The organism is Gilliamella sp. W8126 (assembly GCF_016102185.1).
GTDB lineage: Bacteria > Pseudomonadota > Gammaproteobacteria > Enterobacterales > Orbaceae > Gilliamella > Gilliamella apis_A.
The window spans coordinates 230687-461372 of sequence record NZ_JACFPE010000002.1 but is presented as its reverse complement, the minus strand read 5'-3'; the positions used below and the strand labels follow the sequence as shown (position 1 = coordinate 461372).

The following is a 230686-nucleotide window of genomic DNA, read 5'->3' as shown; positions in this document are numbered from 1 at the left end:
TATACTGATAATGCATAACTACATGGTGAAAAGGATAAAACTAAAACAACTGCTATAACTAAAAAAAACGGTAAGAATAAAATAAATCTTATAAATTGAGGAAAAATTAAAATATTGAGAAATATAAAACTCTGATTGCAATAATGAAATAATTTTAAATTATAGGTTGGGCAGATTTGGTGTTTGGTGTTTGGTGTTGTAAATTATAATGCATAGCGACAATCCTGTCAAGTAATCTTATGTTTTATTTGGTTTTTTTAATTCTTTTCGACTAAATACTCGTCGAGTATTGTACTTAAAATCTGCTAAAAGTATAGTAACTGAAAATAACCAATGCAACTGCTTTTTAAAAGTTAAATTGTTAACTTTTGTAAATATTATTATTGAAATAAGCGTTTAAATAACATTTACCCTCTTTAAAAACCTCGCTCCTCAACTTTTTTGGATTAAAATAGCTCTCATTTAAATTTTTTTGTGACTTTTTTAAAATAGAGAGTTATTTCAGAGAAATTCTATTTTCAAGGCGACTTAAAAAAAATATGCTATACTACTGCTTTATTTAATATAGTAGAGAGATTATTTTGCAACAATCATTACAAGATTTTATTATTGATAAAATTGATGACCTCAAAGGAGAAGATATAGTTACTCTAGATGTTCGTGGTAAATCAAGTATTACCGATTATATGATTATCTGCACAGCCACATCTAGCCGTCATGTAGCATCAATAGCAAGACACTTACTTGATGAAGCAAAAAAACAAGGCCATCTTGTATTAGGAAGTGAAGGCCAAAATGATGCTGATTGGGTGGTAGTTGATATGGATTCTGTCATTGTACATATCATGCAAGAACAGAGCCGACAACTTTACGAACTCGAGAAACTTTGGAGTTAGTGACGTGAAAATACAGCTTATTGCTGTTGGCAATAAAATGCCCAATTGGGTAACCACTGCTTTTAATGATTACCAATCCCGTTTCCCCAAAGATATTACTTTAGAACTTATCGAAATAGCAGCAGGAAAACGGACTAAAAATGCCGATATTGTGCGAATTTTAGATAAAGAAGGTGAATTAATGCTAGCTGCATGCGGCAAAGGTAATCGCATTGTCACATTGGATATTCCAGGCAAACCTTATACGACCCATGATTTAGCAAAACAACTTGAACGTTGGAAAACCGATGGTCGTGATGTCAGTTTGTTAATTGGCGGTCCTGAAGGTTTGTCGCCAGCCTGTAAAGCGGCTGCTGACCAAAGTTGGTCATTATCGCCTTTAACATTGCCTCATCCATTAGTACGAGTCATTGTTTCTGAAAGCCTTTATCGTGCATGGAGTTTAACGGCTAATCATCCTTATCATCGTGAATAGGTCGAATTATAAAATGAGCACTATTATTTTAGATTTGCAAATTGCTAGTGAGCATCATGAGAATCTCCCAACAGAACAACAAATTATGCAATGGTTAGAAGTGATCTTACTGCAGTTTATGGATAATGCCGAAATTACTATACGTATTGTCGACGAAGAAGAGAGCCAACATCTTAATTACACTTATCGTAATAAAGATAAACCGACAAATGTCTTATCATTCCCATTTGAATCACCAATTGAAATTGATGTGCCGTTACTCGGTGATTTAGTGATTTGTAAAAAAGTGGTTGAAATCGAAGCTAGCGAACAACATAAATCATTAACATCACATTGGGCACATATGATTGTCCATGGATGTTTGCATTTATTAGGATATGATCATATTCTTGACGAAGAAGCTGAAGAAATGGAAAATATCGAAATCGACATCATGGAACAATTAGGTTTTGATAATCCTTATCAACTAATTGATTAAATAAATGTGACTAATAATCTGTTTAGATATTAGAACAATAACAATAAATCCAACTATATTTGGTATTACAAAAGGAAGAGAGCAAAATGAGTGATGATAATCACCGGAGACCCAAAAAAGGGTTTACATTATGGTTAAGTCAATTATTCAATTCAGAACCAAAAGATAAAGAAGAACTGATCGAAGTTATTCGTGAGGCTGAAGAAAACCAACTCATTGATCCTGATACCCTTGATATGATCGAAGGTGTAATGGATATAGCCGATCAACGCGTTCGTGATATCATGATACCCCGCTCTCAAATTGTAACAATCAAAGATAATTTCACCCTTGATGAATGTTTAGATATTATTTCTGAACATGGCCATTCACGTTATCCAGTAATTAGTGAAGATCGAGACCATATCGAAGGGGTTCTATTAGCCAAAGATTTACTCATTTATATTCGACAAGGTGTCAACGATTTTGATTTGAAAAAGATCCTAAGACCAACTGTTGTCGTTCCTGAAAGTAAACGAGTTGACCATATGTTAAAAGAATTCCGCATGCAACGCTATCATATGGCGATGGCGATTGACGAGTTTGGTGGTGTTTCAGGTTTAGTCACTATCGAGGATATTTTGGAACTTATTGTTGGGGATATCGAGGATGAATACGATGAAGTTGAAGATCGTGATATTCGCCGTTTATCACCATCAGTTTATTCTGTCCGAGCCCTTACTTCAGTAGAAGATTTTAATGAAATTTTTGCTACCACGTTTAGTGATGATGAAATGGATACTATTGGCGGACTCGTCATGCAACATTTTGGCCGTTTACCAATCCGTGGCGAAACGATTACTATTGATGGTTATCAATTTAAAGTAACCATTGCTGACCGAAGACGAATTATTCAATTGCATGTCACAATCCCTGAAAATGCCGCTATACCTAATTTAGAGCAATCAGAAAATGCTTAAGCAGATTTTATTGAGCTTTATCTTTGGTGCAATTGCTGTATTCAGCTATGCGCCCTTTCATATCTGGCCACTTGCTTTTGTAGCATTTGCTGGCCTTTTATGGTTAATTGCTGATAAACCGAAAAAGAAAGCAATGCTTATTGGTTTTAGCTGGGGAATTGGCTATTTTCTATCTGGTGCTCATTGGGTTTATATAAGCATTAAACAATATGGTGAAGTACCAACTCCGGTAGCGGTAATTATTTTAGGACTTCTAATCGCATACTTAGCATTTTATCCTATGTTATTTGCATTATTGTTAAGAGTATGTAACAGCTTCGCACCAAAATTCTCAATAAAACAATTGGTTTTTCTAGCCCCTATATTATGGCAGCTTACTGAATTTTTACGTGGTTATGTTTTAACTGGTTTTGCTTGGTTAGAATTAGGATATAGTCAACTAGACAGTCCATTAAGAGGCTACTTCCCAATAGTTGGAATAAATGGTGTCACATTAATATTGACTATCTGCTGTGGTTTGGTCATCTATTGTTTAAATATGGCATTAAGCCACTCAACTAAAAAGCACCCAATTGGTGCAATATTCGCACTATTAACGCTCTTTATTGCACCAATATCATTCAATTTAATTAATTGGACAACAATTGACCACAGCCGTTCTGCTGATTTTAGCTTAATTCAAGGTAATATTTCACAATCTCTTCGCTGGACCAGAGAGCAACTAAATAATACTCTGCAAACTTATGGTTCATTAACCGAACAAAATCTTGCTAAAGATAAAATTATTATTTGGTCTGAAGCAAGTATCACAGATTACGAAATTAATCAGCAACCGTTCCTCCAATTTTTAGACAACGAAGCAAGAGCAAATAATAGTGAAATAGCTGTTGGTATTATTGATTACCGTTTAGAAAATTACGGTTATCAAGAAAATCCTGATATTTATAACACATTGCTAGTGTTAGGTGGAAAAACACCATATCAATACCCTAACACCAATCGTTATCAGAAACATCATTTAGTGCCGTTCGGTGAATTTACTCCTTTTGAATCATTACTTGATCCTATTGCGCAAATGCTTGATATCCCAATGTCATCCATGCAAGCGGGGGCTGAAAAACAACCACCACTTGAGATAAAAGGCTTTAAATTTACTACAGCAATATGCTATGAAGTTATTTTATCCGACTTAATATTGAAAAACTTTATGGCAGACACAGATTTTTTACTAACTGTATCTAATGATGCTTGGTTTGGTAACAGTATTGGCCCCAAACAACATTTACAAATGGCGCAAGCAAGAGCCTTAGAATTTGGCAGACCAATGATTCGTAGTACCAATACAGGCATTACAGCAATTATTGATCATCACGGTCAAATTGTTAAACAATTACCACAATTTCAAACTCAGGTTTTAAATTACAAATTATCCCCTACCGTTGGTTTAACCCCTTATGCAAGGTTTGGAAACCTTTCCTATTACCTAATTATTTCAATACTATTTATTCTGATTTTTGTAAAAAACCGTCGCTAAGCAATATTTTGGCATAAATATTGCTTCTATATTATTGAAATTCAGAAAATTGGCTACGTTAAGAATTGATAAAGATCATAGAATTTCTTGACTGTAGCTTGTCCTTTTAAACGATAAATAAACAGTAAAAAGTACTTTTATGCTAAAAAATAAGTTATAATATACGCCCTTTGTAAAAATATTAAATTTATTTAATATGATACAAATTAAACAGTAGGAGATGAGTATGTACAAAAAGACAAAACTAACCAAATTAGTGTTATCATTAGCAATGCTAGGCCTAATGAGTGGTGCCGCAGTTGCAGAAGAACTAAGTGGTACATTGGCTAAGATCAAAGAAAGCGGTGTAATTGTTGTTGGTCATCGAGAGTCTTCTATCCCATTTTCCTACTATGGTGAAAAACAAGAAGTTATCGGTTATTCTCAAGATTACTCTAACTTAATTGTAGATGCAGTCAAAAAAGAACTAAACTTACCGGATCTTAAAGTTAAATATTTACCTGTTACTTCTAAGACTCGAATTCAATTACTAAATAACTATACCTATGATTTTGAGTGTGGTTCTACAACAAACAATCTTGAACGTCAAAAGACTGTAGATTTTTCTGACAGTATTTTTATTGTAGGTACCCGATTCCTTGTTAAAGCAGATAGTAATATCAATAGTATTGAAGACTTAAAAGGAAAAAATGTGGTGACTACCGCTGGTACTACATCTGAAGTCCGTTTAAATCAAATCAACAATAAAGAAAAATTGGGTATTCGTATTATTACACCAAAAGATCATGGTGATGCATTTAATGCTCTCGAAACTGGTCGAGCTGTAGCATTTTTAATGGATGATGCACTTTTAGCGGGCGAACGTTCACGTGCAATTAATCCTGCAGAATGGAAAATTGTCGGTGAGCCATTATCTTATGAATCTTATGGTTGTATGTTAAGAAAAGGTGATACCCAATTTAAACAATTAATGGATAAAACCATTGCTGATGCCCAAAAATCAGGAAAAGCATTAGAATCTTATAACAAATGGTTCACTCAGCCTGTTCCACCAAAAGGAGCGAATATGGCTCTAGAAATTTCACCAAAAATGGTTGAGCTTTTTGCAAATCCAAATGATAAAGCATTAGATTAATACTTTTCTTATCTTTCTAATCCTATGTACTAAATGGTCGTTACATTTAGTACATAATCTAATTTAGTGAAATAAATATATTATGAGTTTCAATTGGACACTATTTCTTGAATCCACCCCGTATGGTGATGGAATTTACTTAAACTGGCTTTTGGACGGTATTATTGTAACCGTTTCATTAGCGGTTACTGCTTGGATCATTGCATTCATACTAGGATCACTAGTGGGAATCTGTAGAACATTAGAAAATAAATTTCTAAATCGTTTTGCAGCCGGTTATATCCAACTATTCCGTAATATCCCATTACTAGTACAAATGTTTTTATGGTACATGTTATTTCCAGAAATTCTATCTGGAAGTTTAAAAACATGGTTTATATCTGGCTTATCACCGGATGTTAGTGCATTTATTACGGCAGCAATTGCTTTAGGTTTGTTTACTTCTGCGCGTATTGCGGAACAAGTTAGAACCGGTATTCAAACTTTACCTAAAGGTCAACGTTATGCCGCTATTGCACTTGGTTTAACAAATCGACAAGCATATATGTATGTTTTACTACCTAACGCTTATCGTCGTATTATTCCACCACTTACGTCTGAAATGACCAATATCATTAAAAATTCATCAGTTGCATCCACCATTGGATTGATAGATTTGATTGGTCAAATAGATCGCATTAACGATGCAACCAACAGCATTGTTGAAATATTATGTGGAGTAACAATTGCATTTATGTTGATAAACTATGCCGTACTTACCATTATGCGTTTTGTTGAAAAACAAACCCGCTTACCTAATATGAGTCATGGAGGATAATATGCAACTACTAAATTGGATTGCAGATATACCTTCATTGGTATTAAACAATTATCATTTACTATTAAGTGGATTGTGGTTAACCGCTAAAATTACATTTACTGCCGTTGTATTTGGTATTGTTTGGGGGACAGTATTAGCTTTAATGCGTTTATCAAATAATAAACTACTAAATATTTTTGCTAAATGTTATGTCAATTTATTCCGTTCCATTCCATTACTGTTAGTTTTGTTATGGTTCTATTTAGCATTACCACAAGTTATTAAACATATATTTAATTTACCGCCTTATGCTGATGTTAGGATTGTTTCAGCAATGATTGCATTTGCTTTATTTGAAGCAGCTTACTATTCTGAAATCATACGAGCAGGAATTAATGCGGTTGCTAGAGGTCAATATCATGCAGCTTACGCATTAGGTATGACCAAAAGTCAGGCAATGCGTTTGATAATATTACCACAAGCATTTAGATCAATGGTGCCATTGTTGTTAACACAAGGTATTATCTTGTTCCAAGATACCTCTTTGGTTTATGTGATGAGCTTAATTGATTTATTTGGTGCCAGTGTGACCCAAATCGGTACGGTTCAGGGTGGCACAGTTAAATATTCAATGATTATTTTTGCAGCAATAAGTTACTTTATAATTTGTTATACTGCTTCTCGTTTAGTTAATTATTTCAAGAAAGGGATAAGTCGATGATCTCCTTACAAAATGTATCAAAATGGTACGGAAAATTTCAAGTATTAAAAAACTGTACTACAAGAGTAGGTAAAGGTGAAGTTGTTGTTGTTTGTGGGCCTTCTGGTTCAGGTAAATCAACACTAATCAAAACCGTAAATGCTCTAGAACCTATTCAACAAGGTAAAATTATTATTGATGGTACTGAGATTACTAATCCATCGACTAATTTAGCAAAACTGCGTTCAAAAGTAGGAATGGTATTTCAGCACTTCGAGCTTTTCCCTCATTTAACCATTTTGAAAAATTTGACACTTGCTCAAATTAAGGTATTAGGCCGATCAAATGAAGAAGCGCGTGAAAAAGCGCTATCGCTATTAGATCGTGTTGGCTTATTAGCTCATGCGGATAAATTCCCTGCTCAACTATCTGGCGGTCAACAACAACGTGTTGCAATCGCTCGAGCACTATGTATGGATCCTGTCGTTATGCTATTTGATGAACCAACCTCGGCTCTTGATCCAGAAATGGTTAATGAAGTACTAGATGTTATGGTTGAATTAGCTTATGAAGGCATGACAATGATGGTTGTTACCCATGAGATGGGCTTTGCACGTAAAGTTGCACACCGAGTAATCTTTATGGATGCAGGTGAAATCATTGAAGATACCTCAAAAGAACAATTCTTTACCAATCCACGATCAGATCGAGCTAAAGACTTTTTAGCTAAGATCATCCACTAATAAATAAAAAGAGCACCAACTATAATACAATAAGTTGGTGCTTTATCTTTATCAGCAATAATTTAAGTGTCGATACTATTGTAAAACATTTTTTATCTGTTCCACTAAGCCACTTTCTCGATGTATTTGACTTTTCACTACACGATCTAAAATTTTAGCATCAGCATAAATTGAAACTGTTTTTTTAGCCCTTGTTATTGCTGTATAGAGCAATGATCGATTAAGTAATGGTGAAAATTCTGTTGGTAGAATAATATTGACATGATCAAATTCAGAACCTTGAGATTTATGGATTGTCATTGCATAGGCTGTTTCATGCTCGGGTAATCGATAGGGAGAAAAGCCTTTAATAGAACCATCAGAAAAAGGGAAATAAACCCGTAGTTTTGAGTGATCATGTTCAGCCCTAAGTGTAATACCAATATCACCATTATATAAACCTAATGCGGTACTATTACGTAAGATCATAATTGGTCGGCCAATATACCATTGATCACGATTATTTAATTTAATCAATTTATGTTTGGTCAATAATAACTCAATTTGTTTATTTAACCCTCCTACCCCAAACTTACCTTCACGTAAAGCACACAGTAAACGACACTCAGCAAATTTGCCTAAAATACTGGCAATATCATTATTTTGATGATGTTTAATAGCATTTAGATAATTTTTATAATGTGCGACACAATCATCTAAAACAGCTTGGTAAGTTTGACTTGAAGATAATTCATAATAACAAGCATCTGGTAAAGATTTATTGGCTAGCAGTTTTTTAACCGCTTGCAATTGACCTTCTTTCACCGCATTAGCCAACAAGCCTATTCCTGAATACTCATTAAAACGATAACTTTTTTTCAATAAGCAAATACTATCGGTGATCATGCTTGCAGGTTGGTCTGCGATTGGAATAGCATAGCCAGTTAATCGACTTAGTTCATCCGCCCTAGATTGACTATATCCATTTAAAATAAAGTCACATAAGTCACCAAATACCGCACCTGCTTCCACAGAAGATAGCTGATCTTTATCACCCAACAAGATTAAGCGAGCACAATCAGGCAGAGCTTCAATGATTCTTGCCATCATATTCAGATCAACCATTGAAGCTTCATCAACCACAAGAACATCAATATGTAATTGATTGTGTTTATTATAATTAAATGAGCGATTATCAGTTTTTGCACCCAATAAACGGTGCAGAGTCACTGCTTCGGTTTTAATATTTAATGATTCAAAAGATAACTGTTCAATTGCTCGACTAAGAGATTCTGTTAACCTTGATGCAGCTTTGCCTGTTGGTGCTGCGGCCACTATTCGCGTGGTAGGATCATTTAACACTATTCCGGCCAAAATTTTAGCTACTGTGGTTGTTTTACCTGTACCTGGGCCACCTGAAATAATGGCTACTTTACGAGTTAGTGCCACCGCAACCGCAATTTTTTGCCAATCAACAGTTGTATTATCATCAACAAATAGTTGGTCAAGAATATTTTTTAAGTCGATCGGTTTACTTGATGCAATATTCAATTGTGGTTGATTAAAATACTGAGCAACATGACGTTCATCTAGCCACATACGTTGAAAATAAAGTTTATTTTCAATAAAAATAAGTGGTGCAAGTTGTTCTCCATCACTTACTACTTGTTTATTTGAAGCTACACGGAGTACATTAACCCAATCTTCAACGGTTGGAGTATTGAGCTCCTGCCAAAGTTGCGGATCAATAACTTGTTGATTCAGGCGAGTAATATCAAGACAAACATGACCTGACCTGACTTCTTGACTTAACGATATAATTAAAAAGGCAAAACGTTTGCTAATAATTTCATCGTTGCCATCAACTTTATTGACCAAAAATTGGGCCAAATGAAGATCAAGTAAACTGATCTGACTGTTTTGCTTAAATTGCTCGAACCAATTAGTTAACATAGGTTATACTTTATTTTATGAGGTTTATAAACCATATATATCTTCTTCTTTATCATTTGGATAAGTGAGTTTAAAACCTAAATTAAGATCTTTAGTTTCATTTGGATTTAAAGTAAATCGCCAAGTTAATAATCCAGTTTGTTTATCATATTGAGCACCATCATATTTGGTATCAGCAAGTATTACGGTTTTATTTAACATTACCGGTAGCTGATCATTAACTTCTATATCAATTGGCAATGTTTTATTATTTTTGACATCAATAGTATAAGCATACTTTTGTGAAATATCATCACCAGATAGTAATGGAGTTGAGGTTTCTTTAACATTACGATTGCGGGCGATTAAAATGTTTTTATCACGTCCTAATGAAAAATCCAATGTCTCTTTAGCACTTTGGGTTGAGATAGTTGTCTCACCAACAAAATCTCCATTAAAGAAGATATTGGCTTTTCCTGAGAAAAGATTCAGTTTATCCCAGTCTCTTATCTGTGCTAGTAAATAAACACTACTATCTAATTTAGGCGTTGAAATATAATGATAATTAGCTTCAACTTCTTTTGTCTGCAATGTAAGAATATTATTTTCACTATTGGTTTTGATAGTATGAGGTAATTTAACATCAAAATGGGTATTGATACCTAAAGTATTAACTTTGGTATTTTGGCCAGGCTCTACCAATCTTGATTTTGATTCTCGTTCGTAATATTCTTCTTTCTCGGACTTGGAAAAAAATAGACCACTTTTTTCACTATAAACATCAATATACCATGGATTAATTTCTGGGGCAGATATACCTTTACTTGGATTAGAGGTTGATAAACTAAAATCGACATTTTGCCAATCTAAACCACTGTTTTGATAAATTGCTGCTTTATAGGTCAATTGTAAAGGCGAATTAATATCGGCAACTCGGACATCATAAATCGGTTCCCAACCAGCTTCAGAGGTAACATATGAAAGTGTAATAGGTAATGTAATATCTTTATTGGAAATGACTTTGACAACAACCGCATTATGTAATTTGTCAGCTTCTTGCATTTCATCTATTTGGGTTTGGCATTGTTTAATTTGTTCATCTAACAAATCAATTTCTTTTTGTAATCGACTTTGTTCATTTAATGTCAAAATTAGATTAGCTTTCACAAAATCAAGTGCATTTTTCATGGCAACTAAATCAGCAGATCCACTTTTAACTAAACTATCTAAGCGATTACCTTGCAAAAGTGAAACTTGTTCATTCACCACTTTTAATTGAATTTCTACAATATCATGCTTTTCTTGTAGTTGTTGCAGTTTATCAATAACTTTTTGAATATCCTGATCATTATTAATACTTCCAGCATATTTATTATTTAATGATGTCGACAATATTTTGACATCATTATTACCAAAACCAACATTGATTGAATCAGGCTTAACATTATTAGCGATACCTGTTAATATGATTTCACTTTCACCTTTAGTTAATAAAACAGTTGACTGACCTTGTAATTCGGCACCTTGTAAAAACAAAGTTACTTTATTTAATGTAACATTATTATTTGCCAAAGCACTCCCTGAAATTAATGCAATCGCCAATGCAATTTTATGAATTTTCATATTAGCATTTCCCTATATCACCATGATTTTATTTATTAATCTACTAAATTAATGTAATTAAAAATATAATTATCTACAGTTTTTTTATGATAAAAATATTCATTATTTTATATTTAATCAGCATAAGATTTAAATTACAAATCAAAAATATTTATTTTTTGTTTAGTATATTGAACATTTATAAAAAATAATGTAAATTTTGTAACAAATAAAAAACGAAAAGGAGGCGGTATGGATGGTTTCAATTATTTAAAAGCAGCCATAAAACGCAAAAACTTATCATTACAGACTGTTGCTGATGCTTGTCAAATGACTAAAGGTTATTTGAGCCAATTGATTAATGATAAAATTAAAAATCCAAGCGCACAGAAATTACAATCACTGCATCATTATTTACAAATAGACTTAGCCAGCAAAAATAAAAAAGTTGGAGTGATTTTTGGAAAATTTTATCCATTGCATACTGGTCATATTTATTTGATTCAACGTGCAATTAGCCAAGTTGATGAACTTTATATTATTCTTTGTTCCGACACCATCCGGGATATGGCGTTATTTGAAGAAAGTGCTATGTCACGCCAACCAACGATCAATGATAGGATTCGTTGGTTGCTACAAACATTCAAATATCAAAAAAATATCCATATTGAACTTTTAGAAGAAGATGGTATTCCGGCTTATCCAAATGGTTGGAATGAATGGAGTGATAGAGTCAAAAAATTATTTAAAGAAAAAGGCATTAATCCTAGTTGCGTCTATTCAAGTGAACCACAAGATGTAGCCATGTATAAAGATTTATTCGATTTAGACACAGTACTTATCGATCCTACTCGGCAATTTATGCAAGTCAGTGGTACTCAAATTCGTCAAGCCCCATTAAAAAATTGGCAATATATACCAACAGAAGTGAGACCATTTTTTGTGAGAACGGTGGCTATTCTTGGTGGTGAATCAAGCGGTAAATCGACATTAGTAAATAAATTAGCCAATATGTTTAATACCACTAGTGCTTGGGAATATGGCCGTGATTATGTATTTTCTCATCTTGGTGGCGATGAACGTGCATTGCAATATGCTGACTATGATAAAATTGCATTAGGGCATGCTCAATATATTGATTTTGCTATCAAACATGCTAATAAAGTGTCATTTATTGATACTGATTTTATTACCACTCAAGCATTTTGTAAAAAGTATGAAGGTAAAGAACATCCTTTTTTACAAGCTATGATCAATAATTATCGATTCGATTTAGTTATCTTATTAGGTAATAACACACCGTGGGTTGCTGATGGATTAAGAAGTTTAGGCAGTCCAAAACAACGAAAAGATTTTCAACAATTACTGATCTCATTGTTAGAAAAAAATCATATCAAATACATCCAAATTGATTCACCAGATTATGAAGAGCGTTATTTGCGAAGTATCGAACTAATCAATCAACTTATTAATGATGAAGAGTAATAATTATGAATAAATTAAGCCATTTTGCCATAGCTATTGGCCGCAATAAATTTTATCCATTGTTTTGTATTATCTGTGTCACCGGAGCATATATATATACGGATCCAATTAATGATTTCAATTTACGCTATGCAGTATCATATGCTGGTGCATTTTTAGGCTTGTTATGTGTGATCTTATTAGCAAAACGAAAAAATTTAGGTAATGTGCTTGGTATGCTAGCGGTAATTGCTGAATGTTGTGCAAATTTCCTTGGCGGTAATATTGGGGCGGGTTTGCCAACGTTTTACTATTTTGGCTCACATATTTATGGCATATTAACTTGGCAAAAAAATCTAGATAATAATAAAAGCGTTAAAGTTCGTACTTTAAATGAAAATGCCTTTTTATATGCGTTAATATTCCTCATTGCGGCTGCTTTTTTCAATATTTATTTAACTAATGAAATCGGCGCAATAAATACCTCCTACCAACTTATTACTAACTGCTTTATATTCGGTCTGGGCGTAGTTGCTCAACTTTTATTAATGATGAGATATGCTTTCAATTGGTATTTATGGGTCTTATTAAATGTATTAGTTATTAGTTTAAATATTTATACTGACAATATTGTTATCGCAACCCAGTATTTAATTTATCTGTTTAATGCAATATACGGTATTTGTGAGTGGAAACTTTCCGAACAAAATGAAAAAGAGAAGAAAAATTAATTTTTAATAAATGAAAGAGAATAGTTAAATTGAAAAAGAAGCAAATAATCAAATTATTTGCTTCTTTTTCATTATTCTATATCGCCATCTACAAGCGGTACGAATTTCACTTCACCGATATTCTTGGTAATAAAATTATCACCATCGCGTTCAATTAATTGTAACGTTTGCTGATTTTTACCTACAGGTAATACTAACCGCCCTTTATCAGCTAGTTGTGTCAGCAGACTCGAAGGCACTTCCGTTGCCGCTGCAGTTACAATTATACCATCAAATGGCCCTCGTTCTGGCCAACCTTGCCAACCATTGCCATGACGAGTTGAAATATTATGGATATCTAGTAATTTTAATCTTCGTTTGGTATTCCATTGTAAACTTTTAATTCTTTCTACTGAACAAACATGATTTACTAACTTGGCTAAAACTGCCGTTTGATATCCTGAACCAGTACCGATTTCAAGTACCTTTGCATTAGGCGTTAAGTTTAATAACTCCGTCATTTTAGCAACAATATAAGGTTGAGAAATAGTTTGACCACTACCAATAGGTAACGAGCAATCATCATAAGCTTGATGTGAAAGCGCTTCATCAACGAACTTTTCACGTGGTATTGAAGCTATAGCTTCTAAAACACGATCATCTTTTATGCCCTGCTGGCGTAATAAGTCAATCAACCGCTGCCTTTTTAAACTTTGCATTTTAGTTACTCATTTTCAATAATCAATTCACGTAATACACTTGTTGCATAACAACCTGAAGGTAAATAAAAACTGATGTCTAAGTTATTTTCATCTCGCCATTGCCACTCTAGTTGCTCAGGGCGCAACAATATTGAGCGTCGCATCGTTTCAACGCGTTCCTTTCTAAATAACTCAGTAAAACAAGACCAATTTTCCAAACAACTTTGTTCAAATGTTAAAGCAATAGATTCAGTACCTAATCCTGAATCTCCCACCAAAGGAGCGGTAATATTAATCTCACCATTTTGTAAACGTTGCTGTAAAAGTGATAATTCCTCAGTTTTAGACAAAAACCAACTATTACTTTTTGATAATTGTAATATATCCCCATCAATAACTGTTTGCTGAATCTGGCGTTGAATCCTTTGACTGACTATATCATTAAAAATAGCACTTCGTGCCGCAGAAAGATAAAAGCTTCTTTTTTTACGGTCTTTAACTGAAATTTCACCATTGGCCCACTTTATTGCTTGATTAATATTATTTTGCTCACGTCCAAATCGTTGTTCCCCAAAATAATTAGGAACACCATGCTGTTTAATTAAGTCTAATTTTGATTCGACTTCTTGTTTATCAGTCAAATTTCTTAAAACAATTTTAAATCGGTTACCTTTTAAAGCCCCTATTTTCAATTTTTTATTATGCCGAGTAACCTGCAATATTTGACAGCCAGTTAAATCAAATTGTGAAAAATCTGGAGTATCTTGGCCAGGCATATGTAGACTAAACCATTGTTGGGTGACTGCTTGGCGATCTTTAAGGCCTGCATAACTGACATTTTTGGCTGAAATGCCAACATATTTAGCTAACTGTTCAGCCACAAAGACCGTATTACAATCTTTCTTTTCGAGATACACTAAAACATGTTCACCTTCACCAGTTAAATCAAAACCTAGTTCTTCGATAACAATAAAATCTTCATATTGTTGCTTATATAAACCATAGCTTGTTGGTTTACCATAAAAATAATTGAGTTGTGCTAACACGTAATCGCCTATTGTCTAATTTGTCTCTATTTCTTTGCTAATAACACTACGGCTTCACAAGCTATACCTTCTTTACGGCCAGTAAAACCCAATTGTTCAGTCGTCGTTGCTTTAACACTAATCTGATCAAAATGTACTTGCAAATCTTCAGCAATATTAACCCGCATTTGATCTACATGAGGTCTCATTTTCGGTTCTTGTGCAATAATGGTCGTATCTAAATTAATTAATTTATAACCTTTAGATTGGATAATACCATACACTTCTTTCAATAATAATCGGCTATCTATACCTTTGTATTTAGGATCTGTATCTGGAAACAATTTACCAATGTCTCCTAAAGCCAATGCACCAATCAAAGCATCAGTAATAGCATGTAATACCACATCACCATCAGAATGAGCAACAAGACCAAACTGATAAGGGATTTTCACTCCAGCTAATGTAATTGGTCCTTCACCACCAAATTTATGGACATCAAACCCATGACCGATTCGCATAATCTACCTATATTAATTTTGATTAGTTAAATAAAATGATGCTAAGTTTAAATCTTCTGGTCGAGTAATTTTTATATTATCTCGACGACATTCCACCAATAATGGATGACCACCACAATACTCTATAGCCGATGCTTCATCAGTAATTGCAATGTTATTTTTTAATGCTTCACTTAAACACATTTTAAGTTCACCAGCATTAAATAATTGCGGCGTAGCAGCGCCCCATAAATAAGTTCGATCGATAGAGTGATCAATAACAGTTTGATTATCTCTATAAGCTTGTTTAATCGTATCACTTAGTGGTGTTGCTAATATTCCACCCTTATTTTCTTGTAATACTCGATTTATTAATTTTGTAATATCTTCATGAGTCACACATGGCCTTGCGGCATCATGAACTAAGGCCCATTGGTGATCATTAACTAAATTCAAACCAGCTAATACAGAATCAGCTCGAGTTTCACCGCCATAAGCCACTTTAACATTGTCTTGCAAAGCGAGTTCAAGTGTATTAAAAAACTTATCTTCAGGACTGATGACCACCACTACACAGGAAATATTGGGATGAGTTAACAATTTTTGTATAGTATGTTCCAATATTGTCATTGGACCAATTTTTAGATATTGTTTAGGTAATTGGCTTTTCATGCGACAACCCACTCCTGCCGCAGGAACGATTGCGATAATATCACTATTATTTGTCACGTAATACCTTATTATTTTGCTTTAGAATCAATAATTATTCGATAAAAATACTCATTGGCTTTAACCATACCTAAATGGCTGCGCGCTCTTTCTTCAATCGCTTCATAGCCTTTCTGCAAATCGTCAACTTCCGCAAACATCTGTTCGTTACGTGCTTTCAACATATCATTCTCTCGATGCAGATTCTGTAATATTTGCACATTTTCTTGATAATCATAAATGTTATTCTTCCCATACCACAATGAGTACTGTAAATAACCCAGCACTAGTAGTAATAAAAATGGAATTTTCCACCTAATCATGAGTTTAATTTATCTCTTAACTTAAATACATTTAACAGGTTTTGGTAAGCCTGCTAGTTTAGTTGCTTGTTTAGCTGGACCATCAGGAAATAACTTATATAAATAGCGACTATTGCCCTTTTCTGGACCAAATTTTTTTTCCATTGCTTTAACCAATGCTCGAATTGCCGGTGAAGTTTTATATTCTAAGTAAAAATCACGAACAAATAAAATCACTTCCCAGTGAGCATCAGTTAACTCTATAGATTCTAAAGTAGCTAATTCAGGTACTAAATCAACAGTCCAATCCTGCCAATTTTTTAAATACCCTTTATCATCAGTGTCTATTTGATTTAACATTTTTCAAAACATAACTTAATATTTGCTGCGTATTATACTCGATTAATAAGATTGCAACACTAGTTTTGGCGAGTAAACAATCTAGTTTTGCTGAATTTCGCCCGAATTTGGCGAAAATTAAAGCAGTCGATAAAAAATATTAAATTTACTATTTACAAACAAGTCCGTCTCCTTTAATATTCACAGCCATTGCGGAAGTGTGGCTGAGCGGTTGAAAGCACCGGTCTTGAAAACCGGCGAGGGGCGACCCTCCCAGAGTTCGAATCTCTGCGCTTCCGCCATTTATTTTTATGGCAGAATCCACTGCAATGTAATAGAATCCACTAGAATCTTGGTAGTCATGAGGTTACGTGGATTTTTTTATTTCCGCTTTTTCATTAATCTTATGCTCATCCAGAGTAAATCATTTCAATCCACGCTTAGAACTTGTACCAAAACGTCCACCTAAAAATACTGGACCGTTTTGTATTTTTTATTAAATGCGCCTATCTCGTTCTACATAATTCAACACATTAAAAAAATGTTGGGGGATTATTCATGGCAAGGCTAATTGAAAAACTGACAGCTTTATCTGTGAAAAAAATAAATACAGCTGATTGTTATGACGATGGAGGTGGACTTTGCGCTAGAGAATCAGGAGCAAAATCTTAGATATTTCGTTTTAATTTTAAAAAGAGAGTATTGAATCAGACTTGGCGCTACATATATTGTTTGTTTGTCGGAAGTAAGAGAAGAAGCGCGCAACTGTCGAAAGTTGTTAAGAGAAAAAAACAGTTGAAGAAAACAAGGATGGTTATATTTATTTGGACGTAAAGTGATTGGTCGACAAACAAGCCATCACATATTTAAAGTTTTTAACATAACAGCACTATCATTAAGACAAAAAATATAGATTATATAAACTCTAATATATCACCAGTAGACATTTTTTTTGAATTTAATATTTTTTCTGCAATTTTACCTGTACAATGACATGTATAAAAATTAGTCGTATTTGTTTTTTTTAAAATTCTAAGCACGAATGGTAATTTTAATACAGAAAGCCCATTAAAATGTAATCCACCAACTATTGCATAAACTCTTTTATCCCCAGTTATTCTGATAGCTTTATTTATATGTTTCTTCAAACCAGCATGATTGCATCCGGTAATAATGACTAATCCCTTTTCTGAACAATAAACTAAACTAGAATCATCATTAATATAGTCTAACCTTATTTTATTATCAGTTTTAATAATTCCTGTGGGTAATTTGCATCCACCAACATCACCAAGAAATACCATTTTTTTTGTTAACCAAATAGCTTCTGTTGTTAACTTTATATCAAATTTTGTTTTCAATTTTTCCAAGGATAACCTGCCATCCGATCGAATTTTTAGTGGATTGATGGCATATCTTTTTTCTAATGCATCAGGATGCGCTATTAGCGTTATTTTTTCTAATGTATCCTGATTTATATTTACATGTTTTATTCCACCAGAATGATCATAATGACCGTGTGATAAAACTATATACGTTATGTTATTTAGAGTTAAATTTTCACTCCATTCAGATCCACAATCCATTAGAATTTTTGTATTATCATCTTCAATATAAAAACTAACACCTTTATTGGGGCTTAATTTGAAGCCTCTAATATCATTAATTAATAATTTTATTTTCATATACTACTCAAAACATGATTTTCCAAAAAAAACTAACAAGCATGGTAAATTGAGATTTCCAAAGAAAGAAGTAGCAGCTCCATACCCATTTAATACATTATCCAATGAACAAAGAGGGAAAACTCCAATATGAGATATATAATTATCAAAAATTTTATTTGATGTCACTAAATATCTTATTGCTCTACATGTTGCTGCATTTCCTGTTGCACATGTAGGCTTATTATTTTTAATAACCAGAAAATTCTCCCCACCGACTTCCATAAAAACGTCTTGGTTTGATTGTCTGAAAGCAGGATTGGATGTTATTTTGCTTTTTATATCTCTTTTAAATCTATCGGCCATATTTTTTTCACTAACATAGAATGATTTTATATCTACTTTAGAATCTTTTTTTATTTTTCTTATTAATTTATTCACATATATAGGCATAACGTAAGGCGATACAGCTTGTTTTCTATAGTGATTAGAGCCATCAATTTCTTCTCCGTCACTTTTTCCATGTAAAAATCATGTATTTCCATTTCTAATATAAGAACAGTGATATTTTTTTAGTCAGAAATGATGCTAAACACAGTCGTAAGTCATGAATTTTATCCTTTAATAGATATATGTTGGGTGAGCATGTATCAATTCAAAGGTTATTTAATTGAATAAACTAGCTATATTAGATCTCTCATTCTTTTTTTTAAATGAAAATAATTGTCAAAGAATAAATAACCATTTGAAATATATAGAGTTAAATAAATCAATGATTTTATTTTATAAAATGAAGTCAGCTTATTTGTTCAAGACAATATTAGTCACCCATTTATATAATGTCGTTAACTTTTCACAATCTAATAACCAAACAAGAGATGGAGTAACATAATAAAAAATAATATGGAAGTGGCTATGTCTGTGAATTTTTTACTCGGTTGTGAGGGTAATTATATTACGGGTCAAACTCTAGTTATTGATGGTGGAATGTCTGCTTAATGAAACAGTATTTTGTGATGCTGTTCATAGAAGCAATGATTAAAATAAAAGATGTAAATGGAGTGTACGATGGAAAACAACACCGATGACCGACAATTCAATGGTTTAACACGATATAAAAAATTGATTATTTTATCTGTTATTTTCCTTGTTTCAGGGATAGGATATTTCATTTTTTGGTACATGTTTTCTCGGTTTACAGAATCTACAGATAATGCGTATGTTATGGGAAATCAAATTCCAATTCATACTCAAATAAGCGGAGGAATCTCCTCCATTTACGTTGATGATAATGACTTTGTAAGAAAAAAAGATGTTATCGCTCAATTAGAATCAATTGATGCTGAAAATAATTTTAGTTATGCAAAAAATGAATTAGCCAAGGTAATAAGAGAAATTCAACAAATCAAACTGACAACTGAAAAATTGTCAGCAAGTATTCAATTAAAGCAAGCGACATTAGATAAATTAGAAAAAGATTTAGCTCGGAGAGAAGGCCTTTGGTCTCGTAATGCTATTTCAAAAGAAGAAATAGAGCATGCTAGGCAAGATGTATTAATTGCGTTAAATGACTTAAAAATTTCCAAGCAAGAGTTAGAAATTAATAATGCCCTATTAATGCAGAATTCATTATTAGAACAACCACGTATTCAGCAAGCTATTTCTAAACTAAAGGAAGCTTGGCTTAACTTAAAACGAGTAACAATTGTTTCCCCTGTCACTGGATATGTTTCGAGGCGCCAAGTCCAAGTTGGAACACAGGTTAATAGAGGAGAACGATTATTAGTTATTGTTCCTTTGGATCAAGTTTGGGTAGAAGCTAACTTTAAAGAAGTTCAATTAAAACACATTCGAATAGGACAAAAAGTTAAGTTAACTAGTGATTTTTATGGAGATGATATTAAATTCGACGGGGTGATTACAGGAATTGCTATGGGAACGGGAAGTGCATTTTCGTTATTACCAGCACAAAATGCAACAGGAAATTGGATTAAAGTAGTTCAGCGTTTACCTGTTCGTATTGAATTGAATAAAGAGCAAATTAAGGAATATCCATTACGGGTAGGGTTATCTATGTATGTAACAGTGGATACCAGTGATGTAAGTGGAAAATTACTTACTGATATTTCACCTCAAGAAATTAAATATCAAACAGATGTACTTGCTTACGACTTAGATGAATTCGAGCAACTAGTACGAGAAATTATGCAAAATAACTTAATTTTAGAGAGTAATATTCAGTGAATCATAAAATGTCACCATTATATCTATCAGGTGCAAAATTAATTGGGCTTATTGTTGCATTGGCAACAGTGGCCTTCTTACAAATTTTAGATTTAACAATTGCCAATGTAGCTCTCTCTACTATTGCTGGAAACCTAGGAACATCAAGTAGTCAAGCAACATGGGTAATTACATCATTTGCCGTATCCAATGCCATTTCAATTCCTTTATCTGGATGGCTAGCTAAGTACTTTGGGGAAGTTAAATTATTTTTGTTTTCAATTTTGTTGTTTGTATTTGCTTCTTGGTTATGTGGTGTGTCCAACAGCCTTGAAATGTTAATTATTTCACGAGTACTACAAGGTGCGGTTTCTGGACCAATTATTCCTCTTTCTCAAAGCTTATTATTAGCTAACTCTCCAGATTCCAAAAAAAATATGTCTTTAGCAATATGGTCGATGACTATTATTATTGCTCCCGTCTGCGGACCTATTTTGGGTGGATGGATAAGTGACAATTTATTTTGGGGCTGGATTTTTTTACTAAATGTGCCAATTGGTCTAATAGCATGGATAAGTATTAGAATATTATTAAAAGGACGAGAAACAGAAATAAGTAAATCTCGAATAGATACTATCGGGCTTGCTTTATTAATATTTGGTGTTGGTAGTTTACAGCTTATTTTAGATAGAGGAAAAGAACTGGATTGGTTTAATTCATCTGAAATTATTATTTTATCTGTGATAGCGTTAGTAACACTTTCTTTTTTTGTTCTTTGGGAAATGACATCGAATCATCCTATTGTTGATCTATCTTTATTTAGATCAAGAAATTTTACAGTAGGGACGATTTGCATAAGTTTGGCATTTTTGCTACATATAGGAACATTAGTTATGCAACCACAGCTATTACAACGAGTTTTTGGTTATACTGCAACGTGGGCTGGATTAGCATTGTCTCCCATCGGTTTAGTTCCTATCGTTCTTGCTCCAATTGTCGGCCGTTTGGTTCCTTATTTAGATATGAGGAAGCTTGTGACTTTTGGTTTCATTGTTTTTGCTTTGTGCTTTTTTTGGAGAGCTTACTCGTTTGAGCCTAATATGGATTTTTCGAGTTCTGCATGGCCCCAATTCTTTCAAGGATTTGCGATAGCTTGCTTTGTTATGCCTTTGAATATAATAATTTTAACTGATATACCTTCTCACAAGTTAGCGGCAGCAGGAAGTTTATTTAATTTTTTTAGAACATTATCTACTTCCATTGGTACTTCTTTAACAAATTCATTATGGGAACATCGTGAAGCAATTCATCACAACCAACTAACTGATCTAATGAATCAAAATATACAAACGCTAGAATACACATATCAGCAGTTTCAGTTGCAAGGTTTTTCTGAAACTCAAGCTTCGGCAAAACTAGCACAAAATATTACTAATCAAGGGCTGGTAATCGCAACCAACGAAATTTTTTGGCTATATGGAATTATTTTTCTACTATTAATCATAGTTGTTTGGTTTGCAAAATCAACTATTACATCAAAGAATGAAATAGAAAAATAGTTGGTTGGATAAGCACTTAATTAATAACAAGATTATAATATTTTGAAAAATAAAAATGAACTTCAAAAACTTTATTGATGGGATTATCTACATGCAATGTACATGTTTTTTTTCTTTGTTTATACCTATGCAAAAAATATCTTCATATGAAAGTATAATACCAATTGAGCTAAACGCCTTATATAAACTCTCTTGGGCTGAAAATACTAAAGTAATGTAATGTGTTATGTCCATTATGATATCACTGGGAGTAGGACATTTTAGGATCGTTTGACTTAAATCAATTGCTTTTTGAGTGGACATTATTTTTTCTATATCAACTCCTATGCTTTCAACCTCATTTGAGTGTTTTATTGTAACCGCAGTTACAAAATTATTAGAGTGAGATATTGAACCAGCTATGTTTTTAGGTCATAAAATGGCTCCGTTGGAACTTTTTAGTCTCCAGTAATATTCTCCCTCACGCAATAAGTTTTCTAATGCCATAGCAGAAAACACTCTACCAGCTAAGAACTCTATTTTTCTCCTTACTGGAATGTATTGAATATCTTTTTTTAATTTTAATGGTAAATCATCAAAATTATTAATATTAAAATTATCTACTGAAAATGGCTAAAAGATTGCGAAATATTTTGAGATCCTATAATAAAGTTCTTGGTGATAGGTTTAAAATAGCCAAAAATACGTTTGTATTGTTCTTGATTAACTTTATATATGATGTGTGTTATCCTTTAGTTAGTTTTAGTTAATCGAATTACGTATATATAGTCTTTACATATGGTTTATGTTACTGTTTTTGATGGCAAGGATGTTTATTTAGCAAGGATAAAATATCATGTTAGACAATGATCTGTTAGTTAAAGTGCACCGACAAAATTTATCTACATTGCTTTTTATAAACAATATCACGACGGATTGGCATCGTCACCCTTCTCTTCAATTGACAATATCATTGCACAATATGTCTTTTGAGCTAGAAACACCAGATGAAAAAAAAGATGTGTTTGGTTTTATTATTCAATCAAATGTTCCTCATAAACTGAGCGCACCAGATGTCTGTTGTATTAATTTGCTTATTGACCCAGAAAATCCCTATTATCACTTATTATCGCATTTTACTGAAACTAATCCTGTTTATTTTCTAACTAAAGAAGAAGCATTAAAAATTGCCAGTTATTTTATGAAATCTGTTACGATTAGCCAACCATTTGATCTTTATCACGTCTATAAGTTATTACGTGAGTCAGATCCTAATTGTTCATGTGATCAAGATAACCGCATTAATAAAGCAGTCTCTATTATTTCATCATTACCCATAAAGCAAATTTCATCGAGGGAAATCGCCGAAAAAATACACCTTTCTGAAAGTCGCTTTCTTCATCTTTTTCGTTCTGAGTTGGGTATTAATTTCAGGGGTTATCTATTGTGGAAAAGATTACAGGATGTAATTGATACACTCGACTCCCCTACAACACTGACAAAATTAGCCAATGATATGGGATTTTCTGATTCGGCTCATTTTAGCAGAACATGTTTATCTAGTTTGGGGCTGAGACCATCACAACTGAAACGAGCTTTAATAATTGATAATAAAGACACTATATGCGGAAAACATTACTGTTTGTACAGCGTATTTCAGGCATTACATACCTAAAATACACTGTATTATCGTTTATATACTACTAACTGAATATAATATTCTTCATTTCAGAAATATTGACTAAAGATTGCTTTTGATTAATCACAATACCATTGAGTTGTATCAAGCGTTCGCAAGCACTTATACCTTAATGAATTAAGACTGAGTTAATACTTTCCAGATTAGATAAAACGACTTATTGCTCTTTTGAATCATTATGTAAACAATTAACAATGCATCCGAATATGGAAAAAATACACTTGATAAATATTGAAGATAGTATGTTACATTTTCATATTGAGTACAAAACTAGAGGAACACCTATCCCTCATACACATCGTTATTATGATAAAAAATTAAATTTAATCAATATACGTTGAACCGAGAATATAACTATATAAAAAATATATATTTGCAAGTATTCTATCTGGAATTTTTTGGTAAAGAAATAACTGATTTCAGGATAAGTCATTTTCATTGTAATGTTACTTATTTTTCTGCCCTGTAGTATCACTTCACCATTTATTTGTAAAAATAATTGAGGAGTGTATACCATCACATTAATATTTGGGTGATTAATAACCTGTTCTCGTTTGGATAATTATGGATAGTGGAGTTAGCTATGCTTAAGGCTCATTCTAACTAAAAATTATTGCCTAAATAGACATACTACTACAAAAGTATAACATCCTATTTAGGCATTAAAGTTCATAATGCACTAGAAATAACAAAATAAATATACATTTAATAGTACTGTAACAGTCTTTGATTAAAGGTTAATATTTAAATCTTCTTGCAACTGTTTTGCTTTCGCAACTGCTGCTGACTTTAATTTAGATGAAGCTATTGTATGCAGACCTTCCCATTTAGCATCTTTGTTTGTTATGTAACCACGCAATGCAGCTTCTTTCAAATAAGCAGCATACTGTAACGATATATCTAAAATACGATTTGTCCAGACTGGTATTTTTTCCCCTCGACTAACAAGATTACCAACAAAACGAACACATTCAATTAAAATAGGCCAAAGTAGCGGTAAAAATTTAATTTCTTTTTCTAATGACCTAATAAGTTTTGCAGGACTTACAATGGGATTTTTTAAAAATAGTAAAATTGCTCTACGAACAGTTCCTTCATCAATGCGACCCGTTAAAACATAATTTTCAGCAAAATAGGCACCCTCGCCATCTTGAGCAAGAAGCCCAATAACAACCATTAATAAAGTATTCGATAATGCGGGTATTTTTGTACTAGACAATGAGCCATCTTCATTTTTTAACCAATTTCGATATTTGCTGACCAGTAAGGCTTTTTTATCATTATCCCAATGCAAATAAACACTTTTCTGGCTATCCGTTGTAAATTTAGGCTGTTCTATGGGGGCTGGATATGCTTGACATTGCCCTTCTTCTAAATCATAAAACCAATTTGTTTTTACTATATGAAAAACTCGGTCATTAATATCTGGTAGTTTCAATGTAAAAATGAAAGCGGAATTAGATTTGCTTTGCTCAAATAAATCAATTGAGATAATAGCGCCATCATCAAGTACCGGAATGTTTTTTTCTTTTTTAGGCCAAATTTTATCAAAATCAGTTACATTAACTTCATTAGATTTTTTTGATTTAACAGACTTAATGTCTGGTAATTGAGTAATAATATATTTTGCTACATTGATTACCCGTGAACTGCCTGTTTTTTCAGCTAAAGTTCTCAAACCTAAAAGATCCAGTTGATTTGGCGACGCAAGTCCATTGGTAACTGCAAACTGAACTTCGGGTAAAAATTCTGCTATAGCATTTACAATTTCATCAGTTCCCACTAGTAATCTCGGCGCTTTTAAAGAGGCTAAAATTAATTCGTCTAAAATTGGCCATACAACTGATAAAAGCCCTTGCTGAGCAATATTTGACAGCGTTGCAACTAAGCTAACTAATTTAGAAGGAGTGCTATTTATCCAGTCTAGTAAGAAAACATCAGCAATTCCTGGTATAAGCAAACCTTTTTCCCATGCCTCATTCACGGCTAAGGCTATATCAGCTATAGCACGGGGTGATGCTGAACGCTGTGCAGCGAGAATATTCATTGCAACACCAGCAGTAAACGGTATTTGCCGTTTTGCAATTTGCCTAAAAATGAGGCCTTTGGCATGCTCCATTTCATTGAATGAGGAAACACTCAGTCGTATAGCCGCATCACCCCAGAGCGGAAACACAGAAAATGCACTAGTAGTCAAATCACGTAAAGAATCAAACCGTTTAGGAAAGTATTGTAATGATGGAGTGGTTGGAATTTTTATATCCCCAAAATATTCCTCATTATAATCTAATAAAACTTCTTTTACAGGGCAATCAAGATAAGCTAAAACTATGTCACCAGCGTTAACAGGCATTTTTTTACCTGATTGTAAAATGACATCAACCTTTAACGTTTTTAATAAGTTTAAATTTTTACTACTTTGTGTTTTGGTATCCAAACGAGTTAAAGCTAAAAATATATCTGCTTCAAGTGCATGAATATTATTTTTCTGATATTTTTCTAATCGCTTACAAAGATCATCTACTGTAATTGAAAGATCACTCTTACTGGGAGTTGATAAAATACAAGGTAATTGATCTAAATTTTTACAAACTACATAATTACGAGCATGCAATACTTCATGTACCATATCTTTCTGATCAGCTCCCCAATAGCCTTCAGGTTCGATTCCTTTCACCCAACAAGCAATTAAATAAAATAGCACATCAAAAGATATTGTTTTCAATCCAGCCAAACTTGTTTTAGCCGATTGAGGATCGGTATAAGCGATCTTATTTGCAATAGCTAAAAATCTTTCAGCAACAGTATCACAAACAAACTCTCTTCGATTAACCAGTTCACTGGCAAGCTCTGTTAGTGCTTGAGGTGTCACTTCTCCCCAATCAAATTGAGGACATATCCATAAAGATGGTGTTTTTTGCCAAAGATGTTTAATGTCCTGTGTATGACTTTCTTCAATTTGTGCATAATTGAGTTGCCAATGGTTAGCCAATTGACGAGCTAACTTTGCAATAGATTTATCTTTATCGTCACACCATATCGCCAGCCATGGTGTGAGTTGCGCTACATCATTAGGGGCTACTCTTGTCATTGCTGTTTTTAAAACTAACTGTTTTGTTGATTTAACCTTTGCTGAAAATGAGGCTATCATGACCTCATTAAAAAGTTCATCATCAACATTCTCAATCAATATAGGCGCAATTTTTGCAATTACACTTGATTCACCTTTGGCAAGTAAAGGAATCAAAATTGCTGCTCTTTCATGTAACGTTGTAGTACTTATCCCCAACTCATCTATAGCACTAACCCAAACCTTTCTATCCCCAGGTCGAATAGCATTATCTAACGCAAAAAAGATAAACTCTATTGCATCGTGTTTTGAGAGCCAACCTTGTTTAACACCTTCGATAAATACAGAAAAGAATGGTCCGGTTGCAGGTACATTGACGGCAATCCCTATTTTAATATGCTCAGAAAACCTGCGTTTTATTTGTTCTTGTGTTGGTAACTCTTGTGTCGATACTGCTCTAGAATAGTCTTCAGCAGGTAATCCCATCGACAAAGCGGCATAAACGGCCCAATCTTTCATATATTCGTAGCTTTCAGGAATAGCTAAATTTAACTGATCAACAAGTTGAACTGCAATATCACCAAATACGCTTGAAGAGTGTTCAAATACTCTTCTTCTGGATACGCAAGCTTTGCTGATAAAGTTAGTCGCATATTTTTCACCCTTATCCTTAATAATAGGCAGTAATAATGGCCTATCAGCAAAATAAGCAAACTCTAGAGCACGGGTGATAGAAACTCCAATCCTAATAGCATACAATGTAATATGTTTGAGATTGCATTCAATATATCCTTCATTGGTGTAAGTACTGTTCGCTTCTCTTTTAATAAGACGCTCCCAGTCTCCATTTTTTAGACCATTCAGCGCAATTTTTTGTTGTTCTTTTGTTCCTAGTGGTTGCTGTAATATGGTATCTATAGTTACTTTTTCCCATCCCAAAGAGTTAAAAATAGCGACGGCTTCTTCAAGCTTAGCGTTCATAAATACCTTCCTTGATTTGTACAGCTAAAACGTGCTTACAGGGACCTTTTTTCTGTTGATTCTTAAGATACCAACTACATGTACATTGAGGATTGCAATTCAATTGATTTGTAGGAATAGAAACTCGATAACTATCATCTGTAGAATTGACTATCCATGTCATCTCATCAATTTTTTCGATCCGATCAACTAATTTATGCGCACCAATAAGCCGTGGGTTATCTTTTAAAACTCGGTTCGGATCTTCCGGTAACTCGCGATGAAAATAAGAACCTTCATATGCATCAAACCCAAGTTTTCCACAAACGGCAAGATAAGCAAGTGCCCGCTCAATGCGATAATCCTCTAATGCTGAAGCATTTGACAATTGTTCTTTATTAATAAGCGCATCAAACTGTAAAAGATCATTCACTATTTTTGAATCTTTTTGTTCTGCTGATGAAACTAAAGAGGTTAACAATGCTCCTTCACCAGAATATCCTTGCCATGCTTCAGCTGTTAAGCTGAGTGTTAAACGAGCGCCCAAAAGGCTTACTTCAATCATGCATGGCCCCTGCTCGTTATTTTGCAAACAGTAAAAGGTTAAACTTATAATATTAGTTATTAGACGTTTAAGTGCATTAAGACGATGCAAGCCAGATATATAAACACTATGCGTATCGCTTCTAGGCATTAATTTAATACCTGAACGCGATAGTACAAGCCAACCAGATTGATTTTTACTCGTTACATTAGGTAGAGTACTCACAAACATTTGTGCTTGAGGTCCTTTTATTGTAAAAACTGGCTTCATGTTTTTATGGATTTCAGCGATATTGCCTAAAGCTCTTATCCACCGATTAGGCATTTGAACAGGCCGTTGTAAAATGATTTTATCTAACCCTTTGAGATGATTGCCTTTATCCTCTATATGCCGTGTTAGTAACCCTTGATCACCTATATTTAAATGAAGTCTGTCTTTACTATTAACCTTAGCAAGAGCTTGTCTTAAACCAATACCAATATCAACATTAGTAGTACCTCGATAAATCTCTCCATCAAGGCCTTCTCTTAATAAATCTAAACGTGCATATACCCCATTACAGGCAGAAAAACACTCTGCTCTTACACGATCGCCTTGCGCTGAAAGTACCGGATCTTTTTGAAACTCAGGCTTATACTGGAAATAGTTCGTAGAAGTAATGTCTGCTAATACAAGCAATCCTCTTGCAATAATTTGAGGGTAAAGAGCAAAACCAGAAAAAAATACCGGATGATTAACAATACCTGTTGGCGTCAATGCAGGAGAAAGCGCTAAAGCTAGTGCTCCATCAGTAAAATTTGATTGCTGAAAAAAAGCTCGCACGTTTTTTCCTAAATAAAAAAATTAAAACAAATACTACATATTATATCTGTTACGATTATATTGTTTATTAATAATTAGTTTATCAAAAAACACCAAAAAAGTGAGTTTTTTTAAAGGGAAACATTGCTTTTAGCATTTATTTATTAGAAGATTATTTATGTTCGGTTTTTTATGAAAAATATCTGTTTTTTACTCTTATCTGTCCATTTTGTTGGCAATGTTGAGCGCCAAACATTTCTACAATAACCAAATTGAAATGCAATAAACGGCGATCTTTACTGAAATGCATATTTAGATAATTTGTTGCATATAAAAATATAGGAATATGACACATGAAAGAACTATTAAAACAAATCACTATATTATCTTTGTTGTTTGCTGCTCCATTATTTGCCACCCCAAATACTGAAAATATATCCATATTTAAAAAACAGAAAGAAGTTTTAAATGATGGAATAGAATATTTAACTTACTCAGCAGATATTGATGATGGTCGCTTTGTATTTATTATTAATAATTATTCTGATAAAAACGATTATTCCAGAGAAGCGGTCGCAAGATATATCATCGGTAACAATATTTATCGTGTAGTTTCGGTTGAGTTTTGTGTTGATGAATCAGATCTATGTGGTGAGTTATTTACATTGTTAACTACGGTAGAAAAATTTGCTGATACTTTTTATCGAGGTGAAGAGCCTACAGATTACATTTGGAAGATCACTTACGTTAAAAACGATAAATTAGTCACTATTGAAGAATTTACTACAATACCTAAAGTAGGTGATTTGAATGATTTTGTTGGTAAAATTCCTTCAGATGAAGAGGAAGATATGGACTCTTCTATAAAGTATAATGAACAAGATATTAATTATAAACCATACATTCTAGACTGGAGTTATGGACCTAAAGTCAAACCATAATATAGAAAGCTAATTTCATTTTAAACTGTTCAAATATAAACCAACAAGGATGAACTTTCTAACTGTCTTATTTTAATGATACCTTTTTAAATAGTATAAAAAATGCAAACAATTGTTTGCATTTTATTAGTTTAAAGTTGATAGCTACCATTTATAGCTAAGCGTTCCAACCACACTGCGTTCCGCACCGTAATAACACCAATAACTACAACCTGATATATATTTTTTGTCGGTTAAGTTAGTTGCATTAACTTGTACTGACCATGATTTATTAAACTGATATTTAACCATTGCATCCCATAAGGTATAACTAGGTACACTTTCATTTGGATAATAGACTTCATCAACAGTTTTACCAATATAACGAAGCCCTGATCCAACAGTTAACCCATCAAACTCACCATCAAATTTATAATTTACCCAAGCTGAAGCAGCATGCTTTGGAATTAATGAACTACGTGTTGTCAATGAAGCTGTTTGATCTGTTTTAGCATGAGTGTAAGTATAAGCAAAATCCATATCTATACTTTTAGTAATATCAGCCTTTATTTGTAACTCTACACCTTTACTGCGTGTTTCTAATGTTTGTGATGCTTGCCCTGTCCCATTAGAAACAAATGAATTCTGAGATTTAATATCAAAATAGGCCAGAGTGAATGTACCATTAAACCAATCAGGCTCATACTTTCCCCCTACTTCCCACTGTTTTGCTTCATAAGGTCGATACATTGTTTTGTTGACACTATCATAACCATACACTGGCAAAAATGATTCTGAATAATTTATATAAGGTGCGATATTACTATCAAAAATATACATTAAACCTGAATTGTAGGCATTGTGGTTATAATCACGATTAAAATCAGAACCACTCCAGTATCCATCATTTTTTATTTTGCTATGACGCATACCTTGATTGAAAATCAGTTTATTATCAAAAGTCAGTTGATTTTGTACATATGCACCTAATTCTTGTGCTTTTAATTTAAAAGGCGAATAACTACCTGTAATATTTGAATGGGTTAATCTTGGTTTAAAACGATTCACTGTACTAGCGCTGCCACTAAAATTATTTCCACTCATATTGGTATTTAAATAATCAATTCCAATTAATAATGTGTCTCGCCAATTTCCATATTCAAAATCTTTAGAAAGGCGATTATCAATTGTATGAGTATTGTTAATACCTATTTGAGAATATGCAAAACGTGAATAATTTTTTCCATCAACTGTTGGTGTGAAATCCATACCATAAACACCTGATAAATCTAAATCTTGATGAGCATATTTATAGTTTTGTGTAAAAACAAATCCATTATTAAATTGATGTCTAAATTCATAACCGACTGTTTCTGATTTACGATTAAAATTATCAAAATCTTTATCACCATAATAAGTATCCCTTGCTACTTTCCCATATTTAGAATGAAATAGCGTGCCATAAGCAGGGAAAAATCCATTTTCAGGAATGCCAAAATCACGTTGAAAACTTGATAATAAAGTTAAAGAAGTTAGTTCATTTATGTCCCATGTTAAACTCGGCGCAAAATAATAATGCTTTAATCCAGTTTTAGTTTGTTGTCCATTTTCATCTCGATAGGCACCCACTACTCGATATCGTATATCATCAGTTAATATGCCACTATAATCTCCATTTATTCCTACTTGTGCATGTGTTCCATAAAACACATTAACTTCACCAGCCGGAGTATTTTTGGGGCGTTTGGTTATCATATTGACAGTACCGCCAGGTTTAGATGAACCATATAGTTGAGAACTTGCGCCCTTTAATATTTCTATTTTTTCCAGTCCGAAAATTTCAGGTGTTGAACCAAAATAACTATAAGTAAATTGAGGCATACCGTCTAAAGTAAAAGAAGCATCTAACCCTCTAATTTTCAACCAATTTGTTCGGCCATCATGACCATATGAACTATTCAATACGCCAGAAGTATAAGATAGTGCTTCGTCAACTTTTTTATAGTCTTTATCTTTAATCTGCTTTTCATCAATAGAATCTGTCGATTGCGTATCATAAAATTTGACCGTGCCTGTTTTAGCCATTGAACCAACAACTTCCATTGTATCGGTTGTTTCAGCATATGCGATGATAGGTAAAACAGATAATATAGAACAAGCTAAAATGCGATTTTTAGGTTTAAAATGAGTTGAATAACTCATAGTTTTCTCCTTTTTGGTGATGAACTGAGTTCATGTGGTTGATCATTGAACTCCTCAATAATGCCATCAGTATGCTTAAAATATTGTTATCATGACTAATAGCAAAAATAGTATGACCATATGGTTTAAAAGTTTGCAAAAAAGCCGACATTATCAAGAACGCCTTATTAGATAGATAAAGCAAGACCCACCAATCAGTGATGCCATAACTCCTGTCGGAATTTCATAAGGAAACATAATATTACGACCTAACCAATCAGCAGCGATCATTAATATGCTTCCAATTAGCGATGACATGAGTAATTGGTTACGGATGAAATGAAAACCAATAATCCGAGTCATTAATGGCGCAAGTAGACCAATGAAACTAAGTGGTCCAATTTGTAATGTGGCTAAAGTAATTAAAATGGTCGAAACGACAATTAATAAAAAACGGACAATATTGCTATTCATTCCTAATGCATTACTCATATTTTCTGGCAATTCCAACAAGCTTATTGACCGTGAAAATATTAATAATATAAATAAAATGAATAATGCTACTAAAAATATCACCACACTACTTAGTAGCCCACTACTGTATGTTGATCCCGATAACCATATTAATAAATATTGAATACGCGGATCGCCAGTAACTAAAAATAATTGAATCAGAGCCGTTAAAAAAGCGGCAAAAGCTATTCCCGTTAAAACCACTTTTTCAGGTTGGAATTTATTTTTAATATTAATTGCAATAATAAATAAAAAGGTCAGTAGAGCACCCAATAATCCCGGCAACCAAAGTGGCATGATGTCAGACCCCATCGTCATAACTGTGACAATAATAGCAATAGCTGCACCTGAGCTAATACCTAACAAATCAGGGCTAGCCAGAGAATTATGGGTCATGCATTGCAGTAAAACGCCACACGTGCTTAACATGATTCCAGCCGAAATGGCGGTGATAATTCTTGGTAATTTAATGTTTATAAGAGAATGATTCCAACTAGTCGATATAAAACCGTATTGTGTATTACTGATTGTTAAACTAAACCATAATAATATTAAGATTATTAATATCGCTAATATCCAGTGTCCCCTTGTTTTTATAGGCGTTAATAAATCACATCGAGTTAAAGAGTTATTACTTGATATACTAATTGTTGTAGGTAACGCTTTGAAAATTAAATAAAGTAATAAAGGTGTTCCAATAAATGCACTGACTGTGCCGACAGGCAAATAAAAAGAACAATAGAACTGGATAATAACTAAAAGACAATCTGTTAATAATAAAATTAATCCTGCTGTTGTATATGAAAAGAGAAGCTTGTGCCAGGCTTTAGTTAACTGCAATTGATTAATCATGGTAGCTGCGGCTAGGCCGATAAATCCAATCATCCCGACTAAACTTAGTGTTGTAGCACATAAATAAGCGACAAACAAAATACAGACAACACGGAGCACCACTACCGGTACACCTAAACTTTTTGCTTGAGTTTCACCTAATTGCATAACTTCAAATGCGCGCAATAATAAAATCAGGATGGAAAATGCAATCAAAGAGACAATAACTATCTGTTTGACATCATGCCAACTATCTTGAATTAATGAGCCAGCTTGCCAAGCAAAAATATTTTTAGCCGCTTCAGGATGGAATATAACTAATGCTGTGGCTAATGCTCCCAAATATAAATTTAATATCAAACCTGACAGTAGCATCCTGATTGGTAAAAATTGATTACGATAAGACATCATAAACACAAGCAGTAAACTGGCAAGTCCACCAAAGAATGCAATCATTGCACTACTTAACCAAAGTAATAATGATGGCATAAAAAGATGAGTGCCCAGTAGGGCAATATAAGCACCGCTACTTACAGCTAACGTTGAATCAGAGGCTAAGGGATTATAAGTAACTTGCTGTAGAATGATGGTACTAATACCTAATGCCCCTCCAACCAATAAAGCCATAGTAAAGCGAGGTAACCAGTTATCGACAAGAATTATACGTTTTAATACACTTACTTGAATTAAATCAACTTGCAAAAAAGGCTGATGTAACTCATGCACAATAATCCAAACGATTGCTATCAGTGCAAGTAAAAAAAGAGATAAATTAATTAAGATGATTTTCTTCAATGCCGACATACAATCACCATGTATTCACTGTTTGCTTAGTTAAAGCGTTAGTTAATGAATAACTAAACCGTTGCATTGAAGGTAACGCTCCAAATCCCCACACGGAGGGTAAAATATAATAATTTCCCTGCTGACTAAATGGCAACTTTTGCCATAATGAATTCTTTTCTAATTGCTGATTAACATTAGCTGGATAAGGTTTAACAATAATAAGACTCGTATTTTTAGGTAATGTCGTTAAGTCAATTAAACTAATTTGACTAAATCCCCATGCATTTGTCGAATGTTGCCATGCATTATCTAAATTCAATTTGGTTAATACCACACCGTATAAACTATTGGCTCCATAGATACGTAATTGATGAGAATCAATAAATTGCACAACTGCATAGGACTGTTTTGGTATTTTCTTTAATCGTTGGATATTATCGGTAAACTGTTTTTCGGTCTGGCTTATCAATATCTGAGCTTGTGTGGTTTTGTTGACTAGTTGCGCTAATTTTTCTGTTGTTTGCACGATGTGCGACCAACTTGTACCTTCATTTGTGTAAAAATCAATTGCAGCTAAATTTATGGGAATAATATTTTTAGGGATCAGATTTTGTGTCCAAGTTGAATTTATCAATAGAGTCGGTTTTAAATTAGCAATCACTTCTAAATTAGGTTGTGATCGTAACCCTAAATCAACAATATTATCATTTAAGACAGGTTCACTTACCCACGTGGCATACTCTTTTGTATCACCTACTCCCACTAACGGTGCTTGTAAAGCTAATAATGTTTCTGCAATAGTCCAATCCGTAGTGATAATTCTAGTTGGGTTATCAAATTGTGCATAATCCTGATTACTATCAGGTAAATGCGTTATCCATAAAATAGAGCTTACAATCACAAGGCTAATTAGGGTTATTTTGAACTTCATGCTAAAGCAACCTTATGACTTCGAGTAGGATGATCAATGATCTCAAAATGAACACCATAAATTTTCTGTAAAATCGATGGTGTAATCATCTGTTTTGTCGGTAAATCAAAAATTAAGTGACCTTGTTTAAAAGCTAATAGCTGGTCACAAAACTCACTGGCCAAATTAATATCATGAAGAACAATAATAGTGGTTATTCGATGCTTTTGGGCCAGCTGTCGAAGTAATTTCATTACTTCAATTTGATAATTAATATCTAACGCTGAAAGAGGTTCATCAAGTAAAAGATATTGACTTTGCTGAGCTAAACACATGGATAACCAAACTCGTTGACGTTCTCCTCCTGACAGTGAGCTTAAGTAGCGTTCTTTAAGATGTGCAGTATTTGTTTGTATTAATGCTTGATCAACAATTTTATAATCTTTTTCCGTATAGCGATCAAGTACACCATGCCATGCAAATCGCCCTAATTTAACCAGTTCTTTAACCGGCAGATTAATGTTAGTAGGCAAATATTGTGGTAAATAACTCAGTATTCTCGCGAGCTGTTTATGTGAATAGTGAGTCAGTTCTTTTTCATCTAATGTGATAACACCAGATGTTGCGGCAATTTGCTTTGCTAATAATTTAATAAATGTCGATTTGCCAGAACCGTTATGACCAACAATACCATAGACAAGCCCTGGTTGAAATTGAGTCGTTACATGATTAACAACAAGGGTATCTTGAATTTGGTATTCAATATCTTGAGCAATAAGCATACTAATTTAATTATCCATCCAATTACGCTTTAAAGTTATCCTATCTACCTATTCTGATACTATTTTCCCATTGTTCGACTTGCATAAAATGCATTTAAAAATGCCAATACTATTGAGCCGATTACAACTGGAAAATAACCAAATTTTTGTGCAAGATAATAACTTAGTGATATTACGATAAATCCACATATAAAACTTGGCGCTGATTGAGCATTACAAGCAGTAGAACGTGCCTGTGAACTATCTGAGTTGTCCATTATGATGGCAGTAATCGCAATAGACATTAAAGGTAAACTAAAGAAGTAAAGAAAACAGGCTAAATAGACATTAAAAATATTAACATAACCTAACGAGATCGGGATGAATGCAAGTAAACCAAAAGCATGAAAAAGTAATGAATATGTTAAACTTTGTTTCCTAGATAATCGCTTGAGGATTTTTGCAACTAATATAACAGCCACTAAGCTAACAATGGATCCAAATACTTTTAATAAAATAGCAATATCTGATAATGCCCAACCATCATCGACAAGTATTGGTGATAATAGATTATAAGCCGGTAAGAAACTAAACGGCATAAGTATCAAAATAATTAACCAATTAATTCTACCTTTCCAGATGATAATCAGATCTTTCCAATATTTAGGATCCATATTTTCATATATTGGTTTATTTTGACAGTAACGGTACTCTTCAAAAAAGAAAAGTTGAATTAATGTAAATCCAATTAAAATAGCAATTAATAATAAACAACCCATCCAACCAATATAGGCATAAAGTAGTAAAATTACTCCGCCACCTAAAATATTACCTATCATAGAACCACTGGTTTTGATACTTGAAATTAGATAACGTTGCTGAACTAAAAAAATATTACAGGCTAATCCTGATATGGCTAATTCTTGAGTTGCAGTCATGGTCGAAAAAATAAAAATGATGGGTAAAATGATATAAAACTGTTTTATAGGATCTAACAAAGCTATAAAGATTAAGCATACTAACATTAGCGTTAAAGAGATAAATAACCAATTGCGATAATGAGATATTCGTCTTTTTAAATATTTATCAATAACAGGTGCCCATAAAATTTTTAAACCAATTGGTAACATCATTAAAGGAATAAGACTTAATTGGTCTAACTCCATGCCATCTTTTCTTAGGATTAAAGCTAAGGCGATAGTCAAAAAGCCAATACCAACATATTCTGTAATATAAAGACTTACAAATAATAACCATACATTTTTAGGTAATTTAATTGTTGCTTTGTCATTCATTTACTAATTTTCCTTTTGCAGTACCTATTTTGTGGTCATAATATTTTCATTAATACCATTCTTTAGTAGTAAAAAATAAAACAAATTTAGACCTTTCGTACATATAATATTTAACTGATTTATCAATAGTTTATTTGTGCAGAAATACCTACTTGTCGTGGTTGCTGATAAGTGCTATATCGAGAAGATGAGGACATAAGGCTTACTATGTCAATTCACTACGTTGTACCCCTTCACCAGTAACAGTAATTGTCTCCAATTTATCTTTTTCATTATCTTCCTTGATATCTTTAATTTTATTTTCAGCTAGAACAATAGAGCTATAACAGCTTATAAGGCACAAGCTAAATAAACTAAATTTTGCAGTTATTTTTTTCATCCGAATCGAACAGTTGATAATGATTTTCATTTGCGATCATATAGATTGGAAAATAAGCTGTCAAATTACTGTTTAAAAAAAATCAATATTATTAAATTAACTTGATTTTATTCAGAAGGAATAACTAAAATTTATAATCAAGTTAAATGATATATAAAATAAAAAACCCTAGTTAAACTAGGGTTTGATATGTAGACAGATGAATTAATCTAAATGATTAACTATTTTTTCTTAGCTTTACTTTGATACTCAGCATAATACTCTTGAGCAAGTTTTCGCATTGATAAACCAATCGCTGCATATTGATATTCATTTAAGTTGGCTAATGAAGCTCGAGCCGAAGGATGCTGTACAGCAAATCCTTTACCTGGCAATAAAACAACGCCAGCTTCATCGGCAATTCTAAATAACATTTCAGATGGATTTTTATTTTTTAAGATCCATTTAGCAAATTTGTCATCATAAAGCTCACGACAAATATGTTCTAGATCAATTAAGGTATAGTAATCAACACTATTTTCATCAGTATGATGCGTAAGTCCTAAATGTTGATATAACGAAGCCGCTCGACGACGGATCAATGATTTTAATGCTGCTTTATAACTTTGATCGGTATCCATCATTTCACACAATGCAAATAACACCATTTGTACTTGTTGTGGAGTTGAAAGCCCAGCGGTATGATTTAGTGCAACTGCACGACTATCGGCCACTAAACGATCAATAAATTTTAAATTTTCAGGATCAGTTACAATAGAACTATAGCGTTTATCTAAAATTTGTCTCGTTTTGCTAGGCAATGCCTTAATTTTTTTATCGAATATATTATCACGTGCTGTAGCAATAACACCTAAACGCCAACCAGTTGCACCAAAGTATTTAGAAAATGAATAAACTAAAATCGTATTTTTTGGACAAATAGCAAACAAAGATTGGAAATTATCGGCAAATGTGCCATAAACATCATCAGTTAAAATAATTAAATCAGGACGTTTTTTCACAATATCAGCAATGATCTGCAAGCTTTTATCATCAATTTTTACTGATGGGGGATTAGATGGATTAACTAAGTAAAAAGCTTTAATAGTAGGATCTTCTAATTTACGTAATTCAGCTTCTGGATATTGCCAATTCGCATCAGGATCAGAATTAACTAATACCTCTACTAATTGATAATCATTAAGCTCTGGAATTTCTAAATATGGTGTAAAAATAGGTGCGCCAATCGCAATTTTGTCGCCTTTTTCGATTAAGTTATTTTCTTTCATAGAATTGAAAATATAAGCCATTGCTGCAGTACCACCTTCAACGGCAAACAGATCAAGATCATCACGACCAAGATATTGTGCTCCCATTTGTGTAAGCACATATGCTTTAACTACCTCTTCGCTAAAGCGTAACATTCTATCTGGTACAGGATAATTACAACCTAAAATACCTTCCACCATCTCTTGTAAAAATGCATTTTCATCTAGGCCGAGCTGATCGCGAATATAAGAAAATGCTTTACCTAAAAATGACACGCCAGGTGTTTGATAATTTTGACGAACAAAATGTTCAAAACGACCAGTTAAACCAGCCTTAATTGGCATACCACCAACACCTTCATTCATATATGAAAATGACATTTCGGATTCTTGTAGGGCAAAAACACCAAGTTGAAAAAATGCTTGTCGTGGCCATGTTGCCAAAAAATTAGGATTACCACGCCCTGCATTTAACATCACACGGTCAGTATGGCTTTGTGCTAGTTTAATTAAGTTATCTTTCAATTCAAAAGGACTTAAATTCGCATATTTTGCATATTCATTATTACTTTTCATAACCATGTATCCTTAATTTGAGATGTCAATTAAACAAAAGCAACAACTAATGGTCCCAATAATGTTAGGAAAACATTAGCTAAAGCATAGGTAATAGCAAAAGAATTGGTAGGCGTTGAGTTACCAGCTTTATTAAGTACTTCACCAAAAGCAGGATTCGCACTACGAGAGCCAGCTAAAGCGCCAGCAAATACCGCTGAATTTTTATAACCTAGAACATACTTGCCAAAATAAATGCCAAGTAACATCGGCAATAAAGTCACTACAACACCAATTAAGAATAATGAAAGACCTTGATCTTTAATCGTATTAATGGCTTGTAAACCTGAACTTAGACCAACCACTGCAACAAAGCCAGCTAGGCCAAAATCTTTAAGTAGTTGCACCGCTCCGGTTGGAATATTTCCAACAGTTTGATGTAAGGAGCGATACCAACCAAACAATAATCCTGATAATAATGCACCACCACCTGCACCTAAAGTGATTGGAATATCACTGACTCTAATCACAATAAGACCAATTATAAGTCCAACAACAAGACCTAAACCATGGAATATCCAATCAGTTTTTTCACTTTTGGTAATCGGCGCACCAATTCTATCTACTACACGTCTTAAGTCACCATCAGTACCATAAATAGTAATGACATCACCTAACTTAAATACCATATCATTATTTAATGGCAATGGTTGTCCATCACGATGAACAGCAATTAAATAAATACCATGCTTTAACTTCATCACTTCGTCAGATGAAAGCACTTGCGTTAAATTTTGACCGACATATCGAGTATTACGCATTTCAACATCTTGAGTATTCATCACCACATCCATACCTTGTGCTGAATTCACTTCTTCACCCAATAAATCAGCTGCAGCAATCATGGCATCCCGATGACCAACAACTAAAATAATATCTTTGGCTTTTAATAAGGTTTCAGGTGCAGCTTCAATAATACGATTGCCACGTTTGATTCGTTCAATACTAATACCATTAATAACCTTTTCTAAACTTTCAACGGTTTGATTAACCTTATTAGTAATTCGGTATAAGCGACCAGTTACATCAGACAAAGCAAAATTCTGGCCATTACCTAATAAAAGCGAACCATGTAATTGTTCTGCTTCGGCCTGAATTGCATCATCATTAATTTCACGCCCCATAATTTTCGGCAAAATATTTACACAGACAATAATAGCGCCAAGTGAACCGAAGATATAAGTCACAGCATAACCAATGGTCACATTACCTTGTAATCTGCTTAACTCTTCTGGACTTAAACCTAGCTGAGTCAACGCGTCAGATGCTGTACCCATAATAGCTGATTGTGTTAATCCTCCTGCAGCTAAACCAGCAGCAAGGCCTTTATCTAAATTGAATAATTTGGCTAAAACTACTACCGTTACAAAACCAGCAACAGCAATAAATAACGCTAAAAAGATTTCACGCAGAGTTTTAACTCCTAATGAACGGAAAAATTGTGGTCCACTTTCGAACCCGACAGCATAAATAAATAGGGCGAAAAGCACAGCTTTAACGCCAGCATCGACAGTAACACCAAATACACTTAATGCCACTGCCACCAATAATGAACCAGCAACGCCACCTAATTGAAATTTACCGATTCGAATTCCACCAATCAAATACCCTAAACTTAAAGAAAGAAATAAAAGTATTTCGGGTGAATGCTTAAGTCCATCTAAAATCCAATTTGAAAGCCATTGAAACATAATAATTGTCCTCAAGTGCTAAGATTTATGAAATAGAAAAAGATAGAAAAGAAAAGATTGGAACTTGAATAATATTCATACTAATTTATGAATATGGATATATTTTAAACTTCAATACCAAGAATAGATAGTTAATTTTAACGATTAATATTATTGTCAGTAATGAAGTAAGGCGTGATAATTGATTACTGCCAAAATTGATCAAGTTGCAAAGGAATAACTTGTATATTGCCAACTATTGGATATAAAGAAGCCAAAGACAACCGATATTCATTGGCAAAGCTTTGACTATAAACGAACCAGCGTGTGTGGTTAATTTCAACGATCTCATCATTACAAAAAGGGAATGGTAACTCAAACGAAGATGGTGAAAGATAAAACCCCTGCCCTTGAGCTTTCATAATTGCTTCTTTTAATGTCCATAATTGAAAGAAATCAAAATGTGGATTATTAAGTGCAATTTGATACTCATTTTCAGTCATAACATTCTGATAATCAATAATGTTAATTGGCGTAATATATTCAATATCAATGCCAACTTCGCCATTAGTACTATATACACAAGCAACCCAATTATGAGCATGTGAAATATTGAAATGTCCTTGCATTGAATGAATAAATGGTTTTCGATAAGGACCGTAATCAATGACGGGTAAACAGGATTGTTCAAATTGTTCATGACGCTGCAAAGAATAAAGCAACAGCAGTTTGCCAACTAAATTGCGACATTTATCTCGATCAAATCTAAATTTCTCGATATCTAACTGTGCAGAGTGGCTAAGTATTTTTTTTTGATCTTTTAAAACAGACCACGACAGATTATTGATATTCGCTAAATAAATAAAGTTCATTATCTTTACCTAAAAAGCATCCCCTTAAAATAAGATTTTTTAAGGGGATAATTAACATTAAGGTTATAAAATCTGAGCTAAGATCTCTTGTTCATGAGATAAAATTGTGTAGTGACCACAATCTAACTTAACCAATTTTAATTGAGAATTATCTTCTAAATAAGTATCAATATTATTTAATACATATTTTTCAGCTATATCTCCACCTTGTTCAATCTGTGTAGCTTTAAACAACACTACTTGAGTCTGTTTCAATTGAGCAGATAATGGCTGTACAACGAGCTTGTTATCAATTTTTGCAAAATTCTCAATTTCACCGCGTACATGTGCAGGTATATTTAATCGATCCATAGCACGAGTAATGTTAACTGGATGCTTATATTGATCTAAATCCCGCTCTTTTAATAGCCAAGAATCCAATAGATACACTTCAATATTTTCGATTCCTTGCTGTTCAAGTAGTACTGCGATTTGTAACGCAATGTTGCCACCTAAAGACCAACCAAATAATTTTATTGGCAGATCTTTTGTTGCAACTTTACTGATATGATCCAGATAATATTGCGCTAATACATTGAGATCCTCGATAGGTTTGTCATGATATAAATTGTAAGAATCTACACCAAAACAGCTGTATTTTGAGGATAACTTATTCGCTAATGATTGATAAACATCACAACCGCTTAATCCTGGGTGGATCATGAAAATTTGTGGTTTTTCATGATTTGTTCTTAATTCCACAATAGGATTAAACTGCTGTTGAGTCGTTGAGATTTTTTTCGCTAACTCCCGAATTGTATTTACGCTTAAAATATCAACTAAACGCATTTTAACTTTAAACGCATCATTAATTCGGTTATTAAGCATCATAGCTAAGATACTATTACCACCTAATCGGAAGAAACTATCTTGCATACTAATTTCTTCAGCAGGAATTTTAAGGATATTAGCAACGACTTCACATAATGTTCTTTCAGCATCATTTTCTGGCGCGACATACTCAACCTTATCGGTAAGCTCTGGTTTTGGTAGCGCTCGACGATTTAACTTACCATTTGAGGTAATTGGTAATTCAGTTAAATATATAAATGCTGACGGAATCATATATCCTGGTAAAGTTTCACTTAAATGAGCTTGTAATAATTGGCTATCAATCTCCTCATTAGCAAGATAATAAGCAACCAAATATTTGCTGCCCGAAGCCTGTTCATAAGCGATAACGATACTATGTTTGATTCCATCATATTGCGTTAATCGAGCTTCAATTTCACCAAGTTCAATTCTGAATCCACGAATTTTAACTTGGAAGTCATTACGACCTAAATACTCAATATTACCATCAACTAAAGAACGAACAAGATCGCCAGTTTTATAAATTCGACCATTGTAATCTTGCGCTTTTTCTGCTTCTGTTTGGAACGGATTAGCAATAAAACGTTCATTCGATAATGGAATATTATTTAGATAACCTCTAGCAACATTATCACCACCTACATACAACTCACCTATTCCGCCAATAGGTACTGGTTGTAATAATTCATTAAGAACATAAGCTGAAGTATTAGCAACAGGTTTACCAATTAATACTTGTGAAATATTCGGATTATTACAATCATAATAAAGTACATCAATGGTTGCTTCTGTTGGTCCATAAAGATTGTGTATCTCACAGTTTGGCATCAACACTTGACATTTTTTCACTTCATAAAGGTTAAGTGCTTCACCACTACAGAACAGATATTTTAATCCCTGAACTTTTGGAACCAAATTAGGTTGTGCTTCTAATGTTTCCACAAATGCAACTAACATAGATGGTACAAAATGTAATACGGTGATTTGTTCAGCTTCAATCAACTCTGCAAGATAGACATTATCTTTATAAAGTTCTGAATGAGCAAAGACAATACAAGCACCATACCAATTCGCCCAAAATAACTCCCACACCGAGACATCAAAGGTATAATTCGTTTTTTGTAAAATATGATCCTTTTCAGTAATCGGATATTCGTTATTCATCCAAATAATACGGTTAACCGCGCCTTGATGTTCTAACATTACACCTTTTGGCATACCGGTCGTACCACTGGTATAAATCACATAAGCTAAGTTTTTAGGCTGAGCTAATGGTGTTGGGTTAGTTGTTGGATATTTACTTAAGCAATCTATAGTTTGTGAGGATTGCAAGTTCAATGCAACTTGATCCTTAGCAACTAACGAATTGATTTTTTCATAACTTAAGTTAGTAGTTAATACAACCTTAGCTTTTGTATCTTCGATCATATAACTGAGACGATCTTCTGGCATATTAGGATCCATTGGTACATAAGCTCCTCCTGCCTTCAAGATAGCTAAGATACTTACTAACATGTATTTACAACGTTCAAGACAGATTGCCACCAAATCATCAGGCTGAATATCAAAGTTTTCACGCAAATAATGTGCTAGCTGATTAGCTTGTTCATTAAGTTCTTGATAGGTCAAGCGATCATTTTCATAAACTAAAGCTAGATTATTTGGTGTTTTTAATACTTGTCTTTCAAACAATTGATGCATTGTCACATCTGTCGGATAATCGCAACGCGTCTTATTCCAATCAAAGATCACTTTTTGATAAGTTGAGTTATCAATTAAACGTAAATCTGACAGAACTTGTTGCTGTTGATACATCTTTGTAAATTGCTGCAAGATAGATTCATAAATAGTGATATAGTGTTCAATAGTCTGCGGCTTATAAAGTTTAGTCGCATAATTGAATAATCCTGTTATCGCAGGTTTAGAATCATCAAGCATCACGGTCATATCAAACTTAGCAGCTTGATAACTTGCATTGTCATTATTATAACGTTGCAATAAATTATCCTCTTTCCCATCTTCACCAAATGACTGTACGCCAAACATTACTTGGAAAATAGGATGTCGCGAAGTATCTTTTTCAATAGATAACGCATCCACTAAGCGCTCAAATGGTAGATCTTGATATTGTTGAGCTTGTGTAATTAATTCACTAGTCTGCAAAATGAACATTTTTAGACTGTCGCTTGGTTCAATACATTTTCTTAATGCTAATGTATTAACAAAGAAGCCAATGGTATTTTCTGTACCCTGATAATTTCTTCCTGCAATTGGTGAACCAATGACAATATCTTTTTGATTACTAAATGAACTAAGTAGTAAATAGAAACCACTGAGTAGTACAGAATAAACACTAACATTGAGTTCTTTTGCCAATGAACGTATTTGTTGGCTGACATCATTATCAAGCTCAAACATAACATTTTGACCTGTATAATCAATTTGTTGTGGACGAACGTAGTCTGTCGGCAAATTAAGCGGTTCAAAATCAGCTAGTTGATCTCGCCAGAACTGCAATTGCTGATTCAAAATATCACCTTGCAAATACTGCCGCTGCCATAAAGCAAAGTCTTTATATTGCACGTCGACAGGTGGTAAGTTAAGTGTTACCGTTTGATTACTATCACCTAAAGATAAAACCTCATAGTATTGATATAACTGTCTGAACTCATTAATGAACAGATCAATTGACCAACCATCAAATGCAATATGGTGGATCACAATACTCATATAATACTCTTGAGCTAATTGATAGCGACAAATCGAAATCGGTAACTCATGAGATAACATTATTACTTTGTATATATGATTATGAATCGCTTTATCTAATTCAGCTTGGCTATCACAATAATGATTTTCGATTACCAACGGTTGCTGTTGCAAACTTATCACTTGTTGGTAGGCAACACCATCTGCTGTATTTTTAATTAATGAACGCAATACTTCATGGCGCTGAACAATTTCGTGTAAAGCTTGCTCAACAAACGAGATATTAGTCTCTGGCAGAAGTTTAAATACTAGTGGTATATTGTATGCGTTGCTACCACCTTCATAACAATCGATGAACCATAAGCGTTCCTGCGCAAAGGATAATCTCTGTTCTTGTTCATTAGCCACCTTCTGTATGGTAATTGATTGACGTTTTTGATGATTACTGTCAATAAATTTCGCAATTTCCTGAATGGTACGATATGTAAAAATATCACCTACACGCACATCGCGTTCAAAAGTCTTGGCTATTCTACTTGACAACTTAATAGCTAAAATACTGTTACCACCTAATCTGAAGAAGTCATCGACTACACTAATTGAGTCAATATCCATATCTAATAATTCAGCTATATCAGCAACTAACTGTTGTTCAGTTACTGTACTAGGAGCAACATAACTTTCTTGCATAACAAAGTTAGGTTTTGGCAATGCTTTACGATCAATTTTACCATTCACATTAACAGGCATAACCGTTAGGTGTACAAAGGCTGCAGGAACCATATATTCAGGTAATGTTTTTTCTAAATAGCTGGTTAATTCAGTCTGATCTATTGCTGTATCAGATACATAATAAGCAGCAAGATATTTATTACCTTGGTTATTAGTCAGTGCCACAACAAGTACCTGCTTAATTTGAGGATGACTGATTAATCGCGTTTCAATCTCACCTAATTCAATTCTGAAACCACGAATTTTAACCTGAAAATCATTACGACCAATATATTCAATATGACCGTTTGGTAAATAACGAACCAGATCGCCCGTTTTATAGATTCGAGCATTATAATTTTGCGCTTTTTCCTCACTGGTTTGGAATGGATTTGCAATAAATGTCTGATTTGTTAATTCAGGGTTATTTAGATAACCACGACCAACACCAGCACCACCAATATATAATTCACCAATAACACCAGGAGGCACAGGACGTAAATATTCATCAAGAACATATAAAGTTACGTTTTTAATGGCTGTTCCCAAATCTGTATTTAAGTCATCTTTATTATAACGATGAGCCATAGCCCAAACAGTCGTTTCACTTGGCCCATAAACATTAATTAACTTGATACCCTGCTGGCAGTAAAGATTAACTAATTTAGCATTAACAGCTTCACCACCCACTGTCAATACAGGAACAGAAAGTAGTTCATCTTGATCAAGTAAAGCTGGTGGGATAAAGGCAAAATCAATATGTTGATCTTGGGTATATTTTGATAATGCTATAAAGTCTAAACGTTTATCCTCTGACAGAATGTGCAACTGATGACCATTAAGTAAGGCGTTATATATTTCGAAAGCATGCGCATCAAAAATATAATTTGAATACCACAGAACATTTTTTTGTTCTTGTTCATGATGACATGGTTGTAGATCTAAAATGTCTTGCTGAACTGTTGCTAAATTAGCTATTCCATGGTGTTCGATCATTACCCCTTTTGGTAGTCCAGTGGTACCACTCGTATAAATCACATAGGCCAAATGATGGGCTTGTGTTGATGTAACCAGATTGTGCTTATCATACTGTGAAAATTTGTTATTCATTGATGGATCATCAACAGCAATAACTTCTGGTTGCAGTTCCGTTTTTAATTGAATTAATTCTTTAGCATAATGAGCGTGAGTTAACACTCCTTTCGCTTTAGTATCATTAAGAATTAACTCTACTCGTTCTGCTGGCGTACTTGGACTAATCGGCACATAAGCAGCGCCTGCTTTCAGCACAGCTAAAATACTTACTATCATATATTGCGATTTATCTAAATATAACGCAATTAAATCATCAGGTTGAATTGATAATTGAGATCGTAAATAATTTGCCAGTTGATTCGCTTGTTCATTCAAACTTTGATAGGTTAATGTTATCCCTTCATAAACAACTGCAATAGAGTCAGGTGTTTTCTGAACTTGCTCTTCAAACAATCGGCTCGCCAGTTTATGATTTTCAAATGGAACGATATTTTTTTGTTGGTTAACGATTAATTGGTCATACTCTTGCTCAGTTAATAAGTTAAGCTTAGATGCCTCTATAGCTGGATTTTTAGCTAAATGTGTTAAGGTTAATTCTATTCCTTTCAATACACGTTTTATAGCTGTGTCATTAAAGAGTTCTCCAGCATATTTGATTTTAATCGATAACTTACCTGCACTCTCGAAGACCACAATTCCGAGAGGATAATCAAGTTTTTCATGACCACCTTGAAACACAATTTTTAATTCATCTTGTTCGCTTTCTGATAATGGATAATTTTCAAATACGAATAATGAGTTAAATAAACGTGTACCAGATTTTTGTAATTCAATCAGATTGATATTACTGTTATTATTAACATTATTAATATGTGATTGTAACATTTTGATAGTTTCAATGACGCTACCATCAGTATGCTCTAAAATTACAGGTAATGTATTAATATAAAGTCCGATAGAGTTTTCTATACCGTCAATCGGTAAATTACGACCTGATAATGTCATACCAACAACGGTAGTGTTGCTATTACCAAAAATGCTTAATTGTTGATGCCAGCAATATTGAACCAAAGCATTTAATGTAAACTCATTGTTTTTACATAAAGATTTTAATTCTTCACATTGTTGGGAACCAATCTCTATCGAAATTTCTTGTGGATCTTCAACATATTTATGGTCAGATAAATTAATATGCCCTAAATCCGCTTTAAGTAAGCTCTCTAGATTTTCAGGTTCAAGTTCAACATTAAGGTATTGTTTCCAGAATGATGCCGTCTCATTGGTTTTACTTTGTAAGTAAGATTGTGCAGCTAAATAGCTACTATCTTCTTGGATAATAACCTCTTTTTGATGTAATAAAGATAGATAATTTTGATGTACATCATTAAGTAAGATAGGTAAACTCCAACCGTCTAAAATAGCATGATGATTATTAAATAAACATCGATAATACTCATCAGAACATTTAACTAAAGTCACTCTAAATAGTTGGCCTTTCATTAAATCATAACCGATTTGTTCATCTTGTTTAATCAATTGATTGATACTGACTTGTTGTTGCTCTTGAGTTTGATTGCTAAGATCAACAAATTGCCAAGCAAAATCAGATTGTTTATCAATAATCTGTACCAGCTCTTCCACCCATGAGAATCGTAATCGTAATGATGGGAATTTTTGCTGTGTAAGATGCCATGCTTGTTTAAGCAAATTGATATCCAGTGAATTGTGATAATCCCAAATCATCTGAATTCGATAAGCATTATCCGAATCTCCCTGCGAAACAGCATGATAGATAAACCCTTGCTGTAAACTATTTGCAGGATAAATTGCCTCTATTTCTTTATCGCTTTGTAATGAATTAAGCAGTGTTGGAGAGATCACGTTATTAATATCAGATTGTGTCAAATAGCTTCGTTCAATCAGTACTAGTTGATCAATGAGCTCATTAAGCTGCTGAGTAAATGCCGTAACTAAAGCTTCACCATGTACATTATTGACGTATCCTGTAATAGCAAATTGTAATTGATCATCCAAAATACCGCCATTAACGGATAAAAAGTCAGTCATGCGATTATTTGGAGACATTTCTAAACCACTATCTTCATCGCTAAATCGCCATTTATTAGCTTTTTCAGTACTATCAAATTGGCCTAAATAGTTAAAACTAATCGCTGGTAAAGCTTGTTTAATATACCCCACCAAATAACCGTAACCTACACCATGGTTAGGTATTTGTCTTAAGGTATCTTTAATCATGGCAACATTATTAATAACATTCTGGTTATTTACCATTAGTTTAACTGGATACATACTGGTAAACCAACCAACCGTGTTATTAATATCAATTTCACTGTAGAGATCTTCTCGTCCATGACCTTCTAATAAAATATAGTGATCATTACCACTGAATACCAATTTTAACGCTTGCGCGAGCGCTGTTAATAAAATATCGTTAATTTCTGTGCCATATACCTTATTAACTTGGCTAAGTAAACGAGATGTTTGCGTCTTAGATAGCTGCATTTTAGCTTGATATAGCGTATCAACACGATGTTGATCAAGGTGATTATGATACTGATTAATATCAGCCAATATAGTTTGCCAATAAGCAGATTCTTGCTCATTGGCAATTAGCGTTGAATACTGCTGTTGTTTATTGACCCATTGACGATAACTACTACCTTTTTCACCAAGAATATCTTTAACATTGATATTGGCATCAACGGATGATTGTTGGCTTAAATATTGATAAATAGCTTCTAGGTCATCTTTAATGATACGCCAACTTACTACATCAATATTTAAATGATGTGCAGCGACATGAATACGAGCAGAATTATCATCAAAACCAGTTAAATAACCAAAATGACATAACGCCCCTTGATTAAAGGTAAAATGGCTTTGCCAATCAGTCAATAATTGTTGAATCTTATCTTGTGACCAACCAGATATATTTTGAGTAGAAAATGGCAACAGATCAGGCAATGATTGATATGTTGCGGCTGAATCATGATAATTAACCCGTAACATATCATGATATTCAAGCAATTTTTGGACACTTAGTTTGAGTAAATCAACGTTTAGCATTGGAACTTTAAGCAAAAAGGCTTGATTCCAATGGTGATAGTCTTGGAATCGGCCAACTTCAACTTCTTTAAAGAACCACTGTTGAATAGGTGAAAGTTCAAGAGTTCCAGTTAAAATTCCTTGTTCGGTTTCCACATTGGCTTTTGATTCATGGCGATTATTAATCACATGGTTACTTAAAGCTTCTACCGTTCTTAAATTAAAAATATCTTTAATGGATAGATAATAATTAAGAGCCTGTTTAATTCGGTTGGTAAGCTGGATACTGCTAATACTGTCCGCACCGAGTTTAAAGAAGTCATCATGAATACTGATTTCATTGGCTTGTAAACCAAGTATATTGGCAAAGGTTTGACAAAAAATAGCTTCAGTTTCATTTGTTGGACCAACGTAGTTTTGCTCATCAAGAAGCTGTGGTGTTGGTAACGCTTTACGATCCAATTTACCATTCATATTCATTGGCATAGCATCAAGATAAACAAACGCAGCTGGGATCATATATTCAGGAAGAGACTTCTGTAAATAATCAATTAGTTGATCTTGAGTCAATGGTTGTTTAGCCACATAATAAGCTGCAATATATTTAGCTCCAGCACTATTTTTCAAAGCTAGTACAGCAGCTTGTTGAATATCAGGATGACTAATTAAACAAGCTTCAATTTCTGCAAGTTCAATTCTGAATCCACGAATTTTAACTTGGAAATCATTACGACCAATATAATCAACATTACCGTCAGCTAAATAACGAACTAAATCACCTGTTTTATAGATTCGCGCATTATAATTTTGCGCCTTTTCAACAACAGTCTGGAATGGGTTTTGAATAAATACTTTATCTGTCAGTTCTGGTTTATGTAAATAACCACGACCAACACCTTCCCCTCCAATATAAAGTTCACCAATTGCCCCTTCAGGTACAGGACGAAGTTGTTCATCTAAAATATACAATGAAGTATTTGTCAACGCTTTACCGATTGGAACACTGTAAATAAATGGTTCTTGAGCTAAATTAGTTAAATAAGTAACAGCAAATACAGTGGTTTCGGTTGGACCATAACCATTAACCACTTTGACATGCGGATAAAGTTGATGGCATTTATTAATATGATGTGCCGATAAAGCTTCACCACCGACAAGTATGTAATTTAATAATTTTAAATTAGCAACTTCATTATCGATTAACGCATTGAAAAAGGTGGTTGTACAGAAGAAATTAGTAATTTTTTTATCAGCAATTAACTCATTAAACTGTTCTAAATCTAAAAATGTCTCTTTCTCAATAATAACTAACGGTACACCATTAAGTATAGGTGTGTAAAAATCATAAACAGAACCGTCAAATTGATAACCTGAGATACTTAGTAAACGATCATCAGAATTGATTTTGACATAATTAGCATTAACAATATAGTTATTAAGATTTCTATGCTCTATGAGTGTTCCTTTTGGATTTCCCGTTGTTCCACTCGTATAGATAACATAAGCTAAATCATGCGGTTTCACTTTAATCAAAAGATTATCTTTCGCATAATGTTGTAGATTGTCAACAAAATCAGCTTGATCAACAGCTACTATGGATAAATTAGGGGCTAAACCAGTTAATTTATTACAATGATTTTCGGTTGTAAGAACTGTTTTAACTTGCGCATCTTGCATTATGAATTCGTTACGTGTATCTGGCGCATTAGGATCCAATGGAACATAGGCGCCACCAGCCTTCAAAATAGCTAAGAAGCAGATCAAGATATATTGTGAACGATCGAGATAAAGACCAATCAAATCGTTAGGTTTTATATCAAAATGCTCTTTAAGGTAACGCGCTAGCTGATTGGATTGCTCATTAATTTGTTGATAAGTCAGTTCATTGTTTTGGAAAATGACTGCAATATTATCAGGTATTTGCTGAGCTTTTTCTTCAAACAATTCTGCAATAGACTTGTCCCTTGCATAAGGTTGAAACGGTTTATTTTTATCAAAGACCAATCTATCGAAAGTAGCCGCATCAACTAACCGCATTTCAGTTAACGGTTGTTCTAACTGACACAGTTGAGCAAACTGTTCTAAAATAGTTTGATAAATAGTGATGTAGTGCTCAATTGTTTCTTGGCGATAGAGTTTGCAAGCATAATTAAATAGACCAGTAATAGCTGATTTAGAGTCATCAAGCATTACCGTCATATCAAACTTAGCAGATTGATAATTAACAATTTCACTTTGATATAAACTTAATAGCTCTTCAATTTTACCATTATGTATCGCTGACCCAAATGATTGTACACCAAACATTACTTGGAATATTGGATGCCGTGAAGAATCTTTTTCAATAGCTAATGCATCAACTAATCGTTCAAATGGCAAATCTTGATATTGTTGAGCTTGGGTGACTAACTCACTGGTTTGTAAAATGAATGATTTTAAACTGTCTTTCGGATCAATACATTTACGTAGTGCGATAGTATTAACAAAAAAGCCTATAGTATTTTCAATACCTGAATAATTTCTACCCGCAATTGGAGAACCAACAACTACATCTTTCTGATTGCTAAAAGTACCTAATAATAGATAGAAACCACTCAACAATACCGAATAGACACTCACATTAAGTTCATTAGCTAATGAACGGATTTGTTGACTTATTTGTTCATTAAGTTCAAAAGGAATATCATGACCAGTGTAATCAATCTCACGTGGACGAGGGTAATCAGTAGGCAGATTAAGTTGTTCAAAATCTTCTAACTGTCTTTTCCAGAAATTTAATTGATTATTTAAAAAATCACCTTTTAAAAGATCACGTTGCCATAAAGCGAAATCTTTATATTGAACTTCGACTGCCGGTAAGCGTAATGTTTCAGCGTATTGGTTATCTCCTTGAGATAAAGCCGTAACATAATGATAAAGATTAACTAACTCGTCTAAAAAGACATCTGTTGACCAACCATCAAATGCAATATGATGAATGACAATGCTTAAATAACTTTCACCAGCAAATTGATAGCAGCAAACATAAATCGGTAATTCTTCGGATAAATTAAATATTCTATGCAGATCCTCATAAATTGTCGCTTCAAGTTCTGCTTTGTTTGAACAGTTTTGTTTATTAATCTTCCATGGGAATTTTTGTAAATCAATAACTTGCTGATAGCCAATACCTTGTGCATTCGTTTTAATTAAAGAACGTAAAACTTCGTGTCGTTCGATAATTGCGTATATTGCTTTTTCAAGTAGATTAATATCTGTCGTGCTTGTTAGTTTAAATGCCAATGGAACATTGTAAGCATTACTACCACCTTCATAAGAATCGATAAACCATAGACGTTCTTGCGCAAAAGATAATAATTGTTGCTCAATATGTTCAACAGGTATGACATTAATTATCTGTCTTTTTTCTTGGTTCTTATCAATGAATTGAGCTATTTTTTGTGTGGTACGTAAAGTAAAAATATCAGCCACTCGAATAGAACGATCAAATTCTCGAGTCAACTTACTTGATAATTTGATAGCTAAAATACTATTACCACCTAAACGGAAGAAGTCATCTGTGATACTGATAGCACTCTCTTCAAATCCTAATAAACTGGCGATTGCCTCTACAATTGAATGCTCAGTGATTGAGCTAGGTGCAAGATAGCTAGTTTGGGTCATTAAGGTTGGTTTTGGTAATGCTCTTTGATCAGTTTTACCATTAATCGTCATAGGCATAGCGAGTAAATGAACAAATGCTGAAGGAACCATATATTCAGGTAACACATTGTTTAAATACGCTACTAATTCTTCTGTATCAAGTTCATTATCAGCGACATAATATGCTGCTAAATATTTATAACCACCTTGATTATTTAGTGCTAATACTGTGGCTTGTTTGATCTGTGGATGCATCATTAAATGCGTTTCGATCTCACCAAGCTCTATACGGAAACCACGTATTTTTACTTGGAAGTCATTACGACCGATATATTCAATATTACCATCAGGCAACAAACGGACTAAATCACCTGTTTTATAAATACGATCATTATAGTTTTGTTTTCGTTCATCTTCAGTTTGAAATGGATTTTTAATGAATACTTTATTAGTCATCTCAACATTGTTCAGATAACCACGACCGACTCCTGCACCGCCAATATAAAGCTCACCAATACAGCCAACAGGTAATGGGCGACGTTGTGGATTTAAAACATATAAAGAGGTATTTGGTAAGGCTACACCAATAGGAACATTGTTAACGAATGATGTTTGACATTGATTAGTTAGATAAGTTGTAGCAAGACAAGTCGTTTCTGTTGGGCCATAAGCATTCAATAAGTTAACATTTGGGTATAACTTAAGGCATTTATTTACGTGAACCGCTGATAAAGCTTCTCCTGCTGCTAGAATATAGCGTAATTTTGCTATATTAGGTAACTGAGCATCAACTAACGTGTTGAAAAATGTTGATATAGCTAGGATATTGGTAATATCATATTGCTCAATTAACTGATTAAATTTATCTAAATCTAAGAGATTTTCTTTAGCGGTAATAACTACTCCAGCACCATTGAGTAAAGCCATGAATATTTCATAAATTGATGCATCAAAATGATATCCTGCAATACATAATATGCGATCTGACTCATCAACTTCGACGTAATTAGCATCAACGACTAAACGATTAACACAGTGTTGCTCAATTAATGTTCCTTTCGGATTTCCCGTTGTTCCGCTAGTATAAATAACATAAGCTAAATCATTAGGTTTAGTTTCGATAACAGTATTATCTGTTGAATAATTTTGTAAGGTTGCAATAAAAGATGGATCATCAACCGGAACACTTGCAACAGTTGGCATTAACTCATTCAGTTTATCAACATAATGAGATTGTGTAATAACTGCACGAATATTGGCATCCTCTAAAATATATTTATTACGTTCAGGAGGTGCAGTTGGATCGATCGGAACATAGGCGGCTCCAGATTTCAGTACTGCTATAATAGCAACAATAATTTGTTCAGTACGATCTAAATAAAGGCCCACTAAATCATTTGGTTTGATAGAAAAGTGATCTTGAAGGTAGTGAGCAAATTGATTGGCTTTGTTGTTTAATTCAGAGTAGGACATCTCAATTTGTTCAAATAACACAGCGGTATTGTTTGGTGTTTTTTGACATTGCTCTTCAAATAATTGAGCAATTATTTTATCTCTTTTATAAGGTTGTTGAGTTTGATTTATATCATGAATTAAAACTTTTAATTCATCTTCATCCAGTACCTCAATATCATTTACTAAAATATCGGCTTGATCATTACTTAAATAGTTAAGTAATTTTATAAACAATCTCTGATAGAACATCACAAGTTGTTCAACCAGTTGTTTATCAAATTGCTGTTCACTAAATTTAACGCGATAGTTAATTTGGTTGTTATGTTCTTCTTGCTCAAACACCAATTTATTAGATAAATCTATTTGAAATTCATGATTAACAGCTTCATCAATCATCCCATTCAGATTCATTTTATGATCTCGAACAAAGGTTTGCACAAACGCCACATCTAGAATATTAGCATTCTCAGCAAATTGCATAATATCGTAAACTGGTAAGTATCTAGCGCCAGTTTGTTTAACCTTTTTATAATGAAGCAAAATATTTTGTATAACAGATTCTAAAGTTGAATTTTCTTCAAAATGGTAAACAACTGGTAATGTATTAATATGAGCGCCGTAGATTAATTCTTTACCTTCATTAAAAGCAATTGGATAAACAAGAGGAATTGCGCTTTGAGACGTCATTTTGTTTAATAACAACGCCGCTACTAATTGACCGAATAAGTAAGGTGTTATCTTATATTTACGTCGTATTGCTTTAACTTGATTATAAATGTTTTCATCATAGCTAAAAGTAAATTCACTAATATGAGGTTTAAATTGATTTAATTGCTTTGGTTTTTCGGTTGCTAACTTTAAGAAAGTAAAGTCGATATTTTTTACATCTTGTAACTCTTCTTTCCAAAAATCTTCCATCTGCTGTTTTTGCGTTGTTAGAATTTCATAATAAGAATCATTAAGTTTTTCATGCAGTTGAGCTTGTGCTTCATATGACGGTAGCTCATAAGGTATATCGTTATAATATTGACTTAGTTTATCCCAAAACTCTTGTGTACTTACTCCATCAACTAAAATATGATGAAATACTAAAATAATTCGATATTGTTGATGGTCAACTCGAATAATATGAAGTCTTGCAGGAATATCCTTTTCTAAATCAAAGGGTTCTGAAACTATTTTACTGATATCTTCGTTAGTTAAGCAGTGATCATGATAAACTAATAATGTTTTTAATTTATCTTCTGTGATTGATTCTCTTTTTTGCCAGAAAATACCATCTCCCTGATTTACAATGAAACTCCTGAAAACAAAATGCTCATTAACAACATTCTTAAAACTTTCAAAAAGTTTTTTTCGATTGAGTTCTCCAGAGATTATATTATCACATACAATGTTGTAATCACTTCTTGATGGGTTTGCTAACCATTCATAATAAAAAATTGATTGATAGGGAGTAAGTCTTATTTTCTTCATCTTTCTTGCCTATAAAAATAGTATTTGTTTTATAAAATTACAATCATTTCGTACTACTCCTTTTTTGGGCTACTACACAAGTTTTCGATTCCTTTATGAAAACCTAATAACTAACGTTGATAAATTAGAAATATTTTTTAATTTATATACTATATATATTATCTGTTTGTGTAAACGGTTTCAATTAAACCGTGTTAATATCATGATTTTAATTATGTTTTTTACATCAATTTTATAAAAGTCAATTTTTTAGCGAGTTATTAAAATGGATTTTCTTTGGCAAAAAGAAATATTTCACAAAAAAACAAATATTTAATAGAATATTAAAAATATTAACAAAACTTTACATTTTTATGCTAAAGTTTTTATTAGATGGAAAACAGTGAGTTTGCTGTATTTTTAATCAACTAATGAAAGTGATAACGGCTTTATTCATCAGTTAGAAAACGCCAAAAAAAGCTTTTTTACGAACATTGAGTATCATGGTGAGGGTTAATTATGTTTTTCGCTTCAATATAAGCAATAATATTATTTATAAGCTATATTAGGGACAAATTAATTAAATGAGCTTAACTTTTAGTTTTATGACCTACTAAAAAGCCAATAATAGTAATGATTAGACTGGAGAATGAGAATACAACCTTTCTTGCGAGCGGCTTATATCAATAATAAAGATTATAATACAACATTAAACATGGTCATTACGAAGCGTTCAACAATTCAATTTTTTATTTCATATTTTGTAAAACTATTTCAAAAAACAATTTCATTATTTCCCTTTTATTTTGTTACATCCCATTTATCTTACCATTTTGTTATTATCTATCATGTTCTAATTCACAGTAAACCACATCATATTGTCAAAAACAGTAAATAATAAAATTTAATATCAATAATAAATTAAATATAAAAAGGCCCAAATAATGTTTGGAAAAGTGATAATGAGATTTGGGGGTTAAAAAACCCCTCTCCTCAATTTTTTTAACTTATTCACAGATAAAAAATAGCGCTATACAGCGCTATTTTTATTGATTAGTCTTCTAACTATTTTTTTCTCGTTCAATAGCTCGATAACCAATATCATGACGATAGTAACAACCATGCCAATAGATATTTTTAAGTTGTTCATAGGCATATTGTTGAGCATCAGATACCGTGTTACCTAGAGCAGTAACACAAAGAACTCGCCCACCATTAGTATATACTTGTCCATTTTCTAAGCTGGTTCCAGCATGAAAGACTTTGCAATCTTGATCTATTTCAGCAGGTAAGCCTAAAATGACATCTTTAGTATTGTAATCACCAGGATATCCACCTGCAGCAAGAACTACCCCTAAAGCAGGTCTTGGATCCCATTGTGATTTAACTGTGTTTAATTTACCCTCTACAGCAGCTAAACAGAGTTCAACCAAATCAGATTGCATTCGCATCATTATTGGTTGAGTTTCAGGATCACCAAATCGACAGTTAAATTCAATAACTTTTGGATTACCTTGTTTATCAATCATTAAACCGGCATAAAGAAAGCCAACATACACATTACCTTCCTGTGCCATGCCATTAACTGTTGGATAGATGACTTGTTCCATCACTTTAGTAAATACATCATCAGTTACCACTGGCGCTGGTGAATAAGCTCCCATTCCACCAGTATTAAGACCTGTATCACCATCGCCCACTCGTTTATGGTCTTGGCTAGTTGCCATTGGTTCAACATGTTCACCATCGACCATAACAATAAAACTGGCTTCCTCACCATCAAGAAACTCTTCAATGACAACTCGATGACCTGCATCACCAAAGGCATTACCCGCTAACATATCATGTACAGCATCTTCGGCTTCTTTTAGCGTCATAGCGACAATCACACCTTTACCAGCAGCTAAACCATCGGCTTTTATCACAATTGGCGCACCTTTTTGGCGAATATATGCAATAGCAGGCTCAATTTCGGTAAAATTCTGGTATTCAGCCGTTGGGATATTGTGACGAGCTAAGAAGTCTTTAGTAAAAGCTTTTGATCCCTCTAACTGTGCAGCCGCTTTAGATGGGCCAAAAATTTTCAATCCAGCTTTTTGAAAACTGTCAACAATGCCGATAACTAATGGCGCTTCTGGTCCGACTATGGTTAAGTCTATTTGTTGCTCCTGTGCAAAATTTAATAGTCCGGCAATGTCGGTTGCTTTTATATTGATGTTTTCTAAATTTGTTTCAAGTGCGGTACCTGCATTACCCGGCGCAACAAATACTTTGGTCACTAATGGTGATTGTGCTACTTTCCATGCTAAGGCATGTTCACGTCCACCATTACCGATAACTAAAACTTTCATACAAGGTCCTTTCAATACTTTTAAAGATTAATGCCTAAAATGACGCATATTGGTAAAAATCATCGCAATATTATGCTCGTTTGCGGCTTGAATCACTTCATCATCACGAATCGATCCACCCGGTTGAATAACGCAAGTAACGCCCACCGCAGCGGCTGCATCTACGCCATCTCTAAATGGAAAGAAAGCATCAGAAGCAACTACCGAACCAGCAACTTCTAGGTTTTCATCTTTTGCTTTGATGCCGGCAATTTTCGCTGAATAAACACGGCTCATTTGCCCTGCACCAATACCAATTGTCATATTATCTTTGGCATAAACAATGGCGTTAGATTTAACAAATTTTGCTACCTTCCAACAAAATAGCGCATCGGATAGTTCTTTTTCAGTTGGTTGGCGTTTGGTAACAACTTTTAACTGATCTTTAGTAACCATACCTAAATCTTTTTCTTGTACAAGAATCCCACCATTAACACGTTTAAAATCTAAACTAGTTGTAGAATTACTCGACCAACTACCACATTCAAGTACACGAACATTCTTTTTAGTTTGTGTGATAGCTAATGCTTCTTGGTCAATTGAAGGTGCAATAATCACTTCAACAAATTGTTTATCGACAATAGTTTGGGCGGTCTTAGCATCTAAAGGGCGATTAAAAGCAATAATGCCACCAAATGCAGAGGTTGGGTCAGTTTTAAAAGCATTTAAATATGCAGTTAAAATGTTATCACTCACTGCAACACCACATGGGTTGGCGTGTTTAACAATTACGCAAGCTGGTTCATCAAAGGATTTTACACATTCCAATGCAGCATCAGTATCGGCAATATTATTATAGGATAATTCTTTACCTTGTAGCTGTTTAGCGGTTGCAATAGAGGCTTGCTCAAGCTGTTCTTCAACATAAAACGCAGCTTGTTGATGAACATTTTCACCATATCGCATATCTTGTTTTTTAATAAACTGCAGATTTAAAGTTCGAGGAAACTCTCCAGCAGGCTTATCAGTATCACCATAATATGGTGGGACAAGTTTACCAAAATAGTTAGCAATCATGCCGTCATATTGAGCTGTATGTTCAAAAGCTTTTATTGCTAGACTAAAACGATATTTAAAGGAGAGGCAATTTTGTTGATTATCCAACATATCAATGATTGTGTTATAATCCTGACAATCAACCACAATCGCAACATCTTTATTATTTTTAGCTGCAGAACGTACCATGGTTGGCCCACCAATATCGATATTTTCTATCGCATCTTCTAAACTACAATTTGGATCAGCAACAGTTTTTGCAAAAGGGTATAAGTTCACAACAACCATATCAATTGGATCGATCTGGTGTTGTTGCATGATGTCATCATCAACACCCCGACGACCTAAAATACCACCATGTATTTTAGGATGTAAGGTTTTAACTCGACCATCCATCATTTCAGGAAAACCAGTATAATTAGATACTTCTGTAACAGGAATATGGTTGTCAATTAATAGTTTGGCGGTACCACCAGTGGAAAGGAGTTCTACATTACGCTCTGATAAGGCTTTGGCAAATTCAATAATTCCTGTTTTATCAGAAACACTAAGTAGAGCACGACGGATAGGACGAAACTGCTGCATGAAAAAGCTCCGAAATTAAAAATTCTAAATCCAAGTCAGTGAAAGGCTATTATATATAAAACCAGAGTAGATGTTTAGCATTAACTTTTGAAAAATAAATCGGAACAGGAGTTAATAAATTAGAAAGTAATCATCAGGCAAAATCTTGCCTGATTTTTATACAAAAGAATTTGGATTAATCGTCACTATAGCCTAAGCTTCGAAGTGCTCGCTCATCATCAGCCCAACCGGCTTTAACTTTTACCCATAATTCTAAATGAACTTTATTATCAAAAAATAATTGCATATCTTTACGTGCTTCTATGCCAATTTTTTTGATTTTTTCACCTTTATTACCAATGACCATTTTCTTTTGACCATCACGTTCAACCAAAATTAAACCATTGATACGGTACATGCCTGTACGTTCATCGACTTTAAATTGTTCTATTTCAACCGTGACAGAATAAGGTAATTCATCACCTAAAAAGCGCATCAATTTTTCACGGATGATTTCTGATGCCATAAACCGTTGTGAACGATCAGTAATAAAATCTTCTGGGAAATGATGTTCACCAACAGGTAAATGTTTTTTTACAATGTCTTTGATGATATCAACGCCTTCGCCTTTTTCAGCACTAATAGGCACAACATCCAAAAAGTTGATCTTTTGGCTGATTTCTTGAATATGAGGCAAAAGCTGGGTTTTGTCCGTAACATTGTCAATTTTATTGATCACCAGTAATACGGGTGCCTTACAATCTTTAAGTTTGCCTGCAACCATTTCATCATCATCAGTCCAGTGTGTGCCTTCAACAACAAAGATAACCAATTCAACATCGCCAATTGAACTGCTAGCAGCACGATTCATTAAACGGTTAATTGCTCTTTTTTCTTCAATATGAAGACCGGGAGTATCAATATAGATAATCTGATCATCACCTTGAGTATCAATACCTACAATACGGTGGCGTGTAGTTTGTGCCTTGCGTGAAGTTATTGATACTTTTTGGCCAAGTAGTTGATTTAATAAAGTTGATTTGCCGACATTCGGTCTACCGACGATGGCAACAAATCCACAATGTTGTTTTGATTCTGTCATTTTATACCTAATTGGTTTAGTGCTTCTTGAGCTGCGGCTTGTTCAGCCTTACGACGGCTTAAACCTCGTCCTAAATATTGATGATCATCATTGTCAATTTTACATTGAATGAGAAACTCTTGCTCATGATTATCACCAGTAACTTCAAGAATTAAATAGCATGGTCGTTCATGTCGAATACCTTGCAAATATTCCTGTAATCGTGTTTTAGCATCTTTTTGCTTAATGCCCGGTTTAATTTCGTTTAAACGTGTTGTATACCAAGCTAAAATTAACTGACGAATATTTTCAATATTACTATCTAAATAAACAGCACCGATGATAGCTTCCACGGCATCAGAAATAATCGACTCACGGCGATAACCACCACTTTTTAATTCGCCTTGACCTAAGATAAGGTAATCACCTAATTTAAACGCTTTACCCATTTCAGCAAGAGTTTGACCACAAACTAAACTTGCTCTCATTTGGCTAAGATCACCTTCATCTTGCTTGCTAAATCGATGATAAAGTTCATCAGCAATAACAAAACTAAGGATTGAATCACCTAAAAACTCTAGCCGCTCATTGTGCATTTTATTCGCACTGCGATGAGTTAGTGCGAGTTGCAGTAAAGATGTATCATTAAAATGATAACCAATCGATTGTTGTATTTGATTCAAATTTTTCATAGTTATCACAGTTAGTGGATCCCACCGATACGGCTGAATCGAATTCCTGTAGGCCATTCATCAGGTTGTTTTTCAAAACTAATCCAAATGGCGGTTGCACGACCAACAAAGTTTTCTTCGGGAACAAAACCAAAATATCGGCTATCACCACTATTATCACGATTGTCACCCATCATAAAGTAATTACCTTGTGGTACTACCCAAGTAGCAACCGGTTGACCTTTTTGATGATAATAATAACTCGGATCTTCCTCTATTCCTGACGTGGTTAAAATATCATGCGACTTGTTACCCAAGGTTTCTTGTTGAATTTTTATATCAAACGTTCTCATGGATTGAGAATCAACAATACCTTTGTCCTTATATTGTTCCAAGGTATAAAAACTTGGGTTAGATTTATCTTTTTCGTGTACTTGTTTCCAATTACTTGGTTGTGGTTGAGTATAGTGCAAATCTAATGGTTCAGATCGTTGACCAACACAATTATTATCCGCTGTTTGACACGCAGGATAAATAACTATTTTCTTTTCATTAACCAAATAAACAATCTTATCACCAGGTAAACCAACCACACGTTTAATTAGATCCATTTGCGGTATGTTAGGGTGCTTAAATACAGCAACGTCACCTCTTTGGGGTTTTCCTGTAGCAATTAGTACTTTATTGTTAATTGGATTTTTTAAGCCATAAGAAAATTTTTCTACAGCAATAAAATCACCAATTAATAAAGTTTGCATCATTGACCCTGAAGGAATTTGAAAGGGTTCATAGATAAATGAACGAATAACAAAAACTACGAATAAAACCGGAAAAAAAGATGCTAAGCTTTCTACCCAACCTTTTGGTTTTCCAACCTCAGCAAGGATTCGCCCATCAACCTCACCATTATGGGCTTTACGCACTTCTTCTACTTTACGTTGTCTAGCTGGTTTCCATCTAAATTTTTCTAAAAACCAGAAGATTGCGGTAATAAAGGTTGCTAGTGTTAATATGATGGCAAATGTTCCAGCCATTTGTTTTCCTCTTTAACTGATTAATCTTTTCCTACATGCAAAATTGCTAAAAACGCTTCTTGAGGCAGTTCAACATTACCTACTTGCTTCATGCGTTTTTTACCCTCTTTTTGCTTCTGTAAAAGTTTCTTTTTACGACTAACGTCACCGCCATAACATTTGGCTAATACGTTTTTGCGTAATTGTTTTACTGTAGAACGTGCTATTACATGATTACCAATTGCCGCTTGAATTGCTATATCAAACTGTTGACGAGGAATAAGATCTTTCATCTTTTCCACTAATTCTCGGCCACGGTAAGGTGCATTATCTTTGTGCGTGATAAGTGCCAATGCATCAACTCGTTCACCATTAATCAATACATCAAGTCTTACCATGTCAGCAACTTGGAAACGTTTAAAACTATAATCTAAGGAAGCATAACCACGTGAAGTCGACTTAAGTTTATCAAAGAAATCCAACACAACTTCGGTCATTGGTATTTCGTAAGTTAATGCAACTTGATTGCCATGATAAACCATATTAACTTGTACACCACGTTTTTCAGCACATAATGTTATTACATTACCTAAGTAAGTTTGTGGTACTAAAATATTACATTCAGCTATCGGCTCACGCAGTTCTTGAATATTGTTTACGGCCGGTAGTTTAGCAGGGCTATCAACATAAATGATTTCATTTTGAGTGGTTAAAACCTCATAAACTACCGTTGGAGCTGTTGTAATAAGATCAAGGTTATATTCGCGCTCTAATCGTTCTTGAATGATTTCCATATGCAACAAGCCAAGAAAACCACAACGAAAACCAAATCCTAATGCACCTGAATTTTCTGGTTCATAAAAAAGTGAAGCATCGTTAAGGCTTAATTTACCTAATGCATCACGAAATGCTTCGTAATCATCTGAGCTAGTTGGAAACAAACCTGCATAGACTTGTGGTTTAACTTTCTTAAAACCTGGTAATGCTTTCTCAGCAGGTGCTCTAGCTGATGTTAAGGTATCACCGACTGGTGCACCTAAGATATCTTTAATAGCACAAACCACCCAACCTACTTCACCGCAATGTAAACAGTCTTTATCAACTTGTTTTGGTGTAAAGATACCTAAACGATCAACATTATAAGTCATTCCGGTACTCATAACTTTGATTTTCTCACCTTTGCGCAGTTCACCATTTTTAATACGAATTAGTGATACAACACCTAGGTAGTTATCAAACCATGAGTCAATAATTAGCGCTTGTAATGGTGCATTGGAATCACCTTCGGGTGCAGGAATATCATGAACAAGTTGTTCAAGTACATCAACTACTCCAACACCGGTTTTCGCTGAACATCTGACTGCATTGCTAGCATCTATACCAACAATGTCTTCAATCTCTTCTGCCACTCGTTCAGGTTCAGCCGCAGGTAAATCGATCTTATTAAGTACTGGCACGACTTCTAGATCCATATCGAGTGCCGTATAACAATTGGCAAGTGTTTGCGCTTCAACACCTTGTCCAGCATCGACTACCAATAATGCTCCTTCGCATGCAGCTAACGAGCGTGATACTTCATAAGAGAAGTCAACATGTCCAGGAGTATCAATAAAATTCAGCTGATATGTTTGGCCATCTTTAGCATGAAAATCTAAAGTAACACTTTGAGCTTTAATCGTAATCCCTCGTTCACGTTCCAAATCCATCGAGTCTAGAACTTGAGCTTCCATTTCGCGATCAGAAAGTCCACCACAAATTTGGATAATACGATCAGAAAGCGTTGATTTACCATGGTCAATATGAGCAATAATTGAAAAATTGCGGATATTTTTATTCATATCAATAAGTTATATTTTAGTTATGTACTGTTAATTATCATTAATGTTATTGGCTATAAATAACAAGTCAAATAATCACGAATTTGAAAGCAGACATTCTACACATTAATAGTGAGTAAGCATAGTGTTATCGAGAGTTTTCCGATGATTTCTCAACAATATTTTGTGCAATTTTTTCTATTGTCACTTGTGGTAAATTGCCAATAATTATAATATTTTTATTACCCATGTTAGTTGAGAAAATCGTTCGGCCACCTTGCTGTATAATCTGATTTAATTGACTGGCCTGCTCTAAAGAAACATTTACAGTAAATGAAAACACACCATCAGAAAACAGCTTAGTTGCTATATCAGAGCTATAAAAATTTACATTATAAGCAGCTATTTCTTTAAACCCTTTAGGTAACCATGCTAAATGCCAAGCATCAAGAAGATTATTTTGTTTTTCAATTGATAATAAAATTGGGTAGGTTCGATTATCAATATAATTTTTAAATTTTTTTGCATCAAAGTCTTTATCGAGATCAACCACTTTTAATTGATTAACAATATCATTATCTTCATCTAGTAAATCAATGCGTAGAGGTAAAAAATTTTCATCATCGATCCATATAACATAACTGTAACGATCTTTATCTTTAGCAATAATTTTGACTAATTGAGCGCCTCGGTTAGCCGTTCTAGCTTTTCCTAATAAAATAAAATCATAAATATTAGCTAATGAATTAAAATCATTATAAACAACGTCAGGAAAAGCTTCTGTAATGCGGGAACTTGAAATCGAAAAAGAAGGACTATCTGGTTGAAAATAACTAGTAGTATTATTATGTAAAATAATCTCTTTAGCTGGACCTTCAAGATAAAGTAGTTGAGCATTAATATTCTCTTTCTTATCAGCACCTAAATGATTATATTCAAAAGTAGTTGCATATTGATCTTTATCTTGGGCAACAAAATGAATTTGATAATCTCGTGTCTGCACCGCTTTGGTCATTTTATTGAGTAAACTCAGTGCATCATGTGTTTCTTCAGCCATAACTGATGCGGAGAAAAATATAAAAAACAGAGTAATAATAAAATTGTTACTCTGTTTCAGCTTAAGTGTTATCAAAGAATAAAGAAAATTCATTTTAAGTTAACGGGCATTTAACCTTTTTTGTAATTCATAATCTTGAACCAACAACCTAATCTTATCATATTGTCTTTTTTCAAGAAGTTGTTGATCATTATGTTGTTGTATACCACCAACAGGCGCAACGTTTACTCCCATAGGGATAGTATTTAGCGTAGGCGCACCACTAACTTCATCTGATTGACCTTGATGATATTGGACTCCAGCAATAATAGCTAATGTAACGCAAGCAGCTAATCCAACTTGACTAACTTTAGCCATAATATCTTTCATTCGAATCCAGAATAGATTTTCGGCTTTTGGAATTAAAATCTCACTTTGAGATGGTTGCTCAGTTAATTGTGGATATAAATCATCATCAGCAATCGCCATAGCAACTTGATTAGTAATATCTAATGTTAATGAACTACCGTGCAATTCTCCTCGCATTGCGTCTCTTACAATATGATAACGATGCCAGCAGGATTGCAAACTTTCATTATGGCTAACCATCTCAACAACGTGTTGATCTGTTAATTCACCATCCATTAATAATGAAAGTTGCTGTTTCTGTTCTATTTGCATAGTAGATACCTTAAATGTCTTGCTACTTAATTTATTTAACCAATTAAAGGTTTAATTTTTTCATCAATAGCATCACGAGCTCTAAAAATACGTGATCTAACTGTTCCAACCGGTGTTCCCATAATTTCGGCAATTTCCTCATAACTTAGACCGTCAATTTCACGTAATGTGATAGCTGTTCTCAAATCATCAGGTAATGCTTCAATTGCATCAAATACAACTTTTTCAACTTCTTTAGAAAGAACTAAACTTTCTGGGTTATCGACATCTCTCAATGAGTCGGCACCTTCATAACTTTCAGCTTCACTAGCATCAATATCCGAAGATGGCGGTCGTCGACCTTGCGAAATTAAATAATTTTTTGCTGTATTAACCGCAATTCGGTACAACCAAGTATAAAAAATACTTTCACCCTTAAAAGAACTTAACGAACGATAAGCTTTGATAAAGGTTTCTTGCACAACATCAGGGACCTCAGAAGGTAAAACGTAACGTGATACCAAATGAGCTAGCTTATTTTGATAACGAACAACAAGTAAATTAAACGCATTTTTATCTCCGTTTAAAACGCGATCAACTAAAACTTGGTCTGTTATTTGCTCCCCCATTAAAGGCCATTCCTTATTATGTTAATAACTATTAGTTGGCCCAAAACTGTGCACTCTAACAGTTAGATTCGTAAATTTAAAAAAAGTTCCCATTATTTTAATAGAAATTTCATTTTTTTAATCAATCATTTTCATTTTTAATTATTTATATACTAAAAGATAATGATTTTATTAAATTTTTGGATAAATTTTTTTAGATAATTAATTCAATAAGAAGATTTCACGCTCACCCGCATCATTATATGTGATCTGATAAAATTGCGGTAAATTAAAATTAACTGAGCTACTGGTAGTGAAAGTAAAACGGTCATCAGATAATACATAAAAATCATTGATATCTTTAACCATATTTTCTTTAGTACCATTACAATTACGGTATATTTCTATTTGATTATGTTCATTTAAAATATATAAGTCAAATCCTGAAGTGGTATCTTCAAAGAAGAATTGAATAATACCTTCATAAGCGACGCTATCTATCTCTTTAGGTAATTCATTGCTTTCATCTAAGATATTTAACGGCCTACCTTGAACCTTATTATTCGATACCGCTCCATAAAAATCAATAGCATTTTCAAACTGATGAAATGAAACGCCAAATCGTTCAAAAAATAGATACCATGAAGCACCATCTATTCTAAGTGGTTTGACTTGAGTTAAGTTATTTTTAGTAGTAGTTAATCGTAAATCAACACAGTCATCCATCAGTTTTTTCATTTGTTTACGGATTTCATGACTAAGATGTTTACTATAACAGAAAATTTCGACTGAGTTAGGTAAATCAGCATCTTTATGCATACGATTCAGTAATGCTTTTATAGCTTCAAGTACACATAAAGAACCGCTAAAATGTAACACCCGAATCTCATTCCATGAGTTACGATAAAGTAAATCGATAGAACCAACCAAACTTAATTCTTGCTTGCCATAATTTAAAACATTAGTACTAATTTCATCCTCAAGTTCTAAATTAATAGTTGGATCATCTTCTAAATTCAAGATAATAGCTAAATGGCGTATTTCACAAGGCCCATATAACTGTTCCTCAGTTGCGGTAGGTACATCTATCGGAAAATAATTTTTCAGATCTTCGATGATCTTGGTTATTCTTTGATTTTCTCGTTCATCACCATCGTAATAATAAAAATTGGTTGAATCAGAAATTAAACCATTAAAGTAACACCAACCAACTAATTTGACTAAGTATTTACTATATTCTAAGTATTGATGACCGATAATAGAATTTAGTTTAGGTGTTTGATTATAAACATACCAACCGGCTCGATTAATACGATCTTCTTTGACATGAATAAAAGTTAATACCTCTTCTTGCAGATTATCCGAAATATTAAGTTTTAATGTTGAAATTTTACCCGGTAAAACTTCAAAAGAGGCATATAATTTACGAGTCAATATGGCCAAATCTTGTGGGCTAATAAGTGAATCTAAGTTATTACGACGCCCAAAATTGAGTAAATTACGATAACCTGTCATCATTGTGTGGAGCATTATTTCGTGTATTTCACGTACTTGTTCTATTTTCCATGTTTTACTGGCGTCCAATTTTACCAATAACTTATGCTTCCATCCCCATTGTTGAACTAATTCATGTAATATTTTACGACGCCATGATGATGGTTGATCATTATCTGATAATTTTTCATTTACTTTTAAATAAAAGCAATGTCTTACCAACTCAAGACGTTGAAAATCTCTAATTTCAATTAGATAATTGGAAATTCGATCTAACAACATAGAGTATGAATCAAGATAATGATGAACGTGAATTTCACCTTTTTGAATATACTCGCGCATTTCATAAGCAATTGGTCTATTTTCAGGATAGATTGAAGAATAAACTTCAAGTAGTAATGTTTTTAATACAGCTTTAAATGGTGAATCGATACTTTTATAGAGTTGCCATAAACTTGCACCAAAATACTCTTCTGCAGACAATCCTGTAAGTGGTCCAAAATCGATCCATTCTTCACGTTTGATTATATTAGCAACCACCAATGCTTGAACACATGTTTCATAAGTTGGGTAAGTAACATCATTAATTGTAAAATCAGCTGGAACTGCAAACCATAGCAGTCGTTTACCAGCTAAAAGATTGGCCGAACGATAGAACTCTTCAAGCAATAAAATATGTTGTGCTGAACCACAGTTTTCACCCATCAAACATTCATGATGTTGGTTGATAAATCGATCGACATCAACGACAAATAAAGTAAGTTTTACACCAAGTTTTTCAGCCCACTCTTCAATCAATCGACACTTTGTTATTAAAGCTTGCTTTTTAACTGTAGATAAATTATTTTCGATACAAACCCATATATCAAGATCCGAGGTAACTGCCTGTCCTATAGAGCAAGTACTACCCATTGAATATAGTGCAGATATATCAGAATATTTTTTCTGTGTAGTGTTATTAAAATTGAAACAATGTTGTAGTTGTTCAATAATCTCGTTTGAAGGTTGATAGTATGCAATACCTGATGGCGTATCTATATTTAGATAACCTGGAAGATCTGGATGATGAAAATGAAAAAGCACTGGTAACAATGAAAAAACTCGTTGGAATTCCAAAGGCATTCCACTTCGAGCTCGCTCATGTTTCAGAATAGCAAGATCATCAAGTTCTTTTTTTATGTTATTAATATCGTATTGCATAGTATGATTCAGGTGAAACAGATGTACTATTGACGAACAATTTCTCCAATAAGTTTATATTATAACGTAAAAAGAATGTAAATCTAAAAATAAAACGAAATAAATATTATGACCACAATAAAAAAAATATCACAATCTTTAAAAAAAACCAAAAACCAATTTCATACTATCAATAAAGCTGCTGTTTTAATCCCAATTATAACTATCGAAAATCAATTACACCTACTCTTTCAAGTACGTTCAAAGAAACTTAAATGGCAACCCGGTGATATTTGCTTTCCTGGTGGTCGCGTTGAAGCAACTGATGATAACCCTGAATATACAGCTAAACGTGAAACCTTTGAAGAGTTAGGCATTACTATTGATCAAATAACTATTTTAGGACAATTACCGAAATTTATTGCTTCGTTAGGGATGATGATTTATCCATTTGTCGCAAAAATTGAATCTTTAGATAATTTGCTACTTAATCAAGATGAAGTTGAATCTGTTTTTACGGTTCCACTTGAATGGTTTATTAACCATCAACCGAAACAAGCCACTATGTTAGTTGGTTTTAAACCTGACGACAATTTTCCATTTGAATTAGTACCTAATCGAACAGCAAATTGGCAACAAAAGTCGCAACATGATGTTTATTTTTATCAATATGAAAATTTTGTTATTTGGGGATTAACTGCACAAATTATTAATAGTTTTATAAGAACCATCAAATGTAATGCCCAGTTATAAATTACAGCTAAATTAAATATGATTCAGTTTTGACTTTAACATAAAATGCTTTAAGAAAAATTTTTTCAAAAAAAACCAAGTGGTACCTACACAAATATTTTGATTAATATATACTATTAATCGGTTATTTCTCATTTCTATCATTTCTACCCTGTTTTATCTAGCTGTCTGAAAGAATTAGTAAAAAAATTATTTCGAGAGCGTTATTCTTGTTTAAAAAACTCTCATGCAATACCCTCATAGAATAAGCGTTACAAATTGTTTTTTAATTTTTATAACATAAATATGAAGGACATTATTATGAAACGTTTTAATAAATCATCTATTGCATTAGCTTTACTATTATCTCTACCTGTTGCCAATACTTATGCGGCATTACCATTAACAGCTGAAGAAAGTAATAACCTCATTCCTTACAAAGAAATTTCAGTAACTGGTAGCTATTTACAAGCACAAAATGCAGCAGATGATATATCTAAAGCTGCTGATGAAGCTGGAGCAAAATATTATCATATCACTGGTATTGAACAACCAGCTACTGGAACTTCAACCGATCGTGCTATTGTTTATGCTGATATTTATTTATCAAATGCACCAATTGCTGTAAGCAAAGATGAAGCTACCCATAACGGCATTGTGCTTTATCCACGATCTAAAGCTCTTTATTATTTACCATTTGAAATAGTCAAATTCAAAGGTAGCTACAACAACACATCTGAAATAATGGATTCAGCAAGTAAAATAGCTGTTGAAAAAAATGCTTATGCATTTTATGTGTATTCAATTACTGCCGATGATGTTAAAAATAATGAGCAGGAAATCGATGTTGCTTTATATAAAAAAGATGCACCTGTCCGTGACTTTATTATCTCTAAAGCAATTGCAGGTCAAGATGCTTATGAAATCACTAGTGATGCTTTCAAAGTAATGAAACCTTATCAAACTATTGTGTTCCATGGCACATTTAATAATACTAGCGAAATTAGTGCTGCTGCACAAAAATATGCTATCGCTAATGATGCTCATTTCTATTATGTTAAAGAAGTCTCTGCTAATCGTGCCGATACCGCTCAAACAGTTTATGTAAATTTATATAAATAACAATCCACTACATAATTATCCATGTGTTAAATATCATATTTTTACACATGGATTTTTTACGTAACTAAACTTTCAGTTTCAAGCTCGACCTAATATTGCAATTCATAAGAAAAACATTTTTATCCAAGAATTAAGCTTTTTACGATCTAAGTTTGTAGTAATAAGTATCAGCATAATTTAAACACAATAAATGTATCTTTTTTATTTAAATTTAAGAATTAAAAGGTAAGGTAAGATGATGTTATTGAAAGGATTTAAATTTATTCTGTTTTCTCAATTTCCATGGTTAACACGATTTATCATATTCTTTTTAATTTCACTGTTTTTAATGAACGATTTAGCTTTGGCTTTGGATGCAAAAACAGTAGCAGTTATTCATGGTTCCGCCCCCTATTTTATTAACCCAGATGCGATAGGCATAAATGGATCTCGAGAATATAATCAACAAAACTTTCACTATTTTGGAGTAAAATTACAAACTACAATAAACGCTGAATTGAATAGTTTAAATGACACAATAAAATCCATAAATTTCCCTCAGGTTGATCCTAATACCACCACACCCAATCAATTGTTAACGATGTTAAAGTCTGATTATGGTTTTGAACCTATAATAATGCCATTTTCACCTACTAATCCAATTGATAGCCAGAATGTCTCTGATGATGACGGCGATGTTATAGCCAAAATAACCCCACCTGATGACGGTTTTAAAATAGATTGGTTCTATCGAGCAGCCAATATATCTTATTTATTATTGGAACCAGATAGAGATAGAACCTTTTGTGAACTAGCACGGTTGGGGTGGAATCCGTATATCAGAATTTCAGGCACCATCGCTTTAGTCTCTGAATATGGCATACCAAATTATACAATTTATTCTACGCCCAAGAGTGATTTTTTGATTTACAATGCGATCAAACCTACCGTTTGTGCCAATCGACCATCAATTGTAAACTCATTTCCTTTCGAAAATAGAGATTATACTGGCGACTGGGCCCATTTAACTTGGGGCGATAACAATCAATACATAGTTGATTCTGGTTTCGTTAATAAAGTCAGTTCTGGTGGTTTTCCAAATACAGGGTTTGATCAAGCACGATTTCTCATGTTTATAGCTGGCGTACCATTTGATTTATCGACAATAACATCATCAAATAGTTCAAAGGGAGTAAATGTAGAGATAAAAAAAATTAGTGATAATGATGTAGATAGCCACCTAGCTAACACGGCTGTTCAAGTCAAATTGCTAGGAGAAGCCACTGAAGCAAATCCTACATTTTCTATAAAATCCAACGGTGAAGATATTTATTCGTTTACTATTAAGAAATGGTTTTCCGCACCCAGCCAAGATTTTTATCCTTATAATCAACGTAGAAGTATTTGTCAGGGAAACTATATCATTCCATCTATTGAAGATTTAACCAATAGTGACCAAAGTCTTATAACGAGTGGTGGTGCTTGCCAGTCTGATAATAACTCAGATAATTGTCTAGCTATTACAACAAATCACTATTATCGTCGGGTTGGAAACAATCTTTTAGCTGAATGGGGTGATGTAACTAACGAAGAAAACTATTATCATCACACCTATCCCGGCAACCATTTCCCTAAAGGACGTTTATATTGGACTTCGGACGAAAGAGATAGTAATAACCAATATGCAGTAGGTGCAACAAAAGGCGCTATTGAATGGCAGTTAAAAGATAATGAATTATATTTTGTTTGTGTGCTGAAATAGAAAATACATTCATAAATTGCGTTATAAGAAGGTATAGCGCAATTTTTATTCTTATTATAGTTAGAATAATTCTAATTTAGCTTTTAAAAAGCAGATAATCTACTTTAGTATTTACTGTTAAAAGCAACTCTTCATTTATATACTAAATAAGACAAGTAAACTTAATCAAAAAATAAATAGTGGCTAATTTTTCAAAGATGATTATTAATTCACTCAAAAAAGTGATACATAGATAATGTTTGAAAATTAAATGGCTGGGGTACCAGGATTCGAACCTGGGCATGGCGGGATCAAAACCCGCTGCCTTACCGCTTGGCTATACCCCAATATGAATGGAGATTAGATATCTAGTAAATCTACTAATTCCGCATATTTTTATAGAATTGATTATAGTGGCAAAGTTCCAATATAAAAAATAGACTAAAAAGTCAGATATAAAAATATGAGCAGATTGGAATGGCTGGGGTACCAGGATTCGAACCTGGGCGTGGCGGGATCAAAACCCGCTGCCTTACCGCTTGGCTATACCCCAATAAAGGATAGACATTAAGATTAAAATGGTGCGGGTGGAGAGACTTGAACTCACACACCTTGCGGCGCCAGAACCTAAATCTGGTGCGTCTACCAATTTCGCCACACCCGCACTGTATACTTTCGGTAAAAATACAAACTAACCTTAATGGTGGCTACGACGGGATTCGAACCTGTGACCCCATCATTATGAGTGATGTGCTCTAACCAGCTGAGCTACGTAGCCATTTCATTCGCAACGTCATAACCAACACTGCGAGGCGCATTATGCTTGTGTTACGGCAAATCGTCAACCCTTTTTTTTAGATATTTTAAAAAAAAGTGACGATTGATTAAGATGCAATCAAATACCGTTTAATAACACTTCAATTCGCCTTTTTTGTAACTCATTATGAATTAACTTTCCAGTATAACCTTCGGCAATAATATTTTGAACATCGACAGCTAGAGCTAATTTATATGCTTGTTCAAGGTATTGAGCTTGAGGAAATAATTCCTTTTTAGCATAAGATTGGCTAGCAATTATCAATTGATTAAGATGGGCTGGATTGCGCCATACATCTATTTTATTGAACAATTCGATAATTTGTTCCGCAGTTAACTGTGTCACATTAGCAACACTATTGTGAAATTGCTGTACCATAATTGCTAATTTCGTATATTGATTGGGGGCTTTAATTTGTAAACAAAGCTTTTCTAGCTCAGTTTTGGATGCAAACTCACTACACAAGACTGCAAAGCGCACAGTCAAATCATCAGTCAATAAAGTCGATTTTTTTAATGCATCAGTAATAGCGCTGGAAAGTTTGAGAGATGGAAATAATAACGCTAAAGCACCACATTGTTCCAATACTTGAAAATAAACTTGAGGATCCTCAGTCGCTAGCGCCTTTTCAGTCTCTTTCCATACTCTTTCTGCTGTAAGGGTATTTATTTCACCTGCAGAGACCATCTCTTTCATTAAATTACTCGTTTCAGCAACGATTCTAAAACCTAAATGGTGATAACGGGCAGCAAAACGAGCCACACGTAAAATTCGTAGCGGATCTTCTCTGAACGCAGGAGAAACATGGCGTAATAATTTAAGCTTAATATCATTAACACCATGATAAGGATCGACAATATTGCCTTCTTGATCCATGGCAATCGCATTTATAGTAAGATCTCGTCGAATAAGATCTTGCTCTAAAGTAATATCTTTACTAAAGTCACATATAAAGCCTGTATAGCCTTTACCTGATTTCCGCTCTGTTCGAGCCAAAGCATACTCTTCTTTAGTTTTAGGGTGTAAAAAAACAGGAAAATCTTTACCAACTTGTTGGTAACCTAATGCCAGAAGTTCATCTGGGGTTGCACCAACCACAACCCAATCTCGATCAACAACAGGGAGATGTAGCAATCTATCTCTAACTGAACCACCAACAAGATAGATTTTACTCATTTAACGCATCCAACGATCTTTTTTACGACGACCAGGCATAATAGCCGGCAAAATAAGACCTAGAAGGAAACCACCACCAGCAACTAAGCCACCATAAGTAAACCAAGTTACAATCAGATCACGGCGCTTATCATCAACTTGATTTAACATAGACTCAAGCTTCATATCTTGCTGTTTATTAAGTTGTTCTAACTCATTATTCTTAGCTTGTAGGCTTTCAATCGTTTGTTCAGCTTTTTGTAGTTTTTCCGCATAATCTCGGATGGCATTTTGTTGATTTTTTTCTGCATTATCAACTTTATCTTTATACTCAGCGAGTTGTGCTTCTAATGATGGCACAAGTTCTTTAAAACTAGGTTGATCTTTTAATTTATTAGACTCAATCCAAGCTGAATTACCATTAGAAAGCTGTATCCTTGTATATTTGCCATCAGCACTTTTTTCAAGTTCAATTACTTTTTGACCGGCTTTAACTGCGTTTGAATAGGCATATTGTGAACCTGGGCCACGACGTAGATAAATATCAACATTTTCAGTAACATATTTATCAACAGCATTGGCACTAAAAGCTACAGCAATAAAAGAAAGTAAAGTAATAATATTCTGTTTTTTCATGATATTTTAAAATTTTACCCATAATAAAAACATAATAACACAAAATGTAGGCTTTTCGCACAACCATTTGTAATAAAAATTTGTGAAGTTTAACTCTTTATTAATAAACGAATAAAATCGAATATATCGATTCACTATATGAATAAAAAAGAACAACTTAATGATATCAATCAATTAAAAATCATAATATTAATATTAGAAAAATAATTATAAATATATCTATCTTAAATAACCTAGATATATGGAGCATTTTAACCAGTCAAACCTATGCTATTTATTACTCATAATGTAATCGATTACATTACAATAAATATCCATGTGATAATTGTACTGATAGTAACTGTACGGGATTTATCAATTAACATTAAAATAAGCTCTTTCTTAAATGGGAGAGCATCTAATTAAAGCTTGATAGCAGTCTTGTAATATAAAATTATCATGTAACAAATTGGCAGCAAAAAGTATTTACATATTTATCATTGCTAAATTTACATAAACAACTGATTCGTTGAGAGCTAAATTAGCATTACTAATATGATTACTAATGAACTACATCAGATAAAAATTTTAAAACTCAGCAAAATATCGATTTAATAATCAATAATTATGCTATGCAATCTATTATCCAACACCATTGGTTAATGAATATTTATTTACTATTACTAGAACTAAACCTAGTTACACCATGTTAATAGGAGTAATAACAAACTAAGGTGTGTAATTTTTCCATTAAATTTTACAACTTAATATTCTCAATCTGCTACATTAATATTTTTTTACTGAAACGATTCATATAAAAATGAGCTTATTGGCAAACTAAAAATTTTGTTCTATTATAACCAGTTAAGTAGATATTCAGAATATTACAGGTTGTATCAATAGCAAATATAATCGAAATATTTGAATCTTAGGTTTTCCGCCAATTGACGAGCTATTTATTCTAACCAATCGATAATCTAAAAACTCTATATTGGCAATGAGTTAAAAAGTTAAAAGGATTTTTTATGGCGACAATAAAAGATGTTGCAAAGCTAGCAAAGGTTTCCGTTGCAACGGTATCACGGGTGATTAATAACGCTGACAATGTAAGTGATAAAACTCGTGAAACAGTAAAAAAAGCCATGGAAAAATTAAATTATTATCCTGATGCTAACGCCCGAGCGTTATCCCAACAAAACTCTAATACTATTGGCATCGTGGTAGCAGACCTATCCGATCCATTTTCTGGCGCAATGATTAGTACTGTTGAAAAAGTTGCAGCGAAAAACGGCCATTTTTTGCTGATTGGTAATGGATATCATAATAAACAGCAAGAATATAGAGCTATAACCAATCTTATAGAACATCGTTGTTCTTCTTTAGTTGTGCATGCAAAAATGTTACCCGATGATCAATTAATAAAATTAATGCAACAAATACCTGGTATGGTTCTAATTAATCGGATATTAAAAGGTTTTGAAAAACGCTGTATTGCGCTTGATAGTCGTTATGGCTCATACCTAGCAGTTAAACATTTAATTCAGCATGGTCATACCAACATTGGATATTTAAGTTCTAAACATAGCATATCTGATGCAATAGATAGATTGCAGGGCTATAAAGATGCATTAATCGAACATAATATTGATATTAATGATAACTTTATTGCCTTCGCTTCGCCTAATGAAGAAGGTGGAGAACAAGCCATGATGTCTCTTTTAGAACGAAATCGACAAATTACGGCAATTGCCTGTTACAATGATTCAATGGCAGCTGGGGCTATGTCAGTATTATATGATAATGATATAAAAATTCCGAATGATGTTTCAATTATTGGCTTTGATGATCTTTTAATTGCTCGGTATCTACATCCTAAGCTAACAACCATTCGTTATCCACTACACACAATGGCCGAACAAGCTGCTGAACTTGCATTACGATTAGCAAAAGGAGAGCCGCCTCCGACGAACTTAATTAATGTATTTATTCCAACGTTAACAAAGCGATACTCAGTTAACAATATCGGCTAATATATTAAGTTTAAAGCTAACAAATCTCTTAGAAAATGTCGAAAACCTATAATTATCGTTTTCGACATTAATATTATATTTCACCCTGACAAGATTATCTAAAACCAAACTTCGGTTTGCACACCAAAGCTAATTTGGTTTTCTTTGCCATTAAAGTCAAATTTACTAATTTCATTTTGCATTGATTCTATATAAGAAACATAAAAACGAATATCAGGTCTTGAAGTTAAAATGCTCTCACCCACTTTAAACGAATGGAAGAGTGTTGTTTTGACACCTTCTTCAGTATAATTTTTACCTTTAACTTTATTTTTTTGTTTAAAGTAACCTAACTCGACACCACTTTGATTGTAAGTATCCCAAATATAAGCAGGTCTGATTGCCGATTTGAAACTAGTAAAATCGGTATGAGCTGAACTCAAATCATACGAATAGACATCGTTACCTGTTGTAAGTGCTAAAGCGTGAGCGACTATGACTTTATCAGCTAAATAAGCCTCACCTTCAGATACTAAACGATAAGCCTTACCGCCAGTATGTGTACCAATATAATCGTTATCAGAATTAGCTGCAAATTCAGGGTTATTAGTATTAATATTAGCTAATTGAGAAGCCACTGAATTAGTTGCAGTTTGTAAGGTTAATTGATTAAATCCGCCAAAGAAATTATTTTGTCTTAGAACAAAACTACCTAACCAAGCATTTTTGACACTAACACTATCCTGGATTTTCGATTTATTTGGTGCCGAGTAACGGCCATTAATCGCCAAGGTTGTATCTTGCCATAAAGGAATATCTCGATAGCGAAACTCTACTTCATTTAAATCGACTTCTTCACGCTTAGTGACTTCTTTTATTTCAGTTTTACCGTTCTCAACAACCTCGTTTTTTTTAGTTTGTTTGACATTAACGTCAGCTCTTACTAAAGCTAAATCAAGTTTACCAACGCCTACATCTAAACCTTCAATACCAATTCCCCCACCTGCAGGGGTTTTTTGCGTTTTCCAATCCAACATTTGAATTTCATTATATGGAAGTGAATGTTTACCTACCCATAAATTTGCATCAGGAAAACCAGGGATAAATCCTTTAGTCGATAAATAGATATCAGAAAACTGCATGATATTATCATCTTGGGTATTAAACAAACCAGCGGCCTTATTCGTAGCTACATTACCATCAATCATAACAATGGCATCAACCCTATGACCATCTTCATCATACACCTTCTGTTTGAATACCAAATCATACCAACCACCATACTCATTACCAAATCTACCTAGGGCCCCTTCAGCATAATTTTTTGGTTTGCCATTTTTTGAAGTAGACCAACCACCACGGAAATAACCATTAAATGAAAAACCAATTTCATCTTTGATAAAATCTTTAAACTCAGAAAGGGTATAGGCATTTTTAATTGTTTTAGTTGCTGTTGACTCGTCTTTACTACCGTTTGCTTTGGCGTCATTAATTAACACAATTTGATTATCGAGTGCGGGCTGATGTTGTGTAACAACTTTAGAATCGGCATTGTTTTGAACATTTGCTACAGCAACACTCTGTTTTTTCAATGCTTTCTGTTGATTATTAATTACAACCTGTTGTTGTTGAATATTTTTATTCAATTGTGCGAGTTGTTTATTCGATTCAATAACTTGTTTTTTTAAATCTATTGACTCTTGAGATAGTGCTAATAATTTTTGCTCTAACATTGATATTCTAGCCTCTAACTCATCTTGAGTAGTAGCAAAAGAGTTCGGTATATAGCACAAGCCAAGTAAAGTAATTAAAACAATTCGTTTAGGTTTTACTTTTAATACTGCTTTAGTTAAATATTTCATTTTTTTCTACTCATTATTTAATAGAGATTAAAGAAGTCTCAGAAAATTGAGACAAAAAAAAACCTAAAGCGTAGATTAATAATCTATGCTTTAGGTTTTGCCCGTTATACTGCTACGGTAGCAATCCAACGCTTATTAAATAAGCTTATTTACTATAACCAATAAACTTGATCATTTAACAAATAAATCTCTGGAATGTGACAATTGTCACATTAATATTTTACTTCTGTCAAAGTTCATTGTTTTTTATAACATTTTTAAATAAAATTTAATGTAATCGATTACAAAAAATATTGGTAAAACTATTTTTTAGCAAACAAATATTTATGCTTAGCAAGTAAAATCATAATATTAATTAACAATTGTTAAACGACGAACTATTGAAAAGACAATCTAATAATTTGATTATTGCTGAAATGGTCAACAGACAAAAATAAAGATTATTTATCAGTATTTTCATCAAAAAAATGATCACGATAGAAAAATTGATAGCAAGCAGGAAGAACAATGAACAACAATATTTATTTGTGCGTATGATTTTATCTAAAAGTGATTTGTTTAGGCATGTAAAAATTCTCAGCAACTACTAACTTAATGGCCATATTACAATAATTGAAAATAAGTATGCATTATCGTATTGGCGGTTACCAATCAAATGATAAAAGTGAATAGGTACTGACTAAAAAAATCATCATAATAAATAGATAGTTAACGATAAAACCAACACGATTTTGTTGTCCAGATATCGCAAAATCACAAATATTTGTGCCTCGTTATTTAAGTTAAATCTATCCCATCAAATAACTTATCGAGTTTTTCTATAAACTGTTGCTTTGGTCGATGATAAAATATCCCTTGTTTAGGAAGTCCCCGTAAAAATAGATAATAAATACCACCAAAATGAGTTTCATATCGATAATCAGCTAAACGGCTTCGTAAAAATCGATGCAGGGCTAAACAATAAATTTGATACTGCAGCTCATAACGATGCTCACACATAACTTGATTTAATGCTGACTCGGTATAAGCCTCTACCCCGTCACCTAACCAATTTGATTTATAATCAACAATATAATATTTACCCTGATACTCAAACACTAAATCGATAAATCCTTTTAGCATACCTTGTACAGTTTCAAAATCTAATGAAGGACATTGTTTGGATAAATCATCATACTCTTTACATAAACTATCTAATTGCTTACTGGTCACTGCACTACGAATGGGAAAATAAAATTGTAACTCATTAATACATTGGCTATTTAAAACATCGGCTAATAACGGCCCATCTTGATCTTGTTTTTTATTTAGTTTCGTTGCTAAAACGTGTTGCAACCAATCACTTAGCACTGTTAACCAATGTGGTGGTAAACTCAATTTTTTAATCGTACTAGCGCACAAATCATCGGCATTAGTTGGCGTTAAATTTTCCATAATGGAATGCAATAATGTACCCACATATGCACCTTTTGGAAAATGATGGATATCATATTGCTCTTCAGTTGATAATGAATCGGAGGATTCAAGATTATTTTCACGCCAATCACTAAGCATAGTTGAATTAAGACCAACCATATTATTATGTTTTTGTAATTCTGTATAACTGGTTACACGCCAACTATTAGATAATTTACGTTTAAATACATTGGCGGTAAGTGAAAGATTGGCAGCTAATTCAGCATTATACAGCTCACCTAAAATAGGTAATTGTAATTCAACCAAATCAGCAAATTTAGCAATTGAACGTAAGTCACTTTTTAATAAATAATCAATCGCAGACTGACTGTTTTTTAATGATGCCAAACCAACGCTACAATGAAAGATTGAACGTGTCATAGCAACATAAAGTAAACGTAAATCTTCGGCTAAACGTTCATCTTCAATCTGTTGTTTTATTTCATCGGTTAATAGCCAAGCATAAGTTGGTTGATAGTCATTATTTTTGTCATGATAAAACTGACTATCTGAATTTCGAAATTGAGCTGCAAATGGTAACCAAACAATAGGAAACTCTAAACCTTTAGATTTATGAATAGTAATAATTTTTACTAAATTTTCATCACTTTCTAATCGTTGCTCATGATTTTCTAAATTTGCATCAGGACTGACAATTTGTCTTGATAACCAACGAACCAAAGCATGTGGACTATCAAGTTCGTCGGCCGCTTCTTGCAATAGCTCGCCTAGATGCATCAAATTAGTTAAAGTACGTTCACCATTTGGGCTAGCTAATATATTTTCAGCTAACTGACGTTTTTTCATCATCCGGCGCAACATGACTAACACACCATAATATTGCCAGATAATCTGATACTGTTTAAACTCCTCTATCAAACCTTCCCATATATCTTGATCGTCGGTTATTTGCTCAAGTTCAGTCATGGTTTGACCCAACAGTGTCGTCATTAAAGCTAAGCGTAGAGCCGATTCGTTTTCTGGCATAAGCACTGCTTGTAATAAACACAGGACCTCCTGTGCTTCTTTAGCCAGAAAGACACTACTCCGATTAGATAAATAAACGCTTTTAACTCCAACACTGGTTAACTTTTGTTGGATAATCTCAGCTTCGTATCCGGTACGGACTAAAATGGCAATATCAGCAGTTGTAATTGGTCGTTGACCATCTTTATCCTTCAATAAAATGGTCGGATCCATCAACCACGTCACAATCTGCTTAGCACAACAGTTAGCGATATGTTCTTGATAATCCGTTTTTGAGCTAACTTCATCAGGTAATAAGTATGCCGCTAAAGCATTAACCTCTTGATTATTGATAATTAAACCTTTTTGTTGATTACGTTCGGCACTTTCCATTGGTAAAAATGGAATATTTTCAAAAATAAACGGATTATCATGATGATTAAACAATGCATTAACCGCATTCACCATCGATGATGAAGAACGATGGTTGACCTGCATAGTAAAATTATTTTCACCGGTTGATGATTTTGCTTTTAGATATGTAAAAATATCTGCACCACGGAAGCTATAAATCGCTTGTTTAGGATCACCAATAAACAGTAACCCAGTCTCTTTCGGATAACGATTATAGATACGATCAAAAATTTTATACTGCACCGGATCGGTATCTTGAAATTCATCAATTAGCGCTACACAGTATTTTTTCGCAATACTCTCTGCTAATCGATTACCATTTCTAGCACGTAGAGCTCGGTTCAACTGGCTTAAGAGATCATCAAAACTCATTTCACCACGTTTGATCTTCTGAATATAAATACGCTTTTGAATGACTTTAACGATATCCATTAGAACTTCGCCGCGTAAATCAATAGAACTATTACATAGCGCTTCAATACTCTCAAAAACGGCATGAGTCGGAGGATTTTTACCTTGCTTAGTTTTTTCAATTAAAATCGACTGACTAAATTTAGTTAACTCACTAGGCAGTTTAAATGAACGGATTGGCATCTGCGCCCAGGCAGTAACTTTAGCCAACCAATTAGGTAAATTACGGCTACTATAGGATTGTTTATTAACGCCTGATTGCGCAATTATTTCTGGCAGATCGGCAATTGAATCTAACCACTGTTTTTTGATCAGACTGATCTGCTGAAAATATTTTTGATAAAATTGCTGAATCTTGCCACTGATATCAATATGTTCTTCTTGCTGCTCATCAAATTCAAAATTTAAATAAGGTCTGATATCGGATAGCAATCTTTCTGGATCCTGCCAATAGTCAAGAATCAGGTAGGCTAATGCTTTGTCGAGAGGAACAAAGTAGTGACGCCAAAAATCTTGCACAACTTGTAACTTTAGATCTTGTTCATCAGTTATCAATGTTTGTTCAAACAGTACACCTGATTCGAAAGCATGACTAGTCAATATACGTTGACAAAAACCATGAATCGTATAAATCGCCGCATCATCCATTGATTGTTGTGCTTGGGTTAATTTCTGTATTGCTTGGTTGCTATCATCAACTAAATCAATTAATTGTTGATAAATTGGATCATCATGATGACCTTGTAACAACCCTAATCGTAATTCTTGAATATTTTGCCTGATACGAGATCGCAGTTCTTGAGTAGCGGCTTTAGTAAAGGTCACCACTAAAATCTGATTAACATCAAGAGGTGTGGGATAACTGTTTTTACCAATCCCCAATAATAATCGCAGATAAATAAATGCGAGCGAATAGGTTTTACCCGTTCCTGCTGACGCTTCGATTAGCGTTCGACCAGTTAAAGGTAAATCAAATAAGTTAAGCTTTTTTATTCCACTACATGAAACCATTCTAGCTTTCCTACCGTATTGGTGAATAAATCAACACAAGCTATAGCAGCTGTAGGAAACATTGGTGGTGAAACATCTGGACATAACTCATTAACCAAATAACCAACTAGGGGGAGATGCGAAACAATAATCACATTTTCGATACCACGATCGGGCAGTGTCATTAATAAATCAGCAATATGAGAAGGGCTACCACCAGGTACCAAAAGATTATCAGTTTCGAATTGAGAAACTCGGCAGTGAGAGGATAATTTAGTGAAAGTCTGTTGGGCTCTTAAATAAGGACTGACTAACCCTAAATCAAATTTAAAATTTTGTTGATTAAGCCATAGTCCAGCCTGACAGGCTTGTTTTAAACCATAATCAGTTAAAGTACGACTTGCATCAGATGAAGCAGCAAAACCTGCCTCACCATGTCTCATAATACAAACTTTCATAAATGAATAATTAACGTAATTTCAATTGGAAAATCATACATTCAGCGCCACAGCAGAAAGTAAATTTAGCTGTTAATTTATAGCCATTTTCAACTTTATCGATGCTGCTGTTAATTTCACAAGGCTCTGTTTCAACAGCTTTTGCAGCTTGAGTTAATGTAGCTAATTTGGCATTTGCTTCTGATTCAGATGTAAAAACATGCTCATATTCTGCACTACAATCTTCATTGTCTATAATTGTACCTACATCAACGCAACAACATGCAGGTGTTTCGTTAGCTTTACATTTATTTAAAGAATCTGTCATTGTGTACCTCTACCTCTGTTTTACCGATGAATATGGCATTAGTATACTCTTAATCACAATTAAGGGCAAAATGTTAAAAACCTTTACCACAACACAAATTTTTGGCGTATATTAAAGTTTTATTGTTATTTTTCTGAATTAATCAAACCACATGATGCAACAAAATAGTCACGTCCGAAAAATGGCGATTTTAGTCGCTGCGACGTTTTTCATGGAAAATCTAGACGCTACAGTGATCACCACGGCAATTCCAGCTATGGCAAAATCATTTTTAATCAATCCTCAAGATTTATCTATTGGGATTAGCGCCTATATGCTAGCACTTACAATTGGTTTACCTGCCAGTGGCTGGATCGCTAACCGTTTCACCGCCTATCGAGTCTTTTCGATTTCGATTATTTTATTTATGTTAGCATCAATATTGTGTGCCATATCGACTAATCTGACCATGTTTACCATCGCAAGATTAATTCAAGGTTTAGGTGGATCATTAATGGTGCCTGTAGGCAGAACGGTGGTATTAAGTCGAACGGAAAAACAACATTTAGTCAGCACTATTTCTATTTTAGTTTGGCCAGGCTTAATTGCGCCATTAATGGGGCCGATTATTGGTGGCTTCTTTGCTCAATATCTAACATGGCACTGGATATTTCTTCTTAATATTCCATTAGGTTTTATCGCCCTATTTTTTGCTCATCGATTATTACCCAAAGAATTACCTGAAAAACGTACATTTGACAGTGTTGGATTTATCACTTGTGGTTTAGGCCTACTACTATTTGTTTATGGGCTTGAAATGATTTCTCATTCAAATAGTAGTCTCTGGGTAGGCGTAACACTATCTTTGGTTGGTAGCCTAATATTAATCTTTGCCTACTATCATTTAGCTCATACTCAACACCCATTAATTAGTCTATATGCCTTTTCTAAACGTACATTTAGAATGACCTTTTTTGGTGGTTCATTAATACGTATTGGCTTAAATAGTGCTCCGTTTATCTTACCACTAATGTTTCAAGTCGGTTTTGGTTGGTCACCGTTAACTGCAGGTTCACTACTGCTATCATTATTTGCCGGCAATATCCTGCTTAAAACAGTAAACACACCTTTAATTCATAAGTTTGGATTCCGCAAAATTCTGATTATCAATGGGCTATTATTATCTTCAAGTTTTGTGTTATGTGCGCTTTTCACGCCACAAACACCTATCATCTGGATTATATTAGTGCTATTCTTTTCCGGTGGTGCTCGTTCTATTCAATTTACTACCATCACCACGCTTAGTTTTTCAGAAATTGATAAAACAGAAATACAGAGCGCTAACATTTTATCTACCATTTTCCAGCAGCTAAATAACGTACTCGGCATTGTGTTAAGTGCTTTATTTCTATTTATTGCATCTAGCTATAATGGCCATAGCCAAACTGGTTTAATGGTAGAAGATTTTAGCTTAGCACTATTAATGGTAGCAGGAATGACCTTGTTAGCAATGATTGACTTTATTACCTTGCCAAAAAATGCAGGTAACAATCTAAAAGATAAACAATAAAAAACCCCTGCCATTTGGCAGAGGTTCTTAAGAAGCAAACCTAAAAAATATTAGAACTTAGGTGCGCTAGGACGGCCACGTTTTTTCGCAAAACCTTTGTCATTAGATTCTGTTTTACTACTTTTACGTCCACGTTTAGCTTCAGATGGCTTACCTGCTACCAAGCTCATTTTCATTGGTTGATTAAGTACTCTAACCCGTTCAAAATGCTTAAGGATATCTTTCGGCATGCCTTTTGGTAACTCAACGGTTGAATAAGTTTCATAAAGTTTGATATTACCAATATAGCGACTACTAATATCGGCTTCATTAGCAATTGCACCAACAATATGACGCACTTCAACACCGTTTTCTTTACCAATTTCGATACGATACATATCCATTTCACCCACATCTCGGCGTTCACGACGTTTTGGTGATTCACGATTATCGCCACGTAAGCGACGTTCACCATTTCGATTATCACGATCACGAAATTCTCTTGATGGTTTAAATACTGGATCTGGCGGTAGAATCAACGGACGATCACTCTGAGCTAATCTCAATAATGCTGTTGCAATCGTTTCAAGATCTGCGCCACTATCTGCTTGGATTTGCTCTAATAACGCTTGATATTGATCTAAATCGGCACTTTCTAATTGTTGCTGAATTTTCTGACTAAATTTCGCTAAACGACGTTTTTCAAGCAACTCTTTAGATGGTAATGCTACTTCAGGAATCGGCTTTTTAATTGTTTGTTCAATATTCTTAAGTAAACGGCGTTCACGACTATCAACAAATAAAATTGCTCGTCCTGCACGACCTGCACGACCAGTTCGCCCAATACGGTGAACATAAGATTCTGAATCAAGAGTGATATCATAGTTAATAACTAAACTGATACGCTCAACATCTAAACCTCGAGCAGCCACATCAGTTGCAATTAGGATATCTAATCGACCATTACGTAAACGATCAAGGGTTTGCTCACGAAGTTGCTGAGTCATATCACCATTCAAAGCAGCACAACTATAACCATTTTTTTCTAATACTTCGGCGACATCTAATGTTGCTGTTTTGGTACGAACAAAAATAATTGCTGCATCAAAATCCTCAGCTTCTAAAAAACGTACAATTGCTTCGTTTTTACGCATACCGCGTACTAACCAATAGCTTTGATCAATATCTGGTGCAGTTTGATTAGTACCTTTAATTTGTACTTCTTTCGGGTTATGCATAAAACGTTTAGTAATACGACGAATTGGTGCCGGCATTGTTGCTGAAAATAGTGCTGTTTGATGATCTTCTGGGATCGTAGCCATAATACTTTCAACATCATCAATAAAGCCCATTCTTAACATTTCGTCGGCTTCATCTAAAACTAAACCTTTAAGGTTTGAAAGATCTAATGTTTTACGATTTAAATGATCTAACAATCGACCTGGAGTACCCACTACAATTTGTGGACCTTGTTTTAATGCACGTAATTGCACGTCATAACGTTGACCACCATACAGTGGTAAAACTTTTACTCCTTTCACATATTTTGCATATTCAGCACAGGCATCAGCAACTTGAATTGCCAATTCACGAGTTGGTGCTAAAACCAATAATTGTGGTGCTTTTAAATTAGCATCAATATTCATCAAAAAAGGAATGGAAAAAGCAGCAGTTTTACCACTACCAGTTTGTGCCATACCCAACACATCGTTCCCTTGTAAAAGTAAAGGAATACATTCTGCTTGGATTGGCGATGGTTTAGTAAAACCAAGATCATTTAATGCGTTAAGGATTTCCTCAGATAAACCAAGGTCAATAAAAGATATTTCTGTTGTCATGTAAACTCGCTTGCAAATTGGATATATAGGCTTAATTTTAAGTTAGCAACAAACCTGATAATTACTAATCAAGATAATTTATGAGGATTACAATATTGCTCATAAAATATTACATTACCTAAATAAAACACTATATAAATTTATGCCAGCTCACTAAATTGAAAATTTACAACTCACCCCAATAACTAACTGCCAATAATCAACAATCAAACATGCATAACTGTTGCTTAAATAATTACTTTATTTAATACAAAAGATAGATAGCATAAAAATAATTGAGAATATCATGGGCAAATCAGAACTACGCTATAACAATATTTTCACTTTTAAAACTGGCATGACCCTTGTTACTTTTCTTCAAGTAACTTAATTTCGTAGAGTGCCTGTTGATGTTCAACAAAGTTATAAATATTATTAGCTAAAGCATATTTAAATAATATTTTGGCACGCTCATTGTTACCTTTACCTAGGTAATATTTACCTAAATAAAAGTACGCTTCACATAGGCGTTCGGCTAATTGCCGGTCATTTTCAACACCTTGTTGAAGGTTTTGCATTAATTTAGATTCACTAATATTACCTAAATAAAATGCAATGATATCACCACCATAACTCATTTTATCGTTTAGTTTATCGTAACGATTTTGCAACTGAGCTAGGGCAGCTTGTTTATCTATTTCTTTTTCAATCAAATAAAGCCATAAAACACGAATAGGTTCGTTGACATCATATTGATAGAATTTTTGTGCATCAAGCTGTGCAGCTTGATAATGTCCTGTACGATATAAAGTAATTGCACGATTCAAATAAGCAAAAGCATAAGATGGATCTATTTCTAGTGTAGTATTAAATGCCATCATAGCATTATCGAAATCACCATCTCTTAGTGCATAAGTACCAAGAAAATTATAAACATCAGGTATTTCAGGATTAAAACTTAAAAGGTGATTAAAATCACTTTGTGCAAATGCTTTAAAACCTAATGAATCGTAAACAATTCCTCGTTCGAAAATCAGTTGCATTCGAGAAACAGTATCAAGATCTCGTCTTGATAACTGTTGACTTATTTCAGCTATTTTCAACTCATCATCATACGAAACTTGCTCAGGAACAGCAAGTAAAGGTAGAGAATTAGAACAACCTGACAAGATAATGACTGCAAAAATACAGCACAACATTCTCAGGTTGAATAATCTCATATTAAGCTCCTAGTGGATCAGATTTTATTCAGCAGTTGGCGTAACTTCTGGTGTAGACTCAACTGCATCTTTCATACTTAAACGAATTCGACCTTGGCGATCAATTTCTAGTACTTTAACATTCACTTCTTGACCTACTTTTAAGTAGTCAGCAACTTTTTCCACTCGATGATCAGCGATTTGTGAAACGTGAACAAGTCCTTCTTTTCCACCAATAACTGAAACGAAAGCACCAAAATCAACAATACGTGTTACTTTACCAGTATAGATTTTACCGATTTCAACATCAGCAACTAAATTATTGATACGTGCGATTGCATCTTGTGCTTTATTACCATCAGATGCTGCAATTTTCACTGTACCATCATCTGCAATTTCAATAGTAGTACCGGTTTCTTCAGTTAATGCACGAATCGTTGCACCACCTTTACCGATGATATCACGAATTTTATCTGGATTAACATTCATCGTATAGATACGAGGAGCAAATTCAGATATCTCTTGACGAGGTTTATTAATCGCTTGTTCCATTACCCCTAAAATATGCAAACGTGCACCTTTAGCTTGGTTTAATGCAACTTGCATAATTTCTTTAGTGATACCTTCAATTTTGATATCCATTTGTAGTGCACTTACACCTTCACGGGTACCAGCTACTTTAAAGTCCATATCACCAAGATGGTCTTCATCACCTAAAATATCAGATAATACTACAAAGTTATCACCTTCTTTAACAAGGCCCATTGCAATACCAGCAACAGAAGACTTAATTGGTACACCAGCATCCATTAATGCTAATGATGCGCCACAAACTGAAGCCATTGAAGAAGATCCATTAGATTCAGTAATTTCAGAAACTACACGTACAGTATATGGAAATTCTTCTTTGCTTGGCATTACCGCAGCAACACCACGTTTTGCTAAACGACCATGACCAATTTCACGACGTTTTGGTGAACCAACCATACCTGTTTCACCAACTGAATATGGAGGGAAGTTATAATGTAAAAGGAAACGTTCGGTATATTCACCAGTTAACTCATCAATGATCTGTGCATCACGTTCAGTACCTAAAGTTGCGGTAACTAATGCTTGCGTTTCGCCACGAGTAAATAATGCGCTACCATGAGTTCTTGGTAATACATTGGTACGAATATCCAGAGCACGAATCATATCTTTTTCACGACCATCGATACGTGGTTCACCAGCAATAACACGTTGACGAACAATTTGGCTTTCTAAATCAACAATAATGTTAATAACTTCATTTTCGTCAAGTTCTTCATCTTTTTCTTTAAGTGCTGCTAACACTTCTTCTTTAATTAAATCGATTTGCGCATAACGAGCTTGTTTTTCAGTAATACGATAAGCTTCACCTAAACGATCTTTAGCTAATTCAGAAACCGCATTAAATAGCTCTTCATTTTTAGCTGGTGCAACCCAATCCCATTTTTCACAATTCGCTTTAGCAACAAATTCATTGATATTATCAATTACAACTTGTTGTTGATCATGCCCAAATACCACTGCCGCTAACATTTGGTCTTCAGTTAATAAATCAGCTTCTGATTCAACCATTAATACAGCACTTTTGGTACCTGCTACAACTAAATCTAAACGACTAGTTGCTAATTCTTTTACTGATGGATTTAACACAAATTCATCATTGATAAAGCCTACACGAGCAGCACCAATTGGGCCATGGAAAGGAACGCCAGATAAACAAAGTGCAGCTGATGCACCAATCATAGCAACTAAATCAGGGCTTACTTCAGGATTCACTGATACCACTGTTGCAATGATTTGAATTTCATTGACAAAACCTTCAGGAAATAATGGACGAAGTGGACGGTCGATTAAACGGGCAATTAATGTTTCGCCTTCACTTGGGCGACCTTCACGTTTGAAAAAGCCACCAGGAATACGACCAGCAGCATAAGTACGTTCTTGATAGTTAACGGTTAAAGGGAAAAAGTCTTGTCCTTCTTTAACTTTTTTATTAGCAACTACAGTGACAAATACCGCAGTATCGTCCATGTTAACCATAACTGCAGCAGTTGCTTGACGCGCCATAATACCCGTTTCTAAAGTAACAGTATGGCGACCATATTGGAATTTTTGATATGTCGGATTAAACAAAATAATGTCCTCTTGTAATAAATCACGTTGAAGTTTGATATTTCGACAGGAAGCAGCATGACGCTGGAACATATTGATACACACTTCAACTATGTGTGGGATACTAAACAAAAGATTATTTCACTGTCACGACTAATGACAAATCTATAAACTATAGAGCTCTCATTAGTCGCGCGAAACATGAGATACAATCTTTTATTTTATTAATTTCTATCTTCAAAGCATTTATTTAGCTTTTCGGACTCTGCATTATATCAAAGCCTTGAATTTTCACAACGAAAAAAGAGGCCTAAGCCTCTTTTCAAGTAGATAAATAATTAGCGACGTAAACCTAGTCTTTGAATTAATTGGCTATAACGTTCAAAGTCTTTACGACGTAAATAATCTAATAATTTACGACGGCTAGACACCATGCGTAATAAACCACGGCGGCTATGGTGATCTTTTTTATGCTCAGAAAAATGACCTTGTAAGTCATTAATGCGTGCAGTTAAAAGAGCAACTTGAACTTCAGTTGAACCAGTGTCGTTAGCACCACGACCATATTCAGCAACGATTTTCGCTTTAGCTTCTACAGTTAGAGACATAATAAACCTCTTAAAATAAATATAAAAAATGGAATGACCGATCTCTAATTCAGACATTCCTCGGCATCCATATAATAAATATATGAATCGTGCGCAATTATACTGGAATTTACTAAAATAGCAATTTGATTTATTAATCGCAAACGCTTATTTAAGCTTAAAACCATACTCTTCTTGAATAAGCTTTTTCAACGCTTCGATATAATTTTGTGCCGATAAACTTAGCTGTGCTTTTTGTGATGTTATCCAACCAATTAATATCTTTTCTTCGACATCTAAAGGGATAGATAGAATGTCTGAACCATTTAAATCAGTACTGAGCACACCAGTACTAATTGTATAACCATTTAATCCATGCAATAAATTAAATAACGTTGCCCTATCACTGACATGAATACTCTTTTTATGATACACAGTACTTAAAATCTCTTCGGAAAAATAAAAAGAGTTATATTCGCCTTGTTCAAATGAAAGATAGGGGAAATCCTCTAAATCATCTAACGTTAAAGACTTCATGGCCGCCAAAGGATGATTGGTACTGATAAATACATGTGGATCAGCCTCAAATAGTGGATTAAAAGTTAAACGATGTTCTTTAAGCAAGCGTAAAATAACTTTTTGATTAAAATCAGTTAGATACAAAATACCTACTTCACTACGTAAATTAGCAACATCAGTTATAATATCGTAAGTGCGAGTTTCACGTAGGGTAAACTCATATTCATCAGTATGATTCTTTTTGATTAAATTAACAAAAGCGTTTACCGCAAATGCATAATGTTGGGTTGAAATGCTACACAGTTGTTTGGAAGGTACTTTTTTGGCATAGTGCTGTTCTAGTAGCTGAGCTTGATCTAAAACCTGTTTTGCATAACCTAAAAATTCAACTCCATCAGTCGATAATGAAACTCCTTTAGATGTCCGTACAAAAATTTCAATACCAAATTCAGCTTCCAACTCCTTCACTGCAGTTGATAAACTTGGTTGAGTAATATACAAATTTTTAGCAGCCTCATTGATTGAGCCTGAGCGGGCAATTTCTAAAATGTAACGTAACTGTTGAAGCTTCATAATATCGTTAGTAATTAAAACCAATATTAATTCAGAATATAAACTACTATAAACATTGTCTGGGAGATTGTACAGCAAAAGGCAAATAGCTGTTTTTGCGCAACCTAACACCTTAGAATTGTTTTTTTGGAAGATTTTGGGCTTTAAAAACCCCGCTCCTCAAATTTTTTTATTCGGTGAGTTTCGGACGTTTTGTTGTTTAATAGCTAGTTCTATACGGCGATAACGTCCGAGTAAAGTGGGTTTACGCGAATCATCTTTACCAACTCCCGCGGCGACCTCGCAAGTGGTTACGATGTAACTGCCTTCGTTCGCTCTTAACGCACCGGCTGTGATTTGTTCCTGACAAAGAGCAGCCTTGCCAAACATCCCTGTTTGTCATGCTAATCTCACTCCGTTGTCAGCACTTTGCTAATGTCGCTAAATGAGAAGCACTAAACTGATTGATAAAAATAAACTTTTATTATTGGCCCTAGCTGATGTTATCGCTGGTTTTAGTGATTTATCGGATGGATTTTACTCTTAAAAAACCCCGCTCCTCAAATTTTTTTATTCGGTGAGTTTCGGACGTTTTGTTGTTTGGTAGCTAGTTCTTTACGGCGATAACGTCCGAGTAAAGTGGGTTTACGCGAATCATCTTTACCAACTCCCGCGGCAACCTCGCAAGTGGTTACGATGTAATTGCCTTCGTTCGCTCTTAACGCACCGGCTGTGATTTGTTCCTGACAAAGAGCAGCCTTGTCAAACATCCCTGTTTGTCATGCTAATCTCACTCAGTTGTCAGCACATTGCTAAAGTCGCTAAATGAGAAGCACTAAACTGATTGATAAAAAACTTTTATTATTGGCCCTAGCTGATGTTATAGCTGGTTAAGATAAAGTTATTTACATTTTCTAAACGGCTTATGCAGCCTTGAAACTCTCTATGTTTATTAAATTTTCCTAACAACTTTTCTAAACGGCTTATGCAGCCTTGAAGGAAAAACTAGTGATCTGTATGACTTTGTATCATTTCTAAACGGCTTATGCAGCCTTGAAGAATAAAGCGCTTGAGCCGCTTTTATTAGTTCATTTCTAAACGGCTTATGCAGCCTTGAAGTAGAACCCCAAATACTATAAACATTGTTGTGCAAAAGGCAAAGTCTATTTTACTTTGCAAAAACCTTTTTTTTGGAGGCTTTTCAATTAATTGATTTTTAAAAATTTTATTTTTAGTTAAAAAAAAGGGTTAACACTGCATGGTATTTAGGTTTTAAAAACCCCTTTCCTCAAATTTTTTAGCTTTAAAAAGTACGCTCCTCAAAATTTGTGCCGTTAATATTGTTAATTATTGGCAGCTAAGGGCATTATAATAATGCCCTTATTATTTAGTTAAAAATCAGGAACAGTTGCTGTTTTGCTGAGTCCGTAACTATTAAATGTTCCTTCAACAGCCGTTGCACATTTTTGTTGTTTCAGCCACATAATAAAGTGTTGCCCAGTGCTTTTGCTAGCAAAATGAAGGTGTGGATAGTTCAAATGAACGCTACCCCATTTTTCAACCATTTTGCTTTTTACCTCGGCTGACCATTTACCTTGTGCGGTTAAACGTTTTTCGGCTCGTCTTAACGCACTTTGTCCTTTAGGATTGATACGAATTAAGCGTAGGTAACCTTTAACGCTAGTTGGTACAGATGCTATTGGCAAAGCTAATGTGTAATCACTAACTACGGCATGCCGCTGTAAAGCCGTTTTAAATTGTTGTAACTGCGCTTCATCGCCAAATAACCGGATAATCCCGCCTAATGTTCTGTGTACATTATAACAAGGAAAGCTAACCGCAATATTGCCTTGATGATTAACTAACACCTGATGCAGTGATTGCATAACTTGATTAATCACTTCAGTTTCAGTTATCTCCAGTTGTGGAATTGCCCGTAGTTCAAAATAGTGAGTAAGCATAATATTACTCCTTACCACTAGCACCAAATACACCACCACGAATCAGAACTGCGATAACATAATGTTGTTGTTCAAGCGTTGGTTTTTCACCTTTCAGTACCCAATTATCAAATAAGGTATAAAAATCCTGTTTTTGTTTAGGTTGTCTAAAAGCATGTCCCATAGTGGTAACTGCACCATAAGGTTCAATGGCAATCGGAAACTCGGCGTTTTCAGCATACCAAGTGTCAATGGTTCGAATGGCATTGCTGATTTTTTGCGAGTGCATTGCTGCTTGACCATTTTTTTCATACAGGACTTTGCTTTTTTCTTTACCTGTATCCAAAATCAATTCTTGTGATGGATAGACCTCTTGCCCTAATCCCATTTTTAATTTGGCTTGAATATTAAAGATAACGAACTCTTTGCCTAATAAGCCAGCTTCAATCAAAGCAGCGAGGTCATTTACCGATTTGTCATCACAATCAAATGAATTTAATTGATATTGCTTAACATCACTCACTTCAATCGTTGCTATTTTGTCATCTTTTTTACGAGTAATGCTAATACTGATTTGTTCAGCAGCCATACGATTACGCCATAACCAACGGCCATTTAATATATTAATTGCATAACGTTTCGCTAGTGCTTGTAACCCTTCTGATTTGATATAGCTTTGGGTTGTTTTGGTTAACTCTTCTTGGTAATCAATATCATTACAGACTGATGGCGAACCTAAGAAAGGTAGTACTTTACAGCTCCATTTAACCACTAAGGTATCTTTATCGGCATCAAGTGCTGCAACATCGACTGTTTGTAAATTAGGTTTTTGAATTTCAGCATCTAATTTAGCCGGATCATTTGCTAAAGCATTTTTAAGCCGATTCGAAATGGTACCGCGAACAGATTTTTCAGATAATAAAACTGGTGTTAATTTTTGGTCATCATGGCTATTTTGCTGGGCAAAAATGGCATCAGAAATATCAAAACTACGTTCAAAGGCTAATACTGATGCGGTGGTGATTTTATCTTTACTCATAATTCATTCCTTTTTTTCAATGCTAAACTTGTTTAATTAATCTTGATTAATAATATATATATCTGCGTCATTCGATTGCAGTTCGCTGCATTTATAACGCCAAAATGCTTGAGATAAATTGTCTTGTAACCTTAGTGGAAATACCCACTTACCTAATCCATAAATACATTCGACAAATTGCGTTGGATGCTCATTACTACGGGCATGTTCAACCTTTCCTGCTTCAAACAGTGGTGAAATAGCTTGATAACCAAGGGGTATTGGCACTAACCAACCTCGTCCCTGCTTGACCGAGGTGGTTTGCCACTGATCTTTTTCTTGTGGATGATGATGCAACATGGCAGTTTCAACTAATGCATCAAGTGCAGTGGCATTCGGATCTTTTTGTTGTAGCTCGGCAGTGATTTCCTGTAAATCTTGCTGCGCTTCAACTAAGACAAAAGCAGGTAATAAAGCTTGAGTTAAATCATCAAGAGATTCTGAAGCTGAATATAATCCTACTGATTCAATCTCAATAACTTGACCACCAGCAATACGTTGCTGATAGAGCTTTTGTCTTATCTGGTTAATAAATTTTTCTTGATCATTAACATCATCGAGGGTTTCACGATCCTCAATTTTCACCTCAACAATTAAAGACACATCTAAATGAACCCGACCTTCTTCGATAATCGAGCGGGTATCACCATTTTTAGCTAACGGATTGCGAGTGAGTCGAAATGTATAATCCGCATAATTATTAGGTCGATAAACTTGTACATCACAATCATGACAAGCGATTAATACACCATCCAGATAGATAGGATCATCCGACTCAATTTTTCGATTTAAAGCATGAACCGCCCCTAAAAAGCCAGAGATAGCCGGAAAACCATAAGTTAATGGACTGGAGATGGCATTGGCATTATGAATTTTGACATGGTCAAATAGAAGATAGTATTTTAAAGATGCCATTAGAAGATCCCCTCCTTCCTACGTTGACTTGCTTTTACTGCCGCGTGAAATTCACGACACCATTCTCGATATTCAACATCAGAAAATTGTGTTTCAATATTTTTGAATTTCTTTTTTAAGGCTTTTTGAATCCAGGAAGCAAAATCAAGCTCTAACTCCCCTAACCAATCACCTTGCTCATACTGATGTTTAAAGTTTTCTTCATCTTCAAGTTCAGCCCGATTAGGATCAAGCCAAAGTTTTTGTGACATTGGCAACGAATAATCACGACTCCAACCTGCCGGCATGGAAGTTTGTATATTCCGAGCAAATTTAAGCAATAAAGTTAAAATAACCGCAAAGGCATCTTTTCGGTTATCCCGCTCTTCAACTACATTTTTGGGTGCAGCAACCATATCGAACAATAATCGAAAACCAAATCGACAGAAATACTGTAAAGAATGGTCAAATACACTTTCTTTATTTAAGTTGATTGATGGAAATGGAGATCGCTCGAATTTAGGCGGCATTGAAGGTAATAAAAAATTACGACCGCCTTGATTACTAGTTAATTGACTTACCCCTTGTGGATTACTCCCTCCAAGTTTAACCACCGCAAGCTCATGAAAAGTAAAATAAGGTTGATGTTCGGCTCCCTTCAAGCGCCGTTGTTCACGAGCTTTTTTATTTTCTTCGGAAAAGCGGGTTTGTACTTTTTGATAGACGACATTACACAAAGATGTGGGATGCAGAGGAACAAGCAAACGATAATTATCTTCTTGTTGTGACAAATAACTCTCTTCACTATTCGGCCAATAAAGTTGCTTATTAAGTTCGTCAGCTTTCGGTTTTTCAAAATCATTAAAAATAACTTTTTTAAAATTGGCTAAATAGATTGCTGCTTTCTGCTCATCATCAGATAGCGCTTTTAGTACAGCTGGATGATCGTCAATAATTAATTCTAATAATGTTTTATCTCCATTAATACATTTATTCAATAGAGAAAATATATCTAAACCGGCAGCATTTCCTGAACTATCAGCTACTAAATGTGTTGGTGTTGATGAAGATACATATTGTTGTTCATTTGGTTTGGTAATTGTAAAATTGTTAACGTTATCACCTAAACTTGAAGAATGAATGGCCTTAGAAGAGTGGTGACAAATGGATATCCAAAACAATCTACGCGTTGCAGCATCTTCCATCCAATTTTCAAAATCAAATCTTTTACTCAGTTCTGACATCTTCTGTTGAGATTCATTAACAGCCTTTTGATCGCCCGCTTGTTTAGCTTTTTCTAATTTGGTCAGTTCACTTTTATAACTGCTGTTATTAGCAAGCCGTTGCTGAAGAAAGTCGACAATAACCTTTCTTATATCTTGCCAAAAAATATTATTCATTGGCCCTCCTTATATTTTCGATATACTAAACAAAAAGGCCTATACAATTAAGTATAAGCCTTTTATTTTTATGCTACTTTATAAATTAAATATAACTTTAATATATTAAGTGCTTCATTATTATATAGCCATTGATTATTAGTGTTTAAATGACGATATTTTTCTTTATTTAACTGCAAATTTTTAATTAATAATTCAACTTCTTTTTTAGTTGAGATATTAAGTATTTTCATAATATCTTTTACTGAATAATAATTAGAATTTGATGCTAAACTTAGAATAACTTCATCATTTGCAGCTTGTTTATCAATTACAAATTTTTGTAATTTATTTAACGCATATTTGTCAATTGAAATTTGACATTGCATTGTCAACGTTTTATCCTTGAACAAAATTTTGTCCTCCTATTACGTTTTTGGATAAAATTCAAACAACCCCAAATCTCGAACATTTGGGGTTTTCTTTTATATTACATCTAGTTTTATAGAAATAATAACATGTAATTTTCATTACATGTTTGTCATTCTATACATTAATCAGTAAAAGTCAACATTGTTCGATCTATTGTCATAGGGATAATTTATTTGATAATAATTTATTGCAAACTAATAAGAAAAACCGCCTATTCGGCGGTAATGATTAAGCGAAACATTCGACCTAATTTCATATTTCTAAACTGCTTTTACAGCAGAGTAACAAGTATAGAGTAATTACTCTAACATTACTAGCATGCATAACTCAGCTGATTATTTTCTATAAAAATAGTTATGTAAAAACCTTTTTTAAATATAAATTTTTCTAAAACATAATAAATAACCTCTTCTTTTAGCTTCTATCTTTATAAAAACCAAAATAGGGATGAAAGCACCAGCGTGTTTCGCTATTCACATTAATAGTACAAAATTCATTAGCTAGCCGATAATGATTTTTATCTGGAAAATATTCTGCTATTTGAGTAATCGCTTGCTCAACGGTGTTGACAAGCCATGGCTGTATCAATGGATTGGTAAATTGCCAATTATCATATTTAAAATTGTAATTTTGTGTATCTTCACACTGTTCGTTTGGTTTTTGCCAAGCGATTTCGGCATAACTAAATCGGTATTCACCGTTGTCATCAAGTTGGCAGATATACTCATCTTGTGGTTGCTCTTGCAGCCTAAAAGGCGAAATTAATTGTAGATGAACACAATGGTGATGTGCCAAATCAGTTTGCCAATAACTGGTAACATAATTACTTTTGCGCGCATTGATTGGAAATAAATTTGCCATAACCTTATGTTCTAATTCTGCTAGTGTTAAGCCTGCTTGCGAATCAGTCATAATACGAGGAATCGCATTAATATTTGCTAATTGTTCTGACGTTATCAGTTGCTCAGTCTTATGGGTTTTTAATAAAAGTAATGGTTTTTGTTCAAACCCCGGTTTAGTAAAACAAGCGCTATTAACACCTAAATTGTTGCCGTTTTTCATCGCTTCTAAATTACTGCCTAGAATCGCCACATTAGCACTTTCGGCCGTTTTTTCCGGTCTATGCCGCCAAACTCGTCCTACTAACTGAATAATTGAACGCATTGAAGATGGCTCAACAATTGCCCAATCATAATCATGATCACGTCCAACTTCAGTAACCGGTGTGCCGATGACAATAAATATGTGATGTTGTTTATCACTGTCTTTTATTGCTGCACGGATTTCAGGTTGTTGAAATAATTTATTAACATCACTACGGTTTAAAATTCTATCCAGTTTTTCTTCTAATTGACTGCGCAATAGTAGCAGTTGTCTGGCATGATAAACCACCAGATGAAATTGAACATTTGCCGGTAACTCAGTTTGCTGGTAGATTTGCTTGGTGAGCAACATCACATCATCAATATGTGCAAAGCGCATTAAACCAACACTAATTTTTTTGTTGGTTTGCGGATCTTGTTGATGGTGCTGTAAATGAAAATGATAAGCTTGATCTAATAACTGTTGCGCCAATAAAGCATAGCCTAGATCTGAATTTTCTTTTTTATTGAATGGGTAATTTAATAATTCTAAAATTTGCCCTCGACGGCGAATTGCCCCTTGTTGCAACTTCGCTATTCTTTTTTCGATAAACTGCGTATGATGATGTTTAAAATTAACCGTATCAGCTATTTGTTCAACTGAGTGCTGATATTCATCAAACCATCCACAAATAGTTCCCTGATTAGACCTTCCTGTATTCTGATTCCAAATTTTTCGACCGGCTTGATAAGCATCAAATAAACCAGCAATTAGATCTGGCGTTAAGGTTGCCGATGAGAGTAACACTTTACTGCCATAAAGCCCGGCTAAATAAACTAACCTTGCTAAAGCTGGTAAATCTCGCTGATCAAAATCATCCGGTTCATCTAAAATTAAATCAGCGGTAAGCAACCTTAAGGTAGGAGCAATATATTTGCCACCTCTGAGACATTCGCTAGCTTGCATTAAGTGATCAACAGTACATGTCACAATCGGCGCATAGATCAACTGACGAGCCTTACTGTTTTCGATAATGGTACCAAGCTCACAGTCAGCAATACCACTCTCTGTCACATCAATATATTCATCGACTAATGATTCTGTCGATTCACAACCAAGCGTTTCGGGATTTATCTCATTTTCATTTTTAGTAATTTGCGGCTGATTTTCTAACTCAAATAGGGTCTTTGTTGCTCGCCCTCCAACCAAAATAGCCAAATGTTCATCAGTTAAATGCAATCTTTCTCGTAACGCTTTACCAGTTTGTAAGGTTAATACTCGTAATCCTAAAGCAATCGTAAATCGTACCCCACGCTGTGGATTTGATAATGCATACATAATTCGCCCATTAGCTAAGGTTTTACCACAGCCGGTCGATGCCATATTGACGCCAAAAAAGCCATTATCATCACTTAATTGTTGATAACTTTTAGCTAAATCAAAAGCATGGTTTTGCCATTGAAAGCGTTTAATCGTAGTGCGTTGCGTAAATGGTTTATGCTGATTAATGGCTGGTAATTCAGCGTTCATTTTAGGTAACAAGCGAGCAAAACGAGCGGTAAGATTAGCAACACCTAATAGATGATCATCCAATCGTTGATTGGCTTGCTGGCTTTTATTGGTATTGGCGATAAGAATATCTTCAACCTTTTGGGCTTCTTCGTCATTGATTGATATGCTGGAATAGTTATGGTCAGCAACCATAAGACTTAATCGTGATAGATGTAATAATAATGAATCAATATTGGTTAATTGCATTAAAGGTGGGTGATTAATTGCCTTGCTTGCATAGCGACTTAATTTTTTAAGCCAAGATTGGCTTAAGGTTATATCACTTTTAAGTTGCCAAAAATCGGCACTGTCTTCAATATTAAAATTTCTAACCCATTGTTCAACTGCTTTAAATGTTTTAAAAAAGCTTTTTATTGTGAGACCCGAAATATCGAAATCATCTTTTTGCTTATTTTGACAATCTTTATATCTAACTGGCATTAAAAAAGGCATGCGATGGTGTGACACAATTAACCAGCCAATCCATTGGGCTAATAATGGCAATTGAGAGAGATCGTTTTTTTCTGTCTTTGCTAGCTTTCTATACCAATCAGGTCTTAATTGTTGATAATCAGTAAAATTAGCTAAACGGATTAAAACCTCTTGATTAGTGGTACAATCACGAATCATCAATAAAAATAACTGTAATGAAATCCACTCATGACGAAACGGATCACCTGCTGGTCTACTTTTACGTAATTTATCTTGAAAACCCACTGTCGCTTTGCCCAAATCATGCAATAGCGCAGCAATGGTTGCGATAAGTTGGATAGATGTGGCATATTGCCAACTATTTTCACTATCATTGCGTAATATATTACGCTTAGTACGATTAGTTGGCACTCGGCCTTGTTGATTAAATTGGCTTTTATCACCAACAATCCAGAGTAGATCGGTTAGGTTTTTTCCGTGCGTCCAGTAACAAGCAACGGCAGTATTTTTTCGTGCTGTTTTACGTAATAATTTATACAGTGTCTGCAAACCATCGGTAGTCATCGGCGTTTGCCAAGTTCGTTCACCACAACGTTCAGCAAACTGATCGATAATACGACGAGTCTGAGTTAATGCATTTTTCTTGCATTGGCTAACCAGTAAAATATTCATGTTTTATCTGCTATCTGCTTCAATGTATCAATAATCATATCCAGCGCACCTAATTGCGCAAACTGTGAAATACATGCCTGTCGGAACTCTTTTTCACTATCACCTTGTTTAGCTGATATAAAAGCTTGGGGTAACACAATACCATCTTTAATAATATCAGCAGCATCAAATACTAGCCCTCCTCGCCTAGTTTTGCCATGTAATATAGCCAAACCATGTGGTAAGCCTAATACCCAACAAGCTGTTGCTCCTAATCCATAAGCTAAATAATTACCATGATCTAAAAATTGATTAGCAGGATCATAATGCTTGCCTCGTGAGCCTTGCTGCCGTTTAAAATTATCATCTTGTAAAGTCAGTTGATTTGCCATGCCATAAAGGCGTTTGCTGATGCGCCCTTCAGCAGCTAACAATGCTTGACTCGTTGCCGCATCTTGAAATTGTTTTTCAGCATCGTTTAACAACGTAGTGAGTTGCTTATCGTCAATTTGCCAATCAAATTTCGGCCAACATTGTTGAATAATTTTGAGTCGCTGTTGTTGAAGGGTTTTAGCGGCTTGTAGGCGAAGATTATCGTCAAACCAGAATTGACACCAACTTTGCAGATATTCGGTTGCACGATATTCACTTTGCGGTGAAAAAAATTGGCAGGCAAATTCTGATTCTGTCGAGGAAAATAGAGGCGTTCCCCCTCCCCCACAAAAGCCAATCATGACTCCTGCACGAGAAAGTTCACGCACAGCAGCTTGAGTTAATGAAGTGCCGGTACCAAGTAAAATACAGCTAGTATTAGCTATTGGAATGTTCCAATATAATGACTGCTGCCCTTGATCAGTCACATATTCAACTCGACCGCCATTGACTAAAACTCGACAATGCTCCAAATAATAGATATTAGCACGCTTAGAATGTAAAATCGTTTTAAGATCAGACGAATGAATTAAATCCATGATAATAAGTAAATAAACTCAAGTTCTAGATAGCAATAAATTAACATTGTTTTATTTATAAAACGAGTTTTTTAAATAATTATCTAAGAGATTTAATAAATGATTTTACCGCCTATACGGCATGAATCTCATAGTAAGTTATTTTCTTTTTAAGTTAATACTTAAATCATATAATAAACTGTTTAATTGAGGTTTTTGCTAATTATTATTGAATAGCTTAGATGATTTTTTAAATCTGAAGGTATGTTGGGATTAACTTATCAAGTACAAGTTTTTTATTTCTATTAAAAAAATTATATTGCTCTAAAAATTGATCTATTGACTAAAAACGACTTTTATTGCTAATTACATTACGAGACTTAGAAAAAATTTATTTGATTAATTTATCATTAATATGATTATCATTTTGAATAGAAGTATAAGTAAAGTTTCGCCATGAGAGACGGTTTCGCATGGCTCTTTGATAATTACCTGGTGTTACCCCAAAATTTCGACGGAAAATAGCAATAAACCCACTTATATTGTCATAACCTAAATATAAAGATATTTCTGTAATTGGTTTTCCAGCTGCAAGCAATTCTAACGCTTTTAACATGCGCAGTTTCTGACGCCATTCGGTAAAATTAAATCCGGTTTCATTGGTAAATCGACGTGTTAATGAACGTCGGGAAATACCAGCCCAAACGCCCCATTCGTCAATATTTCTATCATCACTAGGATTATCAGACAAAGCTAAAGCGATTTTTAACAGACGCATATCTTTAGGCATTGGCAGTGCTAGCTCAACTTGCGGGATTGTTCTAATCTCGTCAAGTATCACGGCAATTAATCGCTGCTGTTCTGGTTGCAGTTCTGAATTATGCCATGACATGGTTCGGTTAATTGCTTCGCGCAATAAGTCAGATAATTCTAAAATACATGGTTTGATAGGTAGTTTAATGCATGCATTTTTTTGTATATAGAGGCTCCATCCTTCGAATGGTCCATGCGTTCCAAGAAGACTATGTTGTACATTCGGGGGGATCCAGACTGCATGAGTTGCGGGCACTATCCATTGACTACTTTCTGCTTCAATTGAAATTAATCCCTGTAATGAGCCGAGTAACTGTCCTCTTGAATGACCATGACGTTGTGTCACTCTTTGTGAGGAGTGTCTGGCTGTCGATATGATCATCGGTTCGCTATCAGAAGAAGCAAGCTGTGGAGAAATGAGTGGAGTATTCATTTATATGGCCCCAATGGGATATTTTGTGGCTTCAATTGGCTAGTAAAACGCTATTCTACTGGCTATCCTAAAGTCTTCTCAATTAAGTTAAAGGTAACACGTTAGCAATAAATAGATAAGTTGTAAATCAACAAAATAATCGTTTTTTAGACAAATTAATTGGTAATTTTCAAATTTATTAATTGCTTAATAGTCTGGTTTTAATAAGGAAACAGATACATGAAAGAAAAACATAAAAATTATAAAGAAATTACATCATCAACATTCAATGGAATATATACACAAGGCGCAACTAAATATAATATGGAAAGGATTTAATATGAAACAATCGCTAGACCTGACCATTTCAGAAAGAAAGTTAGTATTTGCGATGACGCTATCTAGTATATTACCATTATTAGATAGCAGTATTATTAATGTTATTTTACCCACAATTTCGAATGACATTAATGCCTCTTATGCTTATATACAATGGGCGGTTACCATATATATGCTTGCTTGCGCAGCTGGCATATTACTATCACCTTATATGCATGAAAATTTTGGGCTCAAGAACGCATGGATCAGCTCAATTCTTGTTTTTCTTGCTGGTTCTATAATGGTTGGATTTTCATATAATCTGGTGTCTTTAATCCTTTTTAGATGTCTACAAGGTTTTGGTGCAGGAATATTAATTCCTATTACTCAATCGATAATAGCGACTCATTTTGGTAAGCAAAGGCTAAAGCCGGTTATGGCATTGATTGCTATTCCGTCAGTCTTTGCTCCAGCACTAGGACCAATTTTTGGCGCAATCCTATCGGAACAATTAAATTGGAGAATTGCTTTTTTTATCAACATACCTTTGGCGCTTTTAGCTTTTTTCTTTGGTAGGACAACAATACCAGAGACTAAAACATCTAAATATAATATGAATATTTATGTATTTATGACATTTTTAATTGCTTTAATCCTATTTTTCATCTCAATTAAAAATATCACGACAGAACATTTTTTTGGTACTTCTAATATTATTATGCTGGTTTTCGCAATTGGTTTGATGATGGTTTCATTTATTACTAATAATAAGTCAGACAATAAACTAATCGATTTAAGTGCATTTAATAGTCCTCAATATTCAATGTCAATAATGATGGGATTTCTGACATCACTTATCTTTTTCGGTTTCATGATTTTTTTTCCTTTAATACAAGCAATAAATAATAATATATCCATTACTTATATTGGTCTGCTACTTGCCTTACAAGGTGTAGGAGCTTGGTTGGCGAGAAAATTTATTTATAAATCTTTAAGTGAGATAAATTCATTTCTAATTATTGGTATAGGTCTAATAATATCAGCAATAAGTATATTAATAATTCAAGTAGGTGGAAATGCCTCTGAAATCATCGGTTTTACTGTTCGAGGCTCCGGATTAGGTGTTGCTACGATTGCTGTTCTCTCTTCTCCATTTGAGTTTTGTGAAAAAAATCAGATTAAGGATACAAGTGCTATCACTCGTGTGATACAGCAAATTGGAGGTGCATTTGGAAGCGTATTATCAGGAATATTAATCAACCTAACTCTAGATCAAATAATTTCAGTAAATTGCGCCTATCAGACAATGTTTTTTCTATCTCTTGTATTTGGCATTATTGCTGTTATAGCCTATATTTTCTCTTATCGAGTGAATACAAAAAGTTAGTATACAAAAAAACTGAACATATGAGTTCAGTTTTTTAGCTTATTTAGCAATAGCACTAAACCACCTATACGGCGTTGAACTAACTATCAACATGAATCGCTCTTAAATGTTGTTTCTAAACCACCTATACGGCGTTGAACTTCTCTCAAGCAACGGGATGTCTTTCAGCATTTTTCTAAACCACCTATACGGCGTTGAACCCAAGCATGGCCGTTGGGTTCGGTTCATTCTATTTCTAAACCACCTATACGGCGTTGAACGTGTTATTGCTCCAATTGTTGGTCAAGCTTTTTTTCTAAACCACCTATACGGCGTTGAACGTCGAGCCAACGATAATCGATGCTAATGGCGATTTCTAAACCACCTATACGGCGTTGAACGACTACGATTTAACATCAACGTCATACGGTCATTTCTAAACCACCTATACGGCGTTGAACCATCGCCCTGATAACTCAAAATTACACGATTCTTTCTAAACCACCTATACGGCGTTGAACTAGAAACCAATATAATATAATCATTGTTCAAATAAAGGTAAATGACAATTTTGATATTAAAAACCCTTTTTTTGCGGTTAATTTCAACTATCTGATTTTTATCAGATTAATTTTGATGTAAAAAAAAGGGTTTATTATTGATTTAAAATATAGACTTTGGGAAATGCAAAAACCCCGTTCCTCAAAATTTTGAGGAACGGGGTTTTTAATTGGCTAATGTATTCTTGGTTGTTAGCTTATTGATTGTACTAAAACTGATTCTAAATTTTATTAGCGATGATTAAAAGAAGTTTTCATAGATTAATTTGAAACTCATAATGGTTGAAACGGTAATTAACATTGGTCTTATTAATTTTCGTCCTTTAGCTATAACCATTTTTGCACCTAATCTTGCGCCAATAAATTGGCCAACTAACATAACTAAACCAATTGACCATACCACTTCACCGCCAGCAATAAAGAAGATTAATCCTGCTAAATTAGAGGTAAAATTGAGTACTTTGGTATGAGCGGTTGCTTTAGTTAAATTGAATCCAGCCAGAGTAATATATGCGAGTGCATAGAATGATCCTGCACCAGGCCCAAAAAAACCATCATAAAAGCCAATAATCAACGCAGGAATCAAAGCAAACTGTAAAACCGAAAGCCGACTATTACGATCACTATCTCCGATTGTTGGTGATAGTAGAAAATAAAGTCCTACGCTAATGGTTAATATTGGTAACAATAATTTTAAGAAATCCGCTTGTATATGCATGACTGATAATGTGCCAAGAGCGGAACCAATGAATGCACAAGCAATCGCCCATTTTTGCTGTTTTAAATCAACCATACGCTGGCGAATAAAATAGAAACTAGCAGAAAACGAACCGCCACAACTTTGTAATTTATTAGTGGCTAATGCACTAGCTGGTGGTAATCCTACAGCAAGTAGTGCTGGTACTGTTAATAGTCCACCGCCACCAGCAATTGAATCAATAAAGCCTGCTAACGTCGCAATTAAAAAAAGTAAAACCAGTAATTCGTAACTCATGATTATTTTACATCACTACATTGGGCCCGATAGCGAAGATAATGATCCATTAATACGATCGCGACCATTGCTTCAGCAATAGGCACTGCTCTAATACCGACACAAGGATCATGTCTACCATGGGTTGAAACTTCAACACTTTCTCCATTAATATTAATTGATTGTCCAGCAATCTCAATACTTGGAGTTGGTTTTAATGCTATGCTGCTAATGATAGTTTGTCCCGAGCTAATTCCCCCCAAAATACCACCAGCATGATTTGATAAAAATCCTTGCGGGGTTATTTCGTCACGATTTTCACTACCACGTTTATTAACCGCAGCAAAACCATCACCAATTTCAACCCCTTTTACTGCATTAATGCTCATTAATGCATGGGCAAGATCAGCATCTAACTTATCAAAGACGGGCTCTCCTAAACCGACCGGAACATTTTCTGCCACAATGCAGACTTTAGCGCCAACTGAATCACCATCTTTTTTAAGCTGTCTTAATAGTTGATCAAGTGCTTCTAGTTTACTTTCATCTGGACAGAAAAAAGGATTTTGATCGACCTGTTGCCAATCATTTAATTGACACTGGATATCACCCATTTGTGCTAAATAACCACGAATAGTAATACCTAACTTTTCATGTAAATATTTTTTGGCAATAGCACCTGCCGCAACACGCATAGCAGTTTCACGTGCCGATGACCGACCCCCACCACGGTAATCCCGAATACCATATTTTTTTTGGTAGGTATAATCGGCATGGCTCGGTCTAAAAATATCTTTTATTTTGCTGTAATCTTGTGAACGTTGGTCGGTGTTTTCAATTAATAATCCAATACTAGTACCTGTAGTCACACCTTCAAATACCCCCGATAGGATTTTTACTTGATCAGCTTCTCGACGTTGCGTAGTGTAACGAGATGAACCAGGTCGACGGCGATCAAGATCGTGTTGCATATCGGATTCGCTTAAATTCATTCCTGGTGGTACGCCATCAACAATACAACCTAATGCAGTACCATGTGATTCACCAAAGGTAGTGACTTTAAATAATTTACCAATTGAATTTCCAGCCATAGTTCTTATTCCAATTTTTTATTTTATAGTTAATTTATTTAAAATAGTGCTGATAAGTCTTCAAGTCAGCCTGCGTGATTGCAAATACGCCGAATCCACCTTGCTCAAAACTGATCCAATTAAAGGGTACATCTGGATATTGTTCTTGTAAAGACACCCAGCTATTACCAACTTCACAGACTAATACACCATCCGGTGTTAGATAGTCACAAGCATCGTGTAAAATTCTTTTTGCTAAGTCTAATCCATCAAATCCTGCTTCGAGTGCTAATTTTGGCTCATATAAAAACTCGTCAGGAAGATCACTCATATCTTCATCATCGACGTAAGGAGGATTAGTCACAATTAGGTCATATTTTTTATTCTCTAATTGATTAAATAGATCTGATAAAATTGGTGTAACTTGATATTGCATATCATGCAATTCAATATTAGTTTGAGCGACATCTAATGCTTCTAATGAAATATCGGTAATATCAACTTGAGCATCAGGAAATGCATAAGCACAAGCAATACCAATACACCCACTACCAGTACAGAGATCTAAAATATTTTTTGGTTCACTACTGATTATATCTTTAAACTGATTATTAATCAGTTCACCAATAGGAGAACGTGGAATTAAGACCCGTTCATCAACGTAAAAACTATGACCACAGAACCACGCTTGATTAGTTAGGTAAGGTGTTGGTAAGCGATCATTAATACGTTTGTTGATGATCTCATTTAGTTGTTGTTTTTCATCATTAGTCAGATTTGCAGCATAAAATTCTGGAGGAATAAATAGTGATAAGCCTAGCGTAGCTAAGATAAGTTGTTTAGCTTCATCGATAGGGTTATCGGTGCCATGACCTAAAAAGATATCCGATTGACTAAGTTGCGAAGTGGTCCAGCGTATATAATCCTGAACAGTGCGTAAGTTTTCCATAGTAACTCCGAAAGATCGTGGAGAGGAAGAGATTAATCGTCACGTCAGGTCATTAAAGCTGAGGTAAATGCCAAGACCATATTAATAGATTTTATTGGCAATGCTAAAGAACCTAATGGCTCTTTCCTTCGATGACTAAATAAATATTTATGGCGGTGAGGAAGGGATTCGAACCCTTGATACGTTGCCGTATACACACTTTCCAGGCGTGCTCCTTCAACCACTCGGACACCTCACCTTAATTTAGCCCTGCTTTTTGAAAGCAGGGTGCATACTATAATTATCTGCAAACAATTAATCAAGTGTTAATTCATGCAAACGATGGTTCCAAATACAGCAAAAACAGCTAAAACAAGAACCGTTGCGATTAAAGCATATTTTAAATTGATACTCATAATACTTATTCCTTAATTTTTGTTTATCACTATTCAATTGGTTTATCTAAAGAAAGAAATCCACCTCTAATTTTACTAGCTTCAATGCTAGGATAATTTGGTATTAAATCAAGTAGGATTTCGACCGCCTCATCTAAAAATGCATCAGGTTGTTTATAATCTTTAGGCAAATCTTTTAATTTAGTAATTTGTGCTAACCCAGCACGATTTAAACGTTCATTCATCCTTTTTAAATCACGATCATCGTTAGCTTTTTGTTCTGTTTCTCGCTCATTTTTATTCAAAGAAACCAAATATTCATTATCTTTTTTATCATTAAATCGCTTAATATCCTCTTCAATATAATTAAATTCAGGATTATTAGCAATACGAGCTTGATGCTGAGATTTTAAGTTAGCTAGCAATGGTTTAATATTAGCAACAGTGAGATAATCAGCGGATGGAATTTTATCCCACGGCATAGCATTATCTAAGAAGCGTTCTCCAGTTTCATCAACATATTGACTTTTCGTCATCTCGATATCAGGTACGACACCTTTTAACTGAGTACTTCCACCGTTAATACGGTAAAATTTTTGTACCGTGTATTGCGCACCACCAAGTTCTGGCCATTTAGGATGCAATCTGGCATCTACTGGGTATGAAATATTACGAGAAGTTTGTACTGTACCTTTACCATAGGTAGTTTCACCAACAATAACAGCTCGACCATAATCTTGCATCGCTGCTGAAAAAATTTCTGATGCTGATGCACTATAACGATTAATCATGACAACAATTGGGCCAGCATATTCAATACCTTTATTTTTATCATTGTAAGTGGTGATCTTCTGTAAATTATCACGTACTTGTACAACTGGACCACTATCGATAAATAATCCTGTTAATTCAATTACTTCAGCTAATGAACCACCGCCGTTATCACGTAAATCGATAACCAAACCTTGTAATTTTGCGCTATTGGCTTCTATAATTAAAGATTCAACTTTTTTGGTTAAACCAATATAAAAACTCGGTATTTCAATCACACCGATTTTTCCACGGCTATTATCGATAGTTTTTAATTTAGCTTCACGATCTTCAAAATGAATTTTATCACGAGTGATTTCAATCACTTTCGGTTTACTGTTATTACCAACGGGTAAAATTTCTAATTTAACTACGGTATTCTTAGGTCCACGTATTTTGTCAACGATATCGTCTAAACGCCAACCGATGACATCTTCAATTGCAGAATTACTTTGTCCTACCCCAATAATTCTGTCACCGACTGATAATAATTTACTTTTCTCGGCTGGGCCACCAGTCACAAAAGACATAATAACAGTATAATCATCTTGTTGGCTAAGCGTTGCCCCAATACCTTCAAAGGAAAGACTCATTTCTGAATCAAAATCGCGTTTTTTACGTGGCGCTAAATAACTGGTATGAGGATCAATTTCTCGCGCAAAGGCATTCATAAATACTTGGAAACAATCTTCATTATTGGATTGAACAATGGTTTTTAATACTCGTTGATAACGTTTGGTTAGAACTTCACGAATTTGGCCTTCATTTTTACCAGTTAAAGATAAATTTAACTCATCATATTTAACTCGTTTATCCCAATATTCATCAAGCTCTTTTTCAGAGGTTGGCCACGCCATATCTTCACGCTTGAAATTTATTTGGTCTTTAGTATTAAAGTCCATCGGACGCTGTAAGACCTCAAGCGCATATTGGTAACGATTATAACGTTTTTGCAAGAAAAGATTGTAAATATCGTATGCAGTTTTTAAATCGCCATCCATGAGTTCTTGCCCCAATTGTTCCTGGCGATTACGAAATTTATTTACATCATCTTGAAGAAAGATGGTCTTATTACCATCTAACAATTTGAAATAACGATCGAAAATTTTAGCAGAAAAAGCACCATCTAACGAAAAGTCACGGTAATGTGATTGCGTAAAAAAATTGGTCACACGTTTGGCAACCACTTGATGTACTTCGTCTTGCTTTAAAACAGGAATTTGTTCAGTTGCCGACGTTTTGGCCTGAGCGGCAGTACTAATTATGCATAAAATGAGACCGAATTTAACAAAACTTTTCAGTAGCTTATTCATATAAATTCTCTATCTGTTAATAATATGCTCAGGTTTGACCATTAATTCCATTCCAGCGCCTACTTTAACTTTGATATGTTCCTTTTCAATTGTGATGATTTGTCCTTTTATTGGTTTATTACCAACATTAACTTTGACAAAATCACCTAATTTCAAAGCTCGTGGCTTTCTAGCCGGTTTTGGGGCCGCTTTACGTTTTTGTTTTGCTCGTTCTTTAGCTTGTTCTTTGCTTTCTTTCAATTGCTGTTGAGCATGTTCCTCTTGTTCTTTGGTGATAACTTCAGTTGGGTTACCATCTAAATCAACTCGATGTGTGCCTTCTTTTATACTATATAGATAACGCCACCCCATTGTGTAACCTCTTAATGCAACACGGAGTTTCGTTTTACTTAGTACTTCACTATTTTCAAGACGAGAAAGAATATCTTGAAAGATGCCAATTTTTAAAGGTTTGGCTTCCCCTTCAATTGTAAAACAATTCGGAAACTGTTGAGCTAAATAAATAATAATCTCTTTACTATTCGTTAATTGAAACTGATTTTCCATTGGTTATTCCATAGTAGCAACTAAAATTTTCTGACGTTAAAGTATATATCAGCTTATACAATAACACTAATTATCTTTTTTATGTTTATTAATAAAGGTAATGAAATCTTTAATACCATTACGCATTAGCCATGAACTGACAATTGTTCGTTCTTCAGTAGATAACTGCTCAAATGCAGTTATCCAAAGTTGTAGTGGATCAATCGGCGAAACCACATAAGTCGCACTTTCTTCTTCAAGACATAAAGCTTTTTTCACATCTATCGATAAACTACTTATATGATATTCAAGTGCTTTACCACGAACACCAGATCGTTTTCGAGAAGTCCACTTTTCAGCTCTTGCTTTACGGTTAATCCCTTGTGTTGTTGAAGGCATTCCAGCAATGCTTAACAATTCTTTGGGAGAAAACCATTCTTTCATTTTAATTACCCTACTTTTAAGAAACAAGAAAAAAGTTATAGAAATTAAAGAAACTTTGTTACAATAATAAGAAACAACTTATTAATGATGTTAAAAGTTAAATTATAAACTTACTGGTTTTGATAACATGAAAGCATAACATAGATATTTAATGTTATAAACTAAGAAGGAAGAAAAAATGGAAATAAAATCTAACGACTGGCACAAAGCAGATATAATTGCAGCATTAAAAAAGAAAGGCACAACTCTAGCAGAACTATCTCGCAAATCAGGTTTAAGTTCATCAACATTAAGCAATGCATTGGTGAGACCATGGACCAAAGGAGAAACGATTATAGCCAAAGCACTTAATTTGAAACCTTCGCAAATTTGGCCTAGTCGTTATATTAATTCCATGACAAAACAACCAATTAAACGAGTATTAAGAAAAAAACGAGACGATACCGCATAAAACAATAAATAGATATAAATATCTTATCCATTTTAAAAACAATTGGAAACATCAAGAAACATTATATGTTTCCATATATTCATTTTATCTTTTTATGTTAATAATTGCTGTTAATTGCTATTGTTGAAATCTTTGATTTCGTCATTTTCTACAACTGTAAAGCTATGTTATGATTAGCTATCTTTTGTTAAAAATCATAATTAATAGGCAATAACCCATGAAAAACCTTAGTAAAATCTTGATCGTTCTTTTTTCAATATTGGCATTAGCAGCATGTTCACAAAAAAATTATTATGAACAAGGTACTCCTCTTAATCACGAAAAGGTGAATAAAATAGTGGAAGGATCAACTACTGAAGCACAGCTTTTACATATATTTGGTGAACCAACAGCTAAAACAGTTATCAATAGTAATGAAACTAAATGGACTTATAAATATCTGAAAAAGAGTTCAACTAGTCACGTTTTATTAGGTGAAACCAATTACAATATTCTTGAAGGTACATTAGAAGTTATTGTTAACCAAGGTGTGGTGACTTGGTTTAACTATGATCAAAATAATAAACAGAAAAAATGGTAATTCTCATTACGTATTAAGTAAGGCACATCACATTGATGTGCTTTTTGCTTTATTTTCTCTGACTACACGGCTTATTCAGCAAACACTAATTTAATTATGCTTAAATTAATACTTTTGCACAGATTGCAGCCATAATACTTATTCTGTTCTGGACAAAAATAACGATTAGGTTATACTCTTTGCCGAAATTAACCAGACAATCGCTGCTTTGTTGTAGTCCTTTGCAAAAGGGAGACAAACAGAGGGGAGGAAAGTCCGGGCTCCATAGGGCAGAGTGCCAGGTAACGCCTGGGGAGTTTTGGCGAGAGCTAAAATTCACGACTAGTGCAACAGAGAGTATACCGCCGATGGCTTAGTAATAAGATCAGGTAAGGGTGAAAGGGTGCGGTAAGAGCGCACCGCGCAACTGGTAACAGTTGTGGCACGGTAAACTCCACTCGGAGCAAGGTCAAATAGGGATTCATTGGCGCGGCCCGCGTTGAATCCGGGTAGACTGCTTGAGCTAATGCGTGAGTATTAGCCTAGAGGAATGATTGTCCACGACAGAACCCGGCTTATCGGTTAATTTCGCTCTTTTACTTTTCTGTTGTATCTTGTTTCACTTGCTTTTTATTATTCAACCAACGTTTAAATGCTAGCCAAATTGTAAAAAGCAAACCCAATAGCAATAAAATTACCGGTATTAACATAAGCAACGACATGATTTGCTTTTCATAGGTTTTAAAAACTGGTGATAAGCCGAATAGATAACCTAATGTAACAATTAAGAAAATCCATAATGTCGCACTAATCCAGTTATAGATATGAAACTTGCGGCTATGTAAACCCGATAATCCCGCCATCATCGGTAATAAAGTACGCACAAATGCAATAAATCGTCCGATAAATAAGGCTTGTAATCCGTATTTATGAAATAAAACTTCCGATTTACGATGATATTTTTCGGGCAAATGTGCCATCCAATTTTGCACAATTTTAGTATTGCCAAGCCAGCGCCCCTGCGCATAACCAAGCCATGTACCAAATGCGGCGCCCGCAATTAGAATTAAGTTTATTAGCCCAAAATGAAAAACATCAAGACTAATCAATACACCGGTTAGAAACAGTAAACTGTCTCCCGGTAAAAAGGCTGCCGGTAATACACCATTTTCTAATAAAATGATAACAAAAAGCATGCCATATAATATCCATAACACATCTGGATTTGAGAGTGTTGCAAGATCCATATGAACAAATGCTTGATAGAGTGTAATGATTGTATCCATTTAGCTTAATTTCTCATTAATGTATTATTGTTAGTGGTTAATAGTACCACCTACTGTTAAATTATTCACTTTTAAAGTCGGTTGTCCAACACCAACCGGTACACTTTGCCCTGCTTTACCACAAACGCCAACACCTGAATCTAATTCTAAATCATTCCCTACCATTGAAATCTGTTGCATAGTTTCAATACCAGATCCAATGAGTGTTGCACCTTTAACCGGCGTAGTAATTTTACCTTTTTCAATTAAATAAGCTTCTGAAGTTGAAAAAACAAATTTACCCGAAGTTATATCAACTTGCCCACCAGCAAAGTTAGGGGCATATAAACCATAATCAACACTTTGAATAATATCATCAAAGCTCGATGTCCCTGCAAGCATATAGGTATTTGTCATTCTAGGCATTGGTAAGTATGCGTAACCTTCACGACGACCATTACCAGTCGAAAGACAATTCATTAATTTTGCATTAAGCTTATCAAACATATAACCTTTTAAAATGCCATTTTCAATTAATACCGTTTTTTGGCTAGGTGTACCTTCATCATCAATAGAAAGCGAACCTCGACGATTAGCGATGGTACCATCATCAACTATCGTACAAAATTCTGAGGTAACTTGTTGACCAATTTTACCGGAAAATACCGAACTATTTTTACGATTAAAGTCACCTTCTAATCCATGACCTACTGCCTCATGTAGTAATACGCCGGGCCAACCTGCGCCTAACACCACTGGCATAGTGCCTGCCGGTGCAGGCTTAGCTGAAAGCAATACTAAAGCTTGGCGCACCGCTTCGCGAGTATAACTATCAATATGGCTTTCACCTGTTTTAACGTTAGTCGTTAAAAAATAGTCATAACCAAATCTGCCACCGCCACCACTGCTACCTCGTTCACGTTTACCATCTTGTTCTACAAGAACTGATACCGATAAGCGAACTAATGGACGAACATCCGCACATAAAGTACCATCAGTAGCCGCAATTAAGATATCTTCATAACTACCAATTAAGCTTGCCGATACTTCGATTACTCTTGAATCGAGCGATCGAGCTAATTTATCCACTTGCTGTAATATGGCAATCTTTTGTTCTTGAGCAAAACTGTTTATTGGATTTATCGAAGGATAGAGCGTAATATTTTCCGCAGTTTTAAATGGTGTAACTGCTATAGGCGTTTGCTGTTTAGTAATTGAATTAGCAGCCAATACACTTTGTTCTAAGCGAGCTAATGATAATTGATCGGTATAAGCAAAACCTGTTTTTTCACCAATAATTGCTCTCACACCTACACCTTGATCACGATGGAAAGAAGCATTTTTGATTATACTATCTTCAAGTGACCAACTTTCATAATAACCGGATAGAAAATATAAATCACCAAAATCAATTTTTCTTGAACTTAACATATCAAGTAAATTCGCTATATTTTGTTGATTTAAGTTATTTGGGTGGAGTAACCTTTCACTCACTTGAGTTACTTTCATAAATTCCTTAATTTACTGATTATAAAAATAAAAAAATTTGTTTCTGACTATCACTTATCAATAGATTTTACTTAGTTTTATGGTTAATACAATTAAACTAATTACATAAGTACAACATCATACTGTTCTTGTATATAAAGTGGTTCAACTTTTACTTCAACTCGTTTACCCACAAAGACTTCAACTTCGGCTAAAGCATGAGACTCATCATTGGTTAATGCATTAGCTACTGCGGCTGATGCATAAACTAAGAAGTACTCCGAGCGATGAGCTTTATAAACACGGACAATCTCACGCAATATTTCATTACATACTGTCTCGACAGATTTAACAATACCACGACCTTTACAAGAGGGACATTCTTCACAAAGAATATGGCCAATACTTTCACGTGTACGCTTACGTGTCATTTCAACTAACCCTAAACCAGAGAAAGTATTAACGGATGTTCGTGCTCGATCTTTAGCTAAAAAATCTTGTAATGATTGTAATACCCGCTCACGGTGAATATCTTCTTGCATATCGATAAAATCGATAATAATAATGCCACCTAAATTACGTAATCTTAATTGGCGAGCAATTGCAATCGTTGCTTCGATATTGGTATTGAAAATGGTTTCTTCTAAATTACGATGACCGACAAATGCACCAGTATTGATATCAATGGTAGTCATGGCTTCGGTTTGGTCGATAATCAAATAACCACCAGATTTTAATTTAACTTTTCTATCTAGTGCTCTTTGAATTTCATTTTCAATATCATAAAGATCGAAAATTGGAATATTGCCACGATAATGGGTTAGTTTACTAGTTACTTCAGGCATAAATTCCTGAGTAAATTCAAGTAACAAGTCATAAGTTAATTTCGAGTCAACTAATATACGTTCGATTGGATCACCAACGAAATCTCGTAATACTCGTTGCGATAAAGCTAGCTCTCCATATACTAAATTTTTACTAACCGGACGAGCCATTCTTTCTTGAATTTTTGTCCATAGCCGTTTTAAAAAATTAGCATCTTGTTCAAGCTCATGGGCGTTTGCCCCTTCTGCCGCGGTTCTAACAATAAAACCGCCTTCATCAGAGACATACTGTTCAACGATTTTTTTCAGCCGTTCTCGCTCTTCTTCAGATTCTATTCGTTGCGATGTAGCAACATGAGTCGAATTTGGTCCTGGCATTAAAACTAAATACCGTGAAGGTAAAGTTATGTCAGTAGTCAACCTTGCACCTTTAGTTCCTAAAGGATCTTTAACCACTTGCACCATTAAATCTTGACCTTGGCGAACCAGTTCAGAAATATCTTTAACTTGAAATTGCTCTTGATCGCTATCGGAGACACATTCAGTATGTGGCATAATATCTGAAGCATGCAAAAAAGCAGCTTTTTCAAGCCCAATATCCACAAAAGCGGCTTGCATACCAGGTAAAATACGAATTACCTTTCCTTTGTAAATATTGCCAACAATTCCGCGACGTGACTCACGGTCAACATGGATCTCTTGTAAAATACCGTCTTCAATATAAGCAACACGAGTCTCTGAAGGTGTCACATTCATTAATAATTCAACAGACATAATGATTCCTTTTTAATTGATAGCAAAGTTCCGTCTTATTATTCGTAAGAATAGATAAATCACTATCCATAGTAGCCCATCAACACAACTAGATACTAAAATTAAAGGCGAAATCGTTATGGTGTGATAAATAGTAACCTGAAACATAAATACTAAAAAATTGTAACAAAGTGATACAGCAAAGATGACAATTGCTTGCTGCCAGAGCGCTAAATTACGAATTAATTGAAATTTAAATAGTAGCAAGTAAGCCATACAGGAAAAAATAAACGCATGAATACCGAGAATAGATCCGGAAAATAGATCCAAGACTATGCCTAGTATAAAAGCCATGCCCATTCCAATGCGATGAGGAAGTGCTATTAACCAATAAGCCATAATTAACATTAATAAATGCGGTTTAAGCATATTATAATCAGCTGACCATGGAATAATCTGCACACATAAACCAATCAACAGTGTTAACCAGATAATCAAAATACTAAATCGATTATTCCCCCTCATGCTTTACTCCTTGCTCGCCCCATAGTAATAATAAATAGCGTAAACGTTTTAAATCCGCAGTAGGTGTAGCAGAAATAATTGGAGTTGAATCACTAATATCAAGTTTCACTGAGCTTACCACAGCCACTGGATAGCCTTCAGGGAAGCGACCATCAAGTCCCGAAGTAACTAAAACATCACCAACTTTGATATCAACATTGTTAGGTAAAAAATCAAGGGTTAAATCATTACTACATCCATTACCAACTGCCACCATAGAAATATCGTTTCTTAGTACTTGTACAGGGATTGCATGTTGATAATCACAGACTAATATCGCACGGCTGGTTGATTGGGCTGTTTGATAAATTTGTCCAACAATTCCTTTCTCATCTACAACTGGTTGGCCAACATAAACACCATTATTTTTCCCCTTATTGATCACAACTTGATAAATATAAGGATCAGTATCAGCCAGTAAAACTTGAGCAGCCATTTTATGTTCATCATGCCTTAACGGTGAGCCTAATAATCCTCTAAGGCGATCGTTTTCATGTTTTAAATGTTCAAGTAATAGTAGATCACTTTTCTGTTGCATTAATGTTTCTTGCAATTTGGTATTTTCATTAATTAATGCTTCTTGTGTTTTTGACATTTCATAAAGGGAGTCAAATGATGATTTTGGCGCATTTGAAACATTATAAAGTGGTGAAATTATGGTATCTAAATAATAACGAACCTCTTTAAAAGGACGATAATTAATATCTAATACGATTAGCACCAGAGCGAGTGTTAGTGCAATAAATAATTGTACACTCAAAGGCGAACGCTTAGAAAAAAGTAATTTCATTGTTCAGTATTTACCTGTTATATACTTAGTAGCTAACTATTCTAATATATGACTCCGCCGACAATGTCGGCGGATAAAATGAAATAGTTGGTTACTTATTAGTAATTATTTAATGTTATTCTTCACTAAAGAGATCACCACCATGCATATCAACCATATCAAGTGCTTTACCACCACCACGCGCTACACAAGTTAGTGGATCTTCAGCGACAACAACATGGATACCAGTTTCAGCGGATAACAATTTATCAATATTACGTAATAATGCACCACCACCAGTTAATACCATACCATGTTCAGAAATATCTGAAGCAAGTTCTGGCGGACATTGCTCAAGTGCTACTTTAACCGCGCTGACAATGCCACTTAATGGCTCTTGCAATGCTTCTAATATTTCATTTGAATTTAAGGTAAAGCTACGTGGTACACCTTCAGCTAAATTACGACCACGCACCTCAATTTCAAGTACTTCATCACCAGGATAAGCACTACCGATAAAGTGCTTAATTTTCTCAGCAGTTGCTTCACCAATTAATGCACCATAATTACGACGAACATAATTGATAATTGCTTCATCAAAGCGGTCACCACCAATACGTGCCGACGCAGAATAAACCACACCATTTAACGAAATAACCGCGACTTCAGTTGTACCACCACCGATATCAACCACCATTGAGCCAGTCGGTGCTGAAACAGGTAAATCAGCGCCAATAGCCGCAGCCATTGGTTCTTCAATTAAATAAACTTCACGTGCGCCAGCACCTAATGCTGATTCACGAATAGCCCGGCGTTCAACTTGAGTAGCACCTACAGGTACACAAACTAGTACACGCGGACTTGGTCTTAAAAAACTATGACTATGAACTTGTCGGATAAAGTACTGTAACATTTTCTCAGTTACGGAAAAGTCTGCAATTACACCATCTTTCATTGGTCTAATCGCTGCAATATTACCAGGTGTTCGTCCTAGCATCTGTTTCGCAGCATGGCCAACTGCAGCAACACTTTTAGGTGTTCCAGAGCGATCTTGACGAATGGCAACAACTGAAGGTTCGTTAAGTACAATGCCTTGCCCTTTAACATAAATAAGCGTATTGGCTGTACCTAAATCAATCGATAAATCATTTGAAAACAAGCCGCGAACTTTTTTGAACATAATAAAAACTCTTCCTAGAATTAATCTTGTTTGTATATATTTGAGTATTTAGAAGCAAACTAAGGCATCTACAGAATATATATTTCTAAATTTTATCCGATAAATAAGAGATTATTTAGCAGATAAAAACCACAGCCAGCCTCAATTATAATTAAGGGTTACTATTGTATCGCAATTCTAAAATAATACCTAGAAAATAGTATAACAAGTGTTTGTAAAGGAGATATATAATGACAAATTACGATTTACAGTGTATCCTTCCGCGTTAATGTTGAGTTACAAACTTAGTATCGTATTAAAAGGTAACTTTTAAAGTATTAAGTATACATTAAAATAATTTTTATTTATTTCAAATAAACACGGTGTAATTCATGGATATACGCAAAATTAAAAAGTTAATTGAATTAGTAGAAGAGTCAGGTATTTCTGAACTTGAAATTTCTGAAGGTGAAGAATCAGTTCGGATTAGTCGAGCTATGCCTGCCGCAAACTATTCTGCGCCAGTGCAAAATATTCAAATTCCTCAACCAACTCCAGTTGTGGTTGCCCCAACGGTTGAAGCAGAAGTCATCGCAGATACCAATACAATTAATGGTACAACAATAAAATCACCAATGGTTGGTACATTTTATCGTACCCCTAGTCCGGAATCGAAAGCATTTGTTGAAGTCGGCCAATCGGTAAATGTTGGTGATGTGCTTTGCATTGTTGAAGCGATGAAAATGATGAACCAAATTGAATCAGAAAAAGCAGGGACTATTAAAGCTATCTTAGTTGAAAATGGTCAACCAGTTGAATTCGATCAACCGCTATTCATTATTGAATAATCAGAAATTATTTATTAACTTAGACGATTAAGAGATTGAATATGCTTGATAAAATTCTTATTGCTAACCGCGGAGAGATTGCTCTTCGCATCTTACGAGCATGTAAAGAACTTGGAATTAAAACTGTCGCTGTTCACTCTTCGGCAGATAAAGATTTAAAACATGTTTTACTTGCAGACGAAACGGTTTGCATTGGTCCAGCAGCTTCTGCCAAAAGTTATCTTAATATCCCTGCCTTAATTTCTGCCGCCGAAGTAACTGGCGCAGCAGCTATTCATCCAGGATATGGTTTTTTATCTGAAAATGCAGACTTTGCTGAACAAGTCGAACGTTCTGGCTTTATATTTATTGGTCCAAAACCAGATACTATCCGCTTAATGGGCGATAAAGTATCGGCAATTGAAGCAATGAAAAAAGCCGGTGTACCTTGTGTTCCTGGTTCTGATGGTCCACTTGGTAGCAATATGGACACAAATAAACAGATTGCGAAAAAAATTGGTTATCCAGTGATTATTAAAGCATCTGGCGGTGGTGGTGGCCGCGGAATGCGTATTGTTCGAGAAGAAAAAGACCTCGAACAATCAATCAAAATGACTAAACTTGAAGCGAAAACAGCGTTTAATAATGACATGGTTTATATGGAAAAATTCCTTGAAAACCCACGTCATATTGAAATTCAAGTGCTATCTGATGGTCAAGGTCATGCCGTTTACTTAGGCGAACGTGACTGTTCAATGCAACGACGCCATCAAAAAGTCGTTGAAGAAGCACCGGCTGTTGGCATCACACCAGAAATGCGTAAATTCATCGGCGAACGTTGTGTAAATGCATGTATTGAAATTGGTTATCGTGGTGCAGGTACTTTTGAATTTTTATTTGAAAACGGTGAATTCTATTTCATTGAAATGAATACCCGTATTCAAGTAGAACATCCAGTTACTGAAATGGTGACAGGCGTTGATCTAATTCGTGAGCAGATTCTTATTGCTGCTGGGCAACCTTTATCTATCAAGCAAAGCGATATTGAAATTAAAGGTCATGCCATTGAATGTCGAATAAATGCTGAAGATCCAAAAACGTTTATGCCATCTCCAGGTAAAATCACTCGCTTCCATGCACCTGGTGGGTTTGGTATTCGTTGGGAATCTCATATTTATGCTGGTTATGCGGTACCACCTTATTATGATTCAATGATTGGTAAGTTAATCGCTTATGGAGAGACTCGAGAAGTTGCTATTGCCCGCATGAAAAATGCATTAGCAGAACTGGTTATCGATGGAATAAAAACCAATATCGAACTTCATATAGAAATTATGAATGATGAAGGCTTCATGAAAGGTGGCACAAACATTCATTATTTAGAAAAGAAATTAGGTATTTATGAGTAAAAATAAGCCCTCACTACGTTGAGGGCTTATTGCTGTATAGAAGTAAATAAAGTATAGGTAACACATATGAAGAGTTGGAAAAAAACCGCTGAGGAAATCTTAACATTAGGCCCTGTTGTACCGGTTATTGTTATTGAACGTTTAGAAGATGCTGTTCCATTAGCAAAAGCATTAATTGCTGGAGGAGTTAAAGTTCTAGAGGTTACATTAAGAACTGAATGTGCACTTGATGCCATTAAAAAAATCATCAAGGAAGTGCCTGAAGCTGTAGTTGGTGCAGGAACAGTAACCACTGTTGAACAACTTAAACAAGTAACTGAAGCTGGTGTTGAATTTATTATTACACCAGGGATTACAGATTCAATTTTAAAAGCAGCAGTTGAAGGGACAGTTCCTGTTATTCCAGGAATAGCAACAATTTCAGAATTATTAACCGCTCAAGAATATGGTTTGACTGCATTAAAATTCTTCCCAGCAGAAATCAATGGCGGTGTTGCGGCGTTAAAAGCTTTTGCCGGTCCTTGTGGTTATATGAAGTTTTGCCCAACTGGCGGTGTAAATCCGAAAAACTATCGCGATTATCTAGCTCTTGATAATGTACTATGTGTTGGTGGAACTTGGTTTATCCCTACCGATGCAATAGCTAAAGGTGATTTTGCTAAAATCACTGAAATGGCCAAAGAAGCGGTTGCCGGTGCTCAATAATACTTTCCCGCCGACATTGGTCGGCGGTTTATTTTGATTCGCTATTCTTTTAATTAACTTCTAAGTCCTCTGCCACTTTCAATAAATTTCCACGCTAACAGATATAATATACTGACAAACAGTAATAACATTGAAAAAGTAATTATCAATGACACATCACTAACACCTAAAAAGCCATAACGAAAACCATTAATCATATAAACAATTGGATTAAGTTTAGAAACCCATTGCCAAAAAGTAGGTAACATGGTGATTGAATAAAACACGCCCCCCAAATAAGTTAATGGAGTCAGTACAAAGGTCGGAATAATGCTAATATCATCAAATGTTTTGGCAAATACAGCATTTAATAACCCTGCTAATGAAAACAAAATTGAGGTTAGTAATAAGGTGAAAATGACAAAAGGCCATGAATAAACTTGGTATCTTACAAACAATAGCGACACAATAGTAACTAAAACGCCTGTTAATAAGCCACGCATGACGCCGCCACCGACATATCCCAAAATAATAATATGAGTAGGCACTGGTGCAACTAATAGCTCCTCAATATTACGTTGAAATTTAGCACTAAAAAATGAAGAACAAACGTTAGTATAAGAGTTTGTAATTACCGACATCATAATTAGACCTGGGACAATAAATGCCATATAGCTAACCCCCCCCATGTCTCCAACTCGAGAACCAATCAAATTACCAAAAATAACAAAATAAAGTGACATAGTAATAACTGGAGGAATCAATGTTTGGATCCAAATCCTTAAAAATCGGGTAACTTCTTTACGCCAAATACTTTTTAAGGCAATCCAGTATAAATTATTCATCAATAGCTCCTTTAGCTTTTGTATCGTTATGTAATAAATCTACAAATAATTCTTCTAATCGATTGGCTTTATTACGAACACTAATCACTTTAATATCTTGTTGATTGAGTTGTTCAAATAGTTGATTTAATCCATGTTGTTTATCTACTTTAACCTCTAACATTCCTGACTCAACATCCGTAAAAGTATAACCATTTAGCGCAATAGGTGTAGCGGTCGGAACATAATCAATAACAATGGTTTCAGACTGACTTTTAGCTAACAAATCACGCATTGATGAATTAGCAACTAATTCACCACGCTGAATAATACCTATGTGGCGACATAGCATTTCAGCTTCTTCCAAATAGTGAGTCGTTAATATAATGGTAATACCTTGACGATTAATTTCTCGTAGAAAATCCCACATAGAACGGCGTACTTCAATATCAACCCCTGCGGTTGGTTCATCAAGAATGAGTAATTTTGGTTCATGGATAAGTGCTCTAGCTATCATCAGCCGTCTTTTCATTCCGCCAGATAACATACAGGCTCGACTGTGTCGTTTATCCCACAAATCCAAAATACGTAGATATTTTTCTGCTCGTTGCAAAGCTAATTTGCGTGGCAAGCCATAGTAACCACCTTGATTAGTAACAATTTGTAAGACTTCTTCAAATTGGTTAAAATTGAACTCCTGCGGGACTAGACCTAATTGCCTTTTTGCATTAACAACATCGCTGTCTAAATCATATCCAAAGATTTTAACCTGCCCAGAGGTTTTGGTAACTAAAGAACTAATTATACCAATGGTGGTTGATTTACCTGCACCATTAGGACCGAGCAAAGCGTAAAAATCCCCTGCTTGCACGGTTAAATTAATTCCTTTTAATGCTTCTACACCATTTTTATATTTTTTCTTGAGCGCTATGAGCTCTAGTGCGGGCGTTGATGACATAAAATGAATCCTAATTCTATAATTTGTTATTTATATAATATGATATCATGTTTGACCAATCGACAATATTGTTATGATTTTAAGATTAATTCAATTTTTAATGCTATCAATATAATGATTAGATGAATATAAGATTAAGGATTACAAGTTATGATCAAAATTGGTTTGGTTTCAGTATCGGATAGAGCATCGCAAGGCGTTTATCAAGATGAAGGTATTCCAGCGCTATTATCATGGTTACAGACAGCCTTAAAAACACCATTTATTACCGAACAACGTATTATTCCTGATGAACAACTAATCATTGAAGAAACTTTATGCGAATTGGTAGATAAGTTGCAATGCCATCTAATATTAACTACTGGCGGTACTGGGCCAGCAATTAGAGATGTTACTCCAGATGCAACCTTAGCAATTGCTGACCGATTAATGCCAGGTTTTGGCGAACAAATGCGGCAAATTAGTTTGCATTTTGTTCCTACGGCAATTTTATCCAGACAAGTGGGTGTCATTAGAAAGCAATGTTTAATTTTAAACTTACCAGGCAGGCCTAAATCAATTAAAGAAACCCTTGAAGGCGTGAAAGATGAACAAGGAAATACTATTGTCACAGGTATTTTTGCAAGTGTTCCATATTGTATTGATTTATTAGATGGTCCTTATATCGAAACTCATAATCATGTTGTTCAAGCTTTCCGACCTAAAAATGCTAGCAAATCTAATCTTTAATTTTATGCAAACATCATGCATAATTATGTAAATTAATCTTTTAACAGCGCTGGTATGATAATAGCAACATTACCTCAATGGCAAATAATGACGTTATTTAAGATGATAATTAGGTAATTTTAGATAATGAGTTAATATGATTAATAAACACTACTGGCGTAATAGGCCATAAATTTAATTTAAAGGAACAGTATGAAACAAAATGATCTCACTAAAACTTTTAAAGAAATGTTATTACAAGAAAAGTTTAGTTCTCAGATAGGTATCGTACAGGCCTTACAGGAACAAGGGTTTGATAATATAAATCAGTCCAAAGTATCCAGAATGTTAACCAAATTTGGCGCAGTAAGAACTCGCAATGCAAAATCTGAAATGGTCTACTGCTTACCAGCCGAAATGAGCGTACCAACCACTAGTAGTCCACTGAAGAATTTAGTATTGGATATTGATTACAATAGTTCAATGGTCGTTATCCGTACCAGTCCTGGCGCAGCTCAACTAATTGCTAGACTTTTAGATTCAATTGGTAAATCAGAAGGGATCTTAGGCTCAATTGCTGGTGATGATACGATTTTTAGCACTCCAACTAAAGATTGTTCGGTTAAGAAACTGTATCAAACTATTATTGAATTATTTGAGCGAAGCTTATAAAAAAGAATTTATTTTAAGCCAGACCAATAATTTTTTTTAATATTTAAGCTATTGACACACTTGGTTAAATCGTTAATCCTATATAACACTGATTTTGTAACCAATATTACAAAAAAAAGAAGAGGCGCATTACTCAGGTAGATCATTTTAGGAACTGGAACCGTAAAAAGATGATTAAGGGGGTGTAATGCCGAGGTTCGATTGTTATTCCAGAAAGCAATTGAATCGGCTACAAGGGCTGAATCCCTTGGGTTGTCACCCTAACAGGTGGAGCGCTTCACGGTATGTGTTTTTTAAACGGTAGTAAGGCATGCCCGCTCTATCTCTGTTAAAAATAAGAATTTTTAATATGAGGAATCCATGGAAACATCATTTATAATTGCTAAATTTGGTGGTACTAGCGTTGCAGATTATCCAGCAATGGTCAACAGTGCCAATATTGTTCTAGCTAATCCTAATGTCAAAGTTGTCGTATTATCTGCCTCAGCAGGTATAACCAATTTATTGGTAGCATTAGCTGAGGGTCGTGATGCCAATGTCAGAGCAAAACACATCGCCAAAATTCAATCAATTCAATATAATATCTTAGAAAATCTACCTGAAAATCAAGCTCTACGCACTGAAATTGACCAAATTATTGCCAATATTGCTTCATTATCTGAAGCCGCAAGTTTAGCAACCTCACCGGCATTAACCGATGAATTAGTTAGCCATGGTGAAATAATGTCATCAAAACTGTTTGTTGAGATACTAAAACATCAACAAAAAAATGCCATTTGGTTTGATGTCCGTAAAGTAATGCGCACCGATGATAAATTTGGTAAAGCAGTACCGAAAATTGATGAAATCAAACAACTATGTTGTGCACATTTAAAATCCCTCAATCCAGAAACTATCGTCGTTACTCAAGGATTTATTGGCAGTGAAAGTTCAGGTAAAACCACAACCTTAGGCCGAGGCGGAAGCGATTATACAGCGGCTTTACTTGGCGAAGCATTAAATGCTACCCAAATTGATATCTGGACCGATGTTGCTGGTATTTATACCACTGATCCTCGGATTACCTCTGCTGCAAAACGTATTGATGAAATATCGTTTGCCGAAGCCGCTGAAATGGCTACTTTTGGCGCTAAAGTTTTACACCCAGCAACACTAGTACCAGCGGTGCGTAGCAATATTCCGGTTTTTGTTGGATCAAGCAAAGCACCACAAGACGGAGGAACTATTGTCTATAATACTCATAGTATTAAATCTTCATTACCTTCGTTCAGAGCATTAGCACTTCGTCGTCAACAGACATTATTGACTTTAACCAGTTTAAATATGCTACATGCACAAGGCTTTTTAGCGAATGTATTTACTATATTGGCTAAACACAATATCTCGGTCGATTTAGTGACAACCTCTGAAGTCAGCATTGCATTAACCATTGATACCACAGGCACAAATACCAATGGTAACAGCTTATTAACTAAAGCGTTATTTGATGAGTTATCAACGGTTTGCCATGTTGAAGTTGAAGAAGATTTAGCGTTGATTGCTATAATTGGTAATAATCTGACCTCAACTAAAGGTATAGCAAAAGAAGTTTTCGGTGCTTTAGATGATTTTATTATTCGACTATGTTGTTATGGTGCTAGTACGCATAATCTTTGCTTACTAGCAAGAAGTAATGATGCAGAAGATGTGATCAAAGTTTTACACAAAACTATTTTTGAATAATGACTTAATGGGAGCGATTATATTATCGCTCCTTGTAAATAATGATATTAATCTTCACTTAAGCAATACTAAAAATTTCTAGAATATTTGAAAAAATAATTGTAAACTACACTCAATATTTGTATGGAAGGCTATTGTAGGTAATGCTGTGACATACATTTATCGCTACACACAGTTCTTAGTATTAATCATTTTTCTTCATTCTTTGATAACAATTTTTTTAAAGCTGTAAATATTACGTTTTATTAATTAGTTATATCTTTCACAACGATTATTTTCATCTTCAATATGTTTTAAGCTATACAAAAAGTAACTTTTAACTTAATTAGACGAAGGAAACTATCATGGGTATTTTAAGCTGGATTATTCTAGGATTAATTGCTGGATGGATTGCTAAGTTTTTTATGCCATTAGGACAAGTTGGTGTGCTTAAAACCATTCTACTTGGTGTGGCTGGTGCATTAGTTGGTGGTTACATTAGTACATTCTTCGGTTGGGGTAGTGTAACTGGTTTTAACTTCCCAAGTTTATTTATTTCGGTTCTTGGCGCTATTTTATTGATTTATATTTATCGGTTAATAAAATAGAATTATTTAATAAAATGACGAGGACATTTACTCGTCATTTTATATCAGATTCAATCAAATCCTCTTCTAACAATTTTAATCTGCACTGATTAAACCATAAACAATTTTAATACAATCACTATTTGTACTGTTTTTAATCTTTAAGATTAGCAAAAGTCATTCCGCCATACTCTGATTTTTGTTATATTAACGATTAATCACAATCTGACATGAGCAGTAATTTATAATGTTAAAAATCTTTAATACACTAACTCGAGAAAAAGAGATATTTCAACCTATTACAGCTAATAAAGTTGGACTATATGTCTGTGGCGTTACCATTTATGATCTTTGCCACATTGGCCATGGTCGTACTTTTGTTGCATTTGATGTTGTTACTCGCTATTTACGTTTTTTAGGTTACGATCTGACTTATGTGCGTAATATTACCGATGTCGATGACAAAATCATTAAACGTGCGCTTGAAAATGGCGAAACCTGTGATGAATTAACAGATCGCATGTTAAAAGAGATGTATGCCGATTTTGACGCACTGAATATAAAACGACCTGATGTAGAGCCTCGTGCAACTCGTCATATGTCGCAAATTATCGAGCTTGTAGAAGAGTTAATCAAAAAAGAGCATGCTTATATCGCTGATAATGGTGATGTCATGTTTTCTGTCGATAGTGATCCTAACTACGGCATTTTATCACGTCAAAATTTAGAACAGTTACAAGCAGGCGCTCGCGTTGATGTCGTTGATGTAAAACGCAATCCAATGGATTTTGTACTTTGGAAAATGTCAAAACCTAACGAACCGAGTTGGGATTCTCCATGGGGTAAAGGCCGCCCAGGTTGGCATATTGAATGCTCGGCTATGAATAGTCATCAGTTAGGCAATCATTTTGATATCCATGGTGGCGGATCTGACTTAATGTTCCCACATCATGAAAATGAAATCGCCCAATCAACCTGTGCCCATAATGGTCAATATGTAAATTACTGGATGCACTCAGGTATGGTGATGATTGACCAAGAAAAGATGTCTAAATCACTTAATAATTTTTTCACCATTCGTGATGTATTAGAGCATTATGATGCAGAGACTGTGCGTTACTTTTTATTATCAGGTCATTATCGTAGCCAGCTTAATTATAGTGAGGAAAATTTAAAGCAAGCTAGAACTGCTTTAGAAAGACTTTATACTGCTTTACGAGATACTGATACTCATTATCCACATAACACGCCTGATAGTGATTATTATCGACAATTTTGTCAGGCAATGAATGATGATTTCAATACTCCAGAAGCATATTCAACCTTATTTGACTTAGCTCGAGAGATAAATAAAGCTAAAGCAGAAAATGATATGCAATTAGCCAATGAACTTGCTGCTGAATTACGCTATTTATCTTCTGTACTTGGTTTACTTGAACAAGATCCAGTTAAATTTTTACAAGGTAGTAATCAGGATGATAGTGAAACACAACTCATTGAAGCATTAATTAAACAACGTAATGATGCTCGTGCTAGTAAAAATTGGGCTTTAGCTGATGAGGCACGAGATAAACTCAATCAAATGAATATTATTTTAGAAGACGGTGCTAACGGCACAACTTGGCGTAAAAAAAGTTAATGCAATAAACCTAAAATCCCCTAGATTTAATAAAAAATTACTAGGGGATAGATTAATTATTTTTTATCTATTGAGGTTAAAATTCCCCTTAATATATTCAGTTCTTGTTGTTCAATACGGGCACGAGTAAATAATCTTCGTAAACGCCCCATAATTTGTCCCGGATGATTAGGATTAATAAAACCTGTTTGTAATAAGGTTTGCTCTAAATGCTGATAAAATCGTTCAATATCTTCATCTTTAGGATATTGTGTGTCATTTATATTCTGATCAGCTAAGTGTGATAATGAGTCTTGAGCAGACAACATCGACATCCTGATTTCGTAACAAAGAACTTGTACTGACATGGCTAAATTTAAAGAGCTATAGTCAGAATTAGCAGGAATACCGACATGGAAGTGGCATTTTTGTAATTCATCGTTAGTTAACCCGACCCGTTCACGACCAAAAACTAAAGCCACTTGAGCATGATGAGAAGCTTCGGCAATTATTTTATCCCCACACTCTTTTGGTGTTAAATTTGGCCATTGTAGGCTTCGAGGCCGAGCACTAGTACCAATAACTAAAGAACAATCGGCAACAGCTTGTTCTAAAGAGGAAAATATTTGTGCCTGTTTGATAATATCACTGGCGCCAGCTGCCAGTGAAATAGACTGAGAGTCTGGCTTTATTATCGGATTAACCAAACAGAGATTAGTTAATCCCATGGTTTTCATTGCACGAGCTGCAGAACCCATATTACCAGTATGGGAAGTTTCAACTAAAACAATCTTAACATTATTTAAATAATTCACATATTCCTCATTAAATAACACAACTTATACTTCAAATTAACACAAATAAACTACAGTATATAATAAAAATTAGTTTAAAAGCAGTTTCACAAAGGTTAATCGTAACTAGAGATTCATTATTTTAGACAAAGTTCACAAAAAGTTTAATCAAATTGAAATAACCTATTGACGAATTGCAAAAAATTTGTCAATGTAATCAATAGAATAATTATATTAGCTCAATTTGTAAGTAAACATAGTGGAGGTCAATTATGACTTTAAGTATTACCAGTAAACAAATGGATATTACCCCTGCAATTCGTAGCTATCTAGAAGATAAGTTTTCGAAATTAGATAAATGGAGAGCACTGTTAATTAACCCTCACTTTATTTTATCTAAAGAACCTGATGGATTTATTGTTGATGCGACAATTGCAACCAAAGGTTCGCCACTAGTTGCTTCCGCTAAACACTCAGATATGTATGCTGCAATTAATGACTTAGTTGCTAAACTTGAAAAACAACTGAATAAAATCCAACATAAAGGCGAATCTCGCCGTGCATTTGACAGTATAAAAAATGCAGTAGTTGAAGAAGAATATTAATTAATAATTCAAAAGTCATAAAAAGGCACTTTAATAGTGCCTTTATTTTTTAGCTTGCTATAATATTGCCCATCTATTTTTTATTATATTAATGAATATGACTACCAATCCTTTATTGCCTTTACGCGAAAAAATTAACCGACTCGATCAAAAATTAATTGAAATCCTTGCTGAAAGACGTCAAGTTTCAACCGAAGTTATTCAAACAAAAATAGCGGCTAACATACCTTTGCGTGATTTAGCTCGTGAACGCTCACTCATTAAGGCATTAATCGAACAAGGTAAACAATACAATCTTGATGATATTTTAATTAAGCGCCTGTATCAAATTATTATTGAAGATTCAGTGCTATTACAACAGAAACTTTTACAAGAAAAATTGAATCAAGGGGCTATTTCCTCAGCAAATATTGCCTTTTTAGGACCCAAAGGATCATATTCACATTCTGCAGCCCGCCGTTATGCGAGTACCCACTTTGATCAGTTAACTGAATCAAGCTGCAGTACGTTTAAAGATGTGTTTGAAAAGATCGAATCAAAAGTTGTTGATTATGGAATTTTGCCAATAGAGAATTCTAGTTCCGGCTCTATCAATGAAGTTTATGATTTGTTACAAAAAACCAATTTACATATTATTGGTGAACTATCATTACCGATTGATCACTGCGTTTTAGCCATTCCTAGTGCTAAACTTGAGCAAATAGATACCATTTATAGCCACCCGCAACCTTTCCAACAATGCAGTAATTTCCTAGAAAATTATCCACATTGGAAAATCGTTTATTGTGATAGCACTTCATCAGCAATGGAAACTGTTGCTAAATTAAATCAACCTAATATTGCTGCTATGGGTAACAAAGACGGGGGTGAATTATACGGTTTACAGGTTCTTGAGCACAATTTTGCTAATCAAAAAGAGAATATTACCCGTTTTATTGTTTTAGCGCGCGATCCAATCGAAGTTTCCGAACAAATTCCAGCTAAAACCACGATCTTAATGAAAACAGGCCAACAAGCAGGTGCTCTAGTTGATGCCCTATCCGTTTTACGTAATCATAATATTGTTATGACAAAACTTGAATCACGACCTATCCATGGTACACCATGGGAAGAGATGTTTTATATTGATCTACAAGGTAATGTTCATGATTATGAAATGCAAGTCGCGCTTAAAGAATTAGCTGCAATCACTTTATATACCAAAGTACTTGGCTGTTATCCTAGTGATTCAATTACCGCTATTATGTAATGACTAGCATGACAAAAAATTTTGCAAATGCTGTACTTGATTGGTATGAACAGTACGGTAGAAAATCACTACCATGGCAAATTGAAAAAAGCCCCTATCATGTTTGGTTATCCGAAGTCATGTTACAGCAGACACAAGTAGCAACGGTTATTCCATACTTTAAGCGTTTTATTGCACAATTCCCTAAAATTACTGATTTAGCTAAAGCGCCAATTGACGATATATTACATCTTTGGACCGGACTGGGCTATTATGCTAGGGCACGCAATTTACATAAAGCAGCACAGGTTATCGCTGAAAATTTTGATGGCAAATTTCCAACTAAATTTGAAGATGTGATTGCCTTGCCGGGAGTTGGGCGTTCAACCGCTGGTGCCATTTTATCTCTATCACAAAATCAACATTACCCGATACTTGATGGCAATGTAAAGCGAGTTTTAACCCGATCTTTTGCAATAGAAGGTTGGCCTGGGAATAAAATTGTTGAGAATCAACTTTGGCAATTAAGTGAACAAGTGACACCTAAACATAACGTTGCAAAATTTAATCAAGCAATGATGGATATTGGTGCAATGGTCTGTACACGTTCGAAACCAAAATGCAATTTATGCCCATTAAACTACTCATGCCTTGCTTATCAGAGTGACCGTTGGCAACAATATCCAACCAAAAAACCTAAAAAAACTATACCTGAAAAAATGGCCTATTTTTTAATGCTCGAAAATAGTAAAGCTATTTGGCTAGAAAAAAGACCTCCGGCTGGGATTTGGGGCGGTTTATATTGCTTACCACAATTCTCAAGCGAGCAAGCATTAACTGACTGGCTGGAAAAGCATGGTATTGAAACCAGCAAACCTAAACAGTTAATAGCCTTTCGTCATACGTTTAGCCATTTTCACTTAGATATTATCCCAATTTACTGTGAGATGAAAAATAACACTAAGTGTTTGGAGGATTCAAATGGTTATTGGTATAAACTTAACTCGGAGAATACCAAAATTGGCTTAGCTACGCCTGTTTATAATTTATTGAATCAATTAGCTTAAACACCACTATTTAACAGTATCTAATAAACTTTTGATATATAATTAGTCATTATTTATTTTCTTATCTTTTTACTATGAGTCGCAAACAATCCCAAGGGCTATCTGCGTGGTTAGTTTTTTTGATGGCTTTTGCCATTGGCATTACAATTGCCAGTAATTATTATGCACAACCGCTATTACATTCAATAACTGATGATTTACATATTGCAGTTAAACATGCAGGTTTAATCATTATGGCCGCTCAATTTAGTTATGCTGTTGGTTTACTATTTATCACCCCACTCGGAGATAAAATTGAACGTAAACAGCTAATACTTACATTAATGATATTATCAATCTGTGGACTAATAATTAGTGCGATATCAAAGCATTTATGGATGTTGATATTAGGTACTGCAATGACAGGCCTATTTTCGACCGTTGCCCAAGTACTCATTCCTTTTGCTGCAACGCTATCACGTCCTGAACATCGAGGTAAAATTGTCGGCACACTAATGAGCGGTATGTTACTTGGTATTCTACTAGGTAGAACATTTGCGGGTTTTGTTTCATCAATAGCCGATTGGCATTATGTTTATTGGATTGCCTCGTCAATTATGACCTTAGTCACTTTATTACTTTGGTTATCATTACCAACTTATAAAAACAACATCGACATTAACTATTTCCAACTGTTATTGTCAATTGGTTCATTGTACAAACAAGAAGCTGTTTTACGCATCAGGTCATTGTTAGCGATTATTTCCTTTGCTTTATTTTCATTATTATGGACACCGCTGGCCTTCTTATTAAGTGATGCTCCTTATCATTATTCTGACTTTATTATTGGTTTGTTCGGTTTGGCTGGTGCAGCAGGCGCATTAGGTTCCCCCATCGTAGGCAAATTATCAGATCAAGGAAAAGGCTGGTTAGCCACTTCCATTGGTTTGACATTATTACTTGCTGCTTGGCTACCGCTTTCTATTGCCAAGTATTCTCTCGTGGCCTTAATTTTTGGTGTAATCTTATTAGATTTTGCTGTGCAAGTTACCCATGTATCCAATATGAATGCTATTTATCAAATTCGTCCAGAAGCTCGTAGCCGTATGAATACTGGTTACATGGTCAGTTATTTTATCGGTGGTATGTTAGGCTCTATTGCTTCTACTTACTTGTATAGCAATTATGGTTGGATAGCAATAATTATTTCCGGAACCGTTTTAGGACTCTTAGGTATACTCTGTTGGGTCTATTATCTTAGAACCGTTCACCATCCTAAACATAAGGCTTAATTAAACTAAAAATTTTGAGGAACGGGGTTTTTAACCATTATCCTCTTTAAGTTTCAGATATTAAACACCATATATTATTTATCTGTTAATATAACTAGTTAGTATTTGAACCATTATTAAAACAGGAGTTACTTATGGCAAAAATATCTTATCTTAATACGCCATTTAAAGTAAAAAATTTATCACTCAAAAATCGCATCGTTATGCCACCAATGTGTCAATATCAAGCAAAAGATGGGTTAGCTAATGATTGGCACTTTGTTCATTACGTTTCTCGGGCGATTGGTGGTGTCGGCTTAATTATTTTAGAAATGACGAATGTAGCGCCTAATGGGCGAATTACACCTAACTGTTTGGGATTATGGAATGATAAACAACGCGATCAACTGAAAGGTATTGTCGATGCTGTTCATGCACAAAATGGTAAAATTGCTATTCAAATTGCTCATGCTGGTCGAAAAGCTTTAGGTGAGTCTGATGTGGTTTCATGTTCTGCCACCCGCTATGATGGCAATGTCGAAGCTAATCCGGAATGGCAATACCAAATGCCAAGAGAATTAACCAAAGATGAAATTATCGACATCATCGAAAAATTTAAACAATCAACGAAACGAGCAGTGGAAGCAGGTTTTGATGCCATTGAATTACATGGTGCTCATGGTTATTTAATTCACCAATTCTGTTCGCCAAAAACGAATTTAAGAACCGATGAATATGGTCAAGATAAATTATTATTCGCTGAACAAGTTATTAAAGCTGCAAAATCTGTTATGCCAAAAGATATGCCATTAATTGTGCGCTTTTCGGCTAAAGAATACGGTACTAACGGTTATGATATTGATTATGGCTGCCAAATTGCCAAACGATTAGCTCAAGCTGGTGCCGATGTTTTAGATGTTAGTGGTGGTGGAGATGGAAAACTGGATCCAGAACGCACACCTGATTTTCATGCTGGTTACCAAGTTTATCTAGCCCGAGCAATTAGACAGGTAACCGATTTACCGATTATCACTGTTGGTATGCTTGAAGATCCTTATGTTGCCGATTATGTGCTAAGCACTGGGGATGCTGATTTAGTTGGAATTGGTCGAGGTTTATTGAAAGATCCTTATTGGCCGTTACGAATTCCATCGTCACCATTTATACCAACTTCTTATCAAATATCTTTCAAATAATAGCTACTCATCCTGTGTTCACAAATACAGGATGAGTAATAGATTAAATTTGCATGGCGTATTTGATCAACTGTTTCTTTATTGGTGAAAAGTTGTCAATCGCATTCATACCAACCGTCCTAACCATCTTTTTAAAGGCATTATCGCCATTAAACATATCTTGGATCGTTCGCATAGCTGTTAGCATCACTAATGCATCTTTACGACGAGTAAATTGGAATGATTTTAAGTTTTCCACTAAACCAATATCTTTTTGCTCATCAATAAGCTTTTTAATAGTAGCCACCAACAATGCAGAATCTTGAAAACCTAAATTAACGCCTTGTCCTGCTAATGGATGAATAGTATGAGCTGCATCACCAATTAAGGCTAATCGGTGTTTAATAAATTGTTTGGCAAAACGAGCTTTTAATGGAAAGACCATTCGTGGATTAACCAACTGACATTGCCCTACTTTATCACCGGCTAATTTGAACAATTCGTGGCAAAAATCAGATTCTGTCAGCGAAGTTAAAATTTCTGTTTGTGCTGGTTTAGTTGACCATACCAAACAGCTTTTATTAGCTTGCCAAAGCGGTAAAAATGCAACAATACCATTCGGGTAAAAAATCTGTCTGGCGCATGCTTGATGAGGGAATTGTGTTTCAACAGTAGTAATCACTGCGTGGTGAAGATAATTACGCTCAAATACTGATATTTTTTCATGTCTACGTAACCAAGAATGAGCACCATCAGCACCAATAATTAATTTAGCTTGTAAAGTCGTATTATCTGCTAAGGTCAAAAAGGCATAATCATCAGTATAATTATTATCTATAGCCACCTGATTGAAAATAGTAATATTATCTGTTGCTGCCGCAAGTTGATACAAATGGTAAGCGATGAGATTATTTTCAATAATATAGCCGAGATTTTCATAACCATAATCTTTAGCATGAGCCGAAAGATGAGCTAAACCATTCTTTTCCCAGACACCAATTTCACTAAAAGAATGAACTCGATTGCTAGCACAAAGATCATGCCAAATACCAATTTGAGAAAAATATCTCTGGCTGGCACCATTTATCGCCGACGCTCTTATACCTATGTCATCAACATTAAAATCTTGCCATTCATCAACTTTAGTATCAATAATGGCTACCGTTAAATCGTATCTGCTTAATGCACAGGCTGTAGCCAAACCGACTAATCCACCACCAACAATGGCGACATCGAATTGCGTTTTCATATCAATATTTTGTTATTGCTTATCAAGCTTATTATCATTTTTGGTTTCAACTTCATCATCATTCATTGCTTTTTTGAAACCTTTTAATGCTGAGCCAAGATCAGAACCTAAATTGCGTAATTTTTTGGTTCCAAAAATTAACACAACTACAGCTAGAAAGACCAAAAGATGTGGGATGCTAAATGACATAATTAAAACCTCTTTTAAAGATATATCTCTATTTGGACTCTGTTACTCAGCAAATAGATTTTAAATAATGGAATTAATTATACTCTTTTTAAACTGGGATTTCATGACAAGTTAATTTTAAATAAAAAAAAGACCTGCATAAAAATTATGCAGGCCAACATGAAATATAAGGAATATAAGGAAAGAAAACAATGAAAAATCCTTACGCAGCTTATTATCCATTTTTTTTCGCCTCAGTCAACGTTTTTATTTGGATTTTAGCGAAAATAATCAAATTTACACGAATAATAAATAGCGTTAATAAAATATTAACAAAACAAACAGAAAATGACACAAATGTAATTTAAGCATATTTATTCAATACTTACTCACTAAAAAAAGCCATTTTTAGCCCATAAATCGGAAAACAACCTCGCGGAAAAACAAAGAAATACAACAAAAAAAACAACGAAATAAATTTATTAAAAAAACAAAAAACGTTTGTTTTTATATGAAAATTCAATAAAATAACAAAATATAAAACGAACTTTAAAGAATATTCATATTTAAAAACTATAATGTTAAGAATATTCATTTAATCACTTATATAAAACTCATAAAAAATACAATATAATCATAAATCGGATGAATAAATAAAAACGAGACAAAAATAAATATGATTAAAAATAAAAATGTCAAAACTTTTAAAGACAGACTCCATACTTCAATGCAAGGTCTATCTGTATCCGCTTTTGCAAAAAAATGTGATATGTCAGAAACAGTAATTCGTGATTATTTGTCAGGAAAAACTTATCCATCATTGACCCGTTTAGAAGTGATTGCCGAGAAATGTAACGTATCATTTAACTGGTTAGCAACAGGTTATAAGCTAGAAATTTTAAATCCTAAAGATGATGATGAAGTCTATAATGAAAATATCTATCGTATTCCGGTTTATAAAAAACAGTTACCAACTAAAGAAGAAGCACAAAACCAACGTTATGTTCGCGAAACTCCTCCTGTGATGAATTATCCTGTAATTGAAGGTTGGGCATCTCATCGAGGTTTAGATATAAAAAAATTAATTCTTTACTGGGCTAAAGGTGATTTGATGGCGCCTGATATCGAAAATAATAACGGCTTAATTATTAATACCGATGTAAACGAAATTATTGATGGTGCTATTTATTTATTAGAATATGAAAATTTTACATTATTAAGAAAAATACGCTTAACTCTCGGTAATTGGATATTAATCTGTAATAATGATCAATACCCAACAATTGAAGTACCTAAAGCTCATTTTGAAAAATACAACATTGTCGGCCGAGTAGTACAAGTTATCAAAGATGTCTTTTAAGACAATTATTAGTAATCTAAAATTTTTCAAGATATAATTTATTACATGAGGAAAGTATAAAAACCCCCTTTCCTCAAAACGTTACGTTTTTCATAACACATAACATCAGTTTAATAGGTATATATTCAAGTGATTTTAATTTACTAATTTCAGATTTATGTTTGCAACTACAGCAATAAGTATTTAGCAACACAAACCTCACTTTTTATATCATTGATAAATTATCAGTGAATAACCTTTTAACTAATTAGGTCAACTATGTATCGATTTTTTGAAAAATTGGTATCACCTTATCCCAAAGATGAACCACAACCAATGGCTAAAGATTTTTTTAGCTTTATTTGGCAATCCACTAAAGGAACTCGCGGTTTCTTATTACTATTAATAATATTGAGTGCGCTAGCTGGTGCCTTTGAGGCATTTTTATATGCAGCACTTGGTAAAGTTGTTGATTGGCTTGCTGCTGCATCACCAAATCAATTTTGGCAACAAGAAAAAACAACTTTAATCGTATTTGCCATCATTATATTAGCTAGCACGATTATTATTGCCTTACAAACCATCATTAAGCATCAATGCTTAGCTGGAAATTTTCCAATGCGTTTACGTTGGAATTTGCACAGATTAGTACTAAATCAAAGCATGCGTTTTTTTCAAGATGAATTCGCCGGTAGAATATCAGCAAAAGTCATGCAAACTGCACTTGCTGTAAGAGATACTTGCTTTTTAGTCGCTGATATCTTTATTTATGTTCTAATTTCATTTGTCACCATGGCAACAATCATAGGTCAATTAGATCTTTGGTTATTAGTTCCATTTATAGTCTGGTGTTTTTTTTATGGCATTGCTATGTATTACTTCATTCCACGATTAAGTAAAGTAGCAAGTATGCAAGCAGATGCGCGTTCAACCATGACTGGCCGTGTAACAGATGCTTACACAAATATCATGACGGTAAAACTGTTTTCTCATGCAGGTAATGAGGCAAAATATGCACAAGAATCGATGGATGAATTTATGGTTACAGTTAATAAGCAAATGCGTTTAGTCAGTAGCTTTGAAATTGTTAATCATTTATTGTCTATTTTCCTAGTACTGGGCACTACCGGCTTATCATTATGGTTATGGAGCAATGATTTCGTTGGTGTCGGTGCAATTGCAACCACAACCGCAGTAGCGCTAAGATTAAATGGATTTTCACATTGGATTATGTGGGAAATGGCTTCACTATTTGAAAACATTGGCGTAGTTAAAGATGGTATTAATACATTTTCTGCAGCGAAAACGGTTGTTGATCAACCAAATGCACCTACACTTAAAGTAACTGAAGGTAAAATTGAATTTAAACAGATAGATTTCAGCTACGATGAAAAACTAAATAATGCAATTATTGAGAATTTAAATTTAACCATCAAACCTGGGGAAAAAATTGGTTTAGTTGGCAGATCTGGAGCTGGCAAATCAACATTAATCAATTTATTGTTGCGATTTTATGATTTACAACATGGTGAGATCACCATTGATGGTCAGGATATTACTAAAGTAAATCAAGAGAGTTTACGTGCTCAAATTGGTATGGTAACCCAAGATACGTCTCTGTTACATCGTTCAGTAAGAGACAATTTACTATACGGAAATAATCATGCTACTGAACAAGAGATGATAATCGCTGCCCAAAAAGCCCATGCTGACAGTTTTATTGAAGGTTTAGTTGATGCTAATGGTAGAACTGGCTACGATGCTTTTGTTGGTGAACGAGGAATTAAATTATCTGGCGGACAACGTCAACGGATTGCTATTGCTCGTGTTATTTTAAAAAATGCACCAATACTGTTATTAGATGAAGCTACAAGTGCACTGGATTCTGAAATTGAACAAGCCATCCAAGAAAGTTTATATACCTTAATGGAAGGTAAAACGGTTATTGCTATTGCCCATCGCTTATCAACGATCGCAGCAATGGATCGATTAATCGTGTTAGATCAAGGTAAAATCATTGAACAAGGAACACATCAAGAATTACTCAGTAAAAATGGTCTTTATGCACAACTTTGGAAACATCAAAGTGGTGGCTTCCTAGCGGATAATTTCTAACTAAAAATATAAGGGCGATTAAACATCGCCCTTATACTAATTCTATATATTAATTAATAAAGTTTTTATAAAATTCAGATTCAAATCGCATAATTGCACCATTTTTTGGTTCACCTTGACTATCAGCTCGATAGCCGGATAATAACTGAACAAAGGCAATATAACGACCATCTGATTTTTGAATAAACCCAGCTAAATTATAGCTACCTTGAATATAACCCGTTTTAGCCATAACCGCTTCTTTAAATGGAGCTTGATTAAAACTTTTACGATTTTGTAACGTTCCATCTACGCCAGCAATCGGTAATTTTTCAATAAAAGCTAATTGATTATTATGTACAGAAATATATTGCAAAATCTCCATTAATTTATTCGCACTAACCAAGTTTAGACGTGATAAACCAGAACCATCGGCAATAACTAAATTTTCTAAATCAATTCCGGCTTTTTTACGTAAAATTTGTTTTACCGCATCACCACCATTACGCCAAGTTCCAGACACATTATAATAATGCGCACCTAAGGTTCTAAAAATAGTATCAGCATATAAATTATTTGATTTTTTGAGCATGACGGTTAATAACTCTGAAAGTGGCGCTGATTGGCTTGAAGTCAGTAATGTTAACCCACCTGCTGCTTTTTGTTTTCTTTCAACAACTCGACCATTAAAAGTAATCTTTTGTTGTTTTAGTTCATTTTTTAAAATTGTTGAAAAATATTCGGTTGGATCAATTACCGCAAACTTTAATGGTGTTTTATCAGCATTCGACGCGATACAACCAGATAAATGGTAACGATTTTTATCAGCACTAACATCAAGTTCACAATATCTATCATTTAAATCTTTGCTATTGGCAGCAATTGTTCTGACATCACCTGTAACCATAACCGGTATATTAGGTGATACTGATATCGAAGCTTTGGAACCAGTTTTACCTGGAGTAATGGTTGCAACAAAGCAGTTATCATCAATTGTTGCTGCCGATGCAGGGGCATTATAACAAGCAGTTAAATTATTCCATGACCAACCTTCTGCTTTATCATGACTAGCAAAAATAGAAGTATCTAAAATAACATTACCTGAGATCTTTTCTACGCCTTTTTGACGTAAAGCGGTAATCATATTCTTCAACCTAGCACGATTAAAAGTTGGATCCCCACTCAACTTGATAATAAGATCACCACTAAGCTGTTTATTATTTAGAGAACCATTGGTATACATACCAGTAATAAACCGAAAATTGTCACCAAGTTCAAGTTGTGCAGCTAATGCCGTTATTACTTTTTGCGTACTAGCAGGTTGTTTAAATTGATCACTTTTGTATTTTGCTAAAGTTTTAGGTTTTCCCTCAACAGTTTGCACTAAAATGGATAAATCACTTCCTTTAGGTAAGGATGAGATATATGGTTCCACTGACTGTGCTGGTAATAAACATGAAAAAAAAGTAACAATGAAGAAAAAAGATACCTTTATATTAGTCATGAACGTATGCTCACATGAGTATTGAATAATGATAGTTAAGTAAAGATGATAAATATATCTTTTTTTGCTTGGCCTATCAATATATACTCAATCACTTTTAAAAATATGTTCCAAATATCAATACTCATAATATTTTTCTATTTATTTCAAAAAAATAACTTAATATAGGTAACATAGCTATGATTCAACATTCATTAGGCTTTCCCATTGAAACCGTGCTGATGTTTATCGTTTTGGCTTTAGCTGCGATTATAATTGATTTATATGCTCATCATAATGATAAGCCCATTAGCTTAACTAGTGCGATTATTTGGTCTTTATTTTGGATTTTCGTGGCTTTAGGATTTGCGCTTTACCTATATATACATCACGGTAGTGAAATAGCTAGCCTGTTTATTACTGGTTATGTACTTGAAAAAGCACTCTCTGTTGATAATTTATTTGTTATTATGGCACTGTTTTCTTGGTTTGCTATCCCGAACAATTATCGACATCGGTTACTGTATTGGGGAGTGATTGGTGCAATCATATTCCGAGCTGTTTTTGTTATTATTGGTACTGGTCTATTATCCTTAGGATCTTGGATGGAGCTGGTTTTCTCTGTCGTGGTTGCCTTAACTGGATTGATGATGCTAAAAAACCAAGGCAATGATGATGAGATAAAAGATTATTCAGAACATTTTGCTTATCGTATTGCTAAACGTATTTTTCCTTCCTACCCTAAAATAGTCGGGCACCATTTCTTACTAACGCAAAAACAACTCAACATCGAACTAGCCAAACCAGAGAATAGTGAACTGACCAACAAAATACCCAAAAGTGCATTATATGCAACACCACTCTTCTTATGTATCGTTGTGATTGAGTTAAGTGATGTTATGTTTGCATTTGATTCGGTCCCTGCAGTAATTGCGGTTAGCCAAGAGCCATTAATTGTATATAGTGCGATGATATTCGCTATTTTAGGCTTACGAACCATGTATTTTGTTTTAGAGGCAATGCAACAATATCTTGTTCATTTAGGTAAAGCAGTAATTTGCCTATTATTTTTTATTGCCGCAAAACTTGCTTTAAATGCAACTGAACATCTATTTGGTTATGGAATTAGTATTAGCCCAACCACCAGTCTTTATGTGGTATTAGGTATATTATTGTTAGGTATTATTGCGAGTGTTATTTGGCCTAACCAAACAAAAAAATAAGATATGAGGAGATAATCGGCAGGCAACCTGCCGACTAAAAATTAAAAGTTATACCCGTTTTAATGATCGAATATAGTAACTAATACCTAAAATAACAAACCAAATAGGTGTTGCAATAAGTGCTTGGCAAGTATCTGTTTCAAAAGTTAATAACACAATCACAAAAGCAAAAAAAGCAAGGCAAACAAAACACATTAAAACGCCACCCGGCATCTTAAATTTTGATTCTAGATGTAATTTAGCTTTTTTACGACGATAGGCAATATAAGAAATTAAAATCATCGACCAAATAAACATAAATAATATTGCAGAAATAGTCGTTACAATGGTAAATGCTTCCATAACATTAGGTACTAAATAAATCAGAACTACCCCACCAAACAAGCAAGTACATGAAAATAGTAAGCCATTAGCAGGAACAGAACGTCTTGATAATTTACCAAATGGTTCAGGTGCATCCTGCTTTTTAGCAAGGCCAAATAACATTCGACTGGTTGAATAAATACCACTATTAGCAGAAGAGGCAGCTGAAGTAAGTACCACAAAGTTAATAATACTGGCTGCAGCAGGTAAGCCAATTAACGTAAACAACTCAACAAATGGACTTTTATTTGGTGAAATAAACTGCCAAGGCGTTACGCTCATAATGATAATCAACGCAAAGACATAGAAGAAAATAATACGGGCTGGCACGGAATTGATCGCTCGAGGTAAATTTTTATTCGGATCGAGGGTTTCAGCTGCTGTCGTTCCAACTAACTCAATCCCGACAAAAGCAAAAATTGCAATTTGGAAACCTGCAAAAAAACCCATAGTACCATGAGGGAAGAAACCACCATATTGCCAAAGATTAGAAAATGCAGCAGTAGTATTAGTTTGTTCCGAATGATAGGCGGTAACAACTAAAACAAGTCCAATAGCAATTAAAGCTAAAATAGCTACAATTTTAATCATCGAAAACCAAAACTCAGTTTCACCAAACATTTTTACCGTCAACAAATTCAAGGTTAATAGAACGATGACAGTAAGTAGCATCGGGATCCACGCTTGTAGCTCAGGAAACCAATGCTGTGCATATCCTGCGATAGCCACAACATCAGCAATTCCAGTAATAACCCAACAAAACCAATAGGTCCAACCAGTAAAAAAACCTGCCCACGGACCTAATAAATCGTTAGCAAAATCACTGAAAGATTTATAATTCAAATTGGACAATAAAATTTCGCCCATAGCTCGCATAACGAAAAATAAAACAAACCCAATAATCATGTAGACAAAAATAATAGATGGTCCAGCAAGACTAATCGTCTTTCCTGAGCCCATAAATAAACCCGTACCAATTGCACCACTAATTGCTATTAATTGAATGTGTCGGCTGGAGAGATTTCGCTTAAGATCTTGATTTGAAGACGTAGTGTTCATCTTATTGATTACCTATCGTTTTTACAATTTTCTATTTTTATGTGGAATAGATGACTATAAAGTTAATAGCCTTAAATCGCAAGCTGAATCGTTATCAAAACTTTTTATGACATTCTAATAATTATTGATAGTCTCTTATAATATAATTGTGTAGCATAACCAACTATATCATATAACTAACTACAATAAATTATTCAAAATGAAAGAAAACAACTGTAAATCTAATATTTTCATATTATCTATTTTATTAATTCTATCATTATTAACTGGCTGTCAAAGTGATTCAAATGCAAAAAGTAAGCAATTTAGAGATGGAAAACTAGCCAATGATTTCAATATCAGCCGTCCCCTGTTAGCCGTTCCAGTCAATATTTCTGATTATACTATTCAAATTGAAAAATTAAGAACAACATCACCTTCGCTGTATCAGAGAAATGAACATATTTATAAAGCCGTTGACGCTTGGATTAATCGTTCGCTAGGTTCAGCAGAATTCCATAAAGTAGGGCTAAAAAGCTATGAAATGGCAGGTAAAGATGGATATGGCAATGTTCATTTAACTGGTTATTATACTCCGGTAATCAAAGCTAGACACCAACCAACCGGTGAATTTAAATATCCAATTTATAGAATGCCAGCTAAGTCCAAAGGTCGCTTACCAAGTCGTGAACAAATCTATAATGGAGCATTAACCGGTAAAGGGCTCGAAATTGCTTACAGTAATTCATTAATGGATAACTTTATAATGGAAGTACAAGGAAGTGCCTATATTGATTTTGAAGATGGCACACCATTAGTTTTCTTCTGTTATGGTGGTAAAAATGGTCACGGTTACTCAAGTATCGGGCGTTTATTAGTTGAGCAGGGAGAAATAGCCAAGGAAGATATGTCCATTCAAGCAATTAAAAATTGGGCTAAAAATAAAAGTGAAAAACAACTTAAAACGCTATTGATTCAAAATCGATCATTTGTCTTTTTTAAACCACAATATAATGCTGAAGTAAAAGGATCTGCAGCAGTACCTTTAATTGCTAATGCTTCTGTAGCATCAGATAAATTATTAGTACCAACAGGTTCTGTCGTATTAGTGGATGTACCACTTCTTGATAATGATGGTCAGTATCGTGGTAGACGAGAAGTACGATTGATGGTGGCTCTTGATGTTGGTGGTGCAATTAAAGGCCATCATTTTGATCTTTATTTAGGCATTGGTGATAAAGCTGGTAAACAAGCTGGTTACTATAATCATTTTGGCCGAGCTTGGGTTATCAAACCTTAATTTACCAACATCGACGTCAACAAAAGAACCTGCTAGAATACGTTAAAAAGCAGAATTAAGGATAACTTATGAGATTATGTGACCGTGATATTGAAGCATATTTAGATAGTGGTAAATTAAAAATCACGCCACAACCAGAACTGAGTTGTATTAATGGTGCAACTGTTGACGTTCGACTTGGTAATCAATTTCGTACTTTTAAAGAACATACTACCCCCTATATTGATTTAAGTGGTCCAAAAGAAGAAGTTTCTGCTGTTTTAGAGCGTGTCATGAGCGAAGAGATGATACTATCTGAAGGTGATGCTTTCTATTTACATCCTGGCGAGTTAGCTTTAGCCGTAACGCTTGAATCGGTAACCATCCCTGATGATTTAGTTGGTTGGTTAGATGGGCGTTCATCGTTAGCGCGTCTAGGACTTATGGTTCACGTTACTGCCCATCGCATTGATCCAGGCTGGCATGGACAAATCGTTTTAGAATTTTACAATTCTGGAAAAATCCCTGTAGCACTAAGACCAGGTATGACCATTGGTGCACTAAGTTTTGAAACCCTTAGTGGCCCAGCTGCACGACCATATAATCGAAGACAAGATGCTAAATATAAAGACCAACATGGCGCTGTTGCCAGTCGTATTGATAAAGATTAATAACATTTATCACCTTAATATAGGAACATTCATATGATAAAAAAGATACTGGTTATTCTATTTATCTTAATTTTGGTTATTGTTATCAGCATTGTTTCTCTTATTGTGTTTGTTGATCCAAATCATTTTCGCGGATATATATCTCAAACAGTAAAAGATAAAACTGGTTATGAATTAACTATTGAAGGTGATTTACGCTGGCATATCTGGCCTCAGGTCAGCATCTTAACTGATGCAGTTAAATTATCTGATAACGGTGCAACAAAACCGCTATTAACTGCAGACAATATGCGACTTGATGTTGAACTTCTACCTCTTTTTTCAAAAAATTTAGCGATTAAAAATGTATTTATCAAATCAGCATTAATCAATATTACTGACGAAAGTAAAGGCGATAATGCTAAAAAATATACCCAAACTCTAACTCCTTCATCGCAACCAAACACAGATATATCTGAAAATAAAAAGAATGCATCTAATTGGAAATTCAGCTTAGATAAATTTGAAATAGCCGATAGTACGGTGGCCTTACAATATAATAATGATTTGATAAATTTCAGAAATATCAATTTGTTATTAGAGCAAAATAATGATAAGAATCTTTCAATCGAATTAAAAGGAAATATTGATAAAAATCAGCAAGACCTATTTTATTCGGTTAATGCCAATGTCGATTTAACTCAATTCCCAGAAAAAGCCATTATCGACCTTAAAAAGTTAGATTACAGCTTTAACGGCATTGCAAGTTCAAACAAAGCACTCAAAGGAAGTGCAACTGGTGTATTTAATTATCAACAAAGCCCTAAGCAATTAAATAGCCAAAAATTAGTTTTTTCCGTTAACGACAATAATTTTACCAGTAAAATCAATACTCTTTTTGATAATAAACCATACGTCGATTTACAATTGAGTTCAGAAAAATTAGATTTAACGCCTTTTTTACAACAAAATGCAAAATCAAACAAAGACATTCCCGTACAACAAACTTCACCTGTTGTTTCTAGTGTTGCCAAAGATAATAATCAATTAAGTATTCTTAATGCATTTGATGGCAAAACAACGATAAATATCAAGGAAATTAAAGCAAATAAAATCATCATGAACAATGTTAAACTAAACGTTGATAATCAGGATGGAATAGCGACATTTAAAGATTTAAATTTTGATTTTGCTAATGGACATATAACCGCAACTGGCACTGCTAACGGCAAACAGAAAACACCGCAGATTAAACTTAATACCAAAATTAACAATATTAATTTAAATTCTTTTTTTACCCAAATGGATATGGCGTATGATCTAGATGGTATATTTAATGCTTCAGGGATATTAGAAACCAATAGCTTAACAACAAATAAATTATTAGAAAGTCTCAAAGGTAATGCGAATATCGTCATTACCAATGCTAAATTGAATAACATTAATATTCAAAATATTATCGAAAGTGCAGCTGCAAAATATGGCAACGGCAATGACAAATCGGGTAATCAAAAGAAATATACTGAGTTTCATAAAATCAACACCAATGCTTATTTAAATCAAGGTAATATAGAACTTAATTCGCTCAATGCCAATTCAGAAACCTTAGATATAATAAGTGGTTCAGGCAAAGTGGGAATGCTTAATCATGATTTGGATGTTAATTTAAATATCAAGTTGCTTGGTGGTTGGAATAGTAAAAGCGACACCATTGCCAAATTACAGAAAGTGACTATACCACTACGTATATATGGTCAGTTTTCTAATTTACGCTATCAGTTAGATATAGTTCAAATACTGTCCGATGTGTTTAGTGATAAATTACAACAGCGTTTAGATAAACTACGTGATAAATTAGAAAATCGCAATGGCAAGGATAAAGACAAAGACAAAGACAAATTAAAGTCTAAAGCAGTCGATATATTAGGCGGATTACTAAAGAAATAAATTTCTCATTAACTAAATAATAAAGATAAAAAAGGTGAGTTATCTAACTCACCTTTTAATTTAACAACATCTTTTATTATAAAATGAACTTGCTCAAATCTTCATCTGCAACAAGCTTATCTAGATGATCACTAACATATTTAGCATCAATTGTGATAGTTTGACCCCCCAATTCACTGGCCTCGAAAGAGACATCTTCCATTAAACGTTCAAGCACTGTATGCAAACGGCGAGCACCAATATTTTCATTTTGTTCATTAACTTGCCATGCAGATTCAGCAATTTTACGGATGCCATCTGGTGTAAAGTCAATATTAACACCTTCAGTTGCCATTAATGCTTTATATTGGACTGTCAATGATGCATTCGGTTCAGTTAGAATTCGTTCAAAATCTTCGCTTGTTAACGCTTGTAATTCAACTCGAATTGGTAAACGTCCTTGCAACTCAGGAATTAAATCTGACGGATTAGCAGTTTGGAACGCGCCCGATGCAATAAACAAAATATGATCAGTTTTTACTGAACCATGTTTAGTTGAAACGGTACAACCTTCAACAAGTGGTAGTAAATCGCGTTGCACACCTTCACGAGAAACATCCGGTCCAGATGAATTACCTCGTTTACACACTTTATCGATCTCATCGATAAATACAATTCCATTTTGCTCAACAGCTTCAATGGCTTCGTGTTTAAGATCATCAGGATTAACCAACTTCGCAGCCTCTTCTTCTATTAGCTGTTTGAAGGCATCTTTGATCTTCATTTTACGCGCTTTAGTTTTTTGACCACCTAAATTTTGGAACATCGACTGTAGTTGGTTAGTCATCTCTTCCATACCTGGAGGAGCCATAATTTCTACACCTATATTGACGCCAGCTACTTCAATTTCAATTTCTTTATCGTCAAGTGCACCTTCACGTAATTTTTTTCTAAATGCTTGTCTAGCTGTTGAATCATTATTATTTTCAACTTGCCCCCAGCCATCTTTAGCTGGAGGAACAAGCACATCTAAAATACGCTCTTCAGCTAGTTCTTCAGCTCGATTACGATTTTTTTCGATAGCTTCTTGGCGAATCATTTTCACAGCAGAGTCAGTAAGATCTCGAATAATCGAGTCAACTTCTTTACCGACATAACCAACTTCAGTAAATTTGGTAGCCTCTACTTTAATAAAAGGTGCATGAGCTAATTTAGCTAATCGTCTAGCAATTTCAGTTTTACCTACCCCTGTAGGACCGATCATAAGAATATTTTTTGGCGTAACTTCATGACGTAATGCTTCATCAAGTTGCATACGACGCCAGCGATTACGTAAAGCAATGGCAACAGAACGTTTTGCTTTATCTTGTCCAATAATATGTTGGTTTAGTTCGCTTACAATTTCGCGAGGAGTCATTTCAGACATAGTAGTATTTCTCTTAAATCAGATTAATTAGTAATTAAGCTCTTCAATAGTTTGGAAGTTATTTGTGTAAACACAAATATCACCCGCTATTGATAGAGATTTTTGCACAATATCATGTGCAGATAATGAGGTATTATCTAATAAGGCTCTTGCAGCTGCTTGAGCATAAGGTCCACCAGATCCAATCGCTATTAAATCATCTTCTGGTTGAATTACATCTCCAGTACCGGTGATAATCAACGATGCGCTTTCATCTGCAACGGCAAGTAGTGCTTCTAATTTACGAAGCATTCTATCTGTCCGCCAATCTTTAGCTAGCTCTACAGCAGCCTTAGTTAAATGACCTTGATGCATTTCTAGCTTTCTCTCAAATAATTCAAATAGCGTAAAAGCATCAGCAGTACCTCCAGCAAATCCTGCAATCACTTTGTTGTTGTACAATCGGCGAACTTTACGAGCATTACCTTTCATAATAATGCGCTCACCTAATGTAACTTGTCCATCGCCACCAATAACGACTTGACCTTCACGACGAACACTGACAATTGTTGTCATATTCTGCTCCTTCTTTTACATAAAAACTTAATTCGGAAATGAATAGAGAATATATTGGGGTGATTAGTAAATTTTCAATATCAGATTATCAAGATGCGGAATATTTATTCATCAATAAATGACATAACATAAATAAATTTTAAAAATCAGATAACTATCAAATTATTTACTTTGGTTGAAATTCGATATTCATGGTTTTTACTTCACTATAAAAACTACTTGCTGGTTTTGGTATAACCGCTAATTTAGTTGCAGCAAGCGCTTCTCTACATAGATCAGCATCACCACCTTTTGAAGTGACATTAAGCAATAGTCCATCAGGTGCTATCTGAATTTGTAATTCACAAGTTTTGCCACGATAAACATTTGGTGGATTAATAAATTTATTACTTATTGCATTTTGTACTAACGATTTATATTTATCTAGCTCACCATCGGATACACCTTTACGACTGGCAGCTCCTCCAGAACTTGGTGTTCCTGAGGTAAGCCCACCTAAAAGATCGTTGAGAGCTTTATCTTTTTTAGCTTGCTCAGCCTTCTGTTTGGCTTTTTTTTCGGCAGCAGCTTTTTCTGCTGCTGCTTTTTCAGCGGCAGCTTTCTCTGCTGCTGCTTTTTCTGCTGCGGCCTTTTCAGCGGCAGCTTTCTCTGCAGCTGCCTTTTCAGCGGCGGCCTTTTCAGCGGCAGCTTTCTCAGCAGCGACTTTTTCTGCTGCTGCTTTCTCAGCAGCGACTTTTTCTGCTGCTGCCTTTTCAGCGGCGGCTTTCTCTGCTGCTGCCTTTTCAGCGGCAGCTTTTTCTGCTGCTGCCTTTTCAGCGGCTGCCTTTTCTGCAGCGGCTTTTTCAGTTGCTGCTTTTTCAGCGGCAACCTTTTCTGCTGCTGCCTTTTCTGCAGCGGCTTTTTCAGCGGCAGCTTTCTCTGCTTCCGCTTTTTCAGTGAGTTCTTTTATTTGTTTATCTAAAAGTTCTTGACTCTTTTGATCTGCTTTTTGTTGATTAGTTTTAGTCTGCAATTGTCTTTGATATTGTTCGGTCATAACCGATGGATCAATCATGATAGCATCAATCGAATTACCATTGATAGTACCATAGTTTTCACCAGTATCACTTACAAACTTATATCCCAAGGCAATAATTAATATGCCATGTAAAAGAATGGAAATGATAACCGGTAAACTTAATTTTGAGTTTAACTTACTAGACATTGCTGACATTTTTATATTTAATAATTATTAAGTTAAATTGGTTGAGTCATCAAACCAACAGATTTGACACCTGCTGATTGAAGCAAATTTAAAGCCTTTATAATCTCTTCATAAGGAACTTGTTTCGCACCACCAACTAAAAAAACAGCTTTATCATTAAGCGACATTTGCTGCTTAACTTCCGCAACAATTTGCTCTTGAGGAATATTCGATTGTCGATTCTGATCTATAATAATTGCATACACCCCTACCCCAGATACTTCGATAATTATAGGTTTATTATCAGAAGGCGAAACAGTTTTTGATTCTGTTGCTTCTGGAAGATCAACTTCAACACTTTGGCTTATTATTGGGGCTGTAGCCATAAAAATCAACACCAATACTAATAATACATCTAACAAAGGTACAATATTGATCTCTGATTTGGTTGAATAACGTGAACGTCTGCTCATAATTATTTCCTAACAGCTACTGCTTGACGTTGTAAAATTGATGAAAACTCATCAATAAAATTCAAATAACTTTGTTCCATTCGACTTACACGCAATGATAATCGGTTATAAGCTAAAACAGCAGGAATCGCGGCAAATAAACCAATAGCGGTCGCAATTAACGCTTCAGCAATACCGGGAGCAACCATTTGCAATGTTGCTTGCTTGACCTCGCCAAGTGAAATAAAAGCATGCATAATTCCCCAAACAGTACCAAATAAACCAATATATGGGCTAATTGACCCTACAGTACCTAAAAAAGGTATATGCAATTCTAAATTATCTAATTCACGATTCATCGCTAAACGCATTGAACGAGATGCGCCATCTAACGCTGCTTCTGGCATATTTGGATTAATTTGATATAAACGAGAAAACTCTTTAAATCCCGAATAGAAAATATGTTCTGTACCACAGATCTCTTCTTTATTGAATTTTGCTTTATCAAAGAGCACATTTAAGTCATCAGCAGCCCAAAAACTATTGTCAAATTGCTCAACTTGTTTTTTAGCCTTGCTTAAAACGCTACTACGTTGAAAAATAAAAGCCCAAGACATAACAGAAAACATGAGTAACAATAGCATAACGCCTTGTACTAAAAGTCCTGCCTGTAAAAATAGATCAATAATATTCACTTAAATTAACTCCAAAAATAATGACTTTGGAAGCGCACAAGGCTTCATTTTAGTCATATTGACACAAGCAATCACCACATCAGCACTGCTGATAATTTGCTTATTCTGGTTTAAAATTGTCTGTTTAAAAATAATAGACGCCTTACGAATTTGTTCAATCTTAGTGCTGATAGATAACATATCATCTAAACGTGCTGGAAAGTCGTAGCTAATATCCATCTTTTTAACAACAAAAGCAATACCTTCTTGCAGCAACTTTTGTTGACTAATATCAAGTTGCCTAAGCATTTCTGTTCTAGCTCGTTCAAAAAAAGCAAGATACCGAGCATGATACACTACTCCACCAGAATCTGTGTCTTCATAATAGACTCTTGCATTCCAATTGAATTGTTTCATATTGTTCGATCTAATTTAGCCTAAAAAATTGACCATATTATATATGAATATGAAATTCGCTGCACTATGATATAAAAATAGTTAAATGAAAACAATTATCATTTGTGAATTATTTATATTTCGTTCAGATCTATAAGTAAAAAGGTGACAATTTGCCACCTTTATATTCGTTATTTTATTATATTATTTATTGTTAGTTTCTTTTTCATTACTAGAATTTTCAACCAAAAGTCCAGTAACAACAGCTAACATACAAGCTGCAATTATTCCAATGAACCATAAAACGTAATACATAATTAATCCTTAATAAAGTGAATGTTTATTATTTTCTATATGGTTTTTATCTAAACGCCCAAACATTTTAATGTAAGACCAGATAGTGTAGAAAAGAACAATTGGTAAAAAGATTACTACAACACCAAACATAATATTAAGTGTTAATTGACTAGAAGTTGCATCCCAAATAGTCAAACTAGCGTTTGGCATAATGCTTGATGGCATAATGAATGGGAATGTTGCAATTCCATAGGTAAGTAATACACAAGCAATAGTTAGTGAAGAAGATAAAAACACTAAGCCATTTTTATTCATACTAGAAAAGAAAATAGTTAATAATGGTAATAATACGCCTAATGCTGGAACCGCCCATAAAATAGGATAATTCATGTAATTGTTTAACCATGAAGAATCTGTTGATACAGTTTTAACTAATGGATTTGATACTCCATTATGATCTATAGCACTTGTAATTTCATAGCCATGAATACCGAATGCAACCCAAACACCAGCCAATACAAAAGCAATTAGCATAACCAAACTTGCTATTTGCGTTGCTTTTCTCGCTCTTAAGTAAAGTTCACCTGAGGTTTTCATTTGCAACCAAGCACCGCCATGAGCAACGATTAACATCAAACTCACAATACCAGCTAATATTGCAAATGGGTTCAATAATTCAAAGAATGAACCATCATAAAAAGCACGTTTAGTCATATCAAATCTAAATGGTACACCTTCTAATAAATTGCCAAATGCGACGCCGAAAACAAGTGCTGGTACAAAACTACCAAAAAAGATTGCGATATCCCACATATTACGCCATTTAGAATTTTCCAGTTTACTACGGTAATCAAAACCAATTGGTCTAAAGAATAGCGCACAGAGCACTAAAATCATCGCAATATAAAAACCGGAAAAAGATACCGCATAAGCCGTAGGCCATGCTGCAAAAATACCTGCACCACCGGTGATTAACCAAACTTGGTTACCATCCCAGTGTGGTGCGATTGCATTTATCATGATTCGTCGTTCAGTATCGGTTTTGCCAATAAAAGGTAATAAAATTCCTACCCCCATATCGAAGCCATCAGTGATAACGAAAGCGATTAAAACAACACTAATCAACACCCACCAGATGACGCGTACAATTTCGTAATCAATCATTGTATATACTCCCTATGCCTTATTCCGATATTGATTGTGTTTTTTCATAATGGTAGCTACCAGTACCTAATGAACTAGGCCCTAATCGTGCAAACTTAAACATCAAGAACAGTTCAGCAACCAAGAACAGAGTATAAAGTCCACAAATTAGCACCATAGTAAATAATACCTCACCTGCGGTTAGCGAGGAATTAGCGACACCTGTTGGTAGAATATCTTGAATTGCCCATGGTTGACGACCATATTCAGCAACAAACCAACCACATTCACATGCTAACCAAGGGAATGGTAAAGATAATAAAAGTAAACGATATAACCAACGTTTTTCACCAATTCGGCCTTTATAGGTTGTCCATACAGCAAGTCCGGTACCTAAAATCATTAATAAGCCCAAACCAACCATACCTCTAAATGCCCAGAACAGTGGCCATACGGTAGGAATTGAATCTTCGGTCGCAGCTTTAATATGTTGTTCTGTCGCTTCCGGAATTGTTAAATTATCACGATCAGTATAACGTTTAACTAAATAACCATAACCTAAATCAACTTTATTATCTTCAAAGGCTTTTAAGACTGTAGGATCCTGATCACCTTTCTGAATTTTTTCCAAATTCGTATAAGCGAGAATACCATTACGAATTCGAGTTTCATTATTAGTTAAGATATCTCTTAAACCAGTAACTTGGGTATCGAAGGAACGAGTAGTCATGATTCCCATTATATAAGGAATTTCAAGAGCAAATAAATTTTCTTTCTTCTCTTGTGACGGGAACGCGATAACATTAAATGATGCAGGTGCAGGTTGAGTTTCCCATTCACCTTCAATTGCCGCAAGTTTTGCTGGTTGTACAGTTGTCAACTCATGACCAGCCTCATCACCCATGATTGCGACAACAATTGACATAATAAAACCAAACACAGCTGCTACAGCGAAAGAACGTTTTGCAAAAGGCAAATCTCGTTTTTTTAGTAGATAATACGAACTAATACTTAAAACAAAGATTGCACCGGTTAAATATCCTGCTGCAACAGTATGAACAAACTTGTATTGTGCAACAGTATTAGTAATTAATTCAAAGAAACTGGCCATTTCCATACGAGAGGTAATTGGGTTAAAGTCTGAACCGATTGGAAATTGCATCCAACCATTGGCAACTAAAATCCAAAGTGCTGAGAAATTAGAACCAAAAGCCACACACCAGGTAACCATTAAATGTTTACCACGACTTAATCTATCCCAGCCAAAAAAGAATAAACCAACCATCGTTGATTCTAAGAAAAATGCCATTAATCCTTCAATCGCAAGCGGTGCACCAAATATATCACCAACATAATGCGAGTAATAAGACCAGTTAGTTCCAAATTGGAACTCCATGGTTAAACCGGTAGCAACACCAACGGCAAAATTAATACCGAATAGTTTACCCCAGAATTTAGTCATATCTTTCCAAACTTGCTTGCCACTAACCACATATACTGTTTCCATAATTGCAAGCATAAACGCCATACCTAGCGTTAATGGAACAAAAATAAAATGATACATTGCGGTGAGTGCAAACTGAAGTCTTGATAATTCTACAATATCAAACATAACGTGCTCCCTTTTATCCTTAAATACCCACAAATTTTCTGTCGTTATTTATTGTATTTTACAATATTATTGTAAAAATAAAACTTGATGAATGTCAAAAAAATGAAACTAAAGAAGTTTTTTTACCGTTTCACCGATTTCAGCCAAACTATTTACGACAATGATTCCTGCGGCTTGTAATGCTTTAGTTTTATCGGCAGCAGTCCCTTTATTTCCAGAAATGATTGCCCCAGCATGGCCCATACGTTTACCTACAGGTGCCGAAACACCAGCAATATAAGCGATAACAGGCTTAGTGACATTTTGTTTGATGTAATTAGCAGCTTCTTCTTCGGCACTACCACCAATTTCACCTATCATAACAATAGCCTCTGTCTTAGGATCTTGCTGAAGTAATTTTAGAATGGAGATAAAATCACTACCCGGAATAGCATCGCCGCCAATTCCAACACAAACTGATTGGCCTAATCCGATATCGGTAGTCTGTTTTACAGCTTCATAAGTCAAAGTACCCGAACGAGAAACAATACCTACTTTTCCTGCCAAATGAATATGTCCAGGCATAATACCTATTTTACACTCATCAGGAACAATAATTCCAGGACAATTAGGTCCTATCATAACAACATCATTTTCAACTAATTTTTGTTTCACGATAAGCATATCCAAAGTTGGAATGCCTTCTGTAATACATACTATTAGTTTGATACCTGCATCAATCGCTTCTAAAATCGAGTCTTTACCAAATGCAGCAGGGACATAAATTACCGTTGCGGTTGCACCCGTTGCCAGAACGGCTTCTTTAACTGTATTAAACACTGGTAAGCCTAAATGCATGGTACCACCTTTACCTGGCGTTACACCACCGACGATTTTTGTTCCATAAGCAATTGCTTGCTCACAATGGAAAGTACCTTGACTGCCTGTGAATCCCTGACAAATCACTTTTGTTTCTTTATTAATCAAAATTGACATAATAATTATTCTCCACCCATCCTATTATTGTGCAACAGCAACAATTTGTTGGGCTGCATCGACTAAACCTTTTGCTGTGATAACATTCAATTCGCTTTTAGCCAAAATCTCTCTTGCTAACTCAGCATTATTACCTTCAAGACGAACAACAACAGGCACGGTCAAACCAATCTCTTTAATTGCATCAATTATGCCATTAGCAATAAGATCACAACGAACAATACCACCAAAAATATTGACTAAAATGGCTTTGACATTTTTATCTGATAAAATTAATTTGAACGCTTCCGCTACGCGCTCTTTGGTTGTGCCACCACCTACATCTAAAAAGTTCGCTGGCTCACCACCATAAAGTTTGATCATATCCATAGTTGCCATCGCAAGGCCGGCACCATTAACCATACAACCGATATTACCTTCCAGTGAAACATAGCTAATACCTTGTTTGGCTGCTATTGATTCACGTTCATCTTCTTGGGTTGTATCTCTTAATATTGCTAATTCAGGATGTCTAAACATAGCATTATCATCTAAAACAACTTTAGCATCTAAACAAATTAATTCTTGTGAATCAGTAATAACTAAAGGATTTACCTCAGCTAATGAAACATCATTATTGATAAAAAGATTAGCAAAATTGACAAATAATTTGGCAAATTGGTTGACGAGTTTACCGCTAAGACCGAGCTTGAATGCGAGCTCACGACCTTGATAGCCACATGGTCCTGTTAATGGATCAAGCGATATCTTGTGAATTAAATGCGGCGAGGTTTCAGCAACTTTTTCAATATCAACGCCACCTTCGGTCGATGCCATCACCACAATACGTTTGCTACTACGATCAATTACTGCACCTAAATAAAGCTCTTTAGCTATATTGGAGGCCTTCTCAATTAAAATCTGATTAACGGGTTGACCTTTAGATGTTGTTTGATAAGTGACTAAATACTGGCCTAGCCATTTTTCAGCAAAAAGCTTTATTTCATTAAAATCCTTAGTACAAATGACCCCGCCAGATTTACCTCGCCCCCCAGCATGAACTTGGCATTTTGCCACCCAAGCGCTCGTCGTTGTTTGCGAGGAAAGTTCAGCCAATGTATCTTGTATTTCATCGATAGAGTTACAAACATAACCTTCAGGCACTGGCAAATTATACTGTTTAAATAAGTGTTTCGATTGATACTCATGCAGGTTCATAAATAAATCCCAAAGCTTTGATTGCCAAAAATAGTGGCTAATTTTAATTCAAGATGTAAAGATTGTGTAGTAAATAATTACTTATGTTTATAGTAATTGAGAATTATTGCTGATAACTACCGACAATGATATACTCAAAAAATATATTGATATTGTAAAAACAGTAAAGGTAAAAATATGACACAAGTTGGAATCTTTTTTGGTAGTGACACAGGTAATACAGAGAATGTAGCTAAACAAATCCAACAAATTTTAGGTACAGATAAAGTAGATCTTTTCGATATTGCAAAAACTACAAAAGAACATATCGAAAAATATGACTGCTTATTTTTTGGTATCCCAACTTGGTATTATGGCGAATCTCAAGCTGATTGGGACGATTTTTTCCCTAATTTGGAACAAATTGATTTTAATGGTAAAACTGTAGCAATTTTTGGCTGTGGTGATCAAGAAGATTACGCTGAATATTTTTGTGATGCGATGGGAACAATTCGCGATATTATCGAACCTAAAGGGGCAAAAATTGTTGGTCATTGGTCAACAGAAGGATACAGCTTTGAAGCATCGAAAAGTTTAGTTGATGATAATCATTTTGTTGGTTTAGCCATTGATGAAGATCGTCAACCAGAATTAACCGAAGAACGCATTAATAATTGGGTGAAACAAGTAAAAACCGAAATGAATATTTGATCTATCAAAGTGATTTATTTTATTTTCCGTACATATTTTTATAATATGTTTTATTAAACAACTCAACTGGAATGTAATATGACGAATCATGATAAAGATAATAATGCAGCACTGAAAAGTGCCGGCTTAAAGGTTACCTTACCACGATTAAAAATTTTAGAATTATTACGAGACCCTTCATGCCAACACATTACTGTAGAAGATCTTTATAAAAAACTACTTGATATGGGTGAAGAAATTGGCCTTGCAACGGTTTATCGAGTATTGAATCAATTTGACGATGCCGGGATTGTGACTCGACACAATTTTGAAGGTGGCAGAGCTGTTTTCGAACTTGCTTCACAAAAACACCACGATCATTTAATTTGTTTAGATTGTGGCGAAGTGTTTGAATTTCGAGATGAAACAATTAATCAACGTCAAAAAGAAATTGCAGAACAATATGGCGTTACCCTCACTTTTCATAGCTTATATCTTTACGGACATTGTAAAGCTGGTAACTGTAAAGCTCATCCCGAACTTCATACTAAAAAATAAGCCTATTTTATAGGCTTTTTTACTTATTGAGAATAATACATACTTTTATCTGTCAGGTTAATAATCACATGAAGCAGCTTTTAAATTTTATCCCACTTATCGTATTTTTTATATTTTTAACAATTTACGATATTTTTGTCGGCGTCCAAGCATTAATGATTGCCTCAACAATATCCTTTTTAATTATTCTTGTTATGTATAAAAAAATTGACAAAGTTGAGCTGATATCTTATCTGATGGTAATGATTTTTGGTGGCGTGACATTGTTAACTCGCGAACCTAATATTATCAAATGGAAAGTAACCATTATTAACTTTTTATTTGCTACTGCTTTATCTGTTAGTCAGTTTATTTTCAAGAAAAATCTTATACAAAAAATGTTAGGTAAAGAGATACAGCTTGATATAACAGTCTGGAATAAGTTGAATCTAATATGGATTGTATTTTTTATTGCCTGTGGAACTTTCAGTTTAATTGCAACATATTATGCAACAGATGACTTCTTCTGGATTTTTAAAGTATTTATTTTACCGGCTGTATCTTTAATAATGTCTTTGATCTCGGGTATTTATATTTACCGAAATATGAGTAAGGCCACTGACAACGGATAAAATTATATAGGTAGGAGTATTATCAACATGACACAAAATGACAACATCCCTAAGGGACAATTAGTATTACGAACCTTAGCTATGCCGGCAGACACTAATCCACATGGCCATATTTTTGGCGGATGGATCATGTCGCAAATGGACTTAGCTGGAGGTATTTTAGCTAAAGAAATTGCCAAAAGAAGAGTAGTGACAGTTAATGCAAGTAGTATTACTTTTCACAAACCGGCAATGGTTGGCGATGTAGTATGCTGTTATGCTCATTGTATAAAAACTGGCACTACCTCGATTACCATCGAGATTGAAGTTTGGATTAAAAAAGTAACCGATTCAGAAATTGCTACACAGCGTTTTCGTATCACTGATGCTACTTTTACCTATGTTTCTGTAGATAAACACAATAATCCAAAACCTTTGCCAGAAATATTTCAAAATTATGATTGTACCAAAGATCCTATTAGCAAATTAAACTTAACTTATAGTTGATAAATATGCAATTTACATCATTCCATGCATTAATAAGTACATTAATTTTTCTCGTTTACTGGTTGCTTATTGTGTCGACCACGCTACGTATTGTCTTCAAAAGAAGACCAACTACTTACGTGATTGCATGGATGTTGGTCATTTATATATTACCTATTATTGGCATTATTCTCTACTTCGCATTAGGCGAGACCCACTTAGGGCAACAGCGAGCTAAGCGTGCGCAAAAAATGCGCCCAACGATCACCAAATTTATTAAGCAATTATGCGCTTTTCCTGATATTTTTACCTCTAAAGTCAGTCAAGTTAGTAAGCCTATTTTTCAACTTTGTAAACATCAAACAGGACTTGACGGTATAAAAGGCAATCATATTGAATTATTAAGTGATACCGACACCATTTTCAATCGTCTTATTGAAGATATCAATAATGCAAACTCCAATATAGAAATGGTATTTTATATCTGGAATGAAGGCGGTAAAGCGGATGATGTTGAACAAGCACTAATACAAGCTACACAAAGAGGCGTTACCTGTCGATTAATGATTGATTCAGCAGGAAGTAGACATTTTATTAGATCGAAAGCCTGTCAAAGAATGCGTGATGCAGGTATTATCATTATAGAGGCATTACAAGTTAATCTATTAAGATTTATGTTTAGACGACTTGATTTGCGTCAACACCGTAAGGTAGCCATTATAGATAATTATATATCCTATACCGGAAGTATGAATATTGTTGACCCTAGATTCTTTAAACAAAACAAGCATGTTGGAGAATGGGTTGATATCATGATTAGAATGAATGGACCGGTTACCACCTTAATGGGGGCTATATACGCGAGTGATTGGGAACTTGAAACAGGGAAACATTTAGCTCTACCGCAAATTACGGATTTTGCTGAACCACCAGAAGAAAAGAAACATATTATGCAGCTTATTCCTTCTGGTCCTGGTTATACCGAAAACATGATCCATCAAGTGTTATTGACAGCAATTTATTCTGCTCAAGAAAAAATTATTTTTACTACACCTTATTTAGTACCTAGTGATGATATTTTACATGCAATCTGCACTGCCGCCCAACGTGGAGTTGAAGTTATTATCATTACGCCGAAAAAGAACGACTCATTAATGGTTAAATGGGCTAGTCGCGCTTTCTTTTCAGAATTATTAAATAGTGGCGTTAAACTTTATCAATTTAATGATAATTTATTACATACAAAAAGTGTTCTAGTTGATAATCAACTTAGCCTAGTTGGAACCGTTAATTTAGATATGCGCAGTTTATGGTTGAATTTTGAAATCACTACTGTAATTGATGACGCTCAATTTGCCAAATCACTATCACAGCTACTAAAACAATATTTATCACAGTCAGAAGAAATTAATATCCAAAAATGGAATAAACGACCAATCTGGCAACGTGTGATTGAAAGATTATTCTACTTTTTTGCCCCTTTACTCTAGGTAATTTTAGATAATTAACAGGCAAAAGAGCCCTTAATAGCCTTTTTGTGATATATCAGGTAGAAATTGATTATCCGCGATACGAAAAACTTTAGATTCAATCACCCCATCTTGATTAAGAATAATTTCTCGCCACCCAGGTGCATCTTCATTAGATAACTGAAAATCATAACAATTAGGTTTAAATTGAAAACATGTAGAAGGCGTCGAAAATGCATGACAATTATGCCAAATATGATCTTGTTGTTGGTGAATATGTCCCCAACCTACTCCTTTTATAATAGGATTATGCTTGATGATTTCTTCGAGTTTGTAACTATTTTTTAAAATATGCTCATCCAGCCAATCACAACCTGAGGAAATCGGATGATGATGCAAAAATACTAGTGCATTTTTATCGGCATGCGCAGTTAAAGTATTTTCTAAAAACTGCAATTCAGATTCAGGCAACATTCCATAAGCCTGCCCTACAACTTGACTATTTAATAACACAATTAACCAGTTATCGCCGAGTAATATACTTTTATTTTCAGCAAGTTGATAATTCGAAAATACCTCTTGCATATAACTATAGTTATCATGATTACCGGCTAACCAAACACATGGTGTAGCAAATTTTTGAATTTGCTCAGCAAAGCGTGCATATGATTTTTTAGCGCCATCTTGGACAAAATCACCCGTTGCAACAATCAAATCAAACTTCTTATTGCTACGCTCAATTTCAGAAATAACTGATAAAAAACTGGCATTTGACTTAACGCCTAGCAATGCGCCATTATCATCAGCAAACAGATGTGTATCAGTAATATGCAGTATTTTTGCACAATGCTTATTACGTATTTGAAGCTTCAAAAGTGACTCCAAAATCTACCTCTATCATTTATTATATGAAATCATGCCAGTAATAGAATTGATATTGTGATCAACATCACAATTTTTATTTTAAATCATGATGTTATATTAAATTGTAAAATAAATTCTATTTTTAGGAAAGTAATAATTGTTTAGTTTAACAAAAAACTGCTTATTTCCACTCATTCTTTAGTGTTAGATGATTAAGTTGTAACCACTGTAGCGCAATAATTGAAGCGGCATTATTAATTACTCCTTCTTCAACCCATTTATACGCTTGTTCACGACTCACTACATGAACCTTAATATCTTCGTTTTCTTCGGCCAAACCATGTACACCTTTTGCGGTCGAAGAATCAACTTGACCAACCAAAATATGCAACTGCTCAGTTAAGCCACCAGGTGAAGCTAAATAACTTATGATTGGCTTACATTTCCCAATAACAATACCTGCCTCTTCCATCGCTTCTCGTCTTGCTACTTCTTCAGTCGACTCATTATCATGATCCATCATGCCGGCAATTAATTCTAATATCCATGGGCTAGCTTGAGTATCAATAGCTGCGATACGAATTTGTTCTATAAGGACAACTTCATCTCGTTTATCATCATAAGCTAAAAGCACCACAGCATGACCGCGTTCTAGAATTTCACGCGAAACCATTTCGCTTACAGAACCATCAAACTTACGATATTGAAAACGATATTCAAACAACGAGAAAAAACCTTTATATAAAATTCGTTTAGTTAAATTAAACACATCTTTTTTGTTAAAAATTACTGGGGTAGATTTATATTTCATATTAAGTTCTCGATTTTAAGCTAAATTTTAATAAAAAGTGCGAATAACCAATATGGGCACTTTCTATATACTAATTATCTGTTAAAATTACGCAATTGAAAAATATTATTCTATTTTATTGCTTTTAAAGAGAAAGATTGATGAAAAAAACTTTAACCTTTTTAATTGGCTTAGCATTAAGTCAAACTGTGTTTGCTGAAAACTTAGTTCAAGTTTATGAACAAGCAAAAGAAACCAATCCAGATTTACGCAGTTCATTGGCTGAAAAAGATAAAGCTTATTCAGCAATTTCAGGTTCTCGTGCAAGTTTACTCCCGCAAGTGGGTCTAAGTGCTTCTTATGGGGTAGCGCATGGGCGTCGAGACAGCAGCGGTATTAAAACTAAAAGTGGTAGCTTATATCAAGTCGCCATATCGCAAAGTATCTTTAATTTTTCTAATTGGAAAGCTCTAGATATCACGAAAAAACAAGCAACTATTGCGGATATTTCTTATCAATATCAAGGACAAACATTAATTTTAAACACTTCTGTAGCTTACTTTAATGTACTTAAATGTCTTGATGCATTAAGCTTTATCGATGCACAGAAAAAAGCAATTGGTCGTCAATTAGAGCAAACTCGCCAACAACATAAAGTTGGTTTAGTTGCCATTACAGATGTACAAAATGCACAAGCAAATTACGATTTAACGGTAGCACAACAAGTTAATGCATTAAATGATTTGAATAATGCTATTGAGGCATTGCGTCAAGTTAGTGGCCGCTTTTACTCTAAACTAGCAAGTGTTGATACCAAAACCTTTAAAACTCAAGCGCCAACACAAATTAATACATTGCTAAAACAATCTGAAACAGCCAATCTTAACTTATTAACTATGAAGTTAAATCAAGAGATTGCTCGTGATCAAATAAAAATGGCACAATCAGGTTTTATGCCTACAGCAAGTCTTGATGCATCGACTAACTTAAATAAATCTGATAGTTATGGTAATGTAAATTATCAAAAACATACCGCTGGTAAAAAATATTCTGGAGAGAATAAAGTTGGTGTAAGTGTAAGTTTACCGCTTTTCTCTGGTGGTGCGACCGTTTCACAAGTTCAACAAGCACAGCATAATTTTGTCAGTTTTAGTGAAAAACTTGAAAGTACTAATCGTAGTGTGATTAACCAAGTTCGTTCATCTTATAACAATATTTCATCATCTATTAGTGCGATTAGAGCATATCAACAAGCGGTTGTTTCTGCACAAAGTTCATTAGAAGCTACATCTTCTGGTTATCAAGTGGGTACGCGTACTATTGTTGATGTACTTAATGCCACCACACAACTTTATAGCTCAAAACGAAATCTATCTGATGCTAAATACAACTATTTAACGAGTTTATTACAGCTGAAATATTCTGTTGGTACTTTAACTGCAAATGATTTAGTTTACTTAAACAATATGTTAGGTAAAGAAGTTAGTACAATTGCAACAATAAAATAATCAACTATAAAGTTAAATTAGACATAAAAAAGCGATCATAAGATCGCTTTTGCTATTTTGGGTGATTAATTTATCTAATTTAATTCAATTAATAAGTGTATCGCAATATTTATCAAGACAGAGCATTAACCATAAACTCAATAAAAATATTAAGTTTAGGTAACCTTTGCTTATCTGCTGTATATAAAAGATGAGCTTCTCTAGGCGGTGGCAAAAAATCTTGCAAAATAGGAATTAATTTACTTTGTTTTATCGACTCATTTAGTACTGACTCAGGTAACATCGTGATACCTAATCCTTCAATCGCGGCAGCAGCCAATGCGGTAGTATTATTACTTTGAAATGCGCCAGCAATTGCGATATTAGTTAACTTACCATTGATAGTAAATGGCCAAAAATTATCTTTTTTGGTCGGAGTGACATATTGATAAATTAAGCATTGATGTTTCTTCAAATCATCAGGTATTGATGGTATGCCATTCTGAGCTAAATAGCTTGGTGAAGCAGCAAAAATCAGCTGTAAGTCACTTAGTTTACGAGCAATTAAACTTGAATCATTTAACGAGCCAATTCGAAACACCACATCAAAATCATCTTTAACTAAGTCAACATAACGATCGCTTAATTGCATATCAATATTCACTTTCGGATAACATTTCATAAAGCGACTTATTACTGGTATCAAATTAAATTGACCATAACTAATCGGGGCACTAATCCTTAACCTTCCTTTAGGCTCTTGGCTAAATTGTTGGGCTAATGATTTTGTGCTTTTGATTTCACCTAGAATAAACAAACATCGTTCATAATACTGTTTGCCAAATTCAGTTAAATGTTGCGATCTTGTCGTTCGATTAAGCAATTTCAGACCCAAATAATTTTCTAAAAAAAGAATATATTTAGCAATCATTTGTGGGGAGGTATTTAATGAAATTGACGTTGCAGCAAAAGAGCCTGTTTTTACTGTTATAACAAATGCTTCCATACATTTAACTAAATCCATATTATTAACCCTCAGTTGTTAATAAATCAATTTTTATATTATTTATTGTCATTTTATCAATGAATATAATATAGATCTTCAATTAAATACGGAAATTTAGTGAGCATATAATCATCATTAAACAAAGTTTTGCTGATTAAATTTGCATAACTATTTTTATGTCAGCTAATTATCTAGTGATGTCAACTCATTAAAATATAGCTACCAATCTAAGTAACAAAAGGATTAAAAATGGAAAATAAAAAATATACTCTTATCACTGGCGCTAGCTCAGGAATAGGTTATGCAACAGCAATCGCATTTGCCAAAAGAAACAAAAATCTGATCGTAATTGCTCGAAGAAAAGAAAATTTAGAATCATTACAGCAACAAATTGCAGAGATAAATCCAAAAATTGAAGTTATTATAAAAGTTTACGATTTAACCAACATACAGTCTAATTATAATTTATTTGATGAATTAGAAAATTATTTTATCGAAACTTGGGTTAATAATGCCGGTTTTGGTCATTATGGCAGTATAAACGATCAAGATTTAACAAAGATTGAATCAATGCTGCATTTAAATATTGAAGCATTAACCATTCTATCAACGCTTTATGTACGTAAATATAAAGATAAAGCAAATACTCAGTTGATTAATATATCATCTCGAGGTGGCTATACTATTGTGCCAAATGCTGTTACCTATTGTGCCACTAAATTTTATGTTAATGCTTTCACTGAAGGGCTTGCCCAAGAACTGATACAGGCTAAGGCTCAATTAAGAGCAAAAGTACTAGCTCCGGCCGCAACACAAACGGAATTTGGCAAAAAAGCCAATAATGTTGATAAATATGATTATGATAAAAGTTTTGCTAAATATCATTCTGCTGATCAAATGGCTGAGTTTTTATTAGCCCTTTATGATAGCGACAAAATCATTGGCGAGATCAGCACGAAGGATTTCTCATTCAGTTTAAAAAATAATATATTACCTTATTCGGGTAATCCAGCAGAAAATCAGAAATAAATAATTAATAACAATTAAAGTTATTTATATAAAGGATTTTGGGGGTTCAAAAACCCCGTTCCTCAATTTTTTGTTATTTTAGTTTCGGACGTTTTGTTGTTTAGTGGTTGGTTTTATATGGTGATTACGTTCGAGTAAAGCGCATTTGAGCGAACTCTCTTTATCAATTCACGCGGCGACTAAGCAAATGGTCACAATGTAACTGCCTTCCGCCTTCGTTCGCTGTTAACGCACCGGCGGTGATTTGTTCCTGACTAACTACAACCCAGCCAAACATCCCTGTTTGCCATACTAATCTCTCTCAGTTGTCAGCACATTGCTCCTATCCTTATTTTTTAGTCCTTAGTCATTGAGCTGTTGAGTTGAAGATATGAAAAATAGCGTTAGGACATTAAAAAATAATTGCCTAGCAAAGGCAATGCCCGTAGTAGCTCGAACTAAAGTGATACACATAACCCGTGTGCGAGAAAAACGACAAACGGGTTATTACTATTTGCATCACTCGTCCAATAAGAATTACTACCAAAGCCAGCACCTGTGTAAGTGTACATGCTCCCCCATTCTGGGAAGAACCCTGCTTCAATATGACGCTGGTATATATTATTAGGTGATGATGATTTAACACCGACAGCATCTTGACACCCCCAAGAATTTGAATCCTGACAAACCGTATTAGTTAAATCCTTAACCTTAGGCAACCGATAATCACCAATTTTTGTACACCACGACGATGTACTCGAATAAGTGTAATAAACCTTACCACGATTGACGAACCACTGCTTTAATACAAAACCATACTTGACAACCGCATTACCTTTTCTATCACGACCAACTAACTCGAAAGTCTGAGGCAAAGATGGCCTTTTGATACGACGTGGATTATCTGAACGCTGTTGCGAAGAGTCTGTAACGGCAGGACCAGTTAGGGTGACACGAACGCTATTTTTTGTTGATTTGGTCATCTTAGCCTTAATATCACCATTAGGAGAAACCGCCTTCCAATATAAGGCCTGATTATTACCTGCAATATCCAAATCAAAAAACAAATTATGAGCGCCAGTAGTCGGAAAGTTTAAACCATAAGACGATGGCGTAACTGACTGAGTAAGAAATCCTTTATTAGGGTTCCAAATGTTAGCAGGACCAGTGTAATATGAAGAACCATTAACCAAGTTAGGCTTGACAAAACAAATCACTGGTGTTGCCTTAGGATTAATATAATAAGTGGCATTACTGGCACTAAAACGACTTTCATTAGGTATACCATAACGTGTTTTTAATGTACCACCAGTATTAGATAAGGTTAATTTATACGGCGACTTACAAATAGTCAGCACTTCATTACGGGCGACAGCCTGATTATATTTATCAACAATGGTTAAGCTTAAACTACCTGTCGCGGTTATATCATTAATCCCCTGACCATCACCATCATCATCACCCCAATAATTATAAGGCGTACCAATAAGTGAACTTAATGCAATAGAATTAGTATTTGTTGGCACTAACATACCAATATCCGCAAAAGTTTGACCAGCAATAGGCAACTCGATTGGTTTTGTTATACTCGAATTACTATACGATGGGGTATATTGTTCGCCATTAGATAAAGATATTGCAAGCAGACCGTCAGTATCAGTCACTCGTGTACGCCCACCATCAAACGTTAAATATGGGGCTGAGCCATGAATAACATAGGCAGTTTTAGATGTTAATGCATGATTAGAAAAAGAGATAGACAATAAAACAACAACGGTTAATACTAAAAAAACTTGCCGAGATAAAAAGACTAAACCAAGAAAGTTTGAAAAATTTTGCCGAAGTTGCTGGGAAAATAAACTATAGTGAAGTACTAGACGATGCGAGCTTAACTTTACTAACGTTAAATTAGAGATTGGACAGGTTTGGTGTTGTAAATTATAATACATACCCGAAGCCATTATTAACTTAATGATTTATTTGAAATTTTAAATCCTTTTGCATAAAAACTCATCCATTCATATAAATATTTTATAAAAGTATAGTGATTGAAAAAAACCATGCAACTTATTTCGACTGTTAAATTGTTAATTTTTGTAAAGTTTAATGTAATATTACACTTTAATTATTCCTTTAAAACCAATTTCGAAGAAGTTATTGGAGGATTTTTTGGCTTTAAAAACCCCGTTCCTTAATTTTTTGTTATTTTAGTTTCGGACGTTTTGTTGTTTGGTGGTTGGTTTTATATGGTGATTAAGTCTGAGTAAAGAGCATTTGAGCGAATCCTCTTTATCAACTCACGCGGCGACTAAGCAAATGGTCATAATGTAACGGCCTTCCGCCTTCGTTCGCTGTTAACGCACCGGCGGTGATTTGTTCCTGACAAACAACAACCCAACCAAACATCTCTGTTTGCCATGCTAATCTCTCTCAGTTATCAGCAAGTTGTTGATATTGCTAAATTAATTACACCAAACTGATTTATAAAAATAAACTTTTATTATTGGCACTAACAAATTCTATAACCACTTTAGCAATTCATTGGCTAGATTTTGACTTAAAAAAACCCGTTCCTCAAAATTTTTTATTTAAATTCTGAAATATTTTAACGATATATGATGAAAACTATAGTGACTAGTTGGTTATTGGTTCTTGAATATTATCGGGATTCTGATTAACTATAGCAATTAAATGGGATTTTATTCGCTTTGAAGGCAAAACTAAAATGGTTGCAAATTATTATTTTAGCAAACAATCAATTGAGTAACAGAACAAACTTATACTTGTAATATTATTTTATTTAAGCATCTTAACAAGCCTAATAGCTTGTTAAGATACAGATTAAAGAATTGATTACATATCTTTACGAGATTCGCATCCCCGGTTTAGCACCACTATCTGGTGATAATAGATAAACACCTTCATTGTCATCTTTACCACTAGCACAAAGCACCATACCCTCTGAAACACCAAAACGCATTTTACGAGGTGCCAAGTTAGCAATCATAATGGTTAAACGGCCGATTAATACTTGCGGATCTGGGTAGTATTGTTTAATTCCGGAAAAGACGTTTCGGGTTTCATCGCCAATATCTAGCGTTAATTGCAATAATTTATCTGAGCCTTCCACAAAACTGGCGTTTTTGATTAAGGCAACGCGCATATCTACTTTAGCAAAATCGTCAAAATTTATAGTTTCCGCAATTGGTTCGGCTACCTTTTCTTTTGCTGGTGTGGTTGCTGCCGCTTGCTGTTTAGTTTCTTCAATCATGGCTGTGATTTTATCCATATCAATTCGGTTGAATAACGCTTTAAAACTGTTAATTTTATGACCGGTTAAGGCTTTATCAATTGTATGCCATTGTAATTGACTATTTAAAAATGCTTCACTACGTTCAGCTAATGAAGGTACGATAGGTTTTAAATAGGTCATTAAAATACGGAATAAATGGATCCCCATTGAACAAATATCTTGTAACTGCTGATCTTGCCCTTCTTGTTTAGCAACCACCCACGGCGCTTTTTCATCAATGTAGCGGTTAGCTTCGTCAGCTAAAGCCATAATTTCACGTACCGCTTTACCTGATTCTCGTTTTTCAAAAGCATCAGCAATAACTTGCGATTTTTCCACAAATAAGGCGTAAAGTTCTGGTGCAGGAATATTATCAGATAATTTGCCGTCGAATCTTTTACTGATAAATCCAGCCGAACGCGATGCGATGTTAACCACTTTATTCACCAAATCGCTATTAACTCGTTGAACAAAATCTTCAAGATTAAGATCGATATCATCAATATGTGGCGACAATTTAGCGGCATAATAGTAACGTAAACAATCTGGATCCAAATGTTTTAGATAGGTACTTGCTTGAATAAAAGTACCACGTGATTTTGACATTTTAGCGCCATCAACGGTTACATAACCGTGTACAAAAATATTTGATGGTTTGCGATGTTCACTACCATCTAACATTGCTGGCCAAAACAAACTATGGAAATAAACAATATCTTTACCAATAAAATGATAAAGCTCGGTCGTTGAATCTTTATTCCAGAATTCATCAAAAATCGCTTTATTATTTTTATTACAATAGTTAAGGAAAGAGCCCATATAGCCAATTGGTGCATCTAACCAAACATAAAAATATTTACCTGGCGCATCAGGAATTTCAAAACCAAAATATGGTGCATCACGGCTGATATCCCAAGGTTGTAAACCAGCTTCAAACCATTCTTGCATTTTATTAGCAACTTGTTCTTGTAAAGTTCCTGAACGTATCCAAGTTTGTAACATTGTGGCAAACTCAGGTAAATCAAAGAAGAAATGCTCAGATTGTTTCAAAATTGGCGTCGCACCAGAAACAACCGATTTAGGATCAATTAAATCAGTAGGATTATAAGTAGCACTACAAACCTCACAATTGTCACCATATTGGTCTGCTGCTTTACAACGAGGACATGTACCTTTTACAAAACGATCAGGTAAAAACATCTGTTTTTCAGGGTCGAACAGTTGTGAAATAACCTTCGTTTTAATATAACCATTCGCTTTTAAACGTTTATATATTTGTTCTGATATTTCACGATTTTCAGGGCTATGGGTTGAATGATAATTATCAAAACTAATGTTAAATCCGGCAAAATCACGTTGGTGTTCGACTTTTACTTCAGCGATCATCTGCTCAGGAGTAATGCCTAATTGCTGAGCTTTTAGCATAATCGGCGTTCCATGCGCATCATCGGCACAAATAAAATAGATTTCATTACCACGCATGCGCTGGTAGCGAACCCATACATCAGCTTGAATATGTTCAAGCATATGACCTAAGTGAATTGAACCGTTTGCGTATGGAAGCGCACAAGTCACCAATATTTTGCGTTGAGTTGTCATGTTAAATTATTACCTTTAATTTCATAATGGCAGAAATAGTACAACAATCGTGTGATTATCGCTAGATTTATGCCATAATTTGCCTAAATTTCTTTATAAAACCAATCAATTTTGAACTGGTTGTATTTTTATTGGAATGTAAAAAAGATAATTTTGTAATTTATTGTCCATTAAAGTTATTGATAATATCTATAACAAATTGAAGTAAAATAACTAAATATATACCAACGAGCTAGATACAAGGTTTATTAACATGGAAGCAAAAAAAATTCTTGAGAATTTTCGTCACCCTACTTTACAGAAAAATTTGATTGAACTTGGCGCTATTTCCCAATGTGAACGGGTTAATCAAGAACTAATGATTAGCTTGACCATGCCTTTTGCTTGGCAAACTGGTTTTGAAGATCTGAAAACAACAGTTACGCCATTATTACTTGAATTAGATGATGTTGAAAATGTGAATTGGAATATTAACTATAATATTGCCACATTGAAGCGAGCCAATAGTCATCATGCTATTAAGAATATCAAAAATATTATTGCGATAAGTTCCGGTAAAGGGGGAGTTGGTAAATCCTCAACTGCAGTTAATTTAGCTTTAGCGTTACAAAAACAAGGGGCTAAAGTAGGTATTTTAGATGCTGATATTTACGGCCCGTCAATCCCAACAATGCTTGGCACTGAAAAAGAACAACCATTAACGCCTGACAATAAACATATGTCAGCGATTATGGCTTATGGCCTTGCTAGTAATTCTATTGGCTATTTAGTTGATGCCGATGGTGCGATGGTTTGGCGAGGACCAATGGCAAGTAAAGCGCTTTTGCAAATTTTACAAGATACACTCTGGCCTGAACTTGATTATTTGGTTATTGATATGCCACCAGGTACTGGTGATATCCAATTAACATTGGCACAAAACATTCCTGTTACAGCAGCAGTTATTGTTACCACACCACAAGATATTGCATTAATTGATGCGCAAAAAGGCATCACGATGTTTAATAAAGTGAATATTCCAACCATTGGTATTATTGAAAATATGAGTTATCACATCTGTGAAAATTGTGGTCACCATGAAGCGATTTTTGGTGAGGATGGTGCTAAGCGATTAGCTGAAAAATACCAAACAAAATTACTTGGTCAAATGCCGCTTCATCGTTTATTACGCCAAGATCTCGATTCTGGACAACCAACGGTAGTCAGCCATCCTGATAGTGAATTTACACAACTATATTGTAATATTGCCGCACAAGTTGCTAGTCAACTGTATTGGCAAGGAGAAACAATTTTGCCAGATATATCATTTAAGGCATTATAACGGAAATTTATATTGGTTGTTAAAGGATAACAACCAATATAAATAAATGATTTAGTTGTCCATTAACACCCTATAGTTATAGAAATTGATTTAGTTCAGCTTTTGCTTTAGCTAATTGCTCAATAAATGCAGAATTAGTATGTAATTGTGCAACTACTGCCGCCGCCATGACTCTTGCGGCATCAACGTCACTTTGCCAATGATAACCACAAATAACTCGGCTTTCACCAACTTCGTAACCTCGTTTTAAAATTTCATTTTGCCGTTCTGGATGTATTTCAGCTAAAACTAAGGCTATAGCAAATCCCATTGTGGTATGTCCGGAAGGATATGAGCCATTAGTCGATAATGTTTTTTCGTCTTCTGGTCGACAAGTGGCTTCATTAAAGAATGAGAATGGTCTAATGCGGTTGTAATACTGTTTAGCCGATCGAGTAGCAAGATCACCAGCATCTTCTTTCATTGTGGTAATAAGTTTATAAATCTCAGGCGAGGTATCAATTGAAATATCATATCCAAAAGCGGCTGAAAACTGTTTAGTAACATTATTTTTACTAGAATCAGCATCAAGATAAGCTTGTTTACCTCGCTCAGTATTTCGCATAGATTTTCCCCAATCATACATTGCTTTATCTCGTAAAAAATCAATGCTATTAAATGCAGGCGGTGGCGTTAACAAATGTAAACTATCTGGTACTTGTTCTTGGGTAAGATAAAAATCATTCGGATTCGTGGTTACATCTTTAACGTCAATGGCATGGACACTAAAACAAAATAAAATAGATACTACTAATAAATATAAAAAATTTTTACGCATAGATATCTCCTAAGTACTATTTTAATTAGTGATGACAACGCAACTTAATAGAACAAATAAAGAAACAACAAGTTTTATATATAATGAGATTAGCAATAATTATTATAAATACAGCACTGTTTGATAATAAAACAGTAAACATTAGTTAGCAAAAATCTTTTTATGAAGAACAGCACATTACTATTTATTACTTAAGATTTTTGATAACCGAATAATTTATGGCGATGGATAAACATATTGTATAATATCCCGACTATGAATATCGCTATTAAGAGATAATTTTATCCTTGAACATAAAAAATACTGCTCCGAGCAAACATAAACCCGCCCAAATATAATCGGTTTTAAATGATTCTTTTAGAATGTAAACTGAAAAGGGAATAAATACAGACAAGCTAATCACTTCTTGAAGTATCTTTAATTGCCCGGCACTGGCGACTTGAAAACCAATCCGGTTTGCAGGGACTTGTAGTAAATATTCAAACAGTGCAATACCCCAACTGATAAAAACGGCAACAATCCAAACTTGATTCTTGATATTTAATCGAACGATTCATTGTAGGTGGCGATATTATATAACGTTATATGATTTAATGTCGTAAAATAGCTCACTGATTAAACAAAAAGTAACTAATTTAATCTGATGATTTATTTGTCATCGTTGTTTAATAGTCATTAATATTCAGCTATAATCAGCTTATTGAATCTCAATCCCTTCTATAACATTAATCATGAATAATGCTAATAAACGGTCTCGAATCTGGTCGTCGATTCTCTGCCTTGCCCTTGCTGCGTTTATATTCAATACCACAGAGTTTGTACCAGTTGGATTACTGCCGAATATTGCTGAAAGTTTTTCGATGGATGTTGCGCATGCCGGGCTATTATTAACTATTTATGCTTGGGCTGTATCGTTATTATCTTTACCTTTAACGGTATTAACCGCAAAAATGGAACGCCGTAAACTACTTATATTTCTATTTTGTTTATTTATTGGTAGTCACATCTTGGCTGGCTTTGCTTGGAGTTTTTATAGTTTAATGGTTGCTAGAATCGGCATTGCTTGCGCCCATGCTGTATTTTGGGCAATTACCACGCCTTTAGCGGTTCGATTAGCACCCAATGGTAAAAAAGCTAAAGCGATGGGCTTTATTGTAGTTGGCACTTCAATGGCAACAGTATTAGGGATTCCTATTGGAACAATGATCGGCCAATTAGTTGGCTGGCGAGTCACATTTTTATGTATCGGGTTTATCGCATTTTGTGTAATGGCTTCATTACTTTATTTATTACCAGCTGTTCCTAGTATGAACACAATTTCACTAAAAGCCATTCCTAAAGTACTTAAACGACCTGTATTACTAAACATTTATTTGTTAACTGCTATTATTATTACCGGCCATTTTACCGCTTATACTTATATAACCCCATTTATGCTTAATGTTGGTGGCTTTAGCGAACAAATTGTCGTGAGCTTATTATTAGCTGTCGGTTTTTCAGGCATGATAGGTAGTTTAATTTTTGCTAAATATGCTGAACCGCACCCAACCGCCATCTTAGTCATGCCGGTGATATTATTAATTATCTGTTTATTATCGCTTTATGTTTGTTCTTTTAGTCTCATAACCGCAATACTACAAGGTATGGTTTGGGGGCTTGCGATTACTATTATTGGTATGGTGATGCAGAGTAAAGTTATTGATGCTGCACCTGATGCTGCCGATATTGCGACCTCGGTTTATTCGGGTATTTATAATATCGGTATAGGTGGTGGCGCCTTTGTCGGTAGCCAAGTGCTAGTTTACTTATCAACCCATTATATTGGCTTTGTTGGCGCTATTTTTGTGATTATTGCCTTAATACTTTTTTACTTTTTATCAAGAAAAACTTGGTAGTCATGAATAAGCGCTCACATTGAGCGCTTATTGAGTTAATGCTTCTAACTGTTCCCAACGTTCAAATACCACTTCAAGCTCGGCTTCTTTATCGGCTAAAGATTGCAATATTGGGCTCGTTACTTCATGAGGTTGATTGAAAAAGTCACTATGACCAATTTGTGCTTGAAGATCCGCAATAGCTGTTTCTAATTCCTCGATTTTATTAGGTAACTGGGCGAGTTCTCGTTGTTCGTTATAGCTTAATTTAACCTTCTTTTTAGTCGCTTGCTCTGGCATTTGGTTTGAGCTATTGGTTTTGTTAGTGTCACTTTTAGCTGATTCATTGATCTTACTACTGGTGACTTGAGCACTCACTGGTTTAGCTTGCTGTTGTTGCTGTAATGCATCTGTATAACCACCAGCATAAATACCAATTCGTCCTTGTTCTTCAAAAAACCAACACTGAGTAACCACGTTATCGACAAATTGTCTATCATGGCTAACTAATAAAACCGTTCCTTGATAATCATTCACAAGTTCTTCTAATAGCTCTAAAGTTTCAATATCAAGGTCATTAGTTGGTTCATCAAGCACCAATAAATTACTTGGTTTTAAAAATAATTTTGCTAATAGTAAACGATTTCGTTCACCACCCGATAGTGCTCTAACCGGTGTTCGAGCTCGTTTTGGTGGAAATAGGAAATCTTGTAAATAGCCAAGCACATGTCTTGAGCGACCATTTACCATCACCTCTTGCTTACCTTCTGCAAGGTTATCCATAACGGTTTTTTCTGGATCAAGCTCTAATCGATATTGATCAAAATAAGCCACTTCAAGTTTGGTTCCGCAATGAACACTTCCTGAGGTCGGTGCTAAACTACCTAGCATCAGTTTTAATAATGTGGTTTTACCAATACCATTGGGGCCAATTAAAGCAATTTTATCACCACGTAACACTTGTACCGTGAAGTCCTTAACTAACACTTTATCATCGATTTGATAACTGACATTATCTAGCTCAAAGACAATTTTACCTGAACGCAGTGCTTCCTCGATCTGCATTTTCGCATTGCCCATGACTTGACGACGCTGTGAATATTCTTGTCTCATCGCTTTTAATGCTCTAACTCTACCCTCATTACGAGTTCGACGAGCTTTAATACCCTGACGGATCCAGACTTCTTCTTGTGCTAACTTTTTATCAAATTCGGCATTTTGTAACTCTTCAACACGCAGCGCTTCTTCTTTACCTAGCAAATAACTGTCATAATCACCGCCCCAAGAAGCAACCTTACCGCGATCTAAATCAATAATCCGAGTCGCCATTTGCCGAATAAAGGATCGGTCATGCGATATAAAAACAATACTGCCATTAAAGCTTTTTAAAAACTCTTCCAGCCATTTAATGGTATCGATGTCTAAATGGTTAGTTGGTTCATCCAATAATAGTACTGATGGTTGGCAAACTAGTGCCTTTGCTAATGCCGCTTTACGCAACCAACCACCCGATAACGAAGACAATAATGCCTCACCATCTAACGATAATGAGGAAATGACATTACGAATACGATTATCCAATTGCCAACCATTTTGATGATCTAGCTGTTCTTGCATTTTAGCTAATTTAGATAGATTACCCTCACTTGGATCAGTTTCAACTAAGTGTGACAATGCATAGTAATCTTTTAATAATTGCGCTTGTTCTTTTAAACCTTCCGCAACAAAATCAAAAACATTTCCTTGAATATCTCGAGGGGGATCTTGCTGCAATCGAGAGACAATAACGTTGTTTTCATAAACAATTTGTCCTTCATCGAGCGGTACTTCTTTATTCAGCACTTTTAGCAAAGTTGATTTACCGGCACCGTTACGACCAACAAGACAGACGCGCTCGTTAGTTTCTATCGACATATCAATATGATCAAGAAGTGGAGCATCACTAAATGATAAATAGGCATTGGTAAGATTAATTAATGACATATTTGTGGTTTTTATTTGGATATTAAATAATAAGGCGGTATTCTATCATAAAGTTGCAGTAGGCAACCAAAATCAATTATCAAAGATACAATTAACAGCTCTTAAAACGTGAGCATTCCAATTCTCTTCTAAAAAAATGAATACTGTTATAATTATTAATAATTGAATATATTAATAATATTTCGGTATGGAGGTGATTATGAGTCATACTTGGACATTTCAACGTGTTGGTGGATTAGATCAAATCGTATTAAAAAATGCCGATGACATTATCAATTTACCCAATTTAGATCCTAAATTATGGGTTGCACTCAGTTGCCCAACCACAGGGCTAGATTTTGATCAAAGAACATTACAATTATTAGATTCAGATAACGATGGTCGCATTCGTATTCCCGATATTTTAGAGGCAATTAATTGGCTTAAAGATAAAATAGTTTCTTTTGATAATATTGTTCAATCATCACAAACTTTATCATTATCGCAAATTGATGATTCAAACGAACAAGGTAAAAAATTATTAATTACCGCCCATAGCATTTTAGCGAACTTAAATAAAAGCCAATCTGATTATTTAACGCAAGATGATGTGCAACAATCACTTAAAATTAATGCCAGCAAACTCTACAATGGTGATTTAATTTTTCCTCCTTCAGCCGAATTATCGCCAGAGCTGCAAAATTTTATTCAAGCAGCAATAAAAACAACTGGTGCGGAAAAAGATATGAGTGGTCAGGATGGAATTAATCTAGAGATTGCGCAAACTTTTGTTAAAAACTTAAAAAGTTGGCAAAAATGGCAAAACGATATCAGTAATACCCAAACACCTTTTGGCGAAAACCGCTCAGAAATATGGAAATTAGTTCAAGAATTAAAGCCAAAAATTGATGACTACTTTTTGCGTGTTGAATTAGCACAATATGCACCTCAAGCACAAACGGCGTTAAATGTTGACGAGAAATATATTGTCCCATCCCAAAACGGATTACTTTCTGATGAAGCTTTATCTGAGCTACCTCTATCTAAAATAGATACCAATAACACATTAGATCTGGTTAATGGCCTTAATCCACTGTGGAAAACTAAAATCATTCGATTTAGAGATTTAATCGCTTCACACTTAGCCGATCCCAAACAACTAACTGCACAAGAATGGCAAGATATTCAGGCAGATCTTAATGCTTACACAACACTAATCAGTTCTAAACCTGAGATGCAACAATTAAGTGTAACAACTAAACCAACCGCTAGCATTGAGGATCTTACTGGCAATCAAATTGCTAATTTAGTTGATGATAATTTACTAAACGAATTTGAAAGCATGGTTGAACAGGATAACCAAACACCAATTTCAGCCTCAGATGTTTTTGTATTAGAAAAGCTAGTCTTATTTCAAAAACATCTCTATCGTTTATTGATTAACTTTGCTTCGTTTGCTGAATTCTTTTCACTTGACCATTATGCGGCATTTCAATTAGGAAAACTTTATATTGACGGTCGTTGTGCTACCCTCTGTGTTGCCGTAGATAATATAGCTAAACATTCAACTATGGCTAATTATTCTGAACTATGTTTATTATATTGTGAATGTACAAGGCATGGTAAAAAGCAGACAATTGCTGCAGCAATTACCGCTGGACAAGGTGATTTATTAATGGAAGGCCGCAATGGCGTTTTTATTGATAATGAAGGCAATGATTGGGATGCAAGTGTTGTTAAGATGATTACTAAACCAATTAGTATCCAACAAGCTATTTGGGCACCTTATCAACGTATTGGCCGTTTAATTACTGAACAAATTAATAAATGGGCAAGCAATAAAGATGCTGACATTGAGAAAACCAGTACACAAGCGGTACAAAATCCAGAAAGCAAATTTGATATTGGTAAAAGTGTTGGTATCTTTGCGGCTATTGGTTTAGCTGTTGGCGCCATTGGTACCGCTTTAGCGACTATTTTTCAAGCTATCTTTTCACTTACATGGTGGCAATTCCCATTAGTAATTTTAGGTTTGTTCTTGATTATATCTGGACCATCAGTAATATTGGCTTGGTTAAAATTAAGAAGAAGAACACTTGGGCCACTACTTGAAGCTTCTGGTTGGGCGATAAATGGACAAGTTAAAATCAATTTACTGCTTGGTGGTCTGCTGACCAGTAAAGCCGAATTACCAGCCAACGCAAGACGTAATTTAACTGACCCTTTAAAAAAACGTAATAAAAAAGCGCGAATACTATTTTGGTCAGCAATTTTACTAGGCATAGTAATCGTCGGTACGGCTTTTTGGTTTAAAAATGATATTGCCAATTATTTTAAACAGCAGCAACAGCTGTTAAGTCAGCAACAAAATAATACTACTGAAAAGCAATAGCAACTATTGAATTATACTTAATAATTTTTCGCCGACATTACGTCGGCGAATATTTTATGATTAATGTTGATAAACAGGTAATCGTCGGCAAATCGCCAACACTTTTTGTTTAACCGCTTGAATAGCTTGTTCGTCATCAATGTTATCTAATACGTCACAAATCCAATTAGCTAATTCACGAGACTCTTCTTCGTTGAAACCACGACGAGTCACTGCAGGTGTACCAATCCGCACACCAGATGTTACAAATGGACTTTGCGGATCATTTGGCACACTATTTTTATTCACGGTAATATTAGCACTACCTAAAGCAGCATCAGCTTCTTTACCGGTGATATTTTTATCAACTAAATCTATTAAAAATAAGTGATTTTTTGTTTCACCAGATACGACTTTATAACCACGTTTGATGATCACATCAACCATCGCTTGGGCATTTTTCACAACTTGTTGTTGATATTCTTTATAAGCTGGCTCCATCGCCTCTTTTAAAGCAACTGCTTTTGCCGCTATCACATGCATTAATGGACCACCTTGTGCACCTGGGAATACAGCAGAATTCAATTTTTTGTAAAGTTCTTCACTACCACCTTTGGCTAAAATAAGTCCACCACGTGGTCCGCCTAGTGTTTTATGCGTAGTTGTCGTCACAACATGAGCAAAAGGCACTGGATTTGGATAAACACCAGCCGCCACCAAACCAGCCACATGAGCCATATCAACAAACAAAAAGGCTCCTACACTATCAGCAATCTCACGCATGCGCTGCCAATCAACTACACCAGAATAAGCAGAAAAACCACCTATAATCATTTTTGGTTTTGACTCTAAAGCAATTTTCGCTAATTGCTCATAATCAATATGTCCCGTTTCGTCTACGCCATAAGCAACCACGTTATACAACTTACCTGAAAAACTGACCGGAGAACCATGCGTTAAATGCCCCCCTTGTGACAAGTTCATGCCCAGTACCGTATCACCTGGTTTTAACAATGCCATATAAACAGCAAAATTGGCTTGTGAGCCAGAATGCGGTTGAACGTTAGCATAATCAGCACCAAATAGTTCTTTAGCACGATCAATAGCTAACTGCTCAACAATATCAACATATTCACAACCGCCATAGTAGCGCCTACCAGGATAGCCTTCAGCATATTTATTGGTTAGTTGAGTACCTTGTGCTTGCATCACTCTTGGACTTGTATAGTTTTCCGATGCAATAAGTTCTAAGTGATCTTCTTGGCGTTGTTCTTCGCCTTTAATGGCATCCCATAGCTCTTGATCATAATCGGCAATTGTCATTTGTTTAGTAAACATATTGGCTCCTTGTAGGCAATTACATCAACGTAACGATTTGTTACTGTATTTAATTAGCACAAAAAAACATCATGGGTTACTATCCTTACTTAATCGACCTTTAATTTCAATCTTTTTTTGAAGTTATAAATAATATTTATAGATAGTTAGAATAATAATTAAAATGCTTTACAGCACAATATCATTTAGCCTACTAAAAACCCCTTTCCTCAAAATTTTTAAAACCATTATCATTGATAAATTATCTAGTTTGATAATGCAAACAATCTATTAGAGAATAATAATCTTATTAATCATTATCTCTAGCTCAATTGCAATTGAGTATCTGGAATATCTTGGTAGAATAAGCAAAAATTTTATTTGGTATAGCATGCAACTTCATTTAGTCGTTAATACATTTGGTTCCGATTTACAACGTCGCTATGGTGAAAAAATCTATAAGCTCACTTTACACGGTGGTTTTAGCTGTCCCAATCGTGATGGTACCATAGGGCAAGGTGGGTGTACCTTTTGCAATGTAGCGTCAATCATTGATGAGTCTATACAGGTGAAATCAATTTCACAGCAGCTTATGTCTCAAGCGCAACAGATGAAAAAATCGAAACGATACCTTGCTTATTTTCAGGCTTATACTAGTACCTATGCTGAAGTTGAAATACTTAAGAATATGTATGAAGAAGCGCTGAATAGTGCTGATATTGTCGGGCTTTGCGTCGGCACTCGTCCTGATTGCGTTCCCGATGAAGCTCTTGATTTGCTGGCACATTACCAATCCAGCGGTTATGAAGTTTGGTTAGAACTCGGATTACAGACCGCACATGACAATACATTACATCATATTAATCGTGGTCATACCTTTGCGGATTATCACCAAACGGTACAAAAAGCACGACAATTAGGCATAAAAGTGTGTACTCACCTTATTATTGGCTTACCCAAAGAGAATAAATCTGACAATCTCATCACTTTAAACAAAGTCTTAGACAGTGGCGTTGATGGTTTAAAAATTCATCCTTTACATATTGTTGAAGGCAGTATTATGGCCAAAGCATGGCGAGCTGGGCGGATCAATGTGTTATCTCTTGAAGATTATGTCGATATTGCCGGTGATATTATTCGACAAACGCCAGCCAGTATTTTATATCATCGGATTTCAGCCAATGCCAGAAAACCAACCTTACTGGCCCCTGATTGGTGTGAAAACCATTGGCAATCAATGAATGCAGTTGATCATAATTTACGACAGTTTGGTGCACAAGGTAGTGCTATTGGTGATACTTACTCTTTCAAACAATAAAATACCATCAACATGACAAAAATTTTGAGGAAAGCCTATTTTTAGTCCTTATAATTGCGATAACAATTACATTTGTTAACTAAATTATATAAATTTCCACTTCAAAAACCCCTTTCCTCAAATTTTTTAGCCGACATATTTACTCGTTAAATATTGAACTTATAAATTCATCAGAATACGTTTTGAAAATAAAATCAGCAAAATACTATAGTCAATTTACTTTTACTATTATGGCTAACTTTAGCCTACCTACTACTAATAAAATCCGTTCAAAATAAAAGCTTTAATTTTTATCGATTATTATTAGATAGCAAAGATGCTAATGAAAGCTATTTCTAGATTTGATTGCCACTTAAATTGGCTTTGTTTCTAATCAAAAATAATAAATTAAAATATAGCGATGTATTCGTCTCAATAGGCTATTTAATCAGGTATTTTTTCGTTTCGTTGCGGTTCAAATAATAAGTTTATTTTATATTGCCACATAGAGGTATGTTTGAAATAATTATTAACATCTGAGTATTTTTGTACCTTTATTAACAACAAGTATATAATGATGTTTTATCATTTGAGATAATCTGCATGCAACTAGCTTTTTGTATTTATAAATTTTTCCCTTTTGGCGGTTTGCAACGCGATTTTTTGCAAATTGCTACTGCTTGCCAAGCTCAAGGTCATCAAATTCGTGTTTATGTATTGGATTGGCAAGGCGATAAACCAGCTGGTTTTGATATCATCATCGTTCCTAAAAAAGGATTATCTAACCATAGCCGTAATCAAGCTTATTACCACTGGGTAAAGGCTCACTTACAAAGCAATCCTGTAGATTGTGTGGTAGGCTTTAACAAAATGCCTGGATTGGATGTCTATTTTGCTGGCGATACATGTTTTGCTGAAAAAGCCGCACACAAAGGCTTTTTTTATAAACTGTCGAAACGTTGCAAACATTATTTAGCTTTTGAGCAGGCGGTATTTTCCCCTAGTTCACAAACTAAGATTATGGCGTTAACCAAACAACAGATTCAAGATTTTAAAAACCACTATCATACTCAAGATAAACGATTCTTTTTATTACCACCCGGCATTGCTTTAGATCGTAAATATAACATTGATGCCCCTAACAAACGTGAACAATTTCGACAATCTAATCAAATTGGCCAAGATGATTTTGTGATTGTGCAAATTGGCTCTGATTTTAAACGTAAAGGCGTTGATCGCTCTTTGAAAGCGATCGCAACCTTACCTAATGAACTAAAACAAAAAGTTACTTATTTGGTGGTTGGGCAAGATAAACCAGAGGCATATCAAAAGTTAGCAGATGAATTAGGTATTGCTAAACAGGTGAGATTCTTCTCTGGTCGCAATGATATCCCTGATTTCTTATTTTCAGCTGATTTATTACTACATCCTGCAAGGCAAGAAGCGGCCGGTATGGTTTTGATTGAAGCGTTAGCGGCAGGGGTTCCTGTGATCGTATCAGGTATTTCCGGATATGCTTATCACATTAGCCAAGCTAATGCTGGTATTGTATTATCAGAACCTTATAAGCAAAACATTTTAGATCAAGCGCTAGAACAATCAATTAGAGATAAAGAGCAATGGCTTAATTGGCATAACAATGCCATTACTTATAGTAATAGTGAAGATTTATATCATTTAGCCCAACGAGCAGCAGACATTATTTTAGGATGTCATTATGAATGAGATTAAACTTAAAACCCCCTTTCAACAATTATGGCAAGGTAAAGATCCATTTAATGAAGTGGAATTAATTTCAGGTAAAGTTTACCGCGCAGTCAAACAACGTAAAACTCTTAATTTTCAATTAGAAGATCAATCATATTTCATTAAAATTCACCGTGGTACAACGGTAAAAGAGATTGTAAAAAACCTCATTTCGCTACGTTTACCGGTTTTAGATGCTAAACAAGAGTGGGATGCAATTCATCGTTTAGAACAAGTTGGTGTCAATACTATGGATGGACGAGCTTTTGGGCGTAAAGGATTAAATCCGCTTACTCGGCATTCATTCATTATTACCAAAGACCTTAATCCGACTATTAGTTTAGAAGATTTCACAAAACCATGGCTAACCAACCCACCTAGCTATCATTTAAAACGTTCATTAACTATTTATTTAGCAAATATGACCGCTAAAATGCATGGTGCTGGCGTAAATCATCGTGATTGTTATTTATGTCATTTTTTATTGGATTTACCTTTGTTTGAAAATAATCAGCAAATAAAACTTTCTGTGATTGATCTTCATCGTGCACAAACACGTAAAAAAGTTCCAACTCGTTGGCGTGATAAAGATTTAATTGGGCTCTATTTTTCATCAACCAATATTGGACTTAACCAACGTGATATTTGGCGTTTTTTAAGAAACTATTTTAATAAACCAATTAAAACCATTTTGCGCGATGAACATAAATTAATTGATAGTGCTAAGCGAAAAGCTGAGCACATCGCTAAAAGAACTGAAAAATATCATCTTTAATCATAAGGAAATGACATGTTTATTGAACAAATTGATATCAAAGGGTTTAGGGGGATTAAGCAACTTTCATTAAGGCTTAATGCTAAATCTAGTGTACTTATTGGTGAAAACCAATGGGGTAAATCGAGTTTAATCAGTGCATTAAAATTGCTAACTCTTGATAATAAATTTTATCAATTTGTTAATTCAGATTTCTATTATGATAAAGATGATGGTAATCACATCTCAATAAATGTTGTTTATTGTGAATCTTATGCAACTCAATTAACTGAACAAGCTTATCAACCTTTGACAGCAGTTAGTTATCGCTCACCAGCAGATAATCTATATCGAATTACGTACCAGATTAATGCCCAAAAAAATGGTGATACTATTATCACTGAACATAATTTGCTGAATGAACATGGCGAAACGTTAAATCTGGATAATCCAAAATTATTAATCGCTATTTTGATTAACTTAAATCCGGTCATGCCGCTAAAAAATTCAGTGAATGCTAAGGATTTACCTGTCACAAATGAACCTTTATCACAATACTTTATTGAACAACTATCTGATCAATTAAAAGCACACTCGGCACAATTAAGTCAAGATGAGCTTAATCGTGGCTTACAAGCTGCTCGTTCGTTATTAGAATACTATTTTGTTGATTCTCAAAAACGATTTAACTATAAACAATTAGTACAAAAAAGTAATCCCAAAACCGAAGATTGGAATTCGCTCGAACGAATCAATAATGTATTAGATGATTTAGATAATGATTATCTTCGTACCGCACTTTTAGGTATATTTGGTTCGATTGTTAATGCTAAAGGGGATAATCCTCTCTCTCATAGTTCAGTGCCAATTTTAGTTTTAGAAGAACCAGAAAGTCAGTTACATCCAATTATTTTATCGGTTGGCTTCCGACTGTTAAAAAATTTACCTACCCAAAAAATCATTACCTCTAACTCAAGTGATTTAGTTTCTCTGTTTCCATTAGAGAGTATTAACCGATTGATCCGCCAACCCGATCAAATTGTGAGTAAGTACATTGCTCCTCATTCATTAAGTGTTGGCGATAGCCGACGTATTTTGTTCCATGTTCTTTATCGACGCCCTACTGCGCTATTTGCCCGTTGTTGGTTGCTGGTTGAAGGTGAGACTGAAGTATGGTTACTCAGAGAGCTTGCCGAACAAAGTGGCTATCATCTAAGTTCAGAGGGGATCCAATTGTTAGAATTTGCACAATGCGGTTTAAAACCATTAATTCACTATGCCAACAAAATGGGGATCCGCTGGTATGTCATTACTGATGGTGATATGGCAGGGAAAAAATATGCTGAGACGGTACAATCACAATGTGCAACCGGCGAAAATTTAAATGACTATATCACCGTATTACCAGCCCGTGACATTGAAAATTTTCTATTTAAACATGGTTTTAGTCACGTATATAAATTAGCTGCTTATAATACCGTTGCTCATATTGATATGTCGGTACCAAAAATTATTCAAAAAGCGATCCACAAAAGTTCTAAACCAGATTTAGCGATTGCCGTTTGTGATGATGCAAAAGCTCGTGGTATTACAGCCATTCCTAGATTATTAACCGATACCTTCGCTAAGTTAGTTAAAACATCAAAATCATTGCTTTAAAAGTTGATTATATGGCTATGATAAGACAATCCGCCGATAACATCGGCGGTAGATAAAATAGAACTTAAAAGCTACTTGCTAATTCGTTTATATTTAGCTCGTTTAGGTTCAAGCGCCTCTGCCCCTAAGGTACGTTTTTTCCACTCTTCATATTCAGTAAAGTTACCTTCGAAGAACTCAACATGCCCTTCGTCTTGATAATCTAAAATATGAGTAGCAATACGGTCAAGGAACCAGCGGTCATGCGAGATGACTAATGCACAGCCCGGAAACTCTAATAACGCATTTTCAAGCGCACGCAAGGTTTCGACATCAAGATCATTAGTCGGTTCATCAAGTAATAGTACATTACCACCAACTTGTAATAATTTAGCTAAATGTACACGCCCGCGTTCACCACCAGACAGCTCACCAACACGTTTTTGCTGATCAACGCCTTTGAAATTAAAGCGTCCAACATAGGCACGACTTGGGATCTCAAAATTACCAATACGCATAATATCTTGGCCATTGGAAATTTCATCCCAAACGGTTTTTTTATCATCCATGCTGTCACGGAACTGATCAACAGAGGCAAGTTGTACTGTGTCACCTAAAGTGATCGTACCGGAGTCCGGTTGCTCTTTACCTGATAACATTCTAAATAGCGTCGATTTACCAGCACCATTAGGCCCAATAATACCCACAATGGCGCCTTTCGGTATGCTAAAAGAAAGATTATCAATTAATACACGATCGCCATATGATTTAGTTAAATTAGCCACCTCAATGACTTTGTCACCTAAACGTTGCCCAGGTGGGATAAAGAGTTCATTAGTTTCATTACGTTTTTGGTAATCATTGCTATTTAATTCTTCAAAACGTGCCAAACGTGCTTTACTTTTTGCTTGACGACCTTTTGGATTTTGGCGTACCCACTCCAATTCTTTTTCAATTGATTTACGACGAGCCGATTCCGTTGCCGCTTCTTGAGCTAATCGCTGATCTTTTTGTTCAAGCCAAGATGAGTAGTTACCTTCCCATGGAATGCCTTCACCACGGTCTAACTCTAAAATCCAACCGGCAACATTGTCTAAGAAATAACGGTCATGGGTAACTGCAACTACAGTTCCTTCATAATCATGTAAAAAGCGTTCTAACCAAGCAACAGATTCAGCATCCAAATGGTTGGTTGGTTCATCAATTAATAACATGTCAGGTTTCTCAAGTAATAATTGACAAATTGCAACACGACGTCGTTCTCCACCGGATAAGTTCTCAATCTTAGCATCCCAATCTGGTAGGCGTAAGGCATCAGCTGCACGCTCTAATTGGTTATCAAGATTGTGGGCATCTTGCGATTGAATTATTGCTTCAAGCTCGGCTTGTTCTTTCGCTAATTTATCAAAATCGGCATCAGGATCGGCATAAGCGGCATAGACTTCATCTAAGCGGGCCAATGCGTTTTTAGCATCACCAACAGCCTGTTCAATTGCTTCACGTACAGTTTGTTTAGGGTCAAGTTTAGGTTCTTGAGGTAAATAACCGATTTTAATGCCTGGTTGAGGACGAGCTTCACCTTCAATCTCGGTATCTACTCCAGCCATAATTCGTAGTAATGTAGACTTACCGGCTCCATTTAAACCGAGAACACCAATTTTAGCTCCCGGAAAAAAACTTAAAGAAATATCTTTTAAAATATAGCGTTTAGGAGGAACAATCTTCCCCACGCGGTTCATGGTATAGACATATTGCGCCATAAAACATTATCCGTTTAATTAATTAAAACTAGCAAAAAGTAATGCTATGTGATTGATGGCCTATATTGTAATGATTCTAGCTGTATGGTCTAGGGTTATTTATGAATTATGTTATAAATGTAGAAAAACTATCAACTAACATATAATTCAATATTCAATTAATATATGATTGTTTACTGGATAATCTGTATAAGCATACTAAATAATTTATAAAAATTCGTAAGGAATAAAATGGAAAAACAAACTGTAGTTATTGAATATTATGTTAATACCCAGTATTGGTTAGATGCTTATTATGCAAAATATGGCGTATTAGATCATGATTTCGCGCAAAAATTGAATGATTCAACACCAGATAATATGCGACACTTTACTATGTCATTTAATAATGAAAAATTAGTCATTCTTAATAAAGATAAAAATGAAATTAATACTTTCTATTATAAGGATTTTTTTTGCATTAAAAAAAACTGAAAATGGCTATTTATTTTTTATCAATAATCAAGATTTTTATTTTGTTAGTCAACAATCTTTAAAATCCGACGAACTAGAAATCATTTATGATTTTTTATGTGATTATTTAGGAAAAAATTTAGAAACGCAAATAGCAGAGATAGACACCTATAAAATGGATATTAATAGAATCTATTATTGTTTTTATTATTTACTATTTAAAAAATCTATAATGGCCCCTATTTATATACTTGTAATGTTTTTACCATGCTATCTTTTAATAAAAGATTCTAGCCATGCATTATTTTTCGTTTGTATTACAATTATATATTCAATTGCAATCTACTTCAGTATCAAACCTGGTTTAAAATGTTCAGCTGAAAATTGGTGTAAAACAAGTTATAAAATTTTTATTTGTTCAAAGGTAATTTTTTATGAAGATAGATTTACAATGACAGCTAAAACCCAATTAAGTACTACTGTTATAAAGTATGATCAATTACACAAAATAAGAAAAATAAAAAAAGGTTATCTGTTTATTATAAATTGTAATAGTGGTTATCTATTTTATAACGAGGATTTTACATCCCAACAACGACAAGTTCTTGAAGATAAACTAATGCAATATAATAATTTTTATTTAAAATAACACTCGTAAACTTACCCCACTGTTCATCTGGTGGGATAAGTTATAGCGGTAATTTGTTATAAAAAAGTGAAGATTTGTTCTTCTGGTAAACGTGATTTTGGACGATGGGCATTACCATCATTTTCAGAACGATAACCTAATGTTGCAATAACTAGGCTTTTTAACCCCTTTTGTTTTAAGTTTAAAATTTCATCCATTTTTTCACAATCAAAGCCTTCCACTGCAGTAGAATCAACACCAATAGCAGCGGCGGCAAAAAGTAATTGTCCTAATGCTAAATAAGTTTGTTTACCTTCCCAACTTTGTTGGGACTCAATTGTCTTACTGTTTTTAGTGACAAAGAAACGTCTTGACTCATCCTGAGTTTGTTTTAGTTCGGATGATGGTAATCTGCCATCTTTCTCTTCTTGGTTAAGCAAATTAACTAAATGGGCATCTTCTAAAGGTGATTTAATACAAAATAAAATAGTATGAGAGGAATCGGTTACTCGTGGCTGATTAAATTCAGCTATAGCAGGTAAAATTTTATTTTTTGCTGCATCATTATCAATAATATAAAAATGCCAAGGTTGTGAATTAACTGAAGATGGACTGTTTCTTAAAACAGTAAGTAATTGTTCTATTTTTTCTTTAGGAATTTTTTTACTTTTATCATAATGTTTGGTGGTATAACGTTTTTGAGAAATTTCGACAATGTTCATCTTTTGACCCCATCTTATTAATTGTGAGTAAATAATAGTTAGTGTGAATTTTAAATTTGATTAATCAGATATCTTAGCCAAAATTACGATATAACTGCTCATAGGAATATAGCACCAATCAAATTTAATTAGTAGCAACTTAGTTATCATAATTGAATATTATTATATAGAAATATTTTTTACTTAAACAATTCATCGTTGCTAAAAGATACAAACCATTTTAGTTTTTTAAGAATATAATTTAAACAAAATAAACGATGAAATCATTTACATTAACAAAAATTAATATTATTATAATATAAGTGCTTAATAAGCATATTCGTTTAAAAGCAATGCAATGGAAAATGCGCTAATTAGAAGACGTTATCATGGATAGAAAATACGTTATTTTTACGAGTAAAGCTGTAGCAATAAAATTATACATACTTGTTATTATACTATGTCTATTCTATAGCATCCCTGTTCTCGCATTAAATGAAGTAACCGCTTCTAATATAAATGGTAATTCACCCTATATTACAATAAATCAAGATAGATCTCCTTCCGATATAATTGATTTACTCTGGATAGCAGTAAAAAAAGACGATAACCAAACGCAAATAGCACCGTCCACTAATGAACAAGGACCAGTTGAAGATCCAAATTTAATCTATTATCGCCCTGATTTTAACTCTTCCCCTGATGAATTAATCGACTTGCCTAGTTCTATTGACACATTTGATAAAATTATCACGTTGGTATCTGATTATAAAAAGGAACAAGAAGAGCTCGAAACAATTTTAACTGACAAACAATATTTTGAAGATAATGATGGTGATGATGGATTTAAAGCAACAGGGACGTTCAAAATTGAGATTAAAGATAGTGACAATAAGGCTGTTAAATTAAGTGATAAATTAGATGATTGCGTTGGCTTTTATGCTGTAACTTTAACTACCTCAGATTCAGAACTTTCAACCACTTATGGTTTACCTAATAATAAAAACTATCCTAGTGCTAGCAAAACTTACTATGTTAGATCATTAAGTGGTGGCTTACCCCATGTTTGTTGGTTACAACCTTCATTAGAAAAAGGTTATCCTCCCTATTCCTATACACAGCAAGAATATGATGATTATTTCAATGAATGGCCACGTTATAAAGACCAAACCACAGTTTGGTCGCCAACTAAAGGGTTTAAGCCGGCCGAAAAACACTTAGAACGCCCTTGGGCAAATTTTCCAACTACCGCTGCAGATAAATTATATTTTAATGTTGTGTTATCAGGTGCAAAATGGCAGGATGTGAGTTATACAAAAAGTCGAGAAAGTCAGGCTGTTGGATTAAAATTAAGCGGTAAAAACAATATACTTAGGGTTGAGTTTAGTGGTCCAACTTTTAGTGAAAAACCTGACGATGCCATTCTTGATGAATTATGGGATCTGGGGTTTTCATTAAAAGTAGGTAATAGGGTTATTTATAGTTTTGAATTAGAGTATTGGTTTTTTATCTCTACTGACACTGTCAAAGGCTTGAAATATGCTAATCAATATTGTCAGTGTAAAGGGGGAATCGCTATGTATCCTACAGAAAGATATGAGGCAACCAATGCTCTTTATCACACCGAAATTGACGAAGAAAATAATAGAAATAATTATATCCGTACAACCGAAACTCTCTTAGGTGAATGGGGTAATACAATTAATGAAGTTTACCCTAGTGATGATTTAGGTAATGTGATGTCAAATATGGTCTGGACATCGAGTAGAGTTTACGATGATGATTACAACAATTTAATTAGAAAAAGTCATAAAGTTAAACCAAAATTACGTATTACTGGTGACGATGACGACGATGATGATTGGGATGATGATGGCTGGGATGACGATGACGATGACGAATGCAAGGGGGAACCACGTGATTACGACCCCTACTATACACATTTTTACGCACTTGATCTCAATGATGGTAGTATTAAAAAGATGCCAAAAGAAACCGAAGGCTTAAGAGTAATTTGTGTATCTGATTAATATTTGATTTAATCAATATTTATTATTGACATTAAGTTTTTTTTTTGATAGAAATAGTATCAATATTTATACATAACACAATAATTGAGAAGTTAATGATTAAATGTACTAACCTCCTACTCAGCCTCCTCCTCGCATTAGTGTGCGCGGATAGCTTGTGTGTGGAGTAAAAGTGATTTAATAATTGACTCAACAAATTTACAAGAACCCGCGCTAAAGTGCGGGTTTTTTGTTTTCTTAACTTGAAATACCGGGATAGCGCTAAAATATAAAGGAAATAACAATGAGCGATCAAATTATTATTTTTGACACAACATTACGTGATGGTGAACAGGCGTTACAAGCAAGTTTGAGTGTTAAAGAAAAACTACAAATAGCTTTAGCATTAGAAAGAATGCAAGTAGATGTAATGGAAGTCGGTTTTCCAATCTCATCTCCAGGTGATTTTGAATCAGTACAAACTATTGCTAAAACCATTAAAAATAGTCGTGTTTGTGCATTATCTCGTTGTATTGATAAAGACATTGATGTAGCAGCTGAAGCTTTAAAAGTAGCCGATCAATTTCGTATTCATACTTTTATGGCAACATCAACGTTACATGTTAAAGACAAATTAAAAATGACATTTGATGATGTCGTTGAACAGGCAGTGCACTGTGTTAAACGTGCACGTAATTATACAGATGATGTGGAGTTTTCTTGTGAAGATGCAGGCCGTACCCCAATTGATAACTTATGTAGGATTGTTGAAGCAGCAATTCAAGCAGGGGCAACCACGATCAATATACCGGATACTGTCGGTTATACTGTCCCTTATCAATTTGGTGGCATTATTCATACCTTATTTGAACGTGTCCCGAACATTGATAAAGCGATTATCTCTGTTCATTGCCATGATGACTTGGGCATGTCGGTGGCTAACTCGATTAGCGCGATTCAAGAAGGTGCCAGGCAGATTGAAGGGGCGATGAATGGTTTAGGTGAACGAGCTGGTAATACGGCTTTAGAAGAGGTTATTATGGCGATTAAAGTCCGCCAAAATATCTTAAACGTTCACACAAATATTAATCATCAAGAGATCTATCGTACCAGTCAAATCGTCAGCCAAATTACTAACACACCAATACCCTCTAATAAGGCGGTAATTGGTAGTAATGCTTTTGCTCACTCATCAGGAATTCATCAAGATGGAGTGCTAAAAAATCGTGAAACCTATGAAATAATGACCCCTGAATCAATCGGCTTAAATCAAATTCAACTAAATTTAACCTCACGCTCAGGCCGAGCAGCGGTAAAACATCGCTTAGCTGAATTAGGTTATCAAGATAATGATTATAATTTAGATCAAGTTTACCAAGCCTTTTTAGAACTTGCCGATAAAAAAGGCCAAGTTTTCGATTATGATTTAGAAGCATTGATTTTTATTAATCAACTAAAAGATGATGAAGAGCATTATGTATTGGATTATTTTAATGTACAATCTGGCTCTACTGTCGTTTCAACAGCTTCAGTTAGTTTGATCATCGGCGATCAAAAATATTCAGATGCAGCAACAGGTAATGGCCCTGTTGATGCTGTTTATCAAGCGATAAATCGTATTACTGGCGAACCTATTTCAATTGTGAAATACCAATTAGCATCTAAAGGACAGGGTGAAAATGCCTTGGGTCAAGTCGATATCGTTGCCGAATATAAAGGACGTAAATTCCATGGAGTTGGGCTTGCTACCGACATTGTTCATTCATCAGCATTAGCATTAATTAATGTGTTAAATAATGTTTATAGAGCAAATCAGGTTGCAGAACAAAAACAGAAATTGCAGCAAGACTAAAAAGTAAACATTGTTTCGTTACTTAATAACGAAATACTTAAAATATAATTAGATTGTTAAGGAATAGATATGTCACAAAATTACCATATTGCAGTATTACCTGGTGACGGTATAGGCCCAGAAGTGATGAAACAAGCCTATAAAGTGTTAGATGTTATTCGACAAAAATATAACCTAGCCATTACAACTAGTGAATATGATGTAGGTGGTGCTGCAATTGATATTCATGGTTGCCCGCTACCAAAAGAAACACTAGAAGGATGTGAAAAAGCCGATGCTATCTTATTTGGTTCAGTTGGCGGTCCAAAATGGACAAATTTACCACCAGACCAACAACCTGAACGCGGTGCTCTACTGCCATTACGCAAACATTTTAAATTATTTGCCAATATGCGCCCTGCTAGTTTATATCAAGGTTTAGAAGAATTATGTCCGTTACGTGAAGATATTGCTAAGCGTGGCTTTGATATTTTATGTATGCGCGAGTTAACTGGTGGTATCTATTTCGGTTTGCCAAAAGGTCGTGAAGGAACAGGTCCACAAGAGCGTGCTTTTGATACTGAAGTTTATCACCGCTTTGAAATTGAACGAATTGCCCGTATGGGATTTGAAGCAGCCAAAATCCGTCGTAAAAAAGTAACGTCTGTAGATAAAGCAAATGTTCTACAAACTTCCATTTTGTGGCGTGAAGTTGTAAGTGAAGTAGCTAAACAATACCCTGATGTCACATTAGAGCATATGTATATTGATAATGCCACTATGCAATTAGTGAAAGATCCTGCACAATTTGATGTATTACTTTGTTCTAACTTATTTGGTGATATCTTATCAGATGAATGCGCCATGATTACTGGCTCAATGGGAATGTTACCTTCTGCTAGTTTAAATGAAGATGGCTTTGGTTTATATGAACCCGCTGGTGGTAGTGCACCAGATATTGCAGGTAAAAATATTGCTAATCCTGCTGCACAAATTTTATCATTAGCACTATTAGTCCGTTATAGTTTAAAACGTGATGATATTGCTAAAGCCATTGAAAATGCAGTTAATAAAGCTTTAGAACAAGGTACTCGTACTATTGATCTTGCTCGTGGTGGTAGTTATGTTTCTACCGATGAAATGGGCGATACCATTTGTCGTTTAATTTAATTTTTAAAGTAAGGGTTAATATATCTTATTAACCCTTTTGCAAGAATATTAAAGGAATATAAGCAATGTCTACAAAACCAAAAACATTGTATCAAAAATTATACGATGCACATGTTGTCTATGAAGCACCTAATGAAACGCCTATTTTGTATATTGATCGCCATTTAGTCCATGAAGTTACTTCTCCACAAGCATTCGATGGCTTACGAGCAATGAATCGTAAAGTTCGTCAACCACACAAAACATTTGCTACTATGGATCACAATACTTCAACGAAAAGCAATGATTTAAGTGCTTGTAGTGAAATGGCGCGAATCCAATTAACTGAATTAGCCAAGAATGCAGAAGAATTTGGTGTATCTTTATATGGGTTACAAAGTCCATTACGCGGTATTGTTCATGTTGTTGGTCCAGAACAAGGGATGACATTACCTGGTATGACCATTGTTTGTGGTGATTCTCATACAGCAACACATGGTGCTTTTGGCGCATTAGCTTTTGGTATTGGGACATCGGAAGTTGAACATGTTTTAGCCACTCAAACGTTGAAACAAGGTCGAGCTAAAACAATGAAAATTGAAGTCAAAGGTAAAGTAGCTGATGGTATTACCGCAAAAGATATTATCTTAGCGATCATTGGTAAAACAACCAGTGCAGGTGGTACTGGTCATGTAGTTGAGTTTTGTGGAGAAGCAATAACTTCTTTATCAATGGAAGGCCGAATGACATTATGTAATATGGCAATTGAAATGGGGGCTAAAGCTGGATTAGTTGCACCAGATGAAACCACTTTTGAATATTTAAAAGGACGACAATTCTCTCCTAAAGGCGATGACTTTGAGCAAGCTGTCGCCTATTGGAAAACTTTAAAAACCGATGAAGGTGCACACTTTGATACCATTGTTACTTTGGAAGGTAAAGATATTGCGCCACAAGTAACTTGGGGTACTAACCCAGGCCAAGTAACTGCTATTGATTCTCAAGTACCAAATCCTCAAGATTTTTCCGATCCAATTGAAAAACATTCTGCTGAAAGAGCTTTGGCTTATATGGGATTAACAGCCGGTACCAAAATGTCAGATATCAAGATCAATAAAGTATTTATTGGATCATGTACTAATTCCCGTATTGAAGATCTTCGCGCCGCAGCTGAAGTTGCTAAAGGTCGTAAAGTTGCCGATGGTGTTCAGGCCCTTGTCGTACCAGGTTCAGGTCCAGTAAGAGAACAAGCTGAAGCGGAAGGATTAGATAAAATTTTTATCGATGCTGGATTTGAGTGGCGTTTACCAGGATGTTCAATGTGTTTAGCGATGAATGATGATAAATTAGCTCCAGGTGATCGCTGTGCATCTACCAGTAATCGTAATTTTGAAGGTCGACAAGGTCGTGATGCAAGAACACATCTCGTCAGCCCTGCAATGGCAGCCGCAGCAGCCATTACTGGTCATTTTACTGATATTCGCAAACCATTTTAAGGAGGCTGTCATGGCAAAATTTACAACACATACAGGATTAGTCGTTCCTTTAGATGCAGCGAACGTTGATACCGATGCAATTATTCCTAAACAATTTTTACAAAAAGTTACTCGTACTGGATTTGGACAACATGCGTTTCATGAATGGCGATTTTTAGATGATGCCGGTAAACAACCTAATCCTGAATTTGTACTAAATAAACCACGATATGCTGGCGCGAGTATTTTATTAGCTCGTGAAAACTTTGGTTGTGGCTCATCTCGAGAACATGCTCCGTGGGCATTAACTGACTATGGATTTAAAACTATTATTGGCTCTAGCTTTGCTGATATTTTTTATAATAACTCATTCAATAATCAACTATTATTAGTTAACTTGTCTGAAGAAGAAGTTGATGAGTTATTTAAACTTGTTGAAGCAAATGAAGGAATTGAGTTCACTATTGATTTAGTTAACGAAGTCGTGATCGCTGGTGACAAACAATATTCATTTAAGATTGATTCGTTCAAACGCCATTGTCTATTAAATGGCCTAGATAATATTGGTCTGACCTTGCAACATGAAGATGCTATCAGCTCTTTTGAGCATAAAATTCCTACATTCTTAAATTAATTTATTTAGGCGCGCAAGCGCCTTGTATAGGAATAATTAATGCCAACCCATCACGATAAAGTAAATCAACAGTTCGGCCAGCAAGCTAACGCCTACTTAAGCAGTAAAGTTCATGCTCAAGGTGCTGATCTTGAATATCTAGCCAGTTTTTTAACTAATTATCCTAATGCTGAATTTTTAGATATGGGATGTGGAGCAGGCCATGTCAGTTTTATTGCAGCAAAACAGGTTAAACACGTAACAGCTTACGATCTATCGGAGCAAATGTTAGCGGTGGTTGAACAAACTGCGAATGAACGTAACTTAAAAAATATTACCACCGTACAAGGTTATGCTGAACATCAACCATTTGACGATAACTATTTTGATATTGTCGTCAGCCGTTATTCTGCCCATCATTGGCAGGATGTGGGTAAAAGTTTGCGTGAATTACATCGGATCACCAAACCAAATGGTAAATTAATTATTATGGATGTCGTTTCTCCTGGTCAACCTATTTTAGATATTTGGTTACAAACAGTTGAAGCACTACGTGATACATCCCACGTACGCGACTATACGCCTGGCGAATGGCTGACATTTTTAAGCGAAGCTGGATTTACTATTGATAAGATTCAACGCCATCGTTTACCCTTGACTTTTGATAGTTGGATAAAACGTATGCGTACACCGAATAATTTAGTGGATGCGATAAGAACTTATCAAATAAGTGCATCTCAAGATACAAAATCTTACTTCGAATTACAATCAGATGGATCTTTTACCTCTGATATGATGACTATCGAAACACAAAAAGTGATTTAAAAATTAATAGTAAAAGAATCGAAAACAGCCAATTATTATCAAAGCTGTTTTCGTTGATTTGACGGTGGTATCGATAAAGATTCACGATATTTAGCAACCGTTCGACGGGCAATAATAATCCCTTGATTTTCTAAAATTGAAACTAGTTTACTATCACTTAAAGGTTTTTTAGCATCTTCTTCAGAAATATATTTTTTAATTAAAGCCCGAATTGCTGTCGATGATGCTTCACCACCAGATTCAGTATTAACATGGCTAGAAAAAAAGAATTTCAACTCAAATATACCATTAGGGCATTGTAAATATTTTTGCGTTGTAACGCGTGAAATTGTTGATTCATGCATATCAATCGCCATAGCAACATCTGACAAAATCATTGGTTTCATATATTCAGCACCATTTTCAAAAAATTCTTGTTGGTGCTCAACAATAAATTGACTCACTTTTAATAGTGTCTCATTACGATTTTCGACACTTTTAATAAACCAATTTGCATCTTGCAAATGTGCGCGAATGTATTGGCTATCATTTTCATTACTAATTTTTTCCATTGCCGCATATTGTTGATTAATACGCAGAGTCGGAACAGTATCGCTATTTAATTCAGCAATCCATTTTCCATCAATCTTTTTAACCACAAGGTCAGGAATAACATAATCCGGAGGTAAGGTATTGACCGAATCACCAGGATAAGGTTGTAAATGCTGGATAAAATTAATGGCTTCTTTTAACTGTTCGTCCGTAGCATTTAAGCGTTTTTTCAATGTTCGATAATCATGATTTGCTAATAAATCTAAATAGTTATCAATAATCTGTTTAACTAATACTGGCGGAGTTAAATGCTGAGTTTGAATAGATAGACATTCTTGTAAAGATCTCGCTCCAACACCGATTGGATCAAAATGCCAAATTCGCTTTAAAACTGCCTCAACCTCATCAAGTTCAATTTGACTATTGCCTTGTTCTTCTAGAATTTCTTCAGTTGAAACGGTTAGATAACCTCTGTCATCAATAGCTTCAATAATCGAAACAGCAATTGCACGATCAATGTCACTAAATGGTGTTAAATCTAATTGCCATTTTAAGTAATCATGCAATGTTTCATGTGTTTCACCTTGATAGATTGGTAACTCATCATTACGATAATCTGAGTGAGTTCCTGAGGGAGTACCAGCTGTGTAAATATCATCTAATGAGGCATCTAATGGAATATCCTCGGGGATTTCTTGGCTATCTAATGCTTCACGAGTATCAATATTTTCGTTTAGTTCATCTTGTTCAACATTAATTTCATCATACTGATCGGCAATCTCTAATAATGGATTGTTTTCGAGTACAGTTTGAATTTCTTGACGTAATTCTAAAGTCGACAATTGCAACAATCGAATAGCTAATTGTAATTGTGGCGTCATTGACAACTGTTGCGAAACCTTCAGTTGTAAGCCTTGTTTCATCATAATCTATAATCTAAATTCATGTCCTAAATAAACACGTTTAACATAGTCATTATTTAATATACTATCTGGTGTACCTTCAGCAATTAAATGTCCCTTATTCACTATATAGGCTCGTTCACAAACATCAAGTGTTTCACGAACATTATGATCGGTAATCAGTACGCCTAAACCACGATCGCGTAGGTGTTTAATAATATTTTTAATATCAATTACCGAAATGGGATCTACGCCAGCAAATGGTTCATCGAGTAAAATGAATTTAGGATTTGCAGCCAATGCCCTAGCTATCTCAACTCGTCGTCGTTCTCCTCCGGATAATGATTGACCAATATTGTCTCGGATATGGGTAATATGAAATTCTTCGAGTAACTCCTCTGCTCGATTAATCTTTTCATTTTTATCAATATCATTGCGAGTTTCTAAAATAGCCATAATATTATCAATAACAGAAAGTTTCCTAAATATTGACGCCTCTTGAGGTAAATATCCTATTCCTTTTTGCGCTCTCTCATGTAATGGCAAAATACTGATATCATGATCATCAAGGTAAATTTTTCCGGCATTTAAAGTCACAATGCCAACCACCATATAAAAAGTGGTAGTTTTACCAGCACCGTTAGGGCCAAGTAAACCAACAATTTCACCAGAGTTTACGGTTAAACTAACATCTTCAACAACTCGTCGTTTTTTATAAACTTTAGCCAGATTTTCCGCTTTTAAAATTGCCATTTATTTATTCATCTCTTTTACTTGACTTGGAATGATAGTACTTTTTACTCGGCCTTTTTTACCTGGTTGAGCCACTATTTGCTGTTTTTTCACATCATAAGTAATAATTGAACTACTGATATGATTATCTTGTTGAAATAATTCTGCATCACCCTGTAATACTATATTATTTTCTTTAACATTATAGATAACCTGTTGTGAATGACCGGTCACAATTTTATTATTTTGAGGAAGAACTTGTTTATATTTTACCGGTTTACCATATGCTGTTATTTTCTGTTTACTTGTGTCTTGCATATCAGTAACTACAACTTTATCTGCCCATATCGTCAAACCTTCTTGGATAATCTGGACATTACCATTAAAAGTAATAATATTTTTTTCAATATCTATTTGCTGATTATCAGCATCAACTGTGATGGGTTTATTATCGGCAAACATTTTTTGATTTTGTGAGGCAGATGACGTGACAACATTAGGTTCATCAGCAAAACAAGCAAATGATGCGCATAGCATAAAAAATAATGGAAAAAATGTTTGTTTTTTTGATCTCATTTTTTATTGAGCCTCACTATTATAAAAAGTTTTTATATTTTCAAGTATATTAGCTGTTTTTTCCCGTAAATTACCAATTAATCCCAAACCAGTTGAGAAAAAACCAACTCCTCTAATTTTTACCGGGTCTTTAGATGTTACAATTTGCGTTGTTAAATCAACTACTGCATCATCGGTTAATACTTGCTGTAACTGAGAATCAGGTGTTAAATTAGTTAATGTCACATCTTGATAAAGGTAAATTAGTTTATCTTTTGTCAAAGTCGCTCGTTTTGCTTGAATATGCCATGTAGCAGCGTGATCCTGATCATAAAGTGTAACATTAGGTAAATCAAAATCAGTATTTTCATTATTATCAAAATGTTTTACTTTGCCCGATTCAATTTTATATACTACATTACCGGACAAATCATAAACATTAGTAACCATATCATCACTTTGATAAATTGGCGTTTCAAGCTGATTTGCATTTGGTGGCGTACTCAACACATCATCATTTTTTTGATAACTATAATAAACACCAACTATCAAAATAAGAAGTAATAGACAGATTAAATTTTTTTTATTCATAGTTTACGTTAATTACCTGAATAAGATTAATCAATAACGTAGGCACACCATTATGACAAATCATCTAAATATTAATTTATTTTACTTTATTTTTTATTAAATTAATATCTGACATTGCAAGAAGTTAAATGACATTCTGATAATAATTCAGATACTTTAATATTAATACCATAAATACCTCAAAATATACCAATAAATATATTTTAATGTATTTGATAATAGATTAATAATAATTATCATCTATTTGAATTTAAAGAAAATATAATGCTCTTCATTGATTGATTGATTAATTATTTACTATAATATATCAATTAATATATAAAATTTTTAGTAATATAGATCTATTATGTTTAATTTTTAAGTCTGAAAATTAGCTATAATCATTTAATAATGATTAAAAATATCAATAGGAAATCAATATGTTATTTAGATTAAAAAACAGTCTCTATTTATTAACTGTTTTATTAATGCTGGAAGTAGCTAGTTTTTATCATTATGCTTATGCTGATTTAAATGTTAATGAGAGTAAAATTGGCACAGTTGTCGACGAATTCAATGGAGTTAAAGTTTACTATAATGGCAATATAAATCATGTCAGTAGTCGCAATGTAGCTAAAGATGGTTATAATTTAGGTCTTAAATATCAATGTGTTGAATTTATTAAACGTTACTATTATGAACGTTTCAATCATAAAATGCCGGATAGTTATGGCCATGCAAAAGATTTTTTCGATGATTCTATTCCTGATGGCAAAATGAATACTAGGCGAAATCTACTTCAGTTCCATAATGGATCAACCACCAAACCTAAAGTAGACGATATTATTGTTCTAGGCTGGTCTCAATATGGCCATGTTGCTATTATCAGTAAAGTTAGCGACAATGAGATCGAAATTGTTCAGCAAAATCCAGGCCCTAACGCAAGCAGTCGGGTGACTTTTCCGTTAATTTATAAAGATGGATTATGGAAAATAGAAGGTTATCGTGTTTTCGGTTATTTGCGTAAACGTTAAACAACTAATTAGATAATGATTTATAAATAATAAACCTATCAATGTTAACTTTGTTTAACAATAGGCTATTATTATAAAATACCTTATTAGGTATAAAATTAATATTTGATATTAAAAGCATTTAATTGGTTTTCAGGAATCAATTCTGTAACATTTATCGCTGTTATACGGGCTGAAACTGGTCCGCCCTGTTCAAGCCATTGTATTAATTTAGCAATTGATATGCTATCCCCTTGTGCCACTATTTCTACATCGCCATTATCTAAATTTTTAACATAACCAACTAAACCCAGTTTGGTCGCTTGTTGATAAGTAAAGAAGCGAAAACCAACGCCCTGTACACGACCACACACTCGAATTTTAACTTGTCGTATCATAATAGAAAGTCTCAATTGTTATTTATAATGATTAATCTCATTATAAATATTTTTTCTTAACTTAATATTATTATTTACCTAAGCTAATCAACAAACCAATCATTACGTTGTTGTGACACTATATTTATTGTTTGTAGAATAGTAGATAAATGTTCATGCAGCGCCAATGCCGCCATTTCCTGATCATGTTTTTTTAGTGCCATAACGATTTTTTCGTGTTGCTTTACTAAGTCTTCTGGTGGAGAAATATCTTCTAAGGTGAGATAGCGAACTCTGTCCATCATTGCTTTGATATTTTCGACCGTTTCCCAAGCCATTGGACAATCGATAACATTCATTATAATTTGGTGAAATTCGTCATCTTTTTCCAAAAAAGAGCGAATATCTTTTCGCTTATTGGCATCTATTTGTTCGGCAAGATTTTTATCCAATAATACCAGATCGGATTCAGTAATTTCTTGTGCTACTCGTTTAATAATTGCACACTCAACGGCTTCACGAATAAATTGCCCATCAATCACTTTTTTAATGGAGATTTTTGTTACAAATGTGCCTCGCTGTGGCAAAATTTTAACTAACCCGGCTTCGGCTAACTTGATAAATGCTTCACGAACTGGCTGACGTGATACATTGAATTGACTTGAAATCTCTTTTTCAGAAAGTAAAACTCCCGGTAACACCTGACAAGTAATAATCGCTCTTCTTAATGCACGATAAACTTGCTGATTAACCGGCTCAGAAATATTTAATTCAATAAGTTTAAACATATACCATTTTTATGTAATAAATTAAATTACAATAAATAGTAGGTGATTTTTAAATATAAGAAAAGTTTTTTTAAAAAATACTATATATATTAAATAACTAGAAAGATGATTATAGAAGGTGTAATGGCTTAAATAAGCTATTACACCTTAGTTATTATCAATTATTGTTAGTTGCATTTATAGTACTAAAAAGTTCAGTTAAATTTTTAACTGTCTGTTTAGCACCTAAATCTCGCAATGCTAGGTAAGCATTTGTTACCTTATCGACAAAAAGTTGATTATGCGGCAAATCACTACCAAACACATGAGTTAAAGACAATAACGCTTCTACTCTATTTTCATCATCGGCACTATTTGCGACAAGCTCGTTTATTTGCATAATTGAAGGATCACTTACCTCAATAGATTTACCCGCATCATCAACCCCACTAACGTAGCGCATCCAAGCAGCAACACCTAAAGCAAGACAATCAAATGCAGTATTATTAGCTACATGATAACGAATTGAATCAAGCATTCGTTGAGGTAGCTTCAATGTTCCATCCATTGCAATTTGCCATGTACGATGTTTTAAACCGGTATTTCGATAACGATCAAGTAATGAATCAGCATAAGCAGAAAGATCAACATCTTTAACTCGCAACGTTGTTGCTTGTTCATTTAGCATTAAATGTCTAGCAGCTGTAACATAATTATTATCCTGCATACATTCATCTATATGTAAATAACCGGCTAGATAGCCTAAATATGCAAAAAATGAATGACTACCATTTAACATGCGTAACTTCATTTCTTCATATGGTAATACATCATTAACTAATTCTGCACCCACTTTTTGCCATTGGGGGCGCCCTGCCACAAAATTATCTTCAATAACCCATTGCCTAAATGGTTCACCAGCAATGCCCGCAGGGTCATCAATACCACCTAGTTGTTTGTTTATTTTTACCATAGTTTCAGGCGTTGCAGCTGGTACGATTCGGTCAACCATTGTAGATGGAAATGTAACATTATCATTGATCCATTGGGCTAAATCAGGATCTCGCTGTTTAGCCAACTCTAAAACAACATTACGTGTAACATGCCCATTTTCAGGCATATTGTCACAAGACATTACCGTAAATGGTTTTAGTCCTTGTTCTTTACGTAAACGTAACGCCTCAACAATGACACCCGGAACAGATTTAGGTGCATAAGGATAAGAAATATCATGACTAATTAATGGATTATTAGTATCTATGGATGCTGTCGAAGGGAGATAGCAATAGCCTTTCTCAGTTACGGTTATCGATACAATCGCAATTTCAGGACGAGTCATCACTGCTAAGACTTTTTGTATTCCATCAATATCTGCATGTAATGCTTCTTTTGCAATACCAACAACGCGGGTATTCCAATTATCATAAGACATTTCACAAACACTAAACAAGCAATCTTGTTGTTTTAAATCTTGAATTTGAGCTTCACCACCAATCAAGTTAACTTCACAGTATCCCCAATCGCTATCATGCTGTGTAGCTAGTATATCCGTATAAACAGCTTGATGAGCACGATGAAAAGCGCCAAAACCGAGATGAACAATTTTGGTTTTAATTTTGCTTCTATCATAAGTTGGAACAACTACCCCCTTAGGTAGTTGTGATAAAGTTTGATTTGATAATCTCATAAAAGTCTCTAATTAATAATTAATTAAACAATAATCATTTATTTTGTAGTTTTATTTTCCTACCCATTGCTGATATTCTTTTTTAATTTTATTAGGTGCTGTTTCAGGCAATAACGCAATACCAATAACAGATAAAATACCTAATGTACCAACATATAAGGCTAATCCAGAATAATGTCCACTACACATTTGTAAAATCTTAACTGCACAAAGCCCTAAAATACCACTTCCAATTAATGAACCAACCTGCCATATCAACGCTATACCACTACAACGAATTGCTGTCGGAAATAATTCTGGGAAGAATGATGCTTGTGGTGCATAACACATAGCATGTCCTATAGGTAAGACAATTATCATTGCTAACTGAATTAACATATAATTTTGTGTATTGACCATTAAGAAAAATGGAACTATAAAAATTACTTGCAGAAGAGCGCCAAGTATATAGACTCTTTTTCTTCCCCATTTATCCGATAAAGCGCCCATTAACGGGATAGTAAAAATCTCGATGACTACAGCAACAATTATTGCATCTAATACATAACTTTTATTAAATTGATTTACATTTACATAGGCTAGAACAATCACTGTAAACATGGCAAATGAACATGCTTCAATTAGTTTTGCACCAACCCCTTTAGCAACAATCCCCGGATAATTTTTCATAACATCTTTCAACGGCATTGAAGATTCAACAGCTTTAGTTTGTCTAATTTTTTCAAAAACAGGTGATTCGTCAATACGTAATCGGATAAATAATCCCAATATAACTAAAAGTAAACTTAATAAAAATGGTATTCTCCAACCAAAATCAAGCATTTGTTCTTCTGAAAGTAATGATGTTAATAAAGCAAAAAGCGCTGAAGGTAACAAAAAACCAAGTGGTGCACCTATTTGCACCCAACTAGAGAAAAATCCGCGCTTTTCAGGCGGAGAATATTCCGCTGTCATCAACACCGCACCTGCTTGTTCGCCACCAACACCAAATCCTTGCAGAACCCTAATTAAAATTAGAATTACAGGAGCCCACCAACCAATTGATGCATAAGTTGGTAATAAACCAATAACGAATGTTCCTAATCCAACAATTAAAATAGTAATGACTAACGCTTTTTTTCTTCCTACTTTATCGCCCATATGACCAAAAACAATACCGCCAATAGGTCTAGCAAAAAAACCTACTGCATAAGTAGCAAATGCTGCAAGAGTGCTAATAAAAGGATCATTACTAGGAAAGAACAGTTGACCAAAAAAGAGTACTGCTGCCGTTCCATATGCAAAAAAATCATAATATTCTGCAGCAGTTCCAATAGATGATGCAACAGCTACACGCCTTATAATATTCCGTTTTTCTTTTTCTTCCATTGTTTCTAAAGTTGACATATTAATTTCCTTCATTTTTTAATTACCAATTCCACAATGTGCCATCTTCTAGACGAGCAATTGGCAAATAAGCAGGATTGTATGGATATTTTGCTGCAAGTTTTTCATCAAAATCGATTCCTAATCCGGGTTTGTCACTTGGATGCATATAACCATCATTAAAGGTCCAATTAGGCGAGAAAACTTCTAACATCTGTTCGGAATAACCCATAAATTCTTGTACACCAAAGTTAGGTACCCACATATCAAAGTGCAGCGCCGCTGCATGACAAATTGGTGATAAATCAGATGGACCATGCGAACCAGTTCTAACTTGATAAAGAGCCGCAAAATCAGCAATCCGGCGCATATGTGTAATACCACCAGCATGAGTTATCGTGGTTCGAATATAATCAATCAGTTGTTCTTCAATTAATTGTTTACAATCCCAAATGCTATTGAATACTTCACCGACAGCAATTGGTGTTACGGTATGTTGACGAATTAAACGGAAGCACTCTTGATTTTCTGCAGGTGTCGGATCTTCCATCCAAAATAGTCGGTAGTCTTCAATACTTTTGCCAAATCGTGCTGCTTCAATTGGGGTTAAACGATGGTGCATGTCATGCAATAAATGTTCATTAAAACCAAATTTATTTCTTACTGCTTCAAATAATTTTGGTGTGAAATCAAGATATTTATCGGTTGCCCAAAATTGCTCTTCAGGATAATTACCTCGAGTAGCCGGCTCATAAGCTAAATTTTTACCTTTACTTTGGCCGTATGTGGTCTTCATTCCTGGTATTCCACACTGAACACGAATGGCTTTAAACCCCATTTCCTTATGTTTGGCATAATCATCCAACGCTTCTTCAATATCTTTACCAGTGGTATGGCAATAGACCATGACACCAGTACGTGAAGCTCCACCTAATAACTGATAAAGTGGCATATTGGCTACTTTACCTTTGATATCCCATAACGCCATATCAATTGCTGATATCGCTGACATGGTCACTGGCCCTCGACGCCAATAAGCACCTTTATAGAAATATTGAAATATATCTTCAATTTGACTAGCATCTCGGCCGATTAACTGTGGACAAAGATGATCTTTGAGATATGATGCGACAGATAATTCTCGTCCGTTGAGTGTCGCATCACCAACTCCATATACGCCTGAATCTGTAGTGATTTTTAATGTGACAAAGTTCCTTCCTGGACTACACACAAAAACCTCTGCTTTTACGATTTTCATTTGATACCTCTGAAAAATGATTAATGAGTAAACTTTAATTCTAATCATACTACCATACAAGTAGATTAGAAAAATTGTGTGATATTGATCACATAAATATTAACTTTATGAGAAATAAGTAATAAAAAACCCCGCTCCTCAAATTTTTGAGGAACAGGGTTTTTAAATGTCTAGTATAGTCGTAGATAGTTTTTTTAATAAGTAATTAATTACTTTATATAGCATCGCTTTTTATAATAAAATCACCAGTCACTCGTTAAAACCTCCTTTATTTATAATTATTAAGCATTGGGTACTATTTTGATTCTTCTAATTGATAATTACGATTCTTTTACTTTTAATATCTATGATTACCTTTGCCGTGCAGGAGCCGAAGTTATGGTCATCAAAAATGATGAAAAATCTATTGATGAATTAAAGCGATTATCGTTTTCCAAAATGGTCATTTCTCCGGGGCCGGGAACACCCGATAATGCCGGAATATCATTATCGGCGATCAATTGTTTTGCTAATCACTGCCCAATACTTGGCATTTGTTTAGGTCATCAAGCGATTGCCCAATATTTTGGTTATAGCATTGTTAAAGCCCCAGTACCAATGCATGGTAAAATTGATGAAATTACACATGATGAGCAAGGCTTATTTGTCGGGATTAAAAATCCACTCTCCGTGGTTAGGTATCATTCTCTAATTGCCCACCCTAATTTGCCATTAAATGAGTCACCTTTAATAGTTACCGCTAAAAATAGGCAAGGATTGATTATGGGATTACGACATAAAACACTGCCAATTGAATCGGTACAATTTCACCCAGAGGCAATTAAGACAGAATCTGGTTTAAAAATAATTAGTAACTTTGTTAATGGTAATTAATATGAAAATTTATATCGATTTTGAAGGTGAACGTAAATATTTTTGTGATCCAATCAAAATTATAAAATCAAACGATTATAGAGCTATTAAACAACGCATTGATGAAATAGAAAGCTTCACAAATAAAGGTTATTACGCTTGTGGTTATCTTGCTTATGAAAGTGCTATGGGGTTTAGTGAAAACAATAAAACCAAAGTTATAAAAAGCTCAAATCTTGATTTACCATTACTATTATTTGGTATTTTTGATAAGTATACGAGTGAGCCGATTCCAGATTCAAATCACTTTTCACCACTATCGTTAAAGTTATCTTGTGATACTGATATTAACGAATATCAGCAAAAAATTGACTATATTCACTCGCAAATTGAATTAGGTAATACTTACCAAACCAATTATACCATTCAATTTAGTGCACCATTTAATAGTAATCCTTTAGATTATTATTACTTTCTACAAAAAAATAATCTTGCCAATTATTGTGCCTATATAGAATTTGAAAATTATCATATCTTATCTATTTCTCCTGAGCTATTTTTTAAATTAGAAGATAAAACTATTACAACGAAACCAATGAAAGGTACTACCGCCCGAGGATTGACGACACAACAAGATAAACAACAAGTAGAGTTGTTGCAATCAGAAAAAAATCTTGCAGAGAATATGATGATTGTTGATTTACTGCGTAATGATTTGAGCAGAATTTCAAAACCAGGATCGATCACCGTCCCACACTTATTTACCGCAGAAAAATACCCAACCGTATGGCAACTAACCTCGACAATTCAAGGAATATTAAAAGATAATATTAACCTATATCAACTATTGCAAGCACTGTTCCCATGTGGCTCAATCACTGGAGCACCTAAAGCAAGTACCATGCATATTATTAGTAATATTGAGAATTCAGCTCGTGGCGTGTATTGTGGCGCAATTGGTTATATTGACCCTTTTATGAAAAAGGCGATATTTAATATTCCAATACGTACCTTAACCATTAATAATCAACAGTTGAATTATGGTGTTGGTGGAGGCATTACTTGGGATTCAAGCGCCAATGATGAATATAACGAAGTCCTAGCGAAAACAGCTATTTTGCATAGAACTTTATCTATACCTGAATATATTATTGAAACCTTATTGTTAGAAAATGGAGAGTTTTTGTTACTTAATGCACATTTGGACAGATTGGACAACTCAACACAATATTTTGATTTTACATGTGATATTCAAACAATCAAACAGACATTAACGAAGCTAGCCAAAAAATATCCATTAGGAAAATATAAAGTTAGACTTCTGCAATCAAAATCAGGACAATCAGAAATAAGTATAGATTTGCTTACCACCTCAATGGTGATTAATAATATAGCTTTTGCGCCTAAAAGTGTCGATAAACATAATGTTTTTCTCTATCATAAAACAACCAATCGACAACATTTTCCTCAATTGACAGTTGGTCAAGAATATATCAATTATAATCAAAATGATGAAATTACCGAGTTTGTTAATGGTAATATCGCCCTATTAATTAATGATAAGTGGATAACGCCTGCCATTACATCAGGACTATTAGCTGGCACTATGCGACAACATTATTTAGATCAGCATAAATTAATTGAGAAAACGATAAACAAAAAAGATATTTTACAGGCCGATAAAATAGCATTTATTAATAGTGTTCGAGGTTGGGTTGAAATTGAAGAGCAGGTATTTAGTGAATTGAAAAAACAGTTATAATAATTTGAAATTAACTATCTATGACATTCCGCCATTATATCGGCGGAATGTTAAACAATAACTAATATTTGATTGAATTCGCAAATTCTAACTCTTCATCTTGCCAGCCTTGCGATAAGGCTTTTACCAGTGCGCTATAGCCATTTTTTGCCAACGGAACACTGCGTTCAATAACTTTAGTCCTAATTTGTCCTTTATTATCTGTCACTACCCAGCGCCCTTTTATCACTGCATCCCCCTTATAACTACCATGGAAACCATCAATAAAAAGCTTAATTGTTAAGGTAGGTGTAGTAATAGATTTGGTTGAGACTAAATAATTAGGTAAAAGTTGGGTTAGATCCTGCGATAATCTATCTGCAAATTGTTGAGACAATGTTGAGGCCCATAAATTATTAGTTGCTGTAACATATTTTATATCTTGTGTTTGTAAAACAATGCCTGATTTATTTAAAAAACTGGCTACTTCAATAGACTCAATCCAAATAAACTTATTGGTCGAGCGAGTCGTCACTGAATCAACATTAACTAAATTACTCGTTAATTGAAAATAATTTTTTCTTTGGGTATTTGATGAACAACCCACCATTACCGCTAATAATGCTATCAATAGTGTAATTTTAAAACATCGAATCGATTTGAACATTATTTATTTCCTCTGGCTTTTGGTTCTTCATCTTTTTTGTTTGGTGAAGAGAAGATCAATGCGTTACTTTTATTATTTAGCGTATGAAGTAAAGGAGTTAATTCATCCATCATTTGCTGAATTTTCTGTAAACTTTCATTCATTTGTGTATTAAGTTGTGAACCTGGTTGTATTCCTTTCATCGCTTCATTTAATGAACGCATAGCTCTTTGTAAATCTTTAGGCATATTTTGCATCTCTTTACTTGCCATAATTTGATTTATGGTATTCATTAAGCGTTGACTCGATTCTAAGGATTTATTAAATTGCTCCATAGTATTGTTAACAGGTAAACTATTAAAATTATCTAATAATTGCAGGATTTTTGCTTGTATTTGTGCAAATCCAGTTGATGTAGTTTCAATCGTATCGTACCCATATTGTTTAGCTAATTTACTATCATATTTATCTTTTAACTCTGGATAAAAATCTAAATCAATATAAAGTGCCCCCGTAAACATATTTGAAGTCTTTAATGATGCTCGCAAACCATTTTTTTGCTCATTTATAATTAAATTACCAATATCTATCTTATCTTCTACCAATTCAGCTAATCTGTCAGGTTCGATTTTAATTAGTATCGGTACTCTTTGATTAAGAATTGATCTTTCTTGCAACATTTCTGTGGTATAAAACGGTACTTTACTTACTGTACCGAGCCTTATGCCATGATATTCAACTGGTGCACCTTCGGTTAATCCCGATATTGAGTCCGTAATCATAAGTAGGAATTCTTTATATTCAGTATATTGTGAATCTTGAATCGACTTTCTATCTTCATATAATTTATATACATCATGTTGCTTAGCCGGTTGTCCTAATTTTGCCCCATCAGGTAAATCAAAGCTAATACCGCCTGACATTAGAACATCTAAAGAAGGCACATCTAAACTGGCACCACGAGAAGATAACGTTAAATTGATTCCCCCTTCTTTCCAAAACCGTACGTTTTCAGTAACTAATGCATCATAAGGTGTCGTAATAAAAATTTGATACTTCATTTTACGCGCTTCAACATCAAACTGTGACGTTTCAACATTACCTACATGATAGCCACGAAACATCACTTTAGCACCGCGTGGCACAACACCACTTTGATCGCTATCTAAATTTAAACGAATTCCCTTTATGCTTGGATCTGATAAGGGCGGTGCATCAGATAGAATAAATGGATTATTTTTAAAGCTATGAGTATCATTCCCTGAAACAAGCTCAATATAGACACCCGATAAAATAGTTCCTAGCCCTGTCACACCATCACGACCAATTTCAGGTTTAACCACCCAAAATATTGAATCATTTTTCAAAAGCGGATTCATGTCGTTATAGATTCGACCTTTGATTACGACTTGTTTGTAATCATCAGATAATGTCACTTCATCAACAATACCAACATCAACGCTGCGATTTTTTATGACTGTTTTACCAGCTACAATACCACTTGCATCTTTAGCCAATAAGGTAAAAGGAGTACCTCGATCAGCAAAATGGGCATAGATAATCCATAAACCAACAACTGCGGTAACTATGGGAATAATCCATATTGCTGAAATTGCTCTAATTTTAATTATTTTTGCTGATTTATTTGAGCTTGCCATATTATTCCTATTATTTTATTTTCTAGTTGGTACTCGATCCCAAAGCAAACGTGGATCAAATTTTTGGGATGCAATCATTGTAATGATAACGACAGTAGCAAAAAAACTTACCCCTATATCAGGATATACGCCCATCATTTGTTGATTTCTCACTAAAGAACACACTACCGAAACCACAAAGATATCGATCATTGACCATTTACCAATAAATTCAACAGCATTATATAATTTCTTCATTTTTAGACAATTACGTTTTTTCTTATTCTTAACTGCCAAAGCAAAATAACAAAGCCAGCTAAGAGAAATAATTTTTAAAATAGGGATAACTACACTAGCAGCGAAAATGATTAATGCTACCGGCACATCCCCTGCTTGCCACATATAGATAACTCCATCCATAATCGTCGAACTCGATGGTGCACCAAAGACTTCAGTAATCATGATCCCAAATAAATTAGCTGGTATATAAATAATCAGTGAAGTAACTAAAAGTGCAATCGTCCACTGTACTTTATCTCTTCCTCTAAGTTGACTTTTTTGTTTACATCTTGGACACTTAGCATACTCAGCAGGAATAATTGCATGGCAACAGCTGCACAATTTTATATTTTGATAAATTCCCGTTTTACCTACTTCTAATGGTTTTAAAGTAAAATTATTACGATGGATTTCATTCCATATTTTACCTGGTGTAAAAATAACTACTGCTTTGATATAAAAGAAAACAAATAAACAAAATGCCCAAAAGGTCCCTGTAACACCAAGGCTGCCATAACTCATTAATTTAACAAAACTAACTAAAATTCCTGTCAAAAAAATCTCAGGCATACACCAATGCTGAAATTTTTCATAAACAATCAAAAGATCTCTTTTTCGATATTTAGTCAGTTTTATTTTGGAGCAAAGTAATACAATAATAGATAAATTGAGTAATGGAAAAACAAGCACAAATAAAACAAATAATGCGGAAATATAGCTATATCTATCAAAAAAAAGTATTTTGGGTATATCTAAAACACTTACACCATTAACATTACCGACTAAATTAATATCAATAAACACAAACCCACAAGCGACGATAAGCATAATTAATGAACAAAATGCATACATTGCCGCACGAAATTTCATATTGTTCTGATTTTTAAACAATGTCGTAGTACAGCGAGGACAAGTAGCTTTATGTCCAATTGCAACATCTGTTAATCCGATAACCAAATCACAATGGGAACACAATACATAATTTTGATTATCAACAGTCATCATTTTCCTTTATTTGATTGTGTATTAATTAGTAAAGATGTTTTTGATTAGCATAACGTTTATATATAAAAAATTGCCAATATTTGTTAAACGATTATGTTCTGTGGTAATTAATTTAATAAATTAATAATGGCCAAAAAGCTTCTTGATGCCAATCATATCAAATGCTTCTTTTTTATGAAAGTATTACCTAATTAAATTAGCATAATTTGATTATTATCATTTTTCAAATGGCGATATGAAGATCGTTATTCTAAATAACTCTCAAGATAATGTTTAATTAATTGCATAACGGGATTTAGTAATAAATATTAAGAAAATTTGTGAATAATTTCACATAATTAATCAATTTAATACTGTTTATAAAAAAAACTTGATACTGTATAACAATACAGTATAATGTATCTCATATCCTTACTTATTGGAATTTAATTATATGAATGAAAACAAACAACGAGCACTTTCAGCAGCATTAAGTCAAATCGAAAAACAATTTGGTAAAGGTTCAATAATGCGTTTAGGCGACACACAAACTTTAGATGTGGACGCCGTTTCAACTGGTTCTTTAGGATTAGATATAGCATTGGGTATTGGTGGCTTACCAATGGGCAGAATTGTTGAGATCTTTGGACCTGAATCATCAGGTAAAACAACATTAACATTATCTGTTATTGCACAAGCACAGAAAGAAGGTAAAACCTGTGCATTTATCGATGCTGAGCATGCTTTAGATCCAATCTATGCTGCAAAATTAGGGGTACAAGTTGACGATTTATTAGTTTCACAACCAGACACTGGTGAACAAGCTCTTGAGATTTGTGATGCATTGGTTCGTTCTGGCGCTGTAGATGTCATTATTGTCGACTCTGTCGCAGCATTAACACCAAAAGCGGAAATTGAAGGTGAAATGGGTGATTCTCATATGGGATTACAAGCACGTTTAATGTCTCAAGCATTACGTAAGTTAACCGCTAACATCAAAAATGCAAATTGCCTTGTCGTTTTCATCAACCAAATTCGTATGAAAATTGGTGTTATGTTTGGTAATCCTGAAACAACTACTGGCGGTAACGCATTAAAATTCTATGCTTCGGTGCGTTTAGATATCCGCCGTACTGGTGCAGTAAAAGAAGGCGAAGATGTTATCGGTAGTGATACTCGGGTAAAAGTGGTTAAAAACAAAGTCGCTGCGCCATTTAGACAAGCTGAATTCCAAATTCTTTATGGATGTGGTATCTCAAAAGAAGGGGAATTGATTGATTTGGGTGTTAAACATAAATTAGTTGATAAAGCCGGCGCATGGTATAGCTATAATGGCGAGAAAGTTGGACAAGGTAAAGCTAATTCAATTAAGTTTTTACAAGAACATGCTGAAATTGCTACCGAGCTTGAAACAAAATTACGTGATTTATTATTAAATAGCCCTGCTGTTTTCTCTGCAGAGGACGAAGAATCTACAATAGAAGATGAAAATTTCGAATAATGTCACACAATCTTAATAAATTAATTTTAGCCAAAGCTGTGCAATTACTTGCACAGCGTGATCATTCTTCATATGAACTTACCAGAAAATTAACTTTATTTTTTAGTAAAAAAATAAAATGTGCAGAAGATGATTACCCAGAACAATTAACTCAATTAAAGACACAAATAGAGCATGTCATTAAACATTGTGCCCAGCAACATTGGATGGATGATGAGCAATATATTGAAAAATATATATTTATGCGTGCTAATAAAGGGTATGGAAAATATAAAATTAGTTTAGAATTAAAGCAACGAGGTTTATCATCTGAGCTTAATAAAAAGCTTTTAAGCATAGCTGATATTAATTGGTCTGAGATAGCTTATCAACAATTGTTGAAAAAGTTTAAAGTTATCGATTCTAAAAATAATCAACAAAAACAAAAGGTAGTACAGTTTTTAACCTCCAGAGGTTTTACACAAAATGATATAAAAACTGCGTATAGTTTATTGACTTAAACCATTATAGTCCCTACAATACTAAGCATTATGAATGCCCATTGCGTAAAAAGCTCTCAAGATCTTTTAATTTTATTCCTTACTAATAGTAATTAGATCAATCGCTGTATTAAGAATATTTACTTTTCAACTTAAGTTGTAACGGGTATATTACTATGTCTAAAAATTTATCGTTTAATATGGAAGCATAAATGAAAAGCACTGCAGAAATTCGTCAAAATTTTCTTGACTTTTTCCATAGCAAAGGACACGAAATTGTTGCGAGTAGTTCCCTTGTTCCACATAATGATCCAACACTTTTATTCACCAATGCGGGAATGAATCAATTTAAAGATGTTTTTCTTGGTATCGATAAACGATCTTATACCAGAGCAACAACATCACAACGTTGTGTGCGTGCTGGAGGCAAACATAATGACCTTGACAATGTAGGTTATACAGCTCGGCATCATACTTTTTTTGAAATGCTAGGAAACTTTAGTTTTGGCGATTATTTCAAACATGACGCGATTCATTTTGCATGGGAATTATTAACTAGTGAAAAATGGTTTAACCTGCCAAAAGATCGCTTAACAGTAACCGTGTATGAAACCGACGACGAAGCTTATGCAATCTGGGAAAATGAAATTGGTATTCCGAAAGAGCGTATTATTCGTATAGGTGATAATAAAGGTGCGCCATATGCATCTGACAACTTTTGGCAAATGGGCGATACTGGACCTTGTGGACCTTGTACTGAAATTTTTTATGATCATGGTGATCATATTTGGGGGGGGCCTCCAGGAAGTGCGGAAGAAGATGGTGACCGTTTTATTGAAATTTGGAACATCGTATTCATGCAATTCAATCGTCATGCTGATGGTACAATGGAACCGTTACCTAAACCTTCCGTTGATACAGGCATGGGACTTGAACGCATAGCGGCAGTGTTACAGCATGTCAACTCAAATTACGATATTGATCTGTTTAAAAAATTAATAAAAGATGCTGCACAAATCATCCAAACCAACGATTTAGAAAGTAAATCATTACGAGTTATTGCTGATCATATACGTTCTTGTGCTTTTTTAGTTTCCGATGGAGTGTTACCTTCAAACGAAGGCCGAGGTTATGTATTACGTCGAATTATACGCCGAGCAGTACGTCATGGACATATGCTAGGTGCTAAAGATATTTTCTTCTATAAGTTAGTTAAACCATTAATTGATGTAATGGGAAGCGCCGCTAATGAATTAGCAAATAACCAAAAATTAGTTGAAGAAACCCTAAAAATAGAAGAAGAACAGTTCTTAAAAACATTAGAACGGGGCTTATTTTTACTTGATCAAGAGCTAGGTAAGATTACTAATGCAATACTACCGGGAGATGTTGCATTTAAACTATATGATACTTACGGTTTCCCATTAGATCTTACTGCTGATGTGTGTCGTGAAAAAAACATCACTATTGATGAAGATGGTTTTAATCAATGTATGGAAGAACAACGAAAACGAGCTAGAGAATCAAGTTCATTTACTGTTGATTATAGTAATATGATTAAACTTGATGATAAAACTGAATTTTTAGGTTATAAACTAACCGAATCATCAGGAAAAGTCATTGCAATTTTCCAAGATGGGAATAAAGTTGATGCTATCAATGCCGGCGATACCGCAATTGTCATCTTAGACAAAACACCATTTTATGGTGAATCAGGTGGTCAAGTTGGTGATAAAGGTGTATTAAGCTCAGCTAATCTAGTGTTCGGTGTGACTGATAGCCAAAAATATGGTAAAAGTATTGGTCACATTGGTAAAGTCACCAAAGGTACATTAAAAGTTGGTGATATCGTAACCGCTGCAATAGATGTAGAAATACGAGAACGTATTCGTCGTAACCATTCGGCGACACATTTATTGCAAGCTGCTCTACAACGTATTTTAGGAAATCATGTACATCAAAAAGGATCACTAGTTAATGACAGTTACCTTCGATTTGATTTCTCGCATAATCAACCTATTACGCAAGAACAAATTGTTGAAATTGAAAATCTAGTTAATCAACAAATACGTCGTAACTTACCAGTTGACATAGAACTGATGCCAATTGATCAGGCTAAAAATAAAGGTGCTATGGCATTATTTGGTGAGAAGTACGAAGATATTGTTAGAGTATTAACCATGGGCGATTTCTCTATCGAACTTTGTGGTGGCACACATGTTGATAGAACTGGAGATATAGGCCTATTTAAAATTACTTCTGAATCAAGTATTGCCTCAGGGGTACGTCGTATTGAAGCCACTTCTGGACAAAATGCGATGGAATACATACATCATGAATCCAATTTATTAAACCAAATTGGACAATTGGTTAAAAGTGATAAATCAGCGGTGTTATCACGAATAGAGCAATTGCTCGATCAAAATAAAGCATTAGAAAAAGCAATGGAGCAACTAAAGGCCCAACAAGCTAGCCAACAAAGTGGGCAATTGCTTGATCAATGCGAAAAAATAAATAATAAAAACTTGCTAATTGCTAAACTTGATAATGTCGAAGCAAAAATGTTACGCACAATGATTGATGATTTGAAAAATCAATTAAAAACCGGCGTAATTATTTTAGCGGCTGTTAATGGAGACAAAATCAATTTAGCTGCCGGTGTAACTAATGATTTATTAGGCATTGTTAAAGCTGGTGAATTAGTATCTCAATTAGCATTAAAAGTAGGTGGTAAAGGTGGTGGGCGGCCTGATTTCGCTCAAGCAGGTGGAATGGATCTTTCAGCGTTACCAGAAGCGTTATCTTCTGTAAAAAAAGAAATCAGTAATAAATTACAAGCAAGTTAGCCAGATGTGCTCCAGTGTTTGTTTGTTAATTAAACATTAGTGTATTTCTGTAAAATTCCGTCTTTCTATCTTATTGATGGGGGGCTGACGAAGCTATATCTTAAAATTGTTTGGATATATACTTAACTGATATTAGGAGATCTAATGTTAATTTTAACTCGGAGAGTAGGTGAAACACTTATAATTGGTGACGATGTTGTTATTACCGTTTTAGGCGTGAAGGGTAATCAGGTCAGAGTCGGTATTAATGCACCTAAAGAAGTTTCTATTCATAGAGAAGAAATATACAACAGAATTCATCAATCGCAAGATAAAAGTGATGAATCAGTTCAGCCCAAAGAGTAATATTGGGTACGAAATAAACAACTAGCACGAGTTCTTAAAAAAATGTTTGACTTATTTTTTCTAGAACGTAATATGTGCGCCACACATTATGATTTTGTTGTTGAAGCAAAGTCATAATGTTTTGGTGAGATGGCCGAGAGGCTGAAGGCGCTCCCCTGCTAAGGGAGTATGCGGTCAAAAGCTGCATCGAGGGTTCGAATCCCTCTCTCACCGCCATTTAAAAATTAAAATATGCATCCGTAGCTCAGCTGGATAGAGTACCCGGCTACGAACCGGGCGGTCAGGGGTTCGAATCCCTTCGGATGCACCATTTTAAAATATTCAATACGCATCCGTAGCTCAGCTGGATAGAGTACCCGGCTACGAACCGGGCGGTCAGGGGTTCGAATCCCTTCGGATGCACCATTTTTTTACGAACTTACACGCATCCGTAGCTCAGCTGGATAGAGCACTCGGCTTCGAACCGAGCGGTCAGGGGTTCGAATCCCTTCGGGTGCGCCATTAAGCATCCAAAAGCATTTCGGTTTCTTATAATCAAAAAAATAATAATTTATATCAACTATCAGCTTAACTGATAGCAATGACTTAATTTTCATTAGATATTTCTCTTTGTATATTTTGATAAAAATAGAATACTAAAATATGAAAATTATTTTGTTATACTCATCATCTCAGTTTATGAATTAAAATGACAAGTATTAAAGAATCATGCTTTAAATATATATCCAATAAAACTCTAAATATAATACACTTGATTAACTACCCTATCTTGATCCCTTAACTAACACAAAAACGGCTAATAATGCTCATTTAGAGCCTTTTACAAAGCATTTAATCTATAGCTATATTCTTAACCTTATCCGCCCCTAATCATTGCTATAAAATTCGAATAGGGCGAGATAAATAAAAAAGCTCAAAAGGCACTCTTTAAACATGCAAAAAACTCTAGATAAAACGTTTTATGGATTAAAAAGAAATAGTTTTATTATTAAAAAGATTACAACATAAATACGAATGTAAATTTGCAAAGAGAGAAAAGTAACAAATTTATTATATTTTACTTTTAGATTAAAAAAAGCCGACTTTGTCAGCTTTAATTAATAATGATTTTATCTTTTAGTTATATAATTAGGCAAATGATAATATTGCCGTACTAATCACAATTATCAATAAAACCCATAGTACAATAGCAATAATTCCGCAAACCATCCCGGCTGTAGCAAAACCTGCACCATTTTTATTATTATTTCTTATATCACTCTTAGCAATAGCACTTAACACTATAGCAACAATAGCCACAGCAATACTAAAAAGCCCCATAGGAATTAATGATACAATCCCACAAACCATTCCTGCTATAGCAAAACCACTTGTTGCCTTGTTCTGTTCTTGTTCCATTTACCTTCTACCCTGTAAAATTTTTGAAAAGTTAAAATAAATAGCAGTTAAGTATAATCTTGTCATTTTTGCAGATCAATATAAGATCCATTCAAGGCGAACTATCACCAATTATCAAATATCTCACTAAATTTCTCAAAAAACTTATAAAGGATAGTTGATGAGAAAAGAATCTAAAAAAGCATTTTGGCTTTTTTCATTGATTATTTTGACTTTTATATAGGATTTTGAGGAAAAAATTATTCAGAATAATAATCCAAACGATACAGCTTAAAATTTTAATAAGAGATAAATTAGAAAAATATAGTTCCTGCAGTAAATAAATTATTTGGAATTTGATTTAATATTGTTGAAAAATAGAATAAAAGATTACCTATAAAACAACGTTTTTAATATTACATATTTTCTAAAAAATAACTGTTAATAACTTGTATTTGTATTTGCTTTTAATAATAATAGTCACCTTAAAATATCAAGTAAGATACGCAGCAGTAACAAACACAAAAATAATAAATTTTATATGTATAGAATTTTGACATATAACGAGTAATTATTTTCTTATCCAAAAAATAAATTTATAAATATCATTTAGCATTGTTCGGACCAGCCACTCCGGTTGAATCCCGAAACAATTCTAGTATACTTAACTCACGAATTTCATATGTGTTATTAATCATACTTTTTTATTTATATGTTTTGTTAGCTGTACTAAAATAAGAAATTAAATAACATTTATAAACAATAATGGACTCTTTTTATGTTGGACCCAAATTTACTTCGAAATGAATTAGATCTCGTTGCTAGCAAATTAGCTCGCCGTGGATTTAAATTAGATGTTGAGACTATTCGACAACTTGAAGAAAAACGTAAAACACTACAGGTTGAAACAGAAAACTTACAAGCGCAGCGTAATGCTCGCTCGAAAGCAATTGGTGAAGCAAAAGCACGCGGTGAAGATATTTCAACTGTGCGCGAAGAAGTAAACAAATTAGGTGAAAAGCTTAACAGTGCAAAAACAGAACTTGATAAGCTCCTCAACCAAATTAAAGACATTTCTGCCAACATTCCCAATATTCCTAATGATGCTGTGCCAGATGGTAAAGATGAGAATGATAATGTTGAAATTTCTCGTTTTGGCACGCCAAGAACCTTCGATTTTCCTATTCAAGATCATGTTGCATTAGGTGAACGTTTTGGTGGTCTTGATTTTGCTGCTGGTGTAAAACTAACTGGCGCTCGTTTTGTGGTAATGAAATCACAAATAGCCCGTTTACATCGTGCAATTACGCAATTTATGCTAGACCTACATACTGAACAACATGGCTATGCTGAAATTTATGTACCATATCTAGTGAATCAAGCTACGCTTTTTGGAACAGGTCAATTACCTAAATTCGCGGGAGATCTATTCCATACCAAACCGCTTGATGAAGAGTCAGAAAGCAGTAATTATGCACTAATTCCCACTGCAGAAGTACCTGTTACTAATTTAGTACGTGATGAAATTCTTGATGAAAGCGTATTACCATTAAAAATGACAGCTCATACGCCTTGTTTCCGTTCTGAAGCTGGTTCATATGGTAAAGACACCCGTGGCTTAATTCGTATGCATCAATTTGATAAAGTCGAATTAGTGCAAATTGTTAAACCAGAAGAATCAATGCAAGCATTAGAAGAATTAACTGCACATGCTGAAAAAGTTTTACAATTATTAGAATTGCCATATCGTAAAATTATACTTTGTACTGGGGATATGGGCTTTGGTTCTTGCAAAACCTATGATCTAGAAGTTTGGGTACCAGCACAAAATACTTATCGTGAAATATCTTCATGCTCAAATATGTGGGATTTCCAAGCACGTCGTATGCAAGCTCGTTATCGCAATAAAGCTGATAATAAAACCTATTTAGTACATACCCTAAATGGTTCAGGTTTAGCCGTTGGACGTACACTGGTTGCTATAATGGAAAATTATCAACAAGCAGACGGAACAATTAAAGTACCATCAGTATTAGTACCATATATGAATGGCCTTGAAGTTATTGGTTAGTTTTATAATTTCAAATATTCATTGTAGCGCTATTCATTAGCGCTATTTTTTTATTAATTAAGGTAAATAAGATGATAAAAGGTGTTGCATTATCAATCCTAGCATCATGTCTTTTTGGCTTGCTGTATTACTATCCAGTATTATTGCAACCTTTATCTGTAGTAGATATTTTTTGCTGGCGATTGTTAACATCTTTTCCGGCTATTATTGTATTAATTCTGATTGAAAAGCAATGGTCATCTATATCTGCCCTTTTTATTCGAATTAAAGATAAGCCATTTCTTTTAGTTGGGTTATTATTTTCTTCTTTTCTACTAACTATTCAAATGCTTATTTTTATTTGGGCACCAATTAATGGTCATGGATTATCGGCTTCACTTGGCTATTTTTTATTACCATTAAGTATGGTGGTCTTTGGGCAAATTTTCTATAAAGAAAGGCTAAGTATTTTTCAAAAAATTGCAGTATTACTCGCTAGCATAGGTGTTATATCAGAAGTCTATATTACTGGCGCTTTCTCTTGGGAAACTGCTGTCATCGCCTTGGGTTATCCTATTTACTTTATGACACGACGCAAATTACAGATAGAAGGTATTGCCGGAACCTTTTCGGACTTCTTTTTTATATTTATAGGCTGTCTGATTTATTTTCTTTTACATTATCCATGTAATAAGATTATAAGTGACTTATCTCATTTTCATATTTTTATTCCAATGCTCGGTATTATTACTGCCATCGCCTTTGCTATGTATTTTGTCGCTAGACGGCTGTTACCGCTTGGACTATTTGGATTACTAGGATATGTAGAGCCCGTATTACTTACTGTTGTTTCTGTATTATTTTTACATGAATCAATATCCACAGAGCATATTTTACCATACGGGCTTATTTGGTTATCAGTTTGTGTGCTAGCTCTGGAGGGAACTATTTATATACTACGAACAGTAAAACGAAAAAGATTAAAATAGTAGATAAAAAGGCTCCATAATAGATGCCTTTTTACTAGTTAATTAACTTTATTTACTAAATGTCACATACTGACCATAACTTTCAATAATTGCTTGAATTCGATCCAATGTTTCTCGTGGTGGAGCTTCTACACCTTCTAACATATATTTATCACCCAGTGTATCCCATTTATATGCACCGAGCTTATGGTATGGGAGTAATTCAACTCTTTCAATATTATCCATTCCTTGAATAAATTGACCAAGTAAATGGGCTGAATTATCATCATCCGTCCATCCTGGTACAACAACATAGCGGATCCAAGTTCGTTTATTTATTTTTTGAAGATATTTAGCAAATTCTAAAACCCGTTTATTTGGAACACCTACCAATTTTTGGTGTATATCATCATTCACTTGTTTTAAATCAAGCATCACAAGATCAGTTACTTCCATTAACTCTTCAACGGTATGATCAAGTTGTCTTGCATAACCATTAGTATCTAAACAGGTATGAATACCCTCAGCATGACAAGCTTTAAACCACTCAGTGATAAATTCTGATTGTAAGGTTGCTTCACCACCAGATGCTGTTACGCCACCACCATTAGGCATAATAAAATTTTTATAAGTGATGATCTCTTTCATCAGCTCAGCAACAGTAATTTCACGCCCTGCTTTTAAATCCCATGTGTCACGATTGTGACAATATAAGCAGCGCATTAAACATCCTTGAAAGAAAACAATGAAGCGAATACCTGGCCCATCAACTGTACCAAAAGACTCAAAAGAGTGAATACGACCTTTAATCGGTTGTTCTGTTGTCATAATAATATTTTTTTCCATAACAATTCTCTGATAATTGCTTACATTGCTCTTTTTTCTTATTTTAACTCAGTTATGCTAATGCTTTCACCAATTACACCAATAAGTGAAAAACGATATAAATTCAATTATAACGAATTTATATTAAGACCATTAAGAAAAATGGCCTTGTATAATTTAATATTGTGTTTTGAGCAAAAAATTTCAATAACAAAAAAATAGCGCCCCTAAAGGACGCTATTTAAGTTAAGTTTATTATTAACTAATTACATTGATTGAGTGAAAGTACGTGTAATAACGTCTTTTTGTTGTTCTTTAGTTAATGAGTTAAAACGTACTGCATATCCAGACACACGAATAGTTAATTGTGGATATTTTTCAGGATGTTCCATTGCATCTAATAATGTTTCACGATTTAATACGTTAACATTTAAATGTTGACCACCTTCCACAGTTGCTTCGTGATGGAAATAACCATCCATTAAGCCGGCAAGATTACGTTTACGTGCATCATCATCTTTACCTAATGCATTAGGAACGATTGAGAAAGTATATGAAATACCATCTTTCGCATAAGCAAACGGTAATTTAGCAACAGAAGTTAATGAAGCTACCGCACCTTTTTGGTCACGTCCGTGCATTGGGTTAGCGCCTGGTCCAAATGGAGCACCTGCACGACGTCCGTCTGGAGTGTTACCTGTTTTCTTACCATATACAACGTTTGAAGTAATGGTTAATACAGACTGTGTAGGAATTGCATTACGATAAGTTTTAAGTTTTTGAATTTTCTTCATGAAACGTTCAACTAAATCAACAGCAATGTCATCAACTCGTGGATCATTGTTACCGAATTGTGGATATTCACCTTCGATTTCAAAATCAACTGCAAGACCATCTTCATCACGAATAGTTTTTACTTTCGCATATTTAATTGCAGATAAAGAGTCAGCTGCAACAGAAAGGCCTGCAATACCACATGCCATAGTACGAATAATATCACGGTCATGTAACGCCATTAATGAAGCTTCATAACTATATTTATCATGCATATAGTGAATAGCATTTAGCGCAGTTACATATTGTTTAGCTAACCAATTCATAAAATGATCTAAACGAGCGAATACTTTATCAAAATCTAAATATTCGTCTGTAATTGGATCTTCTTTAGGCCCAACTTGCATTTTTAATTTCTCGTCCACACCACCATTGATTGCATAAAGAAGAGTTTTTGCAAGGTTAGCACGAGCACCAAAGAATTGCATTTGTTTACCAACAATCATTGGGCTTACACAACATGCGATAGCATAATCATCGTTGTTAAAATCAGGACGCATCAAATCATCATTTTCATATTGTAATGAAGATGTATCGATAGATACTTTTGAAGCAAATTCTTTAAATCCAGAAGGTAACTGTTCAGACCAAAGAATTGTCATATTTGGCTCTGGAGAAGGTCCCATGGTATATAAAGTGTTTAAGAAACGGAATGATGTTTTAGTCACTAATGTACGACCATCAACACCCATACCCGCGATAGATTCAGTTGCCCAGATTGGGTCACCAGAGAATAATTCATCATATTCAGGAGTACGTAAGAAACGAACCATACGTAATTTCATAACGAAATGGTCGACAATTTCTTGTGCTTCTTCTTCAGTAATTAAGCCAGCTGCAAGATCACGTTGGAAGTAAATATCAAAGAATGTTGAAGTACGACCAAGAGACATAGCCGCACCATTTTGAGATTTAACCGCCGCTAAATAACCAAAATAAGTCCATTGAACAGCTTCTTGTGCTGTAGTTGCTGGTGCTGAAATATCAAAACCGTATTTCGCAGCCATTTCTTTAATTTGACCTAGTGCGCGATGTTGTTCAGCAATTTCTTCACGACGTTGCATAGTCATTGGTAAATCAACGCCATTTTCAAAGTCAGCTTGTAATGAAGTGAATTGCGCAAATTTATCTTGCATTAAGTAATCGATACCGTAAAGAGCTACACGACGGTAGTCACCAATGATACGACCACGACCATAAGCATCAGGAAGACCGGTAATAACGCCTGATTTACGACAACGAAGAATATCTGGAGTATAAATATCAAACACACCTTGGTTGTGAGTTTTACGATATTCAGTGAAGATTTTTTTGACTAATGGATCTAAAGTTCTGTCGTAAGCTTTACAAGAGTTTTCGATCATTTTGATACCACCAAACGGGATAATCGCACGTTTTAGTGGTTTTTCAGTTTGTAAACCAACAATTTTCTCTAAATCTTTTTCAATATAACCTGCATCATGGGCAGTAATAGTTGAAATTACACTGGTATCAAAATCAACTGGTGTATGAGTGGAGTTTTCAAATTTGATGCCTTCCATAACTTTATCCCACAATTTAGTGGTAGCATCGGTAGCGCCAGCTAAGAAAGATTCATCACCCTCATAAGGTGTGTAATTTGTTTGAATGAAATCACGAACATTGACATTATTTTGCCAATCACCTTCTTTAAATCCTTTCCAAGCTTTTGCTTGTACTTCGTTTAAATTACTCATAATTATTAACCTCAGGTTTACATAAATACCTATCTACTCTTATATAAGGGTAAATATTATAAAATCAATGTGGCTTACGAAGATATAAAGCCCAATAAGGTAGCGCTACAGCTAAACCACCCAATATATTCCCAATTGTTACCGGGATTAAATTATTTAAGACAAAATGCTCAACTGTTAATGAATTAAACGTATCAGCAGATACGCCTACCGCCGTCCAAAATTCAGGTGATGCAAAGTTTTTA

General features: G+C 34.4%; 182 protein-coding genes, 10 tRNA genes, 1 other RNA gene, 1 pseudogene, 2 CRISPR repeat arrays and 1 riboswitch (1 of these 197 only partly in view). Of the genes and pseudogenes, 79 read left to right on the top strand and 115 right to left on the bottom strand.

All coding sequences use genetic code 11. The annotated features are described in order from the left end of the window. The first annotated feature begins 581 nt into the window (after window positions 1-581). The 9 genes from rsfS (at window position 582) to H3S74_RS06010 (ending at window position 7719) form a co-directional block, all read left to right on the top strand. Complete coding sequence (gene rsfS / locus H3S74_RS06050; protein ID WP_232351485.1) at window positions 582-896, top strand: ribosome silencing factor; 315 nt, start codon at window positions 582-584, stop codon at window positions 894-896. A 4-nt stretch (window positions 897-900) separates the two neighbouring features. Further along, complete coding sequence (gene rlmH / locus H3S74_RS06045; RefSeq protein WP_198247479.1) at window positions 901-1371, top strand: 23S rRNA (pseudouridine(1915)-N(3))-methyltransferase RlmH; 471 nt, start codon at window positions 901-903, stop codon at window positions 1369-1371. A gap of 13 nt (window positions 1372-1384) precedes the next feature. After that, the gene (ybeY, locus tag H3S74_RS06040; protein ID WP_198247478.1) at window positions 1385-1849 is read left to right on the top strand and encodes an rRNA maturation RNase YbeY; all 465 of its coding nucleotides are present in this window, start codon (window positions 1385-1387) and stop codon (window positions 1847-1849) included. Window positions 1850-1935: 86 nt separating this feature from the next. After that, the gene (corC, locus tag H3S74_RS06035; protein WP_110447421.1) at window positions 1936-2808 is read left to right on the top strand and encodes a CNNM family magnesium/cobalt transport protein CorC; all 873 of its coding nucleotides are present in this window, start codon (window positions 1936-1938) and stop codon (window positions 2806-2808) included. Further along, entirely contained in the window at window positions 2801-4342 is a 1542-nt protein-coding gene (gene lnt, locus H3S74_RS06030; RefSeq protein WP_198247477.1) for an apolipoprotein N-acyltransferase, read from the top strand. Before corC ends, lnt begins: the two co-directional genes overlap by 8 nt. A gap of 226 nt (window positions 4343-4568) precedes the next feature. Beyond that, the gene (locus H3S74_RS06025; RefSeq protein WP_110447419.1) at window positions 4569-5477 is read left to right on the top strand and encodes a glutamate/aspartate ABC transporter substrate-binding protein; all 909 of its coding nucleotides are present in this window, start codon (window positions 4569-4571) and stop codon (window positions 5475-5477) included. A gap of 82 nt (window positions 5478-5559) precedes the next feature. Then, window positions 5560-6294, top strand: coding sequence for an amino acid ABC transporter permease (locus tag H3S74_RS06020; RefSeq protein WP_110447418.1), 735 nt, complete (start codon window positions 5560-5562; stop codon window positions 6292-6294). A 1-nt stretch (window position 6295) separates the two neighbouring features. Further along, window positions 6296-6997: an ABC transporter permease subunit gene (locus H3S74_RS06015; protein ID WP_198247476.1), complete on the top strand. Its 702-nt coding sequence runs from the start codon at window positions 6296-6298 to the stop codon at window positions 6995-6997. Beyond that, complete coding sequence (locus tag H3S74_RS06010) at window positions 6994-7719, top strand: amino acid ABC transporter ATP-binding protein (protein WP_198220721.1); 726 nt, start codon at window positions 6994-6996, stop codon at window positions 7717-7719. The genes H3S74_RS06015 and H3S74_RS06010 overlap by 4 nt, the downstream gene beginning before the upstream one ends. A 75-nt stretch (window positions 7720-7794) precedes the next feature. Here H3S74_RS06010 and recD read toward each other — a convergent pair whose 3' ends face one another. Continuing rightward, entirely contained in the window at window positions 7795-9651 is a 1857-nt protein-coding gene (gene recD, locus H3S74_RS06005; protein ID WP_198247475.1) for an exodeoxyribonuclease V subunit alpha, read from the bottom strand. Between the two features lie 24 nt (window positions 9652-9675). Beyond that, window positions 9676-11253, bottom strand: a complete 1578-nt coding sequence (locus tag H3S74_RS06000; RefSeq protein ID WP_198247474.1) for a DUF4139 domain-containing protein — start codon at window positions 11251-11253, stop codon at window positions 9676-9678. Window positions 11254-11484: 231 nt separating this feature from the next. Between H3S74_RS06000 and nadR the strand changes: the two genes are divergently transcribed. Together nadR and pnuC are read left to right on the top strand one after the other, a co-directional pair. Next, window positions 11485-12717, top strand: coding sequence for a multifunctional transcriptional regulator/nicotinamide-nucleotide adenylyltransferase/ribosylnicotinamide kinase NadR (gene nadR, locus H3S74_RS05995; RefSeq protein ID WP_198247473.1), 1233 nt, complete (start codon window positions 11485-11487; stop codon window positions 12715-12717). A 5-nt stretch (window positions 12718-12722) separates the two neighbouring features. Continuing rightward, complete coding sequence (gene pnuC / locus H3S74_RS05990; protein WP_110447413.1) at window positions 12723-13427, top strand: nicotinamide riboside transporter PnuC; 705 nt, start codon at window positions 12723-12725, stop codon at window positions 13425-13427. 71 nt (window positions 13428-13498) lie between these two features. On the opposite strand, the gene H3S74_RS05985 is transcribed toward pnuC, so the two are convergent. The 6 genes from H3S74_RS05985 to H3S74_RS05960 are packed head-to-tail and all read right to left on the bottom strand — an operon-like array spanning window position 13499 to window position 17002. Next, window positions 13499-14125: a protein-L-isoaspartate(D-aspartate) O-methyltransferase gene (locus H3S74_RS05985; protein WP_110447412.1), complete on the bottom strand. Its 627-nt coding sequence runs from the start codon at window positions 14123-14125 to the stop codon at window positions 13499-13501. A gap of 5 nt (window positions 14126-14130) precedes the next feature. Continuing rightward, window positions 14131-15153, bottom strand: a complete 1023-nt coding sequence (gene truD / locus H3S74_RS05980; RefSeq protein ID WP_198247472.1) for a tRNA pseudouridine(13) synthase TruD — start codon at window positions 15151-15153, stop codon at window positions 14131-14133. 26 nt (window positions 15154-15179) lie between these two features. Next, the gene (ispF, locus tag H3S74_RS05975) at window positions 15180-15653 is read right to left on the bottom strand and encodes a 2-C-methyl-D-erythritol 2,4-cyclodiphosphate synthase (RefSeq protein WP_065614554.1); all 474 of its coding nucleotides are present in this window, start codon (window positions 15651-15653) and stop codon (window positions 15180-15182) included. A gap of 12 nt (window positions 15654-15665) precedes the next feature. After that, the gene (gene ispD / locus H3S74_RS05970; protein ID WP_198200547.1) at window positions 15666-16361 is read right to left on the bottom strand and encodes a 2-C-methyl-D-erythritol 4-phosphate cytidylyltransferase; all 696 of its coding nucleotides are present in this window, start codon (window positions 16359-16361) and stop codon (window positions 15666-15668) included. An 11-nt stretch (window positions 16362-16372) separates the two neighbouring features. Further along, window positions 16373-16663, bottom strand: coding sequence for a cell division protein FtsB (gene ftsB / locus H3S74_RS05965; RefSeq protein WP_198200554.1), 291 nt, complete (start codon window positions 16661-16663; stop codon window positions 16373-16375). 21 nt (window positions 16664-16684) lie between these two features. Next, window positions 16685-17002, bottom strand: coding sequence for a TusE/DsrC/DsvC family sulfur relay protein (locus H3S74_RS05960; RefSeq protein ID WP_034902173.1), 318 nt, complete (start codon window positions 17000-17002; stop codon window positions 16685-16687). Between the two features lie 193 nt (window positions 17003-17195). Between H3S74_RS05960 and H3S74_RS05955 the strand changes: the two genes are divergently transcribed. Further along, window positions 17196-17283, top strand: a tRNA-Ser gene (locus H3S74_RS05955). Between the two features lie 612 nt (window positions 17284-17895). Here the strand turns inward: H3S74_RS05955 and H3S74_RS05950 are convergent. Both H3S74_RS05950 and H3S74_RS05945 read right to left on the bottom strand, forming a co-directional pair. Continuing rightward, entirely contained in the window at window positions 17896-18666 is a 771-nt protein-coding gene (locus H3S74_RS05950; RefSeq protein ID WP_198247471.1) for an MBL fold metallo-hydrolase, read from the bottom strand. Window positions 18667-18669: 3 nt separating this feature from the next. Further along, window positions 18670-19086, bottom strand: coding sequence for a hypothetical protein (locus H3S74_RS05945; RefSeq protein ID WP_198247470.1), 417 nt, complete (start codon window positions 19084-19086; stop codon window positions 18670-18672). A gap of 627 nt (window positions 19087-19713) precedes the next feature. On the opposite strand from H3S74_RS05945, the gene H3S74_RS05940 reads away from it, so the two are divergent. The 3 genes from H3S74_RS05940 (at window position 19714) to H3S74_RS05930 (ending at window position 24081) form a co-directional block, all read left to right on the top strand. Beyond that, window positions 19714-20889 (top strand): efflux RND transporter periplasmic adaptor subunit, encoded by a 1176-nt coding sequence (locus tag H3S74_RS05940; protein ID WP_198200565.1) that lies wholly within the window; start codon window positions 19714-19716, stop codon window positions 20887-20889. Window positions 20890-20897: 8 nt separating this feature from the next. Continuing rightward, the gene (locus tag H3S74_RS05935) at window positions 20898-22427 is read left to right on the top strand and encodes a DHA2 family efflux MFS transporter permease subunit (RefSeq protein WP_198214993.1); all 1530 of its coding nucleotides are present in this window, start codon (window positions 20898-20900) and stop codon (window positions 22425-22427) included. An 835-nt stretch (window positions 22428-23262) separates the two neighbouring features. Then, window positions 23263-24081: a helix-turn-helix domain-containing protein gene (locus H3S74_RS05930; protein WP_110447336.1), complete on the top strand. Its 819-nt coding sequence runs from the start codon at window positions 23263-23265 to the stop codon at window positions 24079-24081. A 754-nt stretch (window positions 24082-24835) separates the two neighbouring features. Here the strand turns inward: H3S74_RS05930 and H3S74_RS05925 are convergent. Together H3S74_RS05925 and H3S74_RS12685 are read right to left on the bottom strand one after the other, a co-directional pair. After that, a complete protein-coding gene (locus H3S74_RS05925; protein ID WP_198247469.1) occupies window positions 24836-28156 on the bottom strand; it encodes a hypothetical protein in 3321 nt (1106 codons plus the stop codon). Beyond that, complete coding sequence (locus tag H3S74_RS12685; protein WP_198247468.1) at window positions 28146-29501, bottom strand: SWIM zinc finger family protein; 1356 nt, start codon at window positions 29499-29501, stop codon at window positions 28146-28148. Before H3S74_RS12685 ends, H3S74_RS05925 begins: the two co-directional genes overlap by 11 nt. A 332-nt stretch (window positions 29502-29833) precedes the next feature. On the opposite strand from H3S74_RS12685, the gene H3S74_RS05915 reads away from it, so the two are divergent. After that, window positions 29834-30421 carry a hypothetical protein gene (locus H3S74_RS05915; protein WP_198247467.1) on the top strand — a complete coding sequence of 196 codons (588 nt, stop codon included), beginning with the start codon at window positions 29834-29836 and terminating at the stop codon, window positions 30419-30421. Between the two features lie 144 nt (window positions 30422-30565). On the opposite strand, the gene H3S74_RS05910 is transcribed toward H3S74_RS05915, so the two are convergent. From H3S74_RS05910 to H3S74_RS05820, 19 genes are all read right to left on the bottom strand, one after another. Then, complete coding sequence (locus H3S74_RS05910) at window positions 30566-32602, bottom strand: TonB-dependent siderophore receptor (RefSeq protein ID WP_198247466.1); 2037 nt, start codon at window positions 32600-32602, stop codon at window positions 30566-30568. A gap of 153 nt (window positions 32603-32755) precedes the next feature. After that, window positions 32756-34729: a Fe(3+)-hydroxamate ABC transporter permease FhuB gene (fhuB, locus tag H3S74_RS05905; protein ID WP_198247465.1), complete on the bottom strand. Its 1974-nt coding sequence runs from the start codon at window positions 34727-34729 to the stop codon at window positions 32756-32758. Window positions 34730-34733: 4 nt separating this feature from the next. After that, window positions 34734-35642: an iron-siderophore ABC transporter substrate-binding protein gene (locus H3S74_RS05900; protein ID WP_198200588.1), complete on the bottom strand. Its 909-nt coding sequence runs from the start codon at window positions 35640-35642 to the stop codon at window positions 34734-34736. Further along, the gene (locus H3S74_RS05895; protein ID WP_198247464.1) at window positions 35639-36403 is read right to left on the bottom strand and encodes an ABC transporter ATP-binding protein; all 765 of its coding nucleotides are present in this window, start codon (window positions 36401-36403) and stop codon (window positions 35639-35641) included. The genes H3S74_RS05900 and H3S74_RS05895 overlap by 4 nt, the downstream gene beginning before the upstream one ends. A 59-nt stretch (window positions 36404-36462) precedes the next feature. Next, the gene (locus tag H3S74_RS05890) at window positions 36463-37677 is read right to left on the bottom strand and encodes an MFS transporter (RefSeq protein WP_086359347.1); all 1215 of its coding nucleotides are present in this window, start codon (window positions 37675-37677) and stop codon (window positions 36463-36465) included. 600 nt (window positions 37678-38277) lie between these two features. Then, a complete protein-coding gene (locus H3S74_RS05885; RefSeq protein ID WP_086363303.1) occupies window positions 38278-39879 on the bottom strand; it encodes a bifunctional aspartate transaminase/aspartate 4-decarboxylase in 1602 nt (533 codons plus the stop codon). A 29-nt stretch (window positions 39880-39908) separates the two neighbouring features. Next, the gene (gene aspT, locus H3S74_RS05880) at window positions 39909-41609 is read right to left on the bottom strand and encodes an aspartate-alanine antiporter (protein WP_110447329.1); all 1701 of its coding nucleotides are present in this window, start codon (window positions 41607-41609) and stop codon (window positions 39909-39911) included. A gap of 185 nt (window positions 41610-41794) precedes the next feature. Further along, window positions 41795-42460 (bottom strand): 4'-phosphopantetheinyl transferase superfamily protein, encoded by a 666-nt coding sequence (locus tag H3S74_RS05875; RefSeq protein ID WP_198247463.1) that lies wholly within the window; start codon window positions 42458-42460, stop codon window positions 41795-41797. A gap of 63 nt (window positions 42461-42523) precedes the next feature. Then, window positions 42524-57406: a non-ribosomal peptide synthetase gene (locus H3S74_RS05870; protein ID WP_198247462.1), complete on the bottom strand. Its 14883-nt coding sequence runs from the start codon at window positions 57404-57406 to the stop codon at window positions 42524-42526. 1040 nt (window positions 57407-58446) lie between these two features. Then, entirely contained in the window at window positions 58447-59736 is a 1290-nt protein-coding gene (gene purD, locus H3S74_RS05865; protein ID WP_198247461.1) for a phosphoribosylamine--glycine ligase, read from the bottom strand. A gap of 27 nt (window positions 59737-59763) precedes the next feature. Further along, a complete protein-coding gene (purH, locus tag H3S74_RS05860) occupies window positions 59764-61356 on the bottom strand; it encodes a bifunctional phosphoribosylaminoimidazolecarboxamide formyltransferase/IMP cyclohydrolase (RefSeq protein WP_198247460.1) in 1593 nt (530 codons plus the stop codon). Window positions 61357-61531: 175 nt separating this feature from the next. Further along, window positions 61532-62437, bottom strand: coding sequence for a GTPase Era (era, locus tag H3S74_RS05855; protein WP_198247459.1), 906 nt, complete (start codon window positions 62435-62437; stop codon window positions 61532-61534). Further along, complete coding sequence (gene rnc, locus H3S74_RS05850) at window positions 62434-63108, bottom strand: ribonuclease III (RefSeq protein WP_110448027.1); 675 nt, start codon at window positions 63106-63108, stop codon at window positions 62434-62436. The genes era and rnc overlap by 4 nt, the downstream gene beginning before the upstream one ends. A gap of 11 nt (window positions 63109-63119) precedes the next feature. After that, window positions 63120-64121, bottom strand: a complete 1002-nt coding sequence (gene lepB / locus H3S74_RS05845) for a signal peptidase I (protein ID WP_110447323.1) — start codon at window positions 64119-64121, stop codon at window positions 63120-63122. A 20-nt stretch (window positions 64122-64141) separates the two neighbouring features. Continuing rightward, window positions 64142-65938 carry a translation elongation factor 4 gene (gene lepA, locus H3S74_RS05840; protein WP_065578602.1) on the bottom strand — a complete coding sequence of 599 codons (1797 nt, stop codon included), beginning with the start codon at window positions 65936-65938 and terminating at the stop codon, window positions 64142-64144. Window positions 65939-66065: 127 nt separating this feature from the next. Next, window positions 66066-66974: a MucB/RseB C-terminal domain-containing protein gene (locus tag H3S74_RS05835; RefSeq protein WP_181414627.1), complete on the bottom strand. Its 909-nt coding sequence runs from the start codon at window positions 66972-66974 to the stop codon at window positions 66066-66068. A gap of 99 nt (window positions 66975-67073) precedes the next feature. Continuing rightward, window positions 67074-67634 (bottom strand): RseA family anti-sigma factor, encoded by a 561-nt coding sequence (locus H3S74_RS05830; protein WP_110447321.1) that lies wholly within the window; start codon window positions 67632-67634, stop codon window positions 67074-67076. 35 nt (window positions 67635-67669) lie between these two features. Continuing rightward, the gene (rpoE, locus tag H3S74_RS05825) at window positions 67670-68242 is read right to left on the bottom strand and encodes an RNA polymerase sigma factor RpoE (protein ID WP_086362192.1); all 573 of its coding nucleotides are present in this window, start codon (window positions 68240-68242) and stop codon (window positions 67670-67672) included. 201 nt (window positions 68243-68443) lie between these two features. Beyond that, entirely contained in the window at window positions 68444-70915 is a 2472-nt protein-coding gene (locus H3S74_RS05820; RefSeq protein ID WP_198247458.1) for a class I adenylate cyclase, read from the bottom strand. A 108-nt stretch (window positions 70916-71023) separates the two neighbouring features. Here H3S74_RS05820 and H3S74_RS05815 point away from each other — a divergent pair, with 108 nt between their 5' ends. The 3 genes from H3S74_RS05815 (at window position 71024) to H3S74_RS05805 (ending at window position 74489) form a co-directional block, all read left to right on the top strand. Then, the gene (locus H3S74_RS05815; protein WP_198247457.1) at window positions 71024-71647 is read left to right on the top strand and encodes a CoA pyrophosphatase; all 624 of its coding nucleotides are present in this window, start codon (window positions 71024-71026) and stop codon (window positions 71645-71647) included. A 300-nt stretch (window positions 71648-71947) separates the two neighbouring features. Beyond that, window positions 71948-72748 carry a YdgH/BhsA/McbA-like domain containing protein gene (locus H3S74_RS05810; RefSeq protein ID WP_198247456.1) on the top strand — a complete coding sequence of 267 codons (801 nt, stop codon included), beginning with the start codon at window positions 71948-71950 and terminating at the stop codon, window positions 72746-72748. 235 nt (window positions 72749-72983) lie between these two features. After that, window positions 72984-74489 (top strand): hypothetical protein, encoded by a 1506-nt coding sequence (locus H3S74_RS05805; protein WP_198247455.1) that lies wholly within the window; start codon window positions 72984-72986, stop codon window positions 74487-74489. A 251-nt stretch (window positions 74490-74740) separates the two neighbouring features. On the opposite strand, the gene H3S74_RS05800 is transcribed toward H3S74_RS05805, so the two are convergent. From H3S74_RS05800 to H3S74_RS05775, 6 genes are all read right to left on the bottom strand, one after another. Continuing rightward, window positions 74741-74815: transfer RNA gene (locus H3S74_RS05800), tRNA-Gln, on the bottom strand. Window positions 74816-74946: 131 nt separating this feature from the next. Beyond that, window positions 74947-75021 (bottom strand) — tRNA-Gln (locus H3S74_RS05795). Window positions 75022-75047: 26 nt separating this feature from the next. Continuing rightward, a tRNA-Leu gene (locus H3S74_RS05790) sits at window positions 75048-75132 on the bottom strand. 37 nt (window positions 75133-75169) lie between these two features. Continuing rightward, window positions 75170-75246: transfer RNA gene (locus tag H3S74_RS05785), tRNA-Met, on the bottom strand. A 117-nt stretch (window positions 75247-75363) separates the two neighbouring features. Beyond that, window positions 75364-76461 (bottom strand): multifunctional CCA tRNA nucleotidyl transferase/2'3'-cyclic phosphodiesterase/2'nucleotidase/phosphatase, encoded by a 1098-nt coding sequence (locus H3S74_RS05780; protein WP_198247454.1) that lies wholly within the window; start codon window positions 76459-76461, stop codon window positions 75364-75366. Then, a complete protein-coding gene (locus H3S74_RS05775; RefSeq protein WP_110447315.1) occupies window positions 76462-77076 on the bottom strand; it encodes a TIGR04211 family SH3 domain-containing protein in 615 nt (204 codons plus the stop codon). Window positions 77077-78080: 1004 nt separating this feature from the next. Here H3S74_RS05775 and H3S74_RS05770 point away from each other — a divergent pair. Beyond that, window positions 78081-79085, top strand: coding sequence for a substrate-binding domain-containing protein (locus H3S74_RS05770; protein WP_198247453.1), 1005 nt, complete (start codon window positions 78081-78083; stop codon window positions 79083-79085). 98 nt (window positions 79086-79183) lie between these two features. Here H3S74_RS05770 and H3S74_RS05765 read toward each other — a convergent pair whose 3' ends face one another. The 4 genes from H3S74_RS05765 to H3S74_RS05750 all read right to left on the bottom strand — a co-directional run bounded on the left by H3S74_RS05765 (window position 79184) and on the right by H3S74_RS05750 (window position 85927). Further along, window positions 79184-80926 (bottom strand): carbohydrate porin, encoded by a 1743-nt coding sequence (locus H3S74_RS05765; protein ID WP_198247452.1) that lies wholly within the window; start codon window positions 80924-80926, stop codon window positions 79184-79186. A gap of 777 nt (window positions 80927-81703) precedes the next feature. Beyond that, the gene (gene recB / locus H3S74_RS05760) at window positions 81704-85183 is read right to left on the bottom strand and encodes an exodeoxyribonuclease V subunit beta (RefSeq protein WP_198247451.1); all 3480 of its coding nucleotides are present in this window, start codon (window positions 85181-85183) and stop codon (window positions 81704-81706) included. Continuing rightward, window positions 85162-85605 carry a phosphohistidine phosphatase SixA gene (gene sixA, locus H3S74_RS05755; RefSeq protein ID WP_198247450.1) on the bottom strand — a complete coding sequence of 148 codons (444 nt, stop codon included), beginning with the start codon at window positions 85603-85605 and terminating at the stop codon, window positions 85162-85164. The genes recB and sixA overlap by 22 nt, the downstream gene beginning before the upstream one ends. A 25-nt stretch (window positions 85606-85630) precedes the next feature. Next, complete coding sequence (locus tag H3S74_RS05750; RefSeq protein WP_065651730.1) at window positions 85631-85927, bottom strand: YfcZ/YiiS family protein; 297 nt, start codon at window positions 85925-85927, stop codon at window positions 85631-85633. A 151-nt stretch (window positions 85928-86078) separates the two neighbouring features. Between H3S74_RS05750 and H3S74_RS05745 the strand changes: the two genes are divergently transcribed. After that, window positions 86079-87476 (top strand): MFS transporter, encoded by a 1398-nt coding sequence (locus H3S74_RS05745; RefSeq protein ID WP_198247449.1) that lies wholly within the window; start codon window positions 86079-86081, stop codon window positions 87474-87476. A gap of 50 nt (window positions 87477-87526) precedes the next feature. On the opposite strand, the gene H3S74_RS05740 is transcribed toward H3S74_RS05745, so the two are convergent. The 15 genes from H3S74_RS05740 to H3S74_RS05670 all read right to left on the bottom strand — a co-directional run bounded on the left by H3S74_RS05740 (window position 87527) and on the right by H3S74_RS05670 (window position 105904). Next, entirely contained in the window at window positions 87527-89293 is a 1767-nt protein-coding gene (locus tag H3S74_RS05740; protein WP_198247448.1) for a DEAD/DEAH family ATP-dependent RNA helicase, read from the bottom strand. A 347-nt stretch (window positions 89294-89640) separates the two neighbouring features. Next, a complete protein-coding gene (gene nlpI / locus H3S74_RS05735; RefSeq protein ID WP_110447308.1) occupies window positions 89641-90492 on the bottom strand; it encodes a lipoprotein NlpI in 852 nt (283 codons plus the stop codon). 24 nt (window positions 90493-90516) lie between these two features. Next, window positions 90517-92631, bottom strand: a complete 2115-nt coding sequence (gene pnp, locus H3S74_RS05730; protein WP_110448026.1) for a polyribonucleotide nucleotidyltransferase — start codon at window positions 92629-92631, stop codon at window positions 90517-90519. Window positions 92632-92948: 317 nt separating this feature from the next. Then, entirely contained in the window at window positions 92949-93218 is a 270-nt protein-coding gene (gene rpsO, locus H3S74_RS05725; protein WP_198191829.1) for a 30S ribosomal protein S15, read from the bottom strand. Window positions 93219-93365: 147 nt separating this feature from the next. Further along, the gene (locus H3S74_RS05720) at window positions 93366-94289 is read right to left on the bottom strand and encodes a LysR family transcriptional regulator (protein WP_065651727.1); all 924 of its coding nucleotides are present in this window, start codon (window positions 94287-94289) and stop codon (window positions 93366-93368) included. Window positions 94290-94448: 159 nt separating this feature from the next. Further along, window positions 94449-94658: a hypothetical protein gene (locus H3S74_RS05715; RefSeq protein ID WP_198247447.1), complete on the bottom strand. Its 210-nt coding sequence runs from the start codon at window positions 94656-94658 to the stop codon at window positions 94449-94451. 170 nt (window positions 94659-94828) lie between these two features. Next, window positions 94829-95038 (bottom strand): hypothetical protein, encoded by a 210-nt coding sequence (locus H3S74_RS05710; RefSeq protein WP_198247446.1) that lies wholly within the window; start codon window positions 95036-95038, stop codon window positions 94829-94831. A 137-nt stretch (window positions 95039-95175) separates the two neighbouring features. Next, window positions 95176-95387: a CRISPR direct-repeat array (repeat unit 28 nt; unit sequence TTTCTAAACGGCTTATGCAGCCTTGAAG). Window positions 95388-95659: 272 nt separating this feature from the next. After that, a complete protein-coding gene (gene cas6f, locus H3S74_RS05705; RefSeq protein ID WP_198247445.1) occupies window positions 95660-96229 on the bottom strand; it encodes a type I-F CRISPR-associated endoribonuclease Cas6/Csy4 in 570 nt (189 codons plus the stop codon). A gap of 4 nt (window positions 96230-96233) precedes the next feature. After that, window positions 96234-97247, bottom strand: coding sequence for a type I-F CRISPR-associated protein Csy3 (csy3, locus tag H3S74_RS05700; protein ID WP_198200642.1), 1014 nt, complete (start codon window positions 97245-97247; stop codon window positions 96234-96236). 36 nt (window positions 97248-97283) lie between these two features. Then, on the bottom strand, window positions 97284-98201 hold the full coding sequence (gene csy2 / locus H3S74_RS05695; protein WP_198247444.1) for a type I-F CRISPR-associated protein Csy2: 918 nt from the start codon (window positions 98199-98201) through the stop codon (window positions 97284-97286). Beyond that, a complete protein-coding gene (csy1, locus tag H3S74_RS05690; protein ID WP_198247443.1) occupies window positions 98201-99580 on the bottom strand; it encodes a type I-F CRISPR-associated protein Csy1 in 1380 nt (459 codons plus the stop codon). The genes csy2 and csy1 overlap by 1 nt, the downstream gene beginning before the upstream one ends. 68 nt (window positions 99581-99648) lie before the next feature. Then, complete coding sequence (locus tag H3S74_RS05685) at window positions 99649-99948, bottom strand: hypothetical protein (RefSeq protein ID WP_198247442.1); 300 nt, start codon at window positions 99946-99948, stop codon at window positions 99649-99651. Window positions 99949-100405: 457 nt separating this feature from the next. After that, window positions 100406-103729 carry a type I-F CRISPR-associated helicase Cas3f gene (gene cas3f / locus H3S74_RS05680; RefSeq protein ID WP_198247441.1) on the bottom strand — a complete coding sequence of 1108 codons (3324 nt, stop codon included), beginning with the start codon at window positions 103727-103729 and terminating at the stop codon, window positions 100406-100408. Then, a complete protein-coding gene (gene cas1f, locus H3S74_RS05675) occupies window positions 103726-104679 on the bottom strand; it encodes a type I-F CRISPR-associated endonuclease Cas1f (protein WP_065614516.1) in 954 nt (317 codons plus the stop codon). Before cas1f ends, cas3f begins: the two co-directional genes overlap by 4 nt. Before the next feature lie 370 nt (window positions 104680-105049). Further along, window positions 105050-105904 (bottom strand): helix-turn-helix domain-containing protein, encoded by an 855-nt coding sequence (locus H3S74_RS05670; protein WP_198247440.1) that lies wholly within the window; start codon window positions 105902-105904, stop codon window positions 105050-105052. 319 nt (window positions 105905-106223) lie between these two features. On the opposite strand from H3S74_RS05670, the gene H3S74_RS05665 reads away from it, so the two are divergent. Beyond that, on the top strand, window positions 106224-107588 hold the full coding sequence (locus H3S74_RS05665) for an MFS transporter (RefSeq protein WP_198247439.1): 1365 nt from the start codon (window positions 106224-106226) through the stop codon (window positions 107586-107588). Window positions 107589-107640: 52 nt separating this feature from the next. Beyond that, a CRISPR array of direct repeats spans window positions 107641-108088; the repeat unit is 28 nt; unit sequence TTTCTAAACCACCTATACGGCGTTGAAC. A 280-nt stretch (window positions 108089-108368) separates the two neighbouring features. Here H3S74_RS05665 and H3S74_RS05660 read toward each other — a convergent pair. The 8 genes from H3S74_RS05660 to H3S74_RS05625 form a co-directional block, all read right to left on the bottom strand. Further along, window positions 108369-109121 (bottom strand): TSUP family transporter, encoded by a 753-nt coding sequence (locus H3S74_RS05660; protein WP_198200669.1) that lies wholly within the window; start codon window positions 109119-109121, stop codon window positions 108369-108371. 2 nt (window positions 109122-109123) lie between these two features. Next, entirely contained in the window at window positions 109124-110191 is a 1068-nt protein-coding gene (aroC, locus tag H3S74_RS05655; protein ID WP_198247438.1) for a chorismate synthase, read from the bottom strand. 34 nt (window positions 110192-110225) lie between these two features. After that, on the bottom strand, window positions 110226-111119 hold the full coding sequence (gene prmB / locus H3S74_RS05650; RefSeq protein ID WP_110447297.1) for a 50S ribosomal protein L3 N(5)-glutamine methyltransferase: 894 nt from the start codon (window positions 111117-111119) through the stop codon (window positions 110226-110228). Between the two features lie 150 nt (window positions 111120-111269). Next, window positions 111270-111357: transfer RNA gene (locus tag H3S74_RS05645), tRNA-Ser, on the bottom strand. A 67-nt stretch (window positions 111358-111424) separates the two neighbouring features. Beyond that, a complete protein-coding gene (locus H3S74_RS12680) occupies window positions 111425-111514 on the bottom strand; it encodes a YnhF family membrane protein (RefSeq protein WP_110447296.1) in 90 nt (29 codons plus the stop codon). 29 nt (window positions 111515-111543) lie between these two features. Next, window positions 111544-113616, bottom strand: coding sequence for a carboxy terminal-processing peptidase (gene prc / locus H3S74_RS05635; protein WP_110447295.1), 2073 nt, complete (start codon window positions 113614-113616; stop codon window positions 111544-111546). A 9-nt stretch (window positions 113617-113625) separates the two neighbouring features. Continuing rightward, window positions 113626-114162, bottom strand: a complete 537-nt coding sequence (gene proQ, locus H3S74_RS05630; protein ID WP_110447294.1) for an RNA chaperone ProQ — start codon at window positions 114160-114162, stop codon at window positions 113626-113628. Window positions 114163-114228: 66 nt separating this feature from the next. Further along, on the bottom strand, window positions 114229-114585 hold the full coding sequence (locus H3S74_RS05625; RefSeq protein ID WP_110447293.1) for a DNA-binding protein: 357 nt from the start codon (window positions 114583-114585) through the stop codon (window positions 114229-114231). A 178-nt stretch (window positions 114586-114763) separates the two neighbouring features. Here H3S74_RS05625 and H3S74_RS05620 point away from each other — a divergent pair, with 178 nt between their 5' ends. The 3 genes from H3S74_RS05620 (at window position 114764) to rnpB (ending at window position 116189) form a co-directional block, all read left to right on the top strand. Further along, window positions 114764-115036: a helix-turn-helix transcriptional regulator gene (locus H3S74_RS05620; RefSeq protein ID WP_110447292.1), complete on the top strand. Its 273-nt coding sequence runs from the start codon at window positions 114764-114766 to the stop codon at window positions 115034-115036. Window positions 115037-115253: 217 nt separating this feature from the next. After that, entirely contained in the window at window positions 115254-115616 is a 363-nt protein-coding gene (gene bamE / locus H3S74_RS05615) for an outer membrane protein assembly factor BamE (RefSeq protein WP_110447291.1), read from the top strand. Window positions 115617-115800: 184 nt separating this feature from the next. After that, window positions 115801-116189: RNase P RNA component class A (gene rnpB / locus H3S74_RS05610), an RNA gene on the top strand. Between the two features lie 2 nt (window positions 116190-116191). Here the strand turns inward: rnpB and H3S74_RS05605 are convergent. The 6 genes from H3S74_RS05605 to H3S74_RS05580 form a co-directional block, all read right to left on the bottom strand. Next, window positions 116192-116881, bottom strand: a complete 690-nt coding sequence (locus H3S74_RS05605) for a DedA family protein (RefSeq protein WP_110447290.1) — start codon at window positions 116879-116881, stop codon at window positions 116192-116194. Between the two features lie 30 nt (window positions 116882-116911). Then, window positions 116912-118369: a metalloprotease TldD gene (gene tldD / locus H3S74_RS05600; RefSeq protein WP_198247437.1), complete on the bottom strand. Its 1458-nt coding sequence runs from the start codon at window positions 118367-118369 to the stop codon at window positions 116912-116914. Window positions 118370-118470: 101 nt separating this feature from the next. After that, window positions 118471-119946: a ribonuclease G gene (gene rng / locus H3S74_RS05595; RefSeq protein WP_110447288.1), complete on the bottom strand. Its 1476-nt coding sequence runs from the start codon at window positions 119944-119946 to the stop codon at window positions 118471-118473. Between the two features lie 12 nt (window positions 119947-119958). Then, window positions 119959-120450 carry a rod shape-determining protein MreD gene (gene mreD, locus H3S74_RS05590; protein WP_198220811.1) on the bottom strand — a complete coding sequence of 164 codons (492 nt, stop codon included), beginning with the start codon at window positions 120448-120450 and terminating at the stop codon, window positions 119959-119961. Beyond that, window positions 120437-121279 (bottom strand): rod shape-determining protein MreC, encoded by an 843-nt coding sequence (gene mreC, locus H3S74_RS05585; RefSeq protein WP_198247436.1) that lies wholly within the window; start codon window positions 121277-121279, stop codon window positions 120437-120439. Before mreC ends, mreD begins: the two co-directional genes overlap by 14 nt. A 115-nt stretch (window positions 121280-121394) precedes the next feature. Further along, the gene (locus H3S74_RS05580) at window positions 121395-122438 is read right to left on the bottom strand and encodes a rod shape-determining protein (protein WP_065562215.1); all 1044 of its coding nucleotides are present in this window, start codon (window positions 122436-122438) and stop codon (window positions 121395-121397) included. A 371-nt stretch (window positions 122439-122809) separates the two neighbouring features. On the opposite strand from H3S74_RS05580, the gene accB reads away from it, so the two are divergent. The 3 genes from accB to H3S74_RS05565 all read left to right on the top strand — a co-directional run bounded on the left by accB (window position 122810) and on the right by H3S74_RS05565 (window position 125358). Further along, complete coding sequence (gene accB / locus H3S74_RS05575; protein ID WP_110447285.1) at window positions 122810-123265, top strand: acetyl-CoA carboxylase biotin carboxyl carrier protein; 456 nt, start codon at window positions 122810-122812, stop codon at window positions 123263-123265. 41 nt (window positions 123266-123306) lie between these two features. Next, complete coding sequence (gene accC / locus H3S74_RS05570; RefSeq protein WP_110447284.1) at window positions 123307-124653, top strand: acetyl-CoA carboxylase biotin carboxylase subunit; 1347 nt, start codon at window positions 123307-123309, stop codon at window positions 124651-124653. A gap of 66 nt (window positions 124654-124719) precedes the next feature. Continuing rightward, window positions 124720-125358 carry a bifunctional 4-hydroxy-2-oxoglutarate aldolase/2-dehydro-3-deoxy-phosphogluconate aldolase gene (locus H3S74_RS05565; RefSeq protein WP_198247435.1) on the top strand — a complete coding sequence of 213 codons (639 nt, stop codon included), beginning with the start codon at window positions 124720-124722 and terminating at the stop codon, window positions 125356-125358. Window positions 125359-125411: 53 nt separating this feature from the next. Here H3S74_RS05565 and H3S74_RS05560 read toward each other — a convergent pair whose 3' ends face one another. Continuing rightward, the gene (locus H3S74_RS05560) at window positions 125412-126182 is read right to left on the bottom strand and encodes an ABC transporter permease (protein WP_198247434.1); all 771 of its coding nucleotides are present in this window, start codon (window positions 126180-126182) and stop codon (window positions 125412-125414) included. Further along, window positions 126175-127119 (bottom strand): ABC transporter ATP-binding protein, encoded by a 945-nt coding sequence (locus tag H3S74_RS05555; RefSeq protein WP_198200680.1) that lies wholly within the window; start codon window positions 127117-127119, stop codon window positions 126175-126177. The genes H3S74_RS05560 and H3S74_RS05555 overlap by 8 nt, the downstream gene beginning before the upstream one ends. Window positions 127120-127269: 150 nt before the next feature. Between H3S74_RS05555 and mog the strand changes: the two genes are divergently transcribed. From mog to cysS, 5 genes are all read left to right on the top strand, one after another. Next, window positions 127270-127848, top strand: a complete 579-nt coding sequence (gene mog, locus H3S74_RS05550) for a molybdopterin adenylyltransferase (RefSeq protein ID WP_198200682.1) — start codon at window positions 127270-127272, stop codon at window positions 127846-127848. 192 nt (window positions 127849-128040) lie between these two features. Continuing rightward, window positions 128041-128499: a transcriptional regulator ArgR gene (gene argR, locus H3S74_RS05545; RefSeq protein ID WP_034905059.1), complete on the top strand. Its 459-nt coding sequence runs from the start codon at window positions 128041-128043 to the stop codon at window positions 128497-128499. 111 nt (window positions 128500-128610) lie between these two features. Further along, window positions 128611-128785: riboswitch (Lysine riboswitch) on the top strand. Between the two features lie 74 nt (window positions 128786-128859). Further along, on the top strand, window positions 128860-130221 hold the full coding sequence (gene lysC / locus H3S74_RS05540) for a lysine-sensitive aspartokinase 3 (RefSeq protein ID WP_198247433.1): 1362 nt from the start codon (window positions 128860-128862) through the stop codon (window positions 130219-130221). A 344-nt stretch (window positions 130222-130565) separates the two neighbouring features. Next, window positions 130566-130808 carry a GlsB/YeaQ/YmgE family stress response membrane protein gene (locus tag H3S74_RS05535; RefSeq protein ID WP_065578554.1) on the top strand — a complete coding sequence of 81 codons (243 nt, stop codon included), beginning with the start codon at window positions 130566-130568 and terminating at the stop codon, window positions 130806-130808. 226 nt (window positions 130809-131034) lie between these two features. After that, window positions 131035-132426 carry a cysteine--tRNA ligase gene (gene cysS, locus H3S74_RS05530; RefSeq protein ID WP_198247432.1) on the top strand — a complete coding sequence of 464 codons (1392 nt, stop codon included), beginning with the start codon at window positions 131035-131037 and terminating at the stop codon, window positions 132424-132426. Between the two features lie 56 nt (window positions 132427-132482). Here the strand turns inward: cysS and trmJ are convergent, their stop codons facing one another. Beyond that, complete coding sequence (gene trmJ / locus H3S74_RS05525; protein WP_086363046.1) at window positions 132483-133220, bottom strand: tRNA (cytosine(32)/uridine(32)-2'-O)-methyltransferase TrmJ; 738 nt, start codon at window positions 133218-133220, stop codon at window positions 132483-132485. Between the two features lie 251 nt (window positions 133221-133471). On the opposite strand from trmJ, the gene raiA reads away from it, so the two are divergent. The 5 genes from raiA to H3S74_RS05500 all read left to right on the top strand — a co-directional run bounded on the left by raiA (window position 133472) and on the right by H3S74_RS05500 (window position 138545). Continuing rightward, window positions 133472-133804 (top strand): ribosome-associated translation inhibitor RaiA, encoded by a 333-nt coding sequence (raiA, locus tag H3S74_RS05520; RefSeq protein WP_198200685.1) that lies wholly within the window; start codon window positions 133472-133474, stop codon window positions 133802-133804. A gap of 97 nt (window positions 133805-133901) precedes the next feature. After that, window positions 133902-135053, top strand: coding sequence for a bifunctional chorismate mutase/prephenate dehydratase (gene pheA / locus H3S74_RS05515; RefSeq protein WP_110447275.1), 1152 nt, complete (start codon window positions 133902-133904; stop codon window positions 135051-135053). An 8-nt stretch (window positions 135054-135061) separates the two neighbouring features. Next, window positions 135062-136099: an A/G-specific adenine glycosylase gene (mutY, locus tag H3S74_RS05510; protein ID WP_198247431.1), complete on the top strand. Its 1038-nt coding sequence runs from the start codon at window positions 135062-135064 to the stop codon at window positions 136097-136099. A gap of 74 nt (window positions 136100-136173) precedes the next feature. After that, window positions 136174-137370: an MFS transporter gene (locus tag H3S74_RS05505; RefSeq protein ID WP_198247430.1), complete on the top strand. Its 1197-nt coding sequence runs from the start codon at window positions 136174-136176 to the stop codon at window positions 137368-137370. Window positions 137371-137504: 134 nt separating this feature from the next. Then, window positions 137505-138545, top strand: coding sequence for an NADH:flavin oxidoreductase/NADH oxidase (locus tag H3S74_RS05500; protein WP_198200691.1), 1041 nt, complete (start codon window positions 137505-137507; stop codon window positions 138543-138545). 43 nt (window positions 138546-138588) lie between these two features. On the opposite strand, the gene H3S74_RS05495 is transcribed toward H3S74_RS05500, so the two are convergent. Together H3S74_RS05495 and tatA are read right to left on the bottom strand one after the other, a co-directional pair. Continuing rightward, complete coding sequence (locus H3S74_RS05495) at window positions 138589-139773, bottom strand: FAD-dependent monooxygenase (protein WP_198247429.1); 1185 nt, start codon at window positions 139771-139773, stop codon at window positions 138589-138591. A gap of 12 nt (window positions 139774-139785) precedes the next feature. Then, a complete protein-coding gene (gene tatA, locus H3S74_RS05490; protein ID WP_081300038.1) occupies window positions 139786-139962 on the bottom strand; it encodes a Sec-independent protein translocase subunit TatA in 177 nt (58 codons plus the stop codon). Window positions 139963-140617: 655 nt separating this feature from the next. Between tatA and H3S74_RS05485 the strand changes: the two genes are divergently transcribed. Continuing rightward, window positions 140618-141301 (top strand): LexA family transcriptional regulator, encoded by a 684-nt coding sequence (locus H3S74_RS05485; protein WP_110447271.1) that lies wholly within the window; start codon window positions 140618-140620, stop codon window positions 141299-141301. A gap of 258 nt (window positions 141302-141559) precedes the next feature. Continuing rightward, a complete protein-coding gene (locus H3S74_RS05480) occupies window positions 141560-143395 on the top strand; it encodes an ABC transporter ATP-binding protein (RefSeq protein WP_198247428.1) in 1836 nt (611 codons plus the stop codon). A 49-nt stretch (window positions 143396-143444) separates the two neighbouring features. Here the strand turns inward: H3S74_RS05480 and dacB are convergent, their stop codons facing one another. Continuing rightward, the gene (dacB, locus tag H3S74_RS05475) at window positions 143445-144878 is read right to left on the bottom strand and encodes a serine-type D-Ala-D-Ala carboxypeptidase (protein WP_198200697.1); all 1434 of its coding nucleotides are present in this window, start codon (window positions 144876-144878) and stop codon (window positions 143445-143447) included. A gap of 179 nt (window positions 144879-145057) precedes the next feature. Here dacB and H3S74_RS05470 point away from each other — a divergent pair, with 179 nt between their 5' ends. Beyond that, on the top strand, window positions 145058-146080 hold the full coding sequence (locus tag H3S74_RS05470) for a TerC/Alx family metal homeostasis membrane protein (protein WP_198247427.1): 1023 nt from the start codon (window positions 145058-145060) through the stop codon (window positions 146078-146080). A 48-nt stretch (window positions 146081-146128) separates the two neighbouring features. Here the strand turns inward: H3S74_RS05470 and cycA are convergent, their stop codons facing one another. Next, window positions 146129-147502 (bottom strand): D-serine/D-alanine/glycine transporter, encoded by a 1374-nt coding sequence (cycA, locus tag H3S74_RS05465; RefSeq protein WP_198247426.1) that lies wholly within the window; start codon window positions 147500-147502, stop codon window positions 146129-146131. A 199-nt stretch (window positions 147503-147701) separates the two neighbouring features. Between cycA and mltA the strand changes: the two genes are divergently transcribed. The 3 genes from mltA (at window position 147702) to asmA (ending at window position 151357) form a co-directional block, all read left to right on the top strand. Continuing rightward, window positions 147702-148781, top strand: coding sequence for a murein transglycosylase A (gene mltA / locus H3S74_RS05460; RefSeq protein ID WP_198247425.1), 1080 nt, complete (start codon window positions 147702-147704; stop codon window positions 148779-148781). Window positions 148782-148849: 68 nt separating this feature from the next. Then, window positions 148850-149431, top strand: coding sequence for a dCTP deaminase (gene dcd, locus H3S74_RS05455; protein WP_065650757.1), 582 nt, complete (start codon window positions 148850-148852; stop codon window positions 149429-149431). A gap of 33 nt (window positions 149432-149464) precedes the next feature. Further along, window positions 149465-151357, top strand: coding sequence for an outer membrane assembly protein AsmA (gene asmA / locus H3S74_RS05450; RefSeq protein ID WP_198247424.1), 1893 nt, complete (start codon window positions 149465-149467; stop codon window positions 151355-151357). A 76-nt stretch (window positions 151358-151433) separates the two neighbouring features. Here asmA and hslU read toward each other — a convergent pair whose 3' ends face one another. The 11 genes from hslU to sucC all read right to left on the bottom strand — a co-directional run bounded on the left by hslU (window position 151434) and on the right by sucC (window position 161246). Next, window positions 151434-152762, bottom strand: a complete 1329-nt coding sequence (hslU, locus tag H3S74_RS05445; RefSeq protein WP_110447264.1) for an HslU--HslV peptidase ATPase subunit — start codon at window positions 152760-152762, stop codon at window positions 151434-151436. Between the two features lie 27 nt (window positions 152763-152789). Beyond that, the gene (gene hslV, locus H3S74_RS05440) at window positions 152790-153317 is read right to left on the bottom strand and encodes an ATP-dependent protease subunit HslV (protein WP_025316169.1); all 528 of its coding nucleotides are present in this window, start codon (window positions 153315-153317) and stop codon (window positions 152790-152792) included. A 166-nt stretch (window positions 153318-153483) separates the two neighbouring features. Continuing rightward, on the bottom strand, window positions 153484-154521 hold the full coding sequence (gene tolA / locus H3S74_RS05435) for a cell envelope integrity protein TolA (RefSeq protein WP_198247423.1): 1038 nt from the start codon (window positions 154519-154521) through the stop codon (window positions 153484-153486). Between the two features lie 32 nt (window positions 154522-154553). Beyond that, window positions 154554-154973: a colicin uptake protein TolR gene (tolR, locus tag H3S74_RS05430; RefSeq protein ID WP_086364301.1), complete on the bottom strand. Its 420-nt coding sequence runs from the start codon at window positions 154971-154973 to the stop codon at window positions 154554-154556. 2 nt (window positions 154974-154975) lie between these two features. Then, window positions 154976-155596 (bottom strand): protein TolQ, encoded by a 621-nt coding sequence (tolQ, locus tag H3S74_RS05425; protein WP_232350151.1) that lies wholly within the window; start codon window positions 155594-155596, stop codon window positions 154976-154978. Between the two features lie 51 nt (window positions 155597-155647). Further along, window positions 155648-156043: a tol-pal system-associated acyl-CoA thioesterase gene (gene ybgC / locus H3S74_RS05420; RefSeq protein WP_198247422.1), complete on the bottom strand. Its 396-nt coding sequence runs from the start codon at window positions 156041-156043 to the stop codon at window positions 155648-155650. Window positions 156044-156226: 183 nt separating this feature from the next. Beyond that, on the bottom strand, window positions 156227-156337 hold the full coding sequence (locus H3S74_RS12675; protein ID WP_110447260.1) for a cytochrome bd oxidase small subunit, CydX/CbdX family: 111 nt from the start codon (window positions 156335-156337) through the stop codon (window positions 156227-156229). A gap of 9 nt (window positions 156338-156346) precedes the next feature. Further along, entirely contained in the window at window positions 156347-157483 is a 1137-nt protein-coding gene (gene cydB, locus H3S74_RS05410; protein WP_198247421.1) for a cytochrome d ubiquinol oxidase subunit II, read from the bottom strand. Window positions 157484-157502: 19 nt separating this feature from the next. Then, window positions 157503-159074: a cytochrome ubiquinol oxidase subunit I gene (locus H3S74_RS05405; protein WP_110447258.1), complete on the bottom strand. Its 1572-nt coding sequence runs from the start codon at window positions 159072-159074 to the stop codon at window positions 157503-157505. A gap of 108 nt (window positions 159075-159182) precedes the next feature. Beyond that, the gene (sucD, locus tag H3S74_RS05400; protein ID WP_198247420.1) at window positions 159183-160049 is read right to left on the bottom strand and encodes a succinate--CoA ligase subunit alpha; all 867 of its coding nucleotides are present in this window, start codon (window positions 160047-160049) and stop codon (window positions 159183-159185) included. Between the two features lie 24 nt (window positions 160050-160073). Next, the gene (gene sucC, locus H3S74_RS05395) at window positions 160074-161246 is read right to left on the bottom strand and encodes an ADP-forming succinate--CoA ligase subunit beta (protein ID WP_110447256.1); all 1173 of its coding nucleotides are present in this window, start codon (window positions 161244-161246) and stop codon (window positions 160074-160076) included. 177 nt (window positions 161247-161423) lie between these two features. On the opposite strand from sucC, the gene fldA reads away from it, so the two are divergent. From fldA to cls, 5 genes are all read left to right on the top strand, one after another. After that, window positions 161424-161936, top strand: a complete 513-nt coding sequence (fldA, locus tag H3S74_RS05390; RefSeq protein WP_198247419.1) for a flavodoxin FldA — start codon at window positions 161424-161426, stop codon at window positions 161934-161936. A 78-nt stretch (window positions 161937-162014) separates the two neighbouring features. After that, window positions 162015-162473, top strand: coding sequence for a ferric iron uptake transcriptional regulator (fur, locus tag H3S74_RS05385; protein WP_086364310.1), 459 nt, complete (start codon window positions 162015-162017; stop codon window positions 162471-162473). A gap of 68 nt (window positions 162474-162541) precedes the next feature. Further along, window positions 162542-163084 carry an inner membrane-spanning protein YciB gene (locus tag H3S74_RS05380; RefSeq protein WP_110447254.1) on the top strand — a complete coding sequence of 181 codons (543 nt, stop codon included), beginning with the start codon at window positions 162542-162544 and terminating at the stop codon, window positions 163082-163084. 27 nt (window positions 163085-163111) lie between these two features. After that, window positions 163112-163570 (top strand): acyl-CoA thioester hydrolase YciA, encoded by a 459-nt coding sequence (yciA, locus tag H3S74_RS05375; RefSeq protein WP_198200741.1) that lies wholly within the window; start codon window positions 163112-163114, stop codon window positions 163568-163570. 5 nt (window positions 163571-163575) lie between these two features. After that, on the top strand, window positions 163576-165039 hold the full coding sequence (gene cls / locus H3S74_RS05370) for a cardiolipin synthase (RefSeq protein WP_198200743.1): 1464 nt from the start codon (window positions 163576-163578) through the stop codon (window positions 165037-165039). A 33-nt stretch (window positions 165040-165072) separates the two neighbouring features. On the opposite strand, the gene cpdA is transcribed toward cls, so the two are convergent. Beyond that, the gene (gene cpdA, locus H3S74_RS05365) at window positions 165073-165891 is read right to left on the bottom strand and encodes a 3',5'-cyclic-AMP phosphodiesterase (protein WP_181414624.1); all 819 of its coding nucleotides are present in this window, start codon (window positions 165889-165891) and stop codon (window positions 165073-165075) included. 172 nt (window positions 165892-166063) lie between these two features. Next, window positions 166064-166693: an ADP-ribose diphosphatase gene (nudF, locus tag H3S74_RS05360; protein ID WP_198247418.1), complete on the bottom strand. Its 630-nt coding sequence runs from the start codon at window positions 166691-166693 to the stop codon at window positions 166064-166066. Window positions 166694-166833: 140 nt separating this feature from the next. Between nudF and tolC the strand changes: the two genes are divergently transcribed. Continuing rightward, window positions 166834-168180 (top strand): outer membrane channel protein TolC, encoded by a 1347-nt coding sequence (gene tolC / locus H3S74_RS05355; RefSeq protein ID WP_198247417.1) that lies wholly within the window; start codon window positions 166834-166836, stop codon window positions 168178-168180. A gap of 112 nt (window positions 168181-168292) precedes the next feature. Here tolC and H3S74_RS05350 read toward each other — a convergent pair whose 3' ends face one another. After that, window positions 168293-169183, bottom strand: a complete 891-nt coding sequence (locus tag H3S74_RS05350; RefSeq protein WP_198247416.1) for a LysR substrate-binding domain-containing protein — start codon at window positions 169181-169183, stop codon at window positions 168293-168295. A gap of 231 nt (window positions 169184-169414) precedes the next feature. Between H3S74_RS05350 and H3S74_RS05345 the strand changes: the two genes are divergently transcribed. Then, window positions 169415-170194: an SDR family oxidoreductase gene (locus H3S74_RS05345; RefSeq protein WP_198247415.1), complete on the top strand. Its 780-nt coding sequence runs from the start codon at window positions 169415-169417 to the stop codon at window positions 170192-170194. Between the two features lie 437 nt (window positions 170195-170631). On the opposite strand, the gene H3S74_RS05340 is transcribed toward H3S74_RS05345, so the two are convergent. Continuing rightward, window positions 170632-172122 (bottom strand): hypothetical protein, encoded by a 1491-nt coding sequence (locus tag H3S74_RS05340; RefSeq protein WP_198247414.1) that lies wholly within the window; start codon window positions 172120-172122, stop codon window positions 170632-170634. A 914-nt stretch (window positions 172123-173036) separates the two neighbouring features. Further along, a complete protein-coding gene (gene metG / locus H3S74_RS05335; RefSeq protein ID WP_198247413.1) occupies window positions 173037-175064 on the bottom strand; it encodes a methionine--tRNA ligase in 2028 nt (675 codons plus the stop codon). 253 nt (window positions 175065-175317) lie between these two features. Here metG and apbC point away from each other — a divergent pair, with 253 nt between their 5' ends. Further along, window positions 175318-176385, top strand: a complete 1068-nt coding sequence (gene apbC, locus H3S74_RS05330) for an iron-sulfur cluster carrier protein ApbC (RefSeq protein ID WP_198200756.1) — start codon at window positions 175318-175320, stop codon at window positions 176383-176385. A gap of 76 nt (window positions 176386-176461) precedes the next feature. On the opposite strand, the gene H3S74_RS05325 is transcribed toward apbC, so the two are convergent. Continuing rightward, window positions 176462-177202, bottom strand: coding sequence for a phosphatase PAP2 family protein (locus H3S74_RS05325; RefSeq protein ID WP_198247412.1), 741 nt, complete (start codon window positions 177200-177202; stop codon window positions 176462-176464). 268 nt (window positions 177203-177470) lie between these two features. Continuing rightward, window positions 177471-177740: pseudogene (locus H3S74_RS05320) on the bottom strand (DMT family protein); the annotation flags it as partial. Window positions 177741-177930: 190 nt separating this feature from the next. Here H3S74_RS05320 and H3S74_RS05315 point away from each other — a divergent pair. Continuing rightward, a complete protein-coding gene (locus H3S74_RS05315; RefSeq protein WP_370547582.1) occupies window positions 177931-179097 on the top strand; it encodes a sugar transporter in 1167 nt (388 codons plus the stop codon). 27 nt (window positions 179098-179124) lie between these two features. Here H3S74_RS05315 and H3S74_RS05310 read toward each other — a convergent pair whose 3' ends face one another. Then, on the bottom strand, window positions 179125-181059 hold the full coding sequence (locus H3S74_RS05310) for an ABC transporter ATP-binding protein (protein WP_198247410.1): 1935 nt from the start codon (window positions 181057-181059) through the stop codon (window positions 179125-179127). A 199-nt stretch (window positions 181060-181258) separates the two neighbouring features. Here H3S74_RS05310 and H3S74_RS05305 point away from each other — a divergent pair, with 199 nt between their 5' ends. After that, complete coding sequence (locus tag H3S74_RS05305; protein ID WP_198247409.1) at window positions 181259-183430, top strand: MerC domain-containing protein; 2172 nt, start codon at window positions 181259-181261, stop codon at window positions 183428-183430. Between the two features lie 60 nt (window positions 183431-183490). Here H3S74_RS05305 and glyA read toward each other — a convergent pair whose 3' ends face one another. Then, window positions 183491-184747: a serine hydroxymethyltransferase gene (gene glyA / locus H3S74_RS05300; RefSeq protein WP_198247408.1), complete on the bottom strand. Its 1257-nt coding sequence runs from the start codon at window positions 184745-184747 to the stop codon at window positions 183491-183493. A 370-nt stretch (window positions 184748-185117) separates the two neighbouring features. On the opposite strand from glyA, the gene H3S74_RS05295 reads away from it, so the two are divergent. The 4 genes from H3S74_RS05295 (at window position 185118) to H3S74_RS05280 (ending at window position 190182) form a co-directional block, all read left to right on the top strand. After that, window positions 185118-186044 carry a TIGR01212 family radical SAM protein gene (locus tag H3S74_RS05295; RefSeq protein WP_198247407.1) on the top strand — a complete coding sequence of 309 codons (927 nt, stop codon included), beginning with the start codon at window positions 185118-185120 and terminating at the stop codon, window positions 186042-186044. 582 nt (window positions 186045-186626) lie between these two features. Further along, window positions 186627-187748 carry a glycosyltransferase family 4 protein gene (locus H3S74_RS05290; RefSeq protein WP_198247406.1) on the top strand — a complete coding sequence of 374 codons (1122 nt, stop codon included), beginning with the start codon at window positions 186627-186629 and terminating at the stop codon, window positions 187746-187748. Next, a complete protein-coding gene (gene rfaP, locus H3S74_RS05285; RefSeq protein WP_198247405.1) occupies window positions 187741-188544 on the top strand; it encodes a lipopolysaccharide core heptose(I) kinase RfaP in 804 nt (267 codons plus the stop codon). Before H3S74_RS05290 ends, rfaP begins: the two co-directional genes overlap by 8 nt. Window positions 188545-188559: 15 nt before the next feature. Continuing rightward, on the top strand, window positions 188560-190182 hold the full coding sequence (locus tag H3S74_RS05280) for a DUF2813 domain-containing protein (RefSeq protein WP_086353889.1): 1623 nt from the start codon (window positions 188560-188562) through the stop codon (window positions 190180-190182). 71 nt (window positions 190183-190253) lie between these two features. Here the strand turns inward: H3S74_RS05280 and ettA are convergent, their stop codons facing one another. Continuing rightward, window positions 190254-191921, bottom strand: a complete 1668-nt coding sequence (gene ettA, locus H3S74_RS05275) for an energy-dependent translational throttle protein EttA (RefSeq protein ID WP_086320926.1) — start codon at window positions 191919-191921, stop codon at window positions 190254-190256. A gap of 231 nt (window positions 191922-192152) precedes the next feature. Here ettA and H3S74_RS05270 point away from each other — a divergent pair, with 231 nt between their 5' ends. Together H3S74_RS05270 and H3S74_RS05265 are read left to right on the top strand one after the other, a co-directional pair. Continuing rightward, window positions 192153-192395 carry a hypothetical protein gene (locus tag H3S74_RS05270; RefSeq protein WP_198247404.1) on the top strand — a complete coding sequence of 81 codons (243 nt, stop codon included), beginning with the start codon at window positions 192153-192155 and terminating at the stop codon, window positions 192393-192395. After that, entirely contained in the window at window positions 192343-193023 is a 681-nt protein-coding gene (locus tag H3S74_RS05265; RefSeq protein ID WP_198247403.1) for a hypothetical protein, read from the top strand. Before H3S74_RS05270 ends, H3S74_RS05265 begins: the two co-directional genes overlap by 53 nt. 56 nt (window positions 193024-193079) lie before the next feature. On the opposite strand, the gene nfsB is transcribed toward H3S74_RS05265, so the two are convergent. Next, complete coding sequence (gene nfsB, locus H3S74_RS05260) at window positions 193080-193724, bottom strand: oxygen-insensitive NAD(P)H nitroreductase (protein WP_110447232.1); 645 nt, start codon at window positions 193722-193724, stop codon at window positions 193080-193082. Between the two features lie 368 nt (window positions 193725-194092). On the opposite strand from nfsB, the gene H3S74_RS05255 reads away from it, so the two are divergent. The 6 genes from H3S74_RS05255 to H3S74_RS05230 all read left to right on the top strand — a co-directional run bounded on the left by H3S74_RS05255 (window position 194093) and on the right by H3S74_RS05230 (window position 201605). Further along, on the top strand, window positions 194093-195733 hold the full coding sequence (locus H3S74_RS05255) for a hypothetical protein (protein WP_198247402.1): 1641 nt from the start codon (window positions 194093-194095) through the stop codon (window positions 195731-195733). Between the two features lie 283 nt (window positions 195734-196016). Beyond that, window positions 196017-197564, top strand: coding sequence for a 2-isopropylmalate synthase (gene leuA / locus H3S74_RS05250; protein WP_198200776.1), 1548 nt, complete (start codon window positions 196017-196019; stop codon window positions 197562-197564). 69 nt (window positions 197565-197633) lie between these two features. Continuing rightward, complete coding sequence (gene leuB, locus H3S74_RS05245; protein ID WP_086363822.1) at window positions 197634-198713, top strand: 3-isopropylmalate dehydrogenase; 1080 nt, start codon at window positions 197634-197636, stop codon at window positions 198711-198713. Between the two features lie 65 nt (window positions 198714-198778). Next, on the top strand, window positions 198779-200188 hold the full coding sequence (gene leuC, locus H3S74_RS05240; RefSeq protein WP_086363823.1) for a 3-isopropylmalate dehydratase large subunit: 1410 nt from the start codon (window positions 198779-198781) through the stop codon (window positions 200186-200188). Window positions 200189-200198: 10 nt separating this feature from the next. Next, entirely contained in the window at window positions 200199-200801 is a 603-nt protein-coding gene (gene leuD / locus H3S74_RS05235; protein ID WP_198247401.1) for a 3-isopropylmalate dehydratase small subunit, read from the top strand. A gap of 39 nt (window positions 200802-200840) precedes the next feature. After that, the gene (locus tag H3S74_RS05230; RefSeq protein WP_198247400.1) at window positions 200841-201605 is read left to right on the top strand and encodes a class I SAM-dependent methyltransferase; all 765 of its coding nucleotides are present in this window, start codon (window positions 200841-200843) and stop codon (window positions 201603-201605) included. A gap of 38 nt (window positions 201606-201643) precedes the next feature. On the opposite strand, the gene H3S74_RS05225 is transcribed toward H3S74_RS05230, so the two are convergent. From H3S74_RS05225 to lptC, 4 genes are read right to left on the bottom strand one after another with little or no spacing between them, the layout of a single operon-like run. After that, a complete protein-coding gene (locus tag H3S74_RS05225) occupies window positions 201644-203059 on the bottom strand; it encodes an RNA polymerase factor sigma-54 (protein ID WP_110448024.1) in 1416 nt (471 codons plus the stop codon). Window positions 203060-203065: 6 nt separating this feature from the next. Next, entirely contained in the window at window positions 203066-203791 is a 726-nt protein-coding gene (gene lptB, locus H3S74_RS05220; protein ID WP_110447227.1) for an LPS export ABC transporter ATP-binding protein, read from the bottom strand. Beyond that, on the bottom strand, window positions 203792-204346 hold the full coding sequence (gene lptA / locus H3S74_RS05215; protein ID WP_110447226.1) for a lipopolysaccharide transport periplasmic protein LptA: 555 nt from the start codon (window positions 204344-204346) through the stop codon (window positions 203792-203794). It lies immediately after the preceding gene. 3 nt (window positions 204347-204349) lie between these two features. Next, window positions 204350-204916, bottom strand: coding sequence for an LPS export ABC transporter periplasmic protein LptC (gene lptC, locus H3S74_RS05210; RefSeq protein ID WP_110447225.1), 567 nt, complete (start codon window positions 204914-204916; stop codon window positions 204350-204352). Window positions 204917-205335: 419 nt separating this feature from the next. Between lptC and H3S74_RS05205 the strand changes: the two genes are divergently transcribed. Further along, the gene (locus tag H3S74_RS05205) at window positions 205336-205929 is read left to right on the top strand and encodes a CHAP domain-containing protein (RefSeq protein WP_110447224.1); all 594 of its coding nucleotides are present in this window, start codon (window positions 205336-205338) and stop codon (window positions 205927-205929) included. A 98-nt stretch (window positions 205930-206027) separates the two neighbouring features. On the opposite strand, the gene yccX is transcribed toward H3S74_RS05205, so the two are convergent. The 5 genes from yccX to manD form a co-directional block, all read right to left on the bottom strand. Continuing rightward, window positions 206028-206306 (bottom strand): acylphosphatase, encoded by a 279-nt coding sequence (gene yccX / locus H3S74_RS05200; RefSeq protein WP_144189747.1) that lies wholly within the window; start codon window positions 206304-206306, stop codon window positions 206028-206030. Window positions 206307-206389: 83 nt separating this feature from the next. Beyond that, the gene (locus H3S74_RS05195; RefSeq protein ID WP_144189746.1) at window positions 206390-207073 is read right to left on the bottom strand and encodes a GntR family transcriptional regulator; all 684 of its coding nucleotides are present in this window, start codon (window positions 207071-207073) and stop codon (window positions 206390-206392) included. A 157-nt stretch (window positions 207074-207230) separates the two neighbouring features. Then, the gene (locus H3S74_RS05190; RefSeq protein ID WP_198247399.1) at window positions 207231-208739 is read right to left on the bottom strand and encodes a mannitol dehydrogenase family protein; all 1509 of its coding nucleotides are present in this window, start codon (window positions 208737-208739) and stop codon (window positions 207231-207233) included. 51 nt (window positions 208740-208790) lie between these two features. Further along, complete coding sequence (locus tag H3S74_RS05185; protein WP_086364089.1) at window positions 208791-210125, bottom strand: MFS transporter; 1335 nt, start codon at window positions 210123-210125, stop codon at window positions 208791-208793. Between the two features lie 22 nt (window positions 210126-210147). Then, entirely contained in the window at window positions 210148-211362 is a 1215-nt protein-coding gene (gene manD, locus H3S74_RS05180) for a D-mannonate dehydratase ManD (RefSeq protein ID WP_034902860.1), read from the bottom strand. A 300-nt stretch (window positions 211363-211662) separates the two neighbouring features. Between manD and H3S74_RS05175 the strand changes: the two genes are divergently transcribed. Further along, window positions 211663-212235, top strand: coding sequence for an aminodeoxychorismate/anthranilate synthase component II (locus tag H3S74_RS05175; RefSeq protein WP_110447219.1), 573 nt, complete (start codon window positions 211663-211665; stop codon window positions 212233-212235). 1 nt (window position 212236) lies between these two features. After that, complete coding sequence (gene pabB, locus H3S74_RS05170) at window positions 212237-213976, top strand: aminodeoxychorismate synthase component I (RefSeq protein ID WP_198247398.1); 1740 nt, start codon at window positions 212237-212239, stop codon at window positions 213974-213976. 61 nt (window positions 213977-214037) lie between these two features. On the opposite strand, the gene H3S74_RS05165 is transcribed toward pabB, so the two are convergent. From H3S74_RS05165 to H3S74_RS05155, 3 genes are read right to left on the bottom strand one after another with little or no spacing between them, the layout of a single operon-like run. Further along, window positions 214038-214622 (bottom strand): membrane integrity-associated transporter subunit PqiC, encoded by a 585-nt coding sequence (locus H3S74_RS05165; RefSeq protein ID WP_198247397.1) that lies wholly within the window; start codon window positions 214620-214622, stop codon window positions 214038-214040. Continuing rightward, complete coding sequence (pqiB, locus tag H3S74_RS05160; RefSeq protein ID WP_110447216.1) at window positions 214622-216259, bottom strand: intermembrane transport protein PqiB; 1638 nt, start codon at window positions 216257-216259, stop codon at window positions 214622-214624. Before pqiB ends, H3S74_RS05165 begins: the two co-directional genes overlap by 1 nt. A 15-nt stretch (window positions 216260-216274) precedes the next feature. Next, complete coding sequence (locus H3S74_RS05155; RefSeq protein WP_181414622.1) at window positions 216275-217519, bottom strand: PqiA/YebS family transporter subunit; 1245 nt, start codon at window positions 217517-217519, stop codon at window positions 216275-216277. 436 nt (window positions 217520-217955) lie between these two features. Between H3S74_RS05155 and recA the strand changes: the two genes are divergently transcribed. The 8 genes from recA (at window position 217956) to H3S74_RS05115 (ending at window position 223173) form a co-directional block, all read left to right on the top strand. Then, window positions 217956-219002: a recombinase RecA gene (gene recA, locus H3S74_RS05150; protein WP_198247396.1), complete on the top strand. Its 1047-nt coding sequence runs from the start codon at window positions 217956-217958 to the stop codon at window positions 219000-219002. Window positions 219003-219040: 38 nt separating this feature from the next. Beyond that, the gene (locus tag H3S74_RS12555; protein WP_198247395.1) at window positions 219041-219502 is read left to right on the top strand and encodes a regulatory protein RecX; all 462 of its coding nucleotides are present in this window, start codon (window positions 219041-219043) and stop codon (window positions 219500-219502) included. A gap of 191 nt (window positions 219503-219693) precedes the next feature. After that, entirely contained in the window at window positions 219694-222327 is a 2634-nt protein-coding gene (alaS, locus tag H3S74_RS05140) for an alanine--tRNA ligase (RefSeq protein WP_198247394.1), read from the top strand. A gap of 144 nt (window positions 222328-222471) precedes the next feature. Next, window positions 222472-222672: a carbon storage regulator CsrA gene (gene csrA / locus H3S74_RS05135; RefSeq protein ID WP_110447211.1), complete on the top strand. Its 201-nt coding sequence runs from the start codon at window positions 222472-222474 to the stop codon at window positions 222670-222672. Window positions 222673-222795: 123 nt separating this feature from the next. Next, window positions 222796-222888: transfer RNA gene (locus H3S74_RS05130), tRNA-Ser, on the top strand. Between the two features lie 17 nt (window positions 222889-222905). Beyond that, window positions 222906-222982: transfer RNA gene (locus H3S74_RS05125), tRNA-Arg, on the top strand. Between the two features lie 18 nt (window positions 222983-223000). Beyond that, window positions 223001-223077: transfer RNA gene (locus tag H3S74_RS05120), tRNA-Arg, on the top strand. 19 nt (window positions 223078-223096) lie between these two features. After that, window positions 223097-223173 (top strand) — tRNA-Arg (locus tag H3S74_RS05115). A 627-nt stretch (window positions 223174-223800) separates the two neighbouring features. Here H3S74_RS05115 and H3S74_RS05110 read toward each other — a convergent pair. Further along, a complete protein-coding gene (locus tag H3S74_RS05110) occupies window positions 223801-224070 on the bottom strand; it encodes a DUF4190 domain-containing protein (protein WP_110447210.1) in 270 nt (89 codons plus the stop codon). A 757-nt stretch (window positions 224071-224827) separates the two neighbouring features. On the opposite strand from H3S74_RS05110, the gene serS reads away from it, so the two are divergent. Next, on the top strand, window positions 224828-226120 hold the full coding sequence (serS, locus tag H3S74_RS05105; RefSeq protein ID WP_110447209.1) for a serine--tRNA ligase: 1293 nt from the start codon (window positions 224828-224830) through the stop codon (window positions 226118-226120). A gap of 71 nt (window positions 226121-226191) precedes the next feature. Beyond that, window positions 226192-227088 carry an EamA family transporter RarD gene (gene rarD / locus H3S74_RS05100; protein WP_110447208.1) on the top strand — a complete coding sequence of 299 codons (897 nt, stop codon included), beginning with the start codon at window positions 226192-226194 and terminating at the stop codon, window positions 227086-227088. A 48-nt stretch (window positions 227089-227136) separates the two neighbouring features. Here the strand turns inward: rarD and pflA are convergent, their stop codons facing one another. The 3 genes from pflA to focA all read right to left on the bottom strand — a co-directional run. Continuing rightward, complete coding sequence (gene pflA / locus H3S74_RS05095; protein ID WP_220000025.1) at window positions 227137-227913, bottom strand: pyruvate formate lyase 1-activating protein; 777 nt, start codon at window positions 227911-227913, stop codon at window positions 227137-227139. A gap of 245 nt (window positions 227914-228158) precedes the next feature. Then, window positions 228159-230441, bottom strand: a complete 2283-nt coding sequence (pflB, locus tag H3S74_RS05090; RefSeq protein WP_086364102.1) for a formate C-acetyltransferase — start codon at window positions 230439-230441, stop codon at window positions 228159-228161. 64 nt (window positions 230442-230505) lie between these two features. Then, window positions 230506-230686, bottom strand: partial view of a formate transporter FocA gene (gene focA / locus H3S74_RS05085; protein ID WP_232354853.1) — the final stretch only. It continues 668 nt past the right edge of the window; only the last 181 of its 849 coding nucleotides appear in the window; its start codon lies off the right edge, out of view; its stop codon occupies window positions 230506-230508.

Bases quoted from the DNA above. Each gene is read 5' to 3' on its own strand.
- ybeY (WP_198247478.1), top strand. From the start codon at position 1,385: ATGAGCACTATTATTTTAGATTTGCAAATTGCTAGTGAGCATCATGAG.
- corC (WP_110447421.1), top strand. From the start codon at position 1,936: ATGAGTGATGATAATCACCGGAGACCCAAAAAAGGGTTTACATTATGG.
- lnt (WP_198247477.1), top strand. From the start codon at position 2,801: ATGCTTAAGCAGATTTTATTGAGCTTTATCTTTGGTGCAATTGCTGTA.
- H3S74_RS06025 (WP_110447419.1), top strand. From the start codon at position 4,569: ATGTACAAAAAGACAAAACTAACCAAATTAGTGTTATCATTAGCAATG.
- H3S74_RS06020 (WP_110447418.1), top strand. From the start codon at position 5,560: ATGAGTTTCAATTGGACACTATTTCTTGAATCCACCCCGTATGGTGAT.
- H3S74_RS06015 (WP_198247476.1), top strand. From the start codon at position 6,296: ATGCAACTACTAAATTGGATTGCAGATATACCTTCATTGGTATTAAAC.
- H3S74_RS06010 (WP_198220721.1), top strand. From the start codon at position 6,994: ATGATCTCCTTACAAAATGTATCAAAATGGTACGGAAAATTTCAAGTA.
- recD (WP_198247475.1), bottom strand. From the start codon at position 9,651: ATGTTAACTAATTGGTTCGAGCAATTTAAGCAAAACAGTCAGATCAGT.
- H3S74_RS06000 (WP_198247474.1), bottom strand. From the start codon at position 11,253: ATGAAAATTCATAAAATTGCATTGGCGATTGCATTAATTTCAGGGAGT.
- nadR (WP_198247473.1), top strand. From the start codon at position 11,485: ATGGATGGTTTCAATTATTTAAAAGCAGCCATAAAACGCAAAAACTTA.
- pnuC (WP_110447413.1), top strand. From the start codon at position 12,723: ATGAATAAATTAAGCCATTTTGCCATAGCTATTGGCCGCAATAAATTT.
- H3S74_RS05985 (WP_110447412.1), bottom strand. From the start codon at position 14,125: ATGCAAAGTTTAAAAAGGCAGCGGTTGATTGACTTATTACGCCAGCAG.
- ispF (WP_065614554.1), bottom strand. From the start codon at position 15,653: ATGCGAATCGGTCATGGGTTTGATGTCCATAAATTTGGTGGTGAAGGA.
- ftsB (WP_198200554.1), bottom strand. From the start codon at position 16,663: ATGATTAGGTGGAAAATTCCATTTTTATTACTACTAGTGCTGGGTTAT.
- H3S74_RS05960 (WP_034902173.1), bottom strand. From the start codon at position 17,002: ATGTTAAATCAAATAGACACTGATGATAAAGGGTATTTAAAAAATTGG.
- H3S74_RS05950 (WP_198247471.1), bottom strand. From the start codon at position 18,666: ATGAAAATAAAATTATTAATTAATGATATTAGAGGCTTCAAATTAAGC.
- H3S74_RS05940 (WP_198200565.1), top strand. From the start codon at position 19,714: ATGGAAAACAACACCGATGACCGACAATTCAATGGTTTAACACGATAT.
- H3S74_RS05935 (WP_198214993.1), top strand. From the start codon at position 20,898: ATGTCACCATTATATCTATCAGGTGCAAAATTAATTGGGCTTATTGTT.
- H3S74_RS05930 (WP_110447336.1), top strand. From the start codon at position 23,263: ATGTTAGACAATGATCTGTTAGTTAAAGTGCACCGACAAAATTTATCT.
- H3S74_RS05925 (WP_198247469.1), bottom strand. From the start codon at position 28,156: ATGAACGCTAAGCTTGAAGAAGCCGTCGCTATTTTTAACTCTTTGGGA.
- H3S74_RS05915 (WP_198247467.1), top strand. From the start codon at position 29,834: ATGAAAGAACTATTAAAACAAATCACTATATTATCTTTGTTGTTTGCT.
- H3S74_RS05910 (WP_198247466.1), bottom strand. From the start codon at position 32,602: ATGAGTTATTCAACTCATTTTAAACCTAAAAATCGCATTTTAGCTTGT.
- fhuB (WP_198247465.1), bottom strand. From the start codon at position 34,729: ATGTCGGCATTGAAGAAAATCATCTTAATTAATTTATCTCTTTTTTTA.
- H3S74_RS05900 (WP_198200588.1), bottom strand. From the start codon at position 35,642: ATGAAGTTCAAAATAACCCTAATTAGCCTTGTGATTGTAAGCTCTATT.
- H3S74_RS05895 (WP_198247464.1), bottom strand. From the start codon at position 36,403: ATGCTTATTGCTCAAGATATTGAATACCAAATTCAAGATACCCTTGTT.
- H3S74_RS05890 (WP_086359347.1), bottom strand. From the start codon at position 37,677: ATGAATGACAAAGCAACAATTAAATTACCTAAAAATGTATGGTTATTA.
- H3S74_RS05885 (WP_086363303.1), bottom strand. From the start codon at position 39,879: ATGAAAAGTAATAATGAATATGCAAAATATGCGAATTTAAGTCCTTTT.
- aspT (WP_110447329.1), bottom strand. From the start codon at position 41,609: ATGTTTCAATGGCTTTCAAATTGGATTTTAGATGGACTTAAGCATTCA.
- H3S74_RS05875 (WP_198247463.1), bottom strand. From the start codon at position 42,460: ATGAACTTTATTTATTTAGCGAATATCAATAATCTGTCGTGGTCTGTT.
- H3S74_RS05870 (WP_198247462.1), bottom strand. From the start codon at position 57,406: ATGAAGAAAATAAGACTTACTCCCTATCAATCAATTTTTTATTATGAA.
- purD (WP_198247461.1), bottom strand. From the start codon at position 59,736: ATGAAAGTTTTAGTTATCGGTAATGGTGGACGTGAACATGCCTTAGCA.
- purH (WP_198247460.1), bottom strand. From the start codon at position 61,356: ATGCAGCAGTTTCGTCCTATCCGTCGTGCTCTACTTAGTGTTTCTGAT.
- era (WP_198247459.1), bottom strand. From the start codon at position 62,437: ATGACAGAATCAAAACAACATTGTGGATTTGTTGCCATCGTCGGTAGA.
- rnc (WP_110448027.1), bottom strand. From the start codon at position 63,108: ATGAAAAATTTGAATCAAATACAACAATCGATTGGTTATCATTTTAAT.
- lepB (WP_110447323.1), bottom strand. From the start codon at position 64,121: ATGGCTGGAACATTTGCCATCATATTAACACTAGCAACCTTTATTACC.
- lepA (WP_065578602.1), bottom strand. From the start codon at position 65,938: ATGAATAAAAATATCCGCAATTTTTCAATTATTGCTCATATTGACCAT.
- H3S74_RS05835 (WP_181414627.1), bottom strand. From the start codon at position 66,974: ATGGCTGAAGAAACACATGATGCACTGAGTTTACTCAATAAAATGACC.
- H3S74_RS05830 (WP_110447321.1), bottom strand. From the start codon at position 67,634: ATGCAAATAGAACAGAAACAGCAACTTTCATTATTAATGGATGGTGAA.
- rpoE (WP_086362192.1), bottom strand. From the start codon at position 68,242: ATGGGGGAGCAAATAACAGACCAAGTTTTAGTTGATCGCGTTTTAAAC.
- H3S74_RS05820 (WP_198247458.1), bottom strand. From the start codon at position 70,915: ATGCAATACGATATTAATAACATAAAAAAAGAACTTGATGATCTTGCT.
- H3S74_RS05815 (WP_198247457.1), top strand. From the start codon at position 71,024: ATGACCACAATAAAAAAAATATCACAATCTTTAAAAAAAACCAAAAAC.
- H3S74_RS05810 (WP_198247456.1), top strand. From the start codon at position 71,948: ATGAAACGTTTTAATAAATCATCTATTGCATTAGCTTTACTATTATCT.
- H3S74_RS05805 (WP_198247455.1), top strand. From the start codon at position 72,984: ATGATGTTATTGAAAGGATTTAAATTTATTCTGTTTTCTCAATTTCCA.
- H3S74_RS05780 (WP_198247454.1), bottom strand. From the start codon at position 76,461: ATGAGTAAAATCTATCTTGTTGGTGGTTCAGTTAGAGATAGATTGCTA.
- H3S74_RS05775 (WP_110447315.1), bottom strand. From the start codon at position 77,076: ATGAAAAAACAGAATATTATTACTTTACTTTCTTTTATTGCTGTAGCT.
- H3S74_RS05770 (WP_198247453.1), top strand. From the start codon at position 78,081: ATGGCGACAATAAAAGATGTTGCAAAGCTAGCAAAGGTTTCCGTTGCA.
- H3S74_RS05765 (WP_198247452.1), bottom strand. From the start codon at position 80,926: ATGAAATATTTAACTAAAGCAGTATTAAAAGTAAAACCTAAACGAATT.
- recB (WP_198247451.1), bottom strand. From the start codon at position 85,183: ATGGTTTCATGTAGTGGAATAAAAAAGCTTAACTTATTTGATTTACCT.
- sixA (WP_198247450.1), bottom strand. From the start codon at position 85,605: ATGAGACATGGTGAGGCAGGTTTTGCTGCTTCATCTGATGCAAGTCGT.
- H3S74_RS05750 (WP_065651730.1), bottom strand. From the start codon at position 85,927: ATGACAGATTCTTTAAATAAATGTAAAGCTAACGAAACACCTGCATGT.
- H3S74_RS05745 (WP_198247449.1), top strand. From the start codon at position 86,079: ATGATGCAACAAAATAGTCACGTCCGAAAAATGGCGATTTTAGTCGCT.
- H3S74_RS05740 (WP_198247448.1), bottom strand. From the start codon at position 89,293: ATGACAACAGAAATATCTTTTATTGACCTTGGTTTATCTGAGGAAATC.
- nlpI (WP_110447308.1), bottom strand. From the start codon at position 90,492: ATGAGATTATTCAACCTGAGAATGTTGTGCTGTATTTTTGCAGTCATT.
- rpsO (WP_198191829.1), bottom strand. From the start codon at position 93,218: ATGTCTCTAACTGTAGAAGCTAAAGCGAAAATCGTTGCTGAATATGGT.
- H3S74_RS05720 (WP_065651727.1), bottom strand. From the start codon at position 94,289: ATGAAGCTTCAACAGTTACGTTACATTTTAGAAATTGCCCGCTCAGGC.
- H3S74_RS05715 (WP_198247447.1), bottom strand. From the start codon at position 94,658: ATGTTTGGCAAGGCTGCTCTTTGTCAGGAACAAATCACAGCCGGTGCG.
- H3S74_RS05710 (WP_198247446.1), bottom strand. From the start codon at position 95,038: ATGTTTGACAAGGCTGCTCTTTGTCAGGAACAAATCACAGCCGGTGCG.
- cas6f (WP_198247445.1), bottom strand. From the start codon at position 96,229: ATGCTTACTCACTATTTTGAACTACGGGCAATTCCACAACTGGAGATA.
- csy3 (WP_198200642.1), bottom strand. From the start codon at position 97,247: ATGAGTAAAGATAAAATCACCACCGCATCAGTATTAGCCTTTGAACGT.
- csy2 (WP_198247444.1), bottom strand. From the start codon at position 98,201: ATGGCATCTTTAAAATACTATCTTCTATTTGACCATGTCAAAATTCAT.
- csy1 (WP_198247443.1), bottom strand. From the start codon at position 99,580: ATGAATAATATTTTTTGGCAAGATATAAGAAAGGTTATTGTCGACTTT.
- H3S74_RS05685 (WP_198247442.1), bottom strand. From the start codon at position 99,948: ATGCAATGTCAAATTTCAATTGACAAATATGCGTTAAATAAATTACAA.
- cas3f (WP_198247441.1), bottom strand. From the start codon at position 103,729: ATGAATATTTTACTGGTTAGCCAATGCAAGAAAAATGCATTAACTCAG.
- cas1f (WP_065614516.1), bottom strand. From the start codon at position 104,679: ATGGATTTAATTCATTCGTCTGATCTTAAAACGATTTTACATTCTAAG.
- H3S74_RS05670 (WP_198247440.1), bottom strand. From the start codon at position 105,904: ATGAATACTCCACTCATTTCTCCACAGCTTGCTTCTTCTGATAGCGAA.
- H3S74_RS05665 (WP_198247439.1), top strand. From the start codon at position 106,224: ATGAAACAATCGCTAGACCTGACCATTTCAGAAAGAAAGTTAGTATTT.
- H3S74_RS05660 (WP_198200669.1), bottom strand. From the start codon at position 109,121: ATGAGTTACGAATTACTGGTTTTACTTTTTTTAATTGCGACGTTAGCA.
- aroC (WP_198247438.1), bottom strand. From the start codon at position 110,191: ATGGCTGGAAATTCAATTGGTAAATTATTTAAAGTCACTACCTTTGGT.
- prmB (WP_110447297.1), bottom strand. From the start codon at position 111,119: ATGGAAAACTTACGCACTGTTCAGGATTATATACGCTGGACCACTTCG.
- H3S74_RS12680 (WP_110447296.1), bottom strand. From the start codon at position 111,514: ATGAGTATCAATTTAAAATATGCTTTAATCGCAACGGTTCTTGTTTTA.
- prc (WP_110447295.1), bottom strand. From the start codon at position 113,616: ATGAATAAGCTACTGAAAAGTTTTGTTAAATTCGGTCTCATTTTATGC.
- proQ (WP_110447294.1), bottom strand. From the start codon at position 114,162: ATGGAAAATCAGTTTCAATTAACGAATAGTAAAGAGATTATTATTTAT.
- H3S74_RS05625 (WP_110447293.1), bottom strand. From the start codon at position 114,585: ATGAAAGAATGGTTTTCTCCCAAAGAATTGTTAAGCATTGCTGGAATG.
- H3S74_RS05620 (WP_110447292.1), top strand. From the start codon at position 114,764: ATGGAAATAAAATCTAACGACTGGCACAAAGCAGATATAATTGCAGCA.
- bamE (WP_110447291.1), top strand. From the start codon at position 115,254: ATGAAAAACCTTAGTAAAATCTTGATCGTTCTTTTTTCAATATTGGCA.
- H3S74_RS05605 (WP_110447290.1), bottom strand. From the start codon at position 116,881: ATGGATACAATCATTACACTCTATCAAGCATTTGTTCATATGGATCTT.
- tldD (WP_198247437.1), bottom strand. From the start codon at position 118,369: ATGAAAGTAACTCAAGTGAGTGAAAGGTTACTCCACCCAAATAACTTA.
- rng (WP_110447288.1), bottom strand. From the start codon at position 119,946: ATGTCTGTTGAATTATTAATGAATGTGACACCTTCAGAGACTCGTGTT.
- mreD (WP_198220811.1), bottom strand. From the start codon at position 120,450: ATGAGGGGGAATAATCGATTTAGTATTTTGATTATCTGGTTAACACTG.
- mreC (WP_198247436.1), bottom strand. From the start codon at position 121,279: ATGAAATTACTTTTTTCTAAGCGTTCGCCTTTGAGTGTACAATTATTT.
- H3S74_RS05580 (WP_065562215.1), bottom strand. From the start codon at position 122,438: ATGTTCAAAAAAGTTCGCGGCTTGTTTTCAAATGATTTATCGATTGAT.
- accB (WP_110447285.1), top strand. From the start codon at position 122,810: ATGGATATACGCAAAATTAAAAAGTTAATTGAATTAGTAGAAGAGTCA.
- accC (WP_110447284.1), top strand. From the start codon at position 123,307: ATGCTTGATAAAATTCTTATTGCTAACCGCGGAGAGATTGCTCTTCGC.
- H3S74_RS05565 (WP_198247435.1), top strand. From the start codon at position 124,720: ATGAAGAGTTGGAAAAAAACCGCTGAGGAAATCTTAACATTAGGCCCT.
- H3S74_RS05560 (WP_198247434.1), bottom strand. From the start codon at position 126,182: ATGAATAATTTATACTGGATTGCCTTAAAAAGTATTTGGCGTAAAGAA.
- H3S74_RS05555 (WP_198200680.1), bottom strand. From the start codon at position 127,119: ATGTCATCAACGCCCGCACTAGAGCTCATAGCGCTCAAGAAAAAATAT.
- mog (WP_198200682.1), top strand. From the start codon at position 127,270: ATGATCAAAATTGGTTTGGTTTCAGTATCGGATAGAGCATCGCAAGGC.
- argR (WP_034905059.1), top strand. From the start codon at position 128,041: ATGAAACAAAATGATCTCACTAAAACTTTTAAAGAAATGTTATTACAA.
- lysC (WP_198247433.1), top strand. From the start codon at position 128,860: ATGGAAACATCATTTATAATTGCTAAATTTGGTGGTACTAGCGTTGCA.
- H3S74_RS05535 (WP_065578554.1), top strand. From the start codon at position 130,566: ATGGGTATTTTAAGCTGGATTATTCTAGGATTAATTGCTGGATGGATT.
- cysS (WP_198247432.1), top strand. From the start codon at position 131,035: ATGTTAAAAATCTTTAATACACTAACTCGAGAAAAAGAGATATTTCAA.
- raiA (WP_198200685.1), top strand. From the start codon at position 133,472: ATGACTTTAAGTATTACCAGTAAACAAATGGATATTACCCCTGCAATT.
- pheA (WP_110447275.1), top strand. From the start codon at position 133,902: ATGACTACCAATCCTTTATTGCCTTTACGCGAAAAAATTAACCGACTC.
- mutY (WP_198247431.1), top strand. From the start codon at position 135,062: ATGACAAAAAATTTTGCAAATGCTGTACTTGATTGGTATGAACAGTAC.
- H3S74_RS05505 (WP_198247430.1), top strand. From the start codon at position 136,174: ATGAGTCGCAAACAATCCCAAGGGCTATCTGCGTGGTTAGTTTTTTTG.
- H3S74_RS05500 (WP_198200691.1), top strand. From the start codon at position 137,505: ATGGCAAAAATATCTTATCTTAATACGCCATTTAAAGTAAAAAATTTA.
- H3S74_RS05495 (WP_198247429.1), bottom strand. From the start codon at position 139,773: ATGAAAACGCAATTCGATGTCGCCATTGTTGGTGGTGGATTAGTCGGT.
- tatA (WP_081300038.1), bottom strand. From the start codon at position 139,962: ATGTCATTTAGCATCCCACATCTTTTGGTCTTTCTAGCTGTAGTTGTG.
- H3S74_RS05485 (WP_110447271.1), top strand. From the start codon at position 140,618: ATGATTAAAAATAAAAATGTCAAAACTTTTAAAGACAGACTCCATACT.
- H3S74_RS05480 (WP_198247428.1), top strand. From the start codon at position 141,560: ATGTATCGATTTTTTGAAAAATTGGTATCACCTTATCCCAAAGATGAA.
- dacB (WP_198200697.1), bottom strand. From the start codon at position 144,878: ATGACTAATATAAAGGTATCTTTTTTCTTCATTGTTACTTTTTTTTCA.
- H3S74_RS05470 (WP_198247427.1), top strand. From the start codon at position 145,058: ATGATTCAACATTCATTAGGCTTTCCCATTGAAACCGTGCTGATGTTT.
- cycA (WP_198247426.1), bottom strand. From the start codon at position 147,502: ATGAACACTACGTCTTCAAATCAAGATCTTAAGCGAAATCTCTCCAGC.
- mltA (WP_198247425.1), top strand. From the start codon at position 147,702: ATGAAAGAAAACAACTGTAAATCTAATATTTTCATATTATCTATTTTA.
- dcd (WP_065650757.1), top strand. From the start codon at position 148,850: ATGAGATTATGTGACCGTGATATTGAAGCATATTTAGATAGTGGTAAA.
- asmA (WP_198247424.1), top strand. From the start codon at position 149,465: ATGATAAAAAAGATACTGGTTATTCTATTTATCTTAATTTTGGTTATT.
- hslU (WP_110447264.1), bottom strand. From the start codon at position 152,762: ATGTCTGAAATGACTCCTCGCGAAATTGTAAGCGAACTAAACCAACAT.
- hslV (WP_025316169.1), bottom strand. From the start codon at position 153,317: ATGACAACAATTGTCAGTGTTCGTCGTGAAGGTCAAGTCGTTATTGGT.
- tolA (WP_198247423.1), bottom strand. From the start codon at position 154,521: ATGTCTAGTAAGTTAAACTCAAAATTAAGTTTACCGGTTATCATTTCC.
- tolR (WP_086364301.1), bottom strand. From the start codon at position 154,973: ATGAGCAGACGTTCACGTTATTCAACCAAATCAGAGATCAATATTGTA.
- tolQ (WP_232350151.1), bottom strand. From the start codon at position 155,596: ATGCTATTGTTACTCATGTTTTCTGTTATGTCTTGGGCTTTTATTTTT.
- ybgC (WP_198247422.1), bottom strand. From the start codon at position 156,043: ATGAAACAATTCAATTGGAATGCAAGAGTCTATTATGAAGACACAGAT.
- H3S74_RS12675 (WP_110447260.1), bottom strand. From the start codon at position 156,337: ATGTATTACGTTTTATGGTTCATTGGAATAATTGCAGCTTGTATGTTA.
- cydB (WP_198247421.1), bottom strand. From the start codon at position 157,483: ATGATTGATTACGAAATTGTACGCGTCATCTGGTGGGTGTTGATTAGT.
- H3S74_RS05405 (WP_110447258.1), bottom strand. From the start codon at position 159,074: ATGTTTGATATTGTAGAATTATCAAGACTTCAGTTTGCACTCACCGCA.
- sucD (WP_198247420.1), bottom strand. From the start codon at position 160,049: ATGTCAATTTTGATTAATAAAGAAACAAAAGTGATTTGTCAGGGATTC.
- sucC (WP_110447256.1), bottom strand. From the start codon at position 161,246: ATGAACCTGCATGAGTATCAATCGAAACACTTATTTAAACAGTATAAT.
- fldA (WP_198247419.1), top strand. From the start codon at position 161,424: ATGACACAAGTTGGAATCTTTTTTGGTAGTGACACAGGTAATACAGAG.
- fur (WP_086364310.1), top strand. From the start codon at position 162,015: ATGACGAATCATGATAAAGATAATAATGCAGCACTGAAAAGTGCCGGC.
- H3S74_RS05380 (WP_110447254.1), top strand. From the start codon at position 162,542: ATGAAGCAGCTTTTAAATTTTATCCCACTTATCGTATTTTTTATATTT.
- yciA (WP_198200741.1), top strand. From the start codon at position 163,112: ATGACACAAAATGACAACATCCCTAAGGGACAATTAGTATTACGAACC.
- cls (WP_198200743.1), top strand. From the start codon at position 163,576: ATGCAATTTACATCATTCCATGCATTAATAAGTACATTAATTTTTCTC.
- nudF (WP_198247418.1), bottom strand. From the start codon at position 166,693: ATGAAATATAAATCTACCCCAGTAATTTTTAACAAAAAAGATGTGTTT.
- tolC (WP_198247417.1), top strand. From the start codon at position 166,834: ATGAAAAAAACTTTAACCTTTTTAATTGGCTTAGCATTAAGTCAAACT.
- H3S74_RS05350 (WP_198247416.1), bottom strand. From the start codon at position 169,183: ATGGATTTAGTTAAATGTATGGAAGCATTTGTTATAACAGTAAAAACA.
- H3S74_RS05345 (WP_198247415.1), top strand. From the start codon at position 169,415: ATGGAAAATAAAAAATATACTCTTATCACTGGCGCTAGCTCAGGAATA.
- H3S74_RS05340 (WP_198247414.1), bottom strand. From the start codon at position 172,122: ATGTATTATAATTTACAACACCAAACCTGTCCAATCTCTAATTTAACG.
- metG (WP_198247413.1), bottom strand. From the start codon at position 175,064: ATGACAACTCAACGCAAAATATTGGTGACTTGTGCGCTTCCATACGCA.
- apbC (WP_198200756.1), top strand. From the start codon at position 175,318: ATGGAAGCAAAAAAAATTCTTGAGAATTTTCGTCACCCTACTTTACAG.
- H3S74_RS05325 (WP_198247412.1), bottom strand. From the start codon at position 177,202: ATGCGTAAAAATTTTTTATATTTATTAGTAGTATCTATTTTATTTTGT.
- H3S74_RS05310 (WP_198247410.1), bottom strand. From the start codon at position 181,059: ATGTCATTAATTAATCTTACCAATGCCTATTTATCATTTAGTGATGCT.
- H3S74_RS05305 (WP_198247409.1), top strand. From the start codon at position 181,259: ATGAGTCATACTTGGACATTTCAACGTGTTGGTGGATTAGATCAAATC.
- glyA (WP_198247408.1), bottom strand. From the start codon at position 184,747: ATGTTTACTAAACAAATGACAATTGCCGATTATGATCAAGAGCTATGG.
- H3S74_RS05295 (WP_198247407.1), top strand. From the start codon at position 185,118: ATGCAACTTCATTTAGTCGTTAATACATTTGGTTCCGATTTACAACGT.
- H3S74_RS05290 (WP_198247406.1), top strand. From the start codon at position 186,627: ATGCAACTAGCTTTTTGTATTTATAAATTTTTCCCTTTTGGCGGTTTG.
- rfaP (WP_198247405.1), top strand. From the start codon at position 187,741: ATGAATGAGATTAAACTTAAAACCCCCTTTCAACAATTATGGCAAGGT.
- H3S74_RS05280 (WP_086353889.1), top strand. From the start codon at position 188,560: ATGTTTATTGAACAAATTGATATCAAAGGGTTTAGGGGGATTAAGCAA.
- ettA (WP_086320926.1), bottom strand. From the start codon at position 191,921: ATGGCGCAATATGTCTATACCATGAACCGCGTGGGGAAGATTGTTCCT.
- H3S74_RS05270 (WP_198247404.1), top strand. From the start codon at position 192,153: ATGGAAAAACAAACTGTAGTTATTGAATATTATGTTAATACCCAGTAT.
- H3S74_RS05265 (WP_198247403.1), top strand. From the start codon at position 192,343: ATGAAATTAATACTTTCTATTATAAGGATTTTTTTTGCATTAAAAAAA.
- nfsB (WP_110447232.1), bottom strand. From the start codon at position 193,724: ATGAACATTGTCGAAATTTCTCAAAAACGTTATACCACCAAACATTAT.
- H3S74_RS05255 (WP_198247402.1), top strand. From the start codon at position 194,093: ATGGATAGAAAATACGTTATTTTTACGAGTAAAGCTGTAGCAATAAAA.
- leuA (WP_198200776.1), top strand. From the start codon at position 196,017: ATGAGCGATCAAATTATTATTTTTGACACAACATTACGTGATGGTGAA.
- leuB (WP_086363822.1), top strand. From the start codon at position 197,634: ATGTCACAAAATTACCATATTGCAGTATTACCTGGTGACGGTATAGGC.
- leuC (WP_086363823.1), top strand. From the start codon at position 198,779: ATGTCTACAAAACCAAAAACATTGTATCAAAAATTATACGATGCACAT.
- leuD (WP_198247401.1), top strand. From the start codon at position 200,199: ATGGCAAAATTTACAACACATACAGGATTAGTCGTTCCTTTAGATGCA.
- H3S74_RS05230 (WP_198247400.1), top strand. From the start codon at position 200,841: ATGCCAACCCATCACGATAAAGTAAATCAACAGTTCGGCCAGCAAGCT.
- H3S74_RS05225 (WP_110448024.1), bottom strand. From the start codon at position 203,059: ATGAAACAAGGCTTACAACTGAAGGTTTCGCAACAGTTGTCAATGACG.
- lptB (WP_110447227.1), bottom strand. From the start codon at position 203,791: ATGGCAATTTTAAAAGCGGAAAATCTGGCTAAAGTTTATAAAAAACGA.
- lptA (WP_110447226.1), bottom strand. From the start codon at position 204,346: ATGAGATCAAAAAAACAAACATTTTTTCCATTATTTTTTATGCTATGC.
- lptC (WP_110447225.1), bottom strand. From the start codon at position 204,916: ATGAATAAAAAAAATTTAATCTGTCTATTACTTCTTATTTTGATAGTT.
- H3S74_RS05205 (WP_110447224.1), top strand. From the start codon at position 205,336: ATGTTATTTAGATTAAAAAACAGTCTCTATTTATTAACTGTTTTATTA.
- yccX (WP_144189747.1), bottom strand. From the start codon at position 206,306: ATGATACGACAAGTTAAAATTCGAGTGTGTGGTCGTGTACAGGGCGTT.
- H3S74_RS05195 (WP_144189746.1), bottom strand. From the start codon at position 207,073: ATGTTTAAACTTATTGAATTAAATATTTCTGAGCCGGTTAATCAGCAA.
- H3S74_RS05190 (WP_198247399.1), bottom strand. From the start codon at position 208,739: ATGAGATTATCAAATCAAACTTTATCACAACTACCTAAGGGGGTAGTT.
- H3S74_RS05185 (WP_086364089.1), bottom strand. From the start codon at position 210,125: ATGTCAACTTTAGAAACAATGGAAGAAAAAGAAAAACGGAATATTATA.
- manD (WP_034902860.1), bottom strand. From the start codon at position 211,362: ATGAAAATCGTAAAAGCAGAGGTTTTTGTGTGTAGTCCAGGAAGGAAC.
- pabB (WP_198247398.1), top strand. From the start codon at position 212,237: ATGAAAATTTATATCGATTTTGAAGGTGAACGTAAATATTTTTGTGAT.
- H3S74_RS05165 (WP_198247397.1), bottom strand. From the start codon at position 214,622: ATGTTCAAATCGATTCGATGTTTTAAAATTACACTATTGATAGCATTA.
- pqiB (WP_110447216.1), bottom strand. From the start codon at position 216,259: ATGGCAAGCTCAAATAAATCAGCAAAAATAATTAAAATTAGAGCAATT.
- H3S74_RS05155 (WP_181414622.1), bottom strand. From the start codon at position 217,519: ATGACTGTTGATAATCAAAATTATGTATTGTGTTCCCATTGTGATTTG.
- recA (WP_198247396.1), top strand. From the start codon at position 217,956: ATGAATGAAAACAAACAACGAGCACTTTCAGCAGCATTAAGTCAAATC.
- alaS (WP_198247394.1), top strand. From the start codon at position 219,694: ATGAAAAGCACTGCAGAAATTCGTCAAAATTTTCTTGACTTTTTCCAT.
- csrA (WP_110447211.1), top strand. From the start codon at position 222,472: ATGTTAATTTTAACTCGGAGAGTAGGTGAAACACTTATAATTGGTGAC.
- H3S74_RS05110 (WP_110447210.1), bottom strand. From the start codon at position 224,070: ATGGAACAAGAACAGAACAAGGCAACAAGTGGTTTTGCTATAGCAGGA.
- serS (WP_110447209.1), top strand. From the start codon at position 224,828: ATGTTGGACCCAAATTTACTTCGAAATGAATTAGATCTCGTTGCTAGC.
- rarD (WP_110447208.1), top strand. From the start codon at position 226,192: ATGATAAAAGGTGTTGCATTATCAATCCTAGCATCATGTCTTTTTGGC.
- pflA (WP_220000025.1), bottom strand. From the start codon at position 227,913: ATGGAAAAAAATATTATTATGACAACAGAACAACCGATTAAAGGTCGT.
- pflB (WP_086364102.1), bottom strand. From the start codon at position 230,441: ATGAGTAATTTAAACGAAGTACAAGCAAAAGCTTGGAAAGGATTTAAA.